Source organism: Microbacterium maritypicum (assembly GCF_041529975.1).
GTDB lineage: Bacteria > Actinomycetota > Actinomycetes > Actinomycetales > Microbacteriaceae > Microbacterium.
Genome location: NZ_CP168030.1, coordinates 1,789,650 through 2,020,335 on the forward strand (window position 1 = coordinate 1,789,650; position 230,686 = coordinate 2,020,335).

The 230,686-nt window shown below is 68.5% G+C and carries 201 protein-coding genes and 1 tRNA gene (2 of these 202 only partly in view); 118 read left to right on the forward strand and 84 right to left on the reverse strand.

From position 1 onward, the window contains the following. On the forward strand, positions 1-1,079 hold the 3' portion of the coding sequence (locus tag ACCO44_RS08810) for a family 43 glycosylhydrolase (RefSeq protein ID WP_372469276.1). Its footprint begins 697 nt before the window's first position; only the last 1,079 of its 1,776 coding nucleotides appear in the window; the start codon falls outside the window, past its left edge; the stop codon is at positions 1,077-1,079. A gap of 76 nt (positions 1,080-1,155) precedes the next feature. Here ACCO44_RS08810 and ACCO44_RS08815 read toward each other — a convergent pair whose 3' ends face one another. From ACCO44_RS08815 to ACCO44_RS08830, 4 genes are read right to left on the reverse strand one after another with little or no spacing between them, the layout of a single operon-like run. Continuing rightward, positions 1,156-2,325: a glycoside hydrolase family 1 protein gene (locus tag ACCO44_RS08815; RefSeq protein WP_372469277.1), complete on the reverse strand. Its 1,170-nt coding sequence runs from the start codon at positions 2,323-2,325 to the stop codon at positions 1,156-1,158. A 23-nt stretch (positions 2,326-2,348) separates the two neighbouring features. Then, on the reverse strand, positions 2,349-3,137 hold the full coding sequence (locus tag ACCO44_RS08820) for an SDR family NAD(P)-dependent oxidoreductase (protein ID WP_372469278.1): 789 nt from the start codon (positions 3,135-3,137) through the stop codon (positions 2,349-2,351). 14 nt (positions 3,138-3,151) lie between these two features. Then, a complete protein-coding gene (locus tag ACCO44_RS08825; RefSeq protein ID WP_372469279.1) occupies positions 3,152-5,383 on the reverse strand; it encodes a glycoside hydrolase family 3 C-terminal domain-containing protein in 2,232 nt (743 codons plus the stop codon). Then, the gene (locus tag ACCO44_RS08830; RefSeq protein ID WP_372469280.1) at positions 5,380-7,818 is read right to left on the reverse strand and encodes a glycoside hydrolase family 2 TIM barrel-domain containing protein; all 2,439 of its coding nucleotides are present in this window, start codon (positions 7,816-7,818) and stop codon (positions 5,380-5,382) included. The genes ACCO44_RS08825 and ACCO44_RS08830 overlap by 4 nt, the downstream gene beginning before the upstream one ends. Positions 7,819-8,063: 245 nt before the next feature. Here ACCO44_RS08830 and ACCO44_RS08835 point away from each other — a divergent pair, with 245 nt between their 5' ends. Continuing rightward, a complete protein-coding gene (locus tag ACCO44_RS08835; RefSeq protein ID WP_045279629.1) occupies positions 8,064-9,023 on the forward strand; it encodes a LacI family DNA-binding transcriptional regulator in 960 nt (319 codons plus the stop codon). Positions 9,024-9,076: 53 nt separating this feature from the next. Here ACCO44_RS08835 and ACCO44_RS08840 read toward each other — a convergent pair whose 3' ends face one another. The 4 genes from ACCO44_RS08840 to ACCO44_RS08855 form a co-directional block, all read right to left on the reverse strand. Beyond that, positions 9,077-11,686, reverse strand: a complete 2,610-nt coding sequence (locus ACCO44_RS08840; RefSeq protein ID WP_372469281.1) for a beta-glucosidase — start codon at positions 11,684-11,686, stop codon at positions 9,077-9,079. A 51-nt stretch (positions 11,687-11,737) separates the two neighbouring features. Continuing rightward, complete coding sequence (locus ACCO44_RS08845) at positions 11,738-13,345, reverse strand: DUF5597 domain-containing protein (RefSeq protein ID WP_372469282.1); 1,608 nt, start codon at positions 13,343-13,345, stop codon at positions 11,738-11,740. A gap of 111 nt (positions 13,346-13,456) precedes the next feature. Continuing rightward, on the reverse strand, positions 13,457-14,791 hold the full coding sequence (locus ACCO44_RS08850; RefSeq protein ID WP_372469283.1) for an MFS transporter: 1,335 nt from the start codon (positions 14,789-14,791) through the stop codon (positions 13,457-13,459). A gap of 145 nt (positions 14,792-14,936) precedes the next feature. Beyond that, positions 14,937-16,538, reverse strand: coding sequence for a DUF5597 domain-containing protein (locus tag ACCO44_RS08855; RefSeq protein ID WP_372469284.1), 1,602 nt, complete (start codon positions 16,536-16,538; stop codon positions 14,937-14,939). 246 nt (positions 16,539-16,784) lie between these two features. Here ACCO44_RS08855 and ACCO44_RS08860 point away from each other — a divergent pair, with 246 nt between their 5' ends. Genes ACCO44_RS08860 through ACCO44_RS08875 form a run of 4 tightly spaced genes read left to right on the forward strand, consistent with a single transcriptional unit; the run spans position 16,785 to position 21,864 of the window. Beyond that, on the forward strand, positions 16,785-18,980 hold the full coding sequence (locus ACCO44_RS08860; RefSeq protein WP_372469285.1) for an MMPL family transporter: 2,196 nt from the start codon (positions 16,785-16,787) through the stop codon (positions 18,978-18,980). Between the two features lie 47 nt (positions 18,981-19,027). After that, positions 19,028-20,182 carry a sensor histidine kinase gene (locus ACCO44_RS08865; RefSeq protein ID WP_372469286.1) on the forward strand — a complete coding sequence of 385 codons (1,155 nt, stop codon included), beginning with the start codon at positions 19,028-19,030 and terminating at the stop codon, positions 20,180-20,182. Then, a complete protein-coding gene (locus tag ACCO44_RS08870) occupies positions 20,182-20,841 on the forward strand; it encodes a response regulator (RefSeq protein WP_372469288.1) in 660 nt (219 codons plus the stop codon). The genes ACCO44_RS08865 and ACCO44_RS08870 overlap by 1 nt, the downstream gene beginning before the upstream one ends. Positions 20,842-20,862: 21 nt before the next feature. Continuing rightward, positions 20,863-21,864 (forward strand): phosphotransferase family protein, encoded by a 1,002-nt coding sequence (locus ACCO44_RS08875; protein ID WP_372469290.1) that lies wholly within the window; start codon positions 20,863-20,865, stop codon positions 21,862-21,864. A 60-nt stretch (positions 21,865-21,924) separates the two neighbouring features. Here ACCO44_RS08875 and ACCO44_RS08880 read toward each other — a convergent pair whose 3' ends face one another. Then, positions 21,925-22,338, reverse strand: a complete 414-nt coding sequence (locus tag ACCO44_RS08880; RefSeq protein WP_372469291.1) for a MarR family winged helix-turn-helix transcriptional regulator — start codon at positions 22,336-22,338, stop codon at positions 21,925-21,927. Between the two features lie 234 nt (positions 22,339-22,572). Here ACCO44_RS08880 and ACCO44_RS08885 point away from each other — a divergent pair, with 234 nt between their 5' ends. Beyond that, positions 22,573-24,186, forward strand: a complete 1,614-nt coding sequence (locus tag ACCO44_RS08885; RefSeq protein ID WP_372469293.1) for an FAD-binding protein — start codon at positions 22,573-22,575, stop codon at positions 24,184-24,186. A gap of 60 nt (positions 24,187-24,246) precedes the next feature. Further along, positions 24,247-25,941, forward strand: coding sequence for a 3-ketosteroid-delta-1-dehydrogenase (locus ACCO44_RS08890; protein ID WP_372469295.1), 1,695 nt, complete (start codon positions 24,247-24,249; stop codon positions 25,939-25,941). Between the two features lie 127 nt (positions 25,942-26,068). Here ACCO44_RS08890 and ACCO44_RS08895 read toward each other — a convergent pair whose 3' ends face one another. Beyond that, on the reverse strand, positions 26,069-27,073 hold the full coding sequence (locus ACCO44_RS08895; protein ID WP_372469296.1) for a LacI family DNA-binding transcriptional regulator: 1,005 nt from the start codon (positions 27,071-27,073) through the stop codon (positions 26,069-26,071). Positions 27,074-27,346: 273 nt separating this feature from the next. Between ACCO44_RS08895 and uidA the strand changes: the two genes are divergently transcribed. Genes uidA through manD form a run of 4 tightly spaced genes read left to right on the forward strand, consistent with a single transcriptional unit; the run spans position 27,347 to position 33,271 of the window. Further along, entirely contained in the window at positions 27,347-29,137 is a 1,791-nt protein-coding gene (gene uidA, locus ACCO44_RS08900) for a beta-glucuronidase (protein WP_372469297.1), read from the forward strand. Positions 29,138-29,182: 45 nt separating this feature from the next. After that, entirely contained in the window at positions 29,183-30,580 is a 1,398-nt protein-coding gene (gene uxaC, locus ACCO44_RS08905) for a glucuronate isomerase (protein WP_372469298.1), read from the forward strand. Beyond that, positions 30,577-32,046 (forward strand): mannitol dehydrogenase family protein, encoded by a 1,470-nt coding sequence (locus ACCO44_RS08910; RefSeq protein ID WP_372469299.1) that lies wholly within the window; start codon positions 30,577-30,579, stop codon positions 32,044-32,046. The genes uxaC and ACCO44_RS08910 overlap by 4 nt, the downstream gene beginning before the upstream one ends. Next, a complete protein-coding gene (gene manD, locus ACCO44_RS08915) occupies positions 32,033-33,271 on the forward strand; it encodes a D-mannonate dehydratase ManD (RefSeq protein WP_372469300.1) in 1,239 nt (412 codons plus the stop codon). Before ACCO44_RS08910 ends, manD begins: the two co-directional genes overlap by 14 nt. Before the next feature lie 200 nt (positions 33,272-33,471). On the opposite strand, the gene ACCO44_RS08920 is transcribed toward manD, so the two are convergent. From ACCO44_RS08920 to ACCO44_RS08950, 7 genes are all read right to left on the reverse strand, one after another. After that, positions 33,472-33,819, reverse strand: a complete 348-nt coding sequence (locus tag ACCO44_RS08920; protein ID WP_372469301.1) for a hypothetical protein — start codon at positions 33,817-33,819, stop codon at positions 33,472-33,474. 154 nt (positions 33,820-33,973) lie between these two features. Next, the gene (locus ACCO44_RS08925; RefSeq protein ID WP_372469302.1) at positions 33,974-34,972 is read right to left on the reverse strand and encodes a hypothetical protein; all 999 of its coding nucleotides are present in this window, start codon (positions 34,970-34,972) and stop codon (positions 33,974-33,976) included. Between the two features lie 691 nt (positions 34,973-35,663). After that, the gene (locus tag ACCO44_RS08930; RefSeq protein ID WP_372469303.1) at positions 35,664-36,770 is read right to left on the reverse strand and encodes an AI-2E family transporter; all 1,107 of its coding nucleotides are present in this window, start codon (positions 36,768-36,770) and stop codon (positions 35,664-35,666) included. After that, positions 36,763-38,154, reverse strand: coding sequence for a threonine/serine exporter ThrE family protein (locus ACCO44_RS08935; protein WP_372469304.1), 1,392 nt, complete (start codon positions 38,152-38,154; stop codon positions 36,763-36,765). Before ACCO44_RS08935 ends, ACCO44_RS08930 begins: the two co-directional genes overlap by 8 nt. Continuing rightward, positions 38,151-39,746: a helix-turn-helix transcriptional regulator gene (locus ACCO44_RS08940; protein WP_372469305.1), complete on the reverse strand. Its 1,596-nt coding sequence runs from the start codon at positions 39,744-39,746 to the stop codon at positions 38,151-38,153. Before ACCO44_RS08940 ends, ACCO44_RS08935 begins: the two co-directional genes overlap by 4 nt. A 7-nt stretch (positions 39,747-39,753) precedes the next feature. Beyond that, a complete protein-coding gene (locus ACCO44_RS08945; RefSeq protein WP_051662582.1) occupies positions 39,754-40,794 on the reverse strand; it encodes a linear amide C-N hydrolase in 1,041 nt (346 codons plus the stop codon). 71 nt (positions 40,795-40,865) lie between these two features. Further along, positions 40,866-41,120: a LapA family protein gene (locus tag ACCO44_RS08950; RefSeq protein WP_029262697.1), complete on the reverse strand. Its 255-nt coding sequence runs from the start codon at positions 41,118-41,120 to the stop codon at positions 40,866-40,868. Between the two features lie 227 nt (positions 41,121-41,347). Between ACCO44_RS08950 and ACCO44_RS08955 the strand changes: the two genes are divergently transcribed. The 10 genes from ACCO44_RS08955 to ACCO44_RS09000 all read left to right on the forward strand — a co-directional run bounded on the left by ACCO44_RS08955 (position 41,348) and on the right by ACCO44_RS09000 (position 53,892). After that, a complete protein-coding gene (locus ACCO44_RS08955) occupies positions 41,348-42,601 on the forward strand; it encodes an amidohydrolase family protein (protein WP_262002496.1) in 1,254 nt (417 codons plus the stop codon). 52 nt (positions 42,602-42,653) lie between these two features. After that, complete coding sequence (locus ACCO44_RS08960) at positions 42,654-43,424, forward strand: hypothetical protein (protein ID WP_205829366.1); 771 nt, start codon at positions 42,654-42,656, stop codon at positions 43,422-43,424. Then, a complete protein-coding gene (locus tag ACCO44_RS08965) occupies positions 43,421-45,367 on the forward strand; it encodes a YhgE/Pip domain-containing protein (protein ID WP_029262694.1) in 1,947 nt (648 codons plus the stop codon). The genes ACCO44_RS08960 and ACCO44_RS08965 overlap by 4 nt, the downstream gene beginning before the upstream one ends. A 76-nt stretch (positions 45,368-45,443) precedes the next feature. Further along, on the forward strand, positions 45,444-46,853 hold the full coding sequence (locus ACCO44_RS08970; RefSeq protein ID WP_372469306.1) for a glutamate decarboxylase: 1,410 nt from the start codon (positions 45,444-45,446) through the stop codon (positions 46,851-46,853). 76 nt (positions 46,854-46,929) lie between these two features. Further along, positions 46,930-47,643, forward strand: a complete 714-nt coding sequence (locus ACCO44_RS08975) for a hypothetical protein (protein WP_372469307.1) — start codon at positions 46,930-46,932, stop codon at positions 47,641-47,643. Beyond that, the gene (locus tag ACCO44_RS08980) at positions 47,640-48,761 is read left to right on the forward strand and encodes a DUF998 domain-containing protein (RefSeq protein ID WP_372469309.1); all 1,122 of its coding nucleotides are present in this window, start codon (positions 47,640-47,642) and stop codon (positions 48,759-48,761) included. The genes ACCO44_RS08975 and ACCO44_RS08980 overlap by 4 nt, the downstream gene beginning before the upstream one ends. Then, entirely contained in the window at positions 48,758-49,429 is a 672-nt protein-coding gene (locus tag ACCO44_RS08985; protein ID WP_029262690.1) for a GAP family protein, read from the forward strand. The genes ACCO44_RS08980 and ACCO44_RS08985 overlap by 4 nt, the downstream gene beginning before the upstream one ends. 29 nt (positions 49,430-49,458) lie before the next feature. Next, entirely contained in the window at positions 49,459-51,108 is a 1,650-nt protein-coding gene (locus ACCO44_RS08990; RefSeq protein ID WP_029262689.1) for a sodium:proton antiporter, read from the forward strand. Continuing rightward, a complete protein-coding gene (locus tag ACCO44_RS08995; RefSeq protein WP_262002499.1) occupies positions 51,105-52,010 on the forward strand; it encodes a multidrug DMT transporter permease in 906 nt (301 codons plus the stop codon). The genes ACCO44_RS08990 and ACCO44_RS08995 overlap by 4 nt, the downstream gene beginning before the upstream one ends. A gap of 334 nt (positions 52,011-52,344) precedes the next feature. Next, positions 52,345-53,892 carry a LuxR family transcriptional regulator gene (locus ACCO44_RS09000; RefSeq protein ID WP_105710982.1) on the forward strand — a complete coding sequence of 516 codons (1,548 nt, stop codon included), beginning with the start codon at positions 52,345-52,347 and terminating at the stop codon, positions 53,890-53,892. A gap of 70 nt (positions 53,893-53,962) precedes the next feature. Here the strand turns inward: ACCO44_RS09000 and ACCO44_RS09005 are convergent, their stop codons facing one another. Continuing rightward, entirely contained in the window at positions 53,963-54,523 is a 561-nt protein-coding gene (locus ACCO44_RS09005) for an HdeD family acid-resistance protein (protein WP_372469311.1), read from the reverse strand. Between the two features lie 38 nt (positions 54,524-54,561). Beyond that, positions 54,562-55,653, reverse strand: coding sequence for a linear amide C-N hydrolase (locus tag ACCO44_RS09010; RefSeq protein WP_105710981.1), 1,092 nt, complete (start codon positions 55,651-55,653; stop codon positions 54,562-54,564). Between the two features lie 248 nt (positions 55,654-55,901). On the opposite strand from ACCO44_RS09010, the gene ACCO44_RS09015 reads away from it, so the two are divergent. From ACCO44_RS09015 to ACCO44_RS09030, 4 genes are read left to right on the forward strand one after another with little or no spacing between them, the layout of a single operon-like run. Continuing rightward, complete coding sequence (locus tag ACCO44_RS09015; protein WP_262002500.1) at positions 55,902-56,339, forward strand: hypothetical protein; 438 nt, start codon at positions 55,902-55,904, stop codon at positions 56,337-56,339. Continuing rightward, positions 56,332-56,667 (forward strand): transcriptional regulator, encoded by a 336-nt coding sequence (locus ACCO44_RS09020; RefSeq protein WP_105710979.1) that lies wholly within the window; start codon positions 56,332-56,334, stop codon positions 56,665-56,667. Before ACCO44_RS09015 ends, ACCO44_RS09020 begins: the two co-directional genes overlap by 8 nt. Then, positions 56,664-57,674, forward strand: a complete 1,011-nt coding sequence (locus tag ACCO44_RS09025; protein WP_372469313.1) for a hypothetical protein — start codon at positions 56,664-56,666, stop codon at positions 57,672-57,674. Before ACCO44_RS09020 ends, ACCO44_RS09025 begins: the two co-directional genes overlap by 4 nt. A 43-nt stretch (positions 57,675-57,717) precedes the next feature. Further along, entirely contained in the window at positions 57,718-58,218 is a 501-nt protein-coding gene (locus ACCO44_RS09030; RefSeq protein ID WP_372469314.1) for a GNAT family N-acetyltransferase, read from the forward strand. 6 nt (positions 58,219-58,224) lie between these two features. Here ACCO44_RS09030 and ACCO44_RS09035 read toward each other — a convergent pair whose 3' ends face one another. Then, positions 58,225-58,836, reverse strand: coding sequence for a flavodoxin family protein (locus ACCO44_RS09035; RefSeq protein WP_105710976.1), 612 nt, complete (start codon positions 58,834-58,836; stop codon positions 58,225-58,227). A gap of 66 nt (positions 58,837-58,902) precedes the next feature. Between ACCO44_RS09035 and ACCO44_RS09040 the strand changes: the two genes are divergently transcribed. Continuing rightward, positions 58,903-59,130: a hypothetical protein gene (locus ACCO44_RS09040; RefSeq protein WP_372469315.1), complete on the forward strand. Its 228-nt coding sequence runs from the start codon at positions 58,903-58,905 to the stop codon at positions 59,128-59,130. A 41-nt stretch (positions 59,131-59,171) separates the two neighbouring features. Here the strand turns inward: ACCO44_RS09040 and ACCO44_RS09045 are convergent, their stop codons facing one another. Genes ACCO44_RS09045 through ACCO44_RS09055 form a run of 3 tightly spaced genes read right to left on the reverse strand, consistent with a single transcriptional unit; the run spans position 59,172 to position 60,592 of the window. Next, positions 59,172-59,774, reverse strand: a complete 603-nt coding sequence (locus ACCO44_RS09045; protein ID WP_372469316.1) for a GNAT family N-acetyltransferase — start codon at positions 59,772-59,774, stop codon at positions 59,172-59,174. Between the two features lie 8 nt (positions 59,775-59,782). Continuing rightward, positions 59,783-60,175, reverse strand: coding sequence for an ImmA/IrrE family metallo-endopeptidase (locus ACCO44_RS09050; protein ID WP_105710975.1), 393 nt, complete (start codon positions 60,173-60,175; stop codon positions 59,783-59,785). Between the two features lie 42 nt (positions 60,176-60,217). Beyond that, positions 60,218-60,592, reverse strand: coding sequence for a helix-turn-helix domain-containing protein (locus ACCO44_RS09055; protein WP_231481830.1), 375 nt, complete (start codon positions 60,590-60,592; stop codon positions 60,218-60,220). Positions 60,593-60,686: 94 nt separating this feature from the next. Between ACCO44_RS09055 and ACCO44_RS09060 the strand changes: the two genes are divergently transcribed. Genes ACCO44_RS09060 through ACCO44_RS09070 form a run of 3 tightly spaced genes read left to right on the forward strand, consistent with a single transcriptional unit; the run spans position 60,687 to position 62,316 of the window. After that, on the forward strand, positions 60,687-60,914 hold the full coding sequence (locus ACCO44_RS09060; protein ID WP_372469317.1) for a helix-turn-helix domain-containing protein: 228 nt from the start codon (positions 60,687-60,689) through the stop codon (positions 60,912-60,914). Between the two features lie 29 nt (positions 60,915-60,943). Then, on the forward strand, positions 60,944-61,873 hold the full coding sequence (locus ACCO44_RS09065; RefSeq protein ID WP_372469318.1) for an aldo/keto reductase family oxidoreductase: 930 nt from the start codon (positions 60,944-60,946) through the stop codon (positions 61,871-61,873). 50 nt (positions 61,874-61,923) lie between these two features. Continuing rightward, positions 61,924-62,316, forward strand: coding sequence for a PLD nuclease N-terminal domain-containing protein (locus ACCO44_RS09070; protein ID WP_105710972.1), 393 nt, complete (start codon positions 61,924-61,926; stop codon positions 62,314-62,316). Here ACCO44_RS09070 and ACCO44_RS09075 read toward each other — a convergent pair. From ACCO44_RS09075 to ACCO44_RS09085, 3 genes are read right to left on the reverse strand one after another with little or no spacing between them, the layout of a single operon-like run. Continuing rightward, positions 62,313-63,284, reverse strand: coding sequence for an epimerase (locus ACCO44_RS09075; protein ID WP_372469320.1), 972 nt, complete (start codon positions 63,282-63,284; stop codon positions 62,313-62,315). The two genes, ACCO44_RS09070 and ACCO44_RS09075, sit on opposite strands and share 4 nt — an antisense overlap. Next, positions 63,281-63,934 (reverse strand): DUF4166 domain-containing protein, encoded by a 654-nt coding sequence (locus tag ACCO44_RS09080; protein WP_372469322.1) that lies wholly within the window; start codon positions 63,932-63,934, stop codon positions 63,281-63,283. The genes ACCO44_RS09075 and ACCO44_RS09080 overlap by 4 nt, the downstream gene beginning before the upstream one ends. Positions 63,935-63,983: 49 nt before the next feature. Then, a complete protein-coding gene (locus tag ACCO44_RS09085) occupies positions 63,984-64,601 on the reverse strand; it encodes a TetR/AcrR family transcriptional regulator (protein WP_105710969.1) in 618 nt (205 codons plus the stop codon). Between the two features lie 108 nt (positions 64,602-64,709). On the opposite strand from ACCO44_RS09085, the gene ACCO44_RS09090 reads away from it, so the two are divergent. Together ACCO44_RS09090 and ACCO44_RS09095 are read left to right on the forward strand one after the other, a co-directional pair. Then, positions 64,710-65,516: a sugar phosphate isomerase/epimerase family protein gene (locus tag ACCO44_RS09090; protein WP_372469324.1), complete on the forward strand. Its 807-nt coding sequence runs from the start codon at positions 64,710-64,712 to the stop codon at positions 65,514-65,516. After that, positions 65,516-66,646 (forward strand): Gfo/Idh/MocA family protein, encoded by a 1,131-nt coding sequence (locus ACCO44_RS09095; protein WP_372469325.1) that lies wholly within the window; start codon positions 65,516-65,518, stop codon positions 66,644-66,646. Before ACCO44_RS09090 ends, ACCO44_RS09095 begins: the two co-directional genes overlap by 1 nt. Before the next feature lie 31 nt (positions 66,647-66,677). On the opposite strand, the gene ACCO44_RS09100 is transcribed toward ACCO44_RS09095, so the two are convergent. Further along, positions 66,678-67,871, reverse strand: a complete 1,194-nt coding sequence (locus ACCO44_RS09100; protein ID WP_372469326.1) for an ROK family protein — start codon at positions 67,869-67,871, stop codon at positions 66,678-66,680. Positions 67,872-67,984: 113 nt separating this feature from the next. Between ACCO44_RS09100 and ACCO44_RS09105 the strand changes: the two genes are divergently transcribed. The 8 genes from ACCO44_RS09105 (at position 67,985) to ACCO44_RS09140 (ending at position 76,245) form a co-directional block, all read left to right on the forward strand. After that, positions 67,985-69,094, forward strand: coding sequence for a Gfo/Idh/MocA family protein (locus ACCO44_RS09105; RefSeq protein WP_372469327.1), 1,110 nt, complete (start codon positions 67,985-67,987; stop codon positions 69,092-69,094). After that, positions 69,091-70,629 carry a sugar ABC transporter ATP-binding protein gene (locus tag ACCO44_RS09110; protein WP_372469328.1) on the forward strand — a complete coding sequence of 513 codons (1,539 nt, stop codon included), beginning with the start codon at positions 69,091-69,093 and terminating at the stop codon, positions 70,627-70,629. The genes ACCO44_RS09105 and ACCO44_RS09110 overlap by 4 nt, the downstream gene beginning before the upstream one ends. Beyond that, positions 70,626-71,732, forward strand: coding sequence for an ABC transporter permease (locus ACCO44_RS09115; RefSeq protein ID WP_372469329.1), 1,107 nt, complete (start codon positions 70,626-70,628; stop codon positions 71,730-71,732). The genes ACCO44_RS09110 and ACCO44_RS09115 overlap by 4 nt, the downstream gene beginning before the upstream one ends. Then, the gene (locus ACCO44_RS09120) at positions 71,729-72,784 is read left to right on the forward strand and encodes an ABC transporter permease (RefSeq protein ID WP_372469330.1); all 1,056 of its coding nucleotides are present in this window, start codon (positions 71,729-71,731) and stop codon (positions 72,782-72,784) included. Before ACCO44_RS09115 ends, ACCO44_RS09120 begins: the two co-directional genes overlap by 4 nt. A 2-nt stretch (positions 72,785-72,786) precedes the next feature. Then, complete coding sequence (locus ACCO44_RS09125; RefSeq protein ID WP_029262663.1) at positions 72,787-73,995, forward strand: substrate-binding domain-containing protein; 1,209 nt, start codon at positions 72,787-72,789, stop codon at positions 73,993-73,995. A 78-nt stretch (positions 73,996-74,073) separates the two neighbouring features. Then, positions 74,074-74,928 (forward strand): sugar phosphate isomerase/epimerase family protein, encoded by an 855-nt coding sequence (locus tag ACCO44_RS09130; protein WP_372469331.1) that lies wholly within the window; start codon positions 74,074-74,076, stop codon positions 74,926-74,928. Next, entirely contained in the window at positions 74,925-75,932 is a 1,008-nt protein-coding gene (locus ACCO44_RS09135; RefSeq protein ID WP_029262661.1) for a sugar phosphate isomerase/epimerase, read from the forward strand. The genes ACCO44_RS09130 and ACCO44_RS09135 overlap by 4 nt, the downstream gene beginning before the upstream one ends. 19 nt (positions 75,933-75,951) lie before the next feature. Next, positions 75,952-76,245 carry a Dabb family protein gene (locus tag ACCO44_RS09140; protein WP_372469332.1) on the forward strand — a complete coding sequence of 98 codons (294 nt, stop codon included), beginning with the start codon at positions 75,952-75,954 and terminating at the stop codon, positions 76,243-76,245. 9 nt (positions 76,246-76,254) lie between these two features. Here the strand turns inward: ACCO44_RS09140 and ACCO44_RS09145 are convergent, their stop codons facing one another. Together ACCO44_RS09145 and ACCO44_RS09150 are read right to left on the reverse strand one after the other, a co-directional pair. Beyond that, a complete protein-coding gene (locus tag ACCO44_RS09145) occupies positions 76,255-77,238 on the reverse strand; it encodes an NYN domain-containing protein (protein ID WP_372469333.1) in 984 nt (327 codons plus the stop codon). Between the two features lie 2 nt (positions 77,239-77,240). Then, positions 77,241-78,227: a Gfo/Idh/MocA family protein gene (locus ACCO44_RS09150; protein ID WP_372469334.1), complete on the reverse strand. Its 987-nt coding sequence runs from the start codon at positions 78,225-78,227 to the stop codon at positions 77,241-77,243. Between the two features lie 106 nt (positions 78,228-78,333). Here ACCO44_RS09150 and ACCO44_RS09155 point away from each other — a divergent pair, with 106 nt between their 5' ends. From ACCO44_RS09155 to ACCO44_RS09190, 8 genes are all read left to right on the forward strand, one after another. Further along, positions 78,334-79,731, forward strand: a complete 1,398-nt coding sequence (locus ACCO44_RS09155; RefSeq protein WP_372469335.1) for an NtaA/DmoA family FMN-dependent monooxygenase — start codon at positions 78,334-78,336, stop codon at positions 79,729-79,731. Positions 79,732-79,838: 107 nt separating this feature from the next. Further along, on the forward strand, positions 79,839-81,473 hold the full coding sequence (locus ACCO44_RS09160; protein ID WP_372469389.1) for a TIGR04028 family ABC transporter substrate-binding protein: 1,635 nt from the start codon (positions 79,839-79,841) through the stop codon (positions 81,471-81,473). 16 nt (positions 81,474-81,489) lie between these two features. Next, positions 81,490-82,458, forward strand: a complete 969-nt coding sequence (locus ACCO44_RS09165) for an ABC transporter permease (RefSeq protein ID WP_372469336.1) — start codon at positions 81,490-81,492, stop codon at positions 82,456-82,458. Next, positions 82,455-83,351, forward strand: coding sequence for an ABC transporter permease (locus tag ACCO44_RS09170; RefSeq protein WP_372469337.1), 897 nt, complete (start codon positions 82,455-82,457; stop codon positions 83,349-83,351). The genes ACCO44_RS09165 and ACCO44_RS09170 overlap by 4 nt, the downstream gene beginning before the upstream one ends. Beyond that, entirely contained in the window at positions 83,348-84,979 is a 1,632-nt protein-coding gene (locus ACCO44_RS09175) for a dipeptide ABC transporter ATP-binding protein (protein WP_372469338.1), read from the forward strand. The genes ACCO44_RS09170 and ACCO44_RS09175 overlap by 4 nt, the downstream gene beginning before the upstream one ends. Further along, positions 84,976-86,031 (forward strand): putative FMN-dependent luciferase-like monooxygenase, encoded by a 1,056-nt coding sequence (locus tag ACCO44_RS09180; protein WP_372469339.1) that lies wholly within the window; start codon positions 84,976-84,978, stop codon positions 86,029-86,031. The genes ACCO44_RS09175 and ACCO44_RS09180 overlap by 4 nt, the downstream gene beginning before the upstream one ends. Next, the gene (locus ACCO44_RS09185; protein ID WP_372469340.1) at positions 86,028-86,645 is read left to right on the forward strand and encodes a CMD domain protein; all 618 of its coding nucleotides are present in this window, start codon (positions 86,028-86,030) and stop codon (positions 86,643-86,645) included. The genes ACCO44_RS09180 and ACCO44_RS09185 overlap by 4 nt, the downstream gene beginning before the upstream one ends. Beyond that, positions 86,642-87,250, forward strand: coding sequence for an alkylhydroperoxidase domain protein (locus ACCO44_RS09190; protein ID WP_215071000.1), 609 nt, complete (start codon positions 86,642-86,644; stop codon positions 87,248-87,250). The genes ACCO44_RS09185 and ACCO44_RS09190 overlap by 4 nt, the downstream gene beginning before the upstream one ends. Positions 87,251-87,272: 22 nt before the next feature. Here ACCO44_RS09190 and ACCO44_RS09195 read toward each other — a convergent pair whose 3' ends face one another. Together ACCO44_RS09195 and hrpA are read right to left on the reverse strand one after the other, a co-directional pair. Continuing rightward, a complete protein-coding gene (locus ACCO44_RS09195) occupies positions 87,273-88,217 on the reverse strand; it encodes a zinc-binding alcohol dehydrogenase family protein (RefSeq protein ID WP_372469341.1) in 945 nt (314 codons plus the stop codon). A 38-nt stretch (positions 88,218-88,255) separates the two neighbouring features. Next, positions 88,256-92,170: an ATP-dependent RNA helicase HrpA gene (gene hrpA / locus ACCO44_RS09200; RefSeq protein ID WP_372469342.1), complete on the reverse strand. Its 3,915-nt coding sequence runs from the start codon at positions 92,168-92,170 to the stop codon at positions 88,256-88,258. Positions 92,171-92,213: 43 nt separating this feature from the next. On the opposite strand from hrpA, the gene ACCO44_RS09205 reads away from it, so the two are divergent. The 3 genes from ACCO44_RS09205 (at position 92,214) to msuE (ending at position 94,935) form a co-directional block, all read left to right on the forward strand. Continuing rightward, on the forward strand, positions 92,214-93,443 hold the full coding sequence (locus ACCO44_RS09205; protein WP_372469343.1) for a heparan-alpha-glucosaminide N-acetyltransferase domain-containing protein: 1,230 nt from the start codon (positions 92,214-92,216) through the stop codon (positions 93,441-93,443). Continuing rightward, positions 93,440-94,276, forward strand: a complete 837-nt coding sequence (locus ACCO44_RS09210; RefSeq protein WP_372469344.1) for an aldo/keto reductase — start codon at positions 93,440-93,442, stop codon at positions 94,274-94,276. Before ACCO44_RS09205 ends, ACCO44_RS09210 begins: the two co-directional genes overlap by 4 nt. Positions 94,277-94,365: 89 nt before the next feature. Next, positions 94,366-94,935: an FMN reductase gene (gene msuE, locus ACCO44_RS09215; protein ID WP_029262645.1), complete on the forward strand. Its 570-nt coding sequence runs from the start codon at positions 94,366-94,368 to the stop codon at positions 94,933-94,935. Between the two features lie 27 nt (positions 94,936-94,962). On the opposite strand, the gene ACCO44_RS09220 is transcribed toward msuE, so the two are convergent. Beyond that, on the reverse strand, positions 94,963-95,943 hold the full coding sequence (locus tag ACCO44_RS09220) for an aldo/keto reductase (RefSeq protein WP_372469345.1): 981 nt from the start codon (positions 95,941-95,943) through the stop codon (positions 94,963-94,965). Positions 95,944-96,068: 125 nt separating this feature from the next. Here ACCO44_RS09220 and ACCO44_RS09225 point away from each other — a divergent pair, with 125 nt between their 5' ends. The 5 genes from ACCO44_RS09225 to ACCO44_RS09245 all read left to right on the forward strand — a co-directional run bounded on the left by ACCO44_RS09225 (position 96,069) and on the right by ACCO44_RS09245 (position 101,859). Beyond that, a complete protein-coding gene (locus tag ACCO44_RS09225; protein WP_372469346.1) occupies positions 96,069-96,938 on the forward strand; it encodes a helix-turn-helix transcriptional regulator in 870 nt (289 codons plus the stop codon). 4 nt (positions 96,939-96,942) lie between these two features. Beyond that, on the forward strand, positions 96,943-98,745 hold the full coding sequence (locus tag ACCO44_RS09230) for a thioredoxin domain-containing protein (protein WP_372469347.1): 1,803 nt from the start codon (positions 96,943-96,945) through the stop codon (positions 98,743-98,745). A gap of 160 nt (positions 98,746-98,905) precedes the next feature. Next, a complete protein-coding gene (hisC, locus tag ACCO44_RS09235) occupies positions 98,906-99,973 on the forward strand; it encodes a histidinol-phosphate transaminase (RefSeq protein ID WP_372469348.1) in 1,068 nt (355 codons plus the stop codon). Further along, positions 99,970-101,373: an amino acid permease gene (locus ACCO44_RS09240; protein ID WP_372469349.1), complete on the forward strand. Its 1,404-nt coding sequence runs from the start codon at positions 99,970-99,972 to the stop codon at positions 101,371-101,373. Before hisC ends, ACCO44_RS09240 begins: the two co-directional genes overlap by 4 nt. Positions 101,374-101,376: 3 nt before the next feature. Next, positions 101,377-101,859 carry an Lrp/AsnC family transcriptional regulator gene (locus tag ACCO44_RS09245; RefSeq protein ID WP_091031088.1) on the forward strand — a complete coding sequence of 161 codons (483 nt, stop codon included), beginning with the start codon at positions 101,377-101,379 and terminating at the stop codon, positions 101,857-101,859. 12 nt (positions 101,860-101,871) lie between these two features. Here the strand turns inward: ACCO44_RS09245 and ACCO44_RS09250 are convergent, their stop codons facing one another. Next, the gene (locus ACCO44_RS09250) at positions 101,872-103,425 is read right to left on the reverse strand and encodes a dolichyl-phosphate-mannose--protein mannosyltransferase (RefSeq protein ID WP_372469350.1); all 1,554 of its coding nucleotides are present in this window, start codon (positions 103,423-103,425) and stop codon (positions 101,872-101,874) included. Positions 103,426-103,460: 35 nt separating this feature from the next. Here ACCO44_RS09250 and rsmI point away from each other — a divergent pair, with 35 nt between their 5' ends. From rsmI to ACCO44_RS09300, 10 genes are all read left to right on the forward strand, one after another. Then, positions 103,461-104,288 carry a 16S rRNA (cytidine(1402)-2'-O)-methyltransferase gene (gene rsmI / locus ACCO44_RS09255; protein ID WP_372469351.1) on the forward strand — a complete coding sequence of 276 codons (828 nt, stop codon included), beginning with the start codon at positions 103,461-103,463 and terminating at the stop codon, positions 104,286-104,288. Further along, entirely contained in the window at positions 104,285-105,391 is a 1,107-nt protein-coding gene (locus tag ACCO44_RS09260) for a LacI family DNA-binding transcriptional regulator (protein WP_372469352.1), read from the forward strand. The genes rsmI and ACCO44_RS09260 overlap by 4 nt, the downstream gene beginning before the upstream one ends. 106 nt (positions 105,392-105,497) lie before the next feature. Then, on the forward strand, positions 105,498-107,189 hold the full coding sequence (locus tag ACCO44_RS09265) for an ABC transporter substrate-binding protein (protein WP_262002535.1): 1,692 nt from the start codon (positions 105,498-105,500) through the stop codon (positions 107,187-107,189). Further along, complete coding sequence (locus tag ACCO44_RS09270) at positions 107,186-108,166, forward strand: ABC transporter permease (RefSeq protein ID WP_029262636.1); 981 nt, start codon at positions 107,186-107,188, stop codon at positions 108,164-108,166. Before ACCO44_RS09265 ends, ACCO44_RS09270 begins: the two co-directional genes overlap by 4 nt. Continuing rightward, positions 108,163-109,077, forward strand: coding sequence for an ABC transporter permease (locus tag ACCO44_RS09275; RefSeq protein WP_105710940.1), 915 nt, complete (start codon positions 108,163-108,165; stop codon positions 109,075-109,077). The genes ACCO44_RS09270 and ACCO44_RS09275 overlap by 4 nt, the downstream gene beginning before the upstream one ends. A gap of 5 nt (positions 109,078-109,082) precedes the next feature. Continuing rightward, complete coding sequence (locus tag ACCO44_RS09280) at positions 109,083-110,783, forward strand: ABC transporter ATP-binding protein (protein WP_372469390.1); 1,701 nt, start codon at positions 109,083-109,085, stop codon at positions 110,781-110,783. Between the two features lie 23 nt (positions 110,784-110,806). Continuing rightward, a complete protein-coding gene (locus ACCO44_RS09285) occupies positions 110,807-111,976 on the forward strand; it encodes a glycoside hydrolase family 1 protein (protein ID WP_372469353.1) in 1,170 nt (389 codons plus the stop codon). Between the two features lie 21 nt (positions 111,977-111,997). Further along, positions 111,998-113,542, forward strand: a complete 1,545-nt coding sequence (locus ACCO44_RS09290) for a molybdopterin-dependent oxidoreductase (RefSeq protein ID WP_372469354.1) — start codon at positions 111,998-112,000, stop codon at positions 113,540-113,542. A 39-nt stretch (positions 113,543-113,581) separates the two neighbouring features. Continuing rightward, positions 113,582-115,159: a methionine--tRNA ligase gene (gene metG / locus ACCO44_RS09295; RefSeq protein WP_372469355.1), complete on the forward strand. Its 1,578-nt coding sequence runs from the start codon at positions 113,582-113,584 to the stop codon at positions 115,157-115,159. 18 nt (positions 115,160-115,177) lie between these two features. After that, complete coding sequence (locus tag ACCO44_RS09300; protein ID WP_262002540.1) at positions 115,178-116,056, forward strand: TatD family hydrolase; 879 nt, start codon at positions 115,178-115,180, stop codon at positions 116,054-116,056. Here ACCO44_RS09300 and ACCO44_RS09305 read toward each other — a convergent pair. Continuing rightward, on the reverse strand, positions 116,035-117,300 hold the full coding sequence (locus ACCO44_RS09305; protein WP_372469356.1) for an MFS transporter: 1,266 nt from the start codon (positions 117,298-117,300) through the stop codon (positions 116,035-116,037). The two genes, ACCO44_RS09300 and ACCO44_RS09305, sit on opposite strands and share 22 nt — an antisense overlap. Before the next feature lie 67 nt (positions 117,301-117,367). Here ACCO44_RS09305 and rsmA point away from each other — a divergent pair, with 67 nt between their 5' ends. From rsmA to ACCO44_RS09320, 3 genes are read left to right on the forward strand one after another with little or no spacing between them, the layout of a single operon-like run. Next, the gene (gene rsmA, locus ACCO44_RS09310; protein WP_372469357.1) at positions 117,368-118,228 is read left to right on the forward strand and encodes a 16S rRNA (adenine(1518)-N(6)/adenine(1519)-N(6))-dimethyltransferase RsmA; all 861 of its coding nucleotides are present in this window, start codon (positions 117,368-117,370) and stop codon (positions 118,226-118,228) included. After that, the gene (gene mgrA, locus ACCO44_RS09315; RefSeq protein WP_372469358.1) at positions 118,225-119,292 is read left to right on the forward strand and encodes an L-glyceraldehyde 3-phosphate reductase; all 1,068 of its coding nucleotides are present in this window, start codon (positions 118,225-118,227) and stop codon (positions 119,290-119,292) included. The genes rsmA and mgrA overlap by 4 nt, the downstream gene beginning before the upstream one ends. Positions 119,293-119,299: 7 nt before the next feature. After that, entirely contained in the window at positions 119,300-120,232 is a 933-nt protein-coding gene (locus ACCO44_RS09320) for a 4-(cytidine 5'-diphospho)-2-C-methyl-D-erythritol kinase (protein ID WP_372469359.1), read from the forward strand. Positions 120,233-120,247: 15 nt separating this feature from the next. Here ACCO44_RS09320 and ACCO44_RS09325 read toward each other — a convergent pair whose 3' ends face one another. From ACCO44_RS09325 to ACCO44_RS09385, 13 genes are all read right to left on the reverse strand, one after another. Beyond that, positions 120,248-120,709, reverse strand: a complete 462-nt coding sequence (locus ACCO44_RS09325; protein WP_029262625.1) for an Lrp/AsnC family transcriptional regulator — start codon at positions 120,707-120,709, stop codon at positions 120,248-120,250. A 200-nt stretch (positions 120,710-120,909) separates the two neighbouring features. After that, positions 120,910-122,592 (reverse strand): PucR family transcriptional regulator, encoded by a 1,683-nt coding sequence (locus ACCO44_RS09330; RefSeq protein ID WP_372469361.1) that lies wholly within the window; start codon positions 122,590-122,592, stop codon positions 120,910-120,912. A 120-nt stretch (positions 122,593-122,712) separates the two neighbouring features. Then, positions 122,713-123,819 (reverse strand): o-succinylbenzoate synthase, encoded by a 1,107-nt coding sequence (gene menC, locus ACCO44_RS09335; protein ID WP_372469362.1) that lies wholly within the window; start codon positions 123,817-123,819, stop codon positions 122,713-122,715. After that, positions 123,816-124,688, reverse strand: coding sequence for a GNAT family N-acetyltransferase (locus ACCO44_RS09340; RefSeq protein WP_372469363.1), 873 nt, complete (start codon positions 124,686-124,688; stop codon positions 123,816-123,818). The genes menC and ACCO44_RS09340 overlap by 4 nt, the downstream gene beginning before the upstream one ends. Next, entirely contained in the window at positions 124,685-125,788 is a 1,104-nt protein-coding gene (locus tag ACCO44_RS09345) for a M20 family metallopeptidase (RefSeq protein WP_372469364.1), read from the reverse strand. The genes ACCO44_RS09340 and ACCO44_RS09345 overlap by 4 nt, the downstream gene beginning before the upstream one ends. Then, a complete protein-coding gene (locus ACCO44_RS09350; protein ID WP_372469365.1) occupies positions 125,788-129,120 on the reverse strand; it encodes a serine hydrolase in 3,333 nt (1,110 codons plus the stop codon). The genes ACCO44_RS09345 and ACCO44_RS09350 overlap by 1 nt, the downstream gene beginning before the upstream one ends. A gap of 19 nt (positions 129,121-129,139) precedes the next feature. Beyond that, positions 129,140-130,183 carry an ABC transporter ATP-binding protein gene (locus ACCO44_RS09355; protein WP_372469366.1) on the reverse strand — a complete coding sequence of 348 codons (1,044 nt, stop codon included), beginning with the start codon at positions 130,181-130,183 and terminating at the stop codon, positions 129,140-129,142. Then, entirely contained in the window at positions 130,180-132,123 is a 1,944-nt protein-coding gene (locus ACCO44_RS09360; protein WP_372469367.1) for a dipeptide/oligopeptide/nickel ABC transporter permease/ATP-binding protein, read from the reverse strand. Before ACCO44_RS09360 ends, ACCO44_RS09355 begins: the two co-directional genes overlap by 4 nt. After that, the gene (locus ACCO44_RS09365) at positions 132,120-133,118 is read right to left on the reverse strand and encodes an ABC transporter permease (protein ID WP_372469368.1); all 999 of its coding nucleotides are present in this window, start codon (positions 133,116-133,118) and stop codon (positions 132,120-132,122) included. Before ACCO44_RS09365 ends, ACCO44_RS09360 begins: the two co-directional genes overlap by 4 nt. 21 nt (positions 133,119-133,139) lie before the next feature. Next, a complete protein-coding gene (locus tag ACCO44_RS09370; RefSeq protein WP_372469369.1) occupies positions 133,140-134,735 on the reverse strand; it encodes an ABC transporter substrate-binding protein in 1,596 nt (531 codons plus the stop codon). Positions 134,736-134,799: 64 nt separating this feature from the next. Continuing rightward, positions 134,800-135,684 (reverse strand): serine hydrolase, encoded by an 885-nt coding sequence (locus ACCO44_RS09375; protein WP_372469370.1) that lies wholly within the window; start codon positions 135,682-135,684, stop codon positions 134,800-134,802. After that, a complete protein-coding gene (locus tag ACCO44_RS09380) occupies positions 135,681-137,069 on the reverse strand; it encodes a serine hydrolase domain-containing protein (RefSeq protein WP_372469371.1) in 1,389 nt (462 codons plus the stop codon). Before ACCO44_RS09380 ends, ACCO44_RS09375 begins: the two co-directional genes overlap by 4 nt. A gap of 142 nt (positions 137,070-137,211) precedes the next feature. Continuing rightward, positions 137,212-138,696, reverse strand: coding sequence for an amidohydrolase family protein (locus ACCO44_RS09385; RefSeq protein WP_372469372.1), 1,485 nt, complete (start codon positions 138,694-138,696; stop codon positions 137,212-137,214). Positions 138,697-138,876: 180 nt separating this feature from the next. On the opposite strand from ACCO44_RS09385, the gene ACCO44_RS09390 reads away from it, so the two are divergent. The 4 genes from ACCO44_RS09390 (at position 138,877) to ACCO44_RS09405 (ending at position 144,109) form a co-directional block, all read left to right on the forward strand. Continuing rightward, positions 138,877-139,890 carry a LacI family DNA-binding transcriptional regulator gene (locus ACCO44_RS09390; RefSeq protein ID WP_372469373.1) on the forward strand — a complete coding sequence of 338 codons (1,014 nt, stop codon included), beginning with the start codon at positions 138,877-138,879 and terminating at the stop codon, positions 139,888-139,890. Between the two features lie 154 nt (positions 139,891-140,044). Then, on the forward strand, positions 140,045-141,565 hold the full coding sequence (mmsA, locus tag ACCO44_RS09395; protein WP_205829065.1) for a multiple monosaccharide ABC transporter ATP-binding protein: 1,521 nt from the start codon (positions 140,045-140,047) through the stop codon (positions 141,563-141,565). Beyond that, positions 141,562-142,929: a multiple monosaccharide ABC transporter permease gene (gene mmsB, locus ACCO44_RS09400; RefSeq protein ID WP_262002554.1), complete on the forward strand. Its 1,368-nt coding sequence runs from the start codon at positions 141,562-141,564 to the stop codon at positions 142,927-142,929. Before mmsA ends, mmsB begins: the two co-directional genes overlap by 4 nt. Positions 142,930-142,990: 61 nt before the next feature. Then, entirely contained in the window at positions 142,991-144,109 is a 1,119-nt protein-coding gene (locus ACCO44_RS09405) for a sugar-binding protein (protein WP_105710920.1), read from the forward strand. Positions 144,110-144,188: 79 nt separating this feature from the next. Here the strand turns inward: ACCO44_RS09405 and ACCO44_RS09410 are convergent, their stop codons facing one another. Both ACCO44_RS09410 and ACCO44_RS09415 read right to left on the reverse strand, forming a co-directional pair. Next, positions 144,189-145,553: a DUF222 domain-containing protein gene (locus ACCO44_RS09410; protein WP_372469374.1), complete on the reverse strand. Its 1,365-nt coding sequence runs from the start codon at positions 145,551-145,553 to the stop codon at positions 144,189-144,191. Positions 145,554-145,633: 80 nt separating this feature from the next. Further along, complete coding sequence (locus ACCO44_RS09415) at positions 145,634-146,482, reverse strand: spermidine synthase (protein ID WP_372469375.1); 849 nt, start codon at positions 146,480-146,482, stop codon at positions 145,634-145,636. Between the two features lie 56 nt (positions 146,483-146,538). Between ACCO44_RS09415 and ACCO44_RS09420 the strand changes: the two genes are divergently transcribed. The 5 genes from ACCO44_RS09420 to ACCO44_RS09440 all read left to right on the forward strand — a co-directional run bounded on the left by ACCO44_RS09420 (position 146,539) and on the right by ACCO44_RS09440 (position 152,988). Next, complete coding sequence (locus tag ACCO44_RS09420) at positions 146,539-148,362, forward strand: ABC-F family ATP-binding cassette domain-containing protein (RefSeq protein ID WP_372469376.1); 1,824 nt, start codon at positions 146,539-146,541, stop codon at positions 148,360-148,362. A gap of 40 nt (positions 148,363-148,402) precedes the next feature. Continuing rightward, a complete protein-coding gene (locus ACCO44_RS09425; RefSeq protein ID WP_372469377.1) occupies positions 148,403-150,172 on the forward strand; it encodes a Na+/H+ antiporter in 1,770 nt (589 codons plus the stop codon). A 104-nt stretch (positions 150,173-150,276) separates the two neighbouring features. Then, positions 150,277-151,188 carry a MetQ/NlpA family ABC transporter substrate-binding protein gene (locus ACCO44_RS09430; protein ID WP_372469378.1) on the forward strand — a complete coding sequence of 304 codons (912 nt, stop codon included), beginning with the start codon at positions 150,277-150,279 and terminating at the stop codon, positions 151,186-151,188. A gap of 97 nt (positions 151,189-151,285) precedes the next feature. After that, positions 151,286-152,329, forward strand: coding sequence for a methionine ABC transporter ATP-binding protein (locus ACCO44_RS09435; protein WP_262002559.1), 1,044 nt, complete (start codon positions 151,286-151,288; stop codon positions 152,327-152,329). After that, positions 152,329-152,988, forward strand: coding sequence for a methionine ABC transporter permease (locus tag ACCO44_RS09440; RefSeq protein WP_091030955.1), 660 nt, complete (start codon positions 152,329-152,331; stop codon positions 152,986-152,988). Before ACCO44_RS09435 ends, ACCO44_RS09440 begins: the two co-directional genes overlap by 1 nt. Here ACCO44_RS09440 and ACCO44_RS09445 read toward each other — a convergent pair. Genes ACCO44_RS09445 through ACCO44_RS09455 form a run of 3 tightly spaced genes read right to left on the reverse strand, consistent with a single transcriptional unit; the run spans position 152,975 to position 154,917 of the window. Next, positions 152,975-153,898, reverse strand: a complete 924-nt coding sequence (locus ACCO44_RS09445) for a pseudouridine synthase (RefSeq protein ID WP_372469379.1) — start codon at positions 153,896-153,898, stop codon at positions 152,975-152,977. The genes ACCO44_RS09440 and ACCO44_RS09445 overlap by 14 nt on opposite strands. 19 nt (positions 153,899-153,917) lie before the next feature. Next, positions 153,918-154,412: a MarR family winged helix-turn-helix transcriptional regulator gene (locus tag ACCO44_RS09450; protein WP_372469380.1), complete on the reverse strand. Its 495-nt coding sequence runs from the start codon at positions 154,410-154,412 to the stop codon at positions 153,918-153,920. A 7-nt stretch (positions 154,413-154,419) separates the two neighbouring features. After that, positions 154,420-154,917 (reverse strand): GNAT family N-acetyltransferase, encoded by a 498-nt coding sequence (locus ACCO44_RS09455; protein WP_372469382.1) that lies wholly within the window; start codon positions 154,915-154,917, stop codon positions 154,420-154,422. Positions 154,918-155,043: 126 nt separating this feature from the next. On the opposite strand from ACCO44_RS09455, the gene ACCO44_RS09460 reads away from it, so the two are divergent. The 7 genes from ACCO44_RS09460 (at position 155,044) to ACCO44_RS09490 (ending at position 161,681) form a co-directional block, all read left to right on the forward strand. Further along, positions 155,044-155,115, forward strand: a tRNA-Gln gene (locus tag ACCO44_RS09460). A 1-nt stretch (position 155,116) separates the two neighbouring features. After that, positions 155,117-156,547 (forward strand): bifunctional UDP-N-acetylglucosamine diphosphorylase/glucosamine-1-phosphate N-acetyltransferase GlmU, encoded by a 1,431-nt coding sequence (glmU, locus tag ACCO44_RS09465; RefSeq protein WP_372469384.1) that lies wholly within the window; start codon positions 155,117-155,119, stop codon positions 156,545-156,547. 7 nt (positions 156,548-156,554) lie between these two features. Beyond that, positions 156,555-157,589: a ribose-phosphate diphosphokinase gene (locus ACCO44_RS09470; RefSeq protein WP_372469385.1), complete on the forward strand. Its 1,035-nt coding sequence runs from the start codon at positions 156,555-156,557 to the stop codon at positions 157,587-157,589. Between the two features lie 93 nt (positions 157,590-157,682). Then, positions 157,683-158,156 carry an FMN-binding protein gene (locus ACCO44_RS09475; RefSeq protein ID WP_029262596.1) on the forward strand — a complete coding sequence of 158 codons (474 nt, stop codon included), beginning with the start codon at positions 157,683-157,685 and terminating at the stop codon, positions 158,154-158,156. Positions 158,157-158,170: 14 nt separating this feature from the next. Then, positions 158,171-159,052, forward strand: coding sequence for an FAD:protein FMN transferase (locus ACCO44_RS09480; RefSeq protein ID WP_372466409.1), 882 nt, complete (start codon positions 158,171-158,173; stop codon positions 159,050-159,052). Positions 159,053-159,067: 15 nt separating this feature from the next. After that, positions 159,068-160,642 carry an FAD-dependent oxidoreductase gene (locus ACCO44_RS09485; RefSeq protein WP_105711011.1) on the forward strand — a complete coding sequence of 525 codons (1,575 nt, stop codon included), beginning with the start codon at positions 159,068-159,070 and terminating at the stop codon, positions 160,640-160,642. A gap of 223 nt (positions 160,643-160,865) precedes the next feature. Beyond that, positions 160,866-161,681, forward strand: coding sequence for an endonuclease domain-containing protein (locus ACCO44_RS09490; RefSeq protein ID WP_372466410.1), 816 nt, complete (start codon positions 160,866-160,868; stop codon positions 161,679-161,681). 150 nt (positions 161,682-161,831) lie between these two features. On the opposite strand, the gene ACCO44_RS09495 is transcribed toward ACCO44_RS09490, so the two are convergent. The 3 genes from ACCO44_RS09495 to ACCO44_RS09505 all read right to left on the reverse strand — a co-directional run bounded on the left by ACCO44_RS09495 (position 161,832) and on the right by ACCO44_RS09505 (position 165,136). Then, entirely contained in the window at positions 161,832-163,340 is a 1,509-nt protein-coding gene (locus ACCO44_RS09495) for a sensor histidine kinase (RefSeq protein WP_372466411.1), read from the reverse strand. A gap of 26 nt (positions 163,341-163,366) precedes the next feature. Then, complete coding sequence (locus tag ACCO44_RS09500; protein ID WP_029262591.1) at positions 163,367-164,095, reverse strand: response regulator transcription factor; 729 nt, start codon at positions 164,093-164,095, stop codon at positions 163,367-163,369. Positions 164,096-164,170: 75 nt separating this feature from the next. Beyond that, positions 164,171-165,136 (reverse strand): acetylxylan esterase, encoded by a 966-nt coding sequence (locus tag ACCO44_RS09505; RefSeq protein ID WP_372466413.1) that lies wholly within the window; start codon positions 165,134-165,136, stop codon positions 164,171-164,173. A gap of 123 nt (positions 165,137-165,259) precedes the next feature. On the opposite strand from ACCO44_RS09505, the gene ACCO44_RS09510 reads away from it, so the two are divergent. Continuing rightward, positions 165,260-169,270: a hypothetical protein gene (locus tag ACCO44_RS09510; RefSeq protein ID WP_372466414.1), complete on the forward strand. Its 4,011-nt coding sequence runs from the start codon at positions 165,260-165,262 to the stop codon at positions 169,268-169,270. Between the two features lie 72 nt (positions 169,271-169,342). Here ACCO44_RS09510 and ACCO44_RS09515 read toward each other — a convergent pair whose 3' ends face one another. Together ACCO44_RS09515 and ACCO44_RS09520 are read right to left on the reverse strand one after the other, a co-directional pair. Continuing rightward, a complete protein-coding gene (locus ACCO44_RS09515) occupies positions 169,343-170,503 on the reverse strand; it encodes a mandelate racemase/muconate lactonizing enzyme family protein (protein ID WP_372466415.1) in 1,161 nt (386 codons plus the stop codon). 82 nt (positions 170,504-170,585) lie between these two features. Continuing rightward, positions 170,586-171,389 (reverse strand): IclR family transcriptional regulator, encoded by an 804-nt coding sequence (locus ACCO44_RS09520; RefSeq protein WP_029273785.1) that lies wholly within the window; start codon positions 171,387-171,389, stop codon positions 170,586-170,588. A gap of 335 nt (positions 171,390-171,724) precedes the next feature. Here ACCO44_RS09520 and ACCO44_RS09525 point away from each other — a divergent pair, with 335 nt between their 5' ends. Genes ACCO44_RS09525 through ACCO44_RS09535 form a run of 3 tightly spaced genes read left to right on the forward strand, consistent with a single transcriptional unit; the run spans position 171,725 to position 174,781 of the window. Next, positions 171,725-172,555 (forward strand): carbohydrate ABC transporter permease, encoded by an 831-nt coding sequence (locus ACCO44_RS09525; protein WP_231481692.1) that lies wholly within the window; start codon positions 171,725-171,727, stop codon positions 172,553-172,555. Continuing rightward, the gene (locus ACCO44_RS09530) at positions 172,555-173,412 is read left to right on the forward strand and encodes a carbohydrate ABC transporter permease (RefSeq protein WP_051662341.1); all 858 of its coding nucleotides are present in this window, start codon (positions 172,555-172,557) and stop codon (positions 173,410-173,412) included. Before ACCO44_RS09525 ends, ACCO44_RS09530 begins: the two co-directional genes overlap by 1 nt. 52 nt (positions 173,413-173,464) lie before the next feature. Beyond that, a complete protein-coding gene (locus tag ACCO44_RS09535; RefSeq protein ID WP_167634495.1) occupies positions 173,465-174,781 on the forward strand; it encodes an extracellular solute-binding protein in 1,317 nt (438 codons plus the stop codon). Positions 174,782-174,848: 67 nt separating this feature from the next. Here ACCO44_RS09535 and ACCO44_RS09540 read toward each other — a convergent pair whose 3' ends face one another. Together ACCO44_RS09540 and ACCO44_RS09545 are read right to left on the reverse strand one after the other, a co-directional pair. Further along, positions 174,849-175,568 (reverse strand): SDR family NAD(P)-dependent oxidoreductase, encoded by a 720-nt coding sequence (locus tag ACCO44_RS09540; RefSeq protein ID WP_372466416.1) that lies wholly within the window; start codon positions 175,566-175,568, stop codon positions 174,849-174,851. After that, positions 175,565-176,482, reverse strand: coding sequence for a dihydrodipicolinate synthase family protein (locus ACCO44_RS09545; RefSeq protein WP_372466417.1), 918 nt, complete (start codon positions 176,480-176,482; stop codon positions 175,565-175,567). Before ACCO44_RS09545 ends, ACCO44_RS09540 begins: the two co-directional genes overlap by 4 nt. Positions 176,483-176,594: 112 nt before the next feature. On the opposite strand from ACCO44_RS09545, the gene ACCO44_RS09550 reads away from it, so the two are divergent. The 5 genes from ACCO44_RS09550 (at position 176,595) to ACCO44_RS09570 (ending at position 181,816) form a co-directional block, all read left to right on the forward strand. Beyond that, positions 176,595-177,512, forward strand: a complete 918-nt coding sequence (locus ACCO44_RS09550) for an SMP-30/gluconolactonase/LRE family protein (protein ID WP_372466418.1) — start codon at positions 176,595-176,597, stop codon at positions 177,510-177,512. Beyond that, positions 177,509-178,153, forward strand: a complete 645-nt coding sequence (locus ACCO44_RS09555; RefSeq protein WP_372466419.1) for a bifunctional 4-hydroxy-2-oxoglutarate aldolase/2-dehydro-3-deoxy-phosphogluconate aldolase — start codon at positions 177,509-177,511, stop codon at positions 178,151-178,153. The genes ACCO44_RS09550 and ACCO44_RS09555 overlap by 4 nt, the downstream gene beginning before the upstream one ends. Before the next feature lie 110 nt (positions 178,154-178,263). Further along, positions 178,264-179,727, forward strand: coding sequence for an ABC transporter permease (locus ACCO44_RS09560; protein WP_372466420.1), 1,464 nt, complete (start codon positions 178,264-178,266; stop codon positions 179,725-179,727). 59 nt (positions 179,728-179,786) lie between these two features. Continuing rightward, positions 179,787-180,512, forward strand: a complete 726-nt coding sequence (locus tag ACCO44_RS09565) for an ABC transporter ATP-binding protein (RefSeq protein WP_372466421.1) — start codon at positions 179,787-179,789, stop codon at positions 180,510-180,512. 53 nt (positions 180,513-180,565) lie between these two features. Beyond that, positions 180,566-181,816, forward strand: a complete 1,251-nt coding sequence (locus ACCO44_RS09570; RefSeq protein WP_372466422.1) for an FAD-binding oxidoreductase — start codon at positions 180,566-180,568, stop codon at positions 181,814-181,816. 50 nt (positions 181,817-181,866) lie between these two features. On the opposite strand, the gene gndA is transcribed toward ACCO44_RS09570, so the two are convergent. Then, positions 181,867-183,315, reverse strand: coding sequence for an NADP-dependent phosphogluconate dehydrogenase (gene gndA, locus ACCO44_RS09575; RefSeq protein WP_105710899.1), 1,449 nt, complete (start codon positions 183,313-183,315; stop codon positions 181,867-181,869). A gap of 56 nt (positions 183,316-183,371) precedes the next feature. Continuing rightward, positions 183,372-184,262, reverse strand: a complete 891-nt coding sequence (locus ACCO44_RS09580) for an NAD(P)-dependent oxidoreductase (RefSeq protein WP_105710898.1) — start codon at positions 184,260-184,262, stop codon at positions 183,372-183,374. Between the two features lie 99 nt (positions 184,263-184,361). Between ACCO44_RS09580 and ACCO44_RS09585 the strand changes: the two genes are divergently transcribed. The 7 genes from ACCO44_RS09585 to ACCO44_RS09615 all read left to right on the forward strand — a co-directional run bounded on the left by ACCO44_RS09585 (position 184,362) and on the right by ACCO44_RS09615 (position 190,875). Then, on the forward strand, positions 184,362-185,420 hold the full coding sequence (locus ACCO44_RS09585; protein ID WP_262002581.1) for a D-2-hydroxyacid dehydrogenase: 1,059 nt from the start codon (positions 184,362-184,364) through the stop codon (positions 185,418-185,420). Positions 185,421-185,475: 55 nt separating this feature from the next. Next, on the forward strand, positions 185,476-186,264 hold the full coding sequence (locus ACCO44_RS09590; protein WP_372466423.1) for an IclR family transcriptional regulator: 789 nt from the start codon (positions 185,476-185,478) through the stop codon (positions 186,262-186,264). Between the two features lie 131 nt (positions 186,265-186,395). Then, a complete protein-coding gene (locus ACCO44_RS09595; RefSeq protein WP_105710895.1) occupies positions 186,396-187,814 on the forward strand; it encodes an MFS transporter in 1,419 nt (472 codons plus the stop codon). Beyond that, positions 187,811-188,596, forward strand: coding sequence for an SDR family NAD(P)-dependent oxidoreductase (locus ACCO44_RS09600; protein WP_105710894.1), 786 nt, complete (start codon positions 187,811-187,813; stop codon positions 188,594-188,596). Before ACCO44_RS09595 ends, ACCO44_RS09600 begins: the two co-directional genes overlap by 4 nt. Then, entirely contained in the window at positions 188,596-189,327 is a 732-nt protein-coding gene (locus ACCO44_RS09605; RefSeq protein ID WP_372466424.1) for a fumarylacetoacetate hydrolase family protein, read from the forward strand. Before ACCO44_RS09600 ends, ACCO44_RS09605 begins: the two co-directional genes overlap by 1 nt. Positions 189,328-189,340: 13 nt before the next feature. After that, positions 189,341-190,381, forward strand: a complete 1,041-nt coding sequence (locus tag ACCO44_RS09610; protein ID WP_372466425.1) for an alcohol dehydrogenase catalytic domain-containing protein — start codon at positions 189,341-189,343, stop codon at positions 190,379-190,381. Further along, positions 190,378-190,875 carry a gluconokinase gene (locus tag ACCO44_RS09615; protein WP_372466426.1) on the forward strand — a complete coding sequence of 166 codons (498 nt, stop codon included), beginning with the start codon at positions 190,378-190,380 and terminating at the stop codon, positions 190,873-190,875. Before ACCO44_RS09610 ends, ACCO44_RS09615 begins: the two co-directional genes overlap by 4 nt. 23 nt (positions 190,876-190,898) lie before the next feature. Here the strand turns inward: ACCO44_RS09615 and ACCO44_RS09620 are convergent, their stop codons facing one another. Then, entirely contained in the window at positions 190,899-191,024 is a 126-nt protein-coding gene (locus tag ACCO44_RS09620; protein WP_258134167.1) for a hypothetical protein, read from the reverse strand. 224 nt (positions 191,025-191,248) lie between these two features. On the opposite strand from ACCO44_RS09620, the gene ACCO44_RS09625 reads away from it, so the two are divergent. Next, positions 191,249-191,860, forward strand: coding sequence for a 50S ribosomal protein L25/general stress protein Ctc (locus tag ACCO44_RS09625; RefSeq protein WP_372466427.1), 612 nt, complete (start codon positions 191,249-191,251; stop codon positions 191,858-191,860). Positions 191,861-191,957: 97 nt separating this feature from the next. Then, complete coding sequence (gene pth, locus ACCO44_RS09630; protein ID WP_029262567.1) at positions 191,958-192,539, forward strand: aminoacyl-tRNA hydrolase; 582 nt, start codon at positions 191,958-191,960, stop codon at positions 192,537-192,539. Between the two features lie 36 nt (positions 192,540-192,575). On the opposite strand, the gene ACCO44_RS09635 is transcribed toward pth, so the two are convergent. Together ACCO44_RS09635 and trpS are read right to left on the reverse strand one after the other, a co-directional pair. Beyond that, complete coding sequence (locus tag ACCO44_RS09635) at positions 192,576-193,157, reverse strand: hypothetical protein (RefSeq protein ID WP_051662343.1); 582 nt, start codon at positions 193,155-193,157, stop codon at positions 192,576-192,578. A 22-nt stretch (positions 193,158-193,179) separates the two neighbouring features. Continuing rightward, a complete protein-coding gene (gene trpS, locus ACCO44_RS09640) occupies positions 193,180-194,184 on the reverse strand; it encodes a tryptophan--tRNA ligase (RefSeq protein ID WP_081859884.1) in 1,005 nt (334 codons plus the stop codon). Between the two features lie 45 nt (positions 194,185-194,229). On the opposite strand from trpS, the gene ACCO44_RS09645 reads away from it, so the two are divergent. Genes ACCO44_RS09645 through ACCO44_RS09655 form a run of 3 tightly spaced genes read left to right on the forward strand, consistent with a single transcriptional unit; the run spans position 194,230 to position 196,216 of the window. Next, entirely contained in the window at positions 194,230-194,874 is a 645-nt protein-coding gene (locus ACCO44_RS09645) for an SRPBCC family protein (protein ID WP_372466428.1), read from the forward strand. After that, positions 194,871-195,554: a DUF4166 domain-containing protein gene (locus tag ACCO44_RS09650; RefSeq protein WP_372466430.1), complete on the forward strand. Its 684-nt coding sequence runs from the start codon at positions 194,871-194,873 to the stop codon at positions 195,552-195,554. Before ACCO44_RS09645 ends, ACCO44_RS09650 begins: the two co-directional genes overlap by 4 nt. Further along, on the forward strand, positions 195,551-196,216 hold the full coding sequence (locus ACCO44_RS09655; protein WP_372466431.1) for a DUF4166 domain-containing protein: 666 nt from the start codon (positions 195,551-195,553) through the stop codon (positions 196,214-196,216). Before ACCO44_RS09650 ends, ACCO44_RS09655 begins: the two co-directional genes overlap by 4 nt. Here the strand turns inward: ACCO44_RS09655 and ACCO44_RS09660 are convergent. The 6 genes from ACCO44_RS09660 to sdhC all read right to left on the reverse strand — a co-directional run bounded on the left by ACCO44_RS09660 (position 196,204) and on the right by sdhC (position 201,902). Continuing rightward, complete coding sequence (locus ACCO44_RS09660) at positions 196,204-197,043, reverse strand: exodeoxyribonuclease III (protein ID WP_181156274.1); 840 nt, start codon at positions 197,041-197,043, stop codon at positions 196,204-196,206. The genes ACCO44_RS09655 and ACCO44_RS09660 overlap by 13 nt on opposite strands. Before the next feature lie 10 nt (positions 197,044-197,053). Further along, positions 197,054-198,262, reverse strand: coding sequence for a YihY/virulence factor BrkB family protein (locus ACCO44_RS09665; protein WP_029262560.1), 1,209 nt, complete (start codon positions 198,260-198,262; stop codon positions 197,054-197,056). Positions 198,263-198,406: 144 nt separating this feature from the next. Continuing rightward, complete coding sequence (locus tag ACCO44_RS09670; protein ID WP_105710885.1) at positions 198,407-199,174, reverse strand: succinate dehydrogenase iron-sulfur subunit; 768 nt, start codon at positions 199,172-199,174, stop codon at positions 198,407-198,409. Between the two features lie 2 nt (positions 199,175-199,176). Continuing rightward, positions 199,177-201,003: a succinate dehydrogenase flavoprotein subunit gene (gene sdhA / locus ACCO44_RS09675; protein ID WP_029262558.1), complete on the reverse strand. Its 1,827-nt coding sequence runs from the start codon at positions 201,001-201,003 to the stop codon at positions 199,177-199,179. 18 nt (positions 201,004-201,021) lie between these two features. Further along, complete coding sequence (locus ACCO44_RS09680; protein WP_091030821.1) at positions 201,022-201,468, reverse strand: succinate dehydrogenase hydrophobic membrane anchor subunit; 447 nt, start codon at positions 201,466-201,468, stop codon at positions 201,022-201,024. Further along, positions 201,468-201,902, reverse strand: a complete 435-nt coding sequence (sdhC, locus tag ACCO44_RS09685; RefSeq protein ID WP_105710884.1) for a succinate dehydrogenase, cytochrome b556 subunit — start codon at positions 201,900-201,902, stop codon at positions 201,468-201,470. The genes ACCO44_RS09680 and sdhC overlap by 1 nt, the downstream gene beginning before the upstream one ends. Before the next feature lie 179 nt (positions 201,903-202,081). On the opposite strand from sdhC, the gene ACCO44_RS09690 reads away from it, so the two are divergent. From ACCO44_RS09690 to ACCO44_RS09735, 10 genes are all read left to right on the forward strand, one after another. Further along, positions 202,082-203,197 carry a mannose-1-phosphate guanylyltransferase gene (locus tag ACCO44_RS09690; RefSeq protein WP_029262556.1) on the forward strand — a complete coding sequence of 372 codons (1,116 nt, stop codon included), beginning with the start codon at positions 202,082-202,084 and terminating at the stop codon, positions 203,195-203,197. A gap of 160 nt (positions 203,198-203,357) precedes the next feature. Further along, positions 203,358-204,470 (forward strand): BMP family protein, encoded by a 1,113-nt coding sequence (locus ACCO44_RS09695; protein WP_029262555.1) that lies wholly within the window; start codon positions 203,358-203,360, stop codon positions 204,468-204,470. Between the two features lie 120 nt (positions 204,471-204,590). Further along, positions 204,591-206,105: an ABC transporter ATP-binding protein gene (locus ACCO44_RS09700; protein ID WP_372466433.1), complete on the forward strand. Its 1,515-nt coding sequence runs from the start codon at positions 204,591-204,593 to the stop codon at positions 206,103-206,105. Further along, positions 206,102-207,421 carry an ABC transporter permease gene (locus tag ACCO44_RS09705; protein ID WP_029262553.1) on the forward strand — a complete coding sequence of 440 codons (1,320 nt, stop codon included), beginning with the start codon at positions 206,102-206,104 and terminating at the stop codon, positions 207,419-207,421. Before ACCO44_RS09700 ends, ACCO44_RS09705 begins: the two co-directional genes overlap by 4 nt. Beyond that, complete coding sequence (locus ACCO44_RS09710) at positions 207,421-208,704, forward strand: ABC transporter permease (protein WP_372469392.1); 1,284 nt, start codon at positions 207,421-207,423, stop codon at positions 208,702-208,704. Before ACCO44_RS09705 ends, ACCO44_RS09710 begins: the two co-directional genes overlap by 1 nt. A 25-nt stretch (positions 208,705-208,729) precedes the next feature. Next, complete coding sequence (locus ACCO44_RS09715; RefSeq protein WP_029262551.1) at positions 208,730-209,128, forward strand: cytidine deaminase; 399 nt, start codon at positions 208,730-208,732, stop codon at positions 209,126-209,128. Continuing rightward, positions 209,125-210,417, forward strand: coding sequence for a thymidine phosphorylase (locus tag ACCO44_RS09720; RefSeq protein ID WP_029262550.1), 1,293 nt, complete (start codon positions 209,125-209,127; stop codon positions 210,415-210,417). The genes ACCO44_RS09715 and ACCO44_RS09720 overlap by 4 nt, the downstream gene beginning before the upstream one ends. Positions 210,418-210,467: 50 nt before the next feature. Continuing rightward, positions 210,468-211,583 carry an adenosine deaminase gene (locus ACCO44_RS09725; RefSeq protein ID WP_029262549.1) on the forward strand — a complete coding sequence of 372 codons (1,116 nt, stop codon included), beginning with the start codon at positions 210,468-210,470 and terminating at the stop codon, positions 211,581-211,583. 56 nt (positions 211,584-211,639) lie between these two features. Then, positions 211,640-212,701 carry a polysaccharide deacetylase family protein gene (locus ACCO44_RS09730; RefSeq protein ID WP_372466434.1) on the forward strand — a complete coding sequence of 354 codons (1,062 nt, stop codon included), beginning with the start codon at positions 211,640-211,642 and terminating at the stop codon, positions 212,699-212,701. Between the two features lie 26 nt (positions 212,702-212,727). Beyond that, entirely contained in the window at positions 212,728-213,591 is an 864-nt protein-coding gene (locus ACCO44_RS09735; protein ID WP_372466435.1) for a carbohydrate kinase family protein, read from the forward strand. Between the two features lie 3 nt (positions 213,592-213,594). On the opposite strand, the gene ACCO44_RS09740 is transcribed toward ACCO44_RS09735, so the two are convergent. The 10 genes from ACCO44_RS09740 to ACCO44_RS09785 form a co-directional block, all read right to left on the reverse strand. After that, positions 213,595-214,341, reverse strand: coding sequence for an alpha/beta hydrolase (locus tag ACCO44_RS09740; protein ID WP_372466436.1), 747 nt, complete (start codon positions 214,339-214,341; stop codon positions 213,595-213,597). Positions 214,342-214,350: 9 nt separating this feature from the next. Beyond that, positions 214,351-215,316, reverse strand: coding sequence for an SDR family oxidoreductase (locus ACCO44_RS09745; RefSeq protein WP_372466437.1), 966 nt, complete (start codon positions 215,314-215,316; stop codon positions 214,351-214,353). Further along, the gene (locus tag ACCO44_RS09750; RefSeq protein WP_372466438.1) at positions 215,316-216,266 is read right to left on the reverse strand and encodes a bile acid:sodium symporter family protein; all 951 of its coding nucleotides are present in this window, start codon (positions 216,264-216,266) and stop codon (positions 215,316-215,318) included. The genes ACCO44_RS09745 and ACCO44_RS09750 overlap by 1 nt, the downstream gene beginning before the upstream one ends. Continuing rightward, positions 216,263-217,555, reverse strand: a complete 1,293-nt coding sequence (locus tag ACCO44_RS09755) for a flavin-containing monooxygenase (protein WP_372466439.1) — start codon at positions 217,553-217,555, stop codon at positions 216,263-216,265. The genes ACCO44_RS09750 and ACCO44_RS09755 overlap by 4 nt, the downstream gene beginning before the upstream one ends. An 85-nt stretch (positions 217,556-217,640) precedes the next feature. Next, entirely contained in the window at positions 217,641-218,798 is a 1,158-nt protein-coding gene (locus ACCO44_RS09760; protein ID WP_372466440.1) for a mannitol-1-phosphate 5-dehydrogenase, read from the reverse strand. Continuing rightward, positions 218,795-219,229, reverse strand: a complete 435-nt coding sequence (locus tag ACCO44_RS09765) for a PTS sugar transporter subunit IIA (RefSeq protein WP_372466441.1) — start codon at positions 219,227-219,229, stop codon at positions 218,795-218,797. The genes ACCO44_RS09760 and ACCO44_RS09765 overlap by 4 nt, the downstream gene beginning before the upstream one ends. Then, positions 219,226-220,854, reverse strand: a complete 1,629-nt coding sequence (locus ACCO44_RS09770) for a PTS mannitol transporter subunit IICB (RefSeq protein WP_105710874.1) — start codon at positions 220,852-220,854, stop codon at positions 219,226-219,228. The genes ACCO44_RS09765 and ACCO44_RS09770 overlap by 4 nt, the downstream gene beginning before the upstream one ends. Then, positions 220,851-222,542, reverse strand: coding sequence for a phosphoenolpyruvate--protein phosphotransferase (ptsP, locus tag ACCO44_RS09775; RefSeq protein WP_372466442.1), 1,692 nt, complete (start codon positions 222,540-222,542; stop codon positions 220,851-220,853). Before ptsP ends, ACCO44_RS09770 begins: the two co-directional genes overlap by 4 nt. Beyond that, on the reverse strand, positions 222,539-222,820 hold the full coding sequence (locus ACCO44_RS09780) for an HPr family phosphocarrier protein (protein WP_105710872.1): 282 nt from the start codon (positions 222,818-222,820) through the stop codon (positions 222,539-222,541). Before ACCO44_RS09780 ends, ptsP begins: the two co-directional genes overlap by 4 nt. Then, the gene (locus ACCO44_RS09785) at positions 222,817-223,134 is read right to left on the reverse strand and encodes a PTS sugar transporter subunit IIB (RefSeq protein WP_372466443.1); all 318 of its coding nucleotides are present in this window, start codon (positions 223,132-223,134) and stop codon (positions 222,817-222,819) included. Before ACCO44_RS09785 ends, ACCO44_RS09780 begins: the two co-directional genes overlap by 4 nt. Positions 223,135-223,300: 166 nt before the next feature. Between ACCO44_RS09785 and ACCO44_RS09790 the strand changes: the two genes are divergently transcribed. Further along, entirely contained in the window at positions 223,301-225,223 is a 1,923-nt protein-coding gene (locus ACCO44_RS09790; protein ID WP_372466444.1) for a transcription antiterminator, read from the forward strand. An 8-nt stretch (positions 225,224-225,231) separates the two neighbouring features. Here ACCO44_RS09790 and ACCO44_RS09795 read toward each other — a convergent pair whose 3' ends face one another. The 3 genes from ACCO44_RS09795 to ACCO44_RS09805 are packed head-to-tail and all read right to left on the reverse strand — an operon-like array spanning position 225,232 to position 228,001. Next, on the reverse strand, positions 225,232-225,495 hold the full coding sequence (locus tag ACCO44_RS09795; RefSeq protein ID WP_029262535.1) for an HPr family phosphocarrier protein: 264 nt from the start codon (positions 225,493-225,495) through the stop codon (positions 225,232-225,234). 2 nt (positions 225,496-225,497) lie between these two features. After that, a complete protein-coding gene (locus tag ACCO44_RS09800) occupies positions 225,498-227,171 on the reverse strand; it encodes a phospho-sugar mutase (RefSeq protein ID WP_372466445.1) in 1,674 nt (557 codons plus the stop codon). Continuing rightward, positions 227,168-228,001, reverse strand: coding sequence for a purine-nucleoside phosphorylase (locus ACCO44_RS09805; RefSeq protein ID WP_029262533.1), 834 nt, complete (start codon positions 227,999-228,001; stop codon positions 227,168-227,170). Before ACCO44_RS09805 ends, ACCO44_RS09800 begins: the two co-directional genes overlap by 4 nt. A 48-nt stretch (positions 228,002-228,049) precedes the next feature. On the opposite strand from ACCO44_RS09805, the gene ACCO44_RS09810 reads away from it, so the two are divergent. After that, positions 228,050-229,498 carry an NAD(P)H-quinone dehydrogenase gene (locus ACCO44_RS09810; protein WP_029262532.1) on the forward strand — a complete coding sequence of 483 codons (1,449 nt, stop codon included), beginning with the start codon at positions 228,050-228,052 and terminating at the stop codon, positions 229,496-229,498. 60 nt (positions 229,499-229,558) lie between these two features. Here ACCO44_RS09810 and ACCO44_RS09815 read toward each other — a convergent pair whose 3' ends face one another. After that, a protein-coding gene (locus ACCO44_RS09815; RefSeq protein WP_029262531.1) for a biotin carboxylase N-terminal domain-containing protein crosses the window boundary here: on the reverse strand, positions 229,559-230,686 show its 3' portion. It continues 639 nt past the right edge of the window; 1,128 of the gene's 1,767 nt are visible here — the last part of the coding sequence; its start codon lies off the right edge, out of view; the stop codon is at positions 229,559-229,561.

Consider the following 230,686-nt stretch of genomic DNA (forward strand, 5'->3'; position numbering starts at 1 on the left):
AATACAACGTGTACGCCGACGGGTATTACACGGCTCCATCCGCCCTCGGACCATTCACTCCGTCGCCGCACAACCCGTTCTCGTCCAAGCCCGGCGGATTCATCACCGGCGCCGGCCACGGCAGCACCTTCCAGGACGCGTACGGGAACTGGTGGCACGCAGCCACTATGCGTATCTCCGTCAATCACCGGTTTGAGCGCCGCCTGGGTATCTTCCCCGCGGGGTTCGACGATGACGGCGTGCTCTTCTGCAATCAGACCTTCGGCGACTATCCGACGGCTATCCCCGACGGTCCAGCAGACCCATGGACAGCGAGTACGGGATGGATGTTGCAGTCGTACCGTGCGCGTGTGGCCGCGAGCTCTGCAACTCCAGTCCATGGGCCGGAACTGGCTGTAGATGAAGACGTTCGCACCTGGTGGGTGGCTGGCGATGAGAGCCCAGGGGAGACGCTGACCCTCGACCTCGAGCAACCGCGTGAGGTGCATGCCATCCAAATCAACACTGCTGACCACCAGCTCGCTCGCCGGAAGCCCCGCCGGCCCCGCCGCGGTCCGGACGAGCAGCCTGTCGCACTGCGGGCCGTCCATCCGCAGGACCATCCGGTGCGGTACACCCTGGAGGTATCCGTCGACGGGGACGCCTGGTCGATGCTGCACGACGGACGCACCGATGCATCGGATCGCCCGCATCGTCTCCTCGTCCTGGAACACCCGCAACTGGTGCGTTTCGTGCGCATCACGGGCGTGTCGTCGCCCTGGAACGCGCCTCTCGCGCTGAGCGGCGTCCGGGTGTTCGGACACCACACGGTGCCGGCACCGCCTCAAGCTGAAGCGACCGCGCGACGGACCGGTCCTCTCGACGCTGAAGTGACCTGGAAGGCTGTGCCTGAGGCTGATGGCTACAACGTCCGGTATGGCTTGCGCCCGGACCGGCTGTATCACTCCTGGCAGGTACTCGCGGCCGAGTCGCTCACCCTCTCTACCCTCAACGCCGGGGAAGAGTACTGGGTCGCCGTGGACGCGTACGGTCCTGGTGGAGTTACGGCTGGCGACCCAGTACTCATCGCAGACGAGTAACGGCGCGTCGGCATCACCGCCGCACATCAAAGAAGGCGGTCCTACGCGAAACGCGGGGACCGCCTTCTTCGCTCACTCAGAGCGCGTTTGCGCGGGCTACAGCACCGAGCCAGTCCAGGCTCGGCTTCGGGTGACGCTCGAAGGTCTCCCGGTCTACTGCGACCAGTCCGAACGTGGGACCCCAGTGGCCCCACTCGAAGTTGTCGAGCAGGCTCCAATGGAGGTAGCCGCGTACGTCGATTCCCTCGGCGATGGCCGACGACAGGTCTGCGAGCGCCTGCGATGTGTAAGCGATCCGGGTGTCATCGTGCGCCGTGGCGATGCCGTTCTCGGTGACGAGGATGGGCACGTCAGGGCCGACGACCTCGCGAGCGTGACGGACGGCGATACCGAGAGCGTCGGGACGATACGCCCAGCCCATCAGAGTGTTGTCGTCGGCTGCCGGGTGCGGAACGATGCCGTCTGCATCCACAGGCTGGCTCGTGTACGACTGCGTCCCGACGAAATCATCATCGCGAGATACCTCAAGGTACTTGTCCTCGATGAGGTACTGCACCTCGGCGTACTTCTCCTCGTTGCCGGGCGTCGAGGTCAGCGCCTGGTTGCCAATGGTCCAGCCAACTCGAGCCTTCGTGAGACGGAGAACCACGGCCTTCGCGGCACGGTGGGCCGCAATCAGCACATCGCCGATCTCCTGATCAGGGAGACCGTTCTTCGGGTACTCGTTTCCCAACGCGACCTGTCGCTGGCCGCCATGAGTGATGGCCAAGATGTTGGGCTCGTTGATGGTGATGACCCACTCGACGTCCTCAAGAATCGTGCAGGCCTGCTCGACATATCGCTTGAAAGCGTCGACAGCACCTTCCCCCAGCCATGCCCCGCGGTCTTCGAACCACAGCGGGTGGGTGAAGTGGTGAAGAGTGACGATGGGCTCTAGTCCCAGCTCGCGCGCGGTGAGGATCATGCGTCGATAGTGCGCGAGCTCCGCACGAGAGAACTGGCCAGGGAGCGGTTCGATGCGCGACCACTCGAGGCTGAACCGGTATGCGGTGAAACCGCGGTCCGATAGCAGCTGCATGTCCTCGCGGTACCGGTGATAGCTGTCCAGCGCGTCCCCGCTGGACTGGACACCATAGTCGGCGGCCACCTGCTCGAGCCGCCACCAGTCGTTGTTGAGATTGTTGCCTTCGACCTGATGCGCGGCTGTGGCTGCGCCCCAGAGAAAGTTCTCGGGGAATTCTGACATGTCGGAACCATCCTTCGTTCTGCTCACAGCACTGAAGCCATCTGCTTCGCGATGAGGTTCGTGGTCCAACGCGGGGCCAACCTCACCAACCGGTCGAGGGCCTTCGCGTCATTGCCGACCACGATTCGGAATGAACCGCGCTCGATGCCGCGAACGATGGCGACGCCTGCATCACGTGGTGTCGTGGCTCGAACCTTCTTCGATCCCGCATCAAGCATCGCTACGCCGGAGTTCTTGCTGATCTCGGTCGAGATGTTCCCGGGGTAGATGGCGCTCACCTGCACGTTCTCGCCGCGGAGCTCCTGATACAAGCCTTCGGTGTACTGCTTGACGGCGCCCTTGCTGGCCCCGTAGAACGTCTGTCCTGCAAAGGCGACGAGAGCCGACAAGCTGGACATGTTCGTCAGCGAGGCTTCCGGCCGCTGTCGGAGTGTGGGTAGGAACGCGCGGCACATGTTGACGGTGCCCCAGTAGTTCACTGCGAACACGCGCTCGTGCTCCTCCTGGGTGAGATCGGAGGAGTGGGCGAAACGGTGAATGATTCCGGCGATGTTGACCAGGCCGTCCACGTGACCGTGTACGGCTTCGATGGCGCCGGGCAGCTTGGCGGCGCCGGCGGCGTCAGTGACGTCGCCCCGGTGGATACTGACGCGGTTCGGGACGATGGCCAGAGCCGCAGTTTGGGCGAGTGCCACTTCGTCACGGTCGATAGCCGCGACACGCGCGCCTTTTCGTACCAGCTCGAGTGCGATCTCGCGTCCCATGCCGTTTCCAGCCCCGGTTACGGCGAACACTTTTCCTTCGATCTGCATATCAACTCCGATGATCAGTGTGTACGGTCGGCGAGCAGCTGCAGCGCCTCGAGCGGCACGGGCAGGCCCGAGATGCGGACGAACTGCCGCATCGTCATAGAGCGCACCTGAGCCATCTGTTCAGCGGGCACTTCTACGGACGCGAACCCCAGGGTCTGGTTCGTCTCCTCCCCGATGGAGGGGTGGTCCAGCCATGCGGCAATCGCGCTGTCGAGCGTGACTGCGCTTGCGGACTTATCGCCTTCAAGCTCAATCGCTACTTCTCCACAGACACTGGATGCGTCGTCCGCAAGCTGCACGCGATATTCGCCCTCCTTCACACTCCAGTCGGCGCGCTCCACGTCCCAGTAGGCGAAACTGCGCCTATCGAGTTCGAACCGCACTTCCCGCGACTCTCCAGGATCGAGAGGGACCTTCTCGAAAGCCCGCAACTCGCGCGTGGGCCGACGCACGTCACCCGCATCGGTGGAGACGTACACCTGCACCACGTGCGCGCCAGCCCGCTCGCCCGTGTTGCGGACGCTCACAGTGACGGTCGCGGAGTCGGACCCCGTCACCTCGACGGAGTCGAGCGAAGAATCGAACGAGCTGTAGGAGAGCCCGTACCCGAACGGGTAGCGCACCGGCGTCCCTGAACTGGAGAAGTAGCGGTATCCAACGAGCACTCCTTCGCCGTACCGAACGTGGCCCTGCTCCCCGGGGAAGTTCACCCACGACGGGTGATCCTCGAGGCGCAGCGGGATCGTCTCCGCCAGCCGTCCGGATGGGTTGACCGCTCCCGTGAGGATGCGAGCAATGGCGCGTCCGCCGCCCTGGCCGAGTACGAAAGCATCGAGGATCGCATCGACGTCGTCGTGCCAGCCCTCCAGGCTCACGACACCTCCGTGGGAGAGCACGACGACCGTGCGCGCAGCAGTGGCGGCGACCCGACGGATCAGGTGGATCTGATCTGCGGGGAGGTCCAGCGTGTTCCTGTCGAAGCCCTCGGACTCCTGTTCCTCTCCAAGGCCCGCGAAAACCACCGCGACATCAGCGCGACGCGCGACGGCGATGGCCTCGTCTGCAAGAGACTCGGCGTCCGGGCTGCCGACGAGACTGTACCCGGCTGCGTAGGTGACGGTCGATCCCTCACGCTCGAGCAGCGTTCGCAGCTCGGCGAGAGGCTCATCAATCTTCGTGGCGTTGACGTTCGCGCTCCCACCGCCCTGGAAACGGGGCTCGGTCGCGAGAAGTCCGATGACAGCGACGTCCACTCCCTTGGGAAGCGGCAGGACGTCGTGCTCGTTACGGAGAAGTACTGGGCAGCCTTCAGCCACGTCCTGCGCGAGGGCATGGTGGACGTCCACGTCAATCTCGACTCGCTCGGGGCGGGGTCGGGCCGCCAAAGCGGTCAAGAGAGCGACGGCAGCATCGACGGCGTCCATGCTGAGCGCCCCGGATTCTGCCGCCGCACGCAACTGCTCGATGTGCTCGGGCTCGGCGGGCATGGCGAGGTCGAGGCCCGCCTGCACGGCGGCGACCGGGTCGGTGACGGAGCTCCAGTCCGAGACGACGACGCCGTCAAAGCCCCACTCGTCACGCAGTACCTGAGTCAACAGCCACGGGTTAGCCCAGGCGTGAACACCGTTGATCTTGTTGTACGCCGCCATCACCGAGCCCGGTCGAGCGTCCCGCACCACGCGCTCGAAAGCGGGGAGGTAGATCTCGCGCAGCGTCCGCTCGTCAACGTCCGAGCTGATGGTCTGCCGGTTTGTCTCTTGATTGTTCGCCGCAAAATGCTTGACGGACACCGACGGGCCCTCGGCTTGCAGGGCCGTGGTGTACGCAGCGCCGAGGACCCCAGAGATGAGCGGATCCTCTGAGTAGTACTCGAAGTTCCGCCCGCACAATGGGGTGCGCTTGATGTTCACCCCAGGTCCGAGCACGACATCCACGCCCTGCGCGACGGCCTCGCGACCGACCGCGGTGCCGACGCGTGCAGCCAGCTCCGGGTCCCAGCTGGAGCCGACGGCCACACCAGGAGGGAAGCAGGTGGCGGGATCACTGGCGAAGATCGCCAGATTGTCGTGCTGGCCGGACTGGTGTCGCAACCCGTACGGGCCGTCAGCGAGGAAGAGTGGCCGGATGCCGGCGGAAGGCACCGAGTGGGTCTCCCAGAACGTGGCGCCTGACAGTAGCGCGAGCTTGTCATCCAGCGGGATGTCCGGGGTGGAATCAGACATGGTTTCTCCTGGGTTGTGGGTCACGCGAGGCGTGGCGCCTCGTGGCTGACAGATGCGTCGGATGAGATGGCCCGCAGGGTGGCGGTCGTCTCCCCGTGGTGGCGAGAGCGCGCGGTGATTCGCACCTCGCCCGTCTCCCCGGTCGAGCGAACAATTGCAAGCGCCCGCCCTCGGTAGGTCGTCGTGCGCGCCGAGAGGAACGAGTCCACAGGCGCCGGATTCGCAGTGCCAAACCCGACGAGTTCGGCGGGTCCGCTGACTTCGAGGTCAACGTGGTCATCGTCGAGCATCTCGACGACACCGTCCGCGTCGGCCAGCTCAACGTGCACGAAGGCGAGGTCGTCGCCGTCGGCGAGAAGCGTGTCTGCTTCGGGACGCAACTGCACGCTCACGTCGGACGCAGAACTCAGCTCAGTGCGGCTGACCTCTATGCCATCTCGGTAAGCGATAGCGCGCACGGTTCCGCTCTCCCACCGAGTAGTGAACGAGAAGCGGAACTCTGTGTTCCGTCCGGCACGCCGACGCCCGATAGAGCGATCACCCACTACCAGCTCGATCTCGTCGGCGGTGCTGTACACCGTGATCTCCGCGCGCTTTCCTTCGCTGCCGCGCCATGCCCAGCTTTCCACCGCGTCCGTGACACGCCACGCTGACCGGACGTAGGGTTGGCCGGCGCGGTCGAGTGGGCGAACAGTGATGACGGGCGCGTCCAGCACACCCCAAGCCGCCTGAGCGAGGCGAAGAGACGCGTCGGGCCGACCAGTGAGATCGAACATCCCGGGGCCCGCGACAACATACGGGTACGGTTTCGCCAGTCCGGCCTTCTTCCCTGGCACCCACACGGCCACTCCGGCCTCGCCGAGATACTCCCAGCCCGCCCACACGAAGTCGCCGATCACGGCGGGGATCTCCTGAGCAAGGCGCCACGCCTTCGCAACATCGCTGGGTAGTGTCTCTGAGCCCAAGATGACGCGGTGCGGGTAGCGTTGCGCATCGCCTTTGTAGCGTGCGATCCCGTAGTTGTATCCGGCGACGTCGACCGTGGCGAACGCGTCGCGGGAGGCGCGGTCTGCGCGCGGGAGGCGGGAGACGACGCTCATTAGCCGGCCGATGTGATTGATCATCACATTCGCTTCGGTGCTTCCCGCCATCGCCTCCTCGGAGCGATCTCCCTTCGCGCTGTAGGGCGACGCGTTCATCGAAACCATCGCGTTCAGGAAGAGATTGATGGCTACGGTGACCGGCCTAGTGGGGTCCGCGGTGTGGAAGTACTCCGTGATCTCGCGCGACAGCTCAACGCCCGCGGCGGTGGCTGTCTCCGGGATCTCGTTACCCGAGGCGTACATGATGACGCTGGCGTAGTTGCGGTCTTTCGCAATGAGCGCGTCAGCATCGTGGCGCCATGTGTCACGGAATCGGTCCGAGTGGTCGAACCGTGACTTGCGCACGAACCAGTAGTCGGCGAGCTCGTCCAACACGTACATCCCGAGTTCGTCACACGCGTCGAGAAGATCCCGCGATAGCGGATTGTGGGCGCTGCGAATCGCGTTGAATCCCGCGTCTTTGAGGATACGGATCCGCCGGTACTCAGCTGCGCGATGGGTCGCCGCACCGAGGAGGCCGTTGTCATGGTGGATGCAGGCTCCGGCGAGGAGTACTCGCTTGCCGTTGATGCGAAGCCCTTGGTGAGCGTCGACACTCACCGTTCGAAGCCCGACTCTGCCTCTCCACTCGTCGAGAACGTCGTCGGCTGACTCTGCGCTCACGAGTAGCTCGTAGCGGAAGGGCGTGTCTGCGCTCCACGGGCGGGGATCAGCGACGTCGAGATGAATAGCGCCGGACGCGCCGTGAAGCAGCCCCTGCGCGACGGTCTCGCCGTTCGCGCTCAGTCGAGCGGTCACGCGTGTCGAAGCCGGCGCCTCCCCGGACATGCGCACATCAACGCGCACACCGGCGCGTGCGCTCTCGATCTCGGTGGTCGTCACTCGCACGGAGTCGAGGCCGAAGTGTGTCAGCGGTCGAGTGATCACGTGGACGGGCCTGTACAGTCCGGAGCCCGGATACCATCGCTCTGCGGGCTGATCACGGTGGTGGACGATGACGCGGATGGCGTTGACCTCGCCGCGTCTCACGACGTCCGTGATTGTCAGCTCTGTCTCGGTGTACCCGCTTCGCACGGTCCCGACGTTCTCGCCGTTGACCATGACTTCTGCGTCACCCTGGACGCCTTCGAAGACGAGCACGACATCCCCGTCTCCGTGCGGGGCGCTCCACTGTGTCACGTAGTCGTAGTCGCCCCCGCGGAACCAGCCGGTCTCGGCGCCGCCGCTCGCCTCTGGGTCACGCCCAGCTCGCAGCATCGCATCATCGGGGAGGCGGACGGTGACCTCGGTCCCATCGTCCGAAGTAACACGCCACGTGGACAACAGCGTGTCGGACCGCGCAGCGGTGGGGCGCATCAAAGTCATCGTCGTCCTCAATCTGGTGCGAGGCCGAGGGGCCTCATCTGCATCAAATCACGAACATTGACGCGTGTCAAAGCCGATGATTCCACGCGCCGGAGAGGAGTCTGGGGGAGGGGCCTCGATGATTCCGTGACGGCGGCTTCGAAACCGGGGCGGTGACGGGGCTAGGATGTTGACACGCGACAATGGCGCGTGGAGATTTTCTCGTAAACTGGCGAAGGCGCCAGAAGGAGACCGACATGACCAACAGTGCGGACGTGGCTGCGAGAGCAGGGGTCTCTAGGTCGACCGTGAGCCAGATTCTGAACGGCCACGGACACCGGTTTCGCCCGGACATGGTCGACCGCGTGCAGTCAGTCGCGCGAGAGCTCGGGTATCGACCGTCCATCGCAGGTCGAGCCCTCGCCAGGGGGACCAGCGACATCGTCATCACGCTCCTGCCCAATATCTCGCTCGGTCCGCGCCTGCGGGAACTCATCGACAGGGTCACTGACGAACTCGCACAAGCGGGCCGCACTAACCTCATCAGGTTGTCCTCTGGCGACGCGCAGATCGACGAAGCCGTCCTTGCGTTACGGCCCGCGGGGCTATGGAGCGTGGCGCCGCTGGCGCCAACCCAGCGCGCTCGCCTGGACGAAGCGAACGTGGCAGTAGTTGATCCGCCGCGTGAGTACCAGGAAGCCATCGACCGTGAAATCGGCGCGATGCAAGCACGTCACCTCATCGAACGGGGCTACACAGCCGTGGCTATCGCAACTCCCGAGGCGCTGCGCGAGCAGCCTTACGCGACGGCCCGTGAGCGAGGAGCGCTGGAGGAATGTCAGCGGGCGGGCGTCGCGGTGTTGCCGACCATCCGCCTTTCCCTCGAGCGGGGCAGTAGTCAGCAGACGGCCGAGATGCTGCGGGGGCAGAGCGTCGGCATTGCAGCGTACAACGATGATGTCGCGCTTGCCGTCATGTCGGCAGCCATTCGCGCCGGGCGCAACGTGCCGGACGATATCGGAGTCATCGGGGTGGACAACACGATTGCGTCAGGGGTGACGGAACCGTCGCTGACCACAATCGACATCGATGTGCGCTTCAGCGCCCACGAGATCGTGCGGGCGCTTCTCGACGGGCCGGAGGTCTTCACCCTCGACGAGCTTGACACCATGAAGTCGTCGGTCTCGGTGGTCGACGGAGGTAGCACGGCGCGCTGACGTCGGAAGGGCTGGGAGATCGAGGCGATCTCCCAGCCCTTCCTCTGCGCGGTTTAGACCTCGGTGACCTGCGTCAGGAGCGTCTGCGGCAGATCGGCTGGCAGAGCGCCTTGGCTGTACATCACGAGTTGATCGAGCGTGAGACCGATGGCCTGCGCCAGTGTCTCTTCGTCGGCGCCGTTCAGGGCGTCAGACAACACTGCCCGTCCCCGGGGGTGACTCAACCAGTCCCCGATGGTGCTCGCGGAGGTCAACGCCGGAACCGCCACCTCCACGCGCGCAACCTCGACGACATCGGTCAGCTCGCCATCCACAGTGACGGTGCTCCAGAGCGCTCGGTTACGAGAGCAATGGTGAACTTCGCCACTCAGCTCGACACTGCCCTTCAGGGGCGTGGATGCGGACGACCCGCCGATGAAGAGGCGGAGGGCTCCCGGTTCGACCACCCAGCCTTCCCGGCGGTCCCACAACGCGAACATCTCCGAGGGGATCTCGACCAGCACCTGTCGCTCTTCACCCGCGCGGAGGAAGACTCGCTGGAAACCCAGCAGCACGCGAGATCGACGAACGACTCGCGCCACCAGGTCGCGACCGTACACCTGAACGACTTCGTCGCCGTCTCGGTCGCTCGTGTTCGAAACGGTGAATGTGCAGCGGATCACGCCGTCGGTTCCGACTTGGGGTGCCTGGAATGCGAGATCACGGTATTCGAACTGGCTGTAGCTGAGTCCGTGTCCAAAGGGGAACACCGCGCGTGCCGAGCCGTCGACATAGCTGTCGTTGCTCTGCAGCGTCCTCCAGTAGGGAACGGGCGCGGAGCCAACATTCTCCAGCATGGCGATAGGGAGCCTGCCTGCCGGGTTCACGTCGCCGAAAAGCACGGCGGCGGTCGCGGCTCCGGCTTCCTCTCCGCCGAGCCAGGCAGAGACGATTGCCGGAGCACGGTCTGCGAGCCAGCCCAGCACGTACGGGCGCGCATGGCTGAGCACGACGATGGTCGGTGTGCCCGTGTCCAGGACTGCTTCCACCAGCTCGCGCTGCACGCCCGGTAGCTCGCATGTAGCGCTGTCGAGTCCCTCTCCGACTGTCCCGAAGCCGTTGATGCCAGCCTGGTCGCCGACAACAAGGACGGCGAGATCGGAGCGTCGGGCTGCGTCGACGGCGGCCGGGATGTCTGAGCGGTCCATGCGCTCGACCGGGCACCCCACTTCGTGCAACACGGTTGCCGCGTCACCAGCGCGCTCGCGGATTCCCTGGAGGAAGGTGACGAGCGGCACGGTGTCCACGAGGAGATCGGCGTCGTCGGCGCCGGTCTTGCCACGCAGCTCCTCGACATCTTCGAGACGAGCCTGCGGGTTCGCCGCGAGGGCGAACCGCTTCGTCATGCTGTCGAGGACCTGGTAGGCGTAGTGCCCGAGCTGACCCATGGGCCGGTCCGCGTTCGGCCCGATGACGGCGATGGTGTCAGGCGTCCTCGTCAGCGGGAGAAGCGGGGTGCCGTTGACCGCGTCGTTCTTGAGCAGGACCACCGAGCGTTCGGCGACCCGCCGCGCCAGCCCCCGTGCAGCGGAAGAGTCGAGAGTCTCCGGGACCGAATCGATATCCACGTAGGGGTTCTCGAAGAGGCCCAGGCGGAACTTTGCCCGGAGGATTGCCCCGACGGCCCGGTCCAGCTCGCCTTCGGTGAGCAGTCCCGTCTCGACGGCCTCCACAATGCGGTCGGTGGAGACGCGGTTGTCGAGGTCGATATCCACGCCTGCGCGAATGGCGTCAGCAAACGAGGCCACCAGCGAATCGCTCACGCCATGCTTGGTATGGAGCTGCCCGATGGCGTCGAGGTCGGAGATGACTACTCCGTCGAAGCCATAGTCCTGGCGGAGGAGGCCGTCGAGGAGTTCCGGGGACCCGGTGACGGGCACGCCGTCGAGGTCGTTGTAGGACGGCATGATTCCATCGGCGCCCCCATCGCGGATCGCCATTTCGAACGGAACACCGTAGAACTCGCGCAGGAGTCGGTCTCCCACCTGAGCGGGCTCGGTATTGCGTCCGCCGTCGCTCGCCCCATAAGCGACAAAATGCTTGAGCGCCGCGATGATCGGACTTCCCGGGACCGCGTTCTGCAGCCCCCGAACGAAGGCCGATGCCGTCGAGCCGACGAGGTAGGGGTCCTCACCGTAGGTCTCGCCGACTCGTCCCCATCGCGGGTCGCGAGCGACGTCTGCGAGCGGAGACAGCGCCATCCTCGCGCCGAGGGCTGCCATCTGAGCCCCGATCTCCGCACCCATCTCCCTGATGAGTTCCGGATCCCACGTCGCTGCCTGAGCGATGGCGTCCGGGAAGGTGGTCGCGCCCTGGACTTTGAAACCGAGGAGCGCCTCCTCCGCGAGAAGGACGGGGATACCGAGGCGCGTGTCCTCGATGTGCTTGCGCTGCAGTTCGTTCACGCGCGCCGCCGCCTCCCGGGGCGGCAAGTTCAATGCAGCGATGGCGGCGGTTGCAGTACCCCAGCCTGTCGCAGGCGGGGTGTGTGCATCGACAGCCGTGCCAAAAGGTGACGCCGTCTGGGCAGCTTTCTCTTCGAGTGTCATGCGCTCGAGGAGGTCTCGTACTCGCACCCCCACAGGTTGGGTGGAGTCGCGGTAGGGCAGGTAGTCGTCGTTCATAGCAGGTCCGTTCGGTGGGGCAGACGAGGAAGAGGAAGAGGCGCGGCGCGCTCAGATCGCGTAGGTGGAGAACCGGGTGATTCCCGTCTCAGGGATACGGGTGGGAATGGCGCGGCCAGGTACCAGCCCGCTCCCGGGGAAGGGATAGGGGATCAGCGAGCCCGAGGCGGTCTCATCGCCGTTTAGGCGCAGCGTCGGAACAAGCTCGTCGCCCTCGAGCTCGAACGCGGTCGCGGAAAGGAAGGAAGCCGTCCGTCCGTCCGTGCCTGCCAGGGTGATCCAGAAACCTCGGCCGAGGAGATAGACCCCGTTCGGGCCGTCCTCGATGACGATGGCGTACCCGGGATAGACCGGTGTGACGTACCCCCACTCATCCTTCGTGTGCAAGGTCACCGTCACGTCGCCGAGGACGATCTCCGCACCTGGGTTTTCTTCGTTCAGGATGATGGCGCGCATCTGCGCGTCCGGATTGACCGCGACGACGGCTGCCGCAGCCCGAAGGAGGTGAAAGGCGTCGGTGAGGGGAGCAAACTCAGGATCTGTCGGCGTATAGGAGTCCACACCGAACGGGGAGACGCCAAGCGCCGCGTGGTTGCCGATGGCTTCGAACATCTGCGGGATGCCGGGAGAGTCGCCGCGCAACTCCGGGATGAGCAGGCGCCCCCGGCGAGCCTTGAAACCGGCGAGTACCTCTGTGATGTCATCGACGTAAATGTCAGGTGCGAGGAAATCGATGTCCGGGGCGAGTTCTTCCCAGATCGCGGCGACCGGCAGAACGGGTCCGCCACTCGGATACTGTCCAGGCCGTTTGCCGCCGGCAAGGGCGACCGGGCCGTCGAGTACGCTATCGCGGTCGAGCCAGGCGTTGACGAAGAGGGGAACATTCAATTCCGCTCGCCCCGCGGCAGCCACGACCTGCGTGTAGGCGGCGAAACCGGCCGCCATGAACGCTTCGTCGACGCGGTCGCCCGCAGGGAAGACCTCCGCCCAAGTTCCTTCCCTCAGGCTGCCGTGGGCGACCCATTCCGCGTGGAGGGGGGCGTCGACGTCCCCGGCAACAGCATGGATGACAGCTGCAGGTACACGGTCATTGAACAGGCGCTCCGCATTATTGCTGCGGTCGCGGGTGTCGCCGAGCAACCCGATCTCGTTCTCCACCTGCACCGCGATCACCGTGCGGTCGGCGTCCACAGCGGCTATGTGCTGCATCAGGGCAGCGAACGCGCGCGCATCGGCCTCGCGTGACGTGGACCCGAACGGCGTGAGATGTTCGGCATGGTGACCGGTTGATAGGAGAGAGCGCGGGAAGCGCTCCGCGTCCCGCTTCACCCATGCTGGGACGTACGTCGAAGCGGCGTTCTTCCAGGACCCGAACCACAGAGGGATGAGCTTCAAGCCTCGCGAACGCGCTCCCTCAATCATCGCGTCGACAAGGCGCGTGTCGTAGGTGCCCTCAACCGGTTCGAAGAGGTCCCATGCGACAGGTGCAAGAACCGTGTTGGCGCCGAGGAGCGCGACGGTGTCGAAAGACGCGGTGATCGCCCGTTCGGTGCTTGAGCTGGAGTTATGTACCTCCGCTCCGATGACCACGAAGGGTCGGCCGTCCACGCTCAGGTACGGCCCGGTCCAAAGGTCAGTCGTGCTAGGCAACAGTGTCACTCCATTCGTGGTTGGGCGCCGACGCGCGAGAAGGCGTCCTGGATAAGAGATGCCTCCGTGTGGCCGAGGAGCTGTCACTCGGCCACACGGCGGCACCGGGGAACTAGCGGGTCATCGCACTCCGCGGACGCGGGCTGCGGTGACTGCGGCGCCGAGGGCAAAGACTCCACCCGCGATGAAGAGGGCGGTGTAGTTTCCAGACCCTCCGCCGATGGCGAGAAGAAGTGGCGCGATGACAGGCCCGATAGCGGTCGCCAGTGTGCCGGAGACCTGGTAGATCGACATCCACTTTCCGCCAGCAGCAGGGTCGGGCAAGACGTCAGAGGCAAGGGCGAGATCGACCGAGTTGAACGCGCCGGAACCAGCGGAAATGAGCACGCCTCCGATGATGTAGATCCCGAAGTCAGGTGCTATAGCTGCGATGGCCATACCCGCGGCGATCATCCCCGCCGCGATGTAAATGAATGGCTTACGCCGACGCAACTTGTCCGAAAGGAACCCACCCAGGATCGTGAATCCGATAGTCGCGAGCAGGGCCAGCCCGCCGGCGACAGCGAGCTGCTGACCCGCCTGTTCCGCGGTGAAGCCGAGTCGGTCCAGAAGGAAGTACAGCTGGTAGGTGCTGAAGAATGCCGTTCCCACTCCGATGCACAGCTTTCCGACCCACACCAACGAGAAATCTGGGTGCTTGAGCGGGTTGAACAGCAGGCTACGCAGGGACGATCCAACCTTGACGGACTGAAAACGCTCCGGCGCGGGGCTGTCGGGGATGACGAGTACCCACAGCAGCACACCGAGCGCGAAGACGGCGACCGGGGCCAGGAAGAGCAGCACCACGTTGCTCAGCAACAGGCTGCCAACCAGGGTGGCGGAGACGCCAGCAATCGATGCCATAACGCCGCTCAGCGCACCCAGCTTGCCTCGCTGTGCGGGGGGCACGTGTTCGGCGAGGGTGGGGTTCATGGCGACGCCTACGAGGGATGCGGCGAGCTGAGCGATCACGTATCCAACGAGGATGAGAGGCACGTTCGGCGCGATGGCAATCAGAAACGCACTGATGGCAAAGACCGAGAAGCCGAGAATGAGGAACGGCCGGCGTCGCCCCCAGGCGAACTTGCTTCGGTCGCTGAGTACACCGAGTACCGGTCCTGCAGGCAGCAGAACGATGGCACTGATACCGACGACCAGACCGAGCACGGTCTCCTTGCTCGCGGGGTCGACGAGTTGAATCTTGTACGGGAGGCTGAAGAGCGCCGGCATGAACAGGCACAGGAAGTATCCGAAGTACGCGAAGCTGTACACGAAGACAAAGCCCGGCCCCACCTTCGGAATGCGCAGCTCCGCCGTCGTGGGATCTTCCTCATCCTCCGCCCGCAAGGTGAGCTGAGATACGTCCTCGATAGGTGTGTTAGTCGGCACGATGTTTGCCGCGTCTTTGCGTCTCATGGGTTTGCCTTCATCACGGGCCCGTCATCGGGCGCTCTGGTCCGAGTCGGCTTCGGGGGCCGATATCGGTGTTGATAGGTACAGGGAACCACTGTTTTTGACGCGTGTCAATCCGCTGAGTGACTCGGGTCCGCCCGCCCACCGTTCATGTACGGGTCGACCGCGATGGCTCGGCGGCCGGAGCGGTGGCGGGCGGCGGGCTCGCCAACGTGAACCGCACCACGCCACTGCGCCGGCGGATGGAGGGGATGTGGTACGCGTCGGATGGCGGTCGTGGTTCGAGAGACGGCAAGACCACGACGCTGCCGCTTTCTGTCTCGTCACCGTTGAGCTCGCGGTAGACCTCCACGCCGCTTTCGCGAGCTCTCAGCTCTTCGACCTTGACGATCTCCGCTCGACCTTCCGCGCAGAAGAACGACAGTTCAGCTCCTCTGCCGCATGCGAGGAACGTGTCCTCAGACTCCTGAACGATCAGCCCATAGCCCCACTCGTTGAACCCGCCAACCCTGTTCGGCTCGCGTCGTGCGATGGCGGTGTACCTCCCCAACGCAAGCTCTTGCTGCTCGAGCTCGGCATGAAGTCTGATGCTCCCGATGGGAGGCGCTGAGTTGACCTTTGCGAGGATCGCTAGTGCCCCGTAGGCATCGAACAAGGCCTCGCCCTCGGGCAACTCCGTGGTGTCGATGCCGAACGGGGAGACCCCGATGGCGGAGTGCGTGCCCAAGGCGACGAATGCGTCTGCGACACCAGCGACATTTCGGCGCATCTCCGGGATGAGAAGGCCGCCACTGAGGCCGATGTAGTCCCTGCAGATCTGGTCGAAGTCCCCGAAGTAGATGTCGGGGACGAGCAAGTCCAGCGAGGGCGCGAGTGCGCTCCACATCGCTCCCACATGGGGGAGTGGGCCACCGCTGGGGTATATGCCTGGCTCCTGGCCCCCCGCCGGATTGCCATCCGCAACCTCGAGTTGCGTGTACAACCATGCGTTCGCGAACAGGGGGAGCGGGTATTGGGCTCTTCCCGCGGCGGCAACTCGCTCGACATGGCGCGCATAGGCTGCCGCCATGAAGGCTTCATCAGTGTCTGTGGTGTCTCCGAACAACTCCGACCATGTGCCCGCTTGCTGCTCGCCGTGAGAGCGCCACGCCTCTCGAATACGAAGAGGTGCATCCGTGCGGAGCGCGGCGAGGACGTCTTCCGGGACGCTGCTGTGGTAGGCGTGTTCCGCCGCAGCGCTACGGTCTCGGGAGTCCCCCAGGATTCCGACTTCGTTCTCCACCTGGACCATCACGATGGTTCCTTCGGCAGAGTCGATGTCCCGGATGTGCGCCATGAGCGCGGCGAAGGCCCGCGCATCCGCTTCTGCAGCTTCCGTGGCGAAAGGAGTCAAGCAGTCGCGAGTCTCGCCCGTTCTGATTTCGGCCCGGGGGAAACGCTGAGGGTCGGACCGCACCCAGTCGGGAATGTAAGTTGAGCGCCCGTTCTTCCATGTCCCGAACCAGAGCGGGATCAGATGCAGATTCTTGTCACGCGCTGTGGAGACGAGCTCATCGACAAGAAAAAAGTCGAACTCCCCTTCGTGGGGCTCCAGCTGTCGCCACGAGACAGGCGCCAGAACGGTGTTGAGATTCATGCCGTCCAGGGCATCGAAGGCATCTCGAATGGCGAGGCGGCTGCTGCTCGAGGAATTGTGTAGCTCACCCCCGAGGATGACGAAGCGCTTGCCACGGACGTGAAGGTGCTTCACCCCTCCCTCGCTGACAAGCCGGGCGGGCGGGGCTACAGGTGAAGTGCGTGGCATGGGTCCTCATCGTCGAAGTGCGGTGGCAAAAATGTAGCAGATGTACCGTTTTCGTTCATGTGGTTCAACATCGCGTCTACTGCCAACGCAGTACATCGGAGCCTGCGCACGGACCACGCGAGCGCGACGCGGAGAAATCAGAGTTGAAGAAAGCACTCGCGCGCACGCTGATGCGCCTTTCGAAGGACTCTCATGGCTCGACTACTTTCCCGGCTCGGCCGGTTCTCCGCACGTCATCGCTGGGCGGTGCTGATCTCCTGGCTCTTGGCGGTCGCCGTGCTGGCCGTGGTCGCGCTATCCGGGATGAAGTTCGGCGACGGGGGGTTCGATGTTCCGGGCACTCCCTCCAGCGAGGCAATGAGCGTACTGGATGAGGAATTCCCCCCGGACGATTCGGATGTCGGCTCGTTGCAACTCGTCATCCAGAACCCGGACGGCGACATCGTCGATGCAGAGGCGATGGCTAGGATCGCCGATGCGCTCGTCGACGTCCGTGACATCGACGGTGTGGAATCTGTCTCCGACCCCTTCGACCAGACCCGCCCGTACATCTCCGAAGACCTCTCGACTGCGGTCGCTACCGTGTCCGTGGACAACGCCGCAGATGCAGAAACCGCGACCGAGCGCCTTGCAGAAGTCGCGCAGTCTCTGCGTGCTGATGGTCTGAACGCCGAAGTCGGCGGCTCACTCGGTGAAGGGGTGCCGGAGATCCTCGGGCCGAGCGAGATCGTCGGCGCGGCGCTCGCATTCCTGGTCCTTCTCATCACTTTCGGCTCCCTGGTTGCGGCCGGCGCGAACATGTTCACTGCGCTCATCGGCGTGGCTGTCGGAATCCTCGGTGTACTGGCGTTCTCCGCGGTGACCCCCATCGGGTCCCTCACTCCGATCTTGGCCGTCATGCTCGGCCTCGCCGTCGGGATCGACTACACGCTGTTCATCCTCGCCAGGTTCCGCACCGAGCTTCGCGAGGGGAGAGGCTTGCACAGTGCCATTGGCGTCGCCGTCGGCACTGCCGGGTCTGCGGTCGTCTTCGCCGGAGCCACCGTGATCATCGCGTTGACCGGCCTGACGGTGGTGGGTATCCCGTTCCTCGGAGAGATGGGTCTCGCCGCGGCGTTTGCGGTTGCAATCGCTGTGCTGATGGCGCTGACCCTGGTCCCCGCCTTGCTCTCCTTTATGGGCACTCGGGCCCTGTCGCGTCGGGATCGCAAGCTGGTGGGGACGGACGTCACGGAGAAGAACGGCTTCATCGCCGGCTGGGCGCGTTTCGTCACGCGGCGTCGCGCCCTTAGCCTCCTGGGAGGCGCGGCACTGCTCGTCGTGGCGGCTGTACCGCTCATGTCGATGCAGACGGCGCTCACCATGCCTGGAGGAGAGGATCCCGACTCTACGCAGCGCGCCGCCTACGAGATCGTCGCTGACAAGTTCGGCGACGGCGCCCAGGACCCGCTGGTCGTTCTCGTGCGATCCGACAATGTCGAGACGGTGCTTTCCGGTGTCGTCGACAACCTTGCCGAACTCGACAACGTCGACATGGTGATCCCCGCCGCTGTGACAGACGACGGTGACACGGCGATGCTGACGGTCATGTCGAAGTACGGCCCGCTCGATTCGCGCACGACAGACCTCGTGCACGACATCCGCGCCGAAGATGGCGAGATCAGTGGAGCGCAGCTTCTCGTTACGGGAGCAACAGCAATCGGCTTGGATTCCGACGAGCAGCTGCAGTCCGCCCTCACGATGTACATCGCACTCATCGTCGGACTCTCGCTGGTCCTGATGGTGATCCTGTTCCGTTCGCTTCTCATCCCCCTCGTCGCGACCGCGGGCTTCCTGTTGTCGCTCGGCGCAGGCCTAGGCGCAACCGTCGCGATCTTCCAGTGGGGTTGGCTCGACGCCATCGTCCAAGCTCCGCAGGGGAACCCGCTGCTGAGCCTCCTGCCCATCGTGGTCACGGGCATTCTCTTCGGGCTGGCGATGGACTACCAGGTGTTCCTCGTCTCTCGCATGCACGAGGCTCACGAGCGGGGGCTGACGCCACTGGAGGCCGTGCGCGCGGGCTTCCGACACTCGGCAGTCGTCGTCGTGGCGGCAGCCGCCATCATGGCCGCCGTTTTCGGAGGATTCGCCATGAGCCATTCCTCCCTGGTCGGCTCCATCGCCATGGCTCTCACCGTCGGCGTCATCGCGGATGCGTTCATCGTCCGGATGATTCTCGTGCCAGCAGCGCTCTCGTTGATGGGCAAGGCGGCATGGTGGATTCCCAAGTGGCTCGACCGTGTCCTTCCCACTATCGATGTTGAGGGGGCGGGTCTTGACCCGCAGCCAGCGCCACGACCCGAGAACGCGCCCGTCGCCGCGCGTGACGCTGTAGGGGTCGGACGATGACGAAGGATCAGCGATAGTCCGAAACCGCGGGTGAGAGAATCATCCGCATGATGATGATGACGAGGAGGCGGCGGACAGTGAGCCTGCACCGTTGGGAATGGCTGCTGGACGTCGTCGCCCTCGTCGCGTTCATCGTGGCCGCGGTCACGATCATCGCGGATCGCACATGGTGGACGTCTCCGGGCTTGGTCGTGGCCGCGGCGGCCGTGATCGGTCGGCGGCGTGTGCCCGTGTGGGCAGCAATGGGCGCGGTGGTTGCGAGCGGGGTGGTGCTGTTCACGCCGAACATCGCCTTCCCGACCTGGGTCCTTGCCGAGGTTGTCCTCTTCACCCTCGCTATCCGCGCCCCAAAGACATGGACCCTCGTTCTCGCCGCGGTGCATGCCCTCGTGCTGTACGCCGGAGCGATTGTCGTTTTTGATGAGCGCCCGTGGGAGCCAGTCGCGCTGATCCTTCCCGTGTGGACCGCTGCGGTTGTCGCCTTCGGGATGGCCTTGCGGTCCAACGATGACTACGTCCGGGCCTTGGAAGCGCAAGCACAGTCAGCGGTCGCCTTCCGCGAGAGCGAGGTGGCGCGCCACGTCGGGGAAGAACGACTGCGAATCGCCCGAGACCTGCACGATTCCGTCGCCCATTCAGTGTCGGTCATATCGCTCCACGCGGGATCCGCGGAGCGACACCTCGAGAAAGACCCCGAACGCGTCACAGCCTCCCTCCGACAGATCCGCGCGTCCAGTCGGGAAGTGGTGGACGAGCTCCAGGAGATCCTGACTCTTCTTCGCGACCCCCTCGGATCGAGCGAGACTGAGGAAGTTCCTGGTCCCGCGGCACTCGATTCTCTCGTCGCGACAGCGCGCCGGGCCGGACTACACGTGCAGCAGACCCTCGATCCGCTGCCAAGCTTGGACCGCTCTGTCGGAGTCGCCGTGTATCGGATTCTGCAGGAGTCTTTCACCAACGCGCTGAAGCACGGCGCCGGTGATGTCGTCGTAAGCGTTCGGGCAAAGGGGAACATGGTGCACATCGACGTGAACAACGCGGTGGCACATGGAGGGGCCCAAGGCTCGGGTTTCGGAATCGTCGGGATGACGGAACGTGCGGCCAGTGTGCACGGGACCCTCGAAGCTGTACACAAGGGCGGTCGATTCGAAGTGACGGCGCAACTGCCGATGCACCTCCACTCACACGAAGGCGAGTATTGATGACGACCGTCGTGCTCATCGATGATCAGGGGATCGTCCGCGCTGGCATCCGCGGGGTGCTCGAGTCCGCGGACATCACTGTTCTGGGGGAAGCGCAGGATGGAGGAATCGGCGTCGGACTTGTCCGCGAGGTCCTCCCCGACGTCGTGCTCATGGACCTGCGCATGCCAGGGATCAACGGGGTCGAAGCGACGAGACGGATTCGGGCCGATTCTTCCCTGGCATCGACGCGCGTTCTGGTGCTCACGACCTTTGACGGCGACGCGGACGTACTCGCCGCGTTGCGAGCCGGTGCGGACGGGTTCATCAGCAAGTCCGCCGAGCCGGATGAACTCATCGACGCCGTGGAACGTACAGCTGCCGGCGAGTCGAGCTTGTCCCCTCGAGCTTCCCGTGCTGTCACCGCCCATCTTGCGTCCGAAGGCGAACCTCGGAAGCCGGACGCGGAACTCAGCGCGCGCGTTGCCTCGCTGACCCCTCGCGAGCGAGACTTTGTCATCGCCGCCGCGACAGGCGCCGACAACGCTGAGATCGCGGCAGCGCAGTCGATCTCTCCGTTCACGGTGAAGACGCATCTCAACCGCGCCATGGCGAAACTCGAAGCCCGTGACCGGGGGCAGCTGGTAGCTATCGCCTACCGGAGCGGGCTCGCGCCCTGACACAGGAAAGAATCCGCGCCCGTGAACAGTGACTCGAAAATTCCTCTGGCCCGACCCGTGATCGGCTCGCTCGTGGAGCGACATCTTGGTCTGCTGGTAAACGACATGGCCGATCTCACCGACGGGATGTACAACGCGGCCTATCGTCTCAGCCTGTCGGACGGGTCTCAGGTCGTTCTGAAGGTCGCCCCACCGGACGATGCCCCTCGCCTTCGTTACGAGCATGGTCTGATGCGCTCTGAGGTGTCCTTCTACGGGCACGCCCGCGGGAGGGCCCCGGTGCCCGCGGTGCTCGCCAGTGATTTCAGTCGCCAGGTGGCCGACCGGGATATCGTCATCCTCTCCTTCCTTGACGGCGGGCCACTCAATCGGGTCTCTGACTCGCTGACGCCCGCTGGGCGAGTCGCCGTGAGGTCACAGCTCGGGGAGGCGGCCGCCCAGCTCCACGCGGTGAAGGGGTCGAGCTTCGGATACGAACGGCCGACGGATGGGCTGGCGCTGAGCGGGAGCTCGTGGGGCGAGGCGTTCCAGCGCATGTGGGACGCTGCGGTTTGGGATATCGACCACTATCGTGTTCGCACCGATATTCCGACCGCCGATCTTCGCGCGGTGATCCGAGGTCATCTCGGACTACTCAACGAGGTGGACGAGCCCGCTCTGGTTCATTTCGACCTCTGGGACGGCAACGTCTTCGCATGTGCGGACGGTCACACCGCGAGGCTGAGTGGCATCATCGACGGCGAGCGGATGTTCTGGGGCGATCCCCTCGCCGACTTCGTGTCAACGTCCCTCTTCCGGAACCCTGCCGACGACTCGGACTTCAACGCGGGATATGCCCGAGCGGGTGGGACCCGGTGGGATTTCAATGAACAGCAGAGGACCCGGCTGGCGCTCTACACGGCGTATCTCTGCATGCTGATGCTCGCTGAAGCTGTTCCGCGCGGCTATAGCGGCCCGACCGTCGACGCGGATCAACGGTTCGTCGCGGACCGGCTGCACGAATCCCTACGGCTGTTGAGGTGAGCTGACATCTCTCCTCGTTTCCGCACCGCTCTTCACGGGCCGAGCTGCGCTGCGAAAGCGCTACTCGGGCGGTCCAGCGGACACGCGATCAACGACGCGGCCCAGCATCGTGGAGAAGGAGTGAAGCTCCTCAGGCTTCCAGTCGTCGAAGAGGCCCGCGAGGATCCGTTCGCCCTCGTCGAAGAGCGCGGTCGCCGCCGCGACTCCGTCCCGAGTCAGGGCGATGCGTGACGCGCGAGCATCGGTGGCCACCGCGACCCGTGCCGCGAACCCACCGAGAACAAGTCGATCCGCGACCTTGCTTACAGTGCCGCCGGACACGCGAAGCGCGAGGGCGAGCTCGCTGGGCCTCATCGGACCATTCAGCCCCAGTAGTAACAACGCGGGGATATCCCTGGATTGGATGCGTACGCCGGCTCGTACCGCCATAGATGCTTGAAAATCCTCAGAGGTCCAGACCTGGACGAGCGTCATCAACGACGTCATCGTCGATGAGCGGAGGGTCGGGCTGAACGCCAGCTGCGCGGGGTCGGCATCATGGTCTACTCGTCGTGGCATCGTCACCTCCTAAGCAAGTACTTGCCAGCGTAAAATAGTTTGGTTAGCGTTGCAGTGCGTCTCGAATGAGTAGATCACGCATTCGTTGAGGGATCATGCTCGTCGACTGCGCGGCGCTAGTAGTCGGGCCGCGGGCGGAAGGAAATCAGTATGACATCCGGAACATTCGACCTCATCGTCGTGGGCTTTGGCGCCGCAGGAGTTGCAGCGGCCATCGAAGCGGCGGATGCGGGAGCGACGGTGCTTGCCATCGACCGCGGATTCGGTGGGGGAGCGACGGCGCTGTCAGGCGGCATCGTCTACGCCGGCGGCGGAACCCGCTACCAGAGGGCCGCGGGGGTCGACGATGACCCGGACAATATGTTCCGGTACCTGACGCAGGAAGTCCGTGGTGCAGTGAGCGATGACACTCTTCGTCGGTTCTGCGATGAGAGCGCCGAGACCATCTCATGGCTAGAGCGACAGGGAGCGTCATTCCAGGCTTCGCTCGCCCCGTTCAAGACGTCGTATCCGACGGACCGCCACTATCTGTACTACTCAGGCAACGAAAAAGCACACCCCTATAAGGGGCATGCGCGGCCTGCTCCGCGTGGGCACAGGCAGATCGCGAAGGGGCTCGGCTCCGGCAAAGTTCTGTACTCGCGACTGAAGGCGAGCGCGCTGAAGAAGGGCGTCGTTTTCCTGCCGCACACCACGGTCGACGAACTCATCATCGAGGACGGCACGGTTGTGGGAGTTCGCTACCGGTCAGCGGATGAGCGCAACCTGCCTGCCAGCTACGCCCGCCGTAGCGTCCTCGCTGCAAAGGCGGGAAACTGGGCGCCGGCAATCGGGGAGCGCGTCGCCGCGACTCTGCAGCGAGATTGGGAGAGTGCGGCTCGGCCAGGAGAGGCACGCGGTCGTGCTGTGCTTCTCTCCGGGGGTGGCTTTGTGCATAACCCTGAGTGGATGAAGAAATGGTCGGGACCGTACCGAGACATCTCACCGCTCGGGACAGCGGCAGACGACGGCGGAGCGATCTCCCTCGGACTGTCCGCGGGCGGTGCGACGGACCACATGGACCGCATGACCGCGTGGCGCTTCATCAACCCCCCGAGCGCCATGGCTGAGGGCGTGGTCGTCGACGGGGCGGGTCAGCGAATCGCGAACGAAGACCTCTACGGCGCGACGTTTGCTGACCACATGGTGCGCGAACATGATGCGCGGGGATACCTGATCCTCGATTCGAAGCAGTGGCGCAAAGCACGCAGGCAGATCCGCACGCAGACCAACAGCTTCCAGCTTCTGCAGCTGCTCTACCTCTACACGATTGGTCATCGGAAGGGGCGTGATCTCAGCGCCCTTGCCCGCAAGCTCGACCTTCCCGTGAACGCCACCGCCGCGACGATCACCGCATACAACTCCGGAATTCTGTCGGGTGCGGGAGATCCCGCGGGGAAGGCACCGGAACTCTCCTCCACCGTGATGTCGGGACCGTTCTTCGCCGTTGACCTCTCAGTCAAGAACTCGCCGTTCTACCCTGCTCCGGGGCTCACTTTGGGTGGTCTCAAAGTGGACGAGCAGTCGGGCGGTGTGCTCACCGAAGCTGGACAGGTCATTCCGGGTCTGTTCGCCGCGGGGAGAAGCGCAGTCGGTGTGTGTTCTGTCGGCTACATCAGTGGCTTGTCTATCGCTGATTGCTTCTTCTCGGGACGACGGGTGGGACGAATCGTGGCGCGAGCCGTCGAGGCTACGGCGGATCCGGCGGAATCAGCCGCACTCTGAGCCACGGGCAGCGGGACCCGTTCCTCCCGCCGGCACCACTGAGCAACGATGCACGGAGGCATGATGAACACACTCGACACCGGCGGCCCGAGCGCCCACGACATCACCGTTGATGTTCTCGTCGTAGGGTCCGGAACCGGGATGGCGGCCGCACTCGCCGGGCACGAGCTCGGCCTGGAATGCCTCGTCATCGAGAAGACGCCCTTTGTCGGAGGATCCACAGCCCGTTCGGGGGGTGCGTTCTGGGTCCCGGGGAACGACACGCTTCGCCAGGGGCGCGCTCCGGAGACCGAGGCGTCCGCCCACCGATATCTCGAGGCTGTGGTGGACGACGAGTCGCGGAGGAGACGGTGGGAGGCGTTCCTCGAGCACGGACGGGACGCCGTCGCCATGCTCGCGCGCACCACACCACTGGGCTTCTTCTGGGCGCGGGGCTACTCCGATTACCACCCCGAGAACCCCGGCGGGTCTGCGATTGGTCGCACCTGCGAGAGTCGGCCATTCAACACATCTCGACTGGGTGGTGAGAAAGGCAGACTGCGTCCTGGCGTGCTCGAGGCCCCCATTCCGATGCCCGTGACGGGGGCTGACTACAAGTGGCTGAATCTCATGACGAGAACACCCCTGCGGTCATTGCCGAAAGTCGTTCGCAGAGCGGTGCAAGGGATCGCCGGCGCTGCGTTCGGGCGCACATACGTTGCGGGTGGACAGGCGCTGGCCGCCGGAATGTTCGCGGGCCTCGTAAAGGCACGTGTTCCCGTATGGACTCGAACCGCGCTTGTCGAGCTTGTCTACGACGGCCGTCGGGTTACCGGCGCGGTCATCGACCAGGATGGCACGACGGCTACCATTCACACGCGACGGGGAGTCGTTCTGGCGAGCGGAGGGTTCGACCACAACACTCGCATGCGCCACGATTATCAATCCGCGGCACTCATCCCGCACGCGAGCCTTGGAGCAGAAGGTAACACCGGAGACGTCATCGTTGCGGCCACCGCTCTAGGGGCAGGCACAGACCTCATGGGCGAAGCCTGGTGGTTCCCCGCTGTCGCGCCGCTCGCCGACGGTCAGCCTGGCGTCCTCCTCGCGGAGCGATCCTTGCCCGGTTCTCTCATCGTCGATGAGACGGGCTCCCGGTTCATCAATGAGGCGACGGACTACATGACTTTCGGGCAGCGAGTTCTCGACAGGGAACGGGGCGGGAACCCCGTCCAATCGATGTGGCTCGTGTTCGATCAGCAGTACAAGAACAATTACTTGCTCGCGGGGTCAGTGTTCCCGAGGATGCCGCTTCCCCGGGCCTGGTACGAGCAGGGTGTCGCGGTTACCGCTCAGACAGCCACCGATCTGGCAGCCAAAATGGACGTCTCCGACGCGAGGTTCACGAGCACTATCGAGCGCTTCAACCTGCTCGCCGCGTCGGGTAACGATTACGACTTCCACCGAGGGCAAAGCGCCTACGACCGTTACTACGGTGACCCTACCGTGCAGCCGAACCCCAACCTCCGTCCCCTGAGCGGAACTCTGTACGCCGTTCGCGTCGTCCTGTCGGATCTCGGGACGTGCGGCGGGCTCACGGTCGACGAACGTGCTCGCGTGCTTCGCGACGACGGATCCGAGATTGAAGGGTTGTACGCCATCGGGAATACAGCAGCGAACGCCTTCGGCCGTCGATACCCGGGCGCGGGTGCGACCATCGGCCAGGGCATCGTGTTCGGCTACGTCGCAGCAAGGGACCTCGCCCGACACACCTAACGCAGTCCCTCGGTCGCGAATGAAGCGCGGAGCGGCTCGATGCCGACCTAAACACGACCCGATCACACCCTTCTCAACGCAGCCCAATGTATGAGGTGGGAGATGTGCAGTGGCTTCGCTGAGTCGGCTACGACCCCGATGCGCCTCCGCGAAGCAGTGCCGGACCACTGGAATCACGAACAAGAAGATGCGTGGAGAGGGCGGTTACCCGAGGTCCTCCGTTCGGGGCGTTCCCGTTGAGTCGACTCACCAGCTTGCCCGTGGCTATACGACCGGCTTGTTCGGCGTTCCCCGAAATTGTGGTGAGCGGCGGCGAGCAGAAGGACGCGCCGAAGATGTCGTCGCATCCTATGACACTCATCTGAGACGGGACGGACACGCCTCGCTGTTCGAGCCGCTGCAACATCCCAATCGCCAACAGATCGTTGAAGGCGATACACGCGGTGGCCTCCGTCACGAGGAGCGCGTCGGCGGCCACGGCACCGGAGCTCAGCTGGGGCGGATAGGGTCCCAAGACACGCAGTCTCATGTCACGTTCCTTCGCCAACGCCTCGAGTTCTCGCCCGCGCCAGGCATTCTGCCACGACGCGATAGGTCCAGCGGCGAACGCGATCTGCGTGTGGTTGAGGCTTCGGAGATGATCCAGTGCTTGCTTCAGCCCCACTCGCGTATCAAGGAGAGCACCGGGAACATCATCGGAGCCGCGGTTGACGGCAACAATCGGGATGCGTTCCGCGAATCCGAGAAGAGTGTCGGTGTCGAGGCGTGTCGCGGTGAGGATGATCCCGTCCACCATCGGCAGAAGACGTTCGATATTGTCGCTCTCGACGTGGGGCGACTCCCCGGTGTCGACGAGCAACTGCAGGTATCCCGCAGCCTGCAACTGCGTCTGCGTGCCGCGGATGATGTCGAAGTAGAACGGATTTGTCACGTCCGGTACGAGAAGCGCCACGACTCCCCTACGGCTCCTGCCGCTTCGGGAAAGTGGCACGTAGCCGAGTTCATCAGCGGAGCGCATCACCCGCGCCCGAGTCTCGGCGGCGATTCGGTCAGGCATCGTCAGCGCGCGCGAGACGGTAGAGGTTGCTACACCGGCGTGATCCGCCACGTCGCGCAACGTTACTTTGGCCACGGAGCAACCTCTCAATCGCTGGCTGGCGTCTCCAGGCCGCTCCGAGTCTATGACTGGCAGACACCTGCTGGCAATAAATGGCAAATTTTGACACCTATTTGCCGAACGGATTCAATGAGTACGCGTCTCCGGCGCACTACTGGAGACCCGCATCGCGAATGCCGGCGGGAGACGAGGTGCCGCGCGAGGGGGTCGGCAGCGTTCGGGAATTCCGCGCGGCCGAAAGCTAAAAACGAATGCTGTCCCTGCACGACAACTCAAGGACGTTCTCTCATGCTCAAGCCTCTCAACACCGTCACCCGCGAACTCATCTCGCTTGACGGACTCTGGTTCTTCGCGTTGGATACCTCTGGCTTGGCGGAACCATGGGCTGGTCCGCTCCAGACGGCGCTCGAAGCGCCGGTGCCGGCGAGCTACAACGACATATTCGCTGATCAGGCCATCCATGACCATGTCGGATGGGTCTGGTATCAGCGCACCGTCCGCGTACCCCGGGGCTGGAAGGGGCAACGAGTCGTGATCCGGGTAGATGCAGCCACCCACGAAGGCGCGGTGTATGTCAACGAGAATCCCGTCGCACGGCACATCGGGGGATACACGCCTTTCGAAGCCGACATCACGCAACTCGTGGCGCCGGGGGAGGAGTTCAGACTCACCATCGGGGTCAACAACGAGCTGACCAATGTGACGATCCCACCGGGGGCTGTGTACGTTGATTCGCTCGGGCGCCGCAAGCAGAGCTACAGGCACGACTTCTACAACTACGCCGGTCTCGCGCGCTCCGTGCACCTCTATTCGACCCCGACCCAGCACATCGACGATGTCACCGTTCGTGCCGGAGTGGATGAGGGGACCGGGGTCGTCGACTATGAAGTTCTGAGCCACGGCCCCGCCCTCGTTCATGTCCAGCTGCAGGATGCGTCGGGCCACGTCGTCGCTCAGTCCGACGGCGGTTCCGGTGTCCTCCGCGTCCCTGACGCTGAACTGTGGCGGCCAGGTGCTGGATATCTGTACACGCTCATCGTCCAGCTCCGGGCCGCCGACACAATCGTCGACGAGTACAACGTGAAGGTCGGAATCCGCTCCGTCAAAGTAGAGGGCGACAAATTTCTCATCAACGGAGAGCCCTTCTACTTCCGCGGGTTCGGGAAACACGAAGACAGTGCGATCCGAGGTCGCGGCTTCGATCCGGCACTCCTCGTCCACGACTTCGCGCTGATGAAATGGGCGGGCGCGAACTCGTTCCGCACGTCTCACTATCCCTATGCAGAGGAATTCCTCGACTACGCGGACCGCCATGGTGTCGTTGTCATCGACGAGACAGCCGCGGTCGGACTAAACCTCGCTATCGGCGGAGGAGTGCATGGGAATGCGCTCGAGAAGTCCTTCTCTCCGACCATGTTCAACTCCGAAACGCAGGCTGCACACGCTCAAGCAATTCGCGAGTTGATCGCGCGGGATAAGAATCACCCCTCGGTAGTCATGTGGTCTATCGCGAACGAACCAGAGTCGGTCGAAGAGGGAGCGCGAGACTACTTCGCTCCACTTGCCGCGCTCACGCGGGAGCTCGACCCCACCCGCCCTATCACCTATGCCAACGAACATCGCGGCACCTTCAGTAGCGACGTTGTGGCCGACCTGGTCGACGTACTCAGCTTGAACAGGTACTACGGCTGGTACGCCGACACAGGGGACCTCAGAGCTGCGGAGGTGCACCTCGAGACCGAGCTACGAGGGTGGCAGGAAAAGTTCGGCAAGCCCATCATCATCACCGAGTATGGCGCTGACACCCTTGCCGGCCTTCACTCGATTCTTGACCAGCCATGGAGCGAAGAGTTCCAGCGCGGACTCCTTGACGTCTATCACCGCGTCTTCGACCGCGTAGACGCGGTCATCGGCGAACAGGTGTGGAACTTCGCCGACTTCCAGACCAAGGCGGAAATCACCCGCGTCGATGGGAACCGCAAGGGCGTGTTCACACGCGACCGGCGCCCAAAGGACGCGGCTCACGTTCTCCGCGCACGATGGACCGCGGCCACAGCTCGAGCTGAGGGGAACGAGTGACCCCGGCGACCGTGCAATGCTCAACGACACCAACAAGGAGTTAGCGTGCTGACCGCACGAAATTACGCGCGACTGCTCCCGTCGGACCCGTCCACGCGCGCAACAGCGCTACACCTCTATGGCCTCGTCGCGACCCATCCGATCCTGTCCCCGCACGGTCACGTTGACCCGTCGTTGTTTGTCGAGGATGCCCCCTTCACTGACCCCGTCGCGTTGTTTATCCGGGACGATCACTACGTGACCCGTTTGTTGCACGCTGACGGGATGACGCTGGACAGCATCGGACTGCAACGTCCCTGGCAAGACGTCGATACACGCGCTGTATGGCGGTCCTTCTGTAAACGGTGGCACCTGTTCGCAGGAACCGCCTCCGGGTACTGGCTGGGCTCCACCCTTGCGGACGTCTTCGGAATCACTCGCCCGTTGACGGAGAATAACGCGGACGAGCTGTACGACGAGATCGACAGCGCGCTGCGACGACCCGAAATGCGACCACGAGCACTGCTGGAGTCCTTCCGCATCGAATTGCTCGCTACCACCGATGATCCCCTTGACTCACTCGATCCGCACGTCCAGCTGTCCAACGATTCCTCGCTCAGCACCCAAGTCCGGCCATCCTTTCGCCCAGACTCTTACATCGATCCAGCGCACCCTGCGTGGCGAGAGAACGTCTCCAGACTGCTTTCGACGACCGCCAACGGTGGGTACGACGGCTATCTAGAGGCATTGCGTCAGCAGAGGCGACGATTCGTGAACGCGGGTGCGACCTCGGCCGACTTCGGGGTGGTATCTGCCGACACGCTCGAGATGAGTCGAGCCGACGCCACGGCGGTGTTCGACCGTGCTCGCAACGGCAGCGCAAGCGACGCGGACCGCGCTCAGTTCCTTGCCCATATGCTGTTCGAGAGCGCTCGTATGTCCGTCGAGGACGGGCTTGTGATGACCATCCACGCGGGTGTCCTGCGCAATCATCACACGCCGACGTTCCAGAAATACGGCGCTGACCGTGGACATGATATCCCCGTTCCGACATCGTTCGTGAAGGGACTCAGGCCGCTGCTGAACGAATTCGGGAGTGAGCCAGGCTTCCAGCTGATTCTCTTCACCGTAGACGAGACGACCTACTCGAGGGAGATCGCTCCCCTCGCTGGGTTCTACCCGAGCGTTTTTATCGGAGCACCGTGGTGGTTCTTGGACGCTCCGGAGAGTGCGCAGCGATTCCGGGCAGCGACTGTGGAGACCGCGGGCTTTTACCGCGGATCGGGTTTTGTCGACGATACCCGCGCCTTAATGTCCATCCCCGCTCGTCACGACATGGCTCGGCGAGTCGATGCTGGGTTTCTCGCGCGCATGGTGGCGGATGAGCGCTTGAGCTTGGAGCAAGCAGAGGTGATCATGGGCGACCTCGTCGACGCGATTCCACGGAGGGCATTCAAGCTGTGACTGCACTCCGTTTTCCGGACCGCGACGAGAAATGCCCGACACAACCGCTGAACGCGACCACGGTCGCTGAAGCGCTTCCGGAGACGGTTCCCCGGCCACCGGTGCGTATCGTCCATATCGGCCTGGGGGCTTTCCATAGGGCGCACCAGCTCTGGTACACGGCCGTTGTGGACGGTGAGAACGAATGGGGGGTGGCCGCCTTCACTGGGCGGGGCGCCGCGGCCGCACGAATGATCGCTGCGCAGAACGGGTTGTGCACCGTCGTCCAAAGAGCCGCAGGGGTCGAAACCCGCACTTTGGTCACAAACCTGGTCGAGGCGCATCACGGTAGCGACGTCGCCCGCCTCGCGACGAGCATCGCTGACCCCGCTGTCCGACTCGTGACCCTCACCATCACGGAAGCCGGGTACCGGTTCGGTGAGAACGGACGCATCTCGACACGCGACCCGGTCCTGGCAGGCGACCTCACGCGCTGGAAGCGGGCCTCCGCCGACGAAGTGGTTCCGGAGTTGCAGACAGCGCTGGTTCGACTGCTTTGGGGCCTCAATGAGCGTCGGCGTAGTACAGGAAGACCCATCGCCATCGTCCCATGCGACAACATGCCAGAAAACGGTCCCATGGTCGGTCGAGCCGCCGTAGACCTGGCACGCGAAGTAGACAACGACCTCGCCGATTGGGTGCGTGAGAGCGTGTCGTTCGTGTCGACTGTTGTTGACCGCATCACCCCCGCTACGACGGAACGCGACATACGCGACTTGCAGACCGCCACCGGTTTCGTTGACCAAGCGGTTGTCGTCACCGAAGCATTTTCGGAATGGATTCTGAGCGGCACGTTCCCTGAGGGACGACCCCCATGGGAGCTCGCTGGAGCGCGTTTTGTTGACGACATCGCACCCTTCGAGCGGCGCAAGCTCTGGTTGCTGAATGGTGCTCACACCTTGCTCGCGATGACCGCGCGTCACCGTGGCCTCTCGACCGTGGCAGAGGCAATCACGGACCCTGAGACGCGTCGCGCCGTCGAAGATTACTGGGACGCCGTTGTGCCCTGGCTGCCGGAGCCTGAGCTCGATCTCGAGAAGTATCGACGCGACTTGCTCGCGAGGTTCGAAAACCCACACCTCGCTCACCGGCTGGAGCAGATCGCTCTGGGTTCGGTGATGAAGCTGCGTATCCGTACCCTCCCCGTCATTGAGTGTCAGTGGGGCATGGGAGTTGTACCGGAGGCGCTGCTTCTGTCGCTTTCCGGCTGGATCGCAGGCGCAATCGTTGGATGGGAAGACAACGACGACAACGTTCTCCGCGCCGTCCAGACCAGCGACCCTGTTTGCGAGCTTCTCAAGATCCTGGACGACCGCCTCGGGCGCGACGACCTCTCAGTCGCCATCGTTCGCGCGCAGGTAGCGCAGCTCCTCTCCACCCACACCCGCTTTCCATCTGATCAAGGAGTTAGCCGTGATTATCGATAAGGCCGAGGTCATCCTCACCAGCCCTGACCGCAACTTCGTCACACTCAAGATCACCACTAGGGAAGGTCTCAGTGGCCTCGGTGATGCGACGCTGAACGGACGCGAGCAGGCCGTCGTGGCGTATCTCCGCGATCATGTCGTTCAACTCCTGGTCGGACGCGATGCTTCGCGGATCGAAGATGCCTGGCAGTTCCTCTATCGCAGCGCCTACTGGCGTCGTGGTCCCGTCACCATGGCCGCTATCGCAGCGGTCGACATGGCGCTGTGGGACATCAAGGCCAAGGCGGCCGGAATGCCGGTGTATCAACTACTCGGAGGTGCATCCCGCTCCGGCCTGCTCGCCTACGGGCACGCATCGGGGAAATCGTCCCAAGAGCTCTTCGATTCCATTCGTGCGCATCAGGAGCGGGGCTACCGAGCGATCAGGGTACAGAGCGGCGTTCCCGGTCTGAAGTCCATCTACGGCATCGCAAGCAACGCGACATTCGAAGCCAATCGAGGCATCCGGTACGACCATGAGCCCGCGCAGCGCGGCGCGCTGCCGAACGAGGAAGACTGGGACACCCGCAGTTACTTGCGGCACGTGCCGACTGTCTTCGAGGAGGTGCGCAACGAGTTCGGACCTGAGATCCCGCTTCTCCACGACGGGCACCACCGCATGACGCCCATACAGGCAGCGCGCCTAGGCAAAGACCTCGAGCCGTACGATCTGTTCTGGCTTGAGGACTGCACGCCATCAGAGAATCAAGAGGCGCTGCGCCTGGTGCGGAGGCATACCATCACACCCCTTGCTGTCGGTGAAGTTTTCAACACCGTTTGGGACTTCAAGGATCTCGTCCGCGACCAGCTCATCGACTATGTCCGAGGGTCCGTGACGCACATGGGCGGTATCACTGCGCTGAAGAAAACTCTCGAGTACGCGGCAATGTATCAAATCAAGTCGGGCATGCACGGGCCGACGGACATCTCGCCGGTAGGTATGGCCGCCCAGATGCATCTAGGCATGGCCATTCATAACTTCGGTATCCAGGAGTACATGCAGCACGGCGCGAAGACTGACCAGGTGTTCCAACAGTCCTTCACATGGAGTGACGGCTTGCTTCACCCCAGCGATACACCCGGGCTGGGCGTAGAGCTCGACGTAGATGAGGCCGGAAGATACCCATATGAGCAGGCCTATCTGCCATTCAGTCGCCTTGCAGATGGAACGGTGCACGACTGGTGACAGCCGGCGCCGCCAGACATGTGCCGAGACCGAGTCGCGCACGGAGCGGGCGCCAGGATAAGCGTTTTGTTCCCGTGAAGCAGCCTCGACTACTCGTGCACGCCACCAAGGTGTCTTCCTCTGGGACTGCGCCGACGGCCGACACCGATTCGAAGGATTGCCTTCGCTAAGCGACATCGACGCGCGTCGGATTCAGCGAACTAGTGTGTGGTCTCTTCGTATGTCAGGCTTTTCTCCAAGAACGCGATCTTCCTCTCGTTGTATTGGTCTCGCAACGGCGAGACCTCCGACATGGAACCGTGAACAAGTACGGCGTCACGGACCGGCGGAATAAGCAGCTCGTTGTCCACTCCCGCCGCATCGAGGTTCACTGAGAGGTCACGCGCCTGGTCGGGGAAGGATCCGGTGTTGCCGTCAGCGATAAACGCGGGCGGCCAGGCATTGTTTGGGTAGGTGATGATGTTCGCTTGCGCGATAACGTCCCGGGAAGTGCCGACGTAGGAGCGTAGTGCGAGATCGAAGAGCAGATCCCTCGAGAGCTCGGGCAACTGCGTGGCGCCTGCTCTGCTGGGCTTCAAGACTGTGCCAACTTCTACGACGCAACATCGTCGATGCCCGACGGCATGACTTCAGGCGGGACTTGAGCCAACTGCGACAGATCTGCGCCAGGATCGTCGACGCGGCATACCGTCCGAGATGAGCTCAGGCGCGCCCGTCGGCCAGGCGGGCGCGCCGCTCCTCCTCGCGCTTCGAGTACGTGGCGGCGCGGATCGCGTCGTCGGATTCCAGGCCTGTGCCCAAGGCCCCGCCGAGAGTCGCCGCCGATGCGACGAACCAGGTGAGCACGAACAGATCGCCGACGCTGACTGTTCGGCCGAGGGCTTCGCTCATCACCGTCGTGTCGAGCACGAACAGCGCCCAGGCCAGGTTCACGAGGTACAGCGCCAGATAACAGATGATGATGCCGATGGTCAGAGTCAGCAGCGTCGAGGTGTTGTAGAGACGGGATCTCTCCCGCGCTTGAGGTGAGTCATCGTCGGGGCGGTCCCAGAGCCTGCCGTCGATCACGATCCAGGCGATGATGATCGCGATGGAGGCCAAGGTCGCCGCCGCCAGGCGCCAGCCCGACAGTGAGATGGCGAGCGACCACACCGTCGGTTCGATCGTCGCCACCGCGCCGGTCGCCAGGGCCGCGACCAGGGCGGACTTGAGCCCGGCGGCGAGCAGCCACGGGCGGTTGGCCAGCACCATGCCCAGAAGCACGCGCCCACGGGCGCTGAGCCGGGGGAGAGGCAGCCGCTTCTCCTCGGATGAGGCGGGTTCGGCCATCCCGTTGACGAGCCCTTGCACCGCATGTCGGGCGCGGGCCTGCACCCGGAAGCCGCCCAGAGCGGGCAGCGACAGCACCGCGCACAGGCGTCGAGGATCGATCGCCGCCAGCAGATAGCGCCCGTCATCATCGCGAAGCGGAAGCTCGGTGACGCCGATGACGATATCCCACCGGTTCTGGTCGGCGTGCGCACGGAGCCGTTCCAGGGCGACGTCGACGTCTTCGGAGCCGAGGGTGAACGGTTCGCTGACGAGTTCGACGATCCAGCCGTCGGCGTCAGCCGCGAGCGGTGGCGTGAGGTCGGTCATCCGGCGCGCGACGGCGGTGGGCGAAGCCGGGTCGGCCACGAGGCCCACGCGGATCGGCTCCATCTCCGCAACCTACACCTCCCACACGTCGCCCGCACTGGCATCTGCGAGTTCTGCGCTGCCTACTTCTGGTTCGCCGCGTGGTACGCGAGCAGGGCCTTGATCGAGGCGTCTGCCCAACGATGGCCGACGCATCTCCGTCGATGGCGGGAGCGATCTGCATCGCGACGAGCTGATGTCCCAGATCGTGTCCTGGGTGACGGTGATGTGCTCGTGCAGGGCGATCAGCCGGTCGAGCACCTGCCTTTCTCTGTCGACTGCGCGCCGGAATCGACGGCAGCTCCACGAGCGACCAGGGCGCTGAAGTGCCGGAATCCGCGGATGCTGGACGAGCGGCATCACGGGCTCGTGTCCAAGGGCTCCCGCGCAACGTTCGCGCGGGTCGAGCTTCAATAGCATCGAGCGGAGACCGAGGCGAGGAGTCGCTTCGACGCCGCGGGCGAGTACGTCGTGACGTAGATCGGCCCGACTTATCTCGGCGCAGTTCGCAAGAATCTCGGTGTGATGTGAACCTCGCAAGAGCAGTCGTGCCATATCGATGACACTGTGCCAACAACGCTGACGATCCACAGAAACGCTGGTCAGCCTAGGATTCGCTGACACCCACGAAGCCCCCGCCCGGCGGTCCTATCGACCACCGTGCGGGGGCTTTCTCGTTCGAGGTCGCCAGCTGCGCCGTTCATCATGGGCGTGGCTACGGGGATACTGTCCGCGAATCCTGTCTCGGTATGAGGACCTGCTTCACGATGAGGAGGATCGAGGCGGTCACCGGAATCGCGATCAGAGCGCCCAGGAGGCCGAGCAGGGTGCCGCCCACGAGCGCCCCGATGACCACGAGTGCCCCGGGTACGGCGATCGCCCGATTCATCACCTTCGGCGTCAGGACGTAGGCTTCGAGCTGCATGTAGATGAGGTACGCCACGGCGAAGATCAGCGCCGGAAGCCACCCTGAGAAAAGGGCGAGCGCGGTCGCGACAGCCCAGTAGAGCACGGATCCCACCAGCGGGATGAGGGTTATGACGAATGCGACGACCGCCATCAGCAGCGCGAAGGGAAGGCTCAGGACGAGGTGCAGGACGAGCGCGACAACACTGTTGAAGAACGCCAACACGACCATTCCCATGAGGTAGCTGCCCACGGAATCCGTGATCTGACTTGTCATCGAGTCGACCCCGGACCGGTTGTACGCGGGGAAGAGACGGTTGAATCCCGCCTTGATCGCCGGCAGGGAGGCCAGAAAATACAAGCTCAGCACGAGCACGATGACCACGCCGGAGGCCGTCGAGACGATCGATACTCCGACCTGCAGCACCCCCTGGCCTATCGCCGCGATGTGGGAGGGCTGCGTGAGAAAAGTCGTGACGTCGTGCACGAGGGTGGTCGCTTCGCTCCCCAGGGCACCGTGGAGCCAGCCGTAGAAGCGTGATGCTTCGAAACTCTTGATCAGCTTCGGTCCGTCGGCCATCACCTGAGCGACTTGGCGCACAGCGGTCGGAACGATCAAGAGCAGAGCGCCCACCACCGCCGCAGCGAAAGTCGCGTACACGATCAGGATTCCCCACGCGCGCCGTACCCCGCGGGTCTCGAGCTTGCGCACCACGGGGTCGAGTCCGAGGGCGGCGAAAAGGGCGAATGCCACATAGATCAGCACCGTGGAGAGGTGCGTGAACGCCACACCCGTGCCGAAAGCGAGAAGTCCGCCCAACGTCAAGATGTACCCCGACGAGAAGGGACGATTGAGCGATGTCAGGGTCTCGCGAAGCCGGCGCGGATTCTCGTCGACGGCAGGATGGTCAGTCATGGTGCATTCGCTCTCCGTCGCTCGGCTTCGTCGGTCCGTTTGCGCCACCCCGTCCGCGCGCTTGCCTCCACCCTCGAGACATCGCCGCGACGTCACGGCTCAGCCCTGCTCCCAGCAGCATCCCGATCGCGATGGCAGTGAGGGAGCCGAAGGTCCGCATGATGGTGTCGGTGGCGCCGGAGGCGCCCGATGCCGCCTCGCTGAGACCGATGAACCCCATCGCGCCGGGTACCAGGAGCCAGTACGCACAGGTGAGCATGACCGCGGTCGAGGGGGATGCGGAGAGGCGGCCGGCGAGCATCACGGCGGGGATGACGATCAGGGCGCCGATGAGCCCCGACAATTCGGCTCCGACCAGCATGTCGCCCAGCAGCTGTCCCGAATAGGCCACGACGAGCGCATAGAGGATCCACACGAGTGATCGTCGCGGCGCTGCGGAGTACAGGTAGTAGCCGAGTGCGACCAGGACGATCCCCGCCCAGGGCGCCCATGCGCCGAGCTGCATCGGTGCGGTGGTAGGAGCCGGAGGCTCCCCGGCGATGGAGATGCCCGCGTACACACCGAAGGTGAGAAGGCCGAGCCGGGCGATGCCGGAGACCAAGCGGCTCGCCCCCGCCATCATCTGCCCGGAGGTGAGCTCGACGGCGGCGATCGTGAGCGTGAGCCCGGGGAGGAAAGAGACCAGCGACGGCGCCACGAGCCGGAGCACATCGTCGTGCACGAAGGGACGAACGAGCAGCGATATGAGGAGTGTCACGGAGAAGGCGGTGAGCACCGGCAGGATGAGGGACAGCGTGGCGACGCGATTGCCGATCAGGACGATCGACCCCACGACCACGCCGAGCAGCACATAGACCGGAAGAGCGGTCACGGTGGGATTGAGCACCAGGCCGAACCCGACCGTGAGCAGGGTGTATCCGAAGACGGTGAGCACCGGTCCGAACCGTGCGGATTCCGATCGAATCTCGCCGAGTCGAGCGACGACGTCTTGCGGTGGCGTCGTACTCCTCGAGGCCTCACGCACGAGTCGTTCGACGGCGTCGACCTGGTCGAGGCGCAGCGGAACACTACCCACGGCGAAGAGGGAAGTGGCGGATGACGAGTTGCGCGGATCCTCGACCATCACGATCGTCGGGAGGACGAACACGCGGAGATCTGCGCGGTCGTATTGCTGCGCGAGACGGTTGAGTGTCTCCTCCACATCATTCGTCGCCTGCGACGAAGCCAGTAGCGAGGCGCCGAGCATACCGAGCATCGCGATCACGTCGGCACCGGGCTCGGCATCATTCCCGATCACAGAACGCGGGCGCAGGGCCTGGAGAGCGCCCCGTGCCCGCCCGATGATCCCTGGACTCTGATTCGTCTCGCGGTCGAGCGGTGTCATGATCGGGGCGAGACTTCGGAGGTGAGTAGATGCAGTCGGGATGCGATGCTGACGGCGTCGTCGCGCGTCGAACACCCGAGCTTGCGGTAAAGCGATCTCAGCTGCGACTTGATCGTGTTCGGTGAGACGAGCAACGACGCGGCGAGAGCGGCGGTCGTGGCATGCAGCGGAAGAGCTTGGAGAACGCGGAGTTCACTCGCGGTGAGGGTGGGCGGACGTGGGCGGTCGGCGGCGGCCAGCCCCCCGGTCGCGGCCGCGAAGGAGGTTGCTTCCTCCGGGGAGAGGCGTTCCTGCACCCGGGTTATCAGCTGGAGGGGAATCTGCGAGACGAGTCGCCGCCGCCCCGGCCTCGAAGCGATTCGCGCGACCTGCGCAGCCGTCTCCGAGGCGACCGCATCGGTGAGTGCGCACTCCAACCACGCAGACAGGAGGATCGACTCCGCGCGTGCACCCGGCCCCAACGATCGGGCGGTGGACATCTGACGCAGTCCCGAAGCGGCGACATCCAGGCGCGACTCGAGAAGTGCGTGGCGGATGATCGCCATGCGCGTGAGCGGTCCCGATCGAGCGGTCTCCTCGGCGATCCGTCTGGCGGCGGTCGTGTCTCCGGTAGACCAGAGTGCGTCGATCGACACGGAGTTGATGACGTCGGTCGCGAACGAGCCGTGCTGATCCGGATGCGCGTCGCGTGCGAGAGCAACGGCCTCGATCGCATCGTCGGGATGCTGCAGCACGAGCAGTCGCCGTGACCGCGCGAGCAGCGCGAACGGCCAGGTCAGCTCGATGCTGTCATAGGTTTCGAGCTGGCTGAGGAGTTCGTCGGTGTCCGGGTCCATGCTGTCGACGGCGAGCAGAGCGCGTGCGCATCGTTCCGTCATAGCCGTCGCCGTCAGATGGGCGCGTGTGGGTTCAGGCAACGTGGCGAGCTCTCTCAGCGAGCTCTCGGCATCGTCGATCGAGCCGCGAACGGCGTGGGTGAGTGCGGTGCGCCCGAGCGCCATCCGTTCCGCATCGGTCTGCTGCGACAATCTCCCGAGGTCCCGGGCGGTGGCGAATTCCAGCAGCGCGGCCGCGGATTCTCCGGCCGCGAGCAGGGTCGATCCGATCTGCTGGTGATAGAACCAGAGCGGTCCGTCCGGGCGCTCGCGGGATTCGACGCGGACTTGCAGGATGCGGTCTTGCAGGCGACGAGCGTAGATCATCGCGGCCGCCACGTCTCCGCTCAACCGGAAGGCCACCATCTGCACAAGCGTGAAGATGTCGAGTTCGTCCGCGCTCATGTTCCGCGCGTCGTCGGGATAGATGAGGGGTTTGAACGGGCGGTTCGTCCGCGCCAGCACGGGCGTCATGCGGTGCACGATGCGCAGCACCGGGTACCGCTCCAGGAGAGGCGTCGGAAGTGACTCGACGGCGGACACGAGCTCATCGGCGTGCACGCTGTACAACGGCCAGATGTTCATCATGGCCGCGTGAGCCACCGCTTCGCTGCTCTTCGAGAGCACGGCGCTCCGCAGCGCCTCGATCGCCCGCGTGCTGTCCGTCAGGTTCATCGTCTCAGCGCGCGCCGAGGCGCTGCGCGCGTTCTGTGGCATCGGAGACTCAGCTCGGACGGGACGAAGCCACCGCACCGTGTCCGGCGGCGAGACGACGGAGATCGGTGAGGGACAGGAAATGCAATTCACCGCGCTCCTCGAACTTCGTCGAGACGTTGCCCGCCAGGCCTCCTTCGATCGCGAGACCGCTGCCCAGATCGAGGACCAGCGGGGGGCTGCCCTCGGCGAAGTCGACATCCGCGAGGTCGACCCACACGATGTTCGGGCGCGTCGTCGATTCGAACACATAGCGGAGGCGGGTGAGATCCGCGACGACCTGCCAGATGGTCTGCGATGCATCCGGTCTGCCTTCGTCCGGCAGACGGAAGGGCTGGGCGGCATTGCGGATCACGCTGAACATCGACGCGATGGCCTCGAGCTGGGTCTTCGGCTGCGGCAGACGACGGACGTAGTGGGCGGCACGGGCGAAACGGTCGGGGGCGAGCGTCGTCCCAGGCAGGGGGTTCTCGCCGCCGAACCCGTCGATCTGTGAAAGCAGCGCGAGCTGCTCGTCATACTTCGGCGAGTTCGTCATCACCCGAAACTCCGCCCCGTGGTGGACCTCGACGTCGCCGTCGATGTACTCGATGATCGCGGAATCGCCGGATGCGTCGTCCAGGGCCAGATGAATCGTGGGGACCTCACCCGTGACGGGGTCCGTGAGCTGGACCACCTGCACGCGGTTCGAGGTGATCCACCCCACGGCTTCCGCCACCGTGGCGAAATTGTCGAGGAAGTACTGCAACCAGACGGCCTGACTCAGCGCTGGTCGTGACGGATCGAGCTCTCCGTATGAGGATTCGGCGAGCCAGAGAACGTGCCCGGCGAGCCCCGCCTCGTTCACCCCGTCGACCGTGATCATGTCGAAGGCCGTGGCGACGATGCTGCCGTACCGGGATTGCCAGGTCAGAGCGCCGTCGACTCCGTCGTCGCGGCGCGACCCTCTCGGCAGCTTCCACAGATTGGTGCCCAGATCGCGGTGGTAGTCCATGTTCCGTCCGACGATCACCGCTCCGTCGGCGTCGGGCCAGACCACTCTTGTGCACATGTCGGTGTCTCTCTCTCGGGTTCGTCGGGGATCGGCAAGATTGCGCTTCTATGCCGGAGCAGGAATGAAGGTCATCCACGCTTCCGCGGTCGGAACCAGGGGAACAGGGAACCGATGACCACGCCGGCAGCCAGAACCGCGAGAAACCAGCCCCAGGCGGGCATCGTGAACTCCAGGAACAGGAATCTCAGCGTCGCGGGAGCCACATTCGAGAACACGAAGGAGAGCGCGGCGATGGCGATGATGATGGCGATGATCGCCTTCGCGCCGTTCGCCTTCGCCTTCTGTTCCGTACCGCTGCCTGTCGTGCTTTCCTTCTCGGGCATACGTCTCCTCCTCCTGCTCCCGCGCGCTCGCGGGCCGCTCCAGGGAGGAGACTACTCACCTTTCGTGCCGCTCCACGAGAGGATGAGAGCCGGGTGAAGGGCAGGGGGCGGACAGGGTCATCACCCGAATGACGGGTCGGGGGAAATCTCTCGCCGGGACGCATCCACCGCGCAGCCCGCGGCATAGTCTCGCGGCCATGGCCCCAGGGACGCATGCACCTCAGAGAATGATCATTCGCGACGCTCGCGTCTTCGACGGCGTGAATGCGAAGACACAGGACAACGTCGATGTCCTGATCGAAGGTCCCTTCGTCGTGGCCGTATCCTCGGCTCCCGTCGCCGGCGACGCCTCCGACGGCGTGATCGAGATCGACGCGAAAGGGCGCTTCCTGATGCCGGGCCTGAGCGATGCCCACGTGCACCTCATGGGCAACGCCAACAGCATGATGGAGTTCCTGCAGGGTCCGACCGGCGCGCTGTACGGGAACACGATCGCCGAGGCGAAACGGATGCTGCTGCGCGGGTTCACGACGGTGCGGGATATGGGTGGTGACACCGCTCCGGTGAAGTCGCTCATCGATCGCGGTGTATTCGAGGGGCCGCGCATCTTCCCCAGCCAGGCGATGATCTCGCAGACATCGGGACACGCTGACTTCTCGTTCGTCTACGACGTTCCGGAGGAGTTCGGCGGTGCACCGAGCCGGACCGAGGACATCCACTTCACCCGCGTCGCCGACGGAGTACCGCGCGTGTTGGCGGCTGTCCGGGAGCAGCTCAAGATGGGGGCGAGCCAGATCAAACTCACCCTCGGCGGTGGTGCTGCGTCGATGTACGACCCACTGAACACTCTGCAGTACACGCCGGATGAGATCCGAGCCGCCGTGCAGGCAGCGACCGACTACGGCACCTACGTCGCCACCCACGTCTACACGCCCGCCGGAATCGCCCGCGCTTTGGATGCCGGCGTCACATCGATCGAACACGGACACCTCGCCGACGAGGCGACGATCGCGCTGATCGCCGAGAAGGGCGCCTGGCTCTCGATGCAGCCCTTCGCCGAGGACGACCACCACTACCCCGACCCGGTGCGTGCCGCCAAGAACACCGAGATCTGCCACGGCACCGATGAGGTGTACGGCTGGGCGAAGCAGTATGGAGTGAAGACCGCATGGGGGACCGATCTGCTGCTCGAGCCGCAGTCTGCGGCCCGCCAGAGTGTCATGGCTGCGCGCCTCGGTGACTTCTACAGCAATGTGGACGCCCTCACGATGCTCACCTCCGGCAACGCGTCGCTGTTCGAGCTCGCGGGGGAGCGCAACAGTTACCGAGGCGCGAAGCTCGGCGTCATCGCGGAAGGATCCTGGGCGGACCTGATCCTCGTCAACGGAGATCCGATCGAAGACCTCTCGCTCATCGCCGACCCTGACGCGAACTTCGCGCTCATCGTCAAGGGCGGCCAGGTCATCAAGAACGAGGCCTGAAGCCATGTCGGCTCCTATCGGCAATCTCAGGGCGAATCGAAGGGGAAGAGCGATGACAGCTCCGACGGATCAGGGTGAGACCGATGAGGGTCTCGGCACACGCAGCGGGCACAGCGAGACGTTCGGCGAGGTGCTGATCACCGCGACCGGCATCGGTGTCGACGCCTCTTGGGGGCACATCTACGGACCTGTCGATCTCACGGTCCGAGCCGGCGGCGTCACGGTGCTCGTCGGCGCAGGAGGCCGCGGCCGTCAGGCGCTCCTGCTGACGTTGAGCGGGCGGATGAAGCCGACCACCGGACGACTCGAAGCGTTCGGACGCATCGACAAGCCGCATCATCTCTTCGGTCAGGCGGCGATCGCCAACGTCGACGAGGTCGACGGCATCCCGCAGACGATCCGCGTGCACGACATCGTGACCGAACAGGTGCGGTGGGCCGCCAAGTGGTACCAGTGGGTGCCGCAGTCGACCGACGAGGATCTCGAACGCATCTGCCGCCCGGTATTCGGTGACTATTCGCTGCCGACGATGGACGCGATGGTCGAGGAGCTGCCGGAGTTCACAGCAGCCCTCTTCCGCATCGCCGTGGCCAACATCCGAAAGCCCCCGCTGCTGGTCGTCGGTGGCGTCGACACCCTCGCCAGCGTCGAGGGCTCCCGGCGTCTCCGTGAGCGCCTCATCGCTCTCGGTGCCGAGCAGACCGTCATCATGGCCGACGTCAACGGCGTCGAGAAGCAGGACGGCATCACCGATGTGATCGAGGTCCACAACCTCACCGACCACGAATTCGCGGTCCTGGAACGAGAGGTCACCGGCCGATGATCGCCGCATTCTCACCCGGTAGCGATTTCAAGCGCTACTACCGCGGGCGCATGCCGCGTCTCGCCGTCGCCGTCATCATCCTGATGCCACTGCTGTACGGCGCACTGTACCTCTGGGCGTTCTGGAACCCGTTCGGCAACGTGAACCATCTGCCCGTCGCCATCGTCAACCTCGACGAGGGGGCCGACGCGATGGGCGAGCCGCTCGATGCGGGTACCCAGGTCGTGAAGGGGATCGTCGATTCCGGGCAGCTCGAGACCCACGTCGTGGATGAGGCCGAAGGCACCGCAGGCCTCGAACACGGACGATATGCGTTCACGATCACGATCCCTGCGGACTTCAGCGAGGCGATCGCATCGGCGGCGACGGGGGACCCCCGCCAGGCCGACCTGATCTTCACCTACAACGACGCGAACAACTACCTGTCGACCGTGATCGGTCAGGATGCTGCCGCTGAGGTCATCAACGACGTCACGGCGCAGGTGGGGGAGCAGGTCTTCCTCGCCGTCGCGACCGGGATCAAGGGGGAGCTGCCCACGATCCGCCAGGCCGCGGCCGGTATCGAGACGCTCAACTCCGGGGTCGACGAACTCAGCGCGGGAGCCGATCAACTCGCCACGGGTCTGGTGACGGCCAAGTCGGGCGCGGGGACGCTTTCCGCCGCCCTCGATGAACTCGTGGCCAACGTGGACGGTGCCGTCGGGCAGGTCGAGCGAGCCGTCAACGCCAACGGTCTCACGACCGGCGAACTGCAGCAGTTCGCCTCGTCCATCCGCACCAGCACCGACAGCCTCGACGGCGCACTGGCAGGTATCGCGGAAGCGAACACGCGGGCGCGGGCAGATCTGCAGGCGGTGATCGACGACGTGCGCGCCTCCGGCGACGACGAGCTGGCCGAGCGGCTGGAGAATGTGCAGCGATCGATCGAGCAGAGTGGTGTCGGGCAGGAGGTGTCGATCGCCTTCGACCGTCTCCGCAACGACGTCGACACCCTCGCCGGCGAGTTCGACAACCCGAGCAGTCGCGTGAACGTGATGCTGCGGGCTGTCGAGTCCGGCGGCATCAACAACACCCTGAACCAGGTCACGGGGAAGGCCGACGAACTGCGATCGGGCGCGGACCAGCTCGCGAGCGGCCTGGTCCAGCTCAGCGACGGTGCGAACGAGATCTCCGCGAACATGCCTGCGCTCGTGGCCGGCACCGCGGAACTTGCCAGCGGCGTCGAATCGGGGATGAAACTGATCCCCCACTGGAACAGTGATCAGCAGTCGAGCTTCATCAAGACGCTGGCCGATCCCGTCGTGATGAAGCAGGTCACGAACAACGAGGCGAAGACCTTCGCCTACGGATTCGCACCGTTCTTCTTCGGGCTTGCGCTGTTCGTCGGCGGCATCATCGCGTGGATGCTCTTCACTCCGCTGCAGGCGCGTCCGCTGGCGCAAGGGCTCGGGTCCTTCCGAACCGTGCTCGCCTCCTATGCGCCCACGCTGGCGGTCGGCTTCCTGCAGGCGGCGATCCTCTACCTGGTCGTGCGGTTCGGACTGGGAATGGAGTACGCCAACCCCTGGGGCACATTCGGGTTCATGCTGCTCATGGTCGCGATGTTCATGGCCATGATCCAGATGTTCAATGCCGTCCTCGGGCCGGCCGTGGGCCGAGTGCTCACGCTCGCCTTCCTCATGGTGCAACTCACTTCCGCCGGAGGCGTGTACCCGGTCGCGGTGACGACGCTGCCGTTCCAGTACATCCATTGGATCGATCCGATGACGGCCACCGTCACCGGGCTGAGGTTCATGATCCTGGGAGGCGCGGACTACCGGCTGTGGGTTGCGATCGGCACGATCGCCCTGCTCACAGTGGTGTTCCTCGCGATCTCGACGTTGGCCGCCCGGCGCAACAGGCAGTACAACATGGACCGCCTCTACCCACCGGTCGAGGTATAGGAGGAGAGTCACCCTCACCACACGTCCTGGCACCTCATCCCACTTCACCCGTCCGATCTCTTCGTAGGAGCGAAAAGTGACCACCAACACGCACAAGGCCCGGCAGTCGACGAACATCGACTCGACCATCAGCATCAATCCCGTCTTCGTTCGACCGGGCGAGGCCACCGAGTTCGACAAGTTCACATTGCCGACCGGCCCGAGCCTGCCGGAGACGGCGTACCAGATCGTGCACGACGAGTCGATCCTCGACGGCAACTCGCGACTCAATCTCGCGACGTTCGTCGGCACCTGGATGGATGACGAGGCCAAGAAGCTGTACCTCGAAGCGGCCGACAAGAACATGATCGACAAGGACGAGTACCCGGCGACCGCGGCGATCGAGGATCGCTGCTGGCGGATCCTCGCCGACCTGTGGAACGTCCCGGACAAGAGCGACACGATCGGCACCTCGACGATCGGCTCGTCGGAGGCGTGCATGCTCGGCGGGCTCGCTCTCAAACGCCTGTGGCAGGAGAAGCGCACCGCTGAGGGCAAGTCGACGGACAAGCCGAACCTGATCATGTCGGCGGCTGTCCAGGTCGTGTGGGAGAAGTTCTGCAACTACTGGGACGTCGAGCCGCGTTACGTGCCGGTGAGCCCGGATCACATCATCCTCGACGGCTACAACCTCGAGGACTACGTCGACGAGAACACGATCGGCGTGGTGTCGATCCTCGGACAGACGTTCACCGGACTGTACGACGACACCATCGCGATCTCGAAGAAGCTCGATGAGATCCAGGCGAAGACCGGCCTCGACGTGAAGATCCACGTCGACGGGGCTTCCGGCGCGATGGTCGCACCGTTCTGTCAGCCGGACCTGGTGTGGGACTTCCAGCTGGACCGGGTGAACTCCATCTCCACCTCGGGCCACAAGTACGGCCTCGTCTACCCCGGTGTCGGGTGGGTGGTCTGGCGCAACACCGCCGTGCTGCCCGAGAGCATGATCTTCCACGTGAGCTACCTCGGCGGGGACATGCCCACGCTCGCGCTGAACTTCTCTCGCCCCGGCGCGCAGGTGCTGCTGCAGTACTACCAGTTCCTCCGTCTCGGATTCGAGGGCTACCGCGAGGTGCAGCAGAACTCGATCGACGTCGCCACCTACCTCTCGAGCGAGATCGCGAAGATCGGCCCGTTCGATCTGATCAGCAACGGAGACACGATCCCCGTGTTCGCGTGGGTGCTGAAGGACGGACACACTGACAAGTGGACTCTGTACGACCTCGCCGATCGTCTGCGGATGAAGGGGTGGCTCGTCCCCGCCTACCCGATGGCCGATGACATGTCGGATGTCGTCCTGCAGCGCATCGTCGTGAAGGTCGGGCTCAGCCGTGACCTCGCATCGGCTCTGCTCGCGGACATCCGGGGCGAGGTGGCGTTCCTCGATGCGCTGACCACCCCGCTTCCGGATACCGCGAGCAGCGGATCACACTTCCACCACTGATCCGTCCGATCGGGGAGGGCGCCGTCGTGCGCCCTCCCCGATCGCGCCTTCGAGTCACACAGAGAGGAGTGCGACGATGACCGTTGCAGCGACCAGCATCGATCCACCCCGCAGGCTCTTCGTGCCCAATGTCACGAAGCAGTGCTGGGGGTTCATGATCGGCTCCGCGTTCTTCGCCGTCGGCTCCGCGCCCGGCCTGAGCGAGGCATTGGGCTCGAGCGGGTCCAACCTGCTCTTCTTCATCGGCGCCTGGTTCTTCACCGGCGCCGGACTGATCCAACTGTTCCTCAGCGGTGCCGTGGCCGTGAGGGTGGCCTACGCGCCGGGACGGATGGTGCGGGCGGAGTGGCTCGCCGCTGCCACGCAGTCGTTCGGGACGATCCTGTTCAACGTCAGCACGACCGGCGCCCTGCACGCGCGGAGCATCGCTGCACAGGAGAAGCTCGTCTGGAATCCCGACGCCGGGGGCTCTGTCGCCTTCCTCCTCAGCGGCATCCTCGCATTCGTGGCCTACGCCCATGCCCGAAGGCTCTGGGATCTGGGGCGTCGGGCCTGGTGGTCGGTCTTCATCAATATGGTCGGATGCATCGCGTTCGGTGCCTCGGCAGTGGGCGCATTCATCCTGCCCAGCGGAGACGCGCTCAACAACGGTCTCGCGAACAACGGCACCTTCGTCGGGGCGCTCTGCTTCCTGCTGGCCTCTCTCATCGTTCTTCCGTTCTGGGATCGGGGACGCCATCACCGGGGCAGGGCGGGCTCCGGCCAGGACGACGAGCCCGTTCTCCGATGACGCGCACGCGGACGCCGGTGGCGACGGAACGGGAGACGGCGATGGACAGGACGACATCGATCGACACGAGAGCGAGTGCGAGGGCGGTCGGCTCCCGCATCCGGGTCCGACGTGCGCTCGACGACGAGTCGTTCGCCCTCACTTTCGGCGCGTTCGCCTTCGCCGGAAGCGCCATCGTCGCGATCTTCGTGTTCTGGGGCCGCGAGCTTCCGATCGATGGCCGACACTCTCTCGGCGAGTTCGCGGCGATCGCCGGCGCCGTGGCCGCCGCTGCCGGATTCGCGACATCCCGTCTGCGTCCGCATCGCGACAGGCCGACCGACATGCGCGCCGCCGACGGCACCCGGTACTGGTGGTTCGACCTCGTCGCATTGTCGGCCGCCTACGCTGCCATCGCTCTTCTCGGGTGGATCGGCGTGGCGACCATCCTCGATCACAGCTTCGTCGGGGCGACGGTGTTCGCGTCGCCCGCGGTCGTCCTCGCGGCGGCATCCGCGGCGCTCAGCGCATATCTCGCCTTCGTGAGCGGGGCGAATCTCACGCCCCGACATCTGTCCCTCGTCCTCGCGGTGTTCCTCGTGGTCGGCATGGTGACGGCGATGTTGAGTGCGACGGACCCGCAGTGGTGGCAGATGAACCTGTCGGCGCTCGGCATCACCCACGACATCTCGGCGCTGACGTTCAACGTCACACTGATCGTGTCGGGCGTCATCGTCACGACGATCGCGCGGTTCGGGACCGCGTCTCTGCCTTCGGAGAAGGACGCGGATCGACGGCGGCGAGGCACCGTTCGGGGGCTCTTCGTTCTGCTCGGTGCGCTGCTCGCCTGTGTCGGGCTCTTTCCCGTCGACCGGTTCTTCCTCCTGCACAACACAGTCGCCACCGGCATGTGCGTCGCGTTCGCGGTGCTCGTGGTCGGGCTCCCCTGGCTCATCCCGACCATGCCGAGAGTCTTCGTCGCGCTGGGCTTCGTCTACGTGGGGGTGATCGTGATCCTCGCGCTGCTCTTCTCCGCCGGCATCTACAACCTGACGGCCGTCGAGCTCGTCTCGGCTCTGCTCATCTTCAGCTGGATCATCCTGTTCCTGCGTAATGCGCACCCGGTGGTGCGCGCATGATCGCCGTCCTCGCAGATCTGCTGACACTCGGCGTCGCCGTCGCGATCAGCCCGTTGTCCATCGTCGCCGTCATCCTGATGGCGACATCGGGCAAGGGGCGCACGAACGGCACGGCGTTCATCCTGGGGTGTTATGCGTGGGGCATCCTCTTCGTCGGCGTCCTCGTGCTGATCGGCCGAGCGGCGGGGGCGGAGGACCCGGACTCCGGGCCGCACATCACGATCGACATCATCGAGATCGTCCTCGGTGCGGGTCTGCTCGTGCTCGCGCTGCTGCAGTGGCGCGGCCGTTCTTCGCACGAGACTCCCAAATGGATGGCCAGTCTCGACGGGCTGACCGCGTGGAAGGCGTTCTTCGTCGGCGTCCTGATATCGGGACCGCTGTCGCCCAAGGATCTGCCGCTGCTCGCCGCCGCGGGGGGCCGCATTTCGCAGGCCGTCCTGCCCGTCGAACAGGTGGTGGCCGTCGTGCTGATCTTCGGCATCTTCGGCATCTCAGCGGTGGCGATTCCGTGGATCATCAGCGTCGTCTCGCCGAGCAAGGTCGAGGTGCGCCTCTCCGGCATGCGCAACTGGCTCGTCACCAATCACGCCGTCATCATGGCGGTGCTCTTCGTCATCCTCGGTTTCAAGCTCATCGGCGCCGGCGTCGCCGACCTCGCGGGGTGAGTCGTGGGTTCCGATCGTGAGGAGTCCGGATGCCGGTAGAGGTCCTCGTCTTCGTCATCGTCGCCGTGTTCGTGATCGTGTTCGCGAGCTCGCTGTCGCAGCGGACGGGCATCGCGGGGCCGCTGATCCTCGTCGCCGTCGGCGTGGGGGTCAGCCTGATCCCCGGGGTGGCCGCCGTGTCCGTGCCCCCGGAGTTGATCCTGGTCGGCGTGTTGCCTCCACTGCTGTTCTCGGCGGCCGTCTCCGCCCCGGCGATCGAATTCCGGCGTGATCTCGCCGCGATCGGCGGCCTATCGGTGCTCCTCGTGATCGTGAGCGCCGTGGTGCTCGGGCTGTTCTTCTTCTGGGCCATACCCGGTCTCGGCTTCCCGCTGGCGGTGGCGCTCGGTGCGATCCTGAGCCCGACGGATGCCGTCGCGACGTCCATCGTGCGCCGACTCGGAGTGCCGCGACGCGTGGTGACCGTGCTCGAGGGGGAGTCCCTGCTCAACGACGCGACCGCACTGGTGCTGCTGCGCACGGCGATCGTCGCGGCGGCGTCCGGATTCTCCTTCCTCACGACTCTCGGATCGTTCGCCTGGGCGGTGCTCTCCGCTGTCGCCGTCGGTGCGGGCGCCGGGTGGCTGGCGCTGCGCCTGCGGGCATGGACCACGAGCGCGACGGCGAACACCGCCCTCGGCTTGACGATCCCGTACATCGCCTATCTGCCGACGGAAGCACTCGGAGGTTCCGGCCTCGTCGCGGCGGTCGTGGCGGGCGTGGTCTGCGGGCAAGGGGCCGTGCGATGGCTCACACCCGAACAGCGCATCTCCGACAAGCTCACCTGGCGCACGATCGCGTTCCTCCTCGAGGGTGCCGTCTTCCTCCTCATGGGGCTCGAGTTGTGGGGGATCGTCGAGAGCAATCTCGAGGCAGAAGAAGGGCTGCTCGCAGGCATCGCCATCGCCGCGGTGGCACTCGTGATCCTGATCGCCGTCCGTGCCGCCTACGTCTTCCCCATGATGCAGGTGCACACCGCCAGGGTGGCGAGATCGGTGCGCCACCGCCTCTCCGTGGACGGAGCCGGGTCCGGAAGGCGCACTGCGGGACGGATGCGCGCCGACATCGAGTACTTCGACGCGTCGCCGCTGACCTGGAAGCACAATGCGATGATCGTGTGGGCCGGCATGCGTGGTGCGGTCACCCTCGCGGCGGCGCAGACGCTGCCCGCAGAAGTACCGTCGCGCGACCTGCTGGTCTTCATCGCGTTCCTCGTCGCCGCGGGCAGTCTGCTGCTGCAGGGGATGACCCTTCCTGTCTTGGCGCGTCTCCTCGGACTCCGGGCGGCTGGGGCGAGCGGCCCGCCGCGCGACGAGATCCGCAGCATCGACGAGCAGCTGCGTGACGCCGCCCAAGCGGCGATCGACGGTGACACGCTGCAGCGTCGTGGGCGCACGCCGTTCTCCGACGCGCTCTCTTCGCTCCCGAGGGCGGGATTCGTCGCGCCACTCGATCCCCGTGGCGGTGCGGATGCCCCGGAGGCGCTCGAGTTCCAACTCGCCCTGATCGCCGTCATGCGGGAGCGCCTGCATGAACTCGGCCGGTCCGGACATCACAGCACGACCGCCCTCCGATATGTCCTCGATGAGCTCGATGCCTTCGAGATCAGTGTGAAGCTCCACCTCGAAAGCGAGAGATGACCATGGAACTCGACTCGGCACCTCTGATCGGCATCGCTCTGGCGGTCGGATCTGCCGCTGCGCTCGCGGTCGGCAATCTGCTGCAGGCGCGAGGTGTGCGTGCCATGGAGGCCGCAGCGGAGCGCGGAGTCGACGGTTCGAAGGCCATGAACCTCCTTCGCAACCACTTCTGGCTGCTCGGCACTCTCCTCCTCGGAGTCACCGTGCTCCTGCAGATGGGCAGTCTCACATTCGCGCCCTTGATGGTCGTGCAACCGGTGGGCGTCGTCGCACTGGTGTTCACCGCCCTGTTGACGGCAGTGTTCGCCAAGAGAGCGCCCTCCCGTCAGGTGGTGCGAGCCATCGCCATCTGCGTGCTCGGGGTGGCCGGGTTCGTGACCGTCGCGGCGATGGTGAGCACGCAGCACGCGATCACCGATGTGCAGCTCATCGCGGTGCTGGTCGTGCTGACCGTGCTGCTGGTCACCACGGCGGTGGTCGGGATCGTGGGGCGGCGCCGGCGCACGCCTCCGGTCGTCTGGGTGCTTCTCGGCGGCATCTACTCGGCCTTCGTGGCGACCCTCGGCAAGACAGTCATCCTCCGCGTGCAGTCTGCCTTTCAGTCGGGCGGTCTGAAGTGGGATGTCGCCAACCTTCTGACCATCGCCTGCATTCTGGGCATCGGAGTCGCCGGGGGACTCTCGATCTACTTCGTGCAGAAGGCCCACGCTTTCAACCGCCCGGAGGTCGTCGTCGCGGGGCTCACCGTCGTGGATCCCGCGGTCGCCGTCGTGCTGGGCATCGCGATCCTGGGCGAGGCGAGCGGCGCGCCGATGTGGGCGTACCTGGCGTTGGCGGCGGCGGGAGCGGTCGCGATGAGCGGGGTGTTCGCCCTGTCACGGGCGGAGGCTCGCACGGAATGAGCGGTGCGGGTCGGGTCCTCAGCGGCCCGGATGCCGGACAGCCCGGGTGGTCGCCCGGGTGTCACCGGGGTGAACACCCGGGTGATGTCCGACGGTGATCTGCGCCCCGAGCCCACCAATATATTAGGAAGGAGTCAGCGAGGAACCGAGGGGGTTGGTTTCTCGTCTTACAGGACCGGCGCTTCCCCAGAGCGTCGGCAGAGCAGGGGGTAACGATGCTTCGAGCGACCGCTTTTAACGACAAGTGCACGACTGTCCTTCGTCGGGAGCTCCTCCGTCCCGTCGTGGTGCGAACACCTCGAACCGCTCCGGAAAGAGCCTGGGTGGGGCCCGCATGAACCTCACCGACACGGACCGCGCCCGCGATGAGCTCGCGAAGGCAGTGCGTGCCGGACATCCAGAAACCATCGCCCGCACCGTCGTCTCCAACGTATGGCCGCTCTACACGACGCATCCCGACGCGTTGACGGCAGCGGTCGTCGAGCTCCCGAGCAGTCTGCTCGACCGGCATCCCATTCTTCGAGTGATCCATCCGATGACGGCCGTGCTCGCCCGCAGGGCTCGGGCCTATCAGCCGGTCCCGCACGCCCAGGATGCGCGCCTGATGAGCGCCGATGAGCTCGACTTCCTCACTCTTGCCCAAATGCTCTCGTTCCGCGTCAACGGCGACGTCACGGCCGCCATGGTCTACGCGCGGCGGCTCGAGGATCGCCTTCTCGAGACGGCAGCCGAGGGCCGGGAACGCATCGACGGGCCCCTGTGGTTCCTCCATCATCAGATCGGGACCACGATGCTCGCCGCCGGCGACTCGGGGCGGGCGCTGTTGGAGTTCGCGACGGCTCGTCAGCTGGGCAAGTTCTCCGGGCAGGAGTACGCCGAACGTATGGCTCTCGCCCGAACCGCACTCGCACACGCGATCCGCGGCACTCTGAGTGAGGCGGAACGCGCGCTCGCCGAGGCGGAGGAGATGCCGGAGGTGACCGCCCTCCATGCGAGCGCGACGATGTCGTCCGAGCTCATCGCCAGGGCGCTCATTGCCGTGGACCGCCGGTCGGGTGACGTCGACGAGTTGCTGTCGGGAGCGTGCCCGGTCGACAGCATCGAACTCAACTGGCCGTTCGCTCTGCTGGCCCGTTGCCGTGCCTATCTCTCGCGGCATCGGCCGGAGGATGCGCTCGAGGCGATCCGACTGGCTTCGGACGGGCATCCGACTCAGCGGGGCTCGTTCGCCGCCGACGTCGTCGCCTCCTCGACCATCGAGGCGCTCATCGCCACGGGTGACTCCGCGTATGCCTGGACGGTCGTCAAGGAAAACCCCAAGGTCGGCGTGCTCACCCTGCTGGCGACCGCCCATCTCGCGCTCCACGACGGGCGGCTGGACACGGCGGCACACGAGCTTCGCGCGCTGGCATCGGACCAGACGCTCGGACCTGCGCAGCGCGCCGAAGCCGTGCTGCTCTCCGGGTGGCTCGAGCTCGCGCGAACGGGCGAGATCGATGCGGAGACCGCACGCCAGATCTCGAGGATCTCCCAGCGCGCCGACCGCCGACGCCTGCTGGAAGTGATGCCGCGACAGCTCGTGGATCGCATCAAGGAAGTGCTGGATGCGGAAGCCGCCGAGGAGTGGGTCGTGGTGACGGAGGGCATCGTGTTCCGGGATCTCCAAGCGCGACCGTCGCTCACCTCGGGCGAACTCCGTATCCTCAACGCGCTGCCGGCACAGCGGTCGACGGCGAACATGGCATCGAGCTTCCACGTGTCGCCGAACACCGTGAAGTCGCAGCTGCGCTCGATCTACCGCAAGCTGGGGTGCTCGACTCGAGAAGAGGCGATTCGCATCGCGACGCGCATGCGTCTGCTCGCTGCCTCCATGAGCGACTGATCGCCTTCGCCGCATCGACCACGGACGGTCGCGCTGGCCACGTTCGGGCAGCCGGCGCGACCGTCCGTGATCAACGCTGCATGCGACCGAACGTGATCGCTCGCACGATGTTCACCACGCCGAGGACGATGAGCGAGATACCCATCAGCATCCACAGCACCATGGCGCCCCACAGCGGTGCGAACAGCAGCACCGCTCCAGCCACGATCGAGAAGATCGCGAAGACGATCGACCAGACCCTGGAGCCGGTTCCGGAGAGGGTGCTCAGAGCGACGATGCCCTCGACGATCCACAGGATGCCGACGAGCACGCCGAGGAAGGCTCCCAGCCAGACCGCGGTCTGACCGAGGCTCGTGAACGCGATCACCCCGGCGACGATGAAGATCAGGCCGAGCAGCACGTGGCCGACGCGCGCCCATCCGCCCTTCGTCCTGCTCAGCCCGCCGATGGCCGCGTAGATGACACCGGCGACGATCGCGTAGGCGGCGACGAGAGCGGTGACGGCCACCGCGGTCTTGCCCGGCCAGACGAGGATCACCACCCCGACGACGAGGGCGAGCGATCCCCCCACGCCGATGGCGATGCGGATGCCGTCGAAGGCGGTCTTCGTGGACGTGGGTGCAGCGTGCATAGGCGTTTCCTCGAGAGTCGATCGGGCGGTGCCGGGCGTTATGCGGCGTGGGGCTTCTTCTCGCCGACCAGGCTCTGAACGGCCTTCGTGATCGCGGCGAACTCGTCCTGCTTGCGCGCCACGAACTCGAGTGCTTCGGTCCCGGTGGCCAGCACCTGCTGGCCGAGCTCTCCGACATCCGCGAAATGGTGGCTGGCGTTGCCGACCAGGCCGCCCTCCAACGCCAGTCGCCCCACCAGGTCGAGCTTGAGGATTTTGGTGCCCTCGTTGAAGCTCATGTCGGCGAAATCGACCCAGACGATGTTCGGTCGGGTCGTCGATTCGAAGGCGTAGCGCATGTTGGTGAGGTCGAGCACCACCTGCCAGATGGTCTGCGACGCGTCGGGTTTGCCCTCCTCCGGCGTTCGGAACGGCTGTGCCGCGTTGCGGATGATGCTGAACATCGCCGAGATCGCCTCGATCTGAGTCTTCGGCTGTTTCTGGTGCGCCACGTAGAAGGAGGCGCGCGCGAAGCGATCACTGGCCAAGGTCGACCCGGGAAGCGGCTTGTCACCGCCGAGGCCTTCGACCTCCTTCACGAGGTCGAGCTGCTTGTCGAACGTCGGGGAGTTGGTCATCACCTGGTACTCGCGGCTGTGGTACACCTTCGGCTTACCATCGGTGTACTCGATGATCGCCGAGTCGCCGGTCGCGTCGTTGATCGCCAGGTGCAGCGTGGGAACGAGGTGCCCCGTCGGGTCGAAGAGCTGAGCGATCTGCACCTGCGACTCGTTCGTCCACGCGACGGCCTCGGCGACCGTGGCGAAGTTGTCGAGATAGTACTGCAGCCACACCGCCTGGCTCAGCTGAGTCGCATCCGCTGCGGGTCTGCCGTAGTCGGATTCGGCAAGCCACAGGATGTGACCCGCGAAGCCCTTCTCGTTCATGCCGTCGCACGCGATGAGGTCGAACGCCGTCGCGATGATGCTTCCGTACTTGGCCTTCCAGGTGAGGGTGCCATGGACACCGTCGGAGCGCTCGATGCCACGGGGGAGCTTCCAGAGGTTGGAGAGCAGGTCCATATGGAAGTCCATGTTTCGGCCAACGATGACTGCACCATTGGCATCGGGCCAGACAACTCGTGTGCACATGAGCGCCGCACGTCCTCTCGTCGATGATTCGCCCGCGGCCGGAGGAGTCACGGGCTCTCTGGTGATTATTGGTCGCGCTCGCCCGTGCGGACGTGGCGACGACGCGAAATCACCCGCAACGCTCACCCGGGTGCCACCCGCACCTTCACCCGCTCCCAACCCGTTTCGTACCGAATCGCTCCGCAGTGGTTGCCCGCGAGGAAACTACATGTTAGTTTCTTCTCGGGAAACGAAATTCGAGGGGAAACATGGACAGCGACGAAGCAGCGGCCCGCCTCGCGGCCGTGAAGCAGACGAAGAGCGTGTCGGTGCGGAACGGGGCGTGGGTCGCCTCCCTCGTGGCGTCGGCGGGAGCGCTGGCGATCGGGTTGATGATCGACATGGACATGATCTACCTCTCGGCACTCGTCGTGCTGGGGATCGTCGGGCTCTTCTCGATGCTGTCGATCCGGCTGCGGCTGACCTGGTCCGACCGCGCCGGCGCCTGGCTGGTCTGGGGCGGTGCCCTGCTGGCGCTCGCCGCATTCGCCGCCGTGCAGTTCCCGGTGCGTGCGGCGGGATGGATCCTCCCCAACACGATCGGAGCGCTCGCCGCCGTCGTCGTGATCCTCCTCGTCTGCCGACCGGGTCTGCAGCGCCTCGCGAGTGCACCCACCCCGGTGGCATCCGGGAAGCGAGATGAGTGACGCGCAGGGAGAGGATGCGGTGGCGCCGCGCCTCGATCCGCTGCTGCACGAGCCGGTGCGTTTGAGCGTGCTCTCCGCCCTGGCCCCCGCGGACTACATCGAGTTCTCGACGCTGCTCCGCCTGGTCGGGGTGAGCAAGTCCGCGCTGTCGAAGCACGTGTCCGCTCTGACGGATGCGGGAGTCGTCGTCGTGACGAACAGCCCCACCGATCAGCGCGCGCGTCGCATCGCCCTGACCGAGGCGGGGCGGGAGTCCTTCGACGCCTATCTCCGCCGGCTCGAGGAGATCGTGCGCGCGGCACGCGGGCAGGCGGGCGGATCCCGATGACGGAGAACACCACCGCCGACGCGCGGGTGCGTACGAGCGTGACCCGGAAACTGGTGCGCAACCCGCTCCTCTGGGGCGCGGTGCTGCTGCTCGCCGCCATCGTCTTCACGGTCGCGGGCGACGATCTGAGCTTCTTCCCCTTCCTGCTCATGCTGATCGGCGGCTGGTGCTTCGGCTTCGCGTTCGTGAATGCGACGTTCGACATGGTGCCCGCGCGCAACGGCGCGATCCTCCACGTGATCGTGGCCGTGGTCCTGGGCGTGCTCGTCACCTCGGTGATCGAGTTCGGGGGAGACCTACTCGACCCGTTCCCCGCTGCGGTTCGCGGTGTCGCCGTGGTGCTGCAGATGGCGGCGATCCCCGCGGTCGGATGGATCTGGCTCGGGCTGCTCAGTCGCGTCACCGATCTGCTCGGGCGCCGGGATGCGAAGAAGCGCCCGCTGCCCGTGGCCCCGGAGTGGGAACGCGAGGAGAGCGGCGACGGTTCGGTCGTGCGGTTCCCCGGCATCGAGCTCCGGATGCGCAGCCTCACGCAGGCGATCGTGGCGATCGTCGTGGTGTTCGGGCTCCTCGGTGTCGTCGCGCTGATCGCGCTCGACGACCTCGCGATGCGGATGGGGCCGCGGATCGCCATCCTCCTCCTCGGGATCGTGGTCGGACTGCCCGTCTACCTGGCGTTCACGGCGATCCTGCGCCGCCGCACGCAGCAGTGCGCGGTCGCCTTCGGCAACGACGAACTCCGCGTGCGCGTGGGTGAGACGCACCACACCATCCCGTTCCGCGAACTCGAGCTCCTGCGCTGGCGGACCCGCAGCGACTACGCGCGCTTCGAAGTGCGCGGCGGGTCGGGCGTCGACCTCTCCGTGGTCACCGGGATCGCGAAGCCGCCGCCAGGGTTCTCCGCCGAGCTTCCGCCGTTGCCGAAGCGGGTGTATCGACGCCTCGAACTCGCCGGTATGACGCTCGAGAAATCGCGCCGGGATGAGGTCATCACCTTCCGTCGGTGAGCCGATCCGGTAGAGCGTCGGTGGCTCATGCGAACATCCGTGCATGGATTCCCTCAGGCTCCGACTCTGGTCCGAGAACGATCTCGAGCTGCTGCACGCCGCGAACACCCCGGCGATGACGGCCCATCTGAACGGTCCGGAGACCGAAGAGCAGGTCGTCGAACGTCAGACCCGCTACCTGCGGCTCGTGGCCTCCGGCGAGGCGAGGATGTTCGTGATCGAAGATGCCGCGGGGGCCTCACTCGGTTCGATCGGCTACTGGCGCATGGGCTGGCGGGACGAGCCCGCGCTGGAGACCGGCTGGTTCGTCCGCCCCGAGGCGCAGGGGCGCGGCGTCGCATCGAAAGCCCTCGCCCTGCTCATCGACGATGCCCGCGCACATCGAGGTGGCAGGCGTTTCCTCGCCGCATTCCCCGGCGTCGACAACCCGGCGTCCAACAGCGTCTGCCGCCGGAACGGCTTCGCCCTGGTCGGCACGTTCACTGAGGCGTTCCGGGGCGCAGAACTGACCGTGAACGAGTGGGTGCTCGACCTCACGGGGTGATCGACATCACCCCGCCGGGTACTCCTGCGCCTTGAGCAGCCGAGCGAGGTGCGCGGCGTTCCGCGCCGCCGTCCCGATCGCCGAGGCGACCTTCTCGGGGGTCTCGTCGAGGTCCTTGTAATCGGTGGTGTGCATCGCCTCCCCGTTCCAGTAGACCGAGCCCTGGGCCGGGATGGTGAAACCGACGTCGTTCAGCGACTGGAAGAGGATCGCCGCGATGTGGTGGGCACCGTCCTCGTTGCCGACGATGCCCGCGATCGCGACCTTGTCGAAGAGGGTGGGCCGTCCTCGCGCGTCTGTCTCGCCGAGCTCGGCGTCGAGGCGTTCGAGCACGCGCTGCGCGACGCTGGAGTGCTGTCCCATCCACGTGGGAGTGGCGAACACGAGGATGTCGGCGTCGAGGATGCGTCGGCGCACGCTCGGCCACTCGTCGCCGTCACCCATGTCCTTCTCCACGCCGGGGCTGATCGACAGATCGACGGCGCGGACCAGGTCGCCCGTGATGCCGTGACCGGCGAGGGCCTCGAGCAGCTGCGTGGCGAGAAGGTCGGAACTGGAGGAGGCGGGCGACGGCTTCAGGGTGCAGGAGACGGCGACCGCGGTCAATGGTGTCTTCATCCTCCGAGGACACCAGGCCGCGAGTCCGGTGCACAGGGGGTTTCCGCGCCGGGGCTATCCTGGTAGATGGCACCGACGACAGGAGATCCCGTGATCCTCAGCTTCCTCTTCTTCATGATCCTCTTCATCGGAGGCATCTGGACGATGGGCATCTCGTTCGGGCTGCCCGACTTCCAGGCGCTCGCGTTCTGCGGCGGCCTCCTGCTCGTCACGCTGGCCATGGCGTTCATCTTCCGCCAGCGGGGCTCGGCCACGCGTCGGGCGAACAACTGGTCGGGCAACGCCACCGAGTGACGCATCGCGGACGGCAATGCCGTCCGCTCAACGCGGTCCGCTCAACGTCGTTTGGCGAGCCTCGCCTCGAGGTTGGCCCTCACCGCGGGCCACTCCGGCTCGATGATCGAGAACTCCACACTGTCGCGCAGCGCGCCGTTGCGGTAGCGGCTCATGGCCCGCATCACGCCGTCCTGCTTGGCTCCGAGCCGCTCGATAGCTGTGCGGGACTGGAAGTTGACCCACTGCGTGGTCAGGCCGACGCGGAACACCCCGAGCGTCTCGAAGGCGTGCCGGAGCAGGAGGAGCTTGGACTCGGCGTTCGTACCCGTGCCGTGGGCGGACGGACGGTTCCAGGTGTAGCCGATGTGCAGACGCGGGACGTCGGCGACGATGTCGTAGTACGAGGTGAGTCCGAGGATGCGTCCGTCGGCGCCGAAAGCGGTGAACGGCACCATCTCGCCCTTCTCGATGAGCGAGAGGCGTCGGTCGACTTCTGCGCCCACGCCGTCGGGGGCCGGAACCGAGGTGTACCAGGCCGTCTTCCACAGGTCGCCCTCCTGCACGGCGTCGATGAGACCGTCGACGTGCGAGCGCTCGAGCGGACGGAGTTCGACGAGTTCGCCGGTGAGGGTGACGGGGGCGGGAGCGACGAGGAAGGCCATGACGGTATTCAACCAGCGACCGGGACGGCACCCTGACGCAGGAGCTGCTGGTAGGCGGTGACCAGCTCGATGGTGACCCCGAGCTCGAAGGCCAGACTGGCCAGGTGCGGCCCGCGGAGCTCTTCTGCCTCGGCATAGGCACGTGAGGTGATCAGCCGACAGGCCGCCCACTCGTCGGCCTGGCGCTCCTGCTGCGCACGGATCACGGGCACGCGCGCGGGAGTGTGCCCGAACTGCGCATGCCCGAGCTCGTGGGCGAGCACACTGCGTGTGGTGCGCGCGCTCATACCGGGACTGAGTCGGATCGTGCGGGTCAGGGGATCGAAGCCGCCGCGCGTGCGGCCGGGACCCTCGACGATGCGCAGTCGCTGTTCCTCGGCGAGGTGCAGAAGGTCGTCCATCGCTCTCCTCCTCGCCGTGCCGGGGCGGCAGCGTATGCGCCGCTAGTCGTAGAGGTCGTCCGTATCCGAGTCGTGCGACGTGCGGGATTCGAAGGCGACCTCGCGGGTATCTTCTCGCGGACCGGCGACATCGGGGGTGGGGCGGATCGGGGTGATGCGCGCGCTCGTCTCCCCGTCTGCTCTGAGGCGTTCCTCTGCGCGAGCGAAGAGCACGTGGGGCTCGAGGCCGAGAGCGTCGCAGACCGAGTAGACGACCGGGACCGGGATGGCACGCTTGCCGGTGACGTAGTTGTCGAGGGCGCTGCGCGCGATACCGATGGTGCGCGCCATCGCCGCGATGCTGCTCCTGGACGCGGCGATCTCGCCGCGGATCTGGCGCCCCACGGCGTTGTTGAATTCCTCGGCCGGTGTCTTCACCCGGCTCACGATAGCAGCGCACCGACTCCAGAATGCCGCCATTATGGTGCAATCGACAGGTCTGCGTGTCCGTGCGGGGTACTAGCGTAGGCGTATGGGGACAGAATTGCGTCAGATGTTGGCATCCACCGTGAACGGCGCGCGAATGCACGCCGGGCTGTCGTTCGCTCGACTGTCCGAGCTCTCGGGCATCACGCCGGACGCGCTCTCGGAGCTGCTGGAGGGTCAGGTCGACTTCACCGTCGTCGACCTCGCCGGCATCGCCGCGGCGCTCGACATCCCGATCACGAGACTCCTCCCGGCATCCACGGCCGACGACTGACGTCGGACGCGCACAGTAGCGTGGTCCGTATGAAGACCGTGCCGTTCGGATCGTCCACCGCCCCCGCCGTCATCGCCGGCATGATGCGCATCAACGATAAAGACGAGGCGCACATCCGGGCGCTCTACGCCACAGCGCGGGAGTCCGGCATCGACTTCTTCGACCACGCCGACATCTACGGCGGGAGCATGCACCAGTGCGAGGCGCGCTTCGCCGATGCGCTGCGGCTCAGCGCCTCCGAGCGCGACGAGATCGTGCTGCAGACCAAGTGCGGGATCGTGCCCGCGCAGGGGACGTTCGACTTCTCCTACGAGCACATCGTGACCCAGGTCGAAGGGTCGCTCACCGCCCTGCAGACCGACCGCCTCGACGTGCTGCTGCTCCACCGCCCCGACATCCTCGTCGAGCCCGAAGAGGTCGCCCGCGCGTTCGACGATCTGGAGGCCTCGGGCAAGGTCCGCGCCTTCGGCGTCTCGAACCACACGCCGCGGCAGATCGATCTGCTCCGCACGGCCGTCCGGCAGCCGCTGGTCGCCAACCAGCTGCAGCTGTCGATCACCCATGCGCCGATCCTCGCTCAGCCGGTCGCGGCGAACATCGCCGGCCACGAGCAGAGCGCCGTGCGCGACGGTGGCGGCATCGTGGAGTACTGCCGCATCAACGGCATCACGATCCAGGCCTGGTCGCCGTTCCAGGACGGCCGCGGTCACGGCGTGTTCCTCGGCAACCCCGAGTACCCCGAGCTGAACGCGGTGATCGATCGCCTCGCGGCGTCGTACGGCGTGACTCCGCTCGCCATCGCGACCGCCTGGATCACCCGTCACCCCGCCGGCATGCAGGTGGTCCTCGGCACGACCACACCCCAGCGCGTGCGCGAGGCCGCGATGGGCGCCGACCTCGAGCTGACCCGGCCCGAGTGGTACGAGCTGTTCCGCGCCGCCGGACACCTGCTGCCGTAGAAGCGGTTCGGGTCGGCGCGGTCCGGCACGCCGTCGTCTACCCTGAACTCATGCCGTTCCTGTTCTCGCTCCTCGTCATCGCCCTGATGATCGGCGCACTGATCGACATCATCACCCGCGACAGCGCCCTGGTGAAGCACCTGCCGAAGATGGTGTGGATCATCATCGTGATCCTGTTGCCGTTCGTCGGCAGCGTGCTGTGGTTCGCCATCGGACGCGAGTACGGCGAGGCCGGCATCTCCATCCCGCGCGTGCGTCGCGCCGAGCGGCCGACCGCCACCCGCACCGACGTGCGTCCCTCGCCGCCGGCGGACACGCGCACGACCGAGCAGCAGATCGCCGACCTCGACCGCGAGATCGAGGAATGGCGGCTCCGCGAGGAGCTCGAGAAGCGCCGCCGCGACGGGGACGCCGCCTCCGGATCCGCCGGCGCCGCCTCCTAGGCCGAGACCCCTCCGCGGTCGAAGGACTCGCGGATCGCCTCTTCCAACTGCGGGTGGCGGAACTCGAAGCCCGCGGCGGTGAGCTTCTCCGGCAGCACCCACCGGCTCTTCAAGACGAGTTCGGTCTCGGTACGGATGCCGATGGCGCCGAGCTCGAGCATCCAGCGGGGCAGCGGCGGCCCGATGCGAGCACCCAGCACCCGCCTGATCGTCGCCATGAACTCGACGTTGTCGACCGGATTCGGGGATGCGACGTTGACGGGACCCTCGAGTGACGGCGTCTGCTCGATGAAGTCGATGATGCGCGCGACGTCGTCGATGTGCACCCAGCTGAACCGCTGACTCCCGCGGCGCGCGCGGAAGTGGTGAACGGTCCCGGCCCGGCGTCGCGCGGCGCTCGCGGGCCACCGACCGTCGTACTGCGGACCGCCGAGCCCGAGCCGGACGAGGTTCTTCAGGGGCCCGAGCACGCCGCCGTGGCCGAGCACGATGGCGCTGCGGAGGGCGACGCGGCGAGTGGCGGGCAGCTCTTCGGCGAACAACGCCTTCTCCCAGGCCTTCGCGACCTCGACCGAGAAGCCGGTGCCGAGCTCGCCCGTGGATTCGGTCATCGGACGGTCTTCGGCGTGCCGGTAGATCGTGGCCGTCGAGGAGTTCACCCACACGGCCGGAGGTGCAGATGCGCGGGCGATCGCCGTGCTCAGCGAGGCGGTGGTGTCGAGCCGCGACCGGAAGATCTCCGCGCGGTTCTCCGGCGTGTACCGGCAGTTGACGCTCTTGCCCGCGAGGCCGATGACCAGGGAGGCGCCGTCGACCGCGCGGTCGATCTCGACCTGATCGCCCCAGCGGAAGTCGGCGCCGGAGCGCGAGATCGTGACGACCTCGCGGCCCTCGGCGCGGAGTCGGGAGACGAGGTGGCTCCCCATGAAGCCCGTGGACCCGCCGATGACGACCCGGCCTGTGCTCATGCGGACTGCTCCTTCTCTGCGGTGCGGGGGACCTCGGCGATGTGCGGGACGCGGTACTCGAAGTCGCCCCGGTATTCGTACACGCGGCCGAGGAGAGGCGCGTCGATCGTGAGTGCCACCTGCTGCCGGTCGATGGCGTCGTCGAAGCGCTCCGTGAGGCGGACGACCGGTGCGATCAGGCGGGGGACGCGGATTCGGAGCCGTCCGAGTCGCACCCCGACAGCCCGACTCGTGAGGTGCAATGCGCCGTCGCGCACGTCGACGTCGAAGCAGGCCGCGATGAGTCCGGGTTCGCCGAGTTCGTCGAGCACGCGACCGTGCCGGGTGAGCGCGACCGCATCGCGCATGACCCACGGGCCGCGGGTGAAGCGGAACGTGCGCTCGCCGATGGCCCTCGATGCGATCGTGCGGTTCTCGACGCGGAAGGGCACGTCGCGCTCCCAGACCCCGGCGACGACCCTGCGACGTTCGAGGACGCGGAGCACGGGCCACAGCCACCGCCGCGGCGTGCCGACGACGTGGAACACGCCCTCGCCGATGCCGACGGCGCCGTCGGGGACCGCCGAGAAGTAGGCGCGCAGGCGAGGGTGCAGCTCGTCGATGCGTTCGCCGAGCGCCCGGGCGTAGGGGGAGTCCGGCACGGGCGTCACGCTTCGAGCCTAGCCCGACGGCGGGTGCTCCCGGCCGGTCCGCGGTCGGTCACGCGGGCGGGCGCAGCAGCCGGTCGAGCAGCGCGAGCGCCTCGTGCTGCGGGGCCGTCTCGTCGAGCAGCCACTGCGTCTGAAGGCCGTCCGACGCCGCGACGACGAGAGCCGCGACGGCGTCCGCGTCGACGTCTTTCCGGATCTGCCCGCCTTCCTGCTGTCGCCGCACGGTCTCGGCGAGCCGTTCGCGCAGACGTGTGAAACGACCGGTGGCGAACGTGCGCGCCGCCGGGTGGCCCTCCTCGAGTGCCGACGCGACAAGGGTCGAATACAGCTGCACGAGGCCGGGGATCGCGCGGTTGAAGCGTGCCGACTCGATCATCATCTCGACCGGCGTCGCATCCGCCGATGGGGGATCGGGCTGCCGCCCCGGCGCGTTGCTCTCCTCGTAGACGGCGACGAGCAGCTCTTCGAGAGACCCGAAGTAGTGGGTGAGGGCGGCGTGCGTGACGCCCACTTCGCGCGCGATCGCCCGCAGGCTTGTGCGGTCGGAACCGCGTTCGGCGAAGACCTCGATGGCGCGATCGAGGATCTCCTGTCGGCGAGCGATCCCCTTGGCGTAGGTGCCGCGCGGGCGGGGCTGCTCGGCAGGCTCTGGCGTGTCGGCGGGCATGGGGGGAGTCTAGCGAATCAAAACTTCCACGTGGAGGTATTTGGTGGTAGCGTGCCTGCACGGGGTAGTGACCCCCACATGTCACCGAAGACCGAAGGAGCACGACCGATGACGATTCAGACCTCCCTGCAGCTGTTCACGATCAAGGACCAGCTGGAGGCCGACCTGGAGGGCACGCTCACGGCGGTCGCCGCACGCGGCTTCACCGCCGTGGAGCCCTACGACTTCGTCCGCCGTGCCGAGCCACTCGCCGCCGCGCTCTCGGCCGCCGGGCTCACCGCCCCGTCCGGGCACGCCTTCCTCGCTTCGGAGTCGTTCGTGAACCCCGACGGCAGCGGCACGACCATCCCCGTCCCCACGCCCGACGTCGTCTTCGCCGCCGCCCGGGTGCTGGGGATGGACACGGTCATCGACCCGTACACCGAGCCCGCACGCTGGGAGTCGGTCGAGCAGATCGAGGAGACGGCCCGCCTGCTGAACGCGGCCGCCGAGATCGGCGCGACCGTCGGCGTCCGCGTCGGATATCACAACCACGCCCACGAGCTGGAGGCCGTCTTCGGCGGGGTGACCGGGTTGGAGGTCCTCGCGGGGCTGCTCGACGAGCGCGTCGTGCTCGAGGTCGACCTCTATTGGGTGGCTCGCGGCGGTGTCGACCCCGTCGCGCTGCTGCAGCGCCTGGGTGACCGCGTGATCGCCGTGCACGCGAAGGACGGCACGCTCGACCCGGCGCTCGCCGGCGCCTACCCGCCCGCCGACCAGGTGGCCGCGGGCGAGGGATCCGTTCCGCTGGTCGAAGCCATCGCCGCAGCCCCGGCGCTCGAGCTCGCGATCGTCGAGTTCGACCACTACGAGGGCGACCTGTTCGACGCGATCGAGCGCAGCCGTGTCTTCCTCGACGAGAAGGTGGCCGGCTGATGGCGGGTCCCGTCGGAGTCGGCATCATCGGTGCCGGGAACATCAGCGACCAGTACCTGTCGAACCTCACCACCTTCCCGGATGTCCGTGTGATCGCGGTCGCCGACGTCATCGAGGAGCGTGCGAAGGCGCAGGCCGCGAAGTACGGCGTCCCGCGTGCCGGCGGCGTCGACGTGGTGCTCGACGACCCCGAGATCGACATCGTCGTGAACCTGACGATCCCGGCGGTGCATGTCGAGGTCTCCGAGGCGATCATCGCCGCGGGCAAGCACGTCTGGACAGAGAAGCCGATCGGCGTCAGCCGCGAGGAGTCGCGTCGGCTGCTGGAGAAGGCGGATGCCGCCGGTCTGCGCGTCGGCGTGGCCCCGGATACCGTGCTCGGGCCGGGCGTGCAGACCGCCAAGCGGGCGATCGCGCGCGGCGACATCGGGCGCCCGCTGTTCGGTCAGACCACCTTCCAGTGGCAGGGTCCGGAGATCTTCCACCCGAATCCTGCGTTCCTCTACGCCAAGGGCGCGGGGCCGCTGCTCGACATGGGCCCGTACTACGTGTCGACCCTCGTGCACGTGTTCGGACCGGTCGCCGCGGTCGCCGCCCTCGGGCTGCAGGGGTCGCCGACGCGCCGTGTGCAGGTCGGCGAGCTGGCGGGCCAGGAGTTCCCGGTCGAGATCCCGTCCACGCTCAGCGTGCTGATGGACTTCGAGGAGGGCGGCCAGGCGCAGAGCCTGTACAGCACCGACTCACCGCTGCTGCGGCAAGGGATCGTCGAGATCACCGGCACCGAGGGCACGATCGTGATCCCCGACCCGAACACCTTCGGCGGCCCGATCACCATCACGCGTCCGCTCACCCGTCAGTTCGTTCCGCCGGAGCCGATGACGCAGGAGATCGTCGACGTCGCGCAGGAGGGTGTGCTCTCCGGCCGCGGCGTCGGGCTGCTCGACATGGCGCGCTCGATCGCCGCCGGCCGGCCGCACGTCGCCACCGGGGAGTTCGGCTACCACGTGCTCGACACGCTCCTGTCGATCGAGGAGGCGGCCGAATCGCGGAGCTTCGTCCCGGTCGAGAGCACGCTGGATCAGGTGGGCGCGATCGCCGCGGACTTCGATCCGTTCGAGGCCACGCTCTGACGGTCGCCGCTCGGGGCGGCGGGGGTGCGGATCAGCGCGCCTTCGCCGCCACGTAGCGGTCGACGCTCGCAGGGGAGAGCACCTCGCGCGCGACCATGATCGCGGCCCCCAGCACGGCCGCGCGGTCGCCCGCCTGGGACTGCACGATCGCCAGATGCTGCGTCGCGAGCGGGATCGAGCGGCGGTAGACGACCTCGCGCACACCCGCGAGCAGGTGCTCACCGGCGCGGGCGATGCTGCCGCCCAGCACGATGATCGACGGGTTCAGGAGATTGACGACGGTCGCGAGGACCTCGCCGACATCACGCCCCGCCTGACGGGTGGCCTCGATCGCGGCGGCGTTTCCGGCGCGGACCAGATCGACCACATCCGAGGGCCCGTGCACGTCGAGCCCCTCCTCGCGGAGCGCGATCGCGAGTGCGGAACCGCTGGCGAGGGCCTCGAGGTCGCGCTCATCGCCCGGCTCGCGGGTCGACCCCGCGCCCGCGGGCACCTGCACGTGGCCCATGTCTCCCGCGGATCCCTGCGCGCCGCGCTGCAGCTGTCCACCCGCGATGATGCCGGCGCCGATGCCCGTCGAGACCTTGACGAAGACGAGGTCCTCGACCTGCGGCCAGCTCATCGCCTGCTCGCCGAGGGCGAGGATGTTGACGTCGTTGTCGACGAGAACGGGCACGTCGAAGGTCTTCTGCACGTACGCCGGAACATCGAACCGGTCCCAGCCCGGCATGATCGGCGGGTTGGTCGGTCGTCCGGTGGAATGCTCGACGGGGCCTGGCACGCCGATGCCGACACCGACGAGCGGGAGGCCGGCGGCGGTCGAGTCGACCAGCTCGGCGGCGTCGGCGAGGATCGTGTCGAGCAGGCTCTCCGGTCCGTCGCCGATGTCGATCGTGCGCGTGCGGGCATCGAGGATGACGGCGGCCAGGTCGGCGACCGCGACCGTCGCGTGCGTGGCGCCGAGGTCGACGGCCAGCACGAGCCCGGCGCGCGGGTTGAAGGCCACGCGTGCGGGCGGTCGGCCACCCGTGGAGACGGCTTCTCCGGCGGGACGGACGAGGTCGGCGGCGAGGAGCGCGTCGACGCGCAGGGCGACGGTCGACCGGGCGAGTCCGGTGAGGACGGCGAGTTCCGCCTTCGTCCTGGCGTGGCCGTCGCGGAGGATCTGGAAGATCTCTCCGATCCCCGATGCGATCGCCGGAGCGGGCCTGAGAACGTCAACCATTGCGTCAGTAAACCACAGCACTTCGGCGTCTCGCCGATCGACTTCCGATTTCCGTCAGATAACTTTTGACGAAGGTCTAGCAAAAGTCTGTAGGTCTGTGTCAGAATCGCCGCATGACAACGGATGTCACTGACACCGGTCTCGGAACGATCCGAGCCGGCATCCTCGGCGGAGGATTCATGGCCCGCGTGCATCGCACCGCGGCCCGCGACGCCGGCGGCGAACTGCGCGCCGTCGCCACCCGCTCTCGCGAAGGAAGCCGCGATGCCGCACTGGCGCTCGGCGCCGGTCGAGCCGAGAGCGATGCGGCCGGTCTGCTGACAGCGGCGGACATCGACGTCGTGCACATCTGCACGCCGAACGCCACGCACGCCGAACTGGCGCTCCAGGCTCTGAACGCCGGCAAGCACGTCGTGTGCGAGAAGCCTCTGGCGACGACGGCGCAGGACGCGAAGGTTCTCGCCGAGACCGCGGAGGCTCGCGGGCTGGTGGCGGCCGTCCCCTTCATCTACCGCTACCACCCGATGGTGCGCGAGGCCAGAGCACGGATCGCCCGCGGCGAGGCCGGCGACCTGCTCACCCTCGACTGCTCCTATCTGCAGGACTGGATGCTGCTGTCGAGCGACGACGACTGGCGGGTGCGCTCCGAGTCCGGCGGTGCATCCCGCGCCTTCGCCGACATCGGATCGCACCTGTGCGACCTGATCGAGTTCGTGATCGGCGAGCGCATCCACGCGCTGAGCGCCCGCACCCGTCGGGTCTTCTCGGAGCGCTCGGGGCAGTCGGTCGACACCGAGGACATCGTCGCGGTGCTGGTCGAGACCGAGTCGGGCGCCCTCGGCACGCTGCTCATCTCGCAGATGGCCGCCGGCCGCAAGAATGCCCTCACCCTCGAGCTGCACGGCTCGCGACAGAGCCTCCGCTTCGAGCAGGAGCGCCCGGAGGAGCTGTGGATCGGCATGCGTGAGGAATCGCGGCTGCTGCTGCGCGACCCCGCCACCGCCGACCCGGATTCCGCGCGGCTGCAGCGGGTTCCGGCGGGACACCCGATGGGCTACCAGGACGCCTTCAACAGCTTCATCGCCGACGTCTATGCGGCGATCGCCGGTGCGGAACCCGATGGGCTCCCGACTTTCGCCGACGGATACCGCTCGGCCGTGCTCACGGAGGCCGTGCTCGCCTCGGCGGCCGACGGCGGACGATGGGTGGAGGTGACGGCATGATCGCGACCACGACCGAACCCGTGCTGCAGGTGGCCGGCATCCGCAAGTCGTTCTTCGGCGTCGAGGTGCTCAAGGGCATCGACTTCGACGTGCGGCCCGGCGAGGTGCACGGTCTCGTCGGCGAGAACGGCGCGGGCAAGTCCACGCTGATGAAGATCATCGCCGGCGTGCAGCCGGCCGACGAGGGCACGATTTCCTACCGCGGCGAAGAGGTGCACCACGCGCACCCGCGCCAGGCGATGGATGCCGGCATCGTCACGGTCTTCCAGGAGTTCACCCTGCTGCCGGAGCGCACGGTGGCGCAGAACGTCTACCTCGGCCGCGAGCCGCGTCGGCGGGGATTCGTCGACCAGCGCGCCATGAACTCGCGGACCGCCGATCTGCTGACCGATCTCGGGGTCTCCTTCATCGAGCCGACCGCGCGCGTCGGTTCGCTGACGGTCGCCGAGCAGCAGATCGTCGAGATCGTCAAGGCGCTCTCGTTCGACGCTCAGGTCATCTCGATGGACGAGCCGACCGCCGCCCTCAGCGACCGCGAGGTCGAGCTGCTCTACGCGATCATCCGCCGGCTCACCTCCCGCGGCGTCGCCGTGATCTACGTCTCGCACCGGTTGAAGGAGATCTTCGACCTGTGCGACCGCATCACGATCCTCAAGGACGGCGCGCTCGTCTCGACCGACGACACCGCCGCCCTCACCACGGATGAGCTCGTGCGGCGCATGGTCGGCCGCTCCATCCAGTCGTACTTCCCGGATGCGGTCGAGGGCACGACGGTCGGGAACGCGCGGCTCGAACTCGACGGCTGCGGCAACGCCTACGTCGACGGGGTCTCCCTCACCCTCCGCGCCGGGGAGATCGTCGGCATCGCCGGGCTGCAGGGTTCCGGACGCACGGAGCTGGTGGAAGGGGTGTTCGGCATCCAGGCCTTCACCCGCGGATCGATGCGCATCGACGGGGCGTCCGTGCGCATCGGCACCGCCCGCGCCGCCGTCCGCGCCGGCCTCGCCCTCGTCTCGGAGGACCGCAAGGCGCAGGGCCTCGCCCTCGGGCAGTCCGTCCTCGACAACGCGCTCCTGGTCGTCCGCAGCGTCTTCGCCGGGCGGACCACCGCATCCCGTCGCGAGGTGCCCGGCATCCTGAGCTCGCTCGAGGTCAGCTCGCGGGGCCTGGATCAGGAGGTGCGCTTCCTCTCCGGCGGCAACCAGCAGAAGGTGGTGCTGGCCAAGTGGCTGCTCACCCAGCCGCAGATCGTGCTCTTCGACGAGCCCACCCGCGGCATCGACGTCGGCGCCAAGTACGCCGTCTACCAGCTGATGCGCGAGCTCGCAGCGCAAGGGAAGGCCGTGCTGATGGTGTCGAGCGAACTGCCGGAGGTGATCGGCATGAGCGACCGGATCCTGGTCATGCACGACGGCGAACTCGTCGCCGAACTGCCGGCGGGCTCCGCCGAGCACGAGATCCTCGGGGCCGCGACCGGCGCCGCCCATCCGGGCACCCTCGATCCCGGCACCGCGACGGACGGAGGTGCGCGATGAAGCGTCTGAAGATCGATTCCACGGTCATCGTGCTCGGCATCCTGCTCCTGGTGCTCGTCATCGGCGCGATCCTGGTCGGCACCGTGGGGCGCAACTTCCTCAGTGCCGGCAACATCCGCGACATCCTGACCGGCATGAGCGTGCTCGGCCTCGTCGCGATCGGGCAGACGCTCGTGGTGATCGGTGCCTCTCTCGACCTCTCGGTCACCTACGTGATCAGCCTGTCGAGTCTGCTGGCGGCCACGATGATGAACGACAACGCGGCGAACATCCCGGTGGCCGTGATCGTCACGCTGCTCGTGTGCGCCGGCGTGGGTCTCGTGAACGGGCTCATCGTCACGGTGCTCAAGGTCAACGGCTTCATCGCCACACTCGGCGTCGGACTCATCCTGCAGGGCATCCTCAACACGAACTTCGAGGGATCCGCGGGGAAGGTGCCCTGGGCGTTCCAGCTCATCGGCGCCACCGGCGTCGGCCCCATCCCGGTCTCCACGCTCATCATGATCGTGCTGGCCGTCGTGATCTGGGTGCTCCTCAACCGCACCCGCACCGGCGCCCACCTCTACGCCGTCGGCGGCGATCCCGAGATCGCCCGGCTCTCCGGCGTGCGCACCCGGATGCCGCTCATCTGGGCGCACGTGCTCTGCTCGGTGTTCGCGGGTCTCGCGGGTCTGCTGCTCGCCAGCCGCCTCGGCGTCGGCAGCCCGACCGTCGGGCAGCAGGGCGGCTACGCGCTGCTCTCGATCGCGGCGGTCGTGCTCGGCGGAACGCTGCTGCTCGGTGGCCGAGGCTCCGTCTGGGGCACGATCGGCGGCGTGGCGATCCTCGCGGTCGTCGACAACGTCATGAGCGTCATGCAGGTCAACCCGTTCCTCAAGGACGTCGTCCGCGGCGTCGTCATCGTCGCGGCGGTGGCCGTCTACAGCCGCCGCTCGATCATCCGCCGCCGTCCGCGCTTCGGCACCGGAGGCACCCGCACCGGTGGGGACGATGCCGCGAAGGCGGCGGCGCCCGAGATGGCCGCCGCCGCGTCGCAGCTCGCCGACGTCACCACTGTCACCGCATCCGATATCGGCACCGCCACGGAAGGAGGACGCTCATGAACGCGCTGCGCACTCTCGTGAGTCCCCGCGGGGCCGTGTTCCTGCTGCTCGTGCTGCTGCTGGTGGCCGTCACGATCCTCAACCCGAGCTTCGCGGAGCCCGGTCAGTTCATGCGCTTCATCCAGCGGGTGGCGCCCATCGCGATCGTCGCGATCGGCCAGTACTTCGTGATCATCGCGGGGGAGTTCGACCTCTCGCAGGGCTCGCTCATCACGGCGCAGGTGATCATCGCCGGCAACCTGGTCGGTCAGGACGACGCCCGCACGGTGCCGGTCCTGCTGCTCATGATCGTCTTCGCGGTGGCCGTCGGGCTCGTGAACGGGGTGATCACGACACTGTTGAAGGTGCCGTCGTTCATCGTCACGCTCGGCATGATGCTCGCCCTCCTGGGCGGAGTGATGTGGTGGACCGGGGGAGCGGCCACCGGGAACCCGGCCGACAGCTTCCGCGAGATCGGTCGCGGCGGCATCCGCGACGTGCCGTTCCTCGAGTTCATCCCCTGGGCGGTGCTGCTGCTCATCGTGTGGCTGGGACTCGGCATCTGGGTCACCAAGCGCCCGCTGGGCAAGACGCTGATCGCGGTCGGCGACAACGCCGGTGCGGTCGACTACGCCGGGGCCCGCCGCGCCTGGGTGACGACGCGCGCGTTCGTCATCTCGTCGCTCTCCGCCTCGCTGTCGGCCGTGCTCCTCGTCGGATATGCCGGCGTGCATCCCTCGGTCGGCCGCGGATACGAGTTCACCGCCATCACGGCAGTGGTGCTCGGAGGCGTCGTGCTGGGCGGTGGCCGAGGGTGGATCGTCGGCGCGGTCGCCGGTGCCTTCGCCCTCGAGGCCCTGTTCATGCTGCTGAACATCGCGGGCATCCCCTCGACACTGCGCGATGCCGTGCAGGGCGTCATCATCATCGCCGCGGTCGCCTACTCCGCCGTCGCCTTCCGGGCGCGGCGCAAGCGCGGCCCGCTGCCCTCGGACATCCCTCCCGAAGAACCCAGAATCCCTGAAACCACCAGTTCCACCAGCACCATCAACACAGAAACCAGAGGAGATTAGCAATGCGACGATCGATGAAGATCGCCACCGCAGGGGTGGCTCTCTTCGGCCTCATCGCGCTCGCCGGGTGTACGACCGACCCGTCCGTGGCGCCGGCGGAGTCGGAGAACCCCGAGGAGACGGCAGAGACGACAGAGTGGTTCGACCAGGAGCTCTTCGACAAGCAGGACGAGGAGCGCGGCGTCACCCCGCAGGGGCCGGAGGACGAGCCCTACCTGCAGCACATCAACGCCGAGATGGTCGACACGGCGGAGTTCGCGAGCGAAGGGGCCAAGAAGGCCTGCTTCGCCAACGCGTCGATCTCCAACCCGTGGCGCCAGACCGGCTGGATCACGATGAACGAGCAGCTGAAGTCGCTGCAGGATGCGGGCGCCATCAGCGAGATGGAGACCCGCGACGCGCAGGACTCCGATGACACGCAGATCGCGGACATCGACTACTTCATCGCCGAGGGCGAATGCGACGTCTTCCTCATCTCGCCGAACAGCACGGCGGCCATGACTCCGGCCGTCGAGCGGGCCTGCGAGACGGGCAAGCCGGTCGTCGTGTTCGACCGCGGCGTGAACACGGACTGCCCGGTCACGTTCATCCACCCGATCGGCGGCTTCGCCTGGGGCATCGACACCGCCGAGTTCCTCATCGACAACCTCGAAGAGGGCGACAAGGTCGTGGCACTGCGCATCCTCCCGGGTGTCGACGTGCTCGAGCACCGCTGGGCCGCCGCCGAGAAGCTCTTCGACGAGGCCGGCATCGAGGCCGTGGATCACTTCACGGGTGCCGACCCCGCCGAGATCAAGAGCATCATCAGCGACGAGCTCGCCAAGGGCGACGTGCACGGCATCTGGATGGATGCCGGTGACGGCGCGGTCGCGGCCATCGAGGCGTTCGAGGACGCCGGAGCGGACTACCCGGTCATGACCGGTGAGGACGAGATGAGCTTCCTGCGCAAGTGGAAGGACACGGGTCTCACGGGCCTCGCGCCGGTGTACTCCAACTTCCAGTGGCGCACTCCGCTGCTCGCGGCGCAGATGATCTTCGCCGGCGAAGAGGTTCCGAAGGAATGGGTCCTCCCGCAGAAGCCGATCACGGAGCCCGAGCTCGACGACTACCTGAAGGCCAACGAGGGCATGCCCGACGGCCACTACGCCAAGTTCGGCGGGGAGAACCTCCCCGGCTACCCGACGGTGTGGCAGCAGCGTCAGATCCCGTAACCGAAATCCGCTCCCGCCCTTCCGCTCCGCACCCGCGGGGTGGGAGGGTGGGAGCGCTTCACGATCACAAGGACAACGATGCCCCGCACGATCGCCGTCAACACCTGGGTGTGGACGTCTCCGCTGACCGACGCGTCGCTCGAGCCGCTCGCCCGCAAGGCCCAGAGCCTCGGTTACGACGCGTTGGAGCTGCCGCTGGAGAGCGTCGGCGACTGGGATCCCGTGCGCACCCGCGACCTGCTCGACGCGCTCGGGCTCGGCGCGATCGTCGTCGGAGCCATGGGGCCCGGACGCTCGCTGGTCGCCCGTGCCGGCGATGTCGCCGCGACGCAGACGTACCTGCGGGCGTGCATCGCGGCGGCGCAGACGCTCGGGGCCGGAGTCGTGGCCGGCCCCTTCTACGCGCCGACCGGCGTGACCTGGCGGATGGATGCCGACGAGCGGGCGGCGGTCGTGGGGGAGCTGCGGGAGAACCTCGCGCCCCTCGTCGCCGAGGCCGCAGAGGCGGGCATCACCCTCGCGATCGAGCCGCTGAACCGCTACGAGACGAGCCTGCTCAACACGGTCGAGCAGAGCCTCGATGCGCTCGGCCCGCTGCTGGGTGCGGGACTCGGACTCGCGCTCGACACGTATCACCTCAACATCGAGGAGAAGAAGCCCGTCGAGGCGATCCGGGCCGCCGGCGCCGCGATCGCCCACGTGCAGGTGTGCGGCAGCGACCGTGGGGCCGTCGGCGACGACCACACCGACTGGCCGGGGATCCTCGCGGCCCTCGACGACGCCGGCTATCGCGGCCCGCTGGGGCTGGAGAGCTTCACAGGAGAGAACGCCACCATCGCGGTCGCGGCTTCGGTGTGGCGACCCCTCGCCCCGAGCCAGGACGAACTCGCCGCACGCAGCATCGCTGCCCTCCGAGCATTGGAGTATCCATGAGCACGCATCCGGTCACGCTGTTCACCGGGCAATGGGCGGACCTGCCGTTCGAGGAGGTCGCCCGCCTTGCCGCGGAGTGGGGGTACGACGGGCTCGAGGTCGCCGCGTCCGGTGATCACCTCGACCTGCGGCGTGCCGACGAGGACGACGCCTACGTGGCGTCGCGCCGGGAGATCCTCGACCGGCACGGGCTGAAGATCTTCGCGATCTCGAACCATCTCGCCGGTCAAGCCGTGTGCGATGCGCCGATCGACTTCCGACACCAGGCGATCCTGCGCGAGTACGTGTGGGGTGACGGTGAGGCGGAGGGCGTGCGGCAGCGGGCGGCCGAGGACATGAAGCGGGCGGCCCGCGTCGCGCGCAAGCTCGACATCGACACCGTGGTCGGGTTCACCGGCTCCTCGATCTGGCCGTATCTGGCGATGTTCCCCCCGGTGCCGGCATCCGTCATCGAGGGTGGGTTCGAGGACTTCGCGGCCCGATGGAACCCGATCCTCGACGTGTTCGATGCGGAGGGCGTGCGGTTCGCGCACGAGGTGCATCCGGGCGAAATCGCGTACGACTACTGGTCGTCGGTGCGCGCGCTGGAGGCGATCGACCACCGGGAGGCGTTCGGTTTCAACTGGGATCCGTCGCACATGATGTGGCAGAACATCGACCCGGTCGGGTTCATCGTGGACTTCGCGGACCGGATCTACCATGTGGACTGCAAGGACACCCGGATGCGTCCGCACAACGGCCGGGCTGGCGTGCTCGGGTCGCACCTGCCGTGGGGCGACCCGCGGCGGGGCTGGGACTTCGTCTCGACGGGGCACGGGGATGTGCCGTGGGAGGACTCGTTCCGCGCGCTGGATGCGATCGGCTACTCCGGCCCCATCTCGATCGAGTGGGAGGACGCGGGGATGGACCGTCTGCACGGCGCCCCCGAGGCCCTGGCGTACGTGCGCTCGCTGCTGTGGCCGAAGCCCGAAGCCTCGTTCGACGCCGCGTTCAGCAACCAGTGACCACCCCGACAGGAGCCCCATGCCGATCCAGCACACCGTCGTCTTCCGCCTGATCCATCCGGCCGGTTCCGCCGAGGAGCAGGAGTTCCTGGCGACCGGCCACGCCGTGCTCACGTCGATCCCCGGCGTCGGGGACTTCACGATCCGCCGTCAGGTCAGCGCGAAGAGCGACCTCACGCATCAGTTCTCGATGGTGTTCGCGGATCAGAGCGTTTACGACGCCTACGACGCCCATCCCGCGCACCGGGCGTTCGTCGCGGAGCGGTGGGTGCCCGAGGTCGCCGAGTTCCAGGAGTACGACTTCGTGGAGTGAAGCTCCCGATCAGCCCGTGAGCTCGCGCAGGCGTACCAGGCGCTCGTGTCCGGTCTCTTCGAGTTCCGCGATGTCGTCGCGGGACTTGAGGAAGTCGGAGAACGAGCGGTAGCCGAGGGCCTTCTCGCTGAACGAGGGGTCCATGCGGCGCATGTGCGTCTTCACGGCGGAGCTGTGCAGCCACTCGTCGGCATCCGCCTTGTCATGGCCGAGACGCAGGGCGCGCTCCAGCAACTGCGTCGCTTCGCCCTGCTCGTCAAGCTTGGGCTCCTCGACCTTGGGCGCGGCCGCCTTCGACCTCGCCCGGCGAGGGGCCTTGGCCTTCGGCGCATCCGCCGCGTCGGCCGTGTCCGGCACCGTCTCCGGCGCGGGCTCCGCCACGGCCTCGGCCTTCGCGGCCGCGACGACGGGAGCCGCCTTCACCGGACGCACCACACCAGGCAGCGAGTCGTACGACTCGAACTCATCGCAGGCCGCGGCGAGCGACTTGGCCGTCGAGCCGGACACACCCACGCCGATCACGTAGCGCCCGAGACGCTTGCAGCGCTGGGCAAGCGGCACGTAGTCGCTGTCGCCGGCCACGATCACGACGTGCGTGAGGTCGGGCAGGCGGAACATGTCTTCGACGGCATCCACGGCGAGGCGGATGTCGGCGCCGTTCTTGGCGTAGGCCGCGGCGGGGAACAGCTGCACGAGGTCGACGGCGCGGGCCACGAGCTGCGAGCGGTACACAGCGTTCACGGGGGAGGACCAGTCGGCGTAGGCGCGCGTCAGCACGAGCGTGCCGAAGGACGCGGCGTAGTCGATGATGGCGCCGACCTCGATCATGGCGCGGCTGAGGCGCTCGACGACGTCGGGATCGTTCGGGTTCTCGGTGATCCGCTGCCGGTCCTTGCCGTAGGCGTTGCGCCCGTGCACCCGGTCGTACCAGGAGATGACGATGTTGTCGAAGTCGAGGTAGACGGCCACGCGGGCATCGGTGGTCTCGGCCATGATCAGGCCTCCTCACGGGGGTAGCGGACGCCGATCTGCGCCCTGATCTCATCGAGAGTGCCCATGATGGCGACGCTCTCGGCGATCGGAAGGATGTCACCCTCGAGGATGCCGTCGCGCACCAGGCGCTCGGCGGCGAGCGCCTGGAACTGCATGCCACGGCCGTCGACCTCGGAGACGTACTCCTCCTGCACGGTGCCGTCCGGGAGGGTGACGCGGAACGTGGTGGGGGTGTACCAGACGCGGTCGATGTCGATCCGCGCCTTGGTGCCGATGATGCTGGCCGCATTCGGCCCGGATGCCCGCGAGGAGGAGAGCGTGGTCGAGATCGCACCGCCCTCGTGCGTCATGACGGTGGCGACCTCGGAGTCGGCACCGGTCTCGATCAGGCGGCCGACGGCGCGGATGTCGGTCGGAGCGCCCAGCATGTCCCAGACGAAGGAGATCGGGTAGATGCCCAGGTCGAGCAGTGCGCCGCCGCCGAGCTCCAGGGCGTTGAGCCGATGGGTGGGGTCGGTGGGCAGCAGCTGCGTGTGATCGGCGCTGACCGCACGGATCTCGCCGAGGGTGCCATCGGCGATGAGCTCGCGGATGCGGATCATGTGCGGCAGATACCGCGTCCACATCGCCTCCATCACGAGGAGCCCCTTCTCGGCGGCGAGCGCCTGCAGGTCTTCGGCCTCGGCGCGGTTCAGCGTGAACGCCTTCTCGGCGAGCACGTGCTTGCCGTGCTCGAGCGCGAGCCGGGCGTTCTCGTGATGCATCGGATGCGGCGTGGAGACGTAGATGATGTCGATGTCGGGGTCGGACACCAGCGCCTCATAGGAGGGGTGCGCGTGCGCGATGTCGAAGCGGGCGGCGAACGCATCCGCCGACTCCTGGGAACGTGAACCCACCGCCACGAGGTCGAGCCCCGCCGTGCGCAGATCGGATGCGAACGCGCCGGCGATACCGCCGGTAGCGAGGATTCCCCAACGAAGACCAGTCATGGTCTCAGCGTACGGGGTGGGGTGCGCATGTCGGACTGTTACACCCCGAGACGTCCGGCGACGGCCGCCTGGTCGCGGGTGCGCGCCCGCTCCTACCGTGACGAGCATGACCGAACCCCTCATCATCGGCGCCATGGTGCGCACCCTGGGGGCCTACCCCTCGGGTTGGCGTCAGCCTGGCGCGCACCGCGATCCGGCCGCGGACGCCGCCATCCTCCGCCACATCGCACGCGAGGGGGAGGAGGCCGGACTCGACTACCTGTTCTTCGGTGACTGGCTCGCGACGGGCCCCGACCTGGAGTTCCGCGACCCGTATCTGCTGGCGCGCATCGACCCGGTGAGCGCGGTGCTGTTCCTCGCCGGGGTCACCTCGCGCATCGGCCTGATCGCCACGGTCAACACCACCTACGCCGATCCGTACACGACGGCGCGCTCGCTGGCCTCGCTCGACGTGCTCACCGGCGGACGTGCGGGCGTGAACCTCGTCACGGGCGCCGAGCCGCGTGCCGCGGGCAACCACGGCCGCGACGCGCACGCCGACAACGAGACGCGCTACGACCGCGCCGAGGAGTTCGTCGAGGCGCTCCGACGCCTCTGGGGCTCGTGGGACGAAGACGCCTGGATCGCGGATGCCGCGCGCGGCGTGCTCATCGACCCGCAGGGTCTCCGTGCCGCCGACCTGGAGGGTTCGCAGGTGCGGGTCACCGGTCCGCTCAACGTCGCCCGCCCGCCGCAAGGGCAGATCCCGATCGTGCACGCCGGCACGTCGCCGCGGTCGCGTGCGCTCGCCGCGACCGAGGCCGACCTCGCCCTGACCGCCGCGCCGACGCTCGCCGACGCGATCGCCACGCGCCGCCTGCTGCGCGACATCGCGGCCGAGGCCTGGCGGTCTCCGGATGCGGTGAAGGTGATCGCCCCGGTGCTGCCGGTCGTCGCCGACACGGATGCCGACGCCCGCCGCATCGTCGAGCGCCTGCTCGCGCTGGTGCCGCTCGCCGAGGGACATCAGACGGCTCGCACCGCGTTCCCGCCCAACCGCACGGTGGCCGCGCTCGCCGATGCGTTCGACGTCGCCGCAGACGACCCGCTGCGCGCGTCGGAGTTCGACCGCCCGGTCACGGCCGCCGAGGCGCAACGGTTGGGGGAGCGCGGCTCCGCACTCATCGAGCGCCTCGCCGGCATCGCCGGACTGCGCGTCTCGGGAGCCGGGGTGACGACCGGCGATCCGCTCACCTGGCGGCACCTCGTGGCTGCCAACGCGGTGCCGGCGGCCTTCGTGGTCGGCGACGCCCGCACGATCGCTGACCACTTCGAGACCTGGCGCGACGAGGGGGCGGCCGACGGGTTCAACGTGCTGTCGGCCTTCCAACCCGCCCAGTTCGAGGCGTTCACCCGCCAGGCCGCTCCCGAGCTGCGCCGCCGCGGACTGCTGCGAGACGCGGCGGAGAGCGAGGGCGCGACCCTCCGCGACCGCCTGCGCATTTCCTCGTATGTCGACGCGTGACCACGCATGTCGTCGCGCGACACCCGGTGTCCGCCGCCTCGCGGCACGGCCACTCCGATTCCTACCGTGAACACATCCCGACACCCGAAGCCCAGGAGACCCTCCGCATGAACCGCCGTCTCATCCGTGCCGCCGCCATCGCGGTCCCCCTCGTCCTCGCGGGCAGCCTCGCCGCCTGCGCCTCCTCGCCCGCTCCCGCCAACGCCCCCGCCGAGGGCGGCGACCCCGTCACCGGCGGCACGCTCACCTACCTCGAGCACCAGGCGTACACGAACCTGTACCCGCCGCAGGCCGGCTTCTACCCGAACGGCGGCATCGTCAACAACATCGCCGCCCGCCTGACCTGGCAGAACCCGGAGACGCTCGAGATCGAGCCGTGGATCGCCTCGGACTGGACCGTGAACGCGGATGCCACCGAGTACACGTTCGACCTGAACCCCGACGTGACGTTCTCGGACGGCACGGCGCTCGACGCGGCGGCCGTCGCGAAGAACTTCGACACGTACGGCCTGGGCGATGCGGACCGCGGCCTCACGGTCTCCGAAGCCATCAACAACTACGCCAGCAGCGAGGTCGTCGACGAGGACACCGTGACGTTCCGCTTCAGTGCGCCGTCGCCCGGGTTCCTGCAGGCCACCTCGACCATCAACTCGGGCCTGCTGTCGCCTGCGACGCTCGACGGCACGATCGAGGACTTCGGCGCGGGCAACGCGGCCGAGATCATCGGATCCGGACCGTTCACCGTCACCGACGAGAAGCTCGGCACCGAGTACACGCTCACCGCCCGTGACGACTACGAGTGGGGCCCCGACAGCGTCGACAACGCCGGGCGCCCCTACCTCGACGCCGTGCACGTGCTGATCACCCCCGAGGACTCGGTGCGCATCGGTTCGCTGCTCGCGGGTCAGGCCGACTACGTCCGCTACGTGCAGGCGTTCGACGAGGACCGCGTCGAAGGCGCCGGCTTCACGCTCTACGCCCCGCAGACCCGCGGCGTGAACAACTCGATCGCTCTGCGCCCCGAGAACCCGCTGCTGGGCGACATCCGCGTGCGCCAGGCGCTCGTCGCCGCCGTGGACGCGCAGGAGGTCGTCGACACGCTCTTCACCGAGAACTACCCGGTGGCGACGTCGGTGCTCTCCTCGCAGGCCGTCGGCTACAAGGACGAGTCCGCGCACTACGCCTACGACCCCGACAAGGCCGAGGAGCTGCTCGACGAGGCGGGCTGGGAGCCCGGCTCCGACGGCATCCGCGAGAAGGACGGCGAGCGCCTGTCGATCACCGTCTACGAGGCCAAGCCGCAGCCGCTGTCGAAGCAGACGCTCGAGCTCGTCGCGCAGCAGCTGGCGAAGGTCGGTGTGGAGCTCTCGGTCAAGCCCGGCGACGCCGGCAGCGCGGCCGAAGACACCCGCGATCCGCTGAAGACCGGCTTCTACCACTCGATGGTCGGACGCGCGGACCTCGACGTCATCAAGAGCCAGTACTTCACGAAGAACCGCGACGTGCTGATCTCGAAGGACGCGAAGCTCGACGAGCTCCTGCTCGCCGTGGCCTCCGAGCCCGACGCCGACAAGCGCATCGCCGCCTCGCAGGCCGTGCAGGACTACATCGCCGAGCAGGCCTATGTCATCCCGCTGTTCGAGGAGCCGCAGGTGTACGGCACCGCGACCTACGTGCAGGGCGTCGCCTTCGAGTCGGTGGGGCGTCCGACGTTCTCCGGCGTCTGGCTCGCCGAGCACTGAGAGCGCCGGTGACACGATGAGCTTCGTCCTCCGACGAGCCGGGCAGGCCGCGATCGTTCTGATCGCGGCCTTCACGGCCACCTTCTTCCTGCTGCAGCTGCTGCCGGGCGATGCGATCCTGATCAAGTTCTCCGACCCCAGCCTCGGGCTGTCGCCGGACCAGCTCGACAGCATCCGCGCCACCTACGGCGCAGACCTGCCGTGGTGGGAGCAGTACGTGCACGCGGGACTCGGCTTCCTCGCCGGGGACTTCGGGTTCTCGACCCAGTTCGGCACCCCGGTGCTGACGATGCTGGGCGAAGCCCTCCCCGCGACCCTGCTGCTCGCGTCGCTCGGACTCGTCGTGGCGCTGATCCTCGCCATCCTCATCGCCGGGCTCTCCTCCCTCGCACCGTTCGCCTGGCTGCGCGACGGTCTGCGCCAGGTGCCGGGGCTGTTCGTGGCGGTGCCGGTCTTCTGGCTCGGCATCCTGCTCATCCAGGTGTTCTCGTTCGGGCTCGGATGGGTGCCGATCGTCGGGGCCGACCCGGCGGCCGGACTCGTCCTGCCGGTGCTCACCCTCGCCGTGCCGATCTCGGCCCCGCTGGCCCAGGTGCTGGTGCGCGCGATCGACCAGGTGCAGGCGCAGCCGTTCGTCACGGTGGTGCGGGCGAAGGGCGCTCCGCCGCTGTGGGTGCTCACCCGCTCGGTGGCCCGGAACGCCGCCGTGCCGACCCTGACCATCGCCGGCGTCCTGTTCGGCGAGCTCGTCGGCGGAGCTGTGGTGACCGAGACCGTGTTCGGCCGTACGGGCATCGGTCGCCTCACCGAGCAGGCCGTGGCGAACCAGGACATCCCGGTGCTGCAGGGCGTCGTGCTGCTGTCGGCCCTCGGCTTCGTGATCATCAGCTTCGGGGTCGACCTCGTGACCCCGCTCATCGACCCCCGCCAACGCGCCGTCGCCCGCGCCTCGGCGCCCCGCGCACTCCAGGAGGCGACCGCATGACCGCTCCCGTGATCATCGATCCCGTGGTCGGGCCCGACCCGGCCGCGCCCGCGCATCCGGCCGCGACCGAGACCGAGAAGGCCCCTCGCCGCCGACTGCGCGGCCGCGCCTGGGGCCTGTACCTGGCCTACGCGGTCGTCGCGCTCGCCGTGCTCTGGGCCGTCATCCCCGGGGTTTTCGCCCCCGGCGACCCGCTCACGGGCGTCCCGGCCGACAAGCTGCTCGCGCCGAGTGCCGCGCACTGGTTCGGCACCGACACCCTCGGCCGCGATCTGTTCGGCCGGGTCGTGCACGGTGCGGTGCACTCGCTCTCGGGAGCGCTCATCGCCGTCACGGTCGGCCTCGCCCTCGGCACGCTGATCGGGGCGATCGCCGGTGCCGTCGGCGGTGTGGTCGACGACGTGCTGATGCGCGTGGTCGACGTGCTGCTCGCGATCCCCGGGCTGCTCCTCGCTCTCACGGTCATCATCTTGCTCGGCTTCGGCACCGTGAACGCCGCGATCGCGGTGGGTCTCGGCAGCGTCGCCGCGTTCGCCCGGCTCATGCGCGCCGAGGTCGCCCGTGTGCGGCGCACCGAGTACGTCGAAGCGGCCTTCGGCAGCGGCGGCACGTTCTTCACCGTGCTGCGCCGGCACGTGCTGCCCAACTCGTTGACGCCGATCGTCGCGCTCGCCGCGCTGCAGTTCGGCACGGCGATCCTCGCGATCTCGACGCTCGGGTTCCTCGGCTACGGTGCGCCGCCGCCCACGCCGGAGTGGGGCCTGCTGATCGCCGACGGCCGCAACTACGTGGGCACCGCTTGGTGGCTCACCGCCCTGCCCGGTCTCGTCGTGGTCATCGTCGTCCTCAGCGCCAACAGAATCAGCCACCGCATCGGAAGGAGCGCGAAATGAGTGCGGTCATCAGCGCCACCGACCTGCGGATCTCTTACGGCGACAAGGAACGACGCCGCGAGGTCGTGCACGGTGTCTCGTTCGAGATCGCTGAGGGCGAGACCCTGGCGCTCGTGGGGGAGTCGGGTTCGGGCAAGTCCACCACCGCGCACGCCCTGCTCGGGCTGCTGCCGGAGGGCGGCCGCGTCGACGGCGGGCGGGTGCTGCTCGGAGACCTCGACATCTCGGGGTGGTCCGACCGTGCGCTGCGCGGCATCCGCGGACCCGAGATCGGTCTCGTGCCGCAGGATCCGACCACCTCGCTCGACCCCGTGCGCACGATCGGCGCGCAGGTCGAGGAGATCCTCCGTCTGCACGGGCACCGGGATCGCCGGTCGCGGCGCGCACGGGCCATCGAGCTGCTCGACCGCGTCGGCATCGACGACCCCGACCTGCGGGCACGCCAGTATCCGCACGAGCTCTCCGGCGGCATGCGTCAGCGCGTGCTCATCGCCACCGCGATCGCCCTGCGGCCGCGGCTGCTGATCGCCGACGAGCCCACCAGCGCCCTCGACGCCACGGTGCAGCGCAAGGTGCTCGACCTGCTCGATGAGCTGCAGCGCGAAGAGGGCACCAGCATCCTGCTCGTGACCCACGACCTCGGTGTCGCGGCCGACCGGGCCGAGCGGCTCGTCGTGCTCAAAGACGGTCGCATCGTCGAGCAGGGCTCCAGCGAGGCGGTGCTCGCCGCACCGGCCGACCCGTACACGAAGCAGCTGCTCGCCGACGCTCCGGCGTTCGCGACGGGTTTCCGTCGGCCCGACGCCCCGCCGTTCCTGCGCGATGCCGCGGCGGTCGCCGCCGAGAACCCCTGGGCGATCGTCGCCGACGGACTCGTGAAGGAGTTCCGCGTCGCGGGGCGCGAGCGCTTCCGGGCCGTCGACGACGTGTCGTTCCGGGTGCGCAGGGGCACCACACATGCGCTCGTGGGGGAGTCGGGCTCCGGCAAGACCACGACGGCGCGACTCGTCACCCGCTTCCACCAACCGGATGCCGGGACGATCGAGGTCGACGGCGACGACGTGACCCACGCGAAGCGCGAGCAACTGCGGGTGCTCCGCCGACGCATCCAGCTCGTCTACCAGAACCCGTTCGCGTCGCTCGACCCGCGCCAGCAGATCGCCGACATCGTCGCCGAGCCGCTGGTGAACTTCGGCGTGGGCAGTCGCACCGAGCGCCGCGAGCGCGCTCTCGCCCTCCTCGACCGGGTGTCGCTCCCCGCGGAGGTCGCACGGCGCACCCCGCGTGAGCTCTCGGGCGGGCAGCGCCAGCGCGTCGCGATCGCCCGTGCGCTCGCGATCGACCCCGACATCGTGGTGCTCGATGAGGCGGTGTCGGCGCTGGATGTCACGGTGCAGGCCCGCATCCTCGAGCTGCTCACCTCGCTGCAGGCCGAGCTCGGGCTCACCTACCTGTTCATCTCGCACGACCTCGCGGTGGTGCGGCGGATCAGCCACACGGTCTCGGTGATGCGCCGCGGCCGGATCGTCGAGGAGGGGCAGACCGAAGACCTCTTCCGCGACCCGCAGCACGACTACACCCGGGAGCTGCTGGCCGCAGTACCGGGACGAATGGAGACCGTCGTATGACCACCGCACCCACCGTCGCCTTCTTCACCCGACTGCTCGACGACGCCGCCCCCGCCGAGCGGTATGCGTTCGCGACCGCGCAGATCCAGCAGGCCGAGCGGCACGGCATCGGCCGGGCGTGGGTCGCGCAGCACCACTTCCACGCGGCCGAGGGCGGGCTGCCGTCGCCCCTGGTGTTCCTCGCGAACGTCGCCGCAGTCACCTCCACCATCCGTCTCGGCACCGGCGTGATCACGCTGCCGCTCGAGGACCCGGTGCGGGTGGCGGAGGATGCCGTGGTCGCCGATCTGCTCTCCGGGGGGCGCGTGGATCTGGGACTCGGCAGCGGCGGCACGCCCTCGTCGTTCGTGCCGTTCGGGGAGGACGTGCGCGACAAGGCGCCGACCTACGACCGGAAGCTGCGGACACTGCTCGACGGTCTCGCCGGCCGTGACGTCGGGGCGGGCAACACCCTCTACCCGGATGCCGGAGATCTCGCCGACCGTGTCTGGCAGGCGACCTTCTCGGCGCCGGGCGGGCATCGGGCCGGCATCCACGGACACGGGCTGCTCCTGTCTCGCACGCAGCCGCGCAGTGCCGACCGGCTGCGCGCGCCGCTGTCTGCCCTGCAGGATCCGATCATCGACGCGTACCTCGAGGCGCTGCCGGAGGGGGTGGCGCCGCGGATCACCGCCTCGCGCACCGTGTTCGTCGCCGACGACCGTGCCGAGGCGCTGCGCTTCGCCGAGGTCGGGCTGCGCCGGGCGGCCGAGGGCTTCCGCCGGCAGGGCCAGACGATCCCGGGAGACAGTATCGACGAGCTGATCGCCGCGCTCGACACGCACCTGGGCACGCCGGAGCAGGTGGCGGAATCGCTCGCCGCCGACACCACCCTCGCCCGCGCGACCGAGGTGGCGTTCCAGGTGCACTCGGTCGACGCCCCGCACGAGCACGTTCTGCGCTCGATCGCGCTCTTCGCCGACGAGGTCGCCCCGGCCCTCGGCTACGCGCTGACCCCGACACCGCACGGAATCAGTACCGACCAGAACCTCACCCTCAAGGAGAACGCATGACCGACGACATCGTGGACCGGATCGCGGAGGTGACGCCGGAGCTGGATGCGCTGCGCCGTCGCCGTCCGGTGACCAGGGAGCAGCTGCAGGCGAGCTTCGACGCCCTCTTCCAGCCGGTGAGCACGGAGCACGTCTCGCAGGCCGAACGCGAACTCGTGGCCGCCTTCGCCACCGGTCTCGCCGGGGCCGAAGACCCGACCGCGGTGTTCTACGCCGGTCGTGCGCAGGAGGCCGACGCCCAGCGCGCGGCCGTCGTGCTCGCGGAGGCCGCCCAGGCAGCGACCACCGGACCCTTCGGCGCCTACACCGAGCTCGGCTTGCAGGCCGAGAACACCGACGGGGCGCGCTATGTCCCGTCCGAGACCGTCATCGCCGCGGTGGATGAGCGCCTCGCCGCCGCCCTCGCGCACACGCACCTGCTGGTGTTCCGCCCCCGCGAGGCTTCGGGCGCCGACCTCGGTCGCCTGCTCGACGCGGGCTGGTCGGCGGACGGCATCGTGACGCTGTCGCAGCTGGTGTCGTTCCTCGCCTTCCAGCAGCGCGTCGTCACCGGGCTCCGTGTGCTCGCCGCTGCGGGCTTGACCGCCGAAAACTCCGAGGAGGAGGCCGCATGACCGCCGAACAGAGCGTGCTCCGGCACGACGACGCCCCGCACCCGCACGCGTTCACCCGCGGCGAGGTCGGATGGGTCCCGCACCTCGAGCCCCTCGCCGAGGAGGAGCTGACCGAGCGTCACTACGACGGCCTCGTCGACGCTGCTCGCGCGAAGAACGACTACTTCCGCCTGTTGGCACGCGACCCCGAGGTGCTGAAGGCCCGCACCCTGGTCGACAAGGACATCTTCTACAACGCCGCCGAGGGTCTGCCCCGCGCCGACCGTGAGCTCGCGGCGACCGCGGCATCCCGCCGCAACGGCTGCGTGTTCTGCGCCTCGGTGCACTCGCGCTTCGCCGCGCACCACAGCAAGCGCACGGACGACGTCGACCTGCTGCTCGACGAGGGTGTGGACGCGGACCTCGGCGAGCGCTGGAACGCCGTCGTCGCGGCATCCGTCGCCCTCACCGACACGCCCAACGCGTTCGGCGCGGACGAGATCGTGCGGCTGCGTGCCGCCGGGCTCGACGACCTGGAGATCTCGGACCTCATCCACGGCGCCGCGTTCTTCAACTGGGCGAACCGGCTGATGCTGTCGATCGGACGACCGGTGGCTCCGGCCTGACCGCTCTGACGGCACCTCGCCGTCAGGGGACCAGGACGATCTTGCCCGAGGCGGCGCCGGATTCCATGAGCTCATGGGCCTGCGCCGCCTCGGTCAGCGGCAGCTGGGGGCCGAGCTCGATCACGAAGTCACCGGCGTCGAGGAGGGCGATCGTCTCGGGGAGCGCCTCGGCGCGCCAGGCGAGCTCCTCCGCGGTCAGGGGCACGGGGGAGCCGCCGGAGAACGCACGGATGCCGAAGGACGCGGAATCCGGGCCACGCACGATGGTGGCGATCCGGTCGCGGTCGGCGACCAGCGCGAGGGAGGTCTCGATCGCCTCGTCGGTGCCGGCGCAGTCCAGGGCCACGGTGACGGCCCCGGGGGCGGCGCCGCGCACGCGGTCGAGCAGGCCCTCGCCGTACGCCACGGGGATCGCGCCGAGTTCGCGCAGCTGGTCGTGGCGGGCGGGGCTCGCCGTCGCGATCACGGTCGCACCCCAGGCCACCGCGAACTGCACGGCGGCCTGTCCGACCGAACCGGAGCCGCCGTGCACGAGCAGCACATCGCCCTCGGTGACCCCGAGCGAACGCAGCGACTGGTACGCGGTGCCCGCGGGGATCCCGATGGCCGCCCCTTCGGCGGCCGTGACGGAGTCGGGGAGCTTCGCGAGCTTCTCGGTGTCGATCGCGATCGCCGAGGCGTAGGTGCCGTGCGCGTCACGGATCGCCACCCGGTCGCCGACCGCGAAGTCGTCGACACCCTCGCCGAGCAGCTCGACCACGCCGGCCCCGTCGAACCCCACAGGGCGCGGTTCGGTGATCGGGGGAGACGGCCGCTTGGCACTGCGCAGCTTGGCGTCGATGGGGTTCGCCCCCGCTGCATCGATGCGCACCACGACCTCGCCGCGGGCCGCGACGGGATCGGGGATCTCCATCAGGTGCAGGACATCGGGGGAGCCGAACTCGGTGTAGACGATCGCGCGTGCCATGGATTCAGGCTACCCGCGCTGACGCCCGCCGTCGCGGATCAGCGTCCGGACAGCACCTTCATGATGCGCTGCGGCGACACCGGCTGCGCGGTGCCGAGGCGCTGCGCGAACACGCTGACGCGGTACTCCTCGAGCAGCCAGCGCACCTCGACGAGCGCGGGGGGAGCATCGGACGGAAGGGGGATCGTGCCGCCCGCATCCTCGAACGCCTTCGCCATCCGCTCGTACTCGGTCATGCGCGCGCGGTCCTTGCCCGGTTCGCTGCCGAGCGTCTTCAGCCGGTCGAGCATGCCTTCGAGGTAGCGCGGGAAGTGCGCGAGACGGTCGACTCCGGCCGCGGAGACGAAGCCCGGATGCAGCAGGCCGCTGAGCTGTGTGCGGATGTCGTTCAGCGGGCCGAGCAGGGCGAGCGAGTTCTGCGACTTGATGCCGCGTTCGACATCGCGCGACTTCGTCAGGATGCGGGCCACCAGTGAGACACACGCGAAGAGCTGATCGACCAGTATGCCCGAGACGGCGTCGCGCACCCGGGTGAAGTCGGCTTCGCTGCGGACGATGCCGCCCGGTGCGGTCTGCTCGATGACCTGCCGCGCCACGGCCGCGCGGGAGTCCTCGATGAGGGCGGCGGCGGACTGGTACGGCGAGGCGGCGAGGGCGAGCTTCTCCTGGCTCGTCAGGTGCTCCTGCACGTACGACGAGGGGGAGGGGACGCTCAGCAGCACGAGCCGCAGCACGCCATCGCGGGTGGCGGCGGCCGCGGCATCCGGGGTCGATTCGACGCGCACCGACACGGTCTTGCCCTGGTCGACGATCGCCGGGTAGCCGCGCACGACGCCGCCGGCGACACGCGTGTCGAGCACCTCGGGCAGGTCTCCGAAGGTCCACGCCACCAGACCGGTCTGCTCCACTTGCGGCCGCTTCGGCGTGCTCAGAGTCCCCGGCTTCACGGGCCCGGACTTCGGCGGCGCGGCGATCGATCGCGCCACGCTGCTGCGCGCCCGGTCGGAGAGCTGCGCCTGCAGCGCCCGGAGATCACGACCCGACCCGACCACCCGGCCGCGTTCGTCGACCGCACGGAAGTTCATGCGCAGGTGCGGCGGCACGCGCTCGTCGTCGAAGTCGGCGGCGGACACGAGCTGGTTCGCGAGCGGCTGGATGAGTCGGGCCAGCGCCTCCTTGAGTGTGCGCGGCGGGAGGCCGCCGTGCGACTCCGGCCCCTGCTCGGCCAGCTCGGCACCGAACTTCTCGGCCCAGTCCGCGGCGGGCACGACGTGACGGCGGATGGCCTTGGGCAGCGCGCGCAGCAGCCCGGTGACGAGCTCGGCGCGCAGGCCCGGAACCTGCCAGTCGAAGCCGCGGTCCTCGAGCTGCGCGAGCAGCGGCAGCGGCACGACCACGCTCACACCGTCGTCGTCGGCACCCGGCTCGAACCGGTACGCGAGGCCCAGCACCTGGTCGCCCTGCGTCCACCGTGTCGGGAACTCGCGCTGGTCGGCGCGCTCCTCGTCGTCGATCAGGTCGCTCTCGCGCATCACGAGCAGCTTCGGCGTCGTGGCCATCGCCTCGCGCCACCAGCTCTCGAAGGAGCGCACGTCGAAAACGTCGGTGGGGATGCGCTCGTCGTAGAACCGGAAGACGGCCTCGTCGCCGGCGAGGATGTCGCGGCGGCGCTCGCGCTCCTCCAGCTTCTCGAGGCGCTTGCGCAGCTCGGCGTTGCTGCGCCAGAACGCGCTCACCCGCTTGTCGATCCGCGTCGGGTCCCACTCGCCCTCGACCAGGGCGTGGCGCACGAAGAGCTCGCGCGAGGCGGCCCGGTCGATGCGCGCGAACTGCACACGGCGGCGCGGGATGATCTCGAGCCCGAACAGCGTGACCTTCTCGAACGCGACGGCGGCGCCGGCATCCTTCGACCAGTGCGGCTCGGTCACCTGGCGCTTGGCGAGGTCGCCGGCGAGGGGCTCGGCCCACGCCGGGTCGATGGCGGCGACGGTGCGCGCGAACGTGCGGGAGGTCTCCACGATCTCGGCGGCGATCACCGCCCGCGGACTCTTCTTGCGCAGTCCCGAGCCGGGGAAGATCGAGAAGCGGATGCCGCGTGCTCCCCGGTACTCCGCGATACGGCGGCCCTTCGGCTCCTTCGCGGGGGAGTGCGCCTTGCCCGCCGGGGCCGTGCGCTCGTCGAGGAGGCCGATCTGCGACAGGAGTCCCGACAGCAGGGCGCGGTGGATGGCGTCCGGGTCGCTCGTGCCGGTGTCGTCGCCGGTGCGGTCGGGCGTCTTCACGAGCGTGCGCAGCTGGCGGTGCACGTCGAACCACTCCCGCACTCGCACGTAGTTGAGGTGCTCCGAGCGGCACAGGCGACGGAACGCACTCGAGCCGAGTTCGCGCTGCTGCTCGCGCAGGTGGTTCCACAGGTTCAGCAGGGTCAGGAAGTCGCTCGTCGGGTCGACGAAGCGGGCGTGCAGGCGGTCGGCCTCCTCGCGGCGCTCTTCGGGTCGCTCGCGCACATCCTGGATCGTCATGCCCGAGACGATCGCGAGCACATCGCGGGTCACGGTGCCGGCCGAGCCCCCGCGCCCCGCCTCGATCAGCATCCGCGCGAACCGCGGGTCGATCGGCATGCGTGCGATGTCGCGACCGATGCGGGTGAGGTGCGGCGACCCGTCGCGACGCGACGGCTCGACCGCACCGAGCTCGGTGAGCAGGTCGAACGCGGCCTTCACGCCCCGCGAGTCGGGCGGTGTGAGGAAGGGGAATGCGGTGATGTCGCCGAACCCGAGCGACAGCATCTGCAGGATCACGGAGGCGAGCGAGGTGCGCAGGATCTCGGGCTCGGTGTACTCCGGGCGCCGGTCGTAGTCCTCTTCCGAGTAGAGGCGGATCGCGATGCCGTCGCTGGTGCGGCCGGCGCGGCCGGATCGCTGGTTCGCCGAGGCCTGCGAGACGGCCTCGATCGGCAGCCGCTGCACCTTGGACCGGTTGCTGTAGCGCGAGATGCGCGCGGTGCCGGTGTCGATGACGTACTTGATGCCGGGCACCGTGAGGCTCGTCTCGGCGACGTTGGTGGCGAGGATGACGCGGCGGCGGACGCCTGCCACCCTGCTGCGCTCGAACACGCGGTGCTGGTCGGCGGCGGACAGTCGGCCGAACAAGGGGAGCACCTCGGTGGGGGCGCGGTCGTTCGCGTAGGCGCCGCGCACGGCGTCGGCCGCATCCCGGATCTCGGCCTCGCCGGGGAGGAACACGAGCACATCGCCCGGCGCCTCGCGGTCGAGCTCGCGCAGGGCGGCGACGATGGCCGAGACCTCGTCCTCCGGCTCGGCCGGTGCGTCCTCGTCGTCCCCGTCTTCGACCTGCCCGCGGTAGCGGATCTCGACCGGATACGTGCGGCCCGAGACCTCGATGATCGGCGCCGGTGTGCCATCCGCCGCGGCGAAGTGCTTCGCGAAGCTCTCCGGGTCGATCGTCGCCGAGGTGATGATCACCTTGAGGTCGGGGCGCTCCGGGAGGATGCGGGCCAGGTAGCCGAGCAGGAAGTCGACGTTGAGGGAGCGTTCGTGCGCCTCATCGATGATGATCGTGTCGTAGCGGGTGAGCAGTCGATCGCGATGGATCTCGTTGAGCAGGATGCCGTCGGTCATCAGCGCGATGCGCGTGGCGTCCGACACCTTGTCGGTGAAGCGCACCTTGTAGCCGACGAGCGTGCCGAGCTCGACCTGGAGCTCTTCCGCGACCCGTTCCGCGATCGTCCGCGCGGCGAGCCGACGCGGCTGGGTGTGTGCGATGCGCTCCCGTCCGAGCTCGAGCGCGATCTTCGGCAGCTGGGTGGTCTTGCCCGACCCGGTGGCGCCCGCGACGATCACGACCTGGTGGTCGCGGATGGCGTCGCCGATCTCGCCTCGGGCAGCGCTGACGGGCAGCTCCGGAGGGTAGGAGATCACGGGGGAGGACATAGCCCTCCATCGTATGACGGGATTCGCCCCCTACGATCATCTGGTGATCACCGCTGCCGCCCCCGTCCGCTGGTTCCGCGAGTTCGGGCGCCCGCCGCGCATCCTCGGACTGGATGTCGCTCGTGGGCTGGCGATCCTCGGCATGGCCGGCGCGCACATCGGCGAGACCGAGGCGTTCGAGTGGATGGACCCGGCGACGTGGACCGACCTCGTGCACGGGCGGTCGTCGATCCTGTTCGCGCTGCTCGCCGGAGTTTCCATCGCGCTGATGACCGGACGCAGCGTGCTGCCGGAGCGCGAGCGCCTCCCGAGCATCCGCCTGAACCTCGTCGGGCACGGGGCAGTGATCTTCCTCATCGGACTGGCGCTGGAGATGCTGAACACTCCGATCGCCGTGATCCTCACGCTCTACGGCATCCTCTATGTCGCGGTGATCCCGTTCCTCCGGTGGCGCCCGTGGCAGCTGCTGCTCGGTGCGGCCGTGCTCGCGCTGGTCGGCCCGGCGCTGCTGGCGTTCCTCGGAGCCGTGATGCTGCATCCCTTCGGCACCGGGATCGGCTTCGTGCTCTACGGCACCTACCCGATCACGGTGTGGCTGGCTCTCGTGCTCGGCGGCATGGCGCTGGGACGGATGCACGTCGAGCGTGTGCGCACCGCCGTGATCGCGCTCGCGGTCGGCATCGTGCTCGCGGTGGTCGGCTACGGCCTCGGCGGCATCGGTCAGGCTGCGGGCCTCAGCACACCGGTGGAATACAGCAGCTCCTCGTTCGTCGACGGCTCCTCGTTCAGCGAGAGCTCCTTCGACGTCTCGATGCCGAGCGGGTGGGAGGGGTATCCGCAGGCGCTGGAATCGTCCGATCCGCTGGGCTCCGTACTCGCGGCGGTGTTCGCCGTCGAGCCGCACAGCGGCGGTACGGCCGAGGTGCTCGGCTCCGGCGGCTTCGCGCTGACCGTCATCGCGCTGTGTCTGCTGCTCAGCCGACCGCTGCGCTGGGCGCTGTTGCCGCTGGGCGCGCTGGGCTCCATGCCGCTGACGGCATACAGTGCGCACGTGCTGTCGATCTTCCTGTTCGGTGGGCCCGGCGGATTCTTCTCCAGCAACGAGTTCTGGGCCGCGACCGCCATCGGGCTGCTGGTGGTGACGACGCTCTGGTCGATGTTCTTCGGTCGAGGACCGCTGGAACGACTCGTCGGCCGTGGGGCGGCCGCGATGGCACTTGTTTCCCCATCCACGGCCTCGACGTCGGATGCCGGTCATAGGCTGGAGGGATGAGCATTCCTGCACTCGAACTGAACGACGGCAACTCCATCCCGCAGCTCGGCTACGGCGTCTTCAAGGTGCCGCCGGCAGAGACCGAGCGCGCGGTGAGCGAGGCGCTCGAGATCGGCTACCGCCACATCGACACCGCCGCCATCTACGGCAACGAAGAGGGCGTCGGCGCCGCGATCGCCGCCTCCGGCATCGCCCGCGACGAGCTGTTCATCACGACCAAGCTCTGGAACGACCGCCACCACGGCGACGAGCCGCGTGCGGCCATCGGCGAGAGCCTCGACAAGCTCGGCCTCGACAAGGTCGACCTGTACCTGGTGCACTGGCCGGCCCCCGCGATCGGCGACTACCTGCACGCGTTCACGAAGCTCATCGAGCTGCGCGAGGCCGGACTCACCCGCAGCATCGGCGTCTCGAACTTCCTGGTGCCGCACCTCGAGCGCGTGGTGAAAGAGACCGGCGTGGTGCCGGCCGTGAACCAGATCGAGCTGCACCCGGCCTACCAGCAGCGCGACGTGGTCGCCTGGGCCGGCGAGCACGGCATCAAGATCGAGGCCTGGGGTCCGCTCGGGCAGGGCAAGTACGACCTGTTCGGCACCCCGGCGGTGGCTGATGCCGCGGCCGCGCACGGGGTCACCCCTGCGCAGGCCGTGCTGCGCTGGCACCTGCAGAAGGGGATCATCGTGTTCCCGAAGTCGGTGCGCGCCGAGCGACTGCGCGAGAACCTCGACGTCTTCGGCTTCGAGCTGACGGATGCCGAGATCGCGGCGATCGACGCCCTCGACCCGCTCGACGGCTCGGGCCGCGTCGGCTCGCACCCGGACGAGGTCAACTGACCCCGGTCATCGGATCGGGCCCCCGGGCCTACATGACGCCCCGTGTCGCTCCGCGCGACACGGGGCGTCGTCGTGAGTAACTTCGAGGCATGACAGCTCCGTTCCGCGTCGTGGCCGTGTCGGGATCCCTGCACGAGCCGAGCAAGACGACCGCCCTCGTCCGCGCGATCACGGCCGCCGTCGCCGAGCGTGCCGAGGTCGAGTCGCAGCTCATCGAGCTCACGCAGATCGGCCCGGGCCTCGCGGGCGCGCTCCAGCGCGACCAGCTGCCGCCGGAGGTCGAGGCGCAGCTGCAGGCCATCGAGTCGGCCGACCTGCTGATCGTGGGCAGCCCCGTCTACCGTGCCTCGTTCACCGGTCTCTTCAAGCACCTCTTCGACTTCGTCGGCCAGTACGACCTGGTGGGAAAGCCCGTGCTGCTCGCGGCGACCGGCGGCGGCGAGAAGCACGCGCTGATCATCGAGCACCAGCTGCGGCCGCTGTTCGCGTTCTTCCAGGCGCTCACCCTCCCGGTCGGCGTCTACGCGAGCAACACCGACTTCGACGGCTACGAGATCGCCTCGGATGTGCTGCAGGCGCGCATCTCTCTCGCCGCCGAGCGTGCCCTGCCGCTCGTGGGTTACGCGGCCTCGCGTCCCGTCGAGCTTCTCGTCGGCTGACCGACGGACTCGCTCCAACGCCGCGGGTCACTGATCGATGGTGCCCATGTTGGCCTCGTCGTGTCGCGCACCCGCCGCGGGTTCGAGCGCCGAAAGGCGCTCGGCCTGATCCGTGCTGAGTTCCACGGTGTCGGCGGCAGCGTTCTCCTCCACGCGCGCCACCCGACGGGTGCCGGGGATCGGCGCGATGTCATCTCCCCGGGTGAGGATCCACGCCAGCGCCGTCTGCGCCGGAGTCGCGCCGATCTCGGCACCGATCGCACGGACCTCGTCCACGAGACGCAGATTCCGCTCGAAGTTCTCGCCCACGAACCGCGGGTTCGTCTTGCGCCAGTCGTCGTCGGGGATGTCGGAGGGAGAGTGAAGCTGCCCTGTCAGCAGACCGTGCCCGAGCGGAGAGTACGGGACGAAGCCGATGCCGAGCTCACGGAGAACAGGCAGGATCTCCTCCTCCACGTCGCGAGTCCACAGCGAGTACTCGGTCTGCAGTGCCGAGACCGGCTGCACGGCGTGCGCCCGCCGGATCGTCTGCGCCGAGGCCTCTGAGAGCCCGAAATGAAGGACCTTGCCCTCGGCGATGAGATCGGCGACGGCGCCGGCAGTGTCCTCGATGGGCGTGTTCGGATCGACCCGATGCTGGTAGTAGAGGTCGATTCGGTCGGTGCCGAGGCGACGCAGCGACCCTTCCACTGCGGCTTTCACGTTCTCCGGTGAGCTGTCGATCACGCCGGGACCGCCATCGGCGTGCGAGACGAGCCCGAACTTCGTCGCGATCCTCACCTGATCGCGGCGGTCGCGGATCGCACGGCCGACGATCTCCTCACTGAGGTAGGGACCGTAGATCTCCGCGGTGTCGATGTGTGTCACCCCGAGGTCGAGCGCGCGGTGGATGGTGCGGGTGGATTCGTCATGGTCGAGACCACCACCTGTCGTGTAGGTGCCGGCCATGGTCATCGCGCCGAGGCCGATGCGGGAGACTTCGAGGCTCCCCAGATGTGCGTTCTTCATGTCGTTCCTTCGTCAGTGTTCCGTGCTTCGAGCAAAGCCGCTTTCTCCGGATCGAGCGCGGCCCTGTCTATGGGTGCCCCCGCAGGGACCCCCTCGCGTGTCCGGTTCGGCGTAGTTTCGATCGCATGGACACTCCGGACGCCATCAGCGACTTCCTCACGACGAGGCGCGCGAGACTCACCCCCGAGGAGGTGGGCCTGCCGGATTTCGGCGGACGTCGCCGCGTGCCGGGGCTGCGTCGGGAAGAGGTAGCCCTCGTGGCCGGGATGAGTCCCGAGTACTACAAGCGCCTCGAACGTGGTCAGGCCAAGGGCGTGTCGGATGCCGTCATCGACGGCGTCAGCCGCGCGCTGCGCCTCGACGAGGCCGAGCATGCGCACCTGCACGACCTGATCCGCGCCGCGAGTGCGGGCGCACGTCCGCGACAGAGCGAGCGTCCGGCGCGGGCAGTCCAGGTCTCCGCTGCCACGCGACAGACGATCGATGCGATGTCCACGGTCCCCGTCTATGTGCAGAACGGCCGTTTGGATGCCGTCGCGACCAACGCACTCGGACGCGCTCTCTTCTCGGAGATGCTCGACGGTGCTCCTGCACCCGCGAATGCCGCGCGCTTCATCTTCCTCGAGTCCCGCGCGCAGACCTTCTACCGGGACTGGGACGCCCAGACGCGGCAGATCGTCGCCGTGCTGCGTACCGAGGCGGGCCGTTCTCCATACGACCGGAGGCTCAGCGACCTCGTCGGCGAGCTGTCCACCCGCAGCGATCTCTTCCGGAAGCTCTGGGGAGCTCACGACGTCCGCGAACACCGCGCGGGCCTGAAGACGATCCATCACCCGGTCGTCGGCGACCTCGACCTCACGTACCAGGCGATGGATCTCGCGTCCGACCGCGGGCTGCAGATGATCGTGTTCTCCGCGGAGCCGGGTTCCGCCAGTCGAGACCGGTTACAGCTTCTCGCCAACCTGACCGAGACAGCGGCGGAGGCGAGAGGATAGCCGTATGACCAACCGGCTCGCCGACACGCTCAGCCCGTATCTCCGTCAGCATCAGGACAACCCCGTCGACTGGTACCCGTGGGGCGAAGAGGCGTTCGCGGAGGCCGAGCGCCGCGACGTGCCGCTGCTGATCTCGATCGGCTACTCGACCTGCCACTGGTGCCACGTGATGGCGCGGGAGTCGTTCGCCGATCCGGATACCGCCGCCCTCATCAACGACGGCTTCGTCGCGGTGAAGGTCGATCGCGAGGAGCATCCGCAGGTCGACGGAGCCTATATGGCCGCAGCCTCCGCCTTCACGCAGAACCTCGGTTGGCCGCTCACGGTCTTCACCACGCCTCGCGGCCGCACGTTCTATGCGGGCACCTACTGGCCGCCTGAGGCCCGGGGCCAGATGCCCGGCTTCCGTGACGTGCTCGCCGCGGTGCGCGAGGCATGGACCGTGCGGCGGGAGCAGGCCGAGGAATCGGCGGATGCCGTGACCGACGCCCTCGCCCGCGCGGCGGAGTCCACGCCGTCGGACCTGCCCGACATGGTGGCGATCGCGACGGCGGCCGAGACGATCGCACAACGGGAGGACCGCGTCTACGGAGGTTTCGGCGGCGCCCCGAAGTTCCCCGTCGCGACGACACTGCGGTTCCTGCAGCATCCGCTGGTGCGGGAGGGCGCTCCGCAGGCCGCGGCGTCGGCAGCACGGGCGCTCGCCGCGATGGCCGGGTCCGACCTCCGCGACGCCGACGGCGGCTTCTTCCGATACGCCACCCAGCGCGACTGGACGGTGCCGCACTACGAGCGGATGCTCACCGACAACGCGCAGCTGCTCGACATCGCGCTCGACGCGGGGGACGAGTCGACGGTGCGCGGAATCGCCGCCTTCCTGATCGACGTGCTCCGTCGCGACGGCGGAGGATTCGGTGCCGCGCAGGATTCCGAGTCGACGATCGACGGCACCCGCAGCGAGGGCGGCTATTACCTTCGCCCGATCGCCGACCGCGCGGACCTGGAGCCACCGGCCGTCGACGGCAAGGTGATCACCGGGTGGAACGGCCTGGCGATCGGCGCGCTGTCCCGGGCGGGTGCGGCATTCGGCGAGCGGACCTGGATCGATGCGGCCGCTGCCGCCGCCGACCACGTGCTGCGGGTCAACCGGAACGCCACCGGCGCGCTCGTCCGCACCTCGCTCGACGGCCGCGCATCCGCCGCCGTCACGACCCCCGCCGATCTCGGACTCCTCGCCGACGGCCTGTTCGCCCTCGCCCTCGCGACGGGGGAGGCGGAGTGGGCCGTCACGGCACGAGGCACCCTCGACGACGCTCTCGCCGGCACCGGTGGCGACGACCCGCTGCTCTCGGCGCAGGGCATCGCGACCTCGCCCGACCAGACCGACGGCGACCTGCCCTCGGATGCCGCCGCGGTCGCGGGAGCCGCGCTCACCGCCTGGTGGCTGGGGGCGGGGGACCGGTATCGCGGGGCCGCCGTCGAGACCGTGAGCGCCCTCGCGTCGCGTTCGCTGGAGCAGCCGTTCGCCCACGGCACGCTGCTGCGGGTGGCAGCGGGCCTCGCCCTCCCGCCCCGCCAGCTGGTGGTGATCACGGCCGACCGCGTGGGCACCCTCGCCGCAGCCGCCCGGGGTGCGGACGCCGAGGTCATCGCCATCGTCAGCCCCGCGCAGGCGCAGGCGTTCACCGAAGCGGGGTTCGAGCTGTTCGAGGGCAAGGATGCGGTCGCAGAGCGCGCCTACGACTGCCGTGCGTTCGTGTGCCGGCTCCCGGTGAGCGACCCGGCAGAGGTCTCGCCCGCGCGCTGACGTCACCGATGCATGGTGCACAATCTGCACAGCAATCCGCGCGCAGGCACCGTCCGGTTGCGCGGGTTGCGCAGCATCCGGTGCACCGTTTGCCCAGTGCCCGGCATCCGTTCTACTGTTGCGCGACCCCACCCGCGATCACAGCAAGGATGCTCTGACGATGCCTCTCCCCACCCGCGCCGGACTCGACGCCGTTCCCGCGTACCGTCAGGGGCGCTCCGCCCCGGCCGGTGCGTCGAAGCTCTCCTCGAACGAGTCGCCGCATCCGCCGCTTCCTTCGGTCGCCCAGGCCGTGCGCGACCGGGTCGACGGCATCAACCGCTACCCGGATATGAGTGCCGCCGCTCTCCGCGAGCGCCTCGCCGCCCGCTACGACGTCGACCCCGCCGAGGTCACCGTCGGTGCGGGTTCGGTCGAGATCGCCTCCCAGCTCATCCACGCGGTGGCCGGCGACGGGGATGAGGTGATCTTCGCCTGGCGGTCGTTCGAGGCGTATCCCTCGCTGGTCCGCATCGCCGGGGCCACACCGGTGGCCGTGCCCCTCGATGCCGACCACGTGCACGACCTCGACGCGATGCTCGCGGCGATCACCCCGCGTACCCGCCTGATCTTCGTGTGCAACCCGAACAACCCGACCGGGACCGTGGTCGGCGCCGACGAGCTGAAGCGCTTCGTCGCCGCGGTGCCGCACGACGTGCTCGTGGTGATCGACGAGGCGTACGTGCACTTCGACACGACCGAGAGCCGCGGTGCCGGCATCGAGCTGTTCCGACGCCACCCGCACGTGGCCGTCCTGCACACGTTCTCCAAGGCCTATGGGCTCGCCGGGCTGCGCATCGGCTACGCGATCGCCCCGGCCGCCGTCGCCGAGAACCAGCGGAAGGTCGCGGTGCCTTTCGGGGTCACCGATCTCGCCCAGACGGCGGCCCTCGCCTCGCTGGACGCCGAAGACGAGCTCGCGGTACGCATCGGCGAGGTGATCGAGCAACGCGACCGCCTGCACCATGTGCTCACCGCGGCCGGCTGGCCCGCCGTCCCCTCGCAGGCGAACTTCGTGTGGGTCCCGTCCGGTGATCGCACGGGCGAGCTCGAGGAACTGCTGCAGGCCGGCGGCGTGGTCGCGCGGGCCTTCGCCGGCGAGGGGATCCGCATCTCCTCCGGCTCTCCGACCGACATCGACCGCGTCGAGCAGGCGCTCACAGCAGAGCGCGTGGAGGTCGGCGCATGACCGCTGAAAGCGGAACAGAACTCCCGCCCACCACGACGACCACCAAGGGCCTGCACCCGGGGCTGACCCGCCGCCAGATCTCGATGATGGGGCTCGGCGGCGCGATCGGCGCCGGCCTGTTCGTCGGATCCGGGCAGGCGATCAGCATCGCCGGCCCCGCCGTCCTGGTCTCGTACCTCGTCGCCGGCGGCATCGTCGTGCTCGTGATGGCGATGCTGGCCGAGATGGTGGCGGCGCGACCGAGCTCCGGCGCTTTCAGCTCGTACGCGCAGAAGGCGATGGGCCGCAGCGCCGGCAGCGCGGTCGGATGGCTCTACTGGATCCAGCTGGTCGTCGTGATCGCCGCCGAGGCGACGGGCGCCGGGGCGATCGTGGCGAACTGGACGCCGGGCATCCCCGCCTGGGTGTGGGTGCTGATCTTCGTCGTGGCGCTCACCGCCGTGAACCTGTTCGGGGTGCGCAACTACGGCCGCTTCGAGTTCTGGTTCGCGGCCATCAAGGTCGCGGCGATCATCGCCTTCCTCGTGGTGGGGGTGTGCGCGATCGTCGGACTCATCCCGGGCGTGCCCGCGACCGGCATCGCGAACCTCGTCGACAACGGCGGTTTCGCGCCGAACGGCATCGCCGGAATCGCGGGCGCCCTGCTCATCGTGGTGTTCGCGTTCGGAGGCACCGAGGTCGTCGCGATCGCCGCCGCCGAGTCGAACGACCCCGCCCACAACATCCGCCGCATCGTGCGCGAGGTGCTCGTGCGCATCCTCGTCTTCTACGTCGGATCGATCTTCGTGATCGTGGCGGTCCTGCCGTGGAACGATCCCGCGGTCAAGGACGGCCCGTTCTCGGCGGTGCTCGAGACCCTGAACGTCCCCGGCGTCGGTCTCGTGATGGACCTGATCGTGATCATCGCGCTGCTGTCGGCCATGAACGCCAACATCTACGGTGCCTCCCGCATGGCGTACTCGCTGGGGGAGCGCGGACTCGCTCCGCTGGCCGCCACCCGCACGAGCATCAAGGGCGTGCCGTTCGTCGCCGTGCTGGCCTCGGTCGCCTTCGGCTTCGTGACGGTCGGGCTCAACTGGGCGTTCCCCGATGTGGTCCTGCCCGCGCTCCTGAACGTGGTCGGCTCGACGCTGCTCGTGATCTGGACGGCCACGGCGGTCGCGCAGATCATCCTCCGCACCCGCGCGGATCGCACGGGCGAGGAGATGCCGATGCGGATGTGGGGCTTCCCGTGGCTGTCGTGGCTGTGCCTGGTGCTGCTCGCCGCGGTGATCGCGCTCGCGATGGTCGACCCGGCAGCGCGCATCCAGCTCCTGTTGACCCTCGCGCTCACCGGTGTGCTCCTCCTCGTCGCCCGCGCGACCAGGGGATACGCGCGGGCCGGCGTGCCGCGGGAGTAGCCGATGCGCATCGATCGCCTCGACGCCCAGCTCATCCGGCTGCTCACCGAGTCCCCGCAGTTGCCGATCCTGGAAGTCGCGCGGCGGCTCGGGATCGCCCGCGGCACTGCGACGAGCCGTCTCGCGCGCCTGCACGAGGGCGGGGTGATCGAGGCGATCGTGCCGCGCGTCGACCCGGCCGGCTTCGGCTACGGCGTGGTCGCCTTCTGCCTGGTCGAGATCGATCAGAAGGTCGGTCATGACGAGGTGGCGACGGCCCTGGCGAACGCGGTGCCCGAGATCGTCGACATGCACACCGTCACGGGCGCCAGCGACATGCAGCTGCGGCTGGTGGCGCGGGATGCGACGCGGCTGCAGGAGGTGCTCGACCGGGTCGCGCTGGTGCCCGGCGTCGCCCGCACGGCCTCCTCGATCGCGATGCGCACCCACCTCTCGGGGCGGGTGCTCCCGCTGGTGGACCACGTCGCGACGGACGATCCCGCCTAGTGCCTCACACCCTCACACCCAGCCGGGCAGCCAGTTGTGCAACAACCAGAACTCGTACGGCACGCTCATCCCGGTCCACAGCGGCAGGAAGAACGCCGAGACCAGCACCACGAACGTCAGGAAGATGATCACCGTGCGCTCGCCGGACTGCCGCCGGTACAGCGGATCCTCCCGCTTTCCGGCGATGATCCGCAGCGTCATCGCCAGGGCGAGCACGAGGAACGGCATCATCACGACCGTGTAGAACTGGAAGATCGTGCGCTCGGGGAACATCAGCCACGGCAGGTAGGTGACCGCGAGGCCGACGAGCGGAACGGTCAGCTCCGGACCGACCGGCTGCCGCGTGATCCAGCTCCGCACGAGTCGATAGATCAGGTAGACGGCGGCCGCGACCCCGCCGTACCAGATGAGCGGATTGGGGACGGCGGAGATCACACCGATGCAGTGATCCGTGCCGCAACCCGAGGGGGAGGGGTCGACCCAGACCGCGGTCGGACGCAGCAGCAGCGGCCACTCCCACGCGGGGCTCGCATAGGGGTGCCCGCGGCTCAGGCCCACGTGGAATCCGAGCATGGACTCGTGGTACTTCCACAGTGCGAGCAGGGGGTTGGTGTCGCTCTTGCGGTCATAGCCGCCGGCGGTCACGAGCCAGCCGGTCCAGCTGATGAGGTACACCGCGAGGGCGGGGAAGACGAGCAGTACGAATGAGACGGGCCCCTGGCGGAATGCGGCGGCGGTCGGCCACAGCACCACGCCGGCGCGGCGCCGGGCCAGCGCATCGGTGATCACGACGTACAGCCCGAAGCCGGCGAGGACGTAGAGCCCCGACCACTTCACGGCGCACGCCGCGCCCAGGGCGAGTCCCGCGGCGACCAGCCACGGACGGCGCCACAGCACGGGCCCCCAGAACGGATCCGGCGCGTCGGGGTCGCGCCTCTCGAGCACGGGGATCGTCCGCTGCCGGTCGATCAGCACGAACAGCACGCCCAGCAGGATGAAGAACGTCAGGATGCCGTCGAGCAGGGCGATGCGGCTCATCACGATGCTGAGCCCGTCGATCGCGAGCAGGGTGCCGGCCACGGTCGCGACGACCACCGAGCCGCTGAGGCGCCGGGCGATCAGGTACACCAGCAAGACGGACGCCGTGCCGAAGAGCGCGGTGGCCAGCCGCCAGCCGCCGCTGTTCTCCGGGCCGCCGATCGCCATGCCCAGCGCGATCAGCCACTTGCCCAGCGGCGGATGTACGATGAACGCGCCCTGGTCGGAGAGCGGAAGATCCTCGCCGGTCGGGAACGCCTGGTTCGCGCCGTCGCCCCAGGTGCCTTCGTAGCCCAGGGTCCACAGCGACCAGGCGTCCTTGACGTAGTAGGTCTCGTCGAAGGCCAGCTCGTGCGGATGGGCGACGCCGATCAGCCGGAGGACCGCGGCCAGCGCGGTGATGACCAGTGGGGCGAGCCAGCGGATCGCGCGGCCCAAGTCCGGATCGAGGAGCACGCGGTCGCGAAGTCGCCCGTAGCGCGTCAGCCGTGCCTCGGGGGCAGGGAGCAGGGGCACGGGCGCGGTCACCGGTCCAGCCTAGACAACCCGCCTAAGCTGGGCGGGTGATCATCCTCGCCGCCACTCCGATCGGAAATCTCGGCGACGCGTCCCGCCGCCTGGTGGAGGTGCTGGAGAACGCCGAGGTCGTCGTCGCGGAAGACACCCGCACCACGGTGCGACTCCTGAAGGCGCTGCAGATCGACAACCGTCCACGTCTGATCGCGCTGCACGACCACAACGAGAAGCAGAAGGCGGCAGAGCTCGCCGCCCTCGCCGCGGAGACCGACATCGTCGTGATGAGCGACGCCGGGATGCCGACCGTCAGCGATCCCGGTTACGGGCTGGTCGCCGAGGCCGTGGCACAGGGCGTCACGGTGACGGCGATCCCCGGTCCGAGTGCGGTGCTGATGGCGCTCGCGATCTCGGGCCTCCCCACCGACCGTTTCACGTTCGAGGGGTTCCTGCCGCGCAAGCCGGGGGAGCGCCGCTCGACCCTTCGCGCGCTCGCCGCGGAACCCCGCACCATGGTGTTCTTCGAGTCCCCGGCCCGCCTCGCGAGTGCGCTCGCCGACATGGGTGCGGCGTTCGGCGACGAGCGGCGGATCGCGGTGTGCCGTGAGCTCACGAAGCTGTACGAGGAGGTGCGCCGCGGCACGGCATCCGAGCTGGTCGCCTGGGCCGAGAACGGCGTCAAGGGCGAGATCGTCGTCGTCGTCGAGGGTGCTTCCCGCCGCGACGCCTCCCCGGAGGACGCGCTCGCCCAGGTGCAGAAGCTCATCGCCGACGGCATCCGCCTGAAGGACGCCGCCTCCGAGGTGGCCGCGCTCACCGGCCTCTCCTCCCGAGACCTCTACCAGGCCGCGCTGGCCGCCCGCTCCGGAGGGGCATGACCGTGAGCAAAGCGGCGACCGTGTACGACGTGGCCGATCGGGCCGGCGTGTCCATCGCCACCGTGTCGCGCGTGCTGCGCTCGCCGGATGCGGTGCGTCCGGTCACACGGGAGCGCGTGCTCGATGCCGTGTCCGCCCTGGGTTACGTGCCCAGCGGCAGTGCCCGGGGTCTCGCGGAGCGCCGCACCGGGGTGCTCGGGCTGTACTTCCCCGGGTTCGACGCCGCGGAAGACGCTCCGCCGCTGGACGTGCTCTCCGATGCCGATGCGCCGCCGTTCGCGATCGTCCGTGATGACGCGGATGGCGATGACGGACACACCTCGATGCTCTTCCTCGACGAGGTGCTGCGCGGCGCGGAGCTGGAGGCGTGGAAGCAGGGTTTCGAACTCATGGTCGGCGTCGGACGCGACGATCCCGATCGCTCGACGGTGCGCGACATGGCCGGCCGTGTCGACGGCCTCATGGTGCTCGCGAGCAGTGTGCCCGACGACGTGCTGGCGCGCCTCGCCCGGCGGATCCCGGTCGTGGTCCTCTCCGGGCCGCCGCGCGGCGATCACTACGACCACGTCACGGTGAGCAATGCCGAGGCGATGGCCGAGCTGACCCGGCATGTCCTGGCCCAAGTGGGGGACGGGCCGCTGGCCTTCCTCGCCGGCCCCGAGGACTCGCCGGACGGCCTGCAGCGGTGGGAGGGGTTCGCGGCGGCGGTGACGGCCGCGGGCCGATCCCTCGACGACGTGACCGTCCTCCGCGGCGACTTCACCCGCGGCTCGGGCCGTCGTGCCGCCGAGGAGCTGGTCGTATCCGGCGCGCCGGCAGCGCTGATCTCCGCGAATGACCAGATGGCGCTCGGCGCGCTCGACGTGTTCCGCGGCGCCGGCATCCGCGTGCCCGAAGACCTCCTCGTGACCGGGTTCGACGGCATCGAGGCGGCCGCGCTGTCGCGCCCCCCGCTCACCACGATCCGCCAGCCCATGATCGACCTCGGGCGCGCAGCCGTCCAGGTGCTCGCACGGCGCCTGGAGAGCATGGAGGCCGAGCCGGTGCTGGCTCGCCTGCCGCTGCAGATCCTCCTTCGCGAGAGCTCGCAGCGCCCCTCCTGACGCCCCGCGGCACGGCGCCACGCCGGTGTCAAGGGGTTGCTTTCGAAAAATGTATGCGCTTACAATCGCTGAGGCGGCGCAGGCCGTCGGTCATGACAGAGACGACATGAGGTGGCAGATGTCCGGTGGCAGAACACCGAGAGCGCGGATGATGGGACGCTGGCGCAGAGCGGCGATCGTCGGCCTTGCAGCAGCCGCAGTCGCACTGAGCGGCTGCAGCATCCAGATCACATCCCAACCCGATCCCTCGATCGGCGACGACACGATGCTGATCAACGCCGACAAGGGCAACCCGTTCTTCACGAGGAACTTCAACCCGTATCTCACCAACACGCGCACGGCGTCGCGGTGGATCTACGAGCCGCTGATCCTGGTCAACCCGCTCGACGGCACGCAGAACCCCTGGCTGGCGACCGAGTGGTCCCAGCCCGACGCCCGCACCATCGTCATGACGATCCGTGACGACGTCGAGTGGAGCGACGGCGAAGACCTGACGCCGGACGATGTGGCCTTCACGTTCCAGCTGCTCAAGGACAACCCCGCGCTCGACATCAAGGGTGCCTGGCAGCATCTGGAGAGCGTCGAGACCGAGGGCGACGACGTGATCATGCACCTCCAGACCGAGGATGCTCCGTCGCTGCCCATCCTCGGCCAGACCATGATCGTGCCGGAGCACCTCTGGGCCGACGTGAAGGACCCCGCCACGTACCGCAACGAGACACCGGTCGGGACCGGGCCGTTCGTGCTCGGCAACTACAACGACCAGCAGTACTCGATGGACCGCAACCCCGACTACTGGCAGGCCGACAAGATCGAGATCGAGCACATCATCCTGCCCTCGACCAACTCGCAGCTCGACACCGTGAGCCGCGGGTACGACTGGGCGTACTCGTTCATCTCCGACGTGGAGGGCACCTGGGGTGCGGCGAGTCCGGACAACAAGTGGTGGTTCCCGCCGGGCGGCGTGATCGCCCTGATGCCGAACCTCGAGGTCGCCCCCTTCGACGACGTGAACGTCCGCCGAGGCATCGCGCTCTCCCTCGATCGCGAGGAGATCGCCGAGACCGCTTCCGAGGGGTACATGGAGCCCGCCGGCCAGACCGGACTGATCCTCCCGAACCAGGAGGAGTATCTCGACCCGAGCATCCCCGACGAGGGCATGATCACGCAGGACACGGACGCTGCGCTCGAAGCCTTCGAGAAGGCGGGCTACACCCTCGACGGCGACCGGCTCGTGGACGCCGACGGTGAGCAGCTCGAGTTCGCGCTCACCACGGCCAACGGCTTCACCGACTGGACCAGGGCGGCGCAGACCGTGCGCAGTCAGCTCGCCGAGGTCGGCGTGAAGGTCACGCTCAAGCTCCCGCAGCCCGCGGGATACCAGAGCGCGATCAGCAACGGCGACTTCGAGATGGCGATCGGCGGCATGGGCAACGGCGACGTCTACCAGGCCTACAACAACCTGCTCTCCAGCGAGTTCTACGTGCCATCGGGTGAGACGACCGCCAACAACTTCGAGCGCTACCGCTCGGACGAGGCCGACGCGCTGCTGGCCGAGTACCGCGAGACCGTCGACACCGATCGCCAGGCCGAGATCGTGAAGGAGCTGCAGGGCATCGTCTACGACGAGATGCCCGTGATCGGCCTCTACTACGGCGGCATCTGGGGTCTGTTCAACGACGCCAAGTTCACCGGCTGGCCGAGTGAGGAAGACCCGTACATGATCCCGCAGAACTACGATTCCGCGCCGCTGGGCATCTTCACGCGGCTCGAGCGAGTCAAGGAGGACGACAAGTGAAGTACGTGCTCCAGAAGTTCGGCCTGTTCGTGCTCACCCTGTGGGCCGCGGTCACCCTGAACTTCTTCCTCCCGCGCATGATGCCGGGTTCCCCGGCGGATGCCGCCATCGCCAAGCTGTCCCAGAACGGGCCGGTGTCCGACGCCACCCGCGCCGCCATCGAAGCCCAGCTGGGCGTGCCGACCGGGTCGCTGTGGGACCAGTACATCGCCTACCTCGGCCAGGTCGTGCGGCTCGACTTCGGCGTCTCGTACACGTTCTATCCCCAGTCGGTGGCGAGCATGGTGTCGACGGCATTGCCGTACACGATCGCCCTCGTCGGCATCGTCACGATCCTCGCGTTCGTGATCGGCACCCTCATCGGCGTCGCGGCCGCCTGGCGCCGAGGCACCTGGCTCGACACGCTGCCGACGCTGACGGGCTCCTTCCTCAGCACGTTCCCCTACTTCTGGACCGCGCTGCTGCTGCTGTTCTTCTTCGGCTACGTGCTGCACTGGTTCCCGACGACGGGGGCCTACTCCGCGACGACGACCCCCGGGTTCACCTGGGAGTTCCTCGGAGACCTGCTCAGCCACGCGTTCCTCCCCGCGCTGACGATCCTGCTCACCTCACTCGGCGGCTGGATCATCGGGATGCGCAACGCCATGATCAACACGCTCGGTGAGGACTACATCACCTTCGGCGAGGCGAACGGGCTGCACGGCCGCACGATCGCCCTCCGCTACGCCGCGCGCAACGCGATCCTGCCGAACCTCACCGGCTTCGGGCTCACGCTCGGCGGTGTCGTGGGCGGATCGATCCTCGTCGAGCAGGTGTTCGGCTATCCCGGCATCGGGTACCTGCTCTTCAACGCCGTGATCGGGCAGGACTACCCGCTCATGCAGGCGCTCTTCCTGATGATCACCGTGAGCGTGCTCATCGCCAACTTCCTCGTGGACATCCTCTACGGGGTTCTCGACCCGAGGACACGCCGATGACTTCCACCATGAACGTCAAGATCCCCGCCGAGCGCATCGCCGCGCCCAGCCCGTGGCGCGCCTTCGGGCGCATGGTCGCCACCCTCTGGAGCAACGGCAAGGCCCGACTCGGCCTCTGCATCCTCGCCTTCTTCGTGCTGGTCGCGGTGTTCGCCCCGGTCCTCGCCCCCTACGGGCCGAAGGAGAACGGGTTCGACCGCAACGCCGATGCCTCCTGGGCGCACTGGCTCGGCACGACCGCCGCGGGGGAGGACGTGCTCAGCCAGCTCATCTACGGCGCGCAGATCAGCCTGCTCGTCGGCTTCGCCGCCGGCATCCTCTCGACGATCGTCGCCGTGCTGATCGGCCTCAGCTGGGGTTACATGCGCGGCTTCGCGGGCGAGGTGGTCGGCTTCATCGTCAACCTCTTCCTCGTGATCCCGGGCCTACCTCTCATGATCGTGATCGCCGCCTACCTGCAGAACGGCGGCATCCTGATGATCATCGCCGTGATCGTGGTGACCGGCTGGGCGTGGGGCGCTCGCGTGCTCCGCAGCCAGACGCAGTCGCTGCGCGGCAACGACTTCGTCACCTCGGCGCAGTTCTCGGGGGACAGCCGGACGCGCATCGTGTTCCGCGAGATCCTGCCGAACATGACGTCGATCATCGCCGGCACGCTCTTCGGAGCGGCGACGGCGGCGATCCTCGCCGAGGCAGGACTGGAGTTCCTCGGCCTCGGTGACTCCAGCATCGTCAGCTGGGGCACCATGCTCTATTGGGCGCAGAACTCCAACTCCCTGCTCACCGGGCAGTGGCTGCTGCTGTTCGCCCCCGGTCTGTGCATCGCACTGCTGGCGCTGAGCCTGACACTGATCAACTTCGGCGTGGACGGCATCTCCAATCCGCGCCTGCGAGAGGGGAAGGGCCGATGACCGCCATGAACACGAATGATGTGCTGCTGGAGGTCGACTCCCTGTCCGTCGAATACGCCTCACCCGGGGCGACGCCGGTCGCCGCGGTCCACGACGTCTCGTTCTCGCTGCGCCGCGGCGAGTTCGTCGGACTGGTCGGCGAGTCGGGATCGGGCAAGTCGACGCTCGGCTTCGCGTTGACGCGGCTACAGAAGCCGCCGGCGCGCATCAGCGGCGGCCGCATCCTCTTCGGCGGTCGCGACATCCGCGAACTGGATGCCGAGGAGCTGCGTCGTCAGCGCCAGGGCGGGTTCGCAATGGTGCTGCAGTCGGGCATGAACGCACTGAACCCGGTGCGCACCGTGGGCAACCACTTCCGTGACATCTTCGCCGCCCACGGCCACGTGCCCCAGGGCGACCGGGAGGCCCGGGCCCGCGAGCTCATCGGCAAGGTCGGGCTCGACGCCTCGGTGCTCGCCCGCTACCCCGGGGAGCTCTCCGGCGGTATGCGCCAGCGTGCCTCGATCGCGCTCGCGCTGTCGCTGGAGCCGCAGCTCATGGTCTTCGACGAACCGACCACCGCACTCGACGTGCTCGTGCAGCACGCCGTCATGGACACGATCAAGGAACTGCAGCGGGCCGAGCAGTTCACGGCCATCCTCATCAGCCACGATCTCGGCATCGTGCTCGAGGCCACCGACCGGGTGATGGTGATGCACGAGGGGCGCATCGTCGAAGACGCGCCGAGCATCGACATCCTGCAGCGTCCGAAGGACGAGTACACGCGGATGCTGCTCAGCCACTACGCGGACCCGCGGGCGAAGACCCTGTCGATCCCCGGCTTCGTCGACCTCGGGACGCGGCGCGCCGAAGGCCGTTCGCGCACCGACGTGACGGAGACGCTGCCGACCGTGTCGTCTCGGGATGCGCGTCGCGCCGATGCGGCGATCGTGGTCGACGGGGTGTCCAAGCACTACCCGGCGCCGCGCCGCGGACAGGATGCCGTGACGGCCGTCGACGATGTGTCGTTCCGGCTGGAACCCGGGGAGGCGCTCGCGCTCGTCGGTGCCTCGGGCTCGGGTAAGTCGACCATCGCGAAGATGCTCACCGGCGTCGAGAAGCCGACCTCCGGCACCGTCCGCTTCGGCGATGTCGACGTGGCGACCCTCAAGCGCCGTGGTCTGCGCGACCTGCGCAAGGACGTGCAGATGGTGTTCCAGGATCCGTACGCGGCACTCAACCCGCTGCACACGGTCGAGTACGCGCTGACGCGCCCGGTCATGAACTACACGAAGCTGCGCGGGCAGGAAGCCAGGGCGCGGGTGCTCGAGCTGCTCGAGACCGTCGGCCTCACACCCGTCGAGCAGTTCGCGGCGAAGCTGCCGCATCAGCTCTCGGGCGGGCAGCGGCAGCGCGTCGTGATCGCCCGGGCGCTCGCGAGTGACCCGCAGGTGCTCATCGCCGACGAGCCGGTCTCGATGCTCGACGTCTCGCTGCGTGCGGGCGTGCTGGCGCTGCTGGAGGATCTGCGCGAGAGATGGGGCATCAGCATGCTCTACATCACGCACGACCTGCTGAGCGCGAGGCTGGTGACGCAGAACATCCTGGTGCTCAACGGCGGCCGCGTGGTCGAACGCGGAGAGACCGCCGAGGTGCTGCAGCATCCGGAGGATCCGTACACGATCCAGCTGCTGGACGCCGTGCCCAATCCGACTCGTATCCGATAGAACCACTCATGAGAGGAGCACTCGTGCTCGCATTCCCCGACGGCTTCCTGTGGGGTGCCGCGACCGCGGCCCACCAGGTGGAGGGCAACAACACCACGAGCAACTGGTGGGCGATGGAACACGCCCCCGGCTCGCCCATGGTCGAGCCCTCCGGTGACGCCGCCGACCACTTCCACCGCTACCCGGAAGACATGCGGCTGCTCGCCGCCGCCGGGCTGAACTCCTACCGGTTCTCGGTGGAGTGGGCGCGGATCGAGCCCGAGCGCGGCTTCGTCTCGCGGGCGATGCTCGACCACTACCGCCGCATGATCGACACGGCGCGCGAGAACGGGCTCGACCCGACGGTCACGCTCATGCACTTCACGGTGCCGCAGTGGTTCCAGAAGGACGGCTTCTGGCGTGCCGACGACGCGGTCGACCTGTTCGCCCGCTACGTCGAGACCGTGCTCCCGATCCTCGACGGCGTCGAGTACGTGTGCACCATCAACGAGCCCAACATCGCCGCGATGCTCGCCGGGGGAGAGGACGCCGCGAACCTCGTCGCCTTCGGCCTCCCGAACCCCGACCTCGCCGTGGCCGACACCCTGCTCGACGCGCACCACCGCGCCTCCGAGATCCTGCACTCGGTGCCCGGGGTCAAGGCCGGCTGGACGATCGCCACACAGGCGTTCCACTCCACAGGTGAGCCCGGCGCCGACGAGATGCTCGCCGAATACGGTGACCCGCGTGACCACTGGTACCTCGACCAGTCGGCCGGCGACGACTTCGTCGGCGTGCAGGCGTACACGCGCACCTTCATCGGACCGGAGGGTCCGCGACCCGTGTCGCCGGATGTGGAGACGACCCTGACCGGCTGGGAGTTCTTCCCCGAGGCGCTCGAGATGGGTGTGCGCAGCGCATGGGAACGCAGCGGAGGGGTGCCCGTGCTCGTGACCGAGAACGGCATCGCGACCGCCGACGACACCCGCCGCATCGCCTACACGCAGGGTGCGCTCGAGGGACTGCACCGCGCGATCTCCGACGGCATCGATGTGCGGGCGTACCAGCACTGGAGCGCGCTGGACAACTACGAGTGGGCCAGCGGCTTCGCCCCCACCTTCGGCCTGATCGGTTTCGACCATCAGACGTTCGAGCGCACTCCGAAGCCCTCGCTCGCCTGGCTCGGGGAGGTCGCGCGCCGCAACGGGCTCTGAGTTCGGGGTTACGCTCAGGGAATGACGACGCACGCGAGGCACTCGACGCGGCAGGACCGGATCCGATCCGCAGCCGCGGGCCTGAGCGCGGCCGTCGTCGCGGTCGGCCTGGCCGAACTCGTCGCTGCGGTCGTGGAGCCGAGCGCGAGCCCGTTCGCCGTGATCGGCAGCGGGCTCATCGACCTCGCGCCGAGCTGGGCGAAAGACACGGCGATCGCGCTGTTCGGCACCGGAGACAAGGTGGCCCTGATCGTCGGGGTCGCCATCGTCCTCGCGGTCGTCGCCGCGCTGTCCGGCTTCCTGGAGCTGCGACGCCCTCCGATCGGGGCCGTGATCCTCGCTGCTCTCGGCGCACTCGCCGTCGTGGCCGCGATGATCCGCCCCGGTGCGGGGCCGTTCGCCTGGCTCCCCGGCCTCGTCGCCGGTCTCGTCGCGGTAATCGTCCTGCGGATGCTGGTGCGCAGGCTCCGGCCCGTCGCCGGAATCGCCCCCGACGAGATCGACCGGCGCCGGTTCCTGATCTGGACGACCGGCGCCGCGGCGGCCGGACTCGTGCTGCTGATCGTCGGGAAAGTCGCGCGCGGGGCCACCCGCTCGATCGAGGTGGTCCGTGACGCGCTGCGGCTGCCGAAGCCGGCGCGAGCGGCGGCGCCGGTCCCTGCCGGCGCCGACCTGGAGATCCCCGGCCTCGCTCCGGTCGTCACCCCCAACGCCGAGTTCTACCGCATCGACACCGCGCTGATCGTGCCGCGGATCGACCCGGCCGACTGGTCGCTGCGTATCCACGGGATGGTGGACCGCGAGGTGCGCCTCACCTGGGACGAGCTGGTCGCCCTGCCGATGCAGGAGTCCGACGTCACTCTCGCGTGCGTGTCGAACGAGGTCGGCGGATCGCTGATCGGCAACGCCCGCTGGCTGGGCGTTCCGGTGCGGGAGCTGCTCGCCCGCGCGGGTGTGGATCCTGACGCCGACATGGTGCTGTCGACCTCGTCCGACGGCTTCACGGCATCCACTCCGATCGAGGCGCTCACCGACGACCGCGACGCGCTGCTGGCCGTCGGCATGAACGGCGAGCCGCTGCCGATCGAACACGGGTTCCCGGCGCGACTCGTGGTGCCCGGGCTCTACGGATACGTGTCCGCGACGAAGTGGGTCACCCAGCTCGAGGTCACCCGTTTCGACCGCGCCACCGCGTACTGGACCACACGGGGATGGTCCGAGCGCGGGCCGATCAAGCTGCAGTCCCGCATCGATGTGCCGCGTGGAGGCCAGTCCGTTCCGGCCGGCGACACCGTGATCGCGGGGATGGCGTGGCAGCAGCAGGTCGGCATCGCCGGGGTCGAGGTGCGCATCGACGACGGGCCGTGGCAGCGTGCCGAGCTCGCGACCGCCATCTCAGCCGACACCTGGGTGCAGTGGAGTCTGGCGTGGACGGCGGAGCGCGGATCGCACACCGTCGAGTGCCGGGCGCTCAGCGTCGAGGGCGAGACCCAGACATCGGATCCGGCGCCGCCCGCACCCGACGGCGCGCAGGGATGGCACCGCATCGACGTCTCGGTAGCCTGAGCGCGTAACCACCGGTGCCCGGACACCTAGAATTGCTCCATGCCCGCAGGCGAATCCTTCTACATCACCACGCCCATCTACTACCCCTCCGACGTGCCGCACATCGGTCACGGGTACACGACGGTGGCCGTCGACACGCTCGCACGGTGGCACCGCCAGGCGGGGGATGACACCTGGATGCTCACGGGCACCGATGAGCACGGCCAGAAGATGCTGCGCGCCGCGGCAGCCAACAACGTCACCCCTCAAGAATGGGTCGACAAGCTCGTCACCGAGAGCTGGTTCCCGCTGCTGACGACGCTCGACGTCGCCAACGACGACTTCATCCGCACCACGCAGGAGCGCCACGAGACGAACGTGCAGACGTTCTTCCAGCGCCTGTACGACCGCGGCTACATCTACGCCGGCGAGTACGAGGCGCTCTACTGCGTGGGCTGTGAGGAGTTCAAGCCCGAGTCGGAGATCGTCGACGGCACCGGTCCCTTCGAGGGGCTGAAGGTCTGCGCGATCCACTCGAAGCCGCTGGAGCTGCTGCAGGAGAAGAACTACTTCTTCAAGCTCAGCGAGTTCCAGGACCGCCTGCTCGAGCTCTACAAGACGCAGCCCGATTTCGTGCGCCCTGATTCCGCGCGCAACGAGGTCGTGTCGTTCGTGAGCCAGGGCCTGAAGGATCTGTCGATCTCGCGTTCGACCTTCGACTGGGGCATCCCGCTGCCGTGGGACGAGTCGCACGTCATCTACGTGTGGGTCGATGCGCTGCTGAACTACGCCACGGCCGTCGGCTACGGCTCCGACGAGGAGACGTTCGCGCGTCGCTGGCCCGCCTACCACGTGGTCGGCAAAGACATCCTGCGCTTCCACGCCGTGATCTGGCCCGCCCTGCTGATGGCTGCCGGCCTCGAGGTGCCCCAGGGTGTCTTCGCGCACGGCTGGCTGCTGGTCGGCGGCGAGAAGATGTCCAAGTCGAAGCTCACCGGCATCGCGCCGACCGAGATCACCGACGTGTTCGGCTCCGACGCGTACCGCTTCTACTTCCTCTCCGCGATCGCGTTCGGTCAGGACGGGTCGTTCTCGTGGGAAGACCTGTCGGCCCGCTATCAGGCCGAGCTCGCGAACGGCTTCGGCAACCTCGCCTCGCGCACCACGGCGATGATCGAGAAGTACTTCGAAGGCGTCGTGCCGCCCGCGGCCGAATACACCGAGAAAGACCTCGCGATCCAGAAGATCGTGGCGGATGCGGCGGCGAACGCTGATGCGTCTATCGCGCAGTTCCGCATCGACGAGGCGATCTCGTCGATCTGGACGATCGTCGACGCGCTCAACGGGTACATCACCGAGAACGAGCCGTGGGCGCTCGCTCGCGACGAGGCTCAGCGCGGTCGCCTGGGCACCGTGCTGTACACCTGCGCCGAGGGTCTGCGTGCTCTCGCGGTGCTGCTCTCGCCCGTGATGCCGCAGTCGACCGAGAAGCTCTGGGTCGCACTCGGTGCCGCCGAGACCCTGGGTCGTCTGCAGGGCCAGCCGATCCGCGAGGCCGGAGCCTGGGGCGTGCTGCGCCCGGGCACCAGCGTCAACGGGCTCGCACCGCTGTTCCCCCGGGTGGAGTCCACGGCCTGAGCAAGGTCGGTCACGGAGATGTCGGGGACCTATGTGCAGCGCCGTGACGGCGACGGACGCAAGGATCTGAAGTATCCGGCCGCTCCCGAGCCGCTCACGGTCCCGGTGTACGACAACCATGCGCACCTGGAGATCGTCGACGGCGATGACCCGCTGTCGCTGACCGAGCAGCTCGACCGCGCGGCGGCGGTGGGCATCGCCGGGGTCGTGCAGGCTTCCGGTGACATCGAGTCGTCGCGGTGGGCCGTCGAGGCCGCGGCATCCGATCCGCGCGTGCTCGCCGCCGTCGCCATCCACCCGAACGATGCGCCGACGTACGCCGAAGAGGGCCGGCTCGACGAGGCGATCGCGGTGATCGACGAGCTCGCCGCGCACCCGCGCACGCGGGCGATCGGCGAGACGGGCCTGGACTTCTTCCGTACAGAGCCCGAGCGGCAGGCGCCGCAGTTCGAATCGTTCGAGGCGCACATCGCGCTGGCGAAGAAGCACGGCATCGCTATGCAGATCCACGACCGCGATGCGCACGATGCGGTGCTGGAGACGCTGAGCCGCGTCGGCGCCCCCGAGCGCACGGTGTTCCACTGCTTCTCGGGCGACGACGCGATGGCGCGCGTCTGCGCCGATGCCGGGTACCACCTGTCATTCGCGGGGAACGTGACGTTCAAGAACGCCCAGAACCTGCGGGACGCGCTGAAGGTCACCCCGCTCGATCGCCTCCTGGTCGAGACGGACGCGCCATTCCTCACCCCGGTGCCGCTGCGGGGTCGTCCGAATGCCCCGTACCTCGTGCCGATCACGGTGCGCTTCATGGCGGCTGAGCTGGGTATCGAGGTCGATGAGCTGTGCGCCCAGCTGGCAGAGAACACCCTGCGGGTCTACGGCTCGTTCGCCGACTGACTCTCGGGTTCTTCCACGGGCTTCGCCGACACGATCTGCGAGATCGGCTTCCACACCAGCAGCAGCGTGAGCGCCGCGCCGACGAACGCGAACCACCACGGTGCCGTGAGGCCCCAGACCTGGGCGATCACGCCGCCGAGCGCCTGGCCGACGACCATGCCGCCGAACACCCCGACCATGTTGACGGAGGCCACGCGCCCCTGCAGCTCGGCGGGCACGAGGCGCTGCCGCACGGTCGTGGAGATCGTGCCCCACACGAACGCGTAGGCGCCGAAGAAGAACATGATGACCAGGGCCACCCAGCCCGTGGTGGTGAGCGCGAACGACAGGTGCATGAGCACCTCGAGCGAGAGCACCACCCGCATCAGCGTCGCGAACGACACGTGCCGCTCCAGCCAGCCGAAGCTGAGTGTGGCGAGGATGCCGCCCGCCGCGGATGCCGTCGTGAGCGCGCCGTAGCCGACCGCGCCCATGTGCAGGTGTTCGGTCGCGTACAGCACGAGCACGCCCCAGGGCGCGGCCCACGTGATGTTGAAGACCAGGATGATGAGCACCAGCATGCGCACCGGCGGATTGCGCCACAGCCAGCGGATGCCCTCGGCGATGTCGGTGTGCACCGGCGGGTGCGTGTCGGTCTCGCGCGGCGGGACGGGCGTCTTCGCCATACGCGAGATGAGCACGACCGCGAAGCTCACGCACACGACCTCGAGCAGGAACGGCCAGGCGGTGCCCGCGGCGAACAGGAAGGCGCCCAGCGGCGGGCCGGCGAACTGGTTCGCGACGAGGTACCCGGCCTGCAGGCGGGCGTTGCCGATGCCGAGGTCGGCGGGCTTCACCAGCATCGGCAGCAGCGTGCTGCCCGCCGTGTCGACGAAGACCTCGGCGGTGCCGTAGAGGAAGGCGACGGCGAGCACGATCCAGATGTTCGCGACGCCCGTCACGAGGAACACGCACAGGGCGAGGAGGACCACGGCCCGCGCGGCATTGGCGAACATGACCAGTCGGCGGCGGTCGAAGCGGTCGGCGATCGCCCCGGCGTGCAGGCCGAACAGCAGCCAGGGGAGGAACTGCAGGATCGCGCCGGATGCCACCAGGATCGGCGACGACGTCATCGACGCGATCAGCAGGGGAGCGGCCGCGAGGGCCACGCCGTCGCCGATGTTGCTGGTCCACGACGAGGCGAGGAGCCAGCGGAAATCGCGGCCCATGCGGCGGGGCGCGACGAGTTCACCGAGGAAAGGCACCAGAGAAGACTACTGACGGCAGGGGACATCGGCGGGGGTCACCGGGAGAGTGGGGGAGAATGGCAGGATGACCGTCACCCTGCTCGGCGCCACCGAGATCCGCCGACTCGCCGCCGAGCTCGACGTCACCCCGACCAAGAAGCTCGGCCAGAACTTCGTCACCGACGCGAACACCGTACGCAAGATCGTGCAGGCCGCCCATGTGCAACCGCATGAGCGCGTGGTCGAGGTCGGTCCGGGGCTGGGTTCCCTGACCCTCGCGATCCTCGAGACCGGGGCATCCGTCACGGCCGTCGAGATCGACCACCGTCTCGCCGCCCGGCTGGCACAGACCGCCGCCGAACACGGCGTGGAGCCCGACCGGCTCACGGTCGTCGATGCGGATGCGCTGCGCATCACCGAGCTGCCGGGCGAGCCCACGGTGCTCGTCGCCAACCTGCCCTACAACGTCTCGGTGCCCGTGCTGCTGCACTTCCTCGAGAACTTCGCCTACCTGCAGCGCGGGGTGGTGATGGTGCAGGCCGAGGTCGCCGAGCGTCTCGCCGCGAAGCCGGGGTCGAAGATCTACGGCTCGCCCAGCGTCAAGGCGGCCTGGTACGGCGAGTGGAAGCTCTCCGGGAACGTCTCCCGTCAGGTGTTCTGGCCGGTGCCGAACGTCGACAGCCTGCTCGTGGGCTTCGACCGGTCCGAGGGGGAGCGCGGCACCGAGGAGGAGCGCCGCCGCACGTTCAAGATCGTGGATGCCGCCTTCAACCAGCGCCGCAAGATGCTCCGCCAGGCGCTGTCGGGGATCTTCGGCAGCTCGGCGGCGGCATCCGAGGTGCTGATCGCCGCCGGCGTCGCCCCCACGGCCCGCGGCGAAGACCTCACGGTCGAGGACTACCAGCGCATCGCGCAGCAGGCGCCAGGGACTAATCTGGCACCGTGACCGACTCCCCCCGCTTCCGTCCCGATGTCCCCGAGCTGCACCGCCCGTACGCGGCGGACGAGAGCCGCTATCAGCAGTTCTCCTACCGCCAGGTCGGCACGTCCGGGCTGTATCTGCCGCCGATCTCGCTCGGACTGTGGTGGAACTTCGGCGACAACATCCCGCTCGATAACCAGCGCGCACTGCTGCGCCACGCGTTCGACCGCGGCATCACGCACTTCGACCTGGCGAACAACTACGGCCCGCCCTACGGCTCTGCCGAGAAGAACTTCGGGCGCATCTTCGCCGAGGACTTCCGCCCGTACCGCGATGAGCTGATCATCTCGTCGAAGGCCGGCTGGGACATGTGGCCCGGACCCTACGGCGACTTCGCGAGCCGCAAGTACATCCTCGCGAGCGCCGAGCAGTCGCTGACCCGCATGGGCCTCGACTACGTCGACATCTTCTACTCGCACCGCGTCGATCCCGTCACCCCGATCGAGGAGACCGTCGGTGCGCTCGACACGCTCGTGCGCCAGGGCAAGGCCCTCTACGTCGGCATCTCCTCGTACAGCGCCGAGCGCACGGCCGAGGCCGTCGCCGTGGCGAAGGAGCTCGGCACGCCGCTCGTCATCCACCAGCCGGCGTACTCGATCCTGAACCGCTGGGTCGAAGACGGTCTGACCGACACCCTCGAGCAGTCGGGCCTGGGCGCGATCGCCTTCACCCCGCTCGCGCAGGGGCTGCTCACCGACAAGTACCTCGGCGACGGCACGGCCGAGCGGGCGCAGAAGCGCGGCTCGCTGCCGGACGGGCGACTCACGGATGAGGCCGTACAGACGCTGCGATCGCTGAACGAGGTCGCGCAGAGCCGTGGACAGTCGCTCGCGCAACTGGCGCTGCAGTGGACGCTGCGCAACCCGGTCGTCGCCTCCGCGCTGATCGGCGCGTCGCGCCCGGAGCAGCTCGACGAGAACATCGCCGCCGTCAACGGTCCGACTTTCACCGCGGAGGAGCTGACCCGCATCGACGAGCTCGCCGGGGCGATCGACGTGAACCTGTGGGCGAAGTCCTCGGAGCTGTGATCCAATCATGAGCCACGCCGCGTCCACCGACTCCGTGCACGTGCGCGCCCCGGGGAAGATCAACGTCTACCTCGGGGTCGGCGGGCGGCACGACGACGGCTATCACGCGCTGGCGACGGTCTTCCAAGCGGTCTCGCTGTATGAAGACGTGATCGCGCGCCCGGCCGACGACTTCTCGGTCACGGTCGCCGGCGTGGAGGACATCGGCTCGGTCCCGCTCGACGACCGCAATCTGGCGATGCGCGCCGCCAAGCTGCTCGCGCTCGCCGTCGACCACCCGGGCGGCGTCGCCCTCGAGATCCGCAAAAGCGTGCCCGTGGCCGGCGGCATGGGCGGAGGGTCGGCGGATGCCGCTGCCGCTCTGGTCGCCTGCGACGCACTGTGGGGGACCGGGCTCTCGCAGGCCCGGCTGCACGACCTCGCCGCCCGTCTCGGCGCCGATGTGCCGTTCGCGCTGCACGGCGGCACCGCGGTCGGCACCGGTCGCGGCGATCAGCTCAATCCGGCGCTCGCGCGCGGACGCTTCGACTGGATCCTGGTGCCCAGCGACAAGGGGCTCTCGACGCCGGTGGTCTACGAGCGACTCGACATCCTGCGCGAGGAGGAGGGCGCCCTCGCCGACGACCCGCCGCTTTCGCTCGACGTGCCGATCCCGGTGTTGCAGGCGCTGCGCTCCGGCGACCCCGCCCAGCTCGCCGAGACCCTGTTCAACGACCTGCAGGCCGCCGCGCTGTTCGAGCGTCCCGACCTCGCCGACACCATCCGGCAGGGTGTCGCGGCCGGTGCGCTGCAGGGGATCGTGTCGGGCTCAGGGCCCACCGTGGCTCTGCTCTGTCCCGATCCCGAGACGGCGCAGGACGTGCAGTCCGCCCTGCGCGAGACCGGCCTCGACCCGCTCCACGTGCACGGCCCCGTCCCGGGCGCGCGCATCATCGGCTGACACCGATTCCGCGCCTCACTCCGCCTGCAGCAGCGCGCTCACCCGGTAGGGGATGACCTCGCGGAGGAACAGGCTCGTCGAGGTGCGGAGGATGCCGGGGCAGAGGCGCACGACCTCGGCCACGCGGTAGAGGTCGTCGGGGTCCTTGGCCACGACGCGCAGCAGCAGGTCGGTGTCGCCCGCGGGGGCGAAGCACTCCAGGACCTCGGGAACCCGGCTGAGCGCGTCGATCGCGGCGGTGATCTGATGCTGATCGAGCTCGACGAGGATGGAGGCCGCGACGCCGCGTCCCAGAGCCTGCGGAAGGATGCGCGCGCTGTGGGCGCGCAGATACCCGCCGGATTCGAGCCGGTCGAGCCGGGCGTGCACGGTGCCGCGGGCGAGCCCCAGATCCTGGGCGATCAGAGCCACCGGTCGGCGCGGGTCGCGGTCGAGCACCGTGAGGATCCTCCGGTCGGTCTCGTCGAGATTGGCCATTTCGATCACCGTCGCCTTCGTTGACTCCCACAGATTGATCGGATCGATCAATCAGAATCCACTCTATGGTCTGAATGATCGTGATGTGGTGTGATGACTGTCAGATACGCAGGATGCCGGCCACGAGCGGGCATCACGCGCACTCGACGGAAGGCCACGAGCCGCACACGCCGGGTGTCGACGGCGACCGGCCACGAGCCTCAGCCGTCGATCAGACCTCCATCGCGGGGGATGAGGAGCCGCAACTGCACCATGGCCGAGAACCGTGCGTCCGGATCGGTCAGATCGAGTCCGCTGATCTCCGACAGCCGGCGCAGCCGATACCGGAACGTGTTGGGGTGCGTGTACACGCGGGCCGCAGCCACCGCCACATCTCCGAACGCGTCGAGCCAGGCCCGCAGCGTCTCCACCAGATGCGTGCCCTTCTCCCGGTCCTGCGCCAGGAGCCGCGCGACGGGGCCGGTGGGCTGGTCGCCCCGAGAGCGGACGAGATCTCCGAGCTCGACCAGCAGGGCTTCGATCTGCACGGCCGTGAACCGGGCGACGGGCTCGCGCGAAGGCGTCTGACGCACCACTCGGAGGGCGCGGTCGGCATTCGCGCGCGATGCGGGGATGCCCGCCGCGTCCTCCGCGACGGTGCCGACGCCGATGCGGATCTCACTGGTGGCCCCGAGCCGCCCGAGGAAGTCGGTCGCGACGCGGGCCGCGCGGCTGTCCGCATCGCGGTGCTCCGCCCCGGTCTCCGCATCACCCTGTTCCGGGCGGATGCCGACGACCGCGTACACGACGTTGCCGATCACGGCGACGGCCGAGCGGAGGTAGACGGCGCCCAGGTGCACGGCGAAGGCATCGGCGATGCGCTGCCGCTCGGCCACCCCGCGGGCGCCGGCGGAGGGTTCGTCGTCGCTCTCCTCCGCTGCCGACAGCGCCAGCACGACGCATCGATGATCGCTGAGACGCAGCCGGGCGGTGGCATCCGCGGCCCCCGGACCGCCTTCGAGGATCGTGGCGAGCAGGTCGGCCCGCAGCCGGCGCTCGACATCGGCACCGGCCCGCAGCCGCAGCATGTGCAGGGCCACCAGGCCGGCGGAGTCCTTCAGCGCGCGCACACGATCGGGGGATAGAGGTTCCTGGACCGCGGCCCAGATCGAGCCGAGGATCTCGTCGCCCGCGCGCACCGCGAGCGCCACGCGCGGGAACGAGGGGAGTCCTTCGGTGTTGTTCACGGGGCCGACGTCGATCGGGTCCACGCTGCGGTAGAGCTCCTGGAAGACGCCGCGCTCCTCCAGCTGCCGTGCGAACCGTTCGGGCACCTGCCGTCCGAGCACGGTCTCGATGCGGGCGGGGTCGGCTTCGTGCTGGCGGCCCGAGAAGGCGACGACCCGGGAGTTGCGATCCTCGATCGTCACGGGGGCGTTCAGCAGCGTCGCGATGGCGTTGGCGAGGGCGAACAGGTCACCGGAGGGCATCCCGCCGAGTGTCGTGGCTCCCTGATCGCCCACGTCGCCCTCGGCGATCAGGGACCGCAGCATCGCCGCCAGCTGCGCCCACGACGCGCCGCGGGTCAGTGCGAGGACGGGGATGCCGGTCGCCTCGGATGCTTCGCGCACCGGCTGCTCCGAACGCACGGGCGCACGCAGGACCAGGGCGGAGGCCTGCTGTGTGGCGAGGACCCGGAGGAGCTCCGCGATCTCGTCCGGATCGCTCAGGCCGACGCCGAGGACGAGCGCGCGGCGCATCGGCATCGCGTCGTCGAGGACGTCGTGGATGACGACCGTCTCGATCTCGGTGTCATCGTCGACCGCACCGCTCACCACCTCGAGCAGGGTGTTGCCGAGGTCTTCGATGACCCGGCCGAGGCTGGCGCGGGGCTTTGTCGTCACGGACATGAGCACAGGGCCCAGGCTAGGGGGCGACCACCGGTCGCGGAGCTGTGGGGCACGACGAAATCGTATCGACAGTTGGTCGATCTCGACAGGCTCGTCGTGCCCCGTCGCATCAGCTCAGAAGGTGATCCACTCCGTGCGCACCGTCACGGCATCCAGCGCATCGGCATCCGGCGTCACGCCGATGCCCGGTCCGGTCGGGACCGTCAGCGTGCCGTCCTCCACGACGAACGGCTCGGTGATGTCGCGGGAGTAGTAGCGACCGGAGCCCGAGGTGTCGCCGGGGAGGGTGAAGCCCGGGAGGGCCGCGAGAGCGACGTTCGCCGCCCGGCCGATCCCCGTCTCCAGCATCCCGCCGCACCACACCGGGATGTCGTTCGCCACGCACACGTCGTGGATGCGACGGGCCTCGAGGTAGCCGCCCACGCGGCCGGGCTTGATGTTCACGATCGAGCAGGCACCCAGGGCGATGGCATCCGCCGCGGCACGCGCCGACACGATCGACTCGTCGAGGCACACCGGGGTCGTGATGGCCTTCGCGAGCTGGGCATGGCCGAGCAGATCCTCCTCGTCGAGGGGCTGCTCGATCAGGAGCAGGTCGAACGGGTCGAGCTTGGCGAGGTGCCGGGCGTCGCCCCGGTGGTAGGCGGTGTTCGCGTCGACCTGCAGCAGCACGTCGTCGCCGAACCGCTCGCGCACGGCACGGACGGGATCGATGTCCCACCCCGGCTCGATCTTGAGCTTGATGCGCACGTAGCCCTCGTCGAGGTAGCCGTCGACGGCGTCGAGGAGCTCGGGGATCGAGTCCATGATGCCGACGGAGACGCCGCAGTCGACCCGGTCGCGCACGGCGCCCAGCTCGCGCGACAGCGGCACGCCCGTGGCCCGCAGCTCGGCGTCGAGGATCGCCAGTTCGACGGCGGCCTTCGACATCCGGTGCCCCTTGAACTTCGCGAGAGCCGGAGCGACGCCGCCCGCATGCAGGTCCTTCACCGGCGCGAGCGCCGGCAGCAGGAAGCGGGTGATCACGTCGACGCTCGCCTCGACGTACTCGGAGGAGTACAGCGGGTCGTTCATCGCGACGCCCTCGCCCCAGCCCTCGGCCTCGTCGGTGACGGCCCGCACGATCAGCGCCTCGCGCACGGTCTGCACCCCGAACGACGTGCGGAACGGTGACACCAGCGGCATCTCGATCACACGCAGCTCGAATCCGGTGAGCTTCATCCCTGTTCTCCTCTGTCGATGGTGTACGCGCCGGAGCGATCGAACGAGAGCACGCGCCCTCCGCCCTCCAGCGCAGATCCGAGCGTCTCCCGCAGCGCCAGACGCCACGCGGTCGCGCGGGCGGGCTCGGAAAGGCGCAGCGCCTCGATGTCGCGCGGCAGCGCCACGCGGACGAGCCGGGCGTCGGTGCGATGCCGGAGCGGCCCGAGGTCTTCGCCCACGCTGAGTAGTGGCTCGGCGTCGGCGACGTCTCCCGAGCCGGACGGCTCCCCGTGACAGGCGGCGACGACGCGCGGGTCGCGCACGTACCAGGTCACCAGCATCCGGTCGGTGTCATCGGCGCCGTTGAGCGCATCGGCCATGTGCCCGTAGAAGTTGCGGTGGTACGACGTCGGCGTCGCGGCGAGCTTCACGAGATTGAAGTGGGCGTTGCGGCTGATCAGCGGATCGAACGTCCAGGCGATCTCGTCGAGGCCCTCCTCGAGCGCCCAGGCGCGCTGATGCACCTTGAGCGCGAAGCCGACGCTGCGACCGCGCATCCGTGCCGAGACCCCGGCGATGTGGCTGTGCAGGGCGCGCTGATCCGGGGCCGCGAAGAAGCCGAAGCAGGCGCCGACGAGCTCGTCGTGCTCGAACGCGCCGCCCACGTAGCTGCCGGCCTTCGACAGGGCGCGCAGCGTCTCGACGTTGACCGGCGAGGTCTCGCCCTGCTTGGTCCAGATGCTCTGGAACAGCTCCGCCACCCGGGCGAAGTCCCCCACATCCTCGAGCAGCCGGATCTCCACCCCCGCCCTCGACGCGGCGGCGCTCGCCGCGTCGGCGGCCTCCTCCGGCGAGGCGCGGAAAGCTGCGGCATCCGTCATGCTCATGCCCGCGCTCCGGAGATCAGACCCTGCAGCAGCTGGATGCGTTCCGGGATCATCGCCACGATCACGTGCTCATCGTCGGCGTGGGCTCCGCCGCCCACCGCGCCGAGGCCGTCGAGGGTCGGAACCCCCAGCGCCGCGGTGAAGTTGCCGTCGGACGCACCGCCCACCGCGACGCCCTCGAACGGCGTCAGACCGGCCTCCTGGGCGATCGCCACCGCGGCGCGGAACAGGTCCGCAGAGACCTCGGGTTCCATCGGTCGACGGTTGGGGCCGCCCTCCACGCGCACCGTGGCGCCGGGAAGCGTGGCAGGGAGGGCGCGGAGCGCCGCATGCACCCGGTCCTGCTCCGCGACCGTGCGCACCCGCACGTCGACGGCGAACTCCGCATCGGCGGGCACCGTGTTCGTGGTGCTGCCGGCACGCAGGAGCGTGGGCGTGACGCTGGTCCCTGCCGCCGCGGCACCGAGCTCGGCGACCGCGAGGAGGAGGTGCGCGGCCTCCACCGCCGCGTTCACGCCGCGCTCCGGTTCCAATCCGGCATGAGCCGCCCGACCGGTGACGTGGATCCGATACAGCGAGACCCCCTTGCGGGCGATCTTCACGGCGCCGCCGTCGGCCGAAGCTTCGAGCACGAGCGCCGCCGCGCAGCCGAGCGCCTCCTGCTCGATCAGGGCGCGCGAGCTCGGCGAACCGAGCTCCTCGTCGCCCGTGATCAGGATGCTGACGCCGGTGCGGTCCGGCAGCGCGGCGACGGCGTGGAGGGCCATCACGACACCGGTCTTCATGTCGAAGCATCCCGGGCCGCGGAGCACGCCGTCGTCGATGCGGAACGGATGCCGCCGCAGGGAGCCGAGGGGCCACACCGTGTCGTGGTGACCGAGGAGCAGCACCGTGGGCTCACCGAACCGCCAGCGCAGGTGGGAGCGTCCGTCGATCACGATGCGCTCCGGCGCGACGCCCAGCAGGCGCTCGCCGAGGGCGGCGACGACATCGGCGCTGCGGGCGACGGCGTCGAGGTCATCGGACGGCGACTCGCAGGAGACCAGTGTCTCGATGTCGGCGAGGACCAGGTCGAGGTCCACGCCGGCCTGCACCGGCATCACGACACCTTCGGCGCCGCGCGGACGCCGTGGTGCAGATAGCGTTCGCCGCTGGGCAGGGAGTAGAACACCACGGCGTGCCAGGCCTGCTCGCCCTCGGGACGCATCACGAACTCGCCGCGACGCACGGGCACCAGCGGATGCTCCTGCACAGGGTCGGGGAGCATGGCGGCGAGTGGTCCGTTCAGGGTGGTGCGCATGCGCAGGCCATCGTCGTCGCGGAAGATCTCGGTGCGCACGCCCGAGCGGTCGTAGACGCCCTCGAACTCGGAGAAGTCATCCGTGAACGGCTCCTCGGGCGGCGTGAGGCCGGCCGGCACCTCCAGCGCCGCCAGCTCGCGGAAGATCTCGCCGAACAGCTCGACGTAGAGATCGTGGGTGTTGCCCCCGTTCGTCAGCAGCGTCACCGCGAGCCCCTCCTCGGGGAGGATGCGCAGGAAGGACGCCTGCCCGATCGTGTTGCCGTCGTGCCCGATGAGGCGGTGGCCGTCCCAGTCGAACAGGATCCAGCCCACGCCCCACGCATCGCCGAGCGAGTACGGGTCGGGCATGTCCACCTCACGCTCCTGCATCCGCGCCAAGGCGGCCTCGGACAGCACACGCGTCCCATCGGCGGCCAGTCCGCCTGCCAGGTGCATGCGGGCGAAGGCGAGCACGTCGGCCGTGGTGGAGTTGATGAGCCCGGCCGGGCCCATCGATCGGGGGAGCATCCAGGCGGGCGCGAGGTGTGGACCGTCTTCGTCGACCACGGTGTGCCCGCTGGCAGCCCGGAACATGATCGCCTCCTCCGGGAGGGTCGAGGAGTGGGTGAGTCCGAGGGGCGTGAACACGAGGTCGCGCATCGCCTGGTCCCAGGTCGTTCCGGTGACCTTCTCGATCACGCGCCCGGCCAGCGAGAATCCGGAGTTGCAGTACGACATGGTCGCGCCGAGCGGGTGGTTCTGTGCCACGCCGTCCAGGAGCGCGACGTATTTCTCGAGCGTGTCGTCGCCGCGGCCGGTGTCGGTGAAGACATCGCCGTCGATCCCACTGGTGTGATTCAGCAGGTGACGCAGCGTCACTGTCCGCGTGATCTCCGGGTCGGAGGACGAGAACTCCGGCACGTACGAGACGACCGGGGCGTCGAGATCGAGCACACCCTGATCGACGAGGCGCATGATCGCGGTCGTCGTCCACACCTTGCCCATCGAGCCGATCTGGAACACGGAGTCGTCGGTGGTCTCGATGCCCGTGCGCGCGTTGAGTATGCCGTGGTGCGCATATACCGGCTCCTCGCCGAGACGCAGGATGCCGAGGGTCGCGCCGGGCACCTTGTGCGCTGCGGCCAGCGCGCTCAGTCGCTGCTGCCAATGACGGGCGTCGAGGCGGGCGCGCACGGGCGTGCCAGCCGGCGGCGCGTACTGCTCGACCCAGTCGATCACGCGCTGCGAGTAGTCGGCGCGGTGCGACGGAGGACCGGAGAGCACGAACAGGTGCGAGCCACCGGGATACAGCACCAGGCGCGTGGGGACGTCGCGCTCGCGCAGCGCCGTGAACCACTGCTCGGCCTGACCGACCGGGCAGCGGTCATCGGCCGCACCCTGCAGGATCAGCGTGGGGGTCGTGACCCGGTCGACCTGCGTGAACGGGGACTGCGCGGAGAGGCGCTCCTCATCGCGCCAGGGGAGCCCGCCGTTCTCCTTCGCCGAGAGGTAGTGCCCGAAGTCGGAGGTGCCGCCCATCGAGAAGAGATCGGTGACCACGCCTCCGCCCACCGCCGCCGCGAAGCGGTCGTCGCGCGACGTGAGGAAGCAGGTCATGAAGCCGCCGTAGCTGTATCCGGTCACGGCCAGTCGGGCCGAGTCCGCGATGCCCTCGGCGACGAGCTGGTCGATCGGCTCGAGGAAGTCGTTCGCGTCGTTGACGCCCCACCCACCGGAGACCGCGGAGAAGAACGCGTCGCCGTAGCCGTCGCTGCCGCGGGGGTTGAGGGTGAGGATCGCCCAGCCGCGGCGCGCGAGCACCTGGTGGTACGGGTGGACGAGGTCGGCGGCACCGTTCCAGGCGTTGTGCGGACCTCCGTGCACATCGAGCAGGAGGGGGAGCGGGCCGGCAGCATCGGGATCGCGGCGCAACCAGCCCGTGACGACGGTGCCGTCGGCGATCGTGAAACGGCGCTCCTCCGCCGGGAGGAGATCGAATGCGGGTGTGCCGTAGTCGGTGAGGACACGCGTGGATCCATCCGTGAGGTCCAGCACTGCGATGTCGCCGAAGGATTCCGGTGTCGCGAGCGTGATCGCCGCGGAGGATGCCGCCACCGAGAGTCCTGACACGTTCGCGGTACCGTCCACGAGGGCAGTGGCCCCCGAACCGTCCGGGGCGACGCGGTACACGTGCGAGTAGCCGTTGTCACGGAGGCAGAACACGAGGTCCCCGCCGTCCGTGAACTGCGGCATGCCGCCCGGGTAGCCGGGACCACCCGGCATCACGTTGCGATCGAGACTGCGCGTGATGTTCTGCGGTTCGCCGCCGTCGACCGGGAACAGCAGGAGGTCTGCGTTGCCGACCTCGGTGTCGGTGCGTCCCGCGGCGACGACATGGCGGCCGTCCGGGGTCCATCCCACGGCCGTCGCCTGCACATCGGCGGCGCTGACCTGCACGGCCGCGCTGTTCGGGTCGGTGGCGGAGCGCACGAACACGGGGACCCGCATCGTCAGATCGGCATCGTCCTCGACGCTCGCCGAGTACGCGAGGAGTGTGCCGTCGGGCGACCAGAACGGGTCGGAGGCGTGGGAGCGGCCGCGGGTGAGGACCGTCACCTTGCCAGAGTCGACGTCGAGCACATGCAGCTGTTGCACGAGCGTGCCCAGGGTGCCCGCACCATCAGCCTTGTAGCCCAGCCGGTCGGTCGAGGCCGGCGCCGAGCGTCGGGCGAGGATGGTCTCCGTGGTCTCGTCGGGAAGCGCCGCGCCGTCGACCGGGGCGGTGAACGCGATGCGCGTGCCGTCGGGGCTCCAGGCCGGAGCGCCGGCGCCGAGCGGGAGCGTCGTGAGTCCGCGTGCTTCGCCGCCGGCGGCCGGGAGCAGCCAGAGCTGCGCCGGGCCGTCCTGCGCGCGCAGGAACGCGAGCTGTGACCCGTCGGGGCTCCAGACCGGGGTCGAGTCGGCCGTCGCGTGCGTGAGCGGGGCCGGATCGCCGCCGGTGGTCGGCACCTGCCACAGGGCGCGCGTGTCCCGGTCGCCGTCGCGGTCGGTCGTCCGCAGCACGAAGGCGATGCGGGTGCCGTCCGGTGACAGTGCCGGTTGCTCGGGGGTGCGGACGGCGAGCAGGTCGTCGACGGTGACACGGTTCATGGGAGCTCCAATCGGATGGTCAGTTCACTGTGTCCGCAGAGAGCGGGGTCGGTGTTGTGGTCGCGGCCGAAACCAGGGGGCTGCTTTGGGAGATGGGCACAGTTCCGATCGGCGCATCCGTCGGCAGCCCCGCGAAGTGGCAGGCCGCGCCCACCGTGCCCGTGGGCCGCTGCGGTTCCGCGATCACGCAGATCTGCCGATCGGGGCGCGCCGCGGGACCGATCGGGCACCGCGGGTGGAAGCGGCAGCCGCCGGGCGGGGCGTGCGGGTCGGCGGGCTCCACATCGACGGGGGCGAGCGGATCGACGGCCAGCAGGTTCCCGTGCCGGGTGGGTGCCGCCTGGAGCAGATCCCGCGTGTACGGGTGCTGCGGGTCGGCCAGCACCTGCTCGGTCGGCCCGACCTCCACGATCCGGCCGAGGTACATCACCGCGATGTGATCGCTCAGGTATCGGACGACGGACAGGTTGTGCGAGATGAAGAGCATCGTCAGGTCGAGCTCCACGCGCAGGTCGCGCACGAGGTTGAGCACCGAGCCCTGCACGGAGACGTCGAGCGCGGAGGTGATCTCGTCGGCGATCACGACCTCGGGGCGGGCGGCGAGAGCGCGGGCCAGGGCGATGCGCTGGCGCTGCCCGCCGGAGAGGGCGGCCGGGAGCGACTGTGCGCGGTCTGCGTCGAGGTTCACGAGGTCGAGCAGTCGTGCGACCTCGGCACGGCGGGCCCTGCTTCCGCGGATGTCGCGGGGGAGGGCCTCGGCGATCGATTCGCCGATGGTCATGCGCGGGTCGAGCGAGGAGAACGGATCCTGGAACACCATCTGGATGGGGCGACGGCGGCGCAAGCCGCGCACGTCCACTCCGTCCAGCGTGATGGCGCCCTCGCTGATCGGCGCGAGGCCGATCGCCGCGCGGGCGAGCGTGGACTTGCCCGAACCCGACTCACCCACGAGCCCGACGACCGACCCGGACGGGACGGTCAGGGACACATCGTCGACGGCGGTGAGGCCGGAGCGGTGCGAGCCGTAGCGCACGCTGACCCGGTCGAAACGCAGCTCGCTCATCGCAGGACCCTCTCGTCATCGGCGGCGGCCTCGTCCGCCGTCGTGGCCACCGCCACAGCGACCTCCGCCTCTCCGGTGACCGGATGCCAGCAGGCGACCCGATGCCCGGCCTCATCGGCCAGGAGCTCGGGGTCGCTCTCCCGGCAGAGGTCGGTGGCGAGGGGACAGCGGGCGGCGAACGCGCATCCGGTGGGGAGGGCGCCCGGTGCCGGCGGACGGCCGGGGATCACTTTGAGGGGCTCGTCGCGGTCGGCGTCGAGCTCGGGCACGACCTCGAGCAGGGCGCGGGTGTACGGGTGCCGGGCGTCGGTGTGCAGGTTCGCTGCGGGCAGGTCCTCGACGATCCGTCCCGCGTACATCACCAGCACGCGGTCGCAGGTCTGCGCGACGACCGCGATGTCGTGGCTGATCAGCAGGATCGCGGCGTCGGTGTCGCGGCGCACGCCGGCCAGCAGCTGCAGCACCTGTCGCTGCACGGTCACATCGAGCGCGGTGGTCGGCTCGTCCGCGATGATCAGGCGCGGGTGGTTCATGAGCCCCATGGCGATCATCGCCCGCTGCCGCATGCCGCCGGAGAACTCGTGTGGGTACTGGTGGGCGCGTCGTGCCGCGGCGGGCACCCGCACCGACTGCAGACGCTCGATCGCCCGATCCATCGCCTGCTTCCGAGTGATGTCCTGGTGCTCGGACGCGGCCTCGGCGAGCTGCGAGCCGATCCGCCTCGTCGGGTTGAACGAGGTCATCGGGTCCTGGAAGACCATCGCGAGGGAGGTGCCGAGGAGGCTCCGCACCGCGCGGTCGGACGTCGTCAGCAGCGGGGTGCCGCAGAAGTCCAGTCGCGCGGCGTCGACGTGACCCGGGCGTTCGATGAGCCGGGCGGCGGCCAGGGCGGTCAGGCTCTTGCCGGAGCCCGATTCGCCGACCACGCCGATGGCCTCGCCACGCGCGACCGTGAACGAGACGCCGCGCACGGGGGTGACCCATCCCCTCGGGGTCGGGAAGGAGACGCGCAGGTCGTCGACGAGGAGTACCGGTTCCTCGCCGTCGACCGGCGCGGGCTGAGCGGCTCGCGGACGCACGATCGCGGGGAGGCGGTGGCGGCGTCGCGCGGAGCGTCCGCCGAGCGCTGCGGCTGCGGTCTCGCCGAGGAGGTTGAACGCGAGTCCGGCGATCACCACGGCCACGGCGGGTCCGAGCGCGGCCGCCGGGTTGAGGTAGATCCGGTTCAGGCCCTCGCCCAGCAGCCGGCCCCAGTCGTACTCGGGGACCTGCACGCCCAGGCCGAGGAAGGAGAGTCCGGCGAAGGCGAGCAGTGCCGATCCCGCGGAGACGGTGGCGTTCACGATGAGCGGTTCGCCGATGTTCGGCAGGATGTGACGGATCAGGATGCGGAACCGCGAGACGCCGGCCACCCGAGCGGCGTCGATGAAGTCGCGTCCGGCGATCGCCGCGGACAGCGTCTGGGTGAGCCGCGCGAACTGCGGCGCCATCGCGAACCCGATCGCGAGGACGGCGCCGGTGGATCCGACCCCGAAGATGACCGCGAAGAACAGCGCGAGCAGGAGTCCGGGGAAGGCGACCGCGATGTTCACGAAGCCGACGATCGGGCGTCTGAGCCAGCGGGGGAGCACCGAGGGTGCGGTGCCGAGCAAGGTGCCGGCGACGACGCCGATCATCACGGCGATCACGGCGAGCACCACCGAGAGCCGGGTCGCCACCAGCACGCGGGCGAGCACGTCGCGGCCGAGCGTGTCGGTGCCCAGCAGGTGTGCGGCGCTCGGTCCCTGGGTGATCTCGGTCGGGTTCACCTGCTCGGCCTGCGCGCCCCAGACGATCGGCGCGAAGATCGCGGTGAGCGTGACGAGGAGGACGAGCGCGAGAGCGGTGATCCCCAGTGGTGAGCGGACGATGCCCGACCATGCCGTACGTGCCGACATCATGCCTCCCGGATGGTGGATCGAGGGTCGAGGAGGGCGAGGATCACGTCGACCACCAGGTTCACGATGAGCACCCCGATCCCGTAGACGAGGACGATGCCCTGCACGACCGAGTAGTCCTTGGTGAGGATCGACTGCACGATCATCGTGCCCAGGCCCGGCCAGGCGAACACGTTCTCGACCAGCACGGTGCCGGCGACCATGCCCGTCAGGAGCAGGCCGGTGAGGGTGAGGGTCGCGGTCATGGCGTTCGGCAGCGCATGGCGGGAGTAGATGCGGTGGGGCGCGAGGCGCTTGGCGCGGGCGGTGCGGATGAAGTCCTGCCCGAGGACCGAGAGCACCTCGACGCGGATGATGCGCGAGAACACGGCGATCGGTCCGACGGCGAGGGCGATCACGGGGAGGACCAGCGAGAATGGGGCGGTGTTCCCGGCGACGGGGAACCAGCCGAGGGAGACCGCGAACACGTAGACCAGGCCGACCGCGAGGAGGAACTCGGGGATCGCCGCGAGGATCACCGACCCCGTCGCGAACGCCAGCTCGAGTCCGCGTCGTCGCCCGCCGCGGGTGAGCACGGCCATCGTCACCCCGACGGGGACCGAGACCAGCAGCACGAGGAGCACCGCGAGCAGGGCGAGCTGGAGGGTCGCCGGGAGTCGCGTGGCGATGATCTCGGAGACGGGCTGGCTGGTGATCATCGAGGTGCCCATGTCGCCGGTGAACAGTCCGCCGATGTAGCGGAAGTACTGCACGATGAGCGGCTGGTCGAGGCCGAGTGCGGCCCGCTTGGCCTCGACGAGCTCGGCGGGGGCGTTCATCCCGAGGGCCGCCCGCACCGGGTCGCCGGGCACGAGGTGGATCATGAGGAAGGCAGCCGTGACCAGCACCCACACCGCGAGGACGAACTGCCCTCCGCGACGGACCAGGAAGGACACCCAGGGGTTGTCCGACCGTGCGGATCTGATCAGTATCGCGTGCGTGGCGGTGGTGCTGGCCATCGGCTGCCTCCGGTCTTCGGTCTACTCGTACATGCGGATCGACGTCGGATCTATGCCGTCGCCCTCGGTGAAGGTCGCCTTGTTCGCGAAGGTTGACCGGGTGATGTTCGCGTAGGGGACGACACTCATGGTCTCGAACAGTGCTTCCTCGGCGGCAGCCCAGTCGTCGCAGCCCTCGCTGCCGGCCTTGGCGGAGGCGGCGGTCACGGCGGCGGTGTAGTCGGCGTTGTCGACCGAGGCGTAATTGGTGCCGTTCGGGGGCGTCGCGCCCGAGTAGAACGGCACGAGCATGCTGGGCAGCGAGACGGTCAGCGGGGCGGCCGAGATGTCCCAGTCGCCGGTCGAGAAGAGCACCTCGCTGAGGGTCGGCGAGTCGACGGCGGTGACGCTGATGTCGACGCCGAGGTCCTTCCATGCGGCCTGCGCGAGTTCGGCCGCGGCGTTGCCGGCGTCTCCGAGCTGGGAGGAGTAGATCATCCGCAGGGTCAGCGTCTCGCCGTCCTTCGCGCGCACGCCGTCCGACCCGGCCGTCCAGCCGGCATCGTCGAGAGCGGCGGCGGCCGCATCGACGTCGAGCTCGGGGAGATGTCCCGAGACCGTGTCGGCGCGGCACGGGTTGGGCGAGATGGTGACGAGCCCGGTGGGGACGGTGGCGTTTCCGCTGCCGATCACCTGGCGCATCTGCTCGAGGTCGACCGCCTGCATCAGGGCGTCACGCACGGCCTGGTCCGCGGTCGGGCGGCCCTCGGCCTGGTTGAACGTGAAGGAGCCTCCGGGCGTCTCGAGGTCGGTGTGGAAGAGCCCGGCGCCCTCCGCGCGTGCACGGTCGGGGCCGATGATCAGAGCCGAGTTGACCTCACCGGACAGCAGCAGGTTGGTCGCGGTGGTCTCGTTCGGCACGACGCGGAACACCACGGTGTCGGGGAGTCCCTTCTGCGTCGGATCCCAGTCGGCCGGCCCCCAGGTGAAGTCCTCCCGGCGGGTGAGCGTGTACTGACTGTTCGGGGCGATCTCGGTCATGGTGAACATGCCGGTCGCTCCCTCGCCCTTCGCGAGCGCGTCGGGGTCGTCCATCACGGTGCTGCAGACGATCGAGATGCTGCCGATGTTCTCGATCAGGAACGAGTCGGGGCGTCCGCTGGTGACGGTCACGGTTCCGGCTGCGTCGTCGCCGACGGCGCTCGTCCCCGGCTGCACCTGCAGCCCGACGAGGGGCGAGCCGTTGGCGGGGTCGCCGATGTGGCTGATGTTCGCCGCGACGTCGGTCGCCGTCAGTGGAGTGCCGTCTTCGCAGCTGAGGTCGTCGCGGAGCGTGAAGGTGGCGGTGGTCGTGTCCGCCTCCCACTTCTCGGCGAGACCGGAGGAGATGCTGCCGTCCTCCATCACCTCGACGAGGCGGGCATAGAGGAAGCGATCGATCGAGCGCGCGACCGACATCACGGTGATGAACGGGTCGAGGCTTCCCGGGTCGGTCGAGATCACCGAGGTGAAGGTCTTGCCGTCGGCGAGGACGCCGTCGGGGCTCTCGCCCCCTTCGGGAGGGGCGCTCGCGGCACAGGACGTCAGGGCGAGCGCCGCAACGCCCAGCAGTGCGATCAGAGGTGTACGAGAACGCATCAGAAGCCTCCAGCAGTGTTCGGGATGGTGCAGGTGGGTGGTGCAGGGGGTGAAATGGTGCAGGTCAGATCGCGCGGAGGTGCTCGACGGCAGCGAAGCCCGCCCGGCCGATCGAGGCGTCCACGAGGGGTTGCCTGTCGGTGAGGGAGGTGGCGCGGGTGAAGACGGCCACCGCGTGCTGCCGGCCGTCGGGATAGGTCACCACTCCCGCCTCGTTGCGCCAGGTGGGGAGGGTGCCGGTCTTCGCCGCGATGCGGACACCGGCCGGGAAGCCCGAGGTCAGCCGGTGCGGCCAGATCTGCAGCGCCATGATGTCCCTGGCTTGACGGCACGCGTCGGCCGGTGCCGCGGTGTCGGTCCACAGCGCGTTCAGCAGCGTCGTGACATCGCGCGGCGTGGAGTGCGATGTCTGCACCGGGTGCACGGCATCCAGGGCCAGGATCTGCGCGGGCGTCGCACTCTCGAGCAGCTCGTCCAGATCGCTGTCTGCCGTGCCGCCCAGATCGGAGACGACCGAGGCGAACAGGTCTTCGCAGCACCCGACGAGCTGCGTCTGCTGCAAGCCCAGGTCGCTGATCACCCGGTTCACCGCATCCGCACCGAGCCGATGGTAGATGACATCGGTGGCGGCGTTGTCGCTCATCGTCATCATGTTCAGAGCGAGGTCGCGCCAGCTGGCCACGACGTCGTCCGCGAAGCCCGCCGTGCCCACGCCGCCGATGCGGTAGCGCGCCGTCACGGTGGTCCGTTCGGTCGGGTCGAGCTCACCGGCGGCGACCGCTCGGACGTATGCCGTGAGCACGAGGATCTTGAACACGGAGGCGAGCACCACGGGCTCGTCGGCCTCGACACTCACCTCCGGGCCGCCGTCGACGCCGATCTCCCGGGCGTGCAGGTACCCGGCGGCGTCGGCATCCGTGAAGATCTCTGCGATCGCCGCCGTGCTCATGCGTCGACCCGGCGATCGGCGCGTCCGGTGTGCAGGTACAGTGCGCGTCCGCTGCCGTCGTCGCCCACGAAGGCGTGCGGCATGCGGATCCCGTGCTCCTGCGTGCGGGGGAGCAGCGTGTCCGTCGTCCATCCGACGAGCTCGACGGGCTCCGGTGCCGGGCCCAGCTCGGCGAAGATCCCCTTCATGGTGCGGTCGAGCCAGATGCGGCCATCGTCGTCGAGGCGCACCGTCGAGTCGGAGACCGAGGAAGAGTACGTGCCGAGGATGCGGTCCACGTCGACCTCGACCGGCGTCTCGGGGATCGCGGGCAACGCGGGCATCGTGACTCCGGCCAGCGCGGCGAGCACTCGGGACGTGATGGCGTGGTAGGCGTCGACGGTCTGGCCGCCGTTGGTGAGGACCGCCACGGCGACCCCCGCAGCCGGGACCATCCGCAGGAACGCGTTCTGGCCGATCGTGCCGCCGTCATGGCCGATCACGGGGCCGCCCTCCCAGTCGAAGATCTCCCAGCCGAGGCCCCAGGCGTCGCCCATCAGGCCCAGCTCGGGGAGATCGACCTGTCGCTCCTGCATCGCCCGCACGCTCTGCTCCGACAGCACGCGAGTTCCGTCGGGAGCCACGCCGCCGTCGAGGTGCATGCGGGCGTAGCTCACCAGATCGTGCGCGGTCATCGCGAGCATCGAACCGGCCGGGGCATTGGAGCGCACGAGGCTCCAGACCGGTGCGGGAACCGGCTCGTCGCCGCTCTCCCCGGGGATGTGCCCGAGGGCGGCGCGGAACATGATCGCCTCCGAGGCCGTGGTGGCCACGTGCGTCAGCCCCAGCGGACCGGCGAGGTGGGTGCGCAGCGCCTGGTCGTACGACGTGCCGCGCAGCACCTCGACGATGCGGCCCAGCACCACGAAGGCGGCGTTGTTGTACGAGAAGCGCTCGCCGGGGGCGAAGAGCTGCGGGGCGTCGGCGATCGTGGCGAGGTACTTCTCCACGGCATCGTCGCCGACCCCGGTGTCGTTGAACAGGTCGCCCTCGAAGCCGCTCACGTGGCTCAACAGTTGTCGGGCCGTGATCGTGCGCGCCGCCGCAGCGTCGCCGATCGCGAAGGCGGGGACGGTGTCGCGCACCGGGGCGTCGATGTCGAGCAGTCCCTCGTCGACGAGCTGCATGATGAGCGTCGCCGTCCAGGTCTTGGTGATCGAGCCGATCTGGAAGACCGAGTCCACGTCGGCTTCGACACCGGTGTTGCGGTTCAGGATTCCGGCGGCCGTGGTGAAGATCTCACCGTCGGCCAGGATCGCGACGGATGCCGCGGGGATGTGCGCGTCGGCCAGCATCGCGGGAAGGTTCTCCCGCACCCAGCTGCCGATTTCGTTCAGGTCGGACACGTGCGCTCCTCTACATCGAGTGGGTCGTCGCATTCGAGGCGACGGCGATGGGCCGAGACTATTCGCGTGCTCCGCCGGCCCGTTGGTGTCGGGCGACGAGACTTGCGCGGACCTTGGTTCGCCCGGACGAAGGATCGATGCTTCAGGCGTTCCCTCGTACGGGGCGCCCCGGCAGGGCCTCGGTCACGATCTCCCCGGCGTGCACGACGGGGGTGCCGTGCACAAACAGGTAGCGGATGCCCCGCGAGGGCCGGGTCGGGTCGGAGTAGGTCGCCCGGTCGGTGAGGGTCGCCGGATCGAGGACCACGATGTCGGCATCGGCTCCGACAGCGAGATGCCCCTTGCCCCGCATGCCCGAGGAGACCTCGTCGAGCACCCGCGCCGGAAGGAATGAGCAGCGACGGAAGGCCTCGAGCCAGCTCCACGTTCCGCTCTCGACGACCATGAGACGAAGCGACTTCGTGAACGTCCCCGCCGTGCGCGGGTGCGTGTGTCCGCCGGAGGGGAGAGGCCAGTCACGCTGCTCGTACACGGTCCGGCCGTCGGTCTCTGCCCACGAGATCGGCATCGCATCGCTCGCGACGATCGAATCGGGGTAGGCGAGGGCACGGTGCAGGTGCGCGCGATCGAGGGGGTCCGTTTCGTCGAGGAACGTCACGATGCACGCGGCGCCGGGGTCGGTGGCGCGGACTTCGCGCAGCCGGGCCTCATCGGCGATGCGCTCGCCGGTATCCACGAGCACGAGCGAGCTCGGGGTGATGCCGAGTCCCTTGAGCTTCTCCGGAGCGAGGAAGAACGCGCCGATCGCGGTACTGCCCGCCCCGTAGGGATAGGCCTCGACCGTCACGCGGGAGCCCGCCGCGCGGCTGCGGTCGAGCAGGGCCAGCACGCGGTCGATGTGGCGCAGCGACGTGCTGTTCACGTGGCAGTGGTGCATGGCGGCGCCGGTCTCGGCGGCCGCGCGGACGAGCTCCTCGGACCCGTCGATCGGCGTGCGGGGGTCGGCTTCGATCAGCTCGCGCACGTGCGTGAACGTCGGGGCATGTGCGGCCGCGGCCAGCCGGGCGAGCTCCAGGTACTCGTCCGGATCGGAGCGGGGCGCGTAGCCCATGAGCACACCGATCCCCAGTGCGCCGGCACCGAGCTCGTCCTCGAGCAGGCTCAACCAGCGGCGGCGTTCGGCGGGGGAGGAGGCGCGCTGCCACTCGGGCGTGCCGAGCAGGTCCATCGACGCGGCGAAGTCGGCGACGGGCACCCGGTCGAGGTGCGCGTACGCCCGTGCCTGCGACCAGGACGCGGAGAATCCGTAGTTCAGGGGGCGGCCGTCTGCCGCGGCGCGCGCCAGCGCCTCGGCGATCGGCATGAGGCCCGCTTCGAGGTCGAGTGCGGTGGTGACGCCGTCCATCGCCTGCAGACGCTGTCCGGCGATCGAGTGCACGTGGCTGTGCAGGTCGACGAAGCCGGGGCCGACGATGAGACCCGTGGCGTCGACGATGTCCGCATCCACCGGTGCCGTGAGTGCATCACCGACGGCGGCCACCCGTCCCTCTGTGATCAGGAGGTCGGCGATCCGGTCGGATCCGGTCTTCGGGTCGATGACGCGCCCGCCGCGCAGCAGAGTGTCCACGTGGTCACGATGCCATGCTGAGGGAGGCCGTTCCGGTGCAGTCCGACGAAACCGGGTGCACGTTCCCGTGCCCCCGCACAACCGGCGACGCGTGGCGACGGTCGGCGAGAGGTGCGTGCGCGCGTCCCAGCAGACATAATGAAGTGACGATGTGACCGTGCACACGCGAGGAGGCTAGTGATGTCCACCGCCTCCGAGCGTGCGCGGCTGCCCAGCATCCGCGACGTCGCGCGGCTCGCCGGGGTCTCGCATCAGACCGTGTCGCGGGTATTGAACGATCATCCGAGCATCCGTCCCGAGACGAAGGCCAAGGTCCTCGACGCGATCTCCGTGCTCGACTACCGGCCGAATCTCGCGGCCAGGGCGCTGGTCACCAGCAAGTCGAACATGCTGGGGATCCTCTCGGCGACGATCGGGGAGTTCGGTCCGACGTCGTCCATCGCGGGGATCGAGGATGCGGCGCGCGAGGAGGGGTACTCGGTCTCGACCCTGAACCTCCCCGCGACGAGTCCCGAGGCGATCGGCAACGCGGTGCGGCAGCTCTCGCGCGAGCAGGTCGACGGGATCGTGGTGCTCGCGCCGCAGGTGCGGGTGTTCCATGTCCTTCGCGGCATGTCCGTCGACATGCCGTTCGTCACGCTGCAGACGGCATCCGGCTCGGACGGGGTGAGCCTGTCCGCCGACCAGGTCGCCGGTGCCCGAGCGGCGACGGAGCACCTGATCTCGCTCGGTCACAGCGACATCCTGCACCTGGCTGGACCTCAGGACTGGATCGAGGCCGAGTCGCGCATGCGCGGCTACCTCGACGGACTGCGCGAGGCCGATCTGCCCACGTTCCCGCCGATCCGCGGCGACTGGACCGCGGACTTCGGGTACTTCGCGGGCAAGGAGCTCGCCCTCCGCCGCGACTTCACCGCCGTGTTCGCCGCGAACGACCTCATGGCGATCGGGCTGATGCACGGGTTCCGCGACTCGGGGATACGCGTCCCGCACGACGTGAGTGTGATCGGTTTCGACGACATCCCCGTCGCGGCGCATGTGGCGCCGTCGCTCAGCACCGTGCACCAGGACTTCCCCGAGCTCGGGCGCCGAGCCGTGCGCATCCTGCTCGCGCAGATCCGTGGTGAGCAGGTGCCGGAGTTCGGCCCGCTGCAGACGATCCTTCGCGCGCGCGAATCCGCTGCATCACGGTAGCGACACGAAATCCCGGCGCGGACTTGACAGCGGTCCATCAGAAGACGACGATATATCGATGTGAACGGTCACATTGAAGGTGACCGCACGTCGCGAGGAATGATCCGTGAGCACCACTGCAACGTTGCCGACTGTGTCAGGCCCGATCCTGGAGATGCGTAGCATCACCAAGGAGTTCCCGGGGGTCAAGGCGCTGGCCGATGTCTCCATCACCGTCCGCGCCGGCGAGATCCACGCGATCTGCGGGGAGAACGGCGCCGGGAAGTCGACCCTGATGAAGGTCCTCTCCGGGGTGTATCCGTACGGGACCTACGAGGGTGAGATCCTGCTGTACGGCGAGGAGCAGCGCTTCAAGGACATCGTCGCCAGCGAGCAGGCCGGCATCGCGATCATCCACCAGGAGCTCGCGCTCATCCCCGAGCTCTCGGTCACCGAGAACATCTTCCTCGGCAACGAGATCTCCCGCGGCGGCCGCATCGACTGGCAGGCGCAAAAGGAGCGCACGATCGAGCTCCTCGCCCGCGTCGGGCTGAGTGAGGACCCGGACGCGCAGATCAAGACCCTTGGCGTCGGCAAGCAGCAGCTGATCGAGATCGCGAAGGCGCTCAACAAAGAGGTCAAGCTCCTGATCCTCGACGAGCCGACCGCCGCGCTCAACGAGAACGACTCCCAGCACCTGCTCGACCTGATCCTCGGCCTCAAGGCCAAGGGCATCGCGTCGATCATGATCAGCCACAAGCTCAACGAGATCGAGCAGATCGCCGATGAGATCACGATCATCCGCGACGGCCGCACGGTCGAGACGCTCGACATCTCCCGCGGCGAGATCAACGAGGACCGCATCATCCGCGGCATGGTCGGCCGCTCGCTCGAGAGCCGCTACCCCGACCGCACGCCCGAGATCGGCGAGGTGTTCTTCGAGGTCAAGGACTGGTGGGTGCAGCATCCGACCGTCCCGGAGCGCATGGTCGTCAAGGGCTCGAACATCAACGTCCGCCGCGGCGAGGTCGTCGGCATCGCCGGGCTCATGGGCGCCGGGCGCACCGAGTTCGCCATGAGCATCTTCGGTCGCTCCTACGGCAACTTCCTCTCCGGCACCCTGATCAAGGACGGCCAGGAGGTCGCGCTCCACGACGTCTCGTCCGCGATCAAGCACGGCCTGGCGTACGTCAGCGAGGACCGCAAGGTGCTCGGGCTCAACCTGCTCGACACCATCAAGCGCTCGGTCGTCGCCGCCAAGCTCTCCAAGATCGCCAAGCGCGGCGTCGTCGATGCGCGCGCCGAGTTCGCCGTGGCGGAGGACTACCGCAAGGCCCTGCGCATCAAGACGCCCTCGGTCGAGGAGGGGGTCGGCAAGCTGTCCGGCGGAAACCAGCAGAAGGTCGTGCTGGCGAAGTGGATGTTCACCGACCCCGACCTGCTGATCCTCGACGAGCCGACCCGCGGCATCGACGTCGGAGCGAAGTACGAGATCTACGCGATCATCAACCAGCTCGCGGCACAGGGCAAGGGCGTCATCGTCATCTCCAGCGAGCTGCCCGAGCTGCTCGGCATCTCCGACCGCATCTACACCGTCTTCGAAGGTCGGGTCACCGACTGCATCCCGGCCGACCAGGCGACACCCGAGGACCTCATGCGCAGCATGACCTCGACGAACCAGAAAGCATCCGCATGACCACCGACACCACCGCAACGAAGCGCGGCTTCCACTTCAAGGACATCACGAAGATGTTCGGGGGCGGCCAGTCGACCCTCCGCCAGTTCGGCATCCTCGGCAGCCTCGTCGTGATCCTGGTCGTCTTCCAGGTGCTGACCTGGATCTTCAAGGGCACCGGCCTCACGCTCTCGTCCGGCAACCTGATCAACGTCGTCAACCAGTACTCGTACATCCTGATCCTCGCGATCGGCATGGTGATGGTCATCATCATGGGTCACATCGACCTGTCGGTCGGCTCGGTCGCCGCGTTCACCGGCATCGTGGTGGCGAAGGCCATGGCCGACTGGAACCTCCCCTGGCCGCTCGGCGTGCTCCTCGGCCTCGGCGTCGGCGTGCTCGTCGGTGCCTGGCAAGGGTTCTGGGTGGCGTATGTCGGGGTACCGGCGTTCATCGTGACGCTGGCGGGCATGCTGTTCTTCCGCGGTGCGAACCAGTGGGTCGGCGACTCGCAGTCGATCCCCGTCCCGCAGGGCTTCAAGGTCATCGGCGCCGGCTACCTGCCCGAGCTGTCGTTCATCCCCGTGCCGTTCAACGTCTTCACCATGCTGCTCGCCCTGCTCGGCGTCGCGTGGATCGTCTTCTGGGAGATCCGCACCCGTCGCATCCAGCACAAGATGGGTGCCGAGATGGCGCCGCTGTGGGTGAGCGTCACCAAGGTCGTGCTGATCTCGGTCGTGATCCTCATCGCGGGATGGCTGTTCGCCACCGGCCGTGAGGGCACCAGCTTCCCGATCTCGGGCATCATCCTGCTCGCGCTCGTCATCCTCTACTCGTTCATCACGAACAACACCGTGTTCGGTCGCCACATCTACGCGGTCGGTGGCAACCGCCAGGCCGCTCGCCTGTCGGGTGTGAAGGACCGCTGGGTCGACTTCTTCGTGATGATGAACATGTCGGTGCTCGCCTCGCTGGCCGGCATGATCTATGTCGCCAGGGCCACGGCCTCCGGGCCGCAGGACGGCAACGGCTGGGAGCTGGATGCGATCGCCTCGGTCTTCATCGGTGGCGCGGCCGTCTCGGGCGGTATCGGAACCGTGATCGGCTCGATCATCGGTGGTCTCGTGATGGCGTTCCTGAACAACGGTCTCGCGCTGCTGGGCGCCGGTGCCGACGTCGTCTCGATGATCAAGGGCCTCGTGCTCCTGTTCGCCGTCGGTGTCGACGTCTGGAACAAGCAGCAGGGTCGCCCGTCGATCACCGGCTTCCTCACGCGTCGCTTCGGCCGCAAGGAGGACCCGATGACCGACACCTTCGACCCGAAGGCGAACTACCCCACCAACCAGAAGTACGAAGCCCCCGCCGTCGACGAGACGCGCGGATAGTAGGGGTCTCACTGCGCACGCACACGCGTCGAGACCTACACACACCAGAGAAAGAGATCACATGAAGAAGATGCTTCTTACGGCGACAGCGATCGTCGCCGTGGGCGCTTTCGCCCTCACCGGCTGCTCCTCGGAGCGTGGCGGAGACACCGGCGCCGATGGTGGCGACGAGGCGGCAGCAGGCTTCGCCGCCGACGCCACGATCGGTGTCGCCCTCCCGGACAAGACCTCGGAGAACTGGGTCCTCGCCGGTCAGCTGTTCACCGACGGACTCAAGAAGGCCGGGTTCAAGGCCGACGTGCAGTACGCGCCGGCCAGCAACACGGTCGCCGAGCAGCAGAACCAGATCCAGGCGATGGTCACCGGTGGCGCCAAGGTCATCATCATCGGTGCCAAGGACGGCAAGCAGCTCGCGACGCAGGTCGAGGCCGCTCGCGACGCCGGTGTCGCCGTCATCGCGTACGACCGTCTGATCGAGAACACGGAGGCCGTCGACTACTACGTCGCGTTCGACAACTTCGAGGTCGGCAAGCTCCAGGGTCAGGCTCTGCTCGACGGTCTCGCCGAGCGTGCGGGCCACGAGGCTCCGTACAACATCGAGCTGTTCTCGGGCTCGCCGGATGACGCGAACTCCGCGGTGTTCTTCAACGGCGCCATGGAGGTCCTCCAGCCGAAGATCGACGACGGCACCCTGAAGGTCGTCTCGGGTCAGACCGAGATCGCCCAGACGGCGACCGAGGGCTGGAAGGCCGAGAACGCCCAGCGCCGCATGGACTCGATCCTCACGTCGACCTACAGCTCTGAGGCGCTCGACGGCGTCCTGTCCCCGAACGACACGCTCGCTCGCGCCATCATCACCTCGGTGCAGGGTGCGGGCAAGGATGTCCCGGTCGTCACCGGCCAGGACTCCGAGGTCGAGTCGGTGAAGTCGATCATGGAGGGCATCCAGTACTCCACGATCAACAAGGACACCACGCTCCTCGTCGAGCAGTCGATCAAGATGGTCGGCCAGCTCCAGAAGGGCGAAGAGGTCGACGTGAACGACGAAGAGCAGTACGACAACGGCGTGAAGGTCGTTCCCGCGTTCCTGCTGCCTCCGGTCATCGTCACGAAGGAGAACGCGGCCGAGGCGTACGCCAACGTCCCGAGCCTCCTCGAGATCGTGAAGTCGTACCAGTAATCCCGCAGCATCCACGGGCCGTCCGGACCTTCGGGTTCGGGCGGCCCGTTCACTATGTCCTGCTTCCGGTCACCGCCGTTCAGAACGGAGCGGGCACCGTTGGCTCGGTGAACCTCACCGTGTTCTGGGGCGGCGGCCGATCGATGTACGTGCGTCCGGTCGGGCTCGTCCACTCCAGCACGCCACCCGCACGCTGTTCGACGTGCCAGGGGGAGTGGTGTTTGAGCATGTGATGTCGTCGGCAGAACGCCGCGAGATTCATATCGGCAGTCGCGCCCCCGGTCGAAGCCGCGTGATTGTGGTCGAGGTCGCACTTCCGCGCCCCGATCCCGCACCCGGGGAACCGGCACCGCTGATCCCGCGCGCGAAGATGTCGCCGCAGCTGCTCGCTCGGCCGGTAGCGGTCGACCGCGAGCAGCGCGCCGGAGATCGGATGCGTCAGCACGCGATCCCAACCCATGGCCGAGCCGGCCAGCCTGCGGGCGGTCGTGATGTCGATCGGTGTCGTGCCGTCGAGTAGTGCGGGCGGCGGTGTCTCGTGTCGAAAGGAGTCGCCGCTGCCGTCGCCGCCGGTGAGAGATGACTCCGAGGAGCGAAGGTCATCGTCCATCAGAGACATCACCGGCACGGAGACCTCGACGCGGGCGCGGATCTCGCCGAGCAGCCCGTCGGTCGTGTCGTGTCCTGCGGGGGTTCCCGTGAGTAGGAGGTCGGCGAGCAGGTCGGCACGCAACTGGTCGATCGTGCGCTCGTCTGCCGGAGGGGCATCGGGGCCGGCATCTCTCGCCGCGTGGGCACTGTCTTTCTTCACCGCGTGCGCCATCTGCGAGAGCCGGTCGAACATGCCGTGGATGAGCGCGGCCGGGCCGCGGGTGGCGAGCTCGGCCATCCCGTCGTCGAGATCTCTCGCCCACACGCGGCGGCCCTTGCGGGCCTCGCGGTGCCGTTCGCTGACAGTGCGCTCCTGGAACCGTTCGGCCAGGCGCCGTGCGAGCCGTCGCAGCCGGTTCGGGGACTCGGTCTCGGCGATCGCCACCGCCTCGGCGGCATAGGCCTGTCGGTCGGCCGCATCGTCGAGATGGGCACCCGCATCGACGATCACCCGCGCATGCGCGCCGCTGATGCGCCCCTCGGCCTGTGCCGCCCACACCGTCGGGAAGTGCTCGACGAGCCAGGAGGCCTCTGCCATCCGCCGCTCGATCGTGCGGTCGCTGAGATGCTGCGCGGCCCCGATCTCGGCCGCCACCGTGCGGATGGCCATGTCGCCCTGATCGGGATGCGCGGCCTCGCGGGCGATGTCGATCGCCAGGCGCCCGGCCATCGCGAGCATGCCGTCTCGGGCCGCGTGCATGCTGCTCAGCGTCGCCTCTGCCGCCTCGAGCGACGCCACCAGATCGGCGAGCATCGCCATCTGGGAATCGGTCGCATCGAGCAGTGCTGTCATGACTTCAGTCCATCACGGACCACCGACATTCGAAACTATGTTCACCGGGATTCCGGCATCCGATTCGGCCGTTGTCTCCGCTAATCCCAGATGGGGTCGTCCGGGTCGGGGGAGTCCGTGCCGTCGACGTCGGTCATGATGCGCGCGTCGGCGATCCACGACGTCAGCTCATCGTCATGGAGCATGTGCGGTCGCGGTGCGCCGAGAAGGTCGGGAGTCGTCACGACGTCGAGTGGCTCATCGCTCGCGAAGACGACGACGTTGCCGAGCGGCCCTTCGTCATCGTCCGGTTCGGCGTCGAGGACGACGGCGACGTGATCGAACACGGTGCGCAGGGTGGCTGCCTGTCGCCGTGAATACTCGAACGGATGCCCGTCGAGCAGGTTCACGGCCACGACGCCGTCTGCGGCGGAGCGCGCGGCGACCCGGCGGTAGAACTCCTGGCTGGCCACATGATGACGGATGACGGCGGCATCCCAGAGGTCGACCACGGTGAAGCGGGCATCCGCCCACTCGTCCGGGAGCTCCGCGTCGGCGACCGCTCGCGCATCGCCGAAGATGACCCGCACATCAGCGCCCGGGGGCAGGGGCAGCGCGGCGATCACCGCGTCGTAGAGAGCGGGCTCGAACTCGACCACGAGCTGGGGTGAGCCGGCACGCGTGGCCTCGACATAGCGGGCCAGCGTGAGTGCTCCGGCTCCCAGATGCACGGTGAACAGCGGTGCACCGGGCTCGGCCGCGGCATCCATCGCCCTGGCGATGTGCTGGGTGTAGGCGTATTCGAGTTCGGTGGGATCCGTCATCGACACGACGGACTGCGGGATCCCGTCGACGCTGAGCTCGTAGCGACCTGGTCGCCTTCGCGATTGCACCAGCTTCGCCTTGCGATCGTCGAGCATGAGCGAGAACACCCGGCGTTTACTTGGCACCCGTCGATTTTAGGCTGGCCGCCGTACCCATCGCGCGCGGCTACCCTGGAAGGAACATGGCACATCTTCTCGGGGCTGAAGCCCTGCACCTCGAATATCCGACCAGGGTCGTCTTCGACTCCGTGACCCTCGGCATCGAAGAGGGTGACCGCATCGGCATCGTCGGCCGCAACGGCGACGGGAAGTCCAGCCTCCTCGGCATGCTCGCCGGCATCAAGGAGCCGAACTCCGGCCGCGTCACGGTGCGCGGCGGCACGCGGATCGGCGTGCTCGACCAGGCCGACAACCTGCCGGACGACCTCACGATCAGCGCCGCCGTCGTCGGCGACACCCCGGAGTACGAGTGGGCGGGCGACGCGCGCATCCGCGACGTGATCGACGGCCTCCTCACCGATCTGCCGTGGGATGCCGAGATCGGCTCGCTCAGCGGTGGCCAGCGGCGCCGGGTGTCGCTCGCGAAGCTGCTCACCGGCGACTGGGACGTCATCGCCCTCGACGAGCCCACCAACCACCTCGACGTCGAGGCGATCACGTGGCTCGCCGCGCATCTCAAGAAGCGCTGGTCGCCGAACTCGGGCGCGCTCATGGTCGTGACCCACGACCGGTGGTTCCTCGACGAGATCTGCACCGAGACCTGGGAGGTGCACGACCGCATCGTCGAGCCCTTCGAGGGCGGCTACGCGGCGTACATCCTGCAGCGCGTGGAGCGCGACCGGATGGCGGCGGCGACCGAGGCGAAGCGACAGAACCTGGCCAAGAAAGAGCTCGCCTGGCTCCGGCGCGGTGCTCCCGCCCGCACGGCGAAGCCGAAGTTCCGCATCGACGCGGCCAACGAGCTCATCGCCGACGTGCCCGAGATCCGCGACAAGGTGTCGCTGCAGTCGCTGGCCGTCTCGCGCCTCGGCAAGGACGTGGTCGACCTGCTCGACGTCGGCGTGACCTACCCGACGGCGGACGGCGGCGAGAAGGTCGTGCTCCGCGACATCGAGTGGCGCATCGCGCCGGGGGAGCGCACCGGCATCCTCGGGGTGAACGGCGCCGGCAAGTCCACGCTCCTCGGGCTCATCTCCGGCACCGTGGAACCCACGGTCGGCCGGGTCAAGCGCGGCACGACCGTGAAGGTGCAGACCCTCACCCAGCGGCTCGACGAGCTCACCCAGCACTGGAAGGACCCGGTGCGCGTGATCATCTCGGGGCTGCGCACCTCGTACTCGATGGGTGCCGGCTCCAAGGCGCAGGACCTCACGCCCGGACAGCTGCTCGAGCGCCTCGGGTTCGACTCCGCCCAGCTCTCCACCCCGGTCAAGGACCTCTCGGGTGGCCAGCAGCGCCGTCTGCAGCTGCTGTTGGTGCTGCTCGACCAGCCCAACGTGCTGATCCTCGACGAGCCGACCAACGACCTCGACACCGACATGCTCGCCGCTATCGAAGACCTGCTCGACTCCTGGTCGGGCACGCTCCTGGTCGTCAGCCACGACCGGTACTTCCTGGAGCGTGTCACCGACCAGCAGTACGCGATCCTCGACGGCCACCTGCGGCACCTTCCCGGAGGCGTCGACGAGTACCTGCGACTGCGCCACCTGCAGGCGTCGGCGGGCTCGAAACAGACCGCGACGTCGGCAGCCACGGCGACGGCGACGGCAACCGCCTCAGGTCTCGACGGTGCGGCTCTCCGCACAGCGCAGAAGGAGATCTCCTCCCTCGAGCGGCGCATCCAGAAGCTGACGCAGCAGGTCAATGCCGCCAAGACCGCGCTCGCCGATCACGACCAGGCCGACTACGCGGGACTCGGCGATCGCATGAAGAAGATCAGCGATCAGCAGGCCGAGATCGAGGAGTTGGAGCTGCGCTGGTTCGAACTCACCGAGGAGATCGGCTGACCGAGGAATATCCTTCTCCTGACGCTGTTGGGAGGTAGGGATGGAAGGCCTCGAAGTAACGGTCCTGCTCGGACTCACGATTCTCGTCGGAACCCTGATCGCCCCGCGCGTGCGTCTCGCGCTGCCCCTCGTCCTGGTCATCTTCGGCCTGCTGCTCGGCTTCATCCCGCCGCTGCGTGAAGTGCAGCTGCCGCCGGAGACGGTGCTGCTGCTGTTCCTCCCGGTGATCCTGTTCTGGGAGAGTCTCACGACGTCGCTGCGCTCGATCCGCCGCGACTTCCGCTACATCCTCCCGATGAGCACGGTCCTCGTGGTCGCGTCGGCGTTCGCGGTCGCCGGCATCGGCGTGCTGTTCGGGATGCCGTGGGAGATCGCGCTCATCCTGGGAGCGGCGATCGCACCGCCGGATGCCACGGCCGTCGCGGCGCTCGGTCGCCTGCTGCCGCGCCGCACATTCATGAAGCTGAAGGCCGAGAGCCTCACCAACGACGGCACGGCGCTCGTGCTGTACGCGATCGCGGTGTCGCTCGCGCTCGGCGGCCAGATCACACCGCTCTCCGTGACACTCGACGTGCTGATCTCCTACGTCGGCGGGATCGCGGCGGGCGTCGTGATCGCCGGTCTGGGCTATCTGCTGCTGCGGCGTACCTCCTCGACGATCGTGATCAACGTGGCGCTGCTGCTGATCCCGTTCACGGCGTTCCTCGCTGCCGAGATGGTGCACGCCTCCGGCGTTCTCGCGGTCGTCGTCGCCGGGCTCATCGTCGCCTACGTGTCGCCGCGCGTGACGACGGCGTCCTCCCGACGACAGGCCGATGCGGCCTGGCCGTTCGGAGTCTTCCTGCTCAACGGCGCGCTGTTCGTGCTGATCGGCCTCGAGGTGCAGTACGTCGTGCACGAGATCTCGGCGGCGGCGATCGGCCGGCTCGTGCTGATCACGCTCGCGGTGTGGGCAACCCTCCTGGTCGTGCGCTACGTGTTCCAGGTGCTGAACGTGCTCTTCCAGCGCCAGACCGGTGGGCGTCCGGCGCGGGGAGCCCGGTCGCGGGCGCGCGTCGTGTCGACCATGGCCGGCATGCGCGGTGCGGTCTCGCTCGCGATCGCGCTGTCGGTCCCCGCCACGATCACCGAGGGCGGGGTGGTGTCCGGACGCGACGAGATCGTGTTCGTCACGGCCGGAGTCATCATGCTGAGCCTGCTCGTGCAGGCCCCGCTGCTCCCCGCGCTCGTGCGCTGGGCGCGGTTCCCCGTCGATCATGTCGAGGACGAGGAGTACGAGCTCGCCGAGCGGGCGATCTCGGGTGCGGCGCTCGCAGCCCTCGACGACCTCGCCGCCGAGCACGGCATCGGGCAGGAGGTCCGCGACCGTGTGCGCACCGAGGGCTACGCGATGCTCGAGTTCGCGAACGCGCGCACACTGGCGCGTGAGCAGGCGATCGTCGACGCCGAGGCCGACGCACTGGACGAGATGCTCGACGAGCCCGATCCGCTGAGCGCCGGAACCGCTGATCCGCCCGAAGAAGATCCGGCACCGAGCGGGGGAGTGGATCAGGCCACGGGGCCCGATGGCACCGACGGCACGGTCCTGCAGATGATCGCGACCTCGGCCGACGTCGACCTCGCGCAGCGCTCGCCGCTGATCCGGCACGAGGAGCACACGCGCCTCAAGCTCGCCCTCATCGACCGCAAGCGCGAGGTGCTCCTGGGTCTGCGCGGTGCGGGGACGGTCGACGACCTCGTCGTGCGCCGCATCTCGGCCCGCCTCGACCTCGAGCAGGTGCGTCTGCAGGGGATCGAGGAGTTCGACTGACCCGCGCCGAGCAGGGGCTGTGACGCCGTGTGACGACTCGATTCCGCACGTTCGATGGTGCCTGCATAACGTATTCGAGTCCCCCAAGAGAGGAACTCCTTCCCATGTCACGCCGCACCACTTCCGTCATCGCCGCGCTCGCCGCGGTCCCGCTCTTCGTCGCGCTCGCAGGCTGCGCGACGGCATCCTCCGAAGCCGGTTCCGGCAGCGCGGGCTCGACCGAGGACGAGGTCGTGAAGATCGGCGTCGTCGGCAAGGGCGATGAGCAGTGGCCCGCATTCGTCGATGCCGCAGCCGAGGAGGGCATCACCGTCGAGCTGGTCGACTTCGGCTCCTACGAGCAGCCCAATCCGGCGCTCACCGAGGGTGAGATCGACCTGAACCAGTTCCAGCACATCGTGTACCTCGCGGAGTACAACAACGCCTCGGGTGCGGACCTGACCCCGATCGGGTCGACCGCGATCTACCCGCTCGGTCTGTACTCGACCAAGTACGACGACGTGAAGGACATCCCGAAGGGCGAGACCGTCGCCGTCCCGGACGACGCCTCGAACCAGGCCCGCGCGCTGAACGTGCTGCAGCAGGCCGGCCTCATCGAGCTGAAGAGCGGCGGCACCCCGTACTCCGACCTCGCAGACGTGGACACCGACAAGTCCGAGGTCAAGGTCAAGGCGCTGGAGGCCGCGATCGTCCCGACGTCGCTTCCTGACGTCGCCGCCGCGATCATCAACAACGACTTCGTGGAGCCCGCCGGCCTCTCGTTCGAGGACGCGATCGCCCAGGACGACCCCGAGGATGCCGGCGCGCTGCCGTACGTGAACATCTTCGCCGCGCGGGCCGAGGACGCCGACAACGAGACGTACCTCAAGCTCGTCGAGATCTTCCAGACGAATGAAGACGTCCAGAAGGGTCTGCTGAAGTCTTCGGGCGACACCGCCGTGGCGCTGCAGACCCCGGTCGAGGACCTCGTCGCGTCGCTCGAGAAGGTCCAGAAGGACGCGGACTCGAAGAAGTAGGACGACGGGGAAACCCTCTTTCGTCCGATGAGGGAGAATCGGGTGCCGCGAGAAGCGTCACCCGATTCTTCGTTCCCGAAGCAGACCGGAGCAGCCCATGCCGATCGTCACCCTGACGAACGTCTCCAAGACCTACCCGCCCCGCACCCGTGAGGGGTCAGAGGTCGTCGCCGTGGACGACGTCAGCCTCGAGATCGAGAAGGGCGACGTCTTCGGCATCATCGGATACTCGGGTGCCGGCAAGTCCACGCTCGTGCGGCTGATCAACGCCCTCGAGCCGGCCACGAGCGGCACCATCACGGTGGACGGCGTCGACATCACCGCGCTCAAGGAGAGCGAGCTGCGCAGGGTCCGCGGCGGCATCGGGATGATCTTCCAGCAGTTCAACCTGTTCTCCTCGCGGAGCGTCAGGGCCAACATCGCCTACCCGCTCAAGCTCGCCGGCTGGTCCAAGGACGACATCGAGAAGCGGGTCGCCGAGCTGCTGTCGTTCGTCGGCCTCGCCGACAAGGCCAAGGCCTACCCCGAACAGCTCTCGGGCGGTCAGAAGCAGCGCGTCGGCATCGCACGGGCCCTCGCGACGGGCCCCGCGATCCTCCTCGCCGACGAGGCCACCAGCGCCCTCGACCCGCAGACCACGCACGAGGTACTCGACCTGCTCAAGCGGGTCAACCAGGAGCAGGGCGTCACGATCGTGATCATCACGCACGAGATGGACGTCATCCAGACCATCGCCACCCGGGTCGCGGTCATGGAGAACGGACGCGTGATCGAGCACGGCGACGTGTTCGACGTCTTCTCCGCTCCGCAGAACCCGGCATCCCAGCGCTTCGTCGGCACGGTCGTGAAGGGCGTGCCGTCGCCGGCCGAACTCGCGGTGCTCCGCGAGCGGCACCGGGGCCGCCTGGTGACGTTCTCGTTCCGCGACGGCGACTCGTCGCAGGCGCAGGTGTTCCTCGACCTCGCCGGTGCCGGCCTCGACTTCGAGCTCGTCTTCGGCGGGATCAACGACATCCGCGGGCGCGCCTTCGGGCATCTGACGCTCGCGATCCGTGGTGACGCCGCGGCGATCGACGGTGCGCTCGCCCGCATCGCCGAACGCGTCGAAGTGACCGAGATCGCCGGAGAGGAGGCCCGCTGATGGAGCGTCTGAACGAACTGTGGCCCGAATTCTGGGCGGCCGCACTCGAGACCCTGTACATGACGTCGTTCGCGCTGGTGCTCGGCGGCATCCTGGGGCTGGCGATCGGCATCATCCTGTACGTCACGCGCCCCGGTGGCCTCGCAGCGAACCGGGTCGTCTCGGTGCTCGCGAACCTCGTCGTGAACTTCTTCCGCCCGATCCCGTTCATCATCTTCCTCGTGGTCGCGCAGCCGCTGGCGCGGGCGGTCGTCGGCGTGGGTATCGGCACGACCGCCGGAGCCTTCATCATCGGTCTCGCCGCCGCGTTCGCGATCGGGCGCATCGTGGAGCAGCACCTCGTGTCGGTCTCTCCCGGAGTCATCGAGGCGGCGCGGGCGATGGGTGCCGGTCCGTGGCGCATCCTCTTCACCGTGGCCATCCCGGAGTCGCTCGGTCCGCTCATCCTCGGCTACACGTTCATCCTCGTCGCGCTGATCGACATGACGGCCATGGCGGGCCTCGTCGGCGGGGGCGGGCTCGGTGCGTTCGCGCAGATCTACGGCTTCCGGCAGTTCGAGCCGCTCGTCATGTGGGCGGCGATCGTCCTGATCGTCGTGTTCGTGCACCTGGTGCAGATGCTCGGCACGCGCCTGGCCCGCAAGGTCATGCGTCGCTGACGGGTGCTTCCTGCAGGGTGCGGCGCGTGGTGAACACCCGGTCCTGCCCGCTGATCGGGTCCACGAAGCGCAACTCGCGCGCCAGCAGCTGCAGCGGGCGGTCGTAGTCGTCCGGTAGGTCTTCCTGCAGCTCGGGGTAGAAGCGGTCGTTCAGGATGCCGATGCCGAGGGCGGCGAGGTGCACGCGCAGCTGGTGCATCTTGCCGCTGTGCGGGCGCAGCAGCGTGTGCACCACACGGTCGTCCGTGCGGATCAGCTCGACGAGCGTCTCGGAGTTCGGCTCCTTGGCATCGTCGACCTGCACGCGCACCTGGCCGCGGAGCTTGTCGATGTTGTTGCGGTACACGACCGGGAACGCGGGGAGCGTCCCGTTCCCTGGGAGCTCGGAGACCGCCTCGTAGACCTTCTGCACCTGCCGCTTCTCGAAGAGCAGCTGGTAGGCGCCGCGGGTCGCGGGGCGCGTCGAGAACATCAGCAGCCCGGCGGTGGCGCGATCGAGCCGGTGGATCGGCGCGAGCTCGGCATTGTCGAGCAGGTTGCGCAGTCGCACCAACGCAGAGTTCTGCAGGAACTTGCCGCCGGGGGTGGTGGGCAGGAAGTGCGGCTTGTCGACCACCACGAGATGGTCGTCCCGGTGCAGGATCTCGATCTCGAACGGCATCCGGGTCTCGACGGCGGGTTCGCGGTAGTACCAGACGAACTCGACGCTGCCGAGCGGTGCATCGCGGGGGACGGGCGACCCGTCGGCCCGGACGATGTCGCCGCGGTCGAACCGTTCGAGCAGACGCTCTGAATCGAGGTGGAAGAAGCGCTCGACCATGTACGCGGCGACCGTCGGCCAGGAGCCGGTGAGCGGCACGTGCAATCGGGTCGCTCCGACGCCGTCGCGCACCGGGAGGGGAGAGGGCATGCCCATCAGGCGCAGCCGCTCACGTGTCGAAGCTCAGACTCAGCTTGCGCAGCAGCCCGGCGAGGCGATCCCGGTCCGAGCGGGAGAGCGCCTGCAGCAGGTCGGCCTCCACGTCGACGAGGCGGGTGATGGCGGCATCCACGCGGATGCGCCCGTCGTCGGTCAGCGTCACGAGCACACTGCGCCCGTCGCCGGGGTCGGCCTCGCGGCGCACGAAGCGGCGGCCGACGAGCCGGTCGATCCGGTTGGTCATCGTGCCGCTCGAGACCAGGGTCTGCTGCAGCAGCTGCTTGGGGGAGAGCTGGAACGGCGTTCCCGCGCGGCGCAGCGCCGAGAGCACATCCCACTCCCAGTGCTCCAGGTCGCTGCGACGAAACACGTCGCGGCGGGCGCGGTCCAGATGGCGCGAGAGGCGGTCCATCCGCGAGAGCACCTCGAGGGGTGAGAAGTCGAGGTCGGGACGCTGGGTGTTCCACGCGCCGACGATCCGGTCGACCTCATCCACCTCGCTCATCCGCCCATTATCGCGTGTGCGGGTCGGGGGTGACGGACACCACGGGCAGCTCGAGGGTCATGAAGGCGCTGTACGGGTCGGGGAGGTAGCGGCCGAACGGGCCTGACTCGCGGAAGCCCGCCGCCGCGTACATCGCGCGTGCCGGGATGAAGAAGTCGTCGCTGCCGGTCTCGAGCGAGAGTCGACGGATGCCGCGCTCCTGCGCGTCGGCGAGGAGGAAGGCCAGCATCGATTTCCCGAGTCCGCGGCCGCGCAGGGCCGGATCCGTGCGCATCGACTTGAGCTCCTCGTGGCCGTCTTCGACCGTGGCCAGCGCGCCGATGGCGGCCGGGCGGCCGTCGATCGAGCCGGCGAACAGCCGGACGCCGGGAGCGAGCAGGCGCTCGAAGACCAGCGCATGACGGCTCTCCGCGGGCGCGGTGTGCTCCAGCTCGGCGTGGTGGGCGACCAGGAATTCTGCGAGGGCGGGGGTCGCCGTCTCGACCCTTTCGATCACGATGCTCATGGTGTCAGCATCCCAGAGGCGTGTTTCCGAACCATGACGGCGCGGGAGGGGCGGCATCCGCGCACATCGGAACACAGGCCGGAGCATGGCAGACTTGACCCCGCGGTGCCCTCCTGGGCGGCGCGGTCCGCCGTGGTGTAATGGCAGCACGACAGCCTTTGGAGCTGTTAGGTCTAGGTTCGAGTCCTGGCGGCGGAGCATGACTGGGAACAATCTCGCCATCATCGTCCTCGCTGCAGGCCAGGGCACGCGCATGAAGTCGCGTCTGCCCAAGGTGCTGCACCCGATCGGCGGGCGCCCTCTGGTGGGGCACGTGCTCACCACGGCCGGGCGGCTGCAGGCCGCGCACGTCGAGGTGGTCGTGCGGCACGAGCGCGATCAGGTGGTCGCCGCCCTCACCAAGGACTACCCCGACGCGGTGTTCGTCGACCAGGACGACGTACCCGGAACCGGGCGGGCCGTGCAGGTGGCGGTCGACGCGCTCCCCGAGGACTTCGACGGCGACGTGCTCGTCCTCTCCGGAGACTGCCCGCTCGCCGACGCCGACACCCTCTCGGCATTCGTGGCGGAGCACCGCGCGTCGGGCGCTCCGGCGACGCTGATGACGGCACTGCTCGACGACCCGACCGGTTACGGCCGCGTGGTCCGCGACGCCGACGGCGGTGTCGACCGCATTGTGGAGCAGAAGGACGCGAGCGCCGAAGAGGCCGCGGTCCGCGAGATCAACGCCGGGATGTACGTGTTCCGCGCCGAGACCCTGCGCACCTACCTGCCGCGGGTCGGCGTCGACAATGCACAGGGCGAGATGTACCTGACCGACGTGCCGGGGATGCTCCGTCGCGACGGCGACCGGGTGGCGGCATCCGTCGTCTCCGACATCTCGGTGACGTTCGGGGTGAACGACCGTGCACAGCTGGCCGAGGTCGGTCGCCTGCTCAACCAGCGCATCGTGCGCCGCTGGCAGCTCGAGGGCGTCACCGTCATCGACCCGGCCACCACCTGGATCGACGACGACGCGAAGCTCTCGCCCGACGTCACCCTCCTGCCGAACACCCACATCCTGGGTGCCACGGTCATCGCCTCCGGCGCCGTGATCGGACCGGATACGACCCTCGTCGACTGCGAGGTCGGCGAGGATGCGACGGTCCGTCGCACCGACGCCACCCTCGCCGTGATCGGCGCGGAGGCCACGGTCGGCCCGTTCTCGTTCCTCCGCGCGGGCACGGTCCTCGGCGCCAAGGGCAAGATCGGCGCCTACGTCGAGACGAAGAACGCCGAGATCGGCGAGGGCAGCAAGGTCCCGCACCTCTCCTACGTCGGCGACGCGACGATCGGCCGCGGCGTCAACCTCGGCGCGAGCACCATCACGGCGAACTACGACGACGTGAACAAGCACCGCACCGAGATCGGCGACGAGGTGCACACCGGCTCGCACACGGTGCTCGTCGCGCCCGTTAGGCTGGGGGCTGGCGCGAAGACCGGCGCCGGCGCGGTCGTCCGCAAGGATGTCCCGGCCGGAGCACTGGCCATGACCGTCGCACCCCAGCGCAACATCGAAGGCTGGGTCGCGAAGAACAGAGCAGGCACGGGCGCGGCGGATGCTGCGTCTCGCGAGAATTCGGCGGAATAGGCGGAGCATGGCGCGCAAGAAGAAGACGGTCGATCTGGATCGCGACAACGGCGTGGCTCCCGGCATCATCGCGAAGACGAAGAAGCGACTCGTCGTCGCCGGAGGGCGTTCGCACCCCGAGCTCACGGCGGCCGTCGCCGAGGCGCTCGGCACCGAGATCGCCCCGGTCGAGCACCGCACGTTCGCCTCCGGTGAGATCTACGCCCGCTTCGAGGTCTCGATCCGCGGTGTCGATCTCTTCCTGATCCAGACGTTCGGCGAGCCGGTCAACGAGTGGCTCATGGAGACGCTCATCATGATCGATGCCGCCAAGCGCGCATCGGCCAAGCGCATCACGGTCGTCGCTCCCTACTATCCGTATTCGCGTCAGGACAAGAAGGGCCGCGGTCGCGAGCCGATCAGCGCCCGCCTCGTCGCCGACCTGCTGAAGACCGCCGGTGCCGATCGCGTCATGAGCGTCGACCTGCACGCGGCGCAGATCCAGGGCTTCTTCGACGGCCCGGTCGACCACCTCTTCGCCAAGCCGGTGCTGCTGGACTACTTCGAGCGCACGCTCTCGCCGGCGGACCGTGAGATCCTCACGGTGGTCTCCCCGGACATGGGTCGTGTACGCGTCGCCGACACCTGGTCGGACAGCCTCGGTGCCCCGCTCGCCATCATCCACAAGCGTCGTGACCCGAAGGTGGCCAACCAGGTCTCGGTGCACGAGATCGTCGGCACCGTCGAGGGGCGCACCTGCCTCCTCGTCGACGACATGATCGACACCGGTGGCACGATCGTCAAGGCGGCCCAGGCGCTCAAGGCGGCCGGGGCGCACCGTGTGATCGTCGCGGCGACCCATGCGATCTTCAGCGACCCGGCATCCGATCGTCTGCAGGACTCGTCGATCGACGAGGTCGTCATCACCGACACGATCCCGCTCACCGAGTCGCGTCGCTGGGACAACCTCACGATCCTCCCGATCGCGCCGCTGCTCGCCCGCGCCATCCACGAGGTCTTCGAAGACGGCTCCGTGACGAGCATGTTCGGTGGCGACGCATAACGCATCGTCACGGCACAGCCCGCGCATAGACGCGGTGCTTACGGTCGAAGGGTCGACGAACCCGTCGAACGACACCGCGCCGGGAGGACCAGCATGATCCGCACGACCGTACCGACCTCTGTCCGCAAGGGTTCCGCCATCCTCGGGATCGCGGGCCTGTTCGTCCTCGCCGGGTGCTCCGGCACCGCCGACGCGGGCGACACCCCGAACGACACCGGCAGTACGCCCGACGCCGGCTCCTCGGAGTCCTCGGGCGGCGACGCGACCGCCACCTACGCAGACGGCACCTACACGGCCGACGGTTCGTACCAGACACCCGAGACGGTCGAGCAGATCTCCGTCACGCTGACCCTCGCCGACGGCGTCGTGACCGACGTCGAGGTCACGGGCGACCCGCAGGCACCTGAGACCGAGCAGTACCAGGGCCAGTTCATCGACGGCATCGCGGACGAGGTCGAGGGCAAGTCGATCGACGAGCTGAACGTCAGCCGGGTCGCCGGCTCGTCGCTCACCAGCGGCGGCTTCAACGACGCGGTCGAGTCGATCAAGGAGCAGGCGGCCTCCTAGGCGCCTGAGGCCGCATGGCGAGCTGGCGCTTCGAGGCGATCGGAACGCGCTGGGAGATCGAGACCACGGATCCGCTCGCGGACCCGGCGCGTGCGGCGGTCGACGCCGAGATCGAGCGCTTCGACCGCGAGTGGTCCCGATTCCGTGACGACTCCGCGGTGACGCGGCTGGGACGGGAGGGCGGCTCGTTCGCCTCACCGGACGCCGCTCCGATGCTCGACGCCTACCGCGAGCTCTCGGCGGCGACGGGCGGCGCGGTCAACCCGCTCGTGGCGGCGAGTCTCGAAGCCCTGGGGTACGACGCGGGCTATTCGCTCGTCGGCGGAGGCGCCGTGCGCGCTCCGGACGCCTGGCAGGCGCAGGTGTCCTGGACGACGGCCGGGGTCGCGGCATCCGCACCCGCGCTCCTCGACGTCGGCGCCCTGGGCAAGGGCCGACTGGTCGACCTGGTGATGGACCTGCTCGGAGACGTGCCGGGCGATGTGGTGGTCGATGCCGGCGGCGACATCCGGGTGCGGGGCGCCGGTGTGCGCATCGGGCTGGAGCATCCGTACGACGCGACGAAGGCGATCGGTGTCGTCGAGGTGCGCGACCGGGCGCTGTGCGCCTCCGCCGTCAACCGTCGTGCGTGGGGGAACGGGCTGCACCACGTGCTCGACGCCCGCACGGGGCTTCCGGTGCGCACCTGGGCGGCGACCTGGGCACTGGCTCCCGACGCGATGACGGCGGATGCCGTCTCGACCGCGCTGTTCTTCGACGGCGGACCGGAGCTCGCCGGCGCCTGGGGCGTGGAATGGGTGCGGATGAGCACCGACGGCCGGGTGCAGCACTCGCCGGGATGCCCCGCGGAACTGTTCATCGCGGGGGCGAACACGCGCCCCGCGGCGCCGAACTAGGGAAGAGTGGAGAACGTGATCACCTCATTCGCCGCCGCACGCCAGCGGGTCCTCGCGGTCCTGGGCTCGCTGTCGATGTATCGCCTCGTGCTGTTCGCCCTGATCGCCCTGGCGGTGATCGCGTTCGTGCTCTCGCTGCTCGGCGTGATCGTCTCGCCCACGCCGCTCGAGATGCTGGCGTCGTTCCTGGTGCTCGCGATCGTGATCTCGGCCGTCGACGCCGCGGCCCAGCGCATACTCCGACTCCCGTGGCGTATCGAATCCTCCCTCGTCACGGCCCTCATCCTCCTGTTCGTGCTCCGCCCCGGCGTCGAGCTCGGCGCGCTCCTCGGGCTCGCCCTCGCCGGAGCCGTCGCGAGCGTGTCGAAGTACCTGATCGCATGGCGCGGTCGGCACATCTTCAACCCGGCGGCGTTCGGTGCGGCCGTCGTCTCGATCCTCGGGGCTTTCGGGGCGTTCGAGTGGCTGGGCACCTCGTCGTCCTGGTGGGTCGGGACTCCGGTGCTGACGATCCCCGTGCTCCTCCTCGGCCTCGCGGTGCTGTGGCGCACCGAGAAGGTGCGGGTGGTGCTGGTGTTCGTGCTGGTCGCCGTCGCCACCTCGGTCGTGCGCCAGGCCGTGCAGGCCGTGCAGTTCGACATCGGCTTCGACGTGCTCACCGCGCTGCAGTTCGCGGTGCTGCAGTCGCCGTTCCTGTTCCTCGGGGCGTTCATGCTCTCCGAGCCGCTCACGCTTCCGCCGCGTCGCCGCCAGCAGCTCGTGGTGGCCGTCGTGGTGGGTCTGCTCGCCGGATGGCCGATCTCGGTCGCCGGCCTGTTCACGCTCGGCCAGGAGCGGGCGCTGCTGATCGGAAACCTGGTGGCCTTCGCGTTCGCGCTGCGGGGGTCGGTGCGACTCGTGCTCGAGCGTCGCGAGTTCATCACCCCGACCGCGCAGGAGCTGACGTTCCGGGCCAAGGGGCGGGTCCGGTTCCTGCCGGGGCAGTACCTCGAGCTCGACGTCCCGCATCACCGCCCCGACGCGCGCGGCACCCGTCGCGAGTTCAGCATCGTGTCGGCGCCGGCCGACCTGCCCACGTTGCGCATCGCCTACAAGAACGGCGACCAGAAGCATCCGTCGAGCTACAAGCGGGCTCTCGCCGCGGCCGAGCCGGGCGCGACGTTCGCGGTCACGGGCACCTGGGGTGACTTCATCCTGCCGCGCAGCGATCACCCGGTGCTGATGGTCGCCGCGGGCATCGGCGTCACGCCGTTCGTGTCCCAGCTGCGTCAGCTCCAGGCCGTGGGCCAGCAGCGCGACGTGGTGCTCGTGTACGTGGCGTCCGAGGCTTCCGAGCTCGCCTTCCGTGATGAGCTCGCCGCGACGGGCGTGCGCACGGTCGTGTTCACCCGAGACGAGCCGCTCGACCTGCCCGCGCACTGGACCTGGGCGCAGGGAGCACGACTGGACGCCGAGACGCTGGAGCGCACCGTCCCCGACCTCGGCACCCGCCACGCGTTCATCTCCGGACCCCCGCGCCTGATCGCCGATCTCGCCCCCGCACTGCAGAAGGCCCGCGCCCTCACGACCGACGCCTTCGCCGGCTACTGATCCGGCTCACGGCCGGCCGGCCGGTACACCCGTCGGGAGAACGGACGGATGTCGGACGACTCGCCGCGAGGCGTCCCGACATCTGTGCATCCTGCCGACGAGTGCACGGCGCATCCACTTCTGCACATCCCGCATCCGCTTCGGATCGGCCCACAACGGGCGGAATCGATCTCTATCAGCCGTCTCGGGGCATCAGGATCGGTGGATGCTCAGCGCTCTATCCGTGACAGACCTGCATGGCGGCGTCGTGCGGGGCACACTGCTCCAGAAGTACGGAATCGACCGTCGGATGCGCGCGGATGCGGTTCATGCCGGCGCCCTGATCCGTGTGAGGACAGGAGTGTTCGCCGGGCCGAACGCAGACACGACCGTCGTTGAGGCTGCCGCGCACGGCGGGGCCCTCACCTGCGCGCACGCGTTGCGCCTGTATGGCGTCTGGGCACTCGACCCCGGCGGCCCCGTTCACGTCTGGCTGGGGGCGAAGGGCCGCACCCATCACGAGACGTGCGAGTGCGTCGCGCACTTTGACGCGGGGCACGCCGGGGTGGGGCTTGCCCCATTGGAGGAAGTACTCATCCACGTCTACCGTTGCGGCGGAGACGAGGCGTTCTTCGCTGCTGTCGAGTCCGCACTGGTGCAACAGAAGATCACCGGTGCGGCACTGCGCCGCATCCGCCGCCGCCTACCGGCCCGCGCGCACTGGTTGATCGACCTGGCGCGATCGGATGCCGACAGCGGCCTCGAGTCACTGCTCCGGCTGCGCTTGCACCTGCACGGCATCAGCCTGGACTGCCAGGTGACCATCCCGTCCGTCGGGAGAGTGGATTTCGTGCTCGACGGAAGTCTGATCCTCGAGGCCGATGGGAAGGGCAACCATGACGGCCCCGCGCATCGCCACCGTGATCTCGTGAGGGATGCCGCGGCGTCGGCTCTCGGATACGAGACGCTGAGGTTCGATTACGCCCAGATCGTCCACGCCTGGCCCTCAGTCGAGACGGCCGTACTCGCCGCCATCGTACGTCTGCGTGCCCGTCACTGAGGTCTTCGAGGTCAGGCGTGTGCGTCTGTCGGGAGAATGTACGCATGTCGGACGAATCGCCGTGAGATGCCCCGACGGTCGTGCATCCTCCCGACATGTGTACGCCGACCAGGAGCGCGGCGGGCAGGATCTCCGCAGAGAGGCCGGCTTTCAGGCCTCGGACGCGTCGTCTTCGGCGGCAGCGGCCGCAGGGTTGACCGGGATGCGTACGGTGAAGGTCGTGTCGCCGGGCTCGCTGGCCACGGAGATCGTTCCGTGGTGGCCCTCGACGATGGCCTTGACGATCGCGAGGCCCAGTCCGGTTCCCCCGGTCTGGCGAGCCCGGGAGCTGTCGCCGCGGGCGAAGCGTGCGAAGAGCTCCTCGCGGATGGCGGGGTCGATGCCGGGGCCGTCGTCGTGCACGCGCAGCACGGCGTCCGCGTCCTCTCGTGCGACGCTCAGGGTGATCCTGGTGCCGGCCGGCGTGTGCGTCCGGGCGTTCGCGAGGAGGTTCGCGACGACCTGATGCATCCGTCCGGCATCGCCGACGACGGTGACGGGCTCGTCCGGCACCTCGATGCTCCAGTGGTGGTCGGTGGCCGTCGGCCGCGCATCCGAGAGTCCCTCGAGCGCCAGCTGGGTGAGGTCGACCGTGCCGTAGACCAGCTCCTGCCCCTCGTCGAGCCGTGCCAGCAGAAGCAGGTCCTCGACGAGACGGGTCATCCGCAGGGACTGCGCCTGGATGCGCTCGAGCGAGGAGGTCGTGCCCTCGATGACCTCCGGACCCTGCTCCGCGGCCGGACGCTGATGCAGCGCGCGCAGCGACAGCTCCGAGTACCCCCGGATGGAGGCGAGCGGGGTGCGCAGCTCGTGACTCGCGTCGGCGACGAAGCGGCGCATCCGCTCCTCGTTCTTCTGCCGCGAGGCCAGCGAGGTGTTGACGTGATCGAGGAGCTTGTTCAGGGAAGCCCCGACGAGACCGGTCTCGGTGCGCGGATCGGCTTCGGATGCCGGTACCCGCTCGGTGATCGTGACCTCGCCTCGATCGAGCTGCTGGTTCGCGACCCTGGTCGCGGTGACCGCGACGGCGCGGAGCGGGCGCAGGCTCACCCGGATGGTGATCGCGGTGGTCAGCGCCAGCAGGATCAGACCGCCGATGGTGGCGAGGGCGATCACGGTGAGCAGCTGCGTGAGCTGGCTCTGGATCTCGTCGCGGGGGAGCCCGGTGATCACGACGACGCCGTTGGTCGCGGGCAGCGCCATTATCCGGTACGAGCCGAGATCGCTGAGGGACACGGTGGCGACGGACGTGCCCTTCAGTGCCAGTGCGATCTCCGCCAGCTGCGTGCTGCTGAGTGACTCCAGGGATCCGGTGAGTTCCTCTCCCGACGAGTTCGTCGCGACCACCCCGCTGAAGCCGGTGACAGGGCTCGAGACCACGAACACGAGTCCGGCCGGCGGCGACGCCGTGGGGCCGGAGAGGACGTTCTGCGCCGTGGCGGAAGACGGTGCGAAGGCTCCGGTCCGATCGGCCAGCTGGTGCGCGTACCCGTTCAGCTTCTGGTCGAGCTGGTCCTCCATGGTCTTGCCCAGCGTGGCGCTGGTGATGACGGCGACGATGATGAGGATCAGCGACACGAACCCGATCACGGCGGTCATCAGCCGTGTCTGCAGGCTCATCGGCCGTCTCATCATCGTCGCTGAGCTCACTGCGGAGCCTTGATCATGTAGCCGACGCCGCGGACGGTGTGCAGCAGCGGCGTGCGACCGGCATCGATCTTCTTGCGCAGGTACGAGATGTACAGCTCGACGACGGAGGACTTGCCGCCGAAGTCGTAGCTCCAGACCCGGTCGAGGATCTGGGCCTTCGACAGCACCCGTCGCTCGTTGCGCATGAGGTAGCGGAGCAGCTCGAACTCGGTCGCGGTGAGCTCGATCTCGGTGCCGTCGCGCACGACCTCGTGGCTGTCCTCGTTGAGCGTGAGGTCGGCGACGCGGAGGATCGACTGTCCGTCGTCGGTGGTCGCGTGCCCGGTGCGGCGGATGATCGCGCGCAGCCGGGCGATGACCTCCTCCAGGCTGAACGGCTTGGTGACGTAGTCGTCACCGCCGGCGGTGAGGCCGGCGACGCGATCGCCCACGGCATCCTTGGCGGTGAGGAACAGCACCGGGACGAGGTTCCCCGACTCGCGCAGCCGCTTCAACACGGACATGCCGTCGAGGTCGGGCATCATGATGTCGAGCACGAGCGCGTCGGGTTCGAACTCCCGCGCGACCTGGAGCGCCTCCATGCCGGACGAGGCCGTGCGCACCTCCCAGCCCTCCATGCGCAGGGCCATCGCGAGCAGGTCGGTCAGCATCTGCTCGTCGTCGACGGCGAGGATGCGCAGGGGGGTGCCGTCGGGGCGGCGCAGTTCGGGCAGGTCGCTGGTCATACCCCTATTCTGCGGAATCTCCTATGTGATTTCTATGGAGATCGCTATGTGTTGTCTGGGAGGCGTGGCGCGTGGTCATGCCAGCCGCTCGTCGGGGAGGGCGAGGAAGTCGATGCCGGCCTGCAGAGCGAGCCGGTCCGACAGTTCGCCGATCTCGCCGGGAAGGTGCCCCGCGGCGCGGACGCTCAGGCGACGCGGCCCGGTCAGCGCGTGGTACACGGCGAACTGGCCCCGGGGGTCGACGGCCGGATCCTGCACCGCCGCGGTCACGTGCACGGGAATCCGCAGCCTCCGTGCCGCGATCGCCGCGTCGAAGTAGTCGAGCACCGGCCGGTCCTCCGGGTGCCGCTGCAGATGCTGACGCACGGCCTCCCCGCTCCCGGTGCATTTCCGTGTGAGCCGCACATCGTGGTCACCGAAGCTCGGCACGTCCAGCACGGCGCGCCGGAAGCGGGCGTCCCAGGGCAGGGCCATCGCGCCGATGCCGCCGCCGAAGCTGCCGCCGCTGAAGTCGAGGGCCCCGGCCGCCGCGGGCACCATCTCGAGCAGGACGGTGGCGGCGCGCCAGATGTCCGCCGCACTGAAGCGGTGCGAGTACGTGTCGCGGTGGGCGATCCCGGCCAGGACGTGCTCGTCGGGGAGGGCGGGGAAGCGGCTCGCGGTGCCGGCGTGCGTCCCGGGTGCGACCGGGAAGATCGCGGCCGTGTCGTCGGGCGCCCGGTCGAGGTCGGGTGCCGTGCGGCCCCCGTAGCCGTGTCCGACGACGAGCCCGCGAGGTGCACTCCCGAGCGTGTGCGGCAGCACCACGTAGGCCGCAGCGGCCTCACCGGCCGAGGAGTGGAAGCGGATCTCCGAGACGCGGTGCGTCGCGGTCGGTGCGAGATCTCGGGTGAGCTCCCACGAGACGGGACCCGTGCCGAACTCCTCGAAGGTCGCGCGCCAGAAGTCGTCGAAGTCGTCCGGCTCGACGGGCGACGCGGGCGGGGTCAGCAGCGCGCTGAGTGAGTACTCGGTCAACTCGACGGGAGGATCCTGGGGCACCGCACGTGTCCTTTCGGGTGGTTCTGCCTGCTCGACGTTACCGGCGTGGCACGACGAGGCGGCGTCATGGCCTGCGAGGCCGACGCATTGACATGATCGCATACGGATTGCAGTATGTGCATCATGGATTCAATGCCTGGCGATGGAGCCGAAGACAATCCTCTGCTGTGGAGCCGACGCTCCGTCCTGCGAGCGCTCGTGATCGCGGGAGTGCTTCCCCCGGTGCTCGGGTCGTCGTACGGAGCCGCTCCCGCAGCGGCGACGGAGCTCACGACGACGGGCGGCGTGTACGCCGACGCCCTCCGGCGCCTCGACAAACCGAATCTCGCGTTCACGCAGGTCGCGCAGCTGGTCGGACAGAACCACCGGATGACGTTCTCCCAGGCCACGTGGGACGGCGGGGCCACGATCGTGCGCGACCTCGAGGTCGCGCACAACGGCGGGTGGCTGCAGGTCACCGACCCGGCGCACCGCTTCGACGAGCAGTGGCTCGTGCTGGAGGGGACGCTGCCGTCGGGGAGTGCTCCCGAGCTGTACGGACCCCTGGCGCCGAGCTGGCTCGGCTTCACCTCCTACCAGGTGCTCGGCTCGCAGGCCATCGAGCTGACCACGAGCACGGACGACGTCGACCTGGTCGTCCGCTGGCGGCTCGAGGGCGCCCATCCCGAGGCGCACTACGTGCTGACGGCCAAGACCGCCGGTGACTACATCGTCGGATACCAGAGCCAGGATGCGAAGTCCCTCGACGACCTCGACGAGGTGCTGTGCGGGTCGTATCAGCACGCGCTCTCGGTGCTCGACGGATCCGCGCCCCTGGGCGCATGGGAGCTCTTCGCGCCGATGGCGCTGACCCAGTACGCCGTGGGCGATGTGGCCGTCACCTCGGGCGTGTACCTGCCCGCCGAGGTGGCCGAGTTCGTGCACGAGCGGCAGCTGATGGCCGACCGACAGCCTTACGGGATGAGTCTGCGCAACGACAGCCTCGACATCGTGCCCAGCATGTACGCGCCGCAGCCCGGGCTGCGCACGGCCATGGCCGTCGGCGAGCAGCGCGGATTCGCGTTCGGCCTCGCGGCCCGCCCGGACACCCTGTACAGCACGTATGCGCAGCTGTGCCGGAACGAGTACGGGCTGACCGCCTACCGCAGCAACGTGTACGACCGGTCGCTCACCGACGCCGTGCACGCGATGGCGGCGCTGATCGCGGTGGAACCCGACGGAGACGACTCGACCGACTACATCCCCTCGTACTCCGGCTGGTGGAATCGCGCCAAGGGGTTCGTCGACGTGGAGAACGAGGATGCCGTGCGCGCGGCGGCCAGCGGCGTCGTCCTCTCGGCGCACTATCTCACCGGCACTGCAGACGGCACTCTGTACGACCGCCGTGCGCGGCCGCTTGTCGAGTACCAGCTCTCCCGGAAGGGCATCGGGCACACACCGATGATCGGGAGCCCGGTCTACAACGACACGAGCCAGTACCGCATCGGCAGGATCCCCACGGATGCCGTGAATCTGGCGTCGCTCTACCAGCTCACGCACGGCCGCAACGCCGGCATCCAGCGGCTCGCGGTGAAGGCGACCAAGGCCGGCGTCGTCGGGCAGAGCAGGGCGCCGTTCTCGAACGCCCTCGCGACGTACCGGGTCACCGGGGATCCGGCGTACCTGGCGGAGGCGACGCTCATCGCCCGCCGCTACTCGCAGGAGCAGATCCTGAAGCCGTACCGCAGCAACGGTCAGCCGCCCGGCGGGTTCGCGTACAGCTTCTCGAAGTACTGGGTCGACCTGCTCGAGATGTTCGAGGCGACGGGTGAGGCCGAGTTCCTCGACGGTGCGTATCGGGAGGTCCAGCGCTTCATCACGCAGACGGCGGTCCGCCCGGTTCCGGGTGGCACGGTCACGGTGCCGGCCGGCCACGTGATCAAGCAGCAGTACGACTGGGAGTCGCGTTCGTCGCTGCCGTCGTATCCGACCACGAACGTGCCGACCGAGACCGTCCCGGCCTGGTACGTGTCTCCCTCGGGTCTCACGTTCGAGGCGCTGTCGTCGTTCAAGCTCGGCGTCAGCACGCTGACCAACCCGGGCGGGGGCTATGTGTTCAACCCGTGCTGGGCGGGTGCCCTGCTGCGACTGGCGCATCACACCGGCGACGAGCTGCTGGCCGACATCGCCCACAACATGGTGATCGGCCGGTTCACGACCTATCCCGGCTACTACGGCCGACAGTTCCAGGTAGCGCACATGAAGCCCGACTTCGCGACGAGCGGTCCGGTGGGCATCACCGGGTACTACTTCCATCACGCCCCCGCGCAGCTCGGCCTCGCGATGGACTACCTGCTCAGTGAGAGCTTCTACCGCAGCGGCGGGGCGATCGAGTTCCCGCACGTGTTCGAGGCCGACTTCGCCTACTTCAAGTTCTTCGCCTACGGCCACGCCCCGGGGACCTTCTTCGGCGAGGACGGCGTCTGGCCGTATCTCCCTGCGGGGCTGATCTCGGTCTCCAATCCGCTTGTCAACTGGATCGGCGGCGTCGGCAACGATGCTCTCTACGTCAGTCTCACCAACTCCGCCGGTGCGGCGCAGCAGGTGATCGTCGACCTCGCCACCGAGCTCACGGGTATTCCCCGAGGTTTCTCGGGTGCCGTCGAGCTGGTGACCGCGAACGGCAGCCGGTCCACCGGCGCGGCCGTCAACGGTCGGGTCACCGTCAGCGTGCCGGCGCGCGGGCTCGTCGCCCTCGTCATCCGGAACGTGGACGTGCAGCGCCCCGCGCTGCCGTCCGACGACGTGGCCGATCATGGCCGCGACAGCTTCCACGAGGTCGACACCGACCCCGCCACCGAATACGGGATCGCCCGCGGGATGCTCCTGGTGCGGCCCGACGGACAGGGCTACGACGCCTACGTGCAGATCGACACTGAGCAGCAGGCGACGCTGTCGTATCGCATCGGCGGGAAGCCGGCGAAGCGGGCTCCCGCGAAGGCGTATCCCTACGAGTGGACGATCCCGGTAGACGACCTCACCGACAAATTCCGGTACACGATCACCACGGGCGGGGCGACGACCGAAGAGGTGACCCTGCGGCTGCCCGCCCGGATCACCGGAGCCAACTCCGGAATCGTGGGCGACGTGATCGCGCAGGCGACGGGTACGGCCGGGGACCGCGTGCCGTTGATCTTCGAGGTGCGCAACGCGACCGGTGATCCGATCACCGGCGACATCACGGTGGCCCTGCCGGCGGGGTGGCAGCTCGACGGCACCGTACCGGCGATCACGGTCCCCGCGGAGGGCTCCGCGCGGGTGGAATCGGCGGCGATCATCGCGACGAACGCGGAGCTCGGCGAGGTCGATGTCACCGCGAACGTGACGGTCGCGGGGGAGGATCCGGTGCAGCTGCGCGCGGCCGCGATCGAGGTGATCGACCGTCGACGGCTGGTGTCACTCACCTCCGATGTCGAGATCGTCAGCGGGCCGGGCGCTGTCGCGAAGCTCACCGCGCTGGTCATCAACACGGGCGTCACCCCGCTGCAGGGCACGCTCGCGCTGTACGGCGTCAGCGGGTGGAGTGTGGGGCAGCAGAGCACGAGCATCACGGTGCCGCCGCGATCCGACCTCACCCACACCTGGACGGTGACCGCCGGGTCGGGCGTCGCGCCCGGCTCGTCGACGCGGTTCGAAGCGCGACTCGATCAGACCCTGCGCCGGGGCGTGCTCGTGCGCGTCGCCGACGAGGGTGTCATCGCGCACACCCAGTCCCCGTGGCCGGGCTACCTGGAGTCCGGCAACTGGTACCCCAGTGGACTCTCCGGATGGAACGGCACGAGGACGCGGTACAGCGACTCCGACTCGGTGGGCAGCACGGTGACGTGGAACGTGGAGCTGCCGGACGCCGGGCTCTACCGCGTCTCGGTCTGGTACCCCACGAACTCGACGACCACGACCTCGGCGGCCTACGTCGTGGAGCATCAGGACGGCAGCTCCGAGGTCATCGTGGACCAGACGCAGGGCGCGGCGGCCTGGCGTTCGCTGGGCTCGTTCCGCTACGCCGCCGGGGCCACCGGCACGGTCCGACTCGAAGTCCGCAACACCAGCATCCACCGGGTCAGCGCCGCACAGTTCGTGCGCATCGGGAACTGACGCGAAAGAACGGGTGGGTGGGCCGGAGAGATCCGGCCCACCCACCCGTTCTTCGTCGGATGTCGATGCGGATCAGTGCCGCACGTACTCCTGGATCGCGTCCTCGTCGACGGTCACGCCGAGCCCGGGGCCGGTCGGCACGACGAACCCGCCGTCTGCGCGCACCTCGAGCGGGGTCGTCAGCAGGCGGTTGGCGACGGGAAGGGTGAACGGCTGGTACTCGAAGGCGAGGAGCGACGCGGCGCTCGCCGCGACATGCACGCCGGCGGCCATCGCGATGCCGAACGCAGCGGAGTGGTGCGGCGCCACCGGCACGTGGAAGGCATCGGAGACCGCGGCGATCGCGAGGCCTTCGGTGATGCCGGTGCGGCCGATGTCGGGCTGGGTCAGACCGACCGCGCGGCGGGTGAGCCAGTCCGTGAACTCGAAGCGGCTGCGCATGGCCTCGCCGATCGCGATCGGGGTGGCGAGAGCGGTCGCGAGGTCGCGGTGCCCCTCGACGTCCTCCGGGGCGAGCGGCGCCTCGAAGAACCAGGCGCGCCGGTCGTCCAGCTCGCGGCCGAGTGCGCGTGCCTCGCCGAGCCTATACGTCCAGTGCGCGTCGAGCGCGACGTCGAGGTCGGGGTGCACACCGCGGACGGCGTCGTAGGTCGCCAGGTCGGTGCGGATGTCGACACCGAGGTGCAGCTTGATCCGGCGGACGCCGCCCTCCACGAGCTCTGCGGTCTTCTCGGCGCGCTCGATGTCGTCGACACCGCGGATGCCGGAGACGTAGGTCGGCAGCACCTCGTGGAAGCGTCCGCCGGCGAGCTCGGACACCGAGAGGCCGGTGGCGTGGCCCCAGAGGTCCCAGAGCGCGATGTCGACGGCGGCCATGGCGTCGGCCTGGTGCCCGGTGAGGTGTCCGCGCTCGCGCATCGACTCGGTCATGCGGTGCCACAGCGTGCGCACCGAGCGCGGATCCTCGCCGAGGATGAGCGGGGTGAGCAGGTTGTCGACGATGGCCGCGGCGACGACGGGGGCCACGGGGGCGAGCGCCTCGCCCCAGCCGACCAGACCCTCATCGGTCTCGATCTTGACGAGCAGCGTCTCGTATCCGGGGGAGTACAGGCTCCGCCACGGCGGACGGATGACGTACCCGCGGTGATCCACGGCGGTGTCGCCGGCGTACGAGTTGTTCGCATCCTCCTTCGACAGGTAGAGGGGGAAGGTCTGGACGCGCGTGATTCTCACTGGGGTCTCCAATAGACGGGGTGGTCGAACGGCCGGCGGCAGGTGCCGTCGTCAGAGGGGGAAGCCGCAGTGCGGCCGAGGGTCAGAGTGCCGCGAACGCCGAAGCGGTGCGGGACGGGCTGTACCCGAGGGCCACCGAGATCTCGTCGGCGGCTTCGATGAGCTGCAGGGCGAGCTCCTGATGCGGTTCGTGCAGGTCGAGCACGGAGAGGGGGCCGCTGGCAGAGATGCCCGCGACGATCTCACCCGCCCGGTTGCGGATCGGTGCGGCGATGCAGGCGCGACCGAAGGCGAGCTCCTCGATCTCGGTCGCGTAGCCGCGGCTGCGCGTCTCGTCGAGGGCGGTCTGCATCGCCGCGCGGTCCACGATCGTGTGCGGCGTGAAGCGCTGCGGCGTCTGCGCGAAGTACTCGTCGACCTGTGCATCGGACATGCCCGACAGCAGGGCCTTGCCGATGCCCGTGGCGTGCAGCGGTCCGGTGCGGCCCGCCATGGCGAACGACTTCGGCGCCAGGGCGCCTTCGAAGTTGCAGAGGTAGGTGAACGTGAAGCCGCTGAGCTCGGCCACGTTCACGCCGATCTCGATGCGGCGCGCCAGGTTCTGCGCGATCTGCCGCGAGGCGCGGAAGATGGGCGAGCCGTTGATCGCGACCGTGCCCAGCGACACCGCCGCGGGGCCGAGGCGGTAGAGGCCCGTGCGGGCGTCCTGCACCACGAACTTCATGCGGTCGAGTGCCGACATCATGCGAGAGACCGTCGACTGGCCGAGGCCGGTCAGCGTGCAGAGCTCGGAGACCCTCAGCTCGCCGGATTCCTCCGTGAAGCATGCGAGCAACGACATCGCCCGTTCGACGGTCTGCGTGCCGCCTACCGATTCCGACGCCATGGTGACTCCTCCTTGGTGATGTGGCCGCATCTGCGCGACCGCGGCTCGTCGCCGTTGCCAGTCATCCTATTCAGCGAAATGGCTTCGAGCAACACAAATGTGGGTGTCTTATGCATTTTGTGGATTTCGCATCCGCATTGTGGTTAACTGGCCGCACGTCGACGTCGACGACTGTGACGACGATGCGCAGGGCCCTCCGGGGTCGTCTCTACTGGAAAGTGACTGCAATGCAACAAGCCATACTCGAGCGGCCCGCAGAGAGCGAGCAGAAGGCCGTCGAGCCTCGCTCAGGGCGGCGCTCCACGTTGGGGGCGAAGGACCGCACCTTCGGTTTCATGATCGCACTTCCCGCGGTCCTCCTGTTCCTCGTGATCGCGATCTTCCCTCTCGTGTCGAGCATCTGGACCAGCCTGTACGACCAGTCGCTGCTCCGCCCCGAGCGCACGTTCGTCGGCCTCGACAACTACGTGGCCGTCTGGGACGAGTTCTTCGCCCGTCTCGGCACCACCCTGGTGTTCGCCTCGCTCGCGACGGTCTTCCCGCTCATCCTCGGCGTCGCCCTCGCGTTGCTGCTGAACGCCCGCATGCGCGGACGCAACATCCTGCGCGGCGCGCTCATGCTGCCGTGGCTGCTGCCCGGTGTGGTCGTCTCCTTCCTCTGGGCGTGGATCTTCAACGACAGCTACGGCGTCGTCAACCACGTGCTCTCGATCTTCGGGCTCCCCGAGGTCAGCATGCTCGGCACCCCCACCGGCGCGATGGCCGCGGTGGTCATCGCCAAGACCTGGCACTCGTTCCCCTGGATCATGGTCGTCGCCCTCGCGGTGCTGCAGACCCTGCCGAGCGAGCAGATCGAGGCCGCCACCATCGACGGCGCCACGCGCGCCCAGCGGTTCCGTCACATCTCCCTGCCGCACATCGCCGGCCCCGTCACCCTCGTCGCGGTGCTCGAGTTCATCTACAACTTCGGCAACTTCGACACCATCTTCGTGATGACCGGCGGTGGGCCGGGCAACTCGACCACGACGCTCGCGGTCAGCCTCTACGACCTCGCCTTCGGCAGCTACGAACTCGGCAAGGCCTCCGCCATGGGCGCCCTCTGGCTCGTCCTGCTCGCGATCATCACGAGCGGATACCTGTTCCTCAACCGACGGCTGGAGAAGTGATGCGCCGTAGTCGCGATGTGGGGGAGTCGATCATCCGCCCCCACCTGTCCATCCCGGGGCGCGTGCTGCTCCTGCTGCTGGCGCTGTTCGGCCTGCTGCCGGTCTACTGGCTCACGGCGACCGCGTTCACGAAGAAGGAGGATGTCTTCTCCCTGGATCGGCCGTTCTTCCCGGTCGACCCGACGTTCGACAACTTCATCGGCTTCTTCCAGAACGACCTCCTGCTGAAGAACCTGCTGAACAGCATCATCGTCTCCACCGGCACGGCACTGCTCGCGGTGCTCGTCGGCGGTCTGATGGCGTACTCGCTGTCGAAGTTCCGCTACCGCGGCCGCAACGCGATCATGTTCATGTTCCTCATCGGTCAGCTCATCCCGGGTGCGCTGCTGCTCATCTCGCTGTACCTGATGCTGAGCTCGGCAGGACTGCTGTACACCTACACGGCGCTGATCATCTCGTTCACGACGTTCACCCTGCCGCTCGCAGTGTTCCTGCTGAAGGGCATCATCGACGCCCTTCCCGACGACATCCTCGAGGCGGCCAAGGTCGACGGTCTCTCCCGCACCGGGACGATGTTCCGCATCGTGTTCCCGCTCGTGGTCCCCGGTCTCATCACCGCGGGCATGTTCGCCTTCATGCGCGGCTGGAGCGATCTCCTCTTCGCCCTCACGCTCGCCGGCCCCGACAAGCAGACGCTGCCGGCAGGTCTGACCCAGGCGTTCATCCGCGAGGGCACGGCCGACTGGCCGGCGCTCATGGCGGCGTCCCTCATCACGTCGCTCCCGCTCGTCATCATCTTCGTCCTCCTGCAGCGCTACTTCGTCTCCGGCCTCGCCGCCGGAGCCGTCAAGGGGTAGCCATGCGTCTCCCGAACAGCTCTACCCCCATCACCTCGAAGGAGCAGTCTCCATGACCATCTCGAACTCACAGCTGAGCCGCCGAGCCTTCCTCGGAGGCGGCACCGTGCTCGCCGCATTCGGTGCCCTCGCGCTCGCCGGGTGTGCAACGCCCGCCGCCCCCGGCGCCGGTGCCGGAGGGGCCTCGGCCGGTGCCGCGACAGCAGCCAAGACGATCAACTTCTACGGCAACTCGCTCGGCGAGGAGGCGCTGAAGTCCGCGTGGCAGGGCATCCTCGACGGGTTCTCCAAGAAGGAGGGCGTCAAGGTCGCCCCGGTCATCTACCCGTACGACCAGGCGGCCACGCAGCTCGCTCTGACCGGGCGCTCCGGCAACCTCATGGGCGTCGGTCAGTCGGGCGGGTGGCAGGTCCTCACGCCGATGAACGTGCTCGCCGACCTCACCGACCTCGCCAAGGGGCTCGGCATCCCGCAGGGCGTGCTCGACTCGTACACGATGGACGGCAAGCTGCTCGTGCTGCCGCTCACGGCCGCCGGCATCGGCATCATCACCAACGGCGAGATCGCGAAGAGCGTCGGCATCAAGTCGGGTATGACGGTGGAGCAGTTCGCCACCGCGCTCGAGAAGATCAAGAAGCAGGACAAGTCGCTGATCCCGTACGCCGCGGTCACCAAGAACCCCGACCTCAAGGACTCCGTGCCGTGGATGTGGGGCTTCGGCAGCGATGTCGTCACCGACGACCTCAAGTGCACGCTGGGCGACGCCGAGAGCGTCGAGGCCGTCACCTGGTACAAGTCCCTGCAGGACCAGGGTCTGACCCAGACGAACGTCGCCCGCAGCGATGCCCGCATCCTGTTCGCCAGCGGCCGGGCCGCGCTCTACGACGACGCCCCGCTCGCCTCGACCTTCGTCAAGACGAACGGCGCCGCGCAGAACATCATCGACAACATCGGGGCTATCTCGCGTCCGACGGCCGGGGGCAAGGACTCCTTCAACCGGGCGTGGGGCAGCGGCGTGTTCGCGACGGCGGGCGAGGGCGAGCTCACCAGCCGCGACTTCATCCTCTACGCGGCGACCAACGTCGAAGCGGCGACGGCGCTGTACGAGAACTCCGCCGTGGCTCCGGCCGCCAAGAGCGTCGCCGACAAGATCCCGGCGCTCGCGGCCGACAAGTTCCAGGGCGCGTTCCGCACGGAGGTCTCCGAGCACGCTCGTGGCGCCGCGTGGGACCGTGTCGCCGTGACGGCGCAGATCGATGCCGCGATCGGTGCCGGGGTCGCGACGATCCTCGCCGGTCAGGTCGAGGCCCAGGCCGGGCTCAACGCGCTGAAGAAGGAAGTCCAGGGGCTGCTCGACTCCAACGCCTGAGCCCCCGCACGAAGAAGGCCGCGTCCCGAAAGGGGACGCGGCCTTCTTCGTCGTGTGGACTGCGGGATCAGAGCCAGCGATCCCGCAGGACCGGCTTTAGCCAGGCTGCGGGGGACGAGATCGAAAGGCCGCCGTCGACCGCGATGGACGTTCCCGTGACGAAGGAGGCGGCGTCGGAAGCGAGGAATGCCACGACCGAGGCGACCTCCTCCGGTCGGCCGATGCGTCCGAGGGGGTAGCCCTCGCTCTCACCGGTGTCCGCGGCTGAGATGCTGCCCGGCTGCACGGCGTTGACCCGGATGCCCCGAGGGCCGTTGTCGAGCGCGAGCTGCCGCACGAGGCCGTCCACGCCCGCCTTGGCGGCTGCGTAGGCGGGCAGGGCAGGGGCGGCGAGCGATGAGTTCACCGAGGTGACCGCGACGATCGACGATCCGCGCGTGAGGCGGGGGAGTGCCGCCCGCGCCACGAAGAACGCCGAGTCCAGCGTCGCGCCGAGCGCTCCGCGCCAGTCGTCGTCGCTCGTGGACTCGGCGCGCGCGATCGGCATGCGGCCCGCGGCGAGCACCACGACATCGAGGCGGCCCAGCGCCAGCTCGGCGTCGGCGACGGCGCGGTCGGCGGCCTCCGGCGCGCTGCAGTCCGCGACGAGGTAGCGCTCGAAGACCGGGTCTGCCGGGTCCTCGAGCCCCACGCCGACGACGGCGTCTCCGCTGTCGACGAAGGCGCGGGCGATCGCGAGTCCGATGTCGGAACTGCCGCCGATCAGCAGCACGCCGCGGCGTGTCACACGCGCACCGTGGCGGGGATCGGGGGAAGGGCGAGCTCGTCGATCACGAGCTTGACCGAGGCGCGGCTGCCCGCGTCCAGGCGCGATGCGGGGTAGCGCACCGTGGCATGGTCGATCACGCCGCGTGCGACGAGCACCTCCTTGTGCACCGCCCAGGCGATGCCTCCCTGCAGACCGATGAGCACGAGAGGGAGCATACGACGGAACTCGGCACGCGCCTCCTCGACGCGCCCCTCGGTGAACAGCGCGAGCACGGGGCCGAGCAGGTCGGGGAACTCGCAGGCCGGCATCGTGCCCACCGCGCCCCTGGCGTACTCCTCCAGGCAGAACTGGGCGTTCTGACCGCCGAGCACCGCGAAGTCGGGGTCCTCGATCGCGGCGACCACCGCTCCGACCTTGGGGGCGGTCGGCGGCGCCTCGACCTTGACGGAATCGACGCCGTCGAGGCGGGCGATCTCGGCGATCAGGCTCGGCGCCATGGCCACGCCGGTGACACCGGGCGCATCCTGCACCATGACGGAGAGCGAGGTCGCGGCGGCCACGTCGCCGTAGAAGTCCACGAGCGTGCCGGCGGGCGGCTTCACCATGAACGGCGGGAGCACCATGAGGGCATCCGCGCCGCCCTCCTCGGCGAGGAGGGACTGCTCGATGGACGTCGCGGTGGAGGTGCCGTTGACGCCGGCGATCACGGGGATCCGCCCGTCGACGACCCGGACGACATCGTCCAGGATCGTGCGGCGCTCTTCGGTCGTGAGAGCGAAGCCCTCGCTCGCCATCCCGAAGACGGCGACGCCGTCGACGCCGGACGCGAGCTGGAACTCGACCAGTCGGCGCAGGCTCGCGCGGTCGAGGGCGCCCGTCTCGTCGAACGGAGTCGCCAGAATGGGCATCAAGCCGTGGAGTGTCGGAGCCATCAGCTGTTTCCCCGCTTCATCATCGTGTGTCCACATTTCTCGCAAGTGTTATGCATATTGTGAGATAGTCTGCCACATAACGGTTACGAGCTACCAGCGAAGGATGATCCGGATGTCGCACACCCCGCCCTCCCGAACCGTCGAGATCCTCTCCGACGCCCGTTACGTGCAGGCCGAATCGCCGCGCTGGGACGGTCGAGACGGCGGCCTCGCCTGGATCGACATGGCCACCGGGTCGCTGCATCGCGGTCGACTCGAGCACGGCAGGGTGATCCCCGAGACCGCGGTCGTCATCGGTGCGCAGATCGGAGCCCCGATCCCGCTCGCGGAGCCGGGTGCCGGATGGCTGGTGGGTGTCGATCGCCGCGTGGTGCACATCGGCGACGACGCGGTCGTCACGGCGCTCACTGGCGACGTCGCCGCACCGGGCGACTACATGAACGACGGCGGCGGCGACCCCTCCGGCCGCTTCTGGGTGGGCAGTCAGTCGATGCCGCGGGATCCCCACTGCACGCTGTGGAGCATCGGCGCCGACGGCATCCCCGTCGCGCGCCTCGATGGTGTGACCGTGTCGAACGGCCTCGCCTTCGATCCGACGGGATCCACCCTCTATTACATCGACACCCTGCCGCACCGCAGCATCGAGGCCTTCGACGTGGCCCCCGACGGCACGCTGTCGAACCGCCGCACGGTGTGCCGCGTCGATGGCGGCAACCCCGACGGCATGACCATCGACCTCGACGGCAACCTCTGGGTCGCGGTGTGGGACGCCGCCGAAGTGCGTCGATACTCGCCCGAGGGCGAACTCCTGGAGACGATCGCCCTCCCGGCGAAGCGACCGACCGCGGTCGCCCTCGTCGGTTCGGTGCTCGTGATCACGACGGCGAGCATCGGACTCGCAGCACCCGGAGAGGCCGACGGCGCGCTGCTCGGCGTGCAGGTCGACGTCGGCGGGATTCCGGCGTGGCCCTGGGCGGGTGAGGCGCCCGTCCAGCACGGTGCCGGGTCGATCGCGGAGGCGGCGCTGTGAGCACCGTGGACAACGCGCAGCTCCGGGAGCGGCTGCGGACCGCGCGGCTCGTCGCGATCCTCCGGGGTACCGACGTCGATGCGACGGTGGCCGCGGCGCGCACGCTCATCGATGCGGGCGTCGTGACGCTGGAGATCGCCCTCACCCTGCCGGACGCCGAGGAAGCGATCGCCCAGGTCGTGCGGGATGCTCCGGACGAGGCGCTGATCGGCGCCGGGACCGTGCTCAGCGAGGCCGATGTGGAGCGCGCAGCAGCGGCCGGAGCGCAGTTCATGGTGACGCCCACCCTCAGCGCCTCGGTCGAGTACGCGGTCGCGCAGGGGATCGGCGTGCTCCCCGGGGTGTACACGCCCACGGAGATCCAGCGCGGTCACGACCTCGGCAGTGCCGCGGTCAAGCTGTTCCCCGCGTCGGCGCTCGGAGCCGGCTTCATCCGCGCGGTGCGCGATCCGTTCCCCGATGCGCGGATCATCCCCGTGGGCGGAGTGAGTGTCGACACCGTGGGCGAGTACCTGGCCGCGGGGGCGTTCGGGATCGGGGTCGGGGGGCCACTCATCGGCGATGCCGCGACTCCAGGCGGCGATCTCGCGGCGCTCGCCGTTCGCGCCCGATCGTTCGTGGAGGCGCTGCACGGCGCCTGACCCCCGGTCACCCGTTCCATAGGTTCCTCATCACCCGTCCCTCGATCTCGCAAATGCGCGCTTCCTAACGTCGATCTCACCCCCGCGATGGCCGCGGCGGAAGGAGAGAGATGTACGGAACATATCTGCGGCGGGAACTCGCCGGCCGAAAGAAGCAGACGCTGATCGTGGCGGTCGGATTGGCGATCGCGATCGCCCTCGTGATCGTCGTCAACGCCCTGACGACCGGCGTGCGCGATGCGCAGACGCAGGCGCTGGAATCCGTCTACGGTGTCGGCACCGATCTCACCGTGACGGGGGCGGCCACCGAGCCCGGCGAGGGCGGAGGGCCCCGCTTCGACTTCGACGCGGACGCGGGGGAGACCGATGGTGAGACCACCACTCTCGCGCAGTCGATGCTGCGGACGGACTTCCTGCGCGGCACGCTCGACTCCTCGGTGCTCGACACGGTCGCATCCACGGAGGGTGTCGCAGCAGCCTCCGGTGCGTTGAGCCTCACGAACTCCACCTTCTCCGGTGAGATGCCCAGCGGCGGGTTCGCTCCGCAGGACGGCGGGCAGGGAGCCGCCCCCGAAGAGGGGCAGGCGCCCTCGGAGGGCGGACAGGGTGGCGGAGGATCGTTCGGCGTCGACTCGTTCTCCGTGCTCGGGATCGATCCCGCCGCGACGGCGATCGGCCCGCTCGCCTCGGCCGAGGTGACCGAGGGACGCGGATTCGACGCGGACGACGGCGATGCCCTCGTCGCCCTCGTCGACGGCACATACGCCGCGACGAACGAGATCTCCGTCGGCGACGCCATGGATGTGGCCGGCTCCGACGTCGAGGTCGTCGGACTCCTCGACTCGACCTCGGACAGTGCGGACACCGCGGCGAACGTCTACCTGCCGTTGAGCACCGCGCAGACCCTCGCGGGAGTCGAGGACGTCATCTCCACCGTCTACGTGCAGGCCGACTCGGCTGCGTCGATCGACGCCGTGCAATCCGCGCTCGCCGACGAGCTTCCGGAGGCGACCATCACCTCGCAGTCCGAGCTCGCATCGACCGTCTCCGGATCACTCTCGAACGCGAGCGCCCTGATCACGAACCTCGGCACGTGGCTGTCGATCATCGTGCTCGCCGTCGCCGTGCTGCTCTCGGTGCTCCTCACCCTGTCGGGCGTCGGACGTCGCACCCGGGAGTTCGGCACGCTCAAGGCGATCGGCTGGTCGAACGGCAGGGTCGTGCGCCAGGTGGCGGGCGAGTCCATGGTGCAGGGCCTGATCGGTGGGGCCGTCGGGCTCGCCCTCGGTGTCGCCGGCATCGTGGTGATCAACATCCTGAAGCCCACTGTCGCGGCGAGCGGTGCCGGTCAGGGCCCCGGCGCCGGCGGCATGGGCGCCGGCCCGACCGGGGGCGCGGGTGGGATGGTGCCGACGCCGCAGGCGGCCGACATCGTGCTGCAGGCGCCGTTCACACCCTGGGTGCTGGTGGCAGCGGTGGGTCTCGCGGTGCTCGGCGGTCTCGTGGCGGGTGCATTCGGCGGTTGGCGCGCCGCGCGTCTCAGCCCGGCGGAAGCACTGCGGTCGGTCGCATGATCCCGTCCGGCATCGGCGACAGCGGCCCGTCCACAGCGGCATACGAGAAGGAGAAGCACATGACCATGGCAGACATCGTGGAGACCACAGGGGGTCCGGAGCAGGATCGACCGCTCTACCGCGCGGCAGGAGTGACGCGCACCTATACGCAGAAAGGACGCATCGTGAAGGCGCTGACCGGAGTGGATCTGCAGATCCTGCCCGGCGAGTTCGTCACGATCCAGGGCCCGACCGGGGGAGGGAAGTCGACGCTGCTGCAGCTGCTGGGCGCGCTCGACACTCCCTCCACCGGTTCGCTCCTGCTCGACGGTCGAGAGCTGTCCTCGGCGTCGGCGAAGGAGCTCGCTCGCATCCGTGCCGAGGAGATCGGCTTCGTCTTCCAGGGGTTCAACCTGATCCCCACGCTCACCGCCGCGGAGAACGTCGACATGGCGCTCGAGCCGTTGCACCTCGACAGGGAGGAACGGCGGAAGCGGGTCGCGGCGGCGCTGTCGCACGTCGGTCTCGACGACCGCGTCGACCACCTGCCCACCGAACTGTCGGGCGGGCAGCAGCAGCGTGTGGCGATCGCGCGGGCGATCGTGAAGCGCCCCCGGGTGCTCCTCGCGGATGAGCCGACCGGCAACCTCGACGAGAGCATGCGGGACGAGATCCTGACGCTGCTCCAGTTCCTGTGCGCGGAAGGCATCACCATCATCGTGGTCACCCACGATTCGGCGGTAGCCCGGCGGGCGACTCGACGTCTGCGCCTGACGAAGGGCGTCGTGCAGGACATCACGAAGTAGGGCGGTGCGGAGGACGGGGGCACGATGTCGGCGGCTCTGGCTACCATGTCGCCATGGCTGACAGCGCTGGTGCTCCCGTTCCTTCCGTCCACCGTCCCTCGACCGTCGACGAAGTCGCCGAGGTCGTGAGACGCGCCTCCCGCGAGGCCGTCCCCGTGACCGTCGTCGCCGGCGGGCACGGGCCGTGGTCGCACGCACCCGCCGACGGGATCCGTCTCGAACTCGGTGGCCTGTCCGGCATCGAGGTCGAGGGAACGACCGTGCGCATCGGAGGAGGAGCGGTCTGGGGCGATGTCGCCACGGCCCTCGCCGCACACGGTCTCGCGCTGAGCTCCGGCGACACCGCTTCGGTCGGCGTCGGAGGGCTCACGCTCGGCGGCGGAATCGGATGGATGGTGCGGGCCTGGGGTCTCGCCGCAGACCAGTTGATCGGCGCGCAGGTCGTCGCCGCCTCGGGCGAGGTGGTCGACGCATCTTCCGAGACGAACCCCGAGCTCTTCTGGGCGCTGCGTGGCGGCGGCGGCAACTTCGGCGTGGTCACGCGCTTCGACTTCGCCGCGCATCCGCTGGCCGGGATCGCCTTCGCCGAGAGTGTGATCGACGGTGATGCGACCGCGGTGCTGCGTGCCGCGCGCGATCTGCTCCGCGACGCTCCGCGTGAGCTCACGGTCACGTACATGGACGTGCCGCCGATGGACCCGAGCGCACCGGCGGGAGCGCGCCTGAGCGCGGTGTGGGCGGCACCGGAGCCCGACCGCTTGCGCGCCGTGTGGGAGCCGATCTCCGCGCTCCCCGGCGTGCAGACGCAGGTGACGACTCCGCCGTATCTCGAGGTCCTGATGGAGATGCCCCAGCCCGAGGGGGATGACGCGCCCGCCCCTCCCGGCTTCCTCGGCGGCAACGGGCTCTACGCCGAGCTCGATGACGCGCTGATCGAGCGGCTCGTCGCGTTCCGGCGCACGTACCCGGCCTCGGTGGTCTTCCTCCGGTCGCTGGGCGGCGCGTTCCACGACGTCGCGCAGGAGGAGACGGCGTTCCCGGCGCGTGCGGCGAACTGGTTCGTGATGGCCGGGGCGTTCGACATCCCCGGCATGCTCGACGAGCAGACCCGTTCGGCGATCGACGCGGACGGCGAGGGCATCCGGGCCGGTCGCCTGGCCGAGTACGGCAACTTCGCCGACACCGAGCGGCCGGATGCGGTTCCGGGGATGTTCTCGGCGGAGGCGCTCACGCGGCTGCGCGCGACCAAGGCCGCGTGGGATCCGCAGAACATCTTCCGGCGCAACCACAACATCCTCGTGTGATGCACGAAGGGCCGGACACCTCGCGGTGCCCGGCCCTTCGTGAGGAGACGTCAGTGCGTGTCTTCCGCCTCGATCTCGGTGCGGTCGCCCGACCACAGCGTGTGGAAGGTGCCTTCCTTGTCGATGCGCTTGTAGGTGTGCGCGCCGAAGAAGTCGCGCTGCCCCTGCACGAGCGCGGCGGGGAGGCGGTCGGCACGGATGCCGTCGTAGTACGACAGCGACGACGAGAACGCCGGCGCCGGGATACCGGCCTCGGCGGCCGCGATGACGACTCGGCGCCAGGCGGCCTGGGCGCGGGTGATCGCCTCGGTGAAGTACGGGGCGGTGAGCAGGACCGGCAGCTCCGGCGTCTCGGCGTAGGCGTCGGCGATCCGGTTGAGGAACTGCGCGCGGATGATGCAGCCGCCGCGCCAGATCTTGCTGATCGCGCCGAGGTCGATGTTCCAGCCGTACTCGGCGGCGCCGGCGCGGATCTCGTCGAAGCCCTGCGAGTACGCGACGATCTTCGAGGCGTAGAGGGCGAGGCGGACGTCTTCGATGAACGCGTCGGTGTCCTCGACCGAGAACTCCTCCTCCGGGCCCGGCAGGTCGCGGGAGACGGCGCGCTGCTCGGGGTGCGAGGAGAGCGAGCGGGCGAAGGTCGCCTCGGCGATGCCCGAGACGGGGACGCCGAGCGAGAGCGCGGTCTGCACCGTCCACGCGCCGGTGCCCTTGGCGCCGGCCTGATCCAGGATCACGTCGACGAGCGGCTTGCCGGTCTCGGCATCCACCTGGCGGAGCACCTCGGCGGTGATCTCGATCAGGTACGACTCCAGCTCGCCACGGTTCCACTCGGCGAAGATCTCCGCGATCTCCGCGGGGGTCTTGCCCGTGCCGCGGCGGATCAGGTCGTACGCTTCGGCGATCAGCTGCATGTCGGCGTACTCGATGCCGTTGTGCACCATCTTCACGAAGTGTCCGGCGCCGTCGTGGCCGACGTGCGTGACGCACGGCTCGCCCTCGGCGACCGCCGCGATCGAGCGCAGGATCGGTCCGAGCGTGACCCAGGACTCGTCCGAGCCGCCGGGCATGATCGACGGGCCGAGCAGGGCGCCCTCCTCGCCACCCGAGATGCCGGCGCCGACGAAGTTGATGCCGGTCTCGCGGACCGCCTTCTCGCGACGGATCGTGTCGGGGAAGTACGCGTTGCCGCCGTCGACGATGATGTCGCCCGGCTCGAAGACCTCGACCAGGGAGTCGATCACGGCGTCGGTCGGGCCGCCGGCCTTGACCATGATGATCGCGGTGCGCGGCTTCTGCAGCGAGTCGGCGAACTCCTGGTAGGTGCGGGCCGGGACGAATCCGGCCTCGGGGTGCTCGTCGAGGAGCGTCTGGGTCTTCTCGTAGCTGCGGTTGAAGATCGCCACGGTGTTCCCCTCGCGGCTGGCGAGGTTGCGGGCGAGGTTCGATCCCATGACGGCGAGTCCGACGACTCCGATGTTCGCTGATGCTTCGGGCACAGAAGGCTCCTCGAGGGTGAAGAAGGGGTGGTTTCAGCGTATCGCTGTCCGGGAGGTCAGTGCTCGCCTGTGTCACGCGACGCGATGAACCGCCGGGACACGGCGATGTCGCGGTCTCCGAGGCCCGCGGCCACCAGCTCGTCGAACGCGGCGCGCAGGGTGGGAAGGAGCACGGGGGAGGTGCCGGTGGCCTCGGCGATGTCGGCGGCGAAGCCGAGATCCTTCACCATGTACTGCGCGACGCCGCTGGGGGAGTCGTCGCCCGTGACGAGCTTCTCGCGTCGGCTGTCGAGCAGTCGCGAACCCGCATAACCGCCGGAGAGCAGTGACCAGAGGGCATCGAGGTCGAGTCCGGAGCGGTCGGCGAGCACCGTGGCCTCTCCGAGGGCCAGGATCGTCGCGGACACCACCAGCTGGTTGCAGGCCTTCGCGACCTCGCCGGCGCCGAGCGGCCCGAGCAGGACGGGGGTGCCGCACGGGGCCAGCACCTCGGCCGCGAGGGCCGCGTCCTCGGGATCGCCGCCGAGCATGATCGAGAGGGTCCCGGCGATGGCCCCGTCCTCGCCGCCCGAGACCGGGCAGTCCACGACTCGTACCCGTCCGTCGGTCTGCGCGCCGATGCGCTGCGCGAGCGCACGGACGGCCGGTGCCGACGAGGTCGATCCGATCATGATGAGCAGCTCGCCGGCGTCCGCGAGGAGTCCATCCGGGCCGTCGAGCATCGCCTCGAACGGGGGAAGATCCGGCAGCATCATCAGGAGGACGTCTACTCTGGAGGCGAGTTCGCGCGGCGTCTCCGCCCAGTCGGCTCCGGCTGTCAGCAGTTCCGGCTGCGGGCGGCGGGCGTGGATCACCAGTCGGCCGTGCGCGGCGAGCAGATGGTCGGCCATCGGGCGGCCCATGGCGCCGAGTCCGACGGCTCCGACGGTGACGGATGAGATGTCCATGGGCACACCGTAGCAACAATCCAACGGAGAGAACAGTGTCCAACGGGATGGATCTGGGCTAAAGTGAGGGATTCCAGATTTCCCGAGGAAGGGATCAGCATGACGGGGACCGAGAAGAAGCTGCGCGCCGTCGTGACGGTACCGCTGCGCGAAGACCTCTGCCGGCTCATCGAAGAGCTCGAGCCTCGCGTCGAGGTGGTCCGCGATCACTCGCTCCTCCCGCCGATGCGGGGGCCTGCTGATTGGTCCGGCGACCCGGACTTCGCACGCACCGCGAGCGAGCAGCAGGCCTTCGACGAACTGGTCGACTCCGCCGACGTGCTCTTCGGCATCCCCGATGTGGACGCCGCGGCGCTCGCCCGCACAGTGGCGGCGAACCCGCGACTGCGCTGGGTCATGACGACGGCGGCGGGCGGCGGTGCGGCGGTCAAGGCCGCAGGGCTCGACCGCGCAGACCTCGATCGGGTCGTCTTCACCACCAGTGCGGGCGTGCACGGCGGGCCGCTGGCCGAGTTCGCGGTGTTCGGCGTGATGGCGGGAGCGAAGAACCTCCCTCGCCTCCTCGCGGATCAGAGCACCCGCACCTGGCCCGACCGCTGGGAGATGCGGCAGCTCGACGAGATGACCGTGTTGATCGTCGGCCTCGGCGGGATCGGCGCGGAATGCGCGCGTCGCTTCCATGCCCTCGGTGCGAGGGTGTGGGGCACGACGAGGTCGGGCGAGCCGGTCGCCGGCGTCGATCGCCTGGTGCGGCTCGACGAGCTGCGCGACGCGGTGGCCCACGTCGATGCGATCGTGGTGACGCTGCCCGGCACCGCCCAGACCCATCACCTGATCGGTGCCGACGTCCTCGCTGCGGTGAAGCCGGGGGCGATCATCACCAACGTCGGTCGCGGCTCGGTCGTCGACGAGACCGCCCTGCTCGCGGCTCTCGACGACGGTCGGATCGCCTTCGCCGCTCTCGATGTCTTCGAGCAGGAACCGCTCGACGACGCGTCGCCGCTGTGGACGCACCCGCACGTGCTGGTGAGCCCGCACACCGCGGCGCTCAACTCGAAGGAGGAGGAGCGGATCGCCCGACGCTTCGCGGAGAACGCGGCGCGCCTGCTCGATGGCGAGCCGCTGACCGCCGTGGTCGATACGGTCGAGTTCTACTGATCCGCAGGCGGGTGCGCGTGCACCCGCGGCCCCACCGACGGCGGAAGGCGCAGCCATGGACGACGACACCCGCGAGGGGCGCGATCCCGCGCCTGCCGTCACCCGCAGCATCCGCCTGCTCGGCCTCCTCGCCGACGCCGGTGGCCCCCGGACGCTGACCGAACTCGCCGGCGAACTCGGGCTGGCGAAGTCGTCGACCGCGAATCTGTGCCTCGCTCTCGAGGCCGGGGGCATGGTCGACCGCACGCCGCAGGGCTATCGTCTGGGAGTGCGCACCGCCGAGCTCGGGGGTGCGTTCGCGGCGCAGTTCAACCAGGTGCGCGAGTTCTACAGCGTGTGCGAGGCTTCGCCGCAGCTGGCTTCCGAGCTCGTGCAGGTCGCCATGCTCGACGGCACGGATGCGCTCTACCTCGCCAGGCACGAGGGGTCACGGTCGCTGCGACTGGGAACCCCGCTGGGCTCGCGGCTCCCCGCGCCGCTCTCGGCCACCGGGCGCGCGCTGCTCGCCGCCATGACCGATGCCGAGGTCATCGAGCTCCTCGGCGAGGCCGCGGTCTTCCCGTCGCTGACGGAGCGGAGCGCGACGACCATGGCGGGGCTGCTGGAAGTGCTCGCCACCGCCCGTCGGCGGGGCTGGGCGCTGGATGCGGAGGAGTCCTTCCGCGGCATCGTCGGCGTCGCCGTCCCGCTCGAGGGCTGGGCGCCGACCGATCCGCCGCTGGCTCTCGGCGTCGCCATCCGCGCCGCCGAGGCGGACTACGAGCGCATCGAGCGCGTGGGCGAGGCGCTGCGCGCGGCTGCCGCGGCGTTGACGAACCCCTTCAGCACCGCCGTTCGTCGCTGACTCGTTCCGCGCTGCCGCGTCCTGCGCGCGGTCTGTCCTTCCGTGCGTCGAAACTCGGTCCAAAGGGTTGAACGCAATCCAACGGGCTGGTACAGTCGGGGTCACGCCGCAGGCGAAGCCGATCGAAGGAGATGGCAGTGACCGACCACCGCACCTCAGCACGCGCAGTGTCCGATGACCCGGAGTACGCGGCGAATCTGCGCCGCGCGACGCTCGCGTCCAGCATCGGCAGCGCGCTCGAGTACTTCGACTTCGCGCTCTACGGGCTCTCGACGGCATTGATCTTCAACGTCCTGTTCTTCCCACAGGACGACCCCGCCATGGCCACGGTCGCCGCGTTCGCGACCTTCGGCGTCGGCTTCCTCGCGCGACCGTTCGGAGGCCTGTTCTTCGGCGTCCTGGGCGACAAGCTCGGGCGCAAGTGGGTCCTGGTCGCCACGATCGTCCTGATGGGCGGGGCATCGACCGCGATCGGTCTGCTGCCCACCTACGAGGCGATTGGGCTCTGGGCCCCGATCCTGCTGGTGCTGATGCGCCTCCTCCAGGGCTTCGGTGCCGGTGCCGAGCAGGCAGGCGCGACGGTGCTGATGGCCGAGTACGCGCCGGTCAAGCGCCGCGGGTTCTTCTCCGCGCTGCCGTTCGTCGGCATCCAGGCCGGAACCCTGCTCGCCGCGGTCGTCTTCGGGCTGATCACCCTGCTCCCCGAGGACCAGCTGCTGAGCTGGGGATGGCGCGTGCCGTTCCTCGCCTCGTTCGCGCTGATCCTCCTCGCCCTGTTCATCCGGATGCGGTTGCGCGAGACGCCGACCTTCGTCGAGCTCGAGAAGCACGAGCAGATCGCCGATCGCCCCATCAAGGAGATCTTCACGCACGGCCTCCCCGGCGTCATCGTCGGCATCGGTCTGCGGATGGCCGAGAACGGCGGCTCCTACATGTTCCAGACCCTCGGTCTCGCCTTCTTCGTCACGGTGGTCGGGGACAGTGCCGACAAGAGCCTGCTCACGTGGGGCGTCACCCTCGGATCGCTGATCGGCGTCTTCTCCGTGCCGTTCACCGGACACCTCTCCGACCGCTTCGGGCGCCGTACGGTGTACCGGTTCGGCGCCGTCTTCATGCTCGTCTATACGTTCCCCGCGTGGTGGCTGCTGTCACTCGGCAACTACGCCGTGGCCATCGGTGTGATCGCGATCGGCATCGGCGTCGCCGTGAACAGCATGCTCGGACCGCAGTGCGCCATGCTCCCCGAGCTCTTCGGCAACCGTCACCGCTACCTCGGCGTCGCGATGGCTCGCGAGATCTCGGCCGTGCTCGCCGGCGGCCTCGCCGGTGTCCTCGGTGCGTACCTGATCGCGGTGAGCGACGGGAACTGGGTGCTCCTGGCGATCTACATGGCCGTGCTCGCCATCATCACGACCGCCTCGACGTTCCTCGCCCCGGAGACGCTCCGCCGCGATCTCACCCGCATCGACGACGCGATCAAGGTCTCCCGCGAAGAGGGCGGCGACGACGTCTTCGCCACGACGGTCTCGATCAAGGCCGTCGGACGGTGAGCGCCGTGCCTGCGGGCCTCACCCTCTTCGACCTCAGCGGCCGCACGGCGCTCGTGACCGGATCGAGCCAGGGCATCGGCCGGACCCTCGCGGAGGGACTCGCCGGAGCGGGTGCGACCGTCGTGGTCCACGGACGCGATGCCGCGAAGGCCGCGGCGGTCGCGGCCGAGATCACGCAGGGCACGGGGGCCGTGGCCCACAGCGTCGTCTTCGACGTGACCGACGCCGCGGCGGTGGATGCCGGGATGCGCGAGGTCGAGCAGCTCATCGGCACGCCGGACATCCTCGTGAACAACGCGGGTGTCCAGCGCCGGGCGCCGATCGCGGAGTTCGCGGACGAGGACTGGGATGCGCTCGTGCAGACCAACCTCTCCAGCGTCTTCCACCTGTCGCGCCGTGTCGCCGCCGGCATGATCGCCCGCGGCTCGGGGAAGATCATCCAGATCGGCAGCGTGCAGTCGCAGCTCGCGCGCCCCTCGATCGCCGCGTACTCGGCGACCAAGGGCGCGATCGTGATGTTCACGAAGGGGCTCTGCGCCGATCTCGCCCCGCACGGCATCCAGGCCAACGCCATCGCTCCCGGTTACTTCGCGACCGCTCTCACGCAGCCGCTCGTCGATGATGAGGAGTTCTCGGCATGGGTCCGCGGACGCACTCCGGCCGGACGCTGGGGCGACACCCGAGACCTCGTCGGCGCTCTGCTCTTCCTCGCCGGCGGGGCGAGCGACTTCGTCAACGGCCAGACGCTCTTCGTCGACGGCGGCATGACGGCGGTCGTCTGATGCGGCTCGGTGGAGTCGCGTCCGCCGCGGGCCCCCGGTGGGTGCGTGAGACGGACCACGGGCTCATCCCGATCTCGGACCCGTTCCTCGCGTTCGCCGAGGGCCGCGCCCCGGATGACGAGGGTGACGCCGTCGAAGGAACCGTCGTCGCGCCGGTCGACCCCCTCGTCATCGTCGGGATCGCCCAGAACGGCCCCGACCACACCTCGCCGGTGCAGGCGTGGCTCAAGAGCCCGCGGACCGTGATCGGAAGCGGAGCGGAGGTCGCCCTGCGGCGCGATGCGGGCGCCCCGGTGGCCGAGGGCGAGATCGCCGTTGTGATCGGCCGGGCGACCCACGGATTGACGGCTCAGAATGCCCACGAGTATGTGCTCGGCGTCACGGCCGTGAACGATCTCTCCAGCCCCGACCGCGCGCACAGCGATCCCCGCAACTTCGAATCCAAGTCGGGGGAGGGATACACGCCACTCGGCCCGTGGATCGATACCGCGGTGGGGATCGACGACGTCGACCTCGACGTCGAGGTCGACGGGCTCCTCGTCGCCCGGACCGGGAGCCGGCAGCTGCCGATGCCGATCCGAGACTGCCTCGCGTATGTCGCGGCGTGGTCCGTGCTGGGGCCCGGCGACGTCGTGATGACCGGCGCCCCGCATTCGCAGGCGCCGGTGCATCCCGGCCAGCGCGTGACGATCAGGGTGGCCGGAGTCGAGCTGGTCACGGCGTTCGTCTGACCGAGGAGGAGACATGGTGGACAATCTCGCCGTGGTGGCCCACGCCGCCGACGATCTGCGGATCGAAGACATCGGTGCTCCCGCGCCCCGCTCCGACGAGGCGGTCGTCGACGTCGCCTACGGGGGCATCTGCGGCTCCGACCTGCACTACTTCCGGCACGGTGCAGCCGGGGCCTCCGTGCTGCGCGAGCCGATGGTCCTGGGGCACGAGGTCGCGGGCGTCGTGGCCGTCGCGGCGGCGGACGGGTCGGGTCCCGTCGTCGGAACGGCTGTCGCCGTGCATCCCCTCACCGCGCACGGCGACGGACGCACGCCCTGGCCGTCGGATCAGCCGAATCTCGCCCCGGCTTCGACGTACCTCGGCTCGGCGATGCACCTGCCGCACACGCAGGGAGCGTTCGCACGCCGGGTCGCGATGCCCACGCGCATGCTGCACCCCCTGCCCGCCGGAATCGATCTGAGAACCGCCGCGCTGGCCGAGCCCGCAGCCGTCGCCTGGCACGCCCTGCAGCGCGCCGGCGATGTGCGCGGGCGTCGTGTCGTGGTCATCGGCGCAGGGCCCATCGGTCAGCTGGTCGCCGCGGTCGCCCAGCGCGGCGGGGCGGCGTCCGTCACCGTCACCGACCTGCAGCAGCGTCCGCGCGAGATCGCCGAGGCGCGCGGCATCCGGTCGCTCGATGCGAGGGCCGAGGCGGAGATCGCCGAGCTCCACGCCGATGTCGTGGTCGAGTCCAGCGGCACCGTGCCCGGTCTCTCGGCCGCGGTCTCGGCGGCGATCCGTGGCGGAACCGTCGTGCTGCTCGGCCTGCAACGCGGGGGAGACGTTCCGGCACCCCTGGCCACGGCGATCACCCGTGAACTGACGCTCCGCGGCTCGTTCCGCTTCGGTGACGAGTTCGACGACGTCATCGCCGCCCTCGCCGACGGCAGCCTCGACGTGCGCGGTATCATCAGCGAGGTGCTGCCGGTGGAGGATGCTCACGATGCCTTCGCGCTGGCGGCCGATCCCGCGAGCTCCTGCAAGGTGCTCATCGACTTCGGCCTGGAGATATGAGTGTGCGCATCGTCGTGATGGGTCCCAGCGGCTGCGGCAAGTCCACTGTCGGCAGTGCGCTCGCGGAGAGCATGGGGGCGCGCTTCATCGACGGCGATGACCTGCATCCGCTGACGAACGTCGAGAAGATGGCCGCCGGCATCCCGCTCGACGACGCCGACCGGATGCCGTGGCTTCGCACGGTCGGAGCGACGCTCCACGGCGAGGACCGGATCGTCATCGCCTGCTCCGCGCTGCGTCGTCGCTATCGGGATGCGATCCGCGAAGAGTCGCCGGACACGTTCTTCGTGGAGCTGGTGGTGGATCGCGCCACTCTGGAGGCGCGGCTGACGCAGCGCGCAGAGCACTTCATGCCCGCATCGCTGCTGGATTCCCAGCTGGAGACCCTGGAGTCGCTGCAGGACGGCGAAGCCGGAGTCCGCGTGTCCGCGTCACTCGCTCTGGATGAGGAGCTTCGCCTCATCCGCGAAGCGGTGCAGGCGTCGGCTCTCTGAAACCGCCGCGGTCTGAGCCGCGATCAGTCCTTGCGGTAGCTCGAGCGGCCCATGGCGAACAGTGCGATGAACGACGTGACGGCCGCGCACACGGTCATGGCGCCGATCAGCCAGAGGATTGCGTGCGAGAGGAAGGCGCCGTCGAGCATGGGGGTTCTCCGTGTTCTGCAGAAAAGGACCGGGTGTCCTCAGCCTATCGGGTCATCCGGTACCATTGAGGCTGTACCTCGGCGAGGGATGCTTCTGCGCGTGCGCGTTCATCCGTTATCGACGCGGCGAAGCAAGCCCGGTGGCTTTCCTCCTGCGTCAGCGAGTTCGACAATTCCAAGACCACCGCGCGGCGCCTTCGCTGCGTGCCCCGAAGGAGAACCCCATGTCTGAAGACACCAAGGTCCAGGCCGAGCTCCGCGAGAGCTTCGGCAAGGGCTTCGCCCGCCGCCTCCGCGCCGCCGGCAAGATCCCCGCCGTCATCTACGGCCACGGCACCGAACCGGTGCACGTCGCGCTGCCGGGCCACCAGGTCTCGCTCATCATCCGCCGCGCCAACGCGCTGCTCGAGCTCGACATCGAGGGCAAGAGCCAGCTCGCCCTCGTCAAGGATGTCCAGCGCGACCCGGTACACCAGATCATCGAGCACATCGACCTGCTCGTCGTGAAGAAGGGCGAGAAGGTCGCGATCGACGTGCCGATCATCGTCACCGGTGAGTCGGCTTCCGGCACCATCGTGAACCTCGACGCGACCACGCTCTCGATCGAGGCCGAGGCCACGCACATCCCGCAGAACATCGAGGTCTCGGTCGAGGGACTGGAAGAGGGCGCGCACATCACCGGCGCCGACGTGAAGCTCCCCAAGGGCTCCACGCTGCTCTCCGACCCCGAGGTCCTCGTCGTCGCGATCTCCGTCCCGGCCGCACCCACCGAGGATGACGCCGAGGGCGAGAGCACCGAGGCCGCCGAGGCTGCCGAAGAGGCTGCCGCGGAGTGATCTCCGACTGATTCATCACAGAGGGGACGCGATCCGATCGCGTCCCCTCTGTCGTATCCTGACCGGGGCTCGCACCGGGCGGGGAGAGGACGACGACATGGCATCGACCTGGCTCGTGGTGGGACTCGGCAACCCGGGCCCGCGATATGAGACCACCCGGCACAACATCGGTCAGATGGTGGTCGATGAGCTGGCCTCGCGACGCAGCGAGGCGTTCCGGGAGCACAAGGGGGGAGCGCGCGTCGTCGAGACGTGGCTGCGTCCTGGCTCGGACAAGCTCGTCCTGGCCAAGCCGAACACCTTCATGAACGTCTCGGGCACCCCGGTCGCGGCATTGGCGCGCTTCTACTCGGTGCCCGCAGAACAGGTCGTCGTCGTGCACGACGAACTCGACATCCCCTTCGACACGGTCAAGCTCAAGATCGGCGGGGGGCACGGCGGCCATAACGGGGTGCGGGACGTCGCTCGGGCGCTCGGAACAGCGGAGTTCCCCCGTGTGCGCGTGGGGATCGGTCGACCTGTCGGCCGCCAGGATCCCGCTGACTGGGTGCTCTCACCCTTCGGCAAAGAGGAACGGCCGAACCTGCCGATCCTCGTCGATGATGCCGCCGATGCGGTCGAGCTCCTCGTCGGTGAAGGACTTCTCGCGGCGCAGCAGAAGCACCACGCACCGCGCTGACGCCGCGGTGGCGCTCCCGCTGCTCCGAGAGCGTCGTCAGGACGTGTAGGTCGCGAAGCCTGCGGCGCTTCCGGCCGCGAGCGCGGCGACCAGCACAGTGAAGAAGATGACCGCGCCGAGCACGGCGACGACGACGGCTGCGATACCGGCGCCACGGCCCCTGCGCTTGGCGATGGCGATGATGCCGAGCACGATCGCGGCGATCCCGAGGACCGTGCCGATCCAGAAGGAGAGCTCGGCCCAGAGGACCTGGTCCCGTGCAGGGGAGAGTACGCTGAGGTCTTCGGTGGTCGACGTCGTCACGCCCTGCGGGAGGACGCGCCCGATCTCGAAGGCCGCGATGCCGGCGATGATGGGGGTGACGACCGCGGCGAGGAGCGCGAGGATCAGCGCGATCGTCCCGAACAGGCCGGACGGGCGGACCGTGGTGTCTGGGGCCGTGTAGGCGCCTGCCGGGGAGGCGTAGCCGCCGACGGGAACCTGGTACGCGCCCGGAGGGGCTGCCGGATACGCGGCAGCCGGAGCGTTCGGAATCGTTGCGTACGGCGGTGCGGCGGGCGGTGCCGGCGGCGCGAAGGGCTCGGCGCCGGAAGGGGGAGGCAGCTGTGGATCAGTCACGTCCCCCATCCTAGGGCGCGGCTCAGACGCGCCGGAGGAGCCCCACGCGGTCGTACACGTTCGAGAGGGTCGCATCGGCGACGGCGTCCGCGCGGCCGGCGTTCTCGGCCAGGATGCGGTCGAGCTCTGCAGGATCGTCGAGCAGTTCGAGTGCACGCGCGCGCACGGGCTCGAACTCGTTCACGACCACCTCGGCGAGGCCCTTCTTGAAGTCGCCGTAGCCGCGACCCGCGTACTCGTCCTCGATCGCGGCGACCTGGCGGCCGCTGAGGGCCGCGTAGATCGTGAGGAGGTTCGAGACACCGGGCTTGTTCTCCCGGTCGAAGCGCACGGAGCCCTCGTTGTCGGTCACCGCGCGCATGATCTTCTTCGCCGACTTCGCCGGGTCGTCGAGCATCCACAGGACTCCCGCGTCGCTCTCCGCCGACTTCGACATCTTGGCGGTCGGGTTCTGCAGGTCGTAGATGCGCGCGGTCTCCTTCTGGATGACCGGCATCGGCACCGTGAATGTCTCGCCGAAGCGGGAGTTGAAGCGTTCGGCGAGATCACGGGTGAGCTCGACGTGCTGCTTCTGGTCGTCGCCCACCGGCACCACATCGGTCTGGTAGAGCAGGATGTCGGCGGCCATGAGGACCGGATACGTGAACAGGCCGACGCTGGTGGCATCGGCTCCGTACCGTGTCGACTTGTCCTTGAACTGCGTCATGCGGCCGGCCTCGCCGAAACCGGTGATCGTGCTGAGGATCCAAGCGAGCTCGGCGTGCGCGCGCACATGGGACTGCACGTACAGGGTCGACAGCGACGGCTCGATGCCCGCGGCGATGTACTGCGCGGCGGTGCGACGTGTCTTCTCACGGAGTTCTGCCGGGTCCTGTGCGACGGTGAGCGCGTGCAGGTCGACGACCGAGAAGTAGGCATCGTAGGAGCTCTGCAGGTCTCGCCACTGGAGCAGCGCGCCGATGTAGTTGCCGATCTGGAGGGAGTCGGCGGAGGGCTGCATTCCGGAGTAAAGGCGCGGTTTCGTCACACCCTCAATCCTATGGGGTGTGTGCGGGGCCCATACGATGGGCGCATGACGCCCGAATCCCCTCTCCGCCGCAGACGAGGGGACGAAGCCCTCTACGTCGAGGTCCTCATCCGCGCGCCGCTGGAGGAGGTCTGGCGGCTGACGCAGGATCCCGCCTCTCACGTGCGCTGGGATGCGCGATTCAGCGACATCGTTCCGCAGCGCACGCGATCGGACGGCGCACGGGAGTTCCGATACGAGCTCGACCTCGGGGTGCACACGATCCGCGGCACGGGAGTCTCCCTCGCCACCCGCGAGGGACCTGCGGGCGAGCGGACCTCGGCGCTGCTGTTCGACACGGAGGACGCCCTGTCGCCGCTGGGTGCCGGCCGCGGATACTGGCGATACATCCCGACGCCGGAGGGCGTGCGATTCCTGACCGGCTACGACTACGTCCCGGGATGGGGATGGCTCGGGCGCCTGTGCGACCCGTTCCTCATCCGCCCGTTCGTGTGGTGGCTGACCGCGCGGAGTTTCGACCGCCTGCGGATGTGGGCGGAAGAGGGGACCTCCCCGGAGCAAGCCAGCGGATGGCGGTCGCTGCGCCGCGGATATCGGCCCCGTGCGCGGAACTGTCGATCGCGACCTGCCCGCCGCACCGGGCGCACGATCATGGACGACGCACCGAGATCGCTCGAGGAGATCGCATGACGACGTCGACCGGTATCTTCGAGCGCTCGCTCGGAGACGATTTCGCCCGGCTCCACCCGCAGCTCCAGCGTCGCTTCGGGGTCGGCGTCGAGGCCGGGTACGGCTGCATCGGACGCGGCACGATGACGGAGGTGCGTCGTGGCCCCTGGTGGACGCTGCCCTTCCTGCTGATCGGGACGTTCCGGAACATCCTCTTCCCGGAGCGCGGACGCGATGTCCCGTTCCGGATCGACAACCATGCGTACCTCGATGATTTCGGCCGTGAGACCGTGACGTTCGTCCGGACGATGGAAGTGCGCCCCGGGCGTCGCCGACGCTTCGACGCCACCATGATCTACAGCGATGCCCGCCGTCGAGTGGTCGACTATCTGGGCACGCATCAGCACCTGGCGGTCGACCTCGACCTGGCCGTCACCGACGACGGCGCTCTGCAGCTGACCTCCGGCGAGCAGCGGTTCTACGAGGGGCCTCTCGCCTTCCGATTCCCGATGCTGTTCAGCGGGCGGGCGCGTCTGCGGGAGAGATACGACGATGAGCAGCAGCGGTTCCTGATCGATCTCGAGATCCACAACGACATCCTCGGATTCCTGTTCGGCTACCGCGGCGCGTTCACGTGCGAGTTCGTCGAGGGGCCGGCGCCTGCGACCGTCAAGCCCTATCGTGAGGAGCTTCGCGAATGACGGCCAGGGGCGCCGTCTTCCTCGCCGCGCTCGGCGACGACGCGGAGCGGTTGCACCCGGAGATCCTCGCGCAGATGCGGGTGGAGGCCGAGAGCGACAGCGCGGCCGGCGTGTTCTCGGTCGCCGGCAGCCGGTTCGGGCGGCTGACCGCTCTGGGGTACCCGGTGGTGGGACCCGGACTGCTCGTCACGCGTTTCGCCCGCGATGTCCCGTTCCGGATCGACACGGTGGCCGGCCGATCGCGATCGGGCCGGGCGACCCTCGCCGCCCGGCGGGAGTTCCGGTTTCCCGGGGCGATCCAGCACATCTCCGATCGCCTCACGGTGACCGAGCGCCCCGGGATCCTCCACAACGTACTGGGCGTTCGCGGGCGCGTTGAGATGCTCGAGGAGTGCGCCGTCACGTCGGAGGGCGCCCTGCGGATGCGCTCCCGCGCGGTGGCCCTGCGGGTCGGCAGACACCGGATCACACTTCGCGGCATCCTGCGCCTCGATGTCGACCTCGTCGACGGCTGGGACGACGCCGAGCAGCGTCGCACCATCGCGATGCGCGCCACGAACCCCGTGCTCGGAACAGTCCTCGAGTACCGCGGTTGGTACCGCCACGCGGAGCACACCGACCGCGACGCCGGGGCCGCCCCCGGATCGGGTCAGTACGAGTAGTCGACGACGACCGGAGCGTGATCGCTCCAGCGTTGGTCGTAGGCCGCCGCGCGGGCGACGTGATAGGTCGCGACGCGCTCGGCGAGTGCCGGCGTGGCGAGGTGGTAGTCGATGCGCCACCCCGAGTCGTTGTCGAATGCCTGACCGCGCATCGACCACCATGTGTACGGCCCGTCGATCTCGCCGTGGAAGCGGCGGCCGACGTCGACCCACCCGAGGCCCGTGCCGATCGTGCCGTCGACGGCGGTGATCTCTGCGCCCGACTCGCCGAGGAAGCGGTCGAAGTAGGCACGCTCACGGGGCAGGAATCCGGCCTTCTTGCGGTTGCCACGCCAGTTCTTGATGTCGAGCTCACGGTGCCCGACGTTGAGGTCCCCGGTGACGAGGGCGAGCGCACCGTCGGCGCCGAGTTCGCCGAGCCGCGTGCCGAACGCGTCGAGGAACTTCCACTTCTCGTCCTGCTTCGGGGTGTCGGCCTCGCCGGAGTGCACGTACGCGCTCACGACGGTGAGCGGGCGGTCTCCGAGCAGGTAGTCAGCCTCGATCCAGCGGCCCTTCGAGTCGAAGTCCGCAGCACCGAACTCGGTGCGCGACGCGATGGCCGGCGTACGACTCGCGATGGCGACGCCCGCGCGACCCTTGGCGGTGGCCTCGTCGTGCACGAACGACCAGCCGGGCAGCGCGGCTTCGAGGTGCTCGTCCTGCCCGCGCACCTCCTGGAGCGTGAGGATGTCGATTCCGGCCTCGTCGAGCCAGCTGCTCATCCCGTTGCGAGCTGCGGCTCGGATTCCGTTGACATTGACCGTGGCGATACGCAGATGAGGCATGCTCACAAGCCTAACGAGCGCCGCCGACATCCCGATCCGGCCGGTGCAGGTCGGCGATGAGTCGCTGCGCGAAGGGGGTGGGGGAATCCACGGGCGGGGGAGGGGACGCCTCGAGAGCCGCGAGCTCGTTCTCCGCGGCGCGCAGCGCTCGTCCCGCCGTCCATGCCTGGAACCACGGGGCGGCGTCGCGGGCCTCGCGAGCCTCTCGCACACGGATCCGTGCCGCGGTGAGCAGGGTCTCGTACTCGATCAGGCGGCGCTCCGCCTCGGTCTGCTCCAGCAGGGGCTGATCCCGGTCCTGCGCGGCGACCGCGATCCACGACGAGGCCACCAGCATCACGACGCCGTTGACGCGGAACCACAGCAGGAGGCCGATGAAGATGGCGAAGGTCGCGAGCAGCGGATTCGACGGGGTATAGCTCAAAAGGAAACCGGCTCCGTACTGGAGAACGGTCATCGCGCCGCCGCCGAGAAGGGCACCGGGCCAGATGGTCCGCCACTGCAGGGACGTCCCTGTGAGGAAGCGGACCATGGCGGCCAGCGCCGTCGACATGATGGCGAACGACACGATGACGGTCGCGATGCGGATGCCGAGGTTCAGCCCGTCCGAGCCGGAATCCCAGCCCAGCAGACTGAGGAGCCAACTCAACACGGCGGCGCTGGCGGAGCTGAGGAGGGAGCCGACGATCAACGAGACGCCGAAGATCAGTGCGGCGAGCAGGTCCCGGGCCTTCAGGATGACGTAGCTGCGCCGGTCCGGAGGAAGGCCGAAGATGTCCCTGGTCGCTCGCCGCGAGAACGTCACCCAGCCGATGGCCGTCCAGATGACGGTTCCGAGGGCGATCAGGCCGGTGATACCCAGGACGTTGGCGGTGCTCGCGGCGACGTCCTGCACCTGTTCCGGCGTGAAGACGCCCCCCTCGGGGAGGATCAGGTTGGGGATGTACCTGTTGATCATGTCGATCAGACCGTTGACGGCTTCTTCGCTGCCGCCGAGCCAGAGCCCGGCGATGGCGAAGGCGAGGTAGATCGCCGCGAAGATCGCGAAGAGCGCCTGATAGCTCACGCCCGCAGCGAGCAGGAACCCGTTGCGCTGCAGGAAGTGTCGCCAGACGCGGACGGGAAACAGGCCGAGAGTGCGCTGCGTGAGTGCGGTCGCGCGCTCGACGGCCGCATCGAGGCGACCGGGCTCGGCCGCGGAGCCATCGGGTTCAGACACGTCCCCACCCTATCCAAGGGCCGCGCGAGGCGAGAGCAGCCGGGGACGTGAGAACAGCCGGAGACGCGTGAACAGGCGGAGACACGAGAACAGGCGGCCCCGGAAGGGAACCGCCTGTTCTCGGATGATGGCCTGCGGGGCGCGTCAGGGACGGCCGCGAAGAACCGCCTGCTTGACCTCGGCGATGGCCTTGGTGACCTCGATGCCGCGCGGGCAGGCCTCGGAGCAGTTGAAGGTCGTGCGGCAGCGCCATACGCCTTCCTTGTCGTTGAGGATGTCCAGACGCACGGCCGCGTTGTCGTCGCGGGAGTCGAAGATGAAGCGGTGCGCGTTCACGATCGCGGCAGGGCCGAAGTACTGGCCGTCGGTCCAGAACACGGGGCAGGACGAGGTGCACGCGGCGCACAGGATGCACTTGGTGGTGTCGTCGAAGATCTCGCGGTCGGCGATCGTCTGGACGCGCTCCTTGCCCTTCTCCGGGACGGAGCTGGCGACGAGGAACGGCTGCACCTCGCGGTACGAGGCGAAGAACGGCTCCATGTCGACGACGAGGTCCTTCTCCAGCGGCAGGCCCTTGATGGCCTCGACGTAGATCGGCTTCGAGATGTCGAGGTCCTTGATCAGCGTCTTGCAGGCCAGGCGGTTCCGGCCGTTGATGCGCATGGCATCGGAGCCGCAGATACCGTGCGCGCAGGAGCGGCGGAAGGTCAGCGAGCCGTCGACCTCCCACTTGATCTTGTGCAGCGCGTCGAGGACACGATCGGTGGAGTACAGCTCCACGTCGTAGTCGACCCAGTGCGGCTCGGCATCGACCTCGGGGTCGAACCGGCGGATGTTGAACGTGACGATGAAGGACTGGATGCCGGTCTCTGCGGTCGTGTCCGCGGGTGCTTCGGCGATGGCGTTCGACATGCTCAGTACTTCCTCTCCATCGGCGGGTAGTTCAATTCGCCCTGATCGTTCTTCGTGAAGACGACGGGCTTCCAGTCGAGCTTGATGTGGTCGCTCGGGGTCGACGAGTGCGGGTCACCGGTGAGGTAGGCCATGGTGTGCTTCATGTACTTCTCGTCGTCGCGCGTCGGGAAGTCGTCGCGCATGTGGCCGCCGCGGCTCTCCTCGCGGTTCTGCGCGGCGTAGACCACGACCTCGGCGATGTCGAGAAGGAAGCCCAGCTCGACGGCCTCGAGCAGGTCGGTGTTGAACCGCTTGCCCTTGTCGTCGACGTGCACGTTCTTGTAGCGCTCACGCAGCTCGGCGATCACGCCCAGCACGTGCTGCAGCGAGTCGTGCGTGCGGAAGACCTGCGCGCCCTTGTCCATCTCGTCCTGCAGCGTCTTGCGCAGCACGGCGATGCGTTCGGTGCCCTGGTTGTTGCGCAGGTCCTCGAGCATGCCGGAGACGAAGCCGGCGGGGTTCTCGGGGAGGGGCACGAACTCGGCCGTCTTGACGTACTCCACGGCGTTGCGGCCGCTGCGCTTGCCGAACACGTTGATGTCGAGCAGGGAGTTGGTGCCGAGACGGTTGGCACCGTGCACCGAGACGCAGGCACACTCGCCGGCGGCGTACAGGCCGGGGACGATCGTGTCGTTGTCGGCCAGGACCTCGCCGTTGTTGTTGGTCGGGATGCCGCCCATGGCGTAGTGCGCCGTCGGCATCACCGGCACCGGCTCGACGACCGGGTCCACGCCCAGGTACGTGCGGGCGAACTCCGTGATGTCGGGCAGCTTGGTCTCGAGGACCTCGGCTCCCAGGTGCGTGCAATCCAGCAGCACGTAGTCCTTGTGCGGGCCGGCGCCGCGGCCTTCCGCGACCTCCTGCACCATGCAGCGCGCGACGATGTCACGCGGAGCGAGGTCCTTGATCGTCGGGGCGTAGCGCTCCATGAAGCGCTCTCCCGAGGCGTTGCGCAGGATCGCGCCCTCGCCTCGTGCGCCCTCGGTGAGGAGGATGCCGAGGCCGGCGAGCCCGGTCGGGTGGAACTGGAAGAACTCCAGGTCCTCGAGGGGGAGGCCCTTGCGCCAGACGATGCCGACGCCGTCGCCCGTGAGGGTGTGCGCGTTGGAGGTCGTCTTGAAGATCTTGCCGAAGCCGCCGGTCGCGAAGATCACGGCCTTGGCCTGGAACACGTGCAGCTCGCCGGTCGAGAGGTCGTACGCGACGACGCCCGAGACCTGGGTCTTGCCGTCGGCGTCCTTCACCGTCAGCAGGTCGAGCACGTAGAACTCGTTGAAGAAGTTGATGCCGAGCTTGACGCAGTTCTGGAAGAGCGTCTGCAGGATCATGTGGCCGGTGCGGTCTGCGGCGTAGCAGGCGCGGCGGACCGGGGTCTTGCCGTGTTCTGCGGTGTGCCCGCCGAAACGGCGCTGGTCGATCTTGCCCTCGGGCGTGCGGTTGAAGGGGAGGCCCATGTTCTCGAGGTCGATGACCGCCTCGATGGCCTCCTTCGCGAGGATCTCCGCCGCGTCCTGGTCGACGAGGTAGTCGCCGCCCTTGACGGTGTCGAAGGTATGCCACTCCCAGGAGTCCTCCTCGACGTTCGCGAGGGCTGCCGCCATGCCGCCCTGCGCCGCACCGGTGTGCGAGCGCGTGGGGTACAGCTTGGAGATCACGGCGGTCTTCGCCCCGGGGCCGGCCTCGATGGCCGCCCGCATCCCGGCGCCACCGGCGCCCACGATCACGATGTCGAACTGGTGGTAGTGCACGCCGTCACGGACGACGGAATCCTGCGTCTCGGTAGTCACTTCTTCTTAGCCTTCTTCTCAGTTCCCGACCAGTGCGGCGCATTCGCTCCACAGGACGCTGTCCTCGGTCGCACCCAGGCACGGGTCGAACGTGAAGACGACGAGCGTGCCCAGGATGATGAGCAGGCCGGCGGCGAGCCCGAGGGCCCAGGTGAGGGCCTTCCGGGCGGTGGTGTTCGTGACGTAGTCGTTCACGATCGTGCGCATGCCGTTGGCGCCGTGGATCAGTGCGAGCCACAGCATCAGCACGTCCCACCACTGCCAGAACGGCGTGGCGAACTTGCCGGCGATGAATGCGAAGTCGAGGGCGTGGATGCCCTCGCCGACCATGAGGTTGACGAAGAGGTGGCCGAAGATCAGCACCACGAGCACGACGCCCGAGGCGCGCATGAAGACCCAGCCCCACTTCTCGAGGTTGACTCCGCGCCGGCGGCGAGCCGGGGCTGCGATGGTCTGCGCGGTCATCAGTGTCCCCCTCCGAATCCGGCGAACGCGAGCATCAGGTGGCGGGGCACGAAGCCGGCCATGATGATGCCCCAGACCAGCAGCACGCCCCAGAAGAGCTGACGCTGGTACTTGGCGCCCTTCGACCAGAAGTCGACGGCGATGATTCGCAGTCCGTTCATCGCGTGGAACACGATGCCGGCCACGAGCACGACCTCGCCGAACGCCATGATGGGGTTCTTGTACGTGCCGATCACGGCGTTGTACGCCTCCGGCGAGACCCTGATCAGTGCCGTGTCGAGCACGTGCACCAACAGGAAGAAGAAGATGGCGACTCCGGTGATGCGGTGAAGCACCCACGACCACATGCCTTCGCGGCCCCGATAGAGGGTGCCGCGGGGGGTCTTGGACGTGGTTTCCGAAATCGACGGTGTCAAGCGAGCGCTCGTGGACACGGTCGTCCTCCCTGATCGATGTGCGTCGGTCGCATGCGCTGCTCTCGTTCAAGTGTGAGCCTGTCGAAGTCAGGCACGCCCGATCGCTGTCCATCCTATTCCTGTCAGAAGACTGGGAGCGACGAAGGGGAGCCTAAGTATCTCGATGTCGAGAGGTCTCCTCGGGCTACCCTGGCAGGGTGAGCGCACCCATCAAGGATTTCTACGCAGTGATTCCCGCCGGCGGCATCGGCAGCCGGCTCTGGCCGCTCTCCCGGGCGGACGCGCCCAAGTTCCTGCACGACCTCACGGGTTCCGGGCATTCGCTGCTCCGCGACACCTGGGACCGCCTGGAACCGCTCAGCGGATCCGACCGGATCGCCGTGGTCACCGGACGCGCGCACCGCGCCGCGGTCGAGGCCGAGCTGCCGGGCATCGCCGACCTCAACGTCTTCCTCGAGTCGGAGCCGCGGGAGTCGGCCGCCGCGATCGGCCTCGCCGCAGCCATCCTGCACCGACGCGAGCCCGACGTGATCATCGGCTCGTTCAGCGCGGACCATGTGATCCGCAGCACGCGCGTGTTCGAGTTCGCGGTGCGCGACGCCGTCGAGGTCGCCCGCGAGGGATACATCTGCACGATCGGCATCTCACCCACCGAGCCGGCGATCGGCTTCGGCTACATCAAGAAGGGCCCGGAGCTCGTGGTCGACGGCGCGCGCGAGGCCGCGCTCGTGGAGAGCTTCGTCGAGAAGCCCGACCTGGAGACGGCGAAGGAGTACCTCGCCGATCGCGACTACCTGTGGAACGCCGGCATGTTCATCGCGAAGGCGAGCGTGCTGTTGGACGAGCTCGCCGCGAACGAGCCCGAGCTGCACGCCGGGCTCCTCGAACTCGCCGAGGCCTGGGACGACCGCGAGCTGCGCGGACCTGCGGTCGACCGCATCTGGCCGCGCCTGAAGAAGATCGCCATCGACTACGCGGTCGCGGAGCCCGCCGCCCGCCGCGGACGGCTCGCGGTGGTCCCCGGCCATTTCGACTGGGATGACGTGGGTGACTTCGCCTCGCTGACCAAGCTCATCAACAACGGACGCAAGAACGACCTCGCCGTCCTCGGGCCGAATGCCCGGGTGCTGACCGACGGCGCGAGCGGGATCCTCGTCAGTCAGACGTCTCGGGTGATCAGCCTGGTGGGCGTCCAGGACATCGTCGTCGTGGACACCCCCGACGCGCTCCTGGTCACCACGGTCGAGCACGCGCAGCGCGTGAAGGGCGTGGTCGAGTCCCTCAAGCTCACCGGCCGCGGAGACGTGCTCTGAACCCTGCGCCGATGAGCAGGCGCTTACGCTCATCGGGTGGCTTGATTTCAGCTTTGTAACCTTTGGCCAGCGCATCCGCCGCGTACGTGCGCAAAAGGCGAAACAGTAGGTAACTTTGATCGATCCGCGATGGCCGCGGTTTCGTTGAGGGAGGCATCAGTTGACCATCTCCACCACCAAGAAGCTGCTCGGCGCGACGGTCGCCGCGGGCGTCATCTTCGCGCTCGCCGGCTGCGGTCAGGCACCGACCGACAAGCCCGCGGGCTCCGAGAAGCCGGTCGACTCCGACTTCCTTCCCTGCCTCATCTCCGACGCGGGCGGCTGGAACGACAAGTCGTTCAACCAGTCGGCCAAGGAGGGCATGGACAGCGCGGCTGACGAGCTCGGCATCAAGCCCCTCGAGTTCGAGTCCGCGAACGACAACGACTACGCGCCGAACCTCGAGACCGCGGTCTCCGAAGGCTGCTCGCTCATCGTCGCCGTCGGCTTCAAGCTCTCCGCAGCCACGGTCGAGTCCGCGCTCGCGAACCCCGAGATCGACTACGCGATCATCGACGACTACGCCGACAACGACTTCGACGGCACCACCGATGCCCCGAACATCAAGCCCCTCGTCTTCGACACCGCGCAGGCGGCCTACCTCGGCGGCTACGCCGCGGCAGCCTGGTCCGCGCAGAGCGGCGTGAACAAGGTCGGCACCTTCGGCGGCATGCAGATCCCGTCGGTCGCCGTGTTCATGGACGGCTACCAGCTCGGCGTCGACAAGTACAACGAGGACAAGTCGGCTGCGGTCGAGGTCTTCGGGTGGGACGCCGCGACGCAGAAGGGCTCGTTCACGGGTGGCTTCGACGCGAACGACACCGCCAAGCAGACCGCACAGGGCGTGCTCGACCAGGGCGTCGACGTGATCCTCCCGGTCGGCGGTCCCGTCTACCAGAGCGCTGCTGCGGCGATCACCGACAGCGGCAAGGACACGCTGATGCTCGGCGTCGACAGCGACCTGGCCGTGGCCGACCCGAACGTGGCCGGCATGACGCTGGTCTCGATCATGAAGGCGATCGACGTCGCCGTGCATGACGCCACCGTCGCGGCCGCCGCCGGCGAGTTCGACGCAGCGCCGTACGTCGGCACGCTCGAGAACGAGGGCGTCAAGCTCTCCGGCTTCGGCGACTTCGAGGGCGAGCTGCCCGACGGCCTGCTCGACGAGCTGGCCGAGCTGCAGAAGCAGATCATCGCCGGTGACATCACGGTGGAGTCCGAGAACTCCCCGTAAGTCGATACCGGTCCAGCACGGGGCGAGTGGTGAGCAGTCTGCCACTCGCCCCGTGCCGTGGACGGACGATGATTCTCCTGGATGACTGTTCTGGATAACTCTTCTGGATAAGGTGCAGATATGAAGCTCGAACTTCGCGGCATCACCAAGCGATTCGGTAGCCTCGTGGCCAACGACCACATCGATCTGGTGGTCGAGCCGGGGGAGATCCATGCGCTCCTCGGCGAGAACGGCGCGGGCAAGTCCACGCTCATGAACGTCCTCTACGGCCTGTACCAGGCCGATGAGGGAGAGATCCTCCTCGATGACGGGGTGCAGCGCTTCCGCGGTCCTGGCGACGCGATGGCTGCGGGGATCGGGATGGTCCACCAGCACTTCATGCTCGTCCCGGTCTTCACCGTGGCCGAGAACGTGATGCTCGGTCACGAGCAGACCAAGGCGCTCGGCAGGCTCGACATCGCGAAGGCGCGAGAGCACGTGCGCTCGGTCGCCGCCCGCTTCGGATTCGACATCGACCCGGATGCGCTCGTGGGCGACCTGCCCGTCGGCGTGCAGCAGCGGGTCGAGATCATCAAGGCCCTGTCGCGCGACGCGAAGGTGCTCGTCTTCGACGAGCCGACCGCGGTGCTCACCCCGCAGGAGACCGACGAGCTGATGAACATCATGCGTCAGCTGCGCGACGAGGGCACGGCGATCGTGTTCATCACGCACAAGCTGCGCGAGGTGCGCGAGGTGGCCGACAAGATCACCATCATCCGTCTGGGCAAGGTCGTCGGCGAGGCGTCTCCCACCGCGACGAACGCGGAGCTCGCCTCCCTCATGGTCGGTCGCGCGGTCGAGCTGACCGTGCACAAGGACCCGCCCCGCCTGGGCGAGGGCGGTTTCGAAGTCAAGGGACTGCGCGTCCTCACCGCCACGGGCGCGATCGTCGTCGACGGCGTCGACCTCGCCGTCCGTCCCGGCGAGGTCCTCGCGATCGCCGGTGTGCAGGGCAACGGCCAGACCGAACTGGTGGAGGCCATCGTCGGCCTCGCCGCCCGCGTCGAAGGCAGCATCGTGCTCGACGGGAAGGAACTCGTCGGCAAGAGCGTGCGCGCCATCCTCGACGCCGGCGTCGGCTTCGTCCCCGAGGACCGCACGGAGGACGGGCTGGTCGCCGGCTTCTCCGTCGCGGAGAACCTCATCCTCGACCGCTCGGACGACCCGGCGTTCAGCCGCGCCGGCACGCTGCGCCGTTCGGCTCTCGACGAGTTCGCCCGTGCGCGCATCACCGAGTACGACATCCGCACGCAGGGGCCGGAGACGCCGGCGGGCACGCTGTCGGGCGGCAACCAGCAGAAGGTCGTCATCGCCCGGGAGATGAGCCGCGACCTGCGGCTCCTCGTCGCCGCGCAGCCGACCCGTGGCGTGGACGTCGGCTCGATCGAGTTCATCCACAAGCGGATCATCGAGACGCGCGATGCGGGCATCCCCGTGATCGTCGTCTCCACGGAGCTCGACGAGGTCGCGGCTCTCGCCGACCGGATCGCGGTCATGTACCGCGGCACGATCGTCGGCATCGTCCCCGGAGACACGCCTCGGGAGACACTCGGACTCATGATGGCCGGAGCGGCCGAAGGGGAGGTGGCCGCGTGAGCGGAGCGACGCCCGGCGCAGGAGATGTGACCAAGGGGATCCCGCCGCAGGAGCTCGCCACGAGCACCGGCACCGTCCCGCGCGACCCCTCCGACGTGCCGCCGCCTCCGCGCGGAAACCTCATCCTCAAGGAGATCCTCCGCGGCAACGCCGTCACGACGATCCTCGCGATCGTCCTGGCACTGATCGTGGGCGGCATCCTCATCGCCTTCACGAACGAAGACGTGCAGACGGCCTCGGTGTACTTCTTCGCGCAGCCGGGCGACACGTTCGTCGCCGCCTGGAACGCCGTGTACAATGGCTACGAGGCGCTGTTCCGCGGAGCGATCTTCAACGCCCGCGGCGCGGACTTCGCAGCCCAGATCCGCCCGCTGACGAACACCCTCGGCTTCGCGGCTCCGCTGATCGCGGCCGGCCTCGGTGTCGCTCTGGCATTCCGCGTCGGCCTGTTCAACATCGGTGCCCGTGGGCAGATGCTCATCGGTGTCGCCGTCGCGGCGCTGCTGACCTTCTCGCTCGATCTGCCGATCTGGCTGCACATCCCGGTGACGCTGATCGCCGGTATCGCCGGCGGTGCTCTCTGGGGCGCCATCGCGGGGCTCATCAAGGCGCGCACCGGTGCGCACGAGGTGATCCTCACGATCATGCTCAACTACATCGCGTACTACCTGCTGCTGTGGATGATCCGCACGCCGGGCCTGCTGCAGAAGCCGGGCACCAACCAGGCACTCGGCTCGGCGACGCCGCAGAGCGCGCAGTTCCCGACCCTGCTCGGTCCGCAGTTCCCGCTGCTCGATCTCGGCTTCGTGATCGTGATCGTCGCGACGCTGTTCGTCTGGTGGCTGATCGAGCGCTCGTCGCTCGGCATGCGGATGCGCGCGGTGGGGGAGAACCCCCATGCGGCACGCGCCGCCGGCATCAGCGTGCAGCGCATCTACGTCTACGCGATGCTGTTCGCCGGAGGCCTGGCGGGTCTCGCCGGCATGAACCAGATCCAGGGCGCCGTCACCACCGGCGTGACCGAGACGATCGACGCCGGCATCGGCTTCGACGCGATCACGGTCGCGCTCCTCGGCCGCAGCCGTGCGTGGGGCACGTTCGCCGCCGGCATCCTGTTCGGGGCGCTCAAGGCGGGCTCGTTCTCGATGCAGGCGCAGGACATCCCGGTCGACATCGTGCTCGTGGTGCAGTCGCTCGTGGTGCTGTTCATCGCGGCGCCGCCGCTGCTGCGGACGGTGTTCTTCCTTCCGAAGACCGATGCGGAGAAGGCTGCCAAGGCAAGAGCCAAGGCCGCGAAGAAGGCGGTGATGGCATGATGTCCCTCGTTCAGACCCAGGCCGCCGACGGCACGGTGCAGCTCGCGACGGTCAAGGAGCGGCACCTCAAAGCGCCGATCGTCCTCGCCGCAGCGACCGCGCTGCTGGCGCTGCTGTTCCTCGCGGTGCCGCGCTCGGGCACCAGCACGTTCCGCCTCTCCGACCAGTCCTCGGCCCTCTCGCTGCCCGACGTGGCATTGCCGACCGCCTCGACCTTCTGGGTCGTGTTCGGCATCCTGGTGGTCCTGACCGTCGGTGCCTTCCTCCGGGCATGGACCTACCGCAAGCCCTCGCTGTGGCTGGTCGTGGCCTACGGGGTGCTCGCCGTCTTCGCATTCCTCGTCTGGGCATCCGCCGGGGGACTCGTGCCGGTCACCAGCCTGCTGTTCGGAGCGGTGTCGCTGTCGGTACCGCTCGTGTTCGGTGCTCTGGGCGGCGTCATCGGCGAACGCGCCGGTGTCGTGAACGTCGCGATCGAGGGTCAGCTCCTGCTCGGTGCCTTCTCCGCCGCTCTGCTCTCGAGCATCACCGGCAACCCGTTCGTCGGTCTGATCGGGGCGATGGTGGGCGGCGTGCTGGTCGCCAGCGTGCTGGCCGCGTTCGCGATCAAGTACCTCGTCGAGCAGGTCATCGTCGGTGTCGTGCTCAACGTCCTCGTCACGGGTCTCACCGGCTTCCTCTACGGCGCACTCCTCGCACCGAACGAGATGACCTTGAACACCCCCGTCCGGTTCCCGCGCGTCGAGATCCCGGTGCTCAGCGACATCCCGATCATCGGGCCCGTCCTGTTCAACCAGACGTTCATCGGATACCTGATGTTCATCACCGTCGCCGTGGTCGCGTGGGGGCTGTACCGCACCCGCTGGGGTCTGCGGCTCCGTGCCGTGGGTGAGCACCCGCAGGCCGCGGACACCGTCGGCATCAAGGTGAACCCGACCCGATTCTGGAACGTGCTGCTCGCGGGGGCGATCGCCGGCATGGGTGGTGCGTACTTCACGCTCGTCTCGGTGCCGCAGTTCGGCAAGGACATGACGGCGGGACTCGGCTTCATCGCCCTCGCCGCCGTGATCTTCGGCCGCTGGGACCCGATCCGTGCCACGCTCGCCGCGCTGCTGTTCGGCTTCGCGACCAACCTGCAGAACCTGCTGTCGATCCTGAAGACGCCGATCCCGGGTGAGTTCATGCTCATGCTGCCGTACCTGGTCACGCTGCTCGCCGTGGCCGGATTCGCCGGGCAGATCAAGGCGCCCGCCGCCGACGGCAAGCCCTACATAAAGTCCTAGCCGGTCGGAAGAGGAAAGCATCGCAATGACAGACATCGACTGGGATGAACTGCGCCAGGTCGCCACGGATGCCATGACGAAGGCGTACGCGCCGTATTCGCGTTATCGCGTGGGAGCGGCGGCCCTCGTCGGTGACGGCCGCATCGTCGCCGGCTGCAACGTCGAGAACGCCTCCTACGGCGTGACCCTGTGCGCCGAGTGCGCCCTCGTCGGCGATCTGCACATGTCGGGCGGCGGCCAGCTCGTTGCCTTCGTGTGCGTGAACAACGACGGACAGACGATCATGCCGTGCGGACGCTGCCGGCAGCTGCTGTTCGAGCACGCGATGCCGGGCATGCTGCTGGAGACCGTCTCCGGCATCCGCACGATCGACGAGGTGCTGCCCGACGCGTTCGGGCCGCGCGACCTGGAGGAAGCACGATGACTGTTGAGCCCTTCGACGCGGTGGACGTGATCCGCGCCAAGCGCGACGGCGGTGCGGTCCCCGAGGCGGCGCTGCGGTGGATGATCGACGCGTACACCCGCGGCTACGTCTCCGACGCGCAGATGGCCTCGTTCGCGATGGCGATCTTCCAGCGCGGGATGGAGCGCGATGAGATCCGCGTACTGACCGACGCGATGATCGCATCGGGGGAGCGGATGAGCTTCGCCTCGCTCGGCAAGAAGACCGTCGACAAGCATTCCACCGGCGGCGTCGGCGACAAGATCACCCTGCCGCTCGCCCCGCTGGTCGCGTCGTTCGGCGTCGCCGTCCCGCAGCTCAGCGGTCGCGGACTCGGCCACACCGGCGGCACGCTCGACAAGCTCGAGTCGATCCCCGGCTGGCGCGCCGCCCTCAGCAACGAGGAGATGTTCGCGCAGATGCAGGGCGATGTCGGCGCGGTCATCTGCGCCGCGGGTTCGGGTCTCGCGCCCGCCGACAAGAAGCTGTACGCCCTCCGTGACGTCACCGGCACGGTCGAGGCGATCCCGCTGATCGCGTCGAGCATCATGTCGAAGAAGATCGCCGAGGGCACCGACGCGCTCGTGCTCGACGTGAAGTTCGGCTCCGGCGCTTTCATGCAGGACATCGACCGCGCCCGCGAACTCGCGCGCACGATGGTCGCGCTCGGTACCGACTCCGGCGTGGCCACGACCGCGCTCCTCACCGACATGAACGTGCCGCTCGGACTCGCGATCGGCAACGCCAACGAGGTCCGCGAATCCGTCGAGATCCTCGCCGGCGGCGGCCCCGCCGATGTCCGCGAGCTGACCCTCGCCCTGGCACGGGAGATGCTCGCCCTCGCCGGACAGCCGGATGCCGACGTGGAAGCCGCGCTCGACGACGGCCGCGCGATGGACACCTGGAAGGCGATGATCCGCGCCCAGGACGGCGACCCCGATGCGGCGCTGCCGACCGCACGGGAGACGCACGTCGTGACTGCCCCGGCCGACGGGGTGATGACGCGCATGGACGCGCTGCCGTTCGGTATCGCCGCCTGGCGGCTCGGAGCCGGTCGCGCCAGGGCCGAGGATCCGGTGATCTTCGAGGCGGGGATCGACCTGCACGCCAAGCCCGGTGACCGCGTCGTCGCGGGGCAGCCGCTGTTCACCCTCTCCGCTGCCGACGACGCACGCTTCGGCCGGGCTCTCGATGCTCTCGAGGGCTCGTGGGAGATCGGCGACGAGGCTCCGGCGGCCGGTCCCATCGTGCGCGAGCGCATCACGGCGTGACTCGCGACCGCTAGCCTGAACTGAGCACATCCGCGACCGAGAGGATCACCATGTCGATCGATGCGAACGGCGACGTCACGCTGCAGGGCGTCTCCCTGCGGAGCCTCCCGAAGGTGTCGCTGCACGACCACCTCGACGGCGCTCTGCGCCCCTCGACGATCCTCGAGCTCGCGGACTCCATCGGCCTCGAGGTCCCGGAATCCACGCCCGCAGCCCTCGGGAAGTGGTTCGCGAAGCAGAGCGATTCCGGTTCGCTGGTCGAGTACCTCAAGACGTTCGACCTGACCACCGCCGTGATGCAGACCCAGGAAGGGCTCACCCGCGTCGCGCGCGAGTTCGTCCAGGATCTCGCGGCCGACGGCGTGGTCTACGGCGAGGTTCGCTGGGCTCCGGAGCAGCATCAGGCGCAGGGCCTCACGCTCGAGCAGACCGTCGAAGCCGTGCAGCAGGGCATCGAGGAGGGCGAGGACGCGGCGGATCGCGACGGTCGCAGCATCCGCGTCGGCCAGCTCATCACGGCGATGCGCCACACCGACCGGGCACGCGAGATCGCGGAGCTCGCGGTCGCCTTCCGCGGTCGTGGCGCCGTCGGCTTCGACATCGCCGGCCCGGAAGACGGCTTCCCGCCGTCGAACCACCGCGCGGCGTTCGACTACCTCGCCGACAACTTCTTCCCGGTGACCGTGCACGCGGGTGAGGCCGCAGGGCTCGCGTCCATCCGCTCGGCGCTGATCGACGGTCGCGCGCTGCGCCTCGGCCACGGCGTGCGCATCGCCGAAGACCTCCAGGTCGTCACGCAGGAGGGCGACGAGGTGCAGGTGCAGTTCGGCGACCTGGCCCGTTGGGTGCGCGACCGCGAGATCCCGCTCGAGCTGTCGCCGTCGTCGAACCTGCAGACCGGTGCGATCGCCGCGTGGGGCGACACCCTGGCCGACCATCCGTTCGATCTGCTGTACCAGCTCGGGTTCTCGGTGACGGTGAACGTCGACAACCGCACGATGAGCGCCACCTCGCTGACCCGCGAGCTCGCCCTGCTCGTCGAGACCTTCGAGTACGACCTCGACGATCTCGAGACGTTCCAGTTCAATGCGGCTGCGGCCGCGTTCCTCCCCGTCGAGGAGCGGGAGGAGCTCGTCGAGTTGATCGCCGAGGGATTCGACATCTGACCGTGGCCTCCGGGGGGAGACGGCGCGGGGGCGTCGCGGGAATCATCATCGCTGCGGTGATCGTCGTCGTGGGCGGTGGCTTCGCGGCATACGTCTGGCTGAACCATGCACCGGCCGAGGCCGAAGCGAAGCCGACACGGACACCGACTCCGGTCGAGACCGTGGTCCCGCTGACACCGGCGGAGCAGCTCATCGCGGATGCCGATGATCCGCTCGCCTGCGCGGTGACGTTCACGGGCGAAGGGGTTCCGGCCGACCCCCAGCTGCAGCGGCAGGACGGTCTGTACCAGGCGCTCCCGATCCCGGCACTCGCCGGTCGTGTGTTCGCCGGCTGGTACGCGACGGCGGCGGATGCCGCGGCCTACACCGTCGCCGCACGGGTGAACGGCGCGGACCCCGTCGTCTGCGACCAGCAGCAGGTCGAGCTCTTCGCCGCCTGGAAGACGCCGGAGCAGAACGCGGCCGAGGGCGTGCAGGTCCCGATCCTCATGTACCACCAGTTCACGGCGAATCCCGAGGGGGAGTCCGGCTGGCTGCGCGGCAACTACGCCTACATCGGCGACTTCGACGCGCACATGAACCACATCGCGACGACGGGCTTCTACCTGCCCACCTGGGACGAGCTGAGCGCCTTCATCGACGGTCGGCTCTCGCTGCCCGCGCGGAGCGTGATCATCACGGATGACGATGCCGACCAGACCTGGTTCGACCTCGGGGCCCCCGTCGTGGCGAAGCACAAGCTGCTCGCGACGTCGTTCATGGTGACCGCCTACCGCTCCGACCCGCCGCCGTCGATCCACGTACTGCGCCGCTCGCACACGCACGACATGCACAAGGCGGGCGATAACGGTGACGGGCTGATGGTGAACGGGACCGCGGATCAGATCGCCGCCGACCTCAACCTCTCCGGCGACACTCTGGGCGTTCGCGAGGTCATCGCCTATCCGTTCGGGCACTACAACGACACCGCCAAGCAGGGCGTCCGGCAGGCCGGCTACGAGATGGCACGGACGATCGAACCCGGGTTCGTCACCATCGGCACCGACAAGCTCGCCCTCCCCGTGGTGCGCATCGACTACGGTATGGGCCTGGACGCCCTGGTGTCGCGCATCGGCTGACGGTGTCGAAGCGGCAGGATGGTCGCATGCCCGACTCCGTCTTCATCGCCGGTCCCGCCTCGTGGAACACGATCGTCGTTCTCGACCGGCTTCCCGAGCCGGTGCCCCACATGCAGTTCGCCGAGGAGACGTGGGCGACCGTCGGCGGCACGAGTGCCGGAAAGGCGCTGAGCCTCACCGGGCTCGGGCGTGCGACGCAGCTCTATGCCCTCGCCGGACCCGACGAGGAGGGCGGCCGCGTGCGTGCGGCCCTCGATGGTGCGAGGGTGCGAGTGCGCTGGGGTCAAGGAGCCACCGAGCGGCATCTGAACCTCATGACCCGCGCGGGAGCCCGGGTCTCGCTCTACCTGTCGTCGCCGGAGGCGACCGCGGGCGAGGACGATGCCTGGGTGCGCGAGCGGATGGGGGAGGCGGCGGTGATCGTGCTCGACCTCGCCGCCGAACCGCTGCGGCTCCTGCCGATGGCGCGCGAGACCGGAGTCCCGATCTGGGTCGACGTGCACGACTACGACGGTGAGGCCGAGTTCCACCGCCCGTTCCTGGCGGCGGCGGACGCGGTGTTCTGCAATGCGGATCGCCTCCCGGACCCGGTCGCATTCCTGCACTCCCGCATCGCCGCCGGTGCCTCACTCGCCGTGTGCACGCTCGGGGCCGAGGGCGCAGTGGCCGTGGATGCGGAGGGGGTCGAGTATCGGGTGGCGGCCGTGCCCGTCGAGGTCATCGACACGAACGGTGCGGGCGACGCTTTCCTCGCGGGCGTGCTCGACGCGCGCCTGGACGGCGCGGGAGTCGGCGCGGCACTCGAGGTGGGCGCCCGGACAGCCGCTACCGTCCTCCGTTCGCGACACCTGCATCCGCTGTTGGATGCGGTCATCGACGCGGGGGAGTGAGTCTCAGGGCGCGACCGGCGCGAGGAACTCCTCGGTGAGTCGCGTGACCTCGTCGTGCATCTCGTCCGTCGAGATCGTCGGGGTGCCGTCGCCGTCCTGCGGGCCGTAATCCCCGAAAGATGCGTGCGATGCGCCGTCGATCTCCACCATCTCGGCGTCAGCGGGCAGCAGGTCGCGCGCGTCTGCGATCTTCTCCGGAGTGGAGAGGCCGTCTTCGCCGCCCGAGATGCTGAGGACCGGAAGGCCGCTGTCCGACACGTCGGTCGCGCAGTACGAGCCGAACAGCACCAGCGCGTCGGCATCCGCTGCGAGCTGGCAGGCACGGACGCCCCCGAGCGAGTGCCCGCCGACACCCCAGACATCGATATCCGGGGCGACCGAGGTGAAAGCGTCGAGTCCGCGCGGGTCGAAGAAGGCCAGGTTCAGCCAGGGGCGGGTGATCACGACCGTGGTTCCCTCCTCGGCGAGCCCCTGGAGGATGGCCGCGTAGGCCCACGGGTCGACCTTGGCGCCGGGGATGAAGACCAGGCCGAGATCCGAGTCGCCGTCGGCGGGGGCGAGCACGATGCCCTCGTCCGCGTCGGTGACGGTGATCGCGGGGTTCTCCCGTACGCTCGCGAGCGGCTCCGGCTCGGCGGCCATGACACCGATCTGCGTGTACGCGAGGACGCCGACCACCGCCAGCACCAGCACGATCGCGAGACTCCACAGCACACGTTTCAGGACCCGGCGGCCACGCTTCTTCTGCACGGATCAACGCTACCCCGCGTCACCACGCTTCCGGGCGACGGCCGGGTGCGTGCGGAGATACTCCTCGAAGGCCTCCCGCGTCGTGCGGCGCGGGGTGTAGCCGAACTCCTCCTTCAGCCGACGGTTCGCCAGCACCGGGCGGTACCGGAGGAACGGGACCTTCTCCGGTCCGTGTGGGGTGAGGCGCAGCGTCCGTCCGATCCGCAGTGCCGTCGACAGCGCCCACGCGGGCAGCACGAGCTGCGGCTTGCCGAGACGAGCGGCGATCTCCGGCACCGTCATCCGCCCGTCACCCGCGACGTTGAAGATGCCGGCCGGGCCGTCGGTCGCCGCCCGCACCATCGCGGCCGCCACGTCGTCGACCCAGACGAAGACGAAGGGCGACTCCGAGCCGGCGATGCGAAGGATCCGCCGCACGTCCCAGAGCGCGGTGATCTGGTTGCGCACGGTCGGACCGAGGATCGTGCCGATGCGGAAGATCACCTGGTCGAGCTCGGGGTGGGTACGCCGGTGCTCGGCCAGCATCTCCTCGACCAGCCGCTTGTGCCGGGCGTACGGGAACGCGTCGTTGCCTCGAAGCGGCTGGTCCTCGTCGATCCACTCCGGGTTGTCGGAGTGATAGCCGTACGCGGCGCCCGAGCTGGAGACCACGATGCGGCGGACTCCCGCCTCGACGCACGCGGCGAGGACGTTGGCGGAACCGGTCACATCGACGCGGTACTCCAGATCGACGTCGTGGCCGGGATTCACGATCGCCGCGAGGTGCACGACCGTGTCGATGCGGTGCTGCCGCAGCACCGGGGCGATCGCCGCCGCATCCGTCACATCCAGCGCGGCATCGATGATGCCCGCGCGGGGTGCGCCCGCTCGCAGATCCGCGGCGACCACGATATCGACGTCGTCTCGCGCAGCGAGCGCCAGCGCCACGTGCGAGCCGAGGAAGCCGCTGCCGCCCGTGATCAGCACCCGGGGCATCAGGCGGCCTCGACGGTCGCGGGGCCGCTCGCGTCGCCGGTGCTCGATCCCGTGCGCTTCCTGGTATGCCGGGCCCAGAGTCCGGCCAGGACGAGGCCGGCGACGATGTCCCAGATGCCCCACCACCCGGCCACGATCGCCATGCCGCCGAGGCCGTCGAAGAACAGGAACACCAGGCCCAGCCCGAGGCCGGCGTTGCGGATGCCGACTTCGAAGGTCATGGCCTTGCGCTCGCGGGTGCCGAGCCCGCCCACCACAGCAGTGCCGTAGCCGAGCGCGAGCGCCACCGCGTCGTGCACCGCGACCACCAGCAGGATGATGCCGAGCACCTGCACGAACACCGCCCAGTTGCCGACGAGGGCGGCGATGATGAAGCCGAGCAGGGCGATCAGGCTGAACCACTTCACGAACGGCTGCACGCGGGCGCTGAACCGGGGTGCCTTCGCACGGAGGAGCAGGCCGAGGGCGAAGGGGAGACCGACGATGAGGAGGATCTCCAGGAGCATCCGCCACGGGTCGAGCGTGATGTCGCGCAGCAGAGTGCGAGCGGTCGGATGCAGCGAGGCCCAGAAGGTGATGCTCAGCGGCATCGCGACGATGTAGATGAGGTTCCCCACCGCGGTGAGCGACACCGAGAGGGCGACGTTGCCCCCGGCGCGATGCGTCAGCACCTGGGAGATGTTCCCCGGCGGGCAGCAGGCCACGAGCAGCATCCCGAGCGCCATCGACGGCGGCACGGGGAGCACGAGCGTCAGCAGGAACGTCGCGATCGGCAGCAGGAGCAGCTGGGCGAGGATCGCGATCGCGAACGGCTTCGGATGCTTCGCCACGACGCGGAAGTCGCTCGGTGAGGTGTCCAGCGCGATGCCGAACATGATGAGGCCGAGGACCACGTTGAGGATCGTCAGCGTGCCGGGCGTGAACGAGAGGACGACGTCGTCGACGTTCATGCCGCGGCCTCCAGTGCACTCTTCTCGCGCCGCACGGCGCCCCGGTAGGCGTCTTTGTTGACGTAGTACGCCATCCGGTCGAGGCCCAGGTAGTGATAGCCGCCCGTGACATCGGGCCACGCCGTTCCCGTGACCCGGTCGCGGAAGCGGGCGGCGCGGGTGGGATCGGTCTCCACCGCGTCGAGGTAGGCGGCGAGCAGCTCCGCCTGTTCGTAGCGACCCTGCCAGCCGATGCCGGACGCCTCGATCATGCCCATCACGTAGAGGCCGTTGAACGAGGCGGGGAAGACGTTCAGGAAGAGCCGTGGCGAGGCTCCCTGCCAGTGCAGGTGCTCCCGGTCGACGAACGGATAGTCCAGGGTGTAGCCGGTGGCGAGCAGCACGAGGTCGTACTCGTCGGCGCTGCCGCCGCGGAAGTGCACCGTCTGCCCGTCGAAGCGGTCGATGTCCGAGCGGATGCGCAGGTCGCCCTGGCCCAGGTGGTTGAGGATCAGGGTGTTCACGATCGGATGAGACTCGTAGATGCGGTAGTTCGGCTTCGGGAACCCGAACCGCACGGGGTCTCCCGTGAACGCCCGCAGGACGCGGCTGTCGACCGCCTGCTTGATGCGCGCCGGCAGCGGGCGGCCCTGGTTGAGGGTGTCGCTGGGCTTGCCGAACAGGTAGCGGGGCACGAAGTAGTACCCGCGTCGCACGCTCATGTCGACGGACACGGCGTGATGCACGGCATCCACAGCGATGTCGCAGCCCGAGTTCCCGGCGCCGATCAGCAGCACGCGCTTGCCGCGCAGCTGTTCCGGGGACTTGTACGCGCTGGTGTGCAGCAGTTCGCCCGAGAACTCCCCACGGAACGTCGGCACGTTCGGCTCGGCGAGGGTCCCGTTGGCGAGGACGACGCCGGCGTACCAGCGCGTGTCCGTGCCGTCGGGGCCCGAACTGGTCAGCTCCCAACCGCCGTCGCGAGGCTCGAGGCGGGTGACGCGCGTGTCGAACCGGAACAGGCCGGTGAGTGCGAAGTGGTCGGCGAAGTCGTCGAAGTACTCCTTCAGCACCCGGTGGCCGGGGTAGTCGACCCGCGAGCGCATCGGGAACTCGGCGAACTCCGTCGTGGTGCGCGAGGAGATCAGATGCGCGGACTCGTACATCGTGCTGCGGGGATTGGTGATGTCCCAGAGGCCGCCCACGCTGTGCGAGGCCTCGTAGCCGTCGACCACGATTCCGCGCTTCTGCAGCGCACGCGCCGCGGCCAACCCCGATGGACCCGCGCCGATCACGGCGTATCTGTTCATGCTGCTCCCCGCACGTCAGTGTGCTCGAAAAAACGCCCCGCTCACCGATCGTAATGGGTGGGCGGGGGCGTCGAGTTCCGCGAGGTCAGGCGGCTCCGAGGTGCTGCTGACGAGCGGCGACGGCTTCCCGGATGGCCGTGAACAGCGGATGCTCGGGGTCCAGGCCCGTGGTGCGGGCGGTGAAGGCGGCGGGCTCCTCCGTGCGCAGCAGCTGCTGGAGCTCCGCCGACTGCTCGTCGGCCGGATCGTCGAACTCCAGTGCTGCCGACACGGCCGCCACGAGAGCCACGGTCGGCAGGCCGCGCTCCGCAGCCATCGCCGCTGGTCCCACGAAGCGCTCGTGCCGCGAGATCTTGCGCAGCGGCTGCCGTCCCACGCGCTGCACCGTGTCGACGAGCGCAGGATTGCGGAACCGCTCGAGGATCGTGGCGCGATACGCCGCGAGGTCGGCGGGGTCGAGCCCGTGCTCGGCGACCAGTACAGCCGAGGTCTCCTCCAGCGCGGCCGAGACGCTCGCCGCGATGGCCGGGTCGGCCAAGGCATCCGAGATCCGTTCGATCCCTGCGCGGGCGCCGAAGTAGGCCGTCGCGGCGTGCCCCGTGTTCACCGTGAAGAGCTTGCGCTCGATGTACGGCGCCAGGTCGTCGACGAAGTGCGCGCCGGGGACGGCCGGCAGTGCCCCGCCGAATGGACCCGATTCGATCGCCCATTCGAAGTAGGGCTCGACCGTGACGTCGACCCCGCCGTCTGCAGGCTGTGCCGGCACGATGCGATCGACAGCCGTGTTCGCGAAGACCGCGCGGGGGAGCAGCACCTCGGCATCCGCTCCCGCCGCCGTCGCGATCTCCTGGCGGAGCAGGTCGGTGGCGCCGATCGCGTTCTCGCAAGCCATGACCTGCAGAGGCGCGGCATCGGGGGAACGGAGGGCGAGTCCGGCCACGATCGACGGCGCCACGAACCGCAGCACCGTCGGGCCGACCGCGGTCGTGACGACATCGGCCGTCGCGACCTCCTCCGCCACGGCGGCGGGATCGGTGCGGCTGTTGACGGCTCGGAAACCGGTGACGACATGGTCGGTCCCTCCGGGGCCGGCCTCGTGCACGGTGTACGAGTCGACCGCGTTGATCGCGTCCACCAGAGCATCGGCGACGTCGGAGAACACGACCTCGTATCCGCCCTGGCGGAGCAGCAGCCCGACGAAACCGCGCCCGATGTTGCCCGCCCCGAAGTGGACCGCCTTCATCCCTCGTTCACCTCCGAGAGGAGGGCGTAGAGCTCCTCCGGGGTCTGTGCTGCGGAGAGCCGGGCCACGTCGTCCTCCTCGGAGAACAGGATCGCGATCCGGGAGAGGATCTCCAGGTGCTCGTCACCGATCCCGGCGATGCCGATCACGAAGGTCGCGGAATCGCCTGCCCAGTCCACACCGCCGTCGTAGCGGACGACCGACAGGGCCGAGGCGAGGATGGCGTCCTTCGCGTCGTTGGTGCCGTGCGGGATCGCGAGACCGTTGCCCATGAACGTCGACACGGTCTCCTCGCGCTGCCGCATCGCGTCGACGTAGGCGGGGGTCACGGCTCCGGCGGCGACGAGGATGTCCGTGGCCTCCTGGAGCGCCTCGTCCCGCGTCGCCCCGCCGGGGTGGATGCGGACCTGCTCGGGGGTGAGAACGCTCATTCTGTGTCCTTTCGCTGTGCCCGCACCATCTCGACGACCTCTTCGTAGCGGGGCGAGTTCATGAAGTTGTCGACCGACACATGGACCGAGTTCGGCGACTTCGCCGTGGCGCGCTCGGTGAGCTGCTGCTGCGTGATCACCACGTCGGCCGTTCCATCGAGGTTCGCGATGGCCTGGTTGGTGACGTTCACGTCCTCGATGCCGGCCTTCTTGAGCTTGTTGCGGAGGACGCTGGCGCCCATCGCGGACGAGCCCATACCGGCGTCACACGCGAACACGATCCGCTCGATCGGTGCGGCGGCGACGGCGGTCGCGCTCGGCACCGCATCCGTCGCAGCGGGCGCGGCCGATGCCGTCGAGGTTCGCAGCGCATCCATCGCCGCGGACGACTTGCCCTTGTTCGCCTCGGTCTGTGCGATCGCGTCGCCGAAGGTGTCGCCCTCGGCCTCGAGGTCGCGCTTGTGGGAGGCCCGCAGGAACGCGGCTGTGAGCAGGAAGGTCACGGTCGCGGCCAGCACGACCGACAGGTAGACCACCAGCAGGTTCGCGAATCCGCCCGCAGCCGGTGCGACGGCCGCGGCGGTGACCGCGATGATGCTGCCCGGCGCCGCGGGGAAGGCGAGTCCGCCGTTCAGCAGCATGTTCGTCGTCACGCCGGTGGCCCCACCCGCGATGAGCGCGATGATGGTGATCGGCTTGCTCAGCGCATACGGGAAGTAGATCTCGTGGATGCCGCCGAAGAACTGGATGATCGCCGCTCCCGGAGCGGACGCCTTCGCCGCACCGACGCCGAAGAAGCTGAACGCCAGCAGCAGTCCGATGCCGGGGCCGGGGTTCGCCTCGATGAGGAACAGGATCGACTTGCCGGTCTCCTCGACCTGCTGGAGACCGAGGGGGGTGAACACTCCGTGGTTGATGGCGTTGTTGAGGAACAGCACCTTGGCCGGCTCGACGACGACCGAGAGCAGCGGCAGCAGCTGAGCGTCGACGAGCCAATCGACGACCTTGCCCAGGAAGGTGCTCACACCGAGGATCACCGGACCGAACACGAAGAAGCCGATGATCGCGAGCAGCATTCCGAGGATGCCGGCGGAGAAGTTGTTCACCAGCATCTCGAAGCCCGGGCGGATCTTCCCTTCCCACAGCTTGTCCATCTGCTTGGTGATCCAGGCCGCGAGCGGGCCCATGATCATGGCGCCGAGGAACATCGGGATGTTGGTGCCGACGATCACGCCCATCGTGGCGATGACGGCGACCACGCCGCCGCGCTCGCCGTAGATCATGCGTCCGCCGGTGTTGGCGATCAGCAGGGGCAGCAGGTACGTGACCATCGGCCCGACCAGGCCCACGTACTGCGGGAAGGTGGCGCCGTCCTCGGTCTGTGCCAGGGTCGTCATCGCACCCTCCCAGCCGACGAGATCGGCGTTGCCGAAGCCACCGAGCAGGTCGGAGACCGGGTGCCACCACCCGAGCCAGCCGACGGCGATGAAGAGCATCGTGATGAAGCCCCAGGCGATGAAGGCCGCGATGTTCGGCATGATCATGCCGGAGAGGAAGGTGCCGAAGCGCTGCACTCCTACGCGGAGGCCACCGGGTTTGGTGGCGGCAGGTGACGTCGTCGTCATGATGTCGTCTCTTTCTTGTGAAGGGGGAGTTCCGAGGCGAGCATCGCCACGGCGGTTCGGGCGGAGGAGGCATCGTCGGCGGCCAGGGCGGCCTCGGCGAGGCTCCGCGCCTCGGACGGGGTGCGTTCGGAGAGCGCGTGTCGCACATCGGCCAGTGCTGGGGGCGCCATCGAGAGACTCGTGGCGCCGAGACCGACCAGCACGACGGCGAGGAGCGGATCTGCGGCGGCCTCGCCGCAGATGCCGACCGGCTTGCCCAGGCGGGCACCGGCATCGCCGACCTCGCGCACCAGGCGGAGCACGGCCGGATGCCAGGGGTCCTGGAAACCGGCGACCGAGCCGAGCATCCGGTCGGCCGCCATGGTGTACTGCGTGAGGTCGTTCGTGCCGATCGAGGCGAAGTCGGCGTGCGCGAGCACGCGGTCGGCCAGCAGGGCGCTCGCCGGGATCTCGACCATGACACCTGCGGTCTGCAGTCCGTACTCGCGGGCGAGCCCCGTGAAGTAGATCGTCTCCTCGACGGTGGCCACCATCGGAGCCATCACCCACAGGTCGGCGTCGGTCTCGGCGTCGGCTTCGGCCAGGGCGGTCAACTGCTCGCGCAGGATGTCCTCGCTCGCGCGCAGCGCCCGGAGGCCCCGCAGCCCCAGCGCCGGGTTCTCCTCGTGCGCGTCGTTGAGGAACGCCAGCGGCTTGTCGGCGCCGGCATCGAGCATCCGGACCACGACCTTCTTGCCGGGAAAGGCCGCCAACAGCTCGCGGTACGACTCGCGTTGCTGGGCGATGGTCGGCGCCTGTGCCGAGGAGAGGAACAGGAACTCGGTGCGGAACAGCCCGACGCCCTCGGCCCCCCGAACGACCGCATCGGCCGCATCTGCGGGCTTCCCCAGGTTCGCGAGCAGCGCGACAGGTGTGCCGTCGGCGAGGGCGCCGGGAGTGGGAGGAGCGGTGTCGGCCGACTGGCGGGCAGCGGCGCGCTGAGCTGCGCGGTCCTTCTCGTCCTCCGTCGGTTCGCGGGTGACCACGCCGCTGGCGGCATCGACGATCACCGTCTCGCCCGTGACGAGCTGCGTCCCGTCCGCGACGCCGACGCCGACGATCGCGACGATACCCTTCTCCCTCGCGAGGATCGCGGTGTGGGAGGTCGGCCCGCCGTCGGTCGTGATCAGAGCGAGCACCTGATCCAGGTCCAGGAGTGCGGTGTCGGCCGGGGCGAGGTCGCGGGCGACCAGGACGAACGGGTGTCCCGGGTTCGGGACGCCGGGCGCATCGACGCCGCGCAGGTGCGCCAGGACGCGCTGCGCGATGTCGTCGAGATCGGCGGCGCGCTCGCCGAGGTACCCTCCGACGGCCTCGAGTGTGGCGCGGAAACCTGCGAACGCATCGTGCACCGCCCATTCGGCGGTCGCCCCGGCGTCGATCCGCTCGTCGACCTCCTCCTGGAGCGTCGGATCCTCGGCGATCATCGCCTGCGCTTCCAACACATCCTGTGCGGCACCGCCTGCCGCCTCACCGCGCTCGTTCAGTTCGCGGGCGACCGTCGCGACCGCCTCGCGTACTCGCGCGCGTTCGGTTTCGGCGCCCACCGTGCTCGGGGTGTTCTCCGGAGCCGGCATCGCCTCGGCCATGCGGACGACCGGTCCCTGGGCCACACCCAGACCGATGCCCACCCCGCGCAGCTCGCTCATCCGGCGGCGTCCTGGTCATGGTCGGTGGTGAGGAGCTCGGTGAGCGTGTCCAGCACGCCTTCGGCCCCGTCGCCGTCGGCCGTCAGGGTCACGTAGTCGCCGTACTCGATCGCGAGCGAGATCACGCCGAGGATGCTGGCGGCATTGACCGGTTTGCCCGAGTCCTTCGCGATCGTCACGGCGAGGCCCGAGTCCTTGGCCGCCTGTGCGAACAGCTTCGCGGGGCGGGCGTGCAGTCCGTGGGAGGAGCCGATCCGTACGGTGCGGGTGGCGGTCATGATGTTCCTTTCGGGGTGTCGCTGGCGGCGGCGAGGATCGATCGGGCGAAGTCGAGGGTGCGGGATCCGTCACGGTCGGAGAAGACGTCATCAGGAAGCACGGCGACGGGCGCTTCCACGCTGCGGCGCATCGCCTCGAGCCGGTCACCGAGATGCGGACCGACGAGGACGAGGTCGTGGTCGGAGCCGGCGACGGAACTCTCGGTGCCCGCCACGGCATCCCAGCCGAGACCGGCCGCTGTCGCCGCAGTGCGGAGCCGCAGTGCGACGAACGTGCTCGACGCGCCGGCGCCGCACACCACGAGGATCCTCATCGATTCCCACCTTCCTGAGAACAGTCTGGGAACAAGGAGGGGTGCCGCACCAACAGGTTCCTTTCCGCCCGGGCGGAACCCCGGTTTCCGCCCGGGGATGCCGGCATGCTGACATCATGGAGACCACGTCGAGACAGTGCGGTCACAAAGCGGGAAGGGGAGGATCATGTCGCGCCAGCGCCAGGACCTGCTCCTCACCGCTCTGCTGCGCCAGGAGGGGTGGGCGACGGCTGCCAGCCTCGCCGATCTGCTCGGGGTCACGCCCCGCAGCATCCGGTCGTACGTGGCAGCGCTGAACGCACGGACCCCGGGGGCCGGCGTGATCGAATCCGGCCCGGCCGGGTATCGCGCAGGATCCGGTGCCCGCGGTGCGCTCCGGATGCGCCAGACCGGCGAGTCCGCGCCCCGCGATCGTCTGCACACGCTCGTGCGGCTGCTGCTCGACGAGCCCGCCGGGATCGACGTGTTCGACACGGCCGACGAGCTGCACGTGAGTGAGGCGACTCTCGAGGCGGACCTGGTCAGGGTGCGCAGTCTGCTCGACGGCACCGAACTCGCGCTCGAGCGCGACCGCGAGAGGGTGCGACTGCGAGGGAACGAAGCCGCCCAGCGGCGCCTGCTCAGCAGACTCGCGCACGACGAGATGGATGACGCCTCCTTCCATCCGGAGACCTTCCGGCGTGCCCTGTCGAGGTCTGCGGTGGCCGCCAGCGCGGTCGGTCCGTTCAAGACGTCACTGGTGCGGGAACTCGGCGAGCTCGGCTACTACGTGAACGAGCTCGCGATCGCCGACGTGCTGCTGCACATCGCGATCGCCGCCGAGCGGGTGGCCGCGGGGCACGCCCTCGAGTCGTCGCCGGCGGGTGCCCGGGAGGAGATCCCGCGGGTGGGTGCCGTCATCGCCCGGCTCGCCGCCGAGCACTTCGACGTGGTCCTCGGCGACGGCGACAGCGGTCACCTCGCCTCCCTGGTCCTGACCCGGATCGTCGCGCCGGGGGAGGACGCGACGAGAGCGGTCGCGCGCAGCGGTGTGGACCCGGCTGTCGAAGCCGCGGTCCGGGCGGAGATCGCCCGCGCCGCCGAAGACTTCCAGGTCGATCTGGTGGACGAGACCTTCGTCCTCCGACTCGCCCTGCACGTGCAGAACCTGCTGCGGCGGGCCGAGGAGAGCGCACTGACGCGCAACCCGCTCACCCGCTCGCTCAAGACGACGTATCCGATGATCTTCGAGGTGGCGGTCTCGATTGCGAGCGGGCTCCACGACCGCGTCGGCACACCCATCCACGACGATGAGATCGCCTACATCGCCATGCACGTCGGCGGGCGACTCGAGCGCAGTCGCAAGGCGGAGTCGATCCTGACGGCCACGATCGTCTGCCCCGGCTACCAGGAGCTGCACGAGCTGCTGCGCTCGAGCGTCGACCGCTCACTCGGCTCGGCGATCGAGGTCACGACCGTCGTCACCAACGTCGATCCCGACTGGACCTCCTTCGACACCGATCTCGTCCTGAGTACGATCGAACCGGGGGATGCGGGCGACCGATTCGTCCGCATCCAGCCGTTCCTGACGGACGCCGACGTCGACCGCATCCAGCAGGCCGCCGCACGCGTCCGCCGCGGGCGACGCCTCACCCGCCTACGCGGCGAACTCGCGCGCTACTTCCTGGCCGACGCCTACGTCTTCCCGTTGCCGGATGAGGGGGAGGAGGCGATCATCAGGCGTCTCGGTGGTCTCCTGGTGCGGGCGGGACTGATCGGCGAGGACTACGTCGAGAACACGATCGTGCGCGAGCGGATGTCGTCGACCGCCTTCACGGATGCGCTCGCGGTGCCGCACGCGCTGCAGATGACGGCGACCCGCACGGCCATCGCGATCGGTGTGGCGGACGGCTCTGCCGCGTGGGGCGGCGGTCGCGTGCAGGTCGTCGCGCTCGCCGCGTTCAGCGAGAGCGACCGGGCGGCGTTCCAGACGGTGTTCGAGCAGCTGGTCGAGGTGTTCAGCGAGCGCGAGAGCGTCCAGCGCATCGTCCGCAGGGGCACCACGTTCGAGGCCTTCCTCGACGAGCTCGTCGCGGTGATCGACGGCTGATCCGCGTCTCACGCCCGAGGCGCGAGCACCTCGGCGAGCTGATCCAGCACGTCGTCCGCGGTGTCGGACGCCGCCGTCTCGAGCACGACCGCGTCACCGGACGAGATCCCGAGGTCCATGACCGCCAGCACGCTGCTCAGGTCGACGGTCGTGCCGTCGGCGGTGCGCAGGGTCACCGGAGCTCCGTGCGACTGCGCGAGTCGCACGAGCTCGGCCACCGGCCGGGCGTGCGCGCCGTTGTGCGCGCTGACGATCAGGCGTCGGGTGGGCATGCTCAGGAGCGCTCGTCGAGCAGGGCGCGCACTCCCGCCTCGAGCTCGGCCACGGCACCGCGTGCGGCGTCGGCGGAGTCCGCTCTGGCGTCGATGTAGACCTTGAGCTTCGGTTCGGTGCCGCTCGGTCGGACGATGACGCGCGAGCCGTCGCCGAGGCGATACCGCAGCACGTCGCCGGAGGGCTGTCCCGGTGCCGCCTGCAGCAGGTCTTCGGCCGACGTGATGCTGCGTCCGGCGATGTGTGTCGGCGGCAGCGAGCGCAGCGCGAGCATGACATTGCCGATGACGGCGAGATCCTCGACGCGCACCGAGACCTGGCCGCTGGCGAAGTGCCCGTACGTCTCGCCCAACTCATCGAGCAGATCGACGAGCGTGGCCCCGCGGTCTCGCGCCTCGGCGGCGAGTCCGAGCACGGCGACCGCCGCGGACACTCCGTCCTTGTCGCGCACGGTCTCGGGGTTCACGAGGTACCCGAGCGCCTCCTCGAATCCGAAGACGATGCCGGGGGCGCGGGAGATCCACTTGAATCCGGTCAGGGTCTCGTGGAAGTCGAGTCCGTGGTGAGCGGCGACGGCACCCAGTCCGGGCGACGACACGAGCGAGCAGGCGAGCGACGCTCCGGGGGTGCCGGCCGCGGTGCGGGCGGCCCTCGCGCCGAGCAGGAGCCCGACCTCGTTGCCCGTCAGACGACGCCAGCCGTCCGCGGCGGAGTCGTCGGGAACTGCGACGGCGAGGCGGTCGGCGTCGGGGTCGTTGGCGAGGATGAAGTCCGCTTTCACGCGGCGGGCCCGCGCGAAGGCGAGGTCCATCGCCCCCGGCTCCTCGGGATTCGGGAACGAGACGGTGCGGAAGGTCGCATCGGGCGTGAGCTGCTCGTCGACGACGAACGGCTGGGGGTAGCCGGCGTCCCGGACGATGCGCGACAGTGTCTCCCAGCCCACCCCGTGCATGGCGGTGTAGACCCACCGCATGCCGGAGGATCCGGCAGGTGCGGGAGCGACGGCGGCGGTGGCCGCGATGTAGGCCTCGACGACGTCCTCGCCGGCGGTCTCGTAGGCCGTGGAGCGGGGCAGCGCCGCCACGGAGCCGGTGTCGGCCGTGCGCTGGATGTGCGCGGCGATCTCGGCATCCGCGGGGGAGACGATCTGCGAGCCCTGGTCGGCGCCTCCCAGATACACCTTGTAGCCGTTGTCGTTCGGCGGGTTGTGGCTCGCGGTCACCATCACGCCGGCGTCCGCGCCGAAGTGACGGACGGCGAAGGCGAGCACGGGGGTCGGCAGCAGGCGGGGCAGCAGGATCGCGTGCAGACCGGCGCCGGCGAAGAGTTCGGCGGAGTCCGTGGCGAACACTCGGGAGTTCCGGCGACCGTCGTAGCCGATCACGACGGTCGGGGTGTGCCCGGGAACCGCCTTCTCGCGCAGGTACGCGGCGAATCCCGCGGCCGCCTGTGCCACGAGGACGCGGTTCATCCGGTTGCTCCCCGCGCCGAGCTCGCCGCGGAGGCCGGCGGTTCCGAACTCGAGGCGCGCACGGAACCGGTCGTCGAGTTCCGCGACGGCGGCGCCGTCCCCGCCGGAGGCTCGAGTGATCAGACCGGCGAGCTCGTCGCGGGTCTCGTGATCGGGGTCCTGTCGCAGCCAGGCGCGCGCCTGTGCGAGCCGCTCCTCGCTCACAGGGCCTCGACCACCCTGGCCAGGAGCGCCGAGATCACCGGTTCGGCCTCGCGGCCCGCCTCGATCACCTCGGCATGGCTGAGCGGGGTCTGCTGGATCCCGGCAGCCAGGTTCGTGATGAGGGAGAACCCGAGGATCTCCATGCCGGCCTCGCGGGCGGCGATCGCCTCGAGAGCGGTCGACATGCCGACGATGTGTCCGCCGATGTGCTTCGCCATCTGCACCTCGGCCGGGGTCTCGTAGTGCGGGCCGCGGAACTGGGTGTACACGCCCTCGTCGAGCATCGGGTCGATGCTGCGCGCGATGTCGCGGAGGCGCTTCGCGTACAGGTCCGTCAGGTCGACGAAGGTCGCTCCCTCGAGCGGGGAGTCGGCGGTGAGGTTGATGTGGTCGCTGATCAGCACCGGCTGGCCGGGCGTCCACGTCTCGCGGATGCCTCCGGCGCCGTTCGTGAGCACCATGATCTTGGCCCCCGTGGCGGCGGCGGTGCGGACGCTGTGCACGACGCGACGGACGCCGTGGGCCTCGTAGTAGTGGGTGCGGGCGCCGATGACGAGGACGTTCTTGCCCCCGGGCGTGCGGATGCTGCGGAGCGTGCCGACGTGTCCCTCCAGCGCGGGCTTCGAGAACCCGGTCACCTCGGTGGCGGGGATCGTCGCGACGGTCTCGCCGATGATGTCGGCGGCCTTGCCCCAGCCGCTGCCGAGGGTGAGGGCGATGTCGTGATTCTCGACTCCGGTCAGACGCGCGATGTCGGCGGCGGCCTGGGCGGCGACCTCGAACGGGTTCGCGGTCGGGTCATCGAGAGGATTGCTGTGCGTTTCGGGCATGGATCCACTCTAGGAAGGTGCAGGCTCCGGGGCCAGGATTGCGGAAGAATGGGTTGCATGTCTTCCACCACTTTCGAGCGCACTCAGCGCGTCGCCGTCCTCGGCGGCGGTCCCGGCGGTTACGAGGCGGCTCTCGCGGCCGCTCAGCTCGGAGCGGAGGTGACCCTGGTCGAGCGGGTGGGAGTCGGCGGATCGGCCGTCCTCACCGACGTCGTGCCCTCCAAGAGCCTGATCGCGACGGCTGATGCCGCAGTGGCCATCTCCGAGGCGAGCGACCTCGGGGTGAACTTCTACGCGAAGGGGGAGAACGGCAAGCCGCTCAAGCCCGAGATCGCGATCAACCTCGCCGCCGTCAACAAGCGTCTCATCGCGCTCGCCGGGCAGCAGTCCGAGGATATGCGGGCGACTCTGCTCGAAGCCGGCGTCCGGATCCTCTCCGGGCACGGGCGCCTCGAGGGTCCCACCGCGATCGTGGTGTCGACGGGCGAGAAAGGCACCGACTTCGACCGCGTCGAGGCCGACACCATCGTCGTGGCCGTGGGGGCGTCGCCCCGTGAGCTCGATTCCGCGAAGCCCGACGGCAAGCGCATCCTCACGTGGACGCAGCTGTACGACATGAAAGCGCTGCCGGAACACCTCATCGTCGTGGGCTCCGGCGTCACCGGCGCGGAGTTCGCCTCCGCCTACATGAACCTCGGCGCCAAGGTCACGCTCATCTCCAGCCGCGAGCAGGTGCTTCCCGGTGAGGACAAGGATGCGGCGAGCGTCCTGGAGAAGGTGTTCAAGCGCGGCGGGATGCAGGTGCTCTCGAAGTCCCGTGCCGACAAGGTCGAGGCCACGAAGGAGGGCGTGACCGTCACGCTGTCCGACGGTCGCACGGTCGAGGGGAGCCACTGCCTCATGGCGGTGGGCTCGATCCCGAACACCGCGGGGATCGGCCTGGAGGAGGCCGGCGTCGAGCTCGACGACTCGGGTCACGTGCGGGTGAACAAGGTCGCGCGCACCTCGGTGCCCAACGTCTACGCGGTCGGGGACTGCACGAACTTCTTCCCGCTCGCCTCGGTCGCATCCATGCAGGGGCGCACGGCCGTCTTCCACGCGCTCGGTGACATCGTGATCCCGCTGGAACTCATCAAGATCACCTCGAACATCTTCACCGCTCCGGAGATCGCGACGGTCGGATACGGGGTGAAGGACGTCGAGGACGGCGTCGCGGACGGCATGGTCTACAAGCTCCCGCTCGCGGCCAACCCCCGCGCCAAGATGATGGGCATCAAGGACGGCTTCGTCAAGCTCATCGCCCGCAAGGGATCCGGCACCGTCATCGGCGGCGTGATCGTGGCCCCGAAGGCCTCCGAGCTGATCTATCCGATCGCTGTGGCGGTCGAGCGTCGCCTCACGGTCGACCAGGTCTCGCGGGTGTTCGCGGCATACCCGTCGCTCTCGAGCAGCATCACCGATGCCAGCCGGGCGATGCACCTCGTGAACATCTCCTGAGACACCGGACGACGAGAAAGGCGCCCCACCTCGGTGGGGCGCCTTTCTCGTAGGCGGGGATCAGCTGATCGTGAGCAGCTGGTGTCCGGCGGAGACCGTCAAACCGGCATCCGCGTTGATGTTGCCGATGATGCCGTCCTTGTGCGCCTGCAGCGGCTGCTCCATCTTCATCGCCTCGAGCACGACGACGAGATCGCCCTTGACGACCTGCTGACCGTCTTCGACGGCGATCTTGACGACCGTGGCCTGCATGGGCGACTTCACCGCGTCGCCGGATGCGCCCGCGTTGGCCGTGGTGGCGTGGCTGCGCCGCGACGGCGGCACGACGGCGGGGCGACCCGCGGTGCCCGGAGCGACCGCCACGCGGTCGGGCAGGCTCACCTCGAGGCGCTTGCCGGAGACCTCGACGACGACGGTGTGGCGCGACTCGCCGGCGGCCGGCGACTCGAGCTCGCCGTCCCACGCGGGGATGTCGTTGACGAACTCGGTCTCGATCCAGCGGGTGAAGATACCGAACTCGCCGTTCTCGGCCGTGAATGCCGGGTCGCGGACGACCTTGCGGTGGAACGGGATGACGGTGGGGAGACCGGCGACCTCGAACTCGTCGAGTGCGCGGCGGGAGCGCTCCAGCGCCTCCGCCCTGTCCTTGCCGGTCACGATGATCTTCGCGAGCAGCGAGTCGAACGCGCCCGAGACCGAGTCGCCGGCGGTGACGCCGGAGTCGAGGCGGATGCCGGGACCCCCGAAGGTCTTGAAGACGTGGATCGGACCGGGCTGGGGGAGGAACCCGCGACCGGGGTCCTCGCCGTTGATGCGGAACTCGATGGAGTGGCCCTGCGGCTTCGGGTCGTCGTAGTCGATGGTGCCGCCGGCCGCGATGCGGAACTGCTCGCGCACCAGGTCGATGCCGGTGACCTCTTCGGAGACCGGGTGCTCGACCTGCAGGCGGGTGTTCACCTCGAGGAACGAGACCGTGCCGTCGGCACCGATCAGGAACTCGCAGGTGCCCGCACCGACGTATCCGACCTCCTTGAGGATGGCCTTCGACGCCGAGTAGAGCAGGTCGTTCTGCTCCTCGGTCAGGAACGGTGCAGGAGCCTCTTCGACGAGCTTCTGGTGGCGGCGCTGCAGCGAGCAGTCGCGCGTGGAGATGACGACGACGTTGCCCTCGGCATCGGCCAGGCACTG

Bases quoted from the DNA above. Each gene is read 5' to 3' on its own strand.
- ACCO44_RS09445 (WP_372469379.1), bottom strand. From the start codon at position 153,898: ATGCCCTCTCCCCTCCCGGTGCGCGACGGCGTCGGAGCGACCCGATTG.
- ACCO44_RS08985 (WP_029262690.1), top strand. From the start codon at position 48,758: ATGATCGCCGTCCTCGCAGATCTGCTGACACTCGGCGTCGCCGTCGCG.
- mmsA (WP_205829065.1), top strand. From the start codon at position 140,045: ATGCGTAGCATCACCAAGGAGTTCCCGGGGGTCAAGGCGCTGGCCGAT.
- pth (WP_029262567.1), top strand. From the start codon at position 191,958: ATGGCATCGACCTGGCTCGTGGTGGGACTCGGCAACCCGGGCCCGCGA.
- ACCO44_RS09155 (WP_372469335.1), top strand. From the start codon at position 78,334: ATGACCGAACCCCTCATCATCGGCGCCATGGTGCGCACCCTGGGGGCC.
- metG (WP_372469355.1), top strand. From the start codon at position 113,582: ATGCCCGCAGGCGAATCCTTCTACATCACCACGCCCATCTACTACCCC.
- ACCO44_RS09320 (WP_372469359.1), top strand. From the start codon at position 119,300: ATGAGCCACGCCGCGTCCACCGACTCCGTGCACGTGCGCGCCCCGGGG.
- ACCO44_RS09095 (WP_372469325.1), top strand. From the start codon at position 65,516: ATGGCGGGTCCCGTCGGAGTCGGCATCATCGGTGCCGGGAACATCAGC.
- ACCO44_RS09015 (WP_262002500.1), top strand. From the start codon at position 55,902: ATGGACAGCGACGAAGCAGCGGCCCGCCTCGCGGCCGTGAAGCAGACG.
- ACCO44_RS08860 (WP_372469285.1), top strand. From the start codon at position 16,785: ATGGCTCGACTACTTTCCCGGCTCGGCCGGTTCTCCGCACGTCATCGC.
- ACCO44_RS08950 (WP_029262697.1), bottom strand. From the start codon at position 41,120: ATGCCCGAGAAGGAAAGCACGACAGGCAGCGGTACGGAACAGAAGGCG.
- ACCO44_RS08865 (WP_372469286.1), top strand. From the start codon at position 19,028: ATGATGATGATGACGAGGAGGCGGCGGACAGTGAGCCTGCACCGTTGG.
- ACCO44_RS09550 (WP_372466418.1), top strand. From the start codon at position 176,595: ATGTCGCACACCCCGCCCTCCCGAACCGTCGAGATCCTCTCCGACGCC.
- ACCO44_RS08925 (WP_372469302.1), bottom strand. From the start codon at position 34,972: ATGGAGCCGATCCGCGTGGGCCTCGTGGCCGACCCGGCTTCGCCCACC.
- ACCO44_RS09150 (WP_372469334.1), bottom strand. From the start codon at position 78,227: ATGACTGGTCTTCGTTGGGGAATCCTCGCTACCGGCGGTATCGCCGGC.
- ACCO44_RS09425 (WP_372469377.1), top strand. From the start codon at position 148,403: ATGGAAGGCCTCGAAGTAACGGTCCTGCTCGGACTCACGATTCTCGTC.
- ACCO44_RS08850 (WP_372469283.1), bottom strand. From the start codon at position 14,791: ATGAGACGCAAAGACGCGGCAAACATCGTGCCGACTAACACACCTATC.
- ACCO44_RS08870 (WP_372469288.1), top strand. From the start codon at position 20,182: ATGACGACCGTCGTGCTCATCGATGATCAGGGGATCGTCCGCGCTGGC.
- mmsB (WP_262002554.1), top strand. From the start codon at position 141,562: ATGACCACCGACACCACCGCAACGAAGCGCGGCTTCCACTTCAAGGAC.
- ACCO44_RS09420 (WP_372469376.1), top strand. From the start codon at position 146,539: ATGGCACATCTTCTCGGGGCTGAAGCCCTGCACCTCGAATATCCGACC.
- ACCO44_RS09240 (WP_372469349.1), top strand. From the start codon at position 99,970: ATGACCGCTGAAAGCGGAACAGAACTCCCGCCCACCACGACGACCACC.
- ACCO44_RS09605 (WP_372466424.1), top strand. From the start codon at position 188,596: ATGCGGCTCGGTGGAGTCGCGTCCGCCGCGGGCCCCCGGTGGGTGCGT.
- ACCO44_RS09050 (WP_105710975.1), bottom strand. From the start codon at position 60,175: ATGGACGACCTTCTGCACCTCGCCGAGGAACAGCGACTGCGCATCGTC.
- ACCO44_RS09340 (WP_372469363.1), bottom strand. From the start codon at position 124,688: ATGAGCATGACGGATGCCGCAGCTTTCCGCGCCTCGCCGGAGGAGGCC.
- ACCO44_RS08955 (WP_262002496.1), top strand. From the start codon at position 41,348: ATGATCATTCGCGACGCTCGCGTCTTCGACGGCGTGAATGCGAAGACA.
- ACCO44_RS09610 (WP_372466425.1), top strand. From the start codon at position 189,341: ATGGTGGACAATCTCGCCGTGGTGGCCCACGCCGCCGACGATCTGCGG.
- ACCO44_RS09180 (WP_372469339.1), top strand. From the start codon at position 84,976: ATGACCACCGCACCCACCGTCGCCTTCTTCACCCGACTGCTCGACGAC.
- ptsP (WP_372466442.1), bottom strand. From the start codon at position 222,542: ATGAGCGAGCTGCGCGGGGTGGGCATCGGTCTGGGTGTGGCCCAGGGA.
- ACCO44_RS09770 (WP_105710874.1), bottom strand. From the start codon at position 220,854: ATGACGACGACGTCACCTGCCGCCACCAAACCCGGTGGCCTCCGCGTA.
- ACCO44_RS09710 (WP_372469392.1), top strand. From the start codon at position 207,421: ATGTCCCTCGTTCAGACCCAGGCCGCCGACGGCACGGTGCAGCTCGCG.
- ACCO44_RS09345 (WP_372469364.1), bottom strand. From the start codon at position 125,788: ATGCCGGTGCAGGCCGGCGTGGACCTCGACCTGGTCCTCGCCGACATC.
- ACCO44_RS08990 (WP_029262689.1), top strand. From the start codon at position 49,459: ATGCCGGTAGAGGTCCTCGTCTTCGTCATCGTCGCCGTGTTCGTGATC.
- ACCO44_RS08885 (WP_372469293.1), top strand. From the start codon at position 22,573: ATGACATCCGGAACATTCGACCTCATCGTCGTGGGCTTTGGCGCCGCA.
- ACCO44_RS09090 (WP_372469324.1), top strand. From the start codon at position 64,710: ATGACGATTCAGACCTCCCTGCAGCTGTTCACGATCAAGGACCAGCTG.
- ACCO44_RS09670 (WP_105710885.1), bottom strand. From the start codon at position 199,174: ATGTCGAACGCCATCGCCGAAGCACCCGCGGACACGACCGCAGAGACC.
- ACCO44_RS09365 (WP_372469368.1), bottom strand. From the start codon at position 133,118: ATGGCCAGCACCACCGCCACGCACGCGATACTGATCAGATCCGCACGG.
- ACCO44_RS08840 (WP_372469281.1), bottom strand. From the start codon at position 11,686: ATGAACGACGACTACCTGCCCTACCGCGACTCCACCCAACCTGTGGGG.
- ACCO44_RS08975 (WP_372469307.1), top strand. From the start codon at position 46,930: ATGACCGTTGCAGCGACCAGCATCGATCCACCCCGCAGGCTCTTCGTG.
- ACCO44_RS08995 (WP_262002499.1), top strand. From the start codon at position 51,105: ATGACCATGGAACTCGACTCGGCACCTCTGATCGGCATCGCTCTGGCG.
- ACCO44_RS09225 (WP_372469346.1), top strand. From the start codon at position 96,069: ATGGACACTCCGGACGCCATCAGCGACTTCCTCACGACGAGGCGCGCG.
- ACCO44_RS09300 (WP_262002540.1), top strand. From the start codon at position 115,178: ATGTCGGGGACCTATGTGCAGCGCCGTGACGGCGACGGACGCAAGGAT.
- ACCO44_RS09450 (WP_372469380.1), bottom strand. From the start codon at position 154,412: ATGAGCGAGGTGGATGAGGTCGACCGGATCGTCGGCGCGTGGAACACC.
- ACCO44_RS09560 (WP_372466420.1), top strand. From the start codon at position 178,264: ATGTACGGAACATATCTGCGGCGGGAACTCGCCGGCCGAAAGAAGCAG.
- ACCO44_RS09545 (WP_372466417.1), bottom strand. From the start codon at position 176,482: ATGGCTCCGACACTCCACGGCTTGATGCCCATTCTGGCGACTCCGTTC.
- ACCO44_RS08935 (WP_372469304.1), bottom strand. From the start codon at position 38,154: ATGACACCGCTCGACCGCGAGACGAATCAGAGTCCAGGGATCATCGGG.
- ACCO44_RS09185 (WP_372469340.1), top strand. From the start codon at position 86,028: ATGACCGACGACATCGTGGACCGGATCGCGGAGGTGACGCCGGAGCTG.
- ACCO44_RS09660 (WP_181156274.1), bottom strand. From the start codon at position 197,043: ATGCCTCATCTGCGTATCGCCACGGTCAATGTCAACGGAATCCGAGCC.
- ACCO44_RS08965 (WP_029262694.1), top strand. From the start codon at position 43,421: ATGATCGCCGCATTCTCACCCGGTAGCGATTTCAAGCGCTACTACCGC.
- ACCO44_RS09260 (WP_372469352.1), top strand. From the start codon at position 104,285: ATGACCGTGAGCAAAGCGGCGACCGTGTACGACGTGGCCGATCGGGCC.
- ACCO44_RS09325 (WP_029262625.1), bottom strand. From the start codon at position 120,709: ATGGCCAATCTCGACGAGACCGACCGGAGGATCCTCACGGTGCTCGAC.
- ACCO44_RS09760 (WP_372466440.1), bottom strand. From the start codon at position 218,798: ATGAAGGCGGTCCACTTCGGGGCGGGCAACATCGGGCGCGGTTTCGTC.
- ACCO44_RS09145 (WP_372469333.1), bottom strand. From the start codon at position 77,238: ATGGCCGAGACCACCGATGCCCGCGTGGCCGTCTACCTCGACTTCGAC.
- ACCO44_RS09810 (WP_029262532.1), top strand. From the start codon at position 228,050: ATGGGTTGCATGTCTTCCACCACTTTCGAGCGCACTCAGCGCGTCGCC.
- ACCO44_RS08945 (WP_051662582.1), bottom strand. From the start codon at position 40,794: ATGTGCACAAGAGTGGTCTGGCCCGACGCCGACGGAGCGGTGATCGTC.
- ACCO44_RS09755 (WP_372466439.1), bottom strand. From the start codon at position 217,555: ATGAACAGATACGCCGTGATCGGCGCGGGTCCATCGGGGTTGGCCGCG.
- ACCO44_RS09440 (WP_091030955.1), top strand. From the start codon at position 152,329: ATGGAGCGTCTGAACGAACTGTGGCCCGAATTCTGGGCGGCCGCACTC.
- ACCO44_RS09625 (WP_372466427.1), top strand. From the start codon at position 191,249: ATGTCTGAAGACACCAAGGTCCAGGCCGAGCTCCGCGAGAGCTTCGGC.
- ACCO44_RS09535 (WP_167634495.1), top strand. From the start codon at position 173,465: ATGACCATCTCGAACTCACAGCTGAGCCGCCGAGCCTTCCTCGGAGGC.
- ACCO44_RS09455 (WP_372469382.1), bottom strand. From the start codon at position 154,917: ATGAGCATCGTGATCGAAAGGGTCGAGACGGCGACCCCCGCCCTCGCA.
- ACCO44_RS09590 (WP_372466423.1), top strand. From the start codon at position 185,476: ATGGACGACGACACCCGCGAGGGGCGCGATCCCGCGCCTGCCGTCACC.
- ACCO44_RS09220 (WP_372469345.1), bottom strand. From the start codon at position 95,943: ATGAAGAACGCACATCTGGGGAGCCTCGAAGTCTCCCGCATCGGCCTC.
- ACCO44_RS09000 (WP_105710982.1), top strand. From the start codon at position 52,345: ATGAACCTCACCGACACGGACCGCGCCCGCGATGAGCTCGCGAAGGCA.
- ACCO44_RS09790 (WP_372466444.1), top strand. From the start codon at position 223,301: ATGTCGCGCCAGCGCCAGGACCTGCTCCTCACCGCTCTGCTGCGCCAG.
- ACCO44_RS09435 (WP_262002559.1), top strand. From the start codon at position 151,286: ATGCCGATCGTCACCCTGACGAACGTCTCCAAGACCTACCCGCCCCGC.
- ACCO44_RS09370 (WP_372469369.1), bottom strand. From the start codon at position 134,735: ATGCGTTCTCGTACACCTCTGATCGCACTGCTGGGCGTTGCGGCGCTC.
- ACCO44_RS09085 (WP_105710969.1), bottom strand. From the start codon at position 64,601: ATGCCCGCCGACACGCCAGAGCCTGCCGAGCAGCCCCGCCCGCGCGGC.
- ACCO44_RS09725 (WP_029262549.1), top strand. From the start codon at position 210,468: ATGTCGATCGATGCGAACGGCGACGTCACGCTGCAGGGCGTCTCCCTG.
- ACCO44_RS09170 (WP_372469337.1), top strand. From the start codon at position 82,455: ATGACCGCTCCCGTGATCATCGATCCCGTGGTCGGGCCCGACCCGGCC.
- ACCO44_RS09195 (WP_372469341.1), bottom strand. From the start codon at position 88,217: ATGGCACGCGCGATCGTCTACACCGAGTTCGGCTCCCCCGATGTCCTG.
- ACCO44_RS08940 (WP_372469305.1), bottom strand. From the start codon at position 39,746: ATGCCACAGAACGCGCGCAGCGCCTCGGCGCGCGCTGAGACGATGAAC.
- ACCO44_RS09350 (WP_372469365.1), bottom strand. From the start codon at position 129,120: ATGAACCGTGTCACCGTCGACGACCTGCTCGCCGTCCGCACCCCCGAG.
- ACCO44_RS09735 (WP_372466435.1), top strand. From the start codon at position 212,728: ATGCCCGACTCCGTCTTCATCGCCGGTCCCGCCTCGTGGAACACGATC.
- ACCO44_RS09360 (WP_372469367.1), bottom strand. From the start codon at position 132,123: ATGATGTCGGCACGTACGGCATGGTCGGGCATCGTCCGCTCACCACTG.
- ACCO44_RS08815 (WP_372469277.1), bottom strand. From the start codon at position 2,325: ATGTCAGAATTCCCCGAGAACTTTCTCTGGGGCGCAGCCACAGCCGCG.
- uidA (WP_372469297.1), top strand. From the start codon at position 27,347: ATGCTCAAGCCTCTCAACACCGTCACCCGCGAACTCATCTCGCTTGAC.
- ACCO44_RS09805 (WP_029262533.1), bottom strand. From the start codon at position 228,001: ATGCCCGAAACGCACAGCAATCCTCTCGATGACCCGACCGCGAACCCG.
- ACCO44_RS09025 (WP_372469313.1), top strand. From the start codon at position 56,664: ATGACGGAGAACACCACCGCCGACGCGCGGGTGCGTACGAGCGTGACC.
- menC (WP_372469362.1), bottom strand. From the start codon at position 123,819: ATGAAGCTCACCGGATTCGAGCTGCGTGTGATCGAGATGCCGCTGGTG.
- ACCO44_RS09795 (WP_029262535.1), bottom strand. From the start codon at position 225,495: ATGCCCACCCGACGCCTGATCGTCAGCGCGCACAACGGCGCGCACGCC.
- ACCO44_RS09290 (WP_372469354.1), top strand. From the start codon at position 111,998: ATGACGACGCACGCGAGGCACTCGACGCGGCAGGACCGGATCCGATCC.
- ACCO44_RS09035 (WP_105710976.1), bottom strand. From the start codon at position 58,836: ATGAAGACACCATTGACCGCGGTCGCCGTCTCCTGCACCCTGAAGCCG.
- ACCO44_RS09190 (WP_215071000.1), top strand. From the start codon at position 86,642: ATGACCGCCGAACAGAGCGTGCTCCGGCACGACGACGCCCCGCACCCG.
- ACCO44_RS09510 (WP_372466414.1), top strand. From the start codon at position 165,260: ATGGATTCAATGCCTGGCGATGGAGCCGAAGACAATCCTCTGCTGTGG.
- ACCO44_RS09570 (WP_372466422.1), top strand. From the start codon at position 180,566: ATGGCTGACAGCGCTGGTGCTCCCGTTCCTTCCGTCCACCGTCCCTCG.
- ACCO44_RS09750 (WP_372466438.1), bottom strand. From the start codon at position 216,266: ATGAACGTCGACGACGTCGTCCTCTCGTTCACGCCCGGCACGCTGACG.
- ACCO44_RS09075 (WP_372469320.1), bottom strand. From the start codon at position 63,284: ATGAGCACAGGCCGGGTCGTCATCGGCGGGTCCACGGGCTTCATGGGG.
- hisC (WP_372469348.1), top strand. From the start codon at position 98,906: ATGCCTCTCCCCACCCGCGCCGGACTCGACGCCGTTCCCGCGTACCGT.
- ACCO44_RS09355 (WP_372469366.1), bottom strand. From the start codon at position 130,183: ATGAGCGAGCTGCGTTTCGACCGGGTCAGCGTGCGCTACGGCTCGCAC.
- ACCO44_RS09475 (WP_029262596.1), top strand. From the start codon at position 157,683: ATGATCCGCACGACCGTACCGACCTCTGTCCGCAAGGGTTCCGCCATC.
- ACCO44_RS09595 (WP_105710895.1), top strand. From the start codon at position 186,396: ATGGCAGTGACCGACCACCGCACCTCAGCACGCGCAGTGTCCGATGAC.
- ACCO44_RS09065 (WP_372469318.1), top strand. From the start codon at position 60,944: ATGAAGACCGTGCCGTTCGGATCGTCCACCGCCCCCGCCGTCATCGCC.
- ACCO44_RS09010 (WP_105710981.1), bottom strand. From the start codon at position 55,653: ATGTGCACACGAGTTGTCTGGCCCGATGCCAATGGTGCAGTCATCGTT.
- ACCO44_RS09405 (WP_105710920.1), top strand. From the start codon at position 142,991: ATGAAGAAGATGCTTCTTACGGCGACAGCGATCGTCGCCGTGGGCGCT.
- ACCO44_RS09210 (WP_372469344.1), top strand. From the start codon at position 93,440: ATGAGCATTCCTGCACTCGAACTGAACGACGGCAACTCCATCCCGCAG.
- ACCO44_RS08890 (WP_372469295.1), top strand. From the start codon at position 24,247: ATGATGAACACACTCGACACCGGCGGCCCGAGCGCCCACGACATCACC.
- rsmA (WP_372469357.1), top strand. From the start codon at position 117,368: ATGACCGTCACCCTGCTCGGCGCCACCGAGATCCGCCGACTCGCCGCC.
- ACCO44_RS09765 (WP_372466441.1), bottom strand. From the start codon at position 219,229: ATGAGCGTTCTCACCCCCGAGCAGGTCCGCATCCACCCCGGCGGGGCG.
- ACCO44_RS09720 (WP_029262550.1), top strand. From the start codon at position 209,125: ATGACTGTTGAGCCCTTCGACGCGGTGGACGTGATCCGCGCCAAGCGC.
- ACCO44_RS08980 (WP_372469309.1), top strand. From the start codon at position 47,640: ATGACGCGCACGCGGACGCCGGTGGCGACGGAACGGGAGACGGCGATG.
- ACCO44_RS09650 (WP_372466430.1), top strand. From the start codon at position 194,871: ATGACGACGTCGACCGGTATCTTCGAGCGCTCGCTCGGAGACGATTTC.
- ACCO44_RS09120 (WP_372469330.1), top strand. From the start codon at position 71,729: ATGAACGCGCTGCGCACTCTCGTGAGTCCCCGCGGGGCCGTGTTCCTG.
- ACCO44_RS09530 (WP_051662341.1), top strand. From the start codon at position 172,555: ATGCGCCGTAGTCGCGATGTGGGGGAGTCGATCATCCGCCCCCACCTG.
- ACCO44_RS09480 (WP_372466409.1), top strand. From the start codon at position 158,171: ATGGCGAGCTGGCGCTTCGAGGCGATCGGAACGCGCTGGGAGATCGAG.
- ACCO44_RS08830 (WP_372469280.1), bottom strand. From the start codon at position 7,818: ATGCGCCCCACCGCTGCGCGGTCCGACACGCTGTTGTCCACGTGGCGT.
- ACCO44_RS09045 (WP_372469316.1), bottom strand. From the start codon at position 59,774: ATGGCCTTCCTCGTCGCTCCCGCCCCCGTCACCCTCACCGGCGAACTC.
- ACCO44_RS09655 (WP_372466431.1), top strand. From the start codon at position 195,551: ATGACGGCCAGGGGCGCCGTCTTCCTCGCCGCGCTCGGCGACGACGCG.
- ACCO44_RS09680 (WP_091030821.1), bottom strand. From the start codon at position 201,468: ATGACCGCGCAGACCATCGCAGCCCCGGCTCGCCGCCGGCGCGGAGTC.
- ACCO44_RS09430 (WP_372469378.1), top strand. From the start codon at position 150,277: ATGTCACGCCGCACCACTTCCGTCATCGCCGCGCTCGCCGCGGTCCCG.
- ACCO44_RS08835 (WP_045279629.1), top strand. From the start codon at position 8,064: ATGACCAACAGTGCGGACGTGGCTGCGAGAGCAGGGGTCTCTAGGTCG.
- ACCO44_RS09585 (WP_262002581.1), top strand. From the start codon at position 184,362: ATGACGGGGACCGAGAAGAAGCTGCGCGCCGTCGTGACGGTACCGCTG.
- ACCO44_RS08880 (WP_372469291.1), bottom strand. From the start codon at position 22,338: ATGACGCTCGTCCAGGTCTGGACCTCTGAGGATTTTCAAGCATCTATG.
- ACCO44_RS09745 (WP_372466437.1), bottom strand. From the start codon at position 215,316: ATGCCCCGGGTGCTGATCACGGGCGGCAGCGGCTTCCTCGGCTCGCAC.
- ACCO44_RS09070 (WP_105710972.1), top strand. From the start codon at position 61,924: ATGCCGTTCCTGTTCTCGCTCCTCGTCATCGCCCTGATGATCGGCGCA.
- ACCO44_RS09100 (WP_372469326.1), bottom strand. From the start codon at position 67,871: ATGGTTGACGTTCTCAGGCCCGCTCCGGCGATCGCATCGGGGATCGGA.
- ACCO44_RS09525 (WP_231481692.1), top strand. From the start codon at position 171,725: ATGATCGCACTTCCCGCGGTCCTCCTGTTCCTCGTGATCGCGATCTTC.
- ACCO44_RS09700 (WP_372466433.1), top strand. From the start codon at position 204,591: ATGAAGCTCGAACTTCGCGGCATCACCAAGCGATTCGGTAGCCTCGTG.
- ACCO44_RS09265 (WP_262002535.1), top strand. From the start codon at position 105,498: ATGAGGTGGCAGATGTCCGGTGGCAGAACACCGAGAGCGCGGATGATG.
- ACCO44_RS09520 (WP_029273785.1), bottom strand. From the start codon at position 171,389: ATGGCGTCGGAATCGGTAGGCGGCACGCAGACCGTCGAACGGGCGATG.
- ACCO44_RS09245 (WP_091031088.1), top strand. From the start codon at position 101,377: ATGCGCATCGATCGCCTCGACGCCCAGCTCATCCGGCTGCTCACCGAG.
- glmU (WP_372469384.1), top strand. From the start codon at position 155,117: ATGACTGGGAACAATCTCGCCATCATCGTCCTCGCTGCAGGCCAGGGC.
- ACCO44_RS08820 (WP_372469278.1), bottom strand. From the start codon at position 3,137: ATGCAGATCGAAGGAAAAGTGTTCGCCGTAACCGGGGCTGGAAACGGC.
- ACCO44_RS09115 (WP_372469329.1), top strand. From the start codon at position 70,626: ATGAAGCGTCTGAAGATCGATTCCACGGTCATCGTGCTCGGCATCCTG.
- ACCO44_RS09230 (WP_372469347.1), top strand. From the start codon at position 96,943: ATGACCAACCGGCTCGCCGACACGCTCAGCCCGTATCTCCGTCAGCAT.
- ACCO44_RS09780 (WP_105710872.1), bottom strand. From the start codon at position 222,820: ATGACCGCCACCCGCACCGTACGGATCGGCTCCTCCCACGGACTGCAC.
- ACCO44_RS09140 (WP_372469332.1), top strand. From the start codon at position 75,952: ATGCCGATCCAGCACACCGTCGTCTTCCGCCTGATCCATCCGGCCGGT.
- ACCO44_RS09130 (WP_372469331.1), top strand. From the start codon at position 74,074: ATGCCCCGCACGATCGCCGTCAACACCTGGGTGTGGACGTCTCCGCTG.
- ACCO44_RS09495 (WP_372466411.1), bottom strand. From the start codon at position 163,340: ATGAGCCTGCAGACACGGCTGATGACCGCCGTGATCGGGTTCGTGTCG.
- ACCO44_RS09390 (WP_372469373.1), top strand. From the start codon at position 138,877: ATGTCCACCGCCTCCGAGCGTGCGCGGCTGCCCAGCATCCGCGACGTC.
- ACCO44_RS09620 (WP_258134167.1), bottom strand. From the start codon at position 191,024: ATGCTCGACGGCGCCTTCCTCTCGCACGCAATCCTCTGGCTGATCGGC.
- ACCO44_RS09580 (WP_105710898.1), bottom strand. From the start codon at position 184,262: ATGGACATCTCATCCGTCACCGTCGGAGCCGTCGGACTCGGCGCCATG.
- hrpA (WP_372469342.1), bottom strand. From the start codon at position 92,170: ATGTCCTCCCCCGTGATCTCCTACCCTCCGGAGCTGCCCGTCAGCGCT.
- ACCO44_RS09785 (WP_372466443.1), bottom strand. From the start codon at position 223,134: ATGAGGATCCTCGTGGTGTGCGGCGCCGGCGCGTCGAGCACGTTCGTC.
- ACCO44_RS09165 (WP_372469336.1), top strand. From the start codon at position 81,490: ATGAGCTTCGTCCTCCGACGAGCCGGGCAGGCCGCGATCGTTCTGATC.
- ACCO44_RS09110 (WP_372469328.1), top strand. From the start codon at position 69,091: ATGATCGCGACCACGACCGAACCCGTGCTGCAGGTGGCCGGCATCCGC.
- ACCO44_RS09470 (WP_372469385.1), top strand. From the start codon at position 156,555: ATGGCGCGCAAGAAGAAGACGGTCGATCTGGATCGCGACAACGGCGTG.
- ACCO44_RS08960 (WP_205829366.1), top strand. From the start codon at position 42,654: ATGACAGCTCCGACGGATCAGGGTGAGACCGATGAGGGTCTCGGCACA.
- ACCO44_RS09135 (WP_029262661.1), top strand. From the start codon at position 74,925: ATGAGCACGCATCCGGTCACGCTGTTCACCGGGCAATGGGCGGACCTG.
- ACCO44_RS09645 (WP_372466428.1), top strand. From the start codon at position 194,230: ATGACGCCCGAATCCCCTCTCCGCCGCAGACGAGGGGACGAAGCCCTC.
- ACCO44_RS09040 (WP_372469315.1), top strand. From the start codon at position 58,903: ATGGCACCGACGACAGGAGATCCCGTGATCCTCAGCTTCCTCTTCTTC.
- ACCO44_RS09280 (WP_372469390.1), top strand. From the start codon at position 109,083: ATGAACACGAATGATGTGCTGCTGGAGGTCGACTCCCTGTCCGTCGAA.
- msuE (WP_029262645.1), top strand. From the start codon at position 94,366: ATGACAGCTCCGTTCCGCGTCGTGGCCGTGTCGGGATCCCTGCACGAG.
- ACCO44_RS09565 (WP_372466421.1), top strand. From the start codon at position 179,787: ATGACCATGGCAGACATCGTGGAGACCACAGGGGGTCCGGAGCAGGAT.
- ACCO44_RS09715 (WP_029262551.1), top strand. From the start codon at position 208,730: ATGACAGACATCGACTGGGATGAACTGCGCCAGGTCGCCACGGATGCC.
- ACCO44_RS08930 (WP_372469303.1), bottom strand. From the start codon at position 36,770: ATGACTGACCATCCTGCCGTCGACGAGAATCCGCGCCGGCTTCGCGAG.
- ACCO44_RS09030 (WP_372469314.1), top strand. From the start codon at position 57,718: ATGGATTCCCTCAGGCTCCGACTCTGGTCCGAGAACGATCTCGAGCTG.
- ACCO44_RS09005 (WP_372469311.1), bottom strand. From the start codon at position 54,523: ATGCACGCTGCACCCACGTCCACGAAGACCGCCTTCGACGGCATCCGC.
- ACCO44_RS09615 (WP_372466426.1), top strand. From the start codon at position 190,378: ATGAGTGTGCGCATCGTCGTGATGGGTCCCAGCGGCTGCGGCAAGTCC.
- ACCO44_RS09105 (WP_372469327.1), top strand. From the start codon at position 67,985: ATGACAACGGATGTCACTGACACCGGTCTCGGAACGATCCGAGCCGGC.
- ACCO44_RS09160 (WP_372469389.1), top strand. From the start codon at position 79,839: ATGAACCGCCGTCTCATCCGTGCCGCCGCCATCGCGGTCCCCCTCGTC.
- ACCO44_RS09175 (WP_372469338.1), top strand. From the start codon at position 83,348: ATGAGTGCGGTCATCAGCGCCACCGACCTGCGGATCTCTTACGGCGAC.
- ACCO44_RS09375 (WP_372469370.1), bottom strand. From the start codon at position 135,684: ATGAGCACGGCGGCGATCGCAGAGATCTTCACGGATGCCGACGCCGCC.
- ACCO44_RS09410 (WP_372469374.1), bottom strand. From the start codon at position 145,553: ATGACAGCACTGCTCGATGCGACCGATTCCCAGATGGCGATGCTCGCC.
- ACCO44_RS09060 (WP_372469317.1), top strand. From the start codon at position 60,687: ATGGGGACAGAATTGCGTCAGATGTTGGCATCCACCGTGAACGGCGCG.
- ACCO44_RS09020 (WP_105710979.1), top strand. From the start codon at position 56,332: ATGAGTGACGCGCAGGGAGAGGATGCGGTGGCGCCGCGCCTCGATCCG.
- ACCO44_RS09125 (WP_029262663.1), top strand. From the start codon at position 72,787: ATGCGACGATCGATGAAGATCGCCACCGCAGGGGTGGCTCTCTTCGGC.
- ACCO44_RS09500 (WP_029262591.1), bottom strand. From the start codon at position 164,095: ATGACCAGCGACCTGCCCGAACTGCGCCGCCCCGACGGCACCCCCCTG.
- ACCO44_RS09275 (WP_105710940.1), top strand. From the start codon at position 108,163: ATGACTTCCACCATGAACGTCAAGATCCCCGCCGAGCGCATCGCCGCG.